A 202,558-nucleotide genomic window follows, 5' to 3' on the forward strand; every position below is an offset into this window, starting at 1 on the left:
ATAATAACTTATTACAAAGCAAAACAAGTTTAGTTAACATAAATTTCATATTGAAACGATATTTTATCCTAATCTACTGGATAGCAAGGTGAAAAATTTTAAACAAAAATTCTCAAATCAGAATTTATATAAAGCAAGATCAGCAATATGCTTATTATAGCTAGTTTTTATAGTTTACTTTCTGTATAGATAGCGCTCAAAAATTCTGCATAGGATTTTTCCAGACCGATAATATCTCCTGATTTAAGGTTTAAGCCTCCCACCCCAGAGTGATCCGGTTTCACTTTTAAAGATGAAATCTGGAAGTAAACATTGTCATCATCAGCTTTTGGCTGAATTTTTACTGTAGAACCCAATAGTTTTCTGGTTGAAATTGTATAAACTTCTCCTGGAATAACTTTTAATTTTAAAAAAGATCTTGGAGCGACAGTGTAATCTTTACGGTTAATGCTTATTTTCTGTTCTTTTTCAGAGGAGGCAAATATATACATCTCCCCATGTTTAGCATTTAACTTTTCTTTAGGTGTGTAATATAAGGCGATTTTATAATTGGCAGCATTAAATGCCTGAGGGGTTCCATCAACATTTTCAAAAGGTTTTAATTCAAATGTATTGGCACCAATCTCTTTTGCTTTTTTATATACCAGGGAAAATACGAGTGCATCATCTTTTGAAAAACCCTGTACTTCCACCTCTCCTAAATAAATAGCATCTGCAACGGCAGCTTCTTTCCTGAAGAAGAACTTATCTGAGTTGTCATTTGTTTTTTCAACTCTGGTCATATAAACATTCTGTGCACTCCACAGCTGGATACATAATACGGAAAAGAGTATTGCAATATTCTTCATATATAATAGTATTAGTGTGAAAGAATATCAACACATTCTTCAAGACTGTTTTCCCAATGTTTGGGTTCTATTTTGTAAACGTTCTCTATTTTATCCAAAGACATGGTACTTCTTACAGGTCTTTTGGCAGGAGTTGGGTACTGTTCAGTGGTTAATGGATTTAATTTTATTGGTGATTTTGAAAATTCTGCAATTTTTTTGGCAAACTCAAACCAGTTTGTCTCCGGATAGTTTGAGAAATGGAAAATGCCATACGTTTTTTGTGGTGCTTCGATAATCTTCATAATAGCTTCTGCTAAATCGTTTGCATTGGTTGGTTGTCCAAACTGGTCAGCAACGATTCCCAACTCTTCTTTCTGAGAGAAAAGATTCAACATTGTTTTCACAAAGTTCTTATTAAACTCAGAATACAGCCATGAAGTTCTCAGGATGATTGTTTTTGGATTGATTTCCAGAGCAAGCTCTTCTCCTTCTCTTTTTGATGCTCCATATACACCTATGGGATTGGTAAAATCGTCTTCAGAATAGGGAAGATTTGTGGTGCCATCAAAAACGTAATCTGTAGAAATATGGACCAGAAAAGATTTAAAATCCGCGCACGCCTGAGCGAGGTAAGCTACTCCATCTGCATTAACAGCAAAGGCTTTTTCTTTTTCCTTTTCTGCCATATCAACTGCGGTGTATGCAGAGGCATTGATGCAATAATCAGGTTTGTTATCATAAAAGAAATCATTCACCTGCTCTTGATTGGTAACATCTAAAATAGATGAATCTGTAAATAAGAATTCATATAGATGTTCAAAATCAGGGGCAATCTTTTTTATGCAGTTTCCTAATTGTCCGTTACTACCTATTACTGCTATTTTTTTCATTTGATTATTATTAATTTTTAAATTGGACTCTTCCATAAGATGGAATTAAGAGTTTTTGGCATTCTGAGATCTTAAGAACTTCACTCTTGACTGGAAGTCTTTTTGGATAAGATCCACATAAAATTTATCAAAAATTTCTTTGATATCTTCGGGATGAACTTCAGATTTTCTTGTTTTGACATTAAAATAAATAATAGTCACCCAAAGTACGGCATGAACCGTTTTCTCATCCAGACTTTTCATTAAAATTTCGACTTTTGCCGTTCTATCCTGTACATCGATAGTCTTGCTGCTGATCACTACCTGTGTATTATATCTTACTTCTTTCAAATAGGCTATTTCATTTTGAATGGCAATCCAGGTACAGCCGGTTTTCTTGGTATATTCTTCATAGGTAAACCCATAAAACGTCTCTACATGATCTTCTCTGGCATTGAACATATACTCAAGATATTTTACATTATTCAAGTGTCCGATCGGATCACAATCACTAAACCTAACTTTGACGGTAGTTGATACTTCTTTTTCCATTCCGCAAAAATAAAAAAACCACCTCTAAAAGAGGTGGTTAGTTTTATAAATCTTTGTTAATTTGCTGAAATTATTGAATTCCCAATTCTTTCTTTACAGCTGCTGTTGCGTCTGGTCCTGCTTTATAAAGGAATGCTGTTGAGTTTGCATCCATAATATAATCATATCCGCTAGCTTTAGCAACTTTTTCTACTGCCTCATTTAGCTTTTTCTCAATAGGACCGAAAGCTACATCTTGCTTAGCCTGTAGATCTTTTTGAGCTTTTTCCTGCATTTGCTGGATTTCTTCAGCTAATTTTTTCATTTCTGCTTCTCTAGCGTTGTTTTCATCAGCTGTTTTCTTAGGAGCTTCAGTTTGGTATTGCTGATATTTAGTTTGAGCTGCGTCTGCTTTCTTCTTAATCTCAGCTTGTTTAGTATCTAAGAATGTTTTAAGATCAGCATCTGCTTTCTTTTTCTCCGGCATTGCGTTAAGAACTCCCATTACATCTAAAGTAGCAATTTTTTGAGCTTTTGCCATACCTACAGATACAACCATCATTACTGCTGCAAATAATACACTTAATTTTTTCATAACTGGTAAATAAATAATTTAATTTGTTTTTAGATTTTAAAATATAGCAAAAGTTAATTCCCTTATTATTTTTTGCCTTTACTATTTGTTTTTTCCTTCTTGTCTGTTCCTTTTAATAAAATAGACAATACTTTTTCGGTGTAATCATATTTTGACTGAAGGAAAATAACACTAATGTTATTGCTTTTATCAAGAACTATGCCCAAGCCATTTTTTTCGGACATTGTTTTAATGGCACCCCAGATCTGATCCTGAAAAGGCTGAACCAGGTTTGTTCTCAGTTTTGTAATTTCACCGTTAGCTCCAAAGCGCAAACTTGTTGTTGTTTTGATATTTTTATCAAGATCGGCAACTTCTTTTTCTCTAAGCTTAAGCTGGTCGCCTATTAATAAAACTTTTTCACTTTCAAAAGCAGCCTTTTTTCTTTCATATTCAGATTGAAGGCTTTGAAGTTCAGATTCCCAGGTATCGATCTGAGAATTTAATCTTGCTTCAGCTTCTTTGTACTGAGGTAATTTATTTAAAATTTCATTAGTATCCACTACTCCGATTTTCTGGGCATTGTTCAAGCCGAAAAGTAAGAGTAATGCGAATGTGAAAATTATTTTAAAGTGCTTCATCTTTGTAATTATAATGTTTGGTTCATCAAGAAGTGGTTTCTCCATCCGGACTTATCACCTGAAATTGTCTTATCAAGACCTAGTGCAAAGTCGAATCCGATCAATCCAAATGCCCCCATATAAACTCTTACACCAATTCCGACTGATCTTTTCAACTGGAATGGGCTGTAAGAACTCCATGAATTCCATACGTTACCACCTTCAGCGAATGTCAAAGCGTAGATTTTTGCCGTCTGGCTCATTGAGATCGGGTATCTTAGTTCTAAAGTAAATCTGTTATAGATAGTACCTCCTCCTCTTTGAGTAATATCATCAGCCTGACCTCCTTCTGTACTGGCATTTTCATATCCTCTTAAAGGAATCAATTCTCTACCGTCATATCGACCTCCGAAAAGACCTGTCCCTCCCATATAGAATCTTTCAAATGGCGGAGCACCCAACTGATTGTTATATCCATCCATGAATCCCATTTCTGCAGAAGATCTCAAGACAAGTTTTCCTATGATCTCATTGTAAACATCTGCTTTGAATTTAATCTTATAGAATTCCATCCACTTATATTTGTCAATTGGTGACATTGTGGAGTAATCTTTCTTCTTAAACAATGAGTATGGAGGAGTCAGTTTTGCTGAAAGTTCAATATTGGATCCCATTGTTGGGAAAATAGGGTCAATACCTGCTGAGTTTCTGCTCAGTCCCAGGTTGATACTGAAGTTATTGGCAGTCCCATTATTTTCTGTGGTATCTCCAAACTGAAACGGATAGTTATTGAAGTCATACTTCTGGAACTGTAAACCAGTGTAAAGTGAGAAATAATCATCAGGCCAGTTTAAGAGTCTGTTTAATCCTACTGAAGCGGAGAAGATATTTAACTTCTGAGCGGCTCCGTACTGATCTGTATATCTTACTCTTGAGTTATTCAAACTTACAGAAAGGGCTGTTGGTCTTGTACCAAATAGCCAAGGTTCTGAGAATGACACTCCGTAATTCTGGAAGTATTGTCCGGCCTGTACCTGAATAGAAAACGTTTGTCCGTCTCCCTGAGGTACCGGTTTGAAATCTTTAAACTTAAGGAAATTCTTTAACGAAAAGTTATTAAATGTTAATCCTAAAGTACCGATAAAGCTGTTCCCACCGTAACCTGCCTGTAACTGAACCTGTGAAGATCCTTTTTCTACAAGCTTCCAGTTGATATCTACGGTATTATCCACCTGATTTGGCTGAATATCCTGCCCGATTTGCTGAGGGTCAAAGAATGACATCCCTGCCAAATCGAAATAGGTTCTCTTAATTTCTGTTTTCTTGAATAGCTCTCCCGGCTTTGTTCTTAGAGCTCTAAGAATCACGTGGTCATGGGTTGTCGTATTTCCCTGCCATGTTACTTTATTCCAGGTAGCCTGTTCTCCTTCATTAATTCTTATTTCAAGGTTTACGGCATCACCAGACACTGATTTTTCAACAGGTGTTACATTAGAGAAAAGATATCCATTGTTCATATAAACAGATTTGATATCTGAATCATCTTCTTTACCTCCGTCTTCACCAACTTTTTTGTTGAAACCTACAGCATCGTAAATATCACCTTTCTTATATCCTAATAATCTTTGTAAATATTCTGTAGAGTAAACTGTATTCCCCGTGAACGTAACATCCCCGATATAATATTTTTTACCTTCATTAAGTTTTACATTGATTTCGTAGTTATTTCTTTTGTTTCTCCATACAGAATCTGAAACAATTTTAGCGTCTCTGTATCCAAGGGAGTTGTAATAACTGATAAGACTCTGCTTATCTTCCTGATATTTATCTTCAATGAATTTTGAGGACTTCAATATTCCACCGATACCGAAACGTTTTTGTTTAGTTTCTTTGAAAGCTTTATTTCTAAGTTTTCTGTCGGTTACATTTTCATTCCCTTCAAATTCAATATGGTCTATTTTAATTCTTTTACCTTTATCGACATTGATGGTCCAGTCTACTAACGCAGGATCTCCTGCATTCACTTTATCCTGAATCGTGATCTTAGCATCAGCAAAACCTTTTTTGATGTAGTCTTTAGGGACATTGGTTTTAAGGCTTGAAACTAAGTTCTGAGTAATCTTAGTTCCTGGTTTAAGGTTGTTATCCTTTGCCAGTTTTTCACTTTTAGATTTACCGATTCCTTTTCCTGAAAATTTAACTTCTCCAAGTTCTTTCAGATCCTGCAGGTAAAATTTCAGAACGATCGTCTGTCCTTCAATGCTTTGAACATAAACTTCCACTTCAGAAAAAGATTGGGTATCCCAAAGTTTTTTTACAGCATTGCTGATTTTCTGTCCCGGAATGTCTACACTTTCTCCTTTTGTAAGGCCGGTAAATCTTAAGATCTGAGCTGGTGTATATTTTTTTACCCCATCTACAACAATGTCTTTAAGTGTATAAGTTCCTGCCTCATTTTCTGCGTGTACAGCATTATTTACTTTTGTGCTGTCTTGTGGAGTTACTTGTCCATAAAAATGTGCAGAAGCAGCAAACATAATGATGGGTAATAGTCTAAACTTCATTTTATCGAGTCTTTCTTTTCTTAAAATTTTATTGGCCATTTACCTGTTCACCGGTTAAACCATATCTTCTTTCCTTGTTTTGATAATCAACAATACATTGGAAAAAAATATCTTTGGTGAAATCCGGCCACAGAACATTTAAAAACTGTAATTCTGCATAAGCAATCTGCCAAAGCAGGAAGTTGCTTATCCTTATTTCGCCGCTGGTTCTGATCAGTAAATCTACAGGAGGAAAATCTTTTGTATAAAGATAGTTTTCGAATAAACTTTCGTTTATATTTTCTATCTCTACTTTTCCTTCTTTTACATCAGAACTTATATTTTTTACGGCTTCCAGTATTTCATTTTGCGAGCCATAGCTAATAGCCAATACAAGGTTTCCTTTTGTGTTTTCTTTTGTAAGCTCTACCACACGTTCCAACTGTTCTTTTACTAATACAGGCAGTTTCTCAAGATTCCCTATAACATGCATTCTCAATCCTTTGCTGAAGATTTCTTCTGCTTCCAGCAGCAAGGTCTCTACCAACAGATTCATAAGGGTATTCACTTCTTCACTTGGACGGTTCCAGTTTTCCGAAGAGAATGTATACAGTGTTAAATAGGGGATATTAATCTCATTACATGCATTAATGGCATTTCTTACTGCATTAATGGCATTTTTGTGACCGAAAGTTCTTTCTTCGCCACGAGATTTTGCCCATCTTCCATTGCCATCCATAATGATGGCTACGTGTTTTGGTAAATTCTCAGAATTTATTTTTTCTTTAATCAACGACATATTATTCACAATAACACGGAGGTCTTCCGAACGAATATGTAAGTCCTAAACTGAATGTATTTATCCAGTCGTTGGATCTTCCATCTCCAATATTTCTCTTTTTAATAAACTCTGCTTCTCTTTCTTTAGAAACCGCATAATAATTTCCTGACTGTAATAATGAACCACCTGTAGCAGGGTCCAAAATATCAGCATTGAAAGAAGTTTTTACATCTTTGGAAAGGATCTTACTATGATCCAGCTGGTCCGTTAATGTATATCTGAACGTAGCTTCTGCAAATATAGCCCAGGTATGATTGAATTTATACTTCAAACCCACCCCAAAAGGGATATGCATTGTTACTTTTTTTCCTAATGAATAATCTGTGGTGGTTGTAAAATCCAATTCATTGACCGGAGCCTGCGCCACACCGTCAGCATCCCTTCTGAAATCATTCACAAGAGTCGCTTTAGGAGCATCAAACATCAAAGCACCAATACCTCCGAAGATGTAAGGGCTCAGCATGCTGATCTGCTCGTTATTTACTGGAAAAAAGTTATATTCAAACATTAAACTCGCCTCATACACATTATTTTTTCCGTATGAGTTTCTATTTCTTCTATAATCTTCTTTTGCCGCCTTATCACTAAACTGAATCTGGTTATATCCTAAATCCAATCTAACGGTCTGATGCGGGTTAAAATTAAATCTGTATAATAAACCACCATAAAATGGGATGCCCCAATCTGACACTCTGCTTAAATCCAACGGCTTCTGTAAAATATAATTTGTCCTTCCTACATCTCCCACTAGGTTACTCATACCTAGACGAACTCCCAATTCGTTTCTTTGTGCTTTAACACTTACCACTCCAAGGAAGGCAAGGAAGCTAAACAATAATTTTTTATTCATAAAAGAATATGGATTTATGGTTATTTTAAAATTTAATTTTTGCAAATATAAAACATTTTTATATTAATGATAATCTTAATGTTTAGTTAAAAATAAACAAAAAAACATAATTTGTTATAAAGTAAACGGCAAAGTGGCAAAAATATTCTTTTTTCCATAGAATGAAAATATTTTACACATGAAAAACCCCCATTAAATGAGGGTTTAATGCTTTATTTTTTATTGAATAATACCTGTACTTTATTTCTGATCCTTATTAGTAATGGCTCTTTATAGTTTTTATCTTCATCAAAATATCCGTAACCATAACCATATCCGTAACCGTAGCCATATCCGTAGCCCTGTTTGGTATTATAATCATTATAAACAAGTCCCAGATTATTAACTTCGTCATTGTGATACTTTTCAGTAATCATTTTCAGCATATACTTTTCTGTATATTCATGCCTTACAACATAAATATTAGCATCAGAATGCTTCATGAGCTCATATGAGTCGGCCACAAGACCTACAGGTGGTGAATCTATAATAATGAAATCATATTTTTCTTTAAGCTCTTCTATAAATCTGATATTTCTCTGGCTCATTAAAAGTTCAGACGGGTTTGGCGGAATAGGACCTGAAGTAGCAACATCAAGATTAGAGATCTTAGTTTTGTTAATAATCTGGTCAATACCTACTTCTCCTGTAAGATAATTTGATATACCATATTTATTATCAATCTTAAAGTCACCAAATATTTTCGGCTTTCTAAGATCCATTCCTAATAATATTGTTTTTTTGTCACTTAATCCTATTACAGATGCCAAATTGATAGAAATATAAGTTTTTCCTTCTCCTCCAATGGAGGATGTAATCAAAATAACTTTTCCTTTCTCACTTTCATTATCCATTAAGAATCTCATATTGGCTCTTATTCCCCTGAAGGCCTCAGATACAGATGACTTTGGCTGCTCCAGAACAGTAAGCATATTTTCATTGCTGTTATTTCCTATTACTCCAAGAAGTGGAATTTTCGTAGCGCCTAACAGCTCTTTAATATTTCTGATTTTACTATCTAATACTTCACCCACAAAGATGAACAGTAAAGGAAGCAGCAGCAATCCAGAGATAATAGCCATTTTCGCTAACTTTACATTTGGTCCGATAGCACTTTGTCCCAAGTTTTTAGCAGGGTCAATGACAGTAATATCAGATTGATTGGTAGCCATTCTCATCTTTGTATCACTCTGTCTTCCCAAAAGACTATTATAAGTAGCCTCAATCATATTATATCCTCTCTCTGCATCTAAATATCTTCTTTCTTTTTCAGGGTAAGAAGCTAAATCTGAGTTGGCTCCTGAAATATCACGATCAATTTTACTGATCTCATCATAATATCTGTTATAGTATCCTCTTAAACTGTTTGATGATCCCATCCTTGCTTCATCAATAAGCCTGTTGATTTCTCTCATTGGCTCTGATGACGGCTTATAAATAGTAGCCATTTCTGCTTTTTTAGTATATAAAGCTTTCAGTTCAGAAACTGTTGCTGAGAATACTCCATCTTCAAAACCTGCAGCATTGGTTCCAATCATTTTATCAAAATTCTGAGACTGCAGGGTGTTTTTTATATTGTTAAGTGAGTTGATTTTGCTTATGATATCTGCTTTTTTAGCCTCCAGATCTTTTATTTTTTCAAGAGATTTTTCATCTCTGTCCTTAATATTATAAAGTTTTTCTGAGGTTTTTAAATAATTCAGCACATTAGCACTTGAATCGAGCTTTTTACGGATATTATCCAGATTTTCTTTTAAAAAAATGTCTGTGTTTTTATTAACTATATTTTTATCAGCCAATCTCTTTTTTTGTAGTTCTGCAACAGATTTATTAAGGAAATTAACTGTACTATTAAGATTATATCCTGTTTTGGTAATAATCATGATTGATCTTATTTCTTTATCAAAGTCTACACCTGTGGTAGAAACAATCTCATTCACACTCTCATTTATGGACTTCAGGTTTACAATGATATTATCCAGCTTGATTTTAGAAGGAACAGGATTTCTAACCAGTCTGAATCTCAGGTTAGGTGAATTGTACCATTCATTGATTTTAATGATTTTATCAGCAGGTCTGCTATATGCGCTGATACTCTGGAAACCTTCAACTTCATAATTATATAAGTTTGTAGATTCTCCTTCCTCGGGTAAAACCACCTGATATGCTCCATCTCCTTTGGGTATCAGAGTAATAGGATAATTAATCTGTTGAAGATGTTTTTTATCAATCTGAAGAAAAACGGGTGAATCATCTTTATCCAGGTAAGTAGATTTTATCAGTCCTTTGGTAGAATAATTGACATAAAGATCCAGTTCTTTTACCAAAAATTCGTTATGTGATCTGGATAAAAGCATTTTCTTCAGATAAAGCCCATCCTGATTTCCGGTATCTCCCCAAATGAAATTGATAGATTGATTAGCCTGTGTGGGTAAAAACTCAGAGCCTTTACTGGAAGTACTTAATGACAAGTCTGATGCATAAATATTTTGTGCATAGTAATGAGTGTATCCCCATGCAATCGCATAGCCGATAAAAAACATGAATACAAACCAATACCAGTTCTTAAGAACCCTTCTTAAAAAGTGCTCTAAATCAAACAATGCAAATGATCCATACTTTTCTTTCTGAGAATTATTTTTCTCTGCAGCGTTTACTCTTTCTGGAATCATGACTAAAGATTTTTAAGAAGTAAATAAATAGACAATGCTGTAGTAATTACCGAAACTCCAGTTGTTAAAGTCTGAATAGGATCTTTTCCGAATCCATTCAAGCTTTTTGCTCTTGTATTCAGATAGATTTCATCACCATTCTGAACATAATAAAAAGGAGAGTTCATAAGATCTTCCCGGGTAAGGTCTATTTTGGCAATTTTGATTCCTTCCGGAAGTTTTCTGTGGATAACGATCTCTTTCTTATCGATCGTTCTGTTCAGCCCACCATTAATAGCTAAAGCTTCAGTAATGGTAAGAGTGTTTTTATGAGCTACTTTCTCTCCTGAAAGCCCTGTAGTTTCTACATCGCCAAGAATATAATAGGTGATACCGTCTGTATTCAAACGTACTTCAGACTTACCTTCCTGGAAATTTTCATTTACTTTTTCCTGAATTTCTTTTCTAATATCTTCTAATGTTCTCCCTTCCGCTTTTACATAGCCAATTCCAAAAACATTGATATCACCATTGGAGTCTACTTTGAGTCCGTTAAAATAAAAATTCATATTTCCTCCTCTGCTTACCCCGGAATTGCCTCCAACTCCACCTCCGCCTGCTATACCTCCGCCTGATAGAGCAGAATTTGATACACTTCCGGTTCCAATTCCTCCGGAGGAATTGTAAGAAGAGTAAAACTGTGCAGCATCTCCTTTGGGCGTTGTAACAATGTTAAGATTAAGGATATCATTTTTAGTAATCCTATATACGGGAATATTGTAGGGAACAAGACCTTCCTCATTAATTACGAGACTCTCACTTGGCTGTAAATATCTTACATCCTTTGTTGTAATACATGAGGTAACTAAAAGAGGGAATATTAAAAATAAATATTTAAAGTTTTTCATCATATATAATATTGTTTACAAAAGTAATATTTAATTGTTAATTTTTGTTATTTCTTAAACGATATAGCAAATCTGGCAAATAAGCGCCAAAAAAACCTATTGAAATAATCACCAATAATAAAAGATTGACATTAATATGTCTTAAATAATAAGCTACTCCTACAATCATCAGATAGTAAAGGATAATATAGAAAGTAGATCTCCTATGGGTAAGGTTCAATTTCAGCAATTTATGATGAATATGGTTTTTATCGGCATCAAATGGAGATTTTTTATTATAAAGCCTGATCATAATTACATTTAAAGTATCTACAATCGGAAGAATCAGAATGGCTACCGCTACTACAGGAGCAGACTGAAGGTGATATCTAGGTACATCTATCAGATTTTTATCTATAAAAATATCTATAAAACAAATAGATGTAAAAGCTAATAAAAAACCAAGGAGCATAGAGCCTGTATCTCCCATAAATATTTTGCGGGTACGGTAGTTTGATAAATTATAATACAAAAATGCCAGTACAGTTCCGATAATAACAACGGATAATATCACCAGCGGATAGTTATACTCTCCCAAACGGTAATAGCTTATTCCAAACAGAGCGCTGCAGATCACAGAATAGCCGCCTGCCAGCCCATCTATCCCGTCAATCAGATTGAATGCATTAATCAGAATAATAAATGTTACGATACTGAATATCACACTTACAAAGTACTCCAGCTCGTATACTCCAAAGATTCCGAATAAGCTTCTGATTCTGATATCAGAACCAATAACAATCAGGGAAGAAACAACAATTTGTGCAACGAGTTTTTTGTAAGCCCTCATTACTACAATATCATCCATTACGCCTACATAGAGAAGGATAATTAATGAGGCAAATAAAAATTTGTAAAGATCAAATAATTCATAGGCAAAAATAGAAGCACATATTCCTATTGAATAAAAGATGGCAATTCCACCAAGATTGGGAATTTCTCTAAGGTGCGAGCTTCTTATTCCAGGCTCATCCATAAGATTCTTTCTTCGTGAAATCTTGACGATGGTAGGAATAGAGAAAAATGTAATTAAAAACGAGAACACGAAACCTAGCCCTATTTTTATATAGAAAATAGGTATTCCCGATCCGCTTAAGAACAATTCAAAATTTTTCATTCTTTTTTTATTCAGCACTTGTATCTCCTAAATAAAAAATCACAATGCAGACTTAACTTCATTATCATCTTCTATTGACCGAAACAATAGTACTTACATTTGTGTTTACTAAATCAATTTTCTTATCAACCTTTTCTGTCCTGCAAAAAACAACAGATAAAAAATCTTTTTCTTCAAAGGCAAAGATAAAAGATAATTCTTACCAAAACGACTATACTTCAATATATCTTGAATTTTTATTTGTCTTTCCTTCATAAAAAAAACCAATTGATCCGACATACTATAAAATATTTCTTCTTTTTTCACAAAGGCCAGATAGGCCAAAAATGAGTAAACCCCTTCAAAAATCTGAAAATTTTTCAACTCTTCTTTTTTATGGGAATAGGGAGATTTACTAAATATTTGTTCCACATCACACACTGCTTTTAATATATCAAGCCCTTTTTCTGTGTGGGATTTTGTAATAGAATCAGTACGTTCAAGGTACTGATAGTGGAAATTCTGAGTCTGCGCAATGGTTTCACATTCCAGCAAAAGCTGTGGAATAAGCTGAATATCTTCAAAATGAACTCCTATTTTAAATCTTTTTTGATTAAAAAGCTCTTTTTTGAACAACTTATTACATGCAAAGTAGCTGATATCAGAAAATACTGAGAAATTTTTTTCAAGGGGTATTTTCTCAGGCATATCAGGCAGCTGTGTCAGTTTTTGGATAACCTTTCCGTTCTCATCCACTTTCTGGATATTGCAGATCACCATTTTTGTCTGATGTTTTTCTGCTAAGAGAAGCATTTCCTCAAACATGGTCTCAGTAACATAGTCATCACTGTCTACAAAACCAATATAGTCACCAGTAGATTTATCAATACCAAAGTTTCGGGCATCACTCAAGCCTCCGTTTTCTTTAGTAAAAGCTCTTATTTTTTCCGGATATTTTTGTGCAAATTCTTTAATTATTTGTTTAGAGTTATCCTTGCTTCCATCGTTCACAACAACAATTTCAATATTTTGAAGGCTCTGATTCACCAGAGAGTCAAGACATTTTGTCAAATAATTTTCGACATTATAAACAGGAACAATAATAGATACTTTTGAGGGAACATGTGTCATATGTTAAATTTTCGTCAGTCTTGCATTCAGCCAGCCTTTTTTAGCTTCATCAAAATCCTTTCTGGAGCAGGGAATACAGTTTTCTATATTTTCATCATCACCAAAATACCACAAATTACTGAAAGTATCACGCCTGAATGCATATTGTCTGTCATCTATCAAAACATAAAACATCTCATAATGCCTTTCTTTAGGATGGGAATGCTGGATATTGATCCCTTCAATCAGATACCACAACATCTGGGCTAAAAGCTGATGGTTCAGCTGGTTTTCAGAATAAATATTATAATTAAAAATCCCTACAGATTTAAGGTTTTCACTTAACCCGATTTCTTTCATATAGGCGCAAATTTCTCTTCTGTTCAAACCATTTACCTGTGGATTCATGGAAAAAGGTTCGCTAAAGCTTTCAACAGCATCACAATTTACGGTCACCAGATCTGCTTTTCTGAAGAAAGGTTCTGTTTTTTCCGTAGAATTCATCATTTCAGCCAATCTGATAATATCAAACTCTACTTCTTTGATGAGTCTTACAGAATCCATCTCATTCAAATGTTTCTGATACCCCAGATGATGATAATTTTTAATGGAAAAATTCTTCGCCCCAAAAATCTTACTTAAAAAAGTATGTTCATTAATGGTTTCTCCTTGCTGAAGAGAAATAATATTACTGATCTGGGTATAATTGATGCTTTTCTTGTGAAAATTCAATGCTGAAAATAATGAGAAAGCAAAATCATTGGAACCACCAATAATTACTGGAATGGCTCTTTTATAATGACATGCCGACAGCACTTCCTGCAAAATATAATGAGTATCCTGAACGGATTTCCCAGACACCAGATCCCCCAGATCTACAACAGGAATTTCGAAGTCCATCTGCGAAAGCTTATAAAATTCTTTTCTTACTGCTGTAAAGTCCTGTACTTCAGCATCTCCGCCTACGCCTCTATAATCTGACACAAATAAAAGAACAATACTGTCTTCCCTGATATCTTTTGTAATCCGATTTCCTATCTGCCAGCTTTCTGCTTTGAAATTTCTTGGTGAAATGATAAAGTCTTCGAAATCCATATTTTATTTTAAATTGTAATAATTGATTAATTGCTTGATGTAACAAACATACAAAAAACACAGGAACTGAGTAAGACGTGTATGTTTTTGTTCACAAAAAACCATCAACAAATTGTTGATGGTTATATACTATATATTGTTTAATAAGAATTATATCTTGTATACATATAAATTCATCATTTTAAAATATGTATAAATATCACTCATTCAATAATTTTTAACAGAATTCCAATAAATACATTTAAGATTTATATCTCTTTTTCCATTTAGTTAATGTATTTTTGCTAATTCTAAAGTATTTTGAAGTAAGACTATTATTGAGTTTATTTTCTTCTTGATAATTGATTATATAAATAATTGTTTCATCATCATAAGATCTATGTCTTTGATCAAATATTATAGAATCCGAATCTTTGCTATGAAAGATTAAGTTATCTAATCGAACAATGTCCCAAGAGAAAAGATTTTCCTTTTCTAAAAAAAAATTAAATTCTGTTTCCCGCTCTGGGCATATTTTTAAAATAATATCATGATAAATCTTCTTATAATTAGGGCTGTTTCTCATCATATTTAGTTTTCCATTTATATAATGTCGTTTTAGGTATACCATAATCATTTATAATAGAATCTACACTTTTTTCTCCTGATTTAATAAGTCCTAAAATATAATCTATGAGATTTCTAGTATAGATATTTTTTCTAAATCTTGGAAGAAATGTTTCTTTTGAAGAAGAAATCTTATTTACTGGAGGAGAATACAATATTATATGTTGAGAATACAACCTGAAAAAATCATATTTCAATAGTTTACTCCATTTTAAAAGAACGTTACATTCTAGACTTTCTCTTTCATACATTTCTTTTATTTCAGTTTCTGAACAATGAAAAAAATTACAAATACGCACTATATCCATTTCCAATTCTATAACTCTCATTTTAATATACGAACCTATATGAATTTCTTTAAAGTTAGATATTATAGTCATTTTTATAAATTTATATAAAGGCAATAAATTATAAGTAAGCTATCATGGGAATGGGATAACTTACTTATAATAGGTATAATTTATGTTTTTGGATTATTCAACAACAGTTAAAGTACCCTTTGTAATGTTGTAAACAACACTTTTTCCCCGTTAAATTGCACTATTTGGTATAAAAAACGATAGAATCTGTACGTATCAGGTATTGTTGTTCCATTTCCGGTCGCAACTCTTACAGATAAAAATAATTCTGTTACCTCCGCATTAAAATTAGTTCCACTAACAGGAGCTGTTGAAGTTCCGGATGAAGGACCTGTCCAAAATACAATATCATTGGCATCTATACCTTGCTCTACGCCATTTGCAATACTTAAACCAATAAGCTGACGACCTTCATTTACTGAATGAGCAGCTGTATTAATATGAACTACAATAGTATTACCCGATATGTTTTTAAGAATAGGTTTATAGTAAGTAGATCCCACCGATATTACATCAAACTGAAGACCATCAATTATAGGCATCGTGGCTCCATATTTAACATTAGCAGAGAAATATGCTCCACTATTATTCATTGTTGTAGAATTAGCATAATAAGTATTTGCAGAAATCCCTCCAATGGTAAGAGTAGTTCCCTGGCCAACAGTAGCATTACAGGATTTACCTCCGATATTGATTGGAAAAGTAGTTGTGATAGGGCTACTAACAGTTGGTGTTCCTGAAACAGTATAATTCAAAGTACCTGCTCCGACGTTAAAACTGCCAGCAGACAATGTTGCTGTTAAACCATTCACCGGACCAATGTTTTGGGCTGGATAATTACCTCCGTTTGCCCCTGTATAAGGAATAGATAAGATTCCTGTATAAGCTGTTCCAGAAGTATATGTACTAGGTGTTAAACTAACATCAGAACAACTTATAGAGCCAAGTGTACCAATAGCTGTAGATGAGTTACTTATTTGTCTCCATTCGCTTCCATTCCAATACAAATATCCAACCGCTGTAAGTCCTCCAGCACCTGTATTATACACTATTAAGCCAACAGCAGGAGAAAGTATTGTTGTTTGATCTGTGTTTGAATTTAAAGCAACACGAGGTAACAGGGCTCCTTTATTAGAAGCACTTATATCTATTTTTGCACTGCTGTCCGGAGCAATAGTTCCTATCCCAACACTTCCTGAGGAAGTTACTACAAAATCATTAGCTTGTTGTACAGCTGATGGAACTCCAGCTGATGGATTATCTTTTGCACCATCGACATTGAAAACACCTTGTGGATTAACTGTATTAATCCCAACCTGAGCATGCGCTTTACCAAAAAGAAAGAGTAAAGTGATAGGTAATATTATTTTTTTCATAACATAATTTTCAGCAAATTTCAAAAAAACTGAAAAAATGCAGTGCAAAAAAACATACTTATTAATACTTAATTTACTACTCATATCTACTTTAAAGCTTTAATCATCAATATTGAAAGTATTTATAATAAATAAATTTGTATCTACATCAGAAGGGATATTAAGTTTCTTTCGTATTCTATATTTTTTATTCTCAACAGACCTAACCGTCGACTTTGTTACCTGGGCAATTTCTTTGGTCCTTAATCCCAGCTTTATTAAAGCACAAATTTCTAATTCGGGAGCAATAATCTGAGGGTTAATTTTTAAAATACTATTGAAGAAATTGGGAAATGAAGAGCTGAACGAACTGATAAATAATGGATTATTATTTACTGCCATATCATACAAATCCCTAGATAATATTTGCTTATTTTCTTTAAGGCGTTTATTTAGACCTTCTGTTTCTACAATATATCTTATAATGATTTTTTCTTTTCGATGTATAAAATAAACAGCAACAAGAGTACAGAAAACAACTTCCAATGTTTTATAAAACCTTATATAATGCTGTTCAGTAAATGATAAATTTTGATGCAAATTTGGAAGTAAAGAATAGTTGGTATAGTAATTTATTAAGAAAAATACTATAAAAGAAACTATTAATGTTATTATGGCAATCTTGTCTTTCCTATAATTAAAAAAAAAGCTCATGGCTGTAGTCAAAGAAATATACGACAAGTAGTTCATAGCATCTTTTCCTGCAATTATGTCACAGTAAAATGTCAATAAACCTAAAATATAAAATGTTAGGAATACTAATATTTTATTAAATCTAATACTGTTTGGCAAAAATAATGTTAGGAACATTATAAATATGAGTATTAGAAAGACTATTACATACGTGTAATCTTTAAGAAAGAAATAATTCAGAATACAATTGGAAATGAAAATTATGATAAGAACAAACGTATAGATATTAAAAAGAAAATTCTTTTCATCTTCCACTTCTTTATCCATATTAGCATATGAAAGACTACCATTAAGCATATTTAATTATAATTTAAAGTTTAATAACAATATTAATAAAAACCACCTAAATTCATCCTTTAATTATTGTAAATATAATCAAATCTCCCAAAATGTATTCTAGAAAAACACCTGTTCCGATAAGTTTATTACCTAAATTGAAAACACGTTTAATAATTAAATCAAGAAAGATTTCCGGAACAGTAATTGATATACATTGTGCTGTTACAATAAGATAACCAGCTGTTCTGTTGACAGGGCTAACATCTAACTCCACAATTGATAAACAACAATCTGCCTGACTGTCTTCGCGTGACCCTTTTGTCTCTTCTAATGTTTGTGAGATAACCTCTTCGCTAAAATTAAATTCTGACATGATTTTATAGTTTTGTTTTTCTTACTCGTGTGGTTTTTCAAAATACGCCTCCCATTTAAAGAGTTTATGAACTGTACTTTCTGTAATACCACCATCTAGAAATAAATGGTTGAGGCACTAAAAAAAAGGGTTTACAAGTATATCTTTCATTTACAGGCATATATTCGAAAATAAGTAAAAATAACTATTTATAAATAATAATTCTCTATAATAGGAATTTTCCATCTATTACCGTTATTAATTTTTATATTTTTCTGAAGTGATTCTCAATAAAAAAGTTAAGAACACATAACTTTACATAATATCTGATATTCTAAAAATAGAAAAGCACAGACAAAAATCTGTGCTTTTCTATTTTATTAGAGCTTGTTTATTTCTTCTTAGTCGCCGGTCTTTTTACAGCTGTTGTTTTCTTTGCTGTAGTGGATTTTTTAGCTACAGGTTTTTTCTTTTCTGCAAAAGCTTTAGGATCCTGATCTGTAATCCATTTTTTAACCTCATCTAAAGAAAGTTCTTTTAATTCTTCTGCATCATATTTTGTATCGTCTGCTTTCTTCGGAATTTTGAACATAGCTTTTCCGAACTTGATGAAAGGCCCCCATCTTCCGTTTTCAATGGAAATCTTTTCTTTTTCCCATTGCTGGATATATCGGTTGGCTTCTTTCTCCAATTTAGCATCAATCAGTTCATTGATATCACTTTGTGAAAGATTTTCAAAATCATATCTTTTAGGCACATTCACGAAAATATCTTTGTACTTGATAAACGGTCCGAATCTTCCAGATCCTTTTGTTACCGGTTCTCCTTTATACGTAGCAATCGGAGCATCAGCAATCTTCTTTTCATTGATGATTTCCTCGGCACGTTTCTGATCTACAGAAAGCGGATCTTCACCTTTTGGAATACTGATATATGTTTCGCCCCATTTTACATAAGGTCCAAATCTACCAACACCTACAGAAACAGGCTGTCCGTCAACTTCATTTAAATCGAAAGGCAACTTGAACAACTCCAGTGCTTCTTCAAAAGTAATCGTTGCAATATTCTGCCCTGTCATTAATGAAGCAAAGATTGGTTTTTCTTCATCATCAGTTTCCCCAATCTGGATCATTGCTCCAAATCTTCCGATTCTTGCATGAACATTTTTACCGGTCTTTGGATCTACACCTAGCAATCTGTCTCCGGTTGCACGGTCTGCATTTTCTTCAACATCTTCAATTCTTGGATGGAATTTTGAATAGAAATTGGTCATCATTTCTTTCCATTTCTGATCACCGCTTGCAATTTCGTCAAAGCTTTCTTCTACTCTTGCTGTGAAGCCGTAGTCAAGGATTTCTCTGAAATTATCTGTTAAGAAATCATTTACCACTTCACCGATGTCTGTAGGAACGAATTTATTTTTATCCCCACCGAATTTCTCTTCAAGAACTACTTTTTTGATCTTATCTTTTGCTAAAGACATTTTGATCACTTCACGGGTCTGCGGCTCGATTTCTCTTTTATCTACGTACTCTCTGTTCTGAATCGTCTGAATTGTGGGAGCGTAAGTAGAGGGTCTACCAATCCCCAATTCTTCAAGTTTTCTCACCAATCCGGCTTCAGTATATCTTGCACTTGGTCTTGTAAACTTTTCAGTAGCCGTAATGGTTTTATAGTTTAAGACTTCTCCCACACTTACTTTCGGCAACAACTTATCATTGTTTTCCTCATCCTCCTCTTCAGTCTTCACAATTCCGTAAGCTTTCAGGAAACCGTCGAATATGATCACTTCTCCCTGTGCTTCAAAGTGATGCGGCAATGATGCATTTCCTATTTCAATCACTGTCTTTTCAATTTTGGCATTAGCCATCTGAGAAGCCAGTGTTCTTCTGTAAATTAATTGATACAATCTGTTTAATTGTGCATCAGCTACGGTTTTTACTCCAAAATCTGTAGGACGGATGGCTTCGTGAGCCTCCTGTGCTGAAGCTGATTTTGTAGTATAGTTTCTTGGAGAAGAATATTCTGCTCCGTATTCTGATATGATTTGTTTTTTAGCTCCTTCAATAGCTTCCTGGGAAAGGTTTACGGAGTCTGTTCTCATATAGGTAATAAACCCTTCTTCGTACAGTCTCTGTGCCAGACGCATGGTATTGGTTACATTATATCCAAGCCTTGATGAAGCTTCCTGCTGTAATGTAGAGGTTGTAAACGGAGCCGAAGCTGAACGTGTACCTGGCTTGGTTTCCACATTCAGAACTTTAAATTCTGTAGTTTTTGCCTGCTCCAGGAATTTTTCTGCTTCTTCTTCTTTTTCGAAATCTTTTTTCAGTTTGGCAGCAATTTCCTGCTCTGTTTTATTTAAAAAGATCCCATCAAGTTTAAAGCTTGCTTTTGGCGTAAACTCACGGATTTCTTTTTCTCTTTCAACAATTAACCTAACTGCTACAGACTGAACTCTACCTGCAGACAGCCCCGGTTTTACTTTTTTCCATAAAACGGGTGACATTTCAAAACCTACGATTCTGTCCAGCACTCTTCTCGCCTGCTGTGCATTCACTAAATTCTGATCAATATCTCTTGGATTGTCGATTGCTTTTAGAATGGCGTTTTTGGTAATCTCGTGGAAAACAATTCTTTTTCTGTTTTCAGGCTTCAGTTTCAATTCATCCGCAAGATGCCATGCAATAGCTTCTCCTTCGCGGTCCTCATCGGAAGCAAGCCATACCATATCGGCTTTTTTTACGGCGGCCTTCAATTCGGTTACTAATTTCTTTTTGTCTGCTGAAACTTCGTAATCAGGACTAAATGTGGCAAGGTCTATCCCCATTCCTTTTTTAGGAAGATCACGGATGTGTCCGAAACTGGATTTCACTTCAAAATCCTTTCCTAGATATTTTTGAATAGTTTTTGCTTTTGCCGGGGACTCTACGATTACTAAATTTTTCGACATTCTAACTAAAAATTTTTGCAAAAGTAAAGCTTTTTTATTATATACTTTTTGTTAAACGGGTTTAATTTATCAATCAGGGTAGTTTATACTCTCTTTCATCGCAAGTTCTTTAAAGAAACAAATCCTTTACAGCATAGGTTTTAGACTGTTATACAATGACCAATATTGATTGGTATAGAATTTTTCATCAGACATAATAGATGTAAGAAATATCCTGCTCTATAAAAAAAGCAGAAAAAGAAACCTTATTCTGCTTTTCATACTTTATTTGTAAGATCTATTGTTTTATAATTTTCACAATTGCTTCTGAATTATTTATTCTTATTAAATAAACTCCGGCAGTTAAATAGGAAAGATCTGTCTGGTTGTTAATAAAATGTCCCGATTGTACAAATTGTCCCAAGGCATTAAAAATCTCAAAACTGTATTCTTTATCTTCCGCAGCCCTGATGTAAAGAATATTGGAAAAAGGGCTAGGATATAGAGAAATTTTGTTTTGAACTACCTTAGGTTTCTCATTTACTTTCATCAATTTAGCACTCTTAGAACTATTAGATATAACCTTAATTCCTGATGCGGGACCTTCTTCATTACCATTGGCATCATATTCTATTTTCACACATCGGCATCCCGTTCCGAAGTACGGATCATTATTATCATGAAATACTATTATCCTATTGGTTGTAGAGGCTGCATCAAACAGCACATTAATAGATCTTCCAATGTAATTTGAATTTAAAGCGGCAGTCCATACAGCCGGATACTGAAAGTTGAGCACATTAAATGTTCCCTGTGCAGTCTGATTGGCCATCACACTTCTGAATCCTCTTGATCCGGAATCCGGATAGCTTCCTATGGGATATACCGAGTTATTAAAGATATACCCTACTGTAGCATTGGCTAAATTTCTCACCCTTATTCCTGAATAATCAGTGGCAATACTGTATGATGTTGCTACATTTTTATCTTTTTTATACCATGGTGTCTGTCCGAAATCAGCTCCTGAAACCAGAGCAACACTCGTCAGATCCGGGACTCTCCATCCTTCAGGACAAGGATCAAAAGGAGATTTCTTACCTCCTCTTCCCCATCTGTCAGGAGCTAAATTAGGTTCTTGTGCCAGCCAGTCTGTACCGTTGGTGTAATTAGGTGTTGTACTGTTGTAAGGGGCAAAAGTACTTGGGATCATGTATACCAGAGGATTCTTCACAGAGTAGGACAGGATCTTGGAGATTCTTTCTGCCGGCTTATCGGTTACCTGTACATTTGATGCTGACGCATAAGTGTTATAAGGTACTATATAATTTCCTGAAAGATCATTATAGTCAGACTGATCAAGTGTACTATACGAAACAGCTCCTTTGGGAGCAGGAGTTCCAAGAAACACATTATAAAAACTTCTGTTATCCGCATACTGGAATGGAGGAATAGGGTCTTTCCTTCCCCATTGATAATGCAACCCTGTAGAGGCACGTATTTTTAACAGTTCATCAGCAGTGGGTGCCTGAGGATTAGCTACGTTTGGAAAAACATCTGTTGCCCCTAGATTACGATCCATAAAAACAGTCTGTAATGCAACATCAGCTTTGTTAACATAGTTTACATAATTTGTAACTGCCGCAGGAGTTTCTGTAGTATAAGTATAAGATTCTACCGGAGAATCCGTCACCCAGATATGCCAGCTCCAATAGACCGGTGAAGATATACTGCCATTATGCAATGTTACAACAGCATTTCCGCTTTGATCGGGAGCAATTTCTACAGATATTTTAGAATTACCAATATCCTGTAGTGATGAAGGTGAGGGATTGATCATTGAAATTCTACTGATAAGAGCGGTATTGGTAGTCCATAGCACATTGGTTTTTAAATTATTAAAATTGGAGGGATTTAATATTTCAATATTATCCAGCAACTGGCTTTGTACGGAGAACGCTTTACTGACCGGAATTTCAATAGTGGTACCTGTTTCGCTTTTAACAACCTGGTAAGTATTCGGGTTATTGAAACCTTCTTTGTATTCTGTAGCTGCAGGGAGATATTCTGTTGGAAAATCATAATCATTAATAGTGTATAGCGGATCTTTTATACATCTGCAGCCATTTGCATCTGAAGTATACATTCCGGACATAGGAAAGTAATAATAACGTCCTTTAATATCAGGATAGTTAGGATCCGGAATATCAGGCTGTCCTTTATCCGGAATCATGGAAAGTCCTCTTACGGTAACAGCAGGAGAAGCATCGAACAATCGGGCCAAAGTAGATGTCCACAATGCAATATGATGCTGATCACTATATTGTCCTAAATGAGCACCTCTGATAAGCTGTCCGTTTCCGGGAAAGACCCCCATATTATATCCACCGACCGCTGAAAGATCAAAGCCAAGATTAGGATAAATTCTAAATCCAGCCATGAAAGACGGAACTCCCGTATCAGTAGGCTTTATGATATGATATTTATTGGTTTCAAAAACATTTTTCGCCATATTGGTTTTCACTCCGAAAGGCGAAAAGTCTATTCTGATATCATCCACATAAGAGGGAGAAGCCAGATTTGCAACCAGCATAGAAGGTATACGCCATCCATTGGGACAGGGATCATAAGGGGATTTATCTCTGTAAGGCTTTGTTTTATTATCGGTATTGTAAACGGTTTCAATTTTCCCCTGTGCATTATCAGACCAAAGATTGAGCTCTGAAAGCCTGTTACTGGGTAAAGTTGTTGATTTACCAAACCAATTAACAGGAAGATTGAGGTTATTATTGTAGTAAGCCTGACCTGAGTTATCATCTTTATTAACATAAATAAGACTCAATGGATTTTTTACAGAAAGTCTTATATTATTGGTTATCTCCGCGGCGGAAAGCAGAACAAATTTCCTCAGATCATCAATACTTACAGCATTGGTCATATTTTTTGCTCCCCTATGCCTTACTCTGCCTATGGATCCTGAAGCTTCATAGAAATCATTCCCTCTTGTTACCAAGGGTGGAATGGGATCTTTTCTTCCCCACTGGTAAAGAAGTCCAATGCTCCTATTCCAGTCTGATGATGTGATAGAACTTGTGACGGCACCCAGATTTCTATCCATCCATTTCCAGTCGGAGTCCGGGATAACTTCTGTTGTGCCATCCGACTTCATTCTTTTAATATTATTGAAACTTCTATAGGTAGCTCCATTGGTAGGATCATCCGTTACCCAGATATGCCAACTCCAGTAAATCTCTCCGTTTACCTTGAGAGCTACCACCGCATTTCCTTTTTTTGCCTTATTGACAGGCACTTTTATCTTGGCATCCTGACCCGCTCCTGTTATTTCAAGAGTGTAATTTACCCCGGATTTTATAAGTCCATGAACATCTTCCCACAAAACATCTGCAGTTACCGTCCCAGCCGGAATACCGGTCCCGTTAAGATATCCGCCTCCTTCCCACATAGCATAGGCTTTTTTTACAGGAATCAATAATCCTTCATTGTTCTGACTGGGATCAAAGATATAACTGTTAGGTGCTTTTTTCCAATCCGGAAGAAATAATGGGATTAGTTCATACAGTGGCTTATTCAATGAGTCCTTATTCGCAGTAAGCCATATTGTTCTTATATGTCTTACTGAGTGAAGATCTTCTTTGATATTACCTTTGGAACTGATTCCAAATAATATCAGGCAGATGACTGCCGCTAATTTTCCAGCTAACCTTTTCATACCTTAGGGTTTTAGTGTCTTTAATGAATGCAATTTTTAAGCCTGATTCAATAAAAAGTGATTTATTATATAAATAAAAACATCATATTTAAATTATGTTATTAATAACACAAAACAAACCCAGTAAACAAAGTAAATAACAAGAAGTCTTTAAACAAAAAAAGACAGCCTTAAGCTGCCTTAATATTTTAATCTACAAAATTCTATGGAAGAATATGATTTTGATAACGGTCAATAGAAAATCGTCCGGCTGTAATATTATTAAATATAGAGAAGATAACAAAATTAAAGACAACAAGTGCAATAATAAATGCATATATCATATTTTTAATCCTTCCGGAAACAACATACATTGCATTCGGAATAATAATATACGAAAACCCAATAAATGCTCCTGCAAGTCTGGATGAGAAGATGGGGTTATTTCTGAAAATAAAATAAAGACAAATACCAACTACGGCATAGTTCCTATGGTATTCATAGTAGGGATACAGCTCTTTCATCTTGGTATCAAAAACAAAAAGGAAGAAAGTAAGGATAGCCATCATTACCTCCGGGATCCCAATTCCTCCGTTAAGTCGTTGTACCGTTTCATCCATATACCCGTTGAATCCTTCTACAAGCGTACTGTTAGAGGCCATACCATCTAATAAACCACCAAAGCTTCTGTATATTTCAAATGGAGATAAAAAGACAGAACCTACAATCATAATCAACATCACTGTTCTATTTAACGGAACGCGAGCCAGCCAGTACATCGGCAGAAATAAATAACAAACACTATGTATACCCGATCCTATAAAAATAAAAAACAGATAATGCCAGAGTTTTCGTTCTTTAATATACCGTATTGCAAAATAAACGATAAAAGTACCCAGGTTTTGTCTGATCTGCCCACTTTCCCCGATAAAGAAGTTGGGAATAAACATGAAAAGGGTAAAAGTAAAGGGATAAAAAGTATTATCTTCTGTATATTCTACTTTAAAGATCATCGCAAAAATAGCAATAACCAGTGTTAACATATAAAAAGGCGCATCAAAAAAGTTGAGAAGTACTTTATTAATCAAAGTATATAGCCATTCTACATCCAAAGTTTCCGTGCCTTCCATATGGAGCATCTTCATAAAGATACTGTAGTAGCTTTTGGTATCAGAGTAAATATAAATTCCCTTGTAACTTCCGTAATCCGGACCTACATGGTCTCTGAGACCAACAATAATAATAAAATAAACAGCAAGAAACCAAAACCACTTTTTATCAACCTTCTTCCCATACACTTCCTGAATACTGAAGAACAGCATGTAGACGATTGCAATTATATAATATGGATGTAGTAAACTCATGCTAAATCTCTGATGTTTTTTTAAACTGATGATATGCTGTAATTATCCCGGTCAGAATTAGTGGCAGGAAAAGCCTCACTTCCCAGAAAAGCCCTACTAAAGTAATCATAAGAAGATAAGGAATGGAAAAGAAAAAATACTTTCCAAAAACACTTCTGTTTTCTTCTTCAGTACAAAGACCATATATAAAATAAATCACTATTAATGCAAAGGTTAATCCTGCAAGGTTAAAAGGACTGGAAAAATTTCTGTTAATATAAAACCCTTCCACAAAAGTAGTTTCATCCTGAACAAGCAGGGCTCTCAACCCCAGATAAGGAATCAGAAAAGCAACAACCAGTGGTATAATCTTCCAGACAACCTGATAATTTCCTTTTTTCAACTCATCTATATTGAAAAAAACTGCAGCAAAAAAAGCAATATTCAGGCAGGCTGTTTCTCTTACCAAAGTAGAGATTCCGATAAGACCAATAAGAATAAAATAGAAAACTTTTTTTCTTGTGTCTACATATTTAAGAGTCAAAAACACGCCTGCCAGATAACAGAAGAGTGCAATGGTATCACAGTTTGTAGGTGCATACTGTGTTATCACAATAAAAAACACAGATAGAAGATGAATAATTCTCCTTGCATTAAGGTTCAGCAAAAGCCCTGTTGATTTCATCCGGAAGATAGCATTCAAAGTCAAAGAACACAAAATAAAGAACACACTGTTCATCAGGAAAAGCCCATGATAAAAAGGGGTTCCGTTTTTTGATAAGAAATCTTTGAAGAAAGAAAGTGGGCCGTTGATCAGATTGTACATCAAATCTGTCATCTGTACACTCAGATAATTAGGAATCACTCTGTAAGCATATACCGAGGAGAATAAAAAATCAGGGGTTGTCTCTGATGTTTTCAGTCTTGTGTAGGAAGATTCAAATCCGTAATAAGACATGGCAAACAACAGAATCGGAAGTACTATTACAAATAGAAATCCGTTTATTTTTTCATCATTTCTTTTCAACATATCTAAAACAGATTCTTATTTTTTAATAATAATGGTGGTTTAAAATACATTTTTCAAAAGGGAACTTTTGCAAAAGTAGAATATTTTTTCATTCTTCCTAGAATATTTTATTGATTTTCAGTTAAAACTTATCGCTAACTATTTTGAACTAATGCTTAAAAAATTAAATTTGCAGACTTGATTTAAATGCAATGCATCGCTTTTTTATATTTTTATATTATCTGATTTCCAAAAATAAAATTCTATCTGTACTGACAGCTCTTGGAATTGCCGTTTTATGCATTTTCTTTGCGTCAAAGATCAATTTTGAGGAAGACATCAATCAGATTATTCCTAAAAATGAAAAGTCAGATCTCACTGCAAAGGTTTTGAAACAGCTTAATTTTTCGGATAAGATTATTGTTATTATTGAAAACAAATCCAGTGAAGACAGCTTCCAGCTTTCTGAAACGGCAGATACTTTCCTGAAAAAAACAGATCCGTTACAAAAATACATCGGCTCTGTTCAGGGCAAAGTGAATGATAACGAAATCTCCGAAACCTTTGATTTTGTTAATCAAAATTTACCTTTATTCCTTAATGATAGTGATTATAATGAAATTGACAAGAAACTTCAGAAGGACAGCATTGCCAGACAGGTAGAGGATAATTATATATCATTGGTTTCTCCTACAAGTCTTGTTACCAAAGAATTTATTAAAAAAGACCCTCTGGGACTGACTTTTCTGGGAATCAAAAAATTAAATGCTCTAAACATCAGCAAAGATTTCAAACTTGAAGACAGCTATATTGTAACGAAAGATGGCAAGAACCTCCTGCTTTTCATTGATCCTAAAAACAAAAGTAATGATACGAAGGCTAATGAAGCCTTTATAGATCAGCTTAATTCCATCAAAGACGGAATCAACAAACAATTCAAAGGAAAAACAGAGATCAGCTATTTCGGTTCTCCGGTGATTGCAGTGGCCAATGCGAAGCAGATCAAAAAAGACATTCAGAACACGGTAGTCATTTCCATGACGGTTCTTTTAATCCTTCTGATCTATTATTTCAGAAATATTTTCACTCCAATCATCGTATTTCTCCCCACCGTATTTTCAGTACTGCTTGCTCTCTTAGTCCTTTATTTTATTAAAGATAAGATTTCGGCAATTTCATTAAGTGTGGGAGCCATTCTGATTGGAATTACCATTGATTATGCCCTGCATATTCTTACCCATTATAAGCACAACAATAATATTGAAGAGCTTTACAAAGAGATCACCCAGCCCATTATATTGAGTAGTGCAACTACAGCTGTTTCATTCCTATGCCTGATCTTTGTTCGCTCGGAAGCATTGAAGGACTTAGGTATGTTTGCTGCCATTACAGTGATTCTTTCTTCAATCACAGCATTAATTATCATTCCCCAGCTTTACAAGCCAAAAGAAAAAGGAGAACATCTCAATACAAACTTTATTGACAGGATCGGGTCTTATCCCTATGAGAAAAACAAGCCTCTGATTATAGGATGCTCTATTATTATTCTTGCCTGCCTTTTCGGTTTCAGGCATGTAGGTTTTAATGAAGATATTGGTGACCTGAATTATATCCCAAAAGAGTTAAAAATCAGCGAAGCAAAACTTCAGAAACTTTCTGATATTACTTCCAAATCTATTTATACTATTTCTTATGGAAACTCAGCAGAACAAGCATTAACCAGAAATTCTGAATTGAGCAGCTTCCTTGAAAAAGAGAAGAAAGAAGGTAAGATTTTAAGCTATAATTCTATCGGAAGTATAGTCCTTTCTGAAAAGGATCAGCAAAAAAAGATTGAGAAATGGAACCGTTTCTGGAATGATCAGAAGAAAAAGCAGACCATTTCCGAACTGGTGAGCAATGGAAATAAATTGGGTTTCAACAGTTCTGCTTTTGATAATTTCAATGAAACTTTGCATAAGAGCTACACCGCATTAAGTCTGAAAGATTATCAACAAGTGAAAGCGCTTCAGATCTCAGAATTCATAAGCAACGAAAATGGTTTCTATACGGTTTCCAATGTGGTAAAAGTAGACGAAAAAAAACGAGACACTTTCATTAAAGACATTGAAAAGAAGCATGATGCCATAGCCATTGACCGCCAGCAGATGAACGAAAATTTTCTTGGCCTGCTGAAAAGGGATTTCAATACCCTGATCAATTATTCTCTTCTTGCGATCATTTTAACCATCATCGTTTTCTTCAGGAATTTTGAATTAACGGTTCTTACCATGTTCCCGATTGTTCTAACAGGAGTTGTAACGGCCGGAATTCTTTATTTCTTAGGATTAGAATTAAATATTTTCAGCACCGTAGTATGTACACTGGTATTTGGAGTGGGAGACGACTTCAGTATTTTCCTTACCCAAGCTATGCAAAAAGAACATACTACAGGAAAAAATGAATTACCTACGTATAGAACTTCTATTATTCTGGCTGTTTTCACAACCATCCTTTCAATTGGTTCCCTGATTTTTGCCAAACATCCGGCACTGCATTCTTTAGCATTAGTTGCTCTCATAGGAATGTTCTCCGTTATTATCATTACTTCTACCCTATATCCTTTCTGGTTCAGATTATTCATTACCAACCGGGCCAAAAAAGGTCTTTCTCCAATTACTTTGAGATTGTTCCTAAATTCAGTCTTATCATTTTTATATTACGGACTTGGGGGAATCATATTTTCAGCATTTGGCAGCTTCTTTGTTAAGAACTCCAAAGGACCGACATTGAATATTATCAAGCTTATTTTAGCCAGATTTTTAACTTCTGTCCTTTATTCTAATCCATTTGTAAAGAAGAAGGTCATTAAAAATACAGCTGAGGATTTCAGTAGACCCGCTGTCATCATTGCCAATCATACCTCCTTTCTGGATACGTTAGCTATTGCAATGGCGACTCATAAAATCATTTACCTGGTGAATGACTGGGTGTATCAGTCTCCTGTTTTTGGGAAACTGGTAAGAGCGCTGGGCTTTTACCCTGTTTCGCAGGGAATCGAAAATGGAATGGACAAACTGAAAGAAAAAGTAGAACAGGGATATTCTCTGGTTGTTTTCCCGGAAGCAGAACGTTCCTACACCAATGATGTGAAAAGATTCCATAAGGGAGCATTTTATCTTGCCGAGCAGTTCGGGCTGGATATTCTTCCGCTCTACATCCACGGAAATTCTGAGGTGCTGCCGAAAGGAGATTTCATTATCTATGACGGAAGTATTACCGTAAAAGTAGGCAACAGAGTCAGCAAAGACGACATGAGTTTTGGACAAAATTATTCTGAGAGAACAAAGAAGATCAACGCCTATTTCAGAAAAGAATTTGCCAAACTGCGTGAAGAGATTGAGGATGAAAATTATTTTAAAAAGAAATTATTCCTGAGCTATCTGTATAAAGACAGCGAAGTGGTAAAAGAAGTAAAAGAAGACTTTAATGCCAACAAATCCGTATATTTCGAGCTGAACAAACATATTTCCAATGAAGCCAATATCCTTCATATGGCTGATGATTTTGGACAAAAAGATGCTCTGTTAACTTTATATCAGGCCAGCCGAAAAATTTTCTCTCTGATAAAAAGTGATGAAAAAAGAGCAATAGCTTCGCACAGCTATCTGGTAAAAAGAAGAAAGATACAGTATATAAAAGATGTTTCTGAGGTGACCAAAAAGATTGATGTTCTTTTGATTTCGGATAAACACTTTACCCTGAATGAAAATCAGAATCTGCCAGAGACGATCATTTTTGTAAATACAAAAAACACTTCGTCTGTAAATGATAATTATGCACTAAAATTTAGTTCTGAATCATTAAAAGTGTTTAAAACTAAATAATAAATATGAAAAACATATTTTTGTAAACGCTAAAGAAAACTAATGAAGAAAAATATACTTGTCATATATTATTCACAAACCGGGCAACTCAAAGATATCGTGAAAAATATAGCCAAACCTTTTGAAGCTAAAAAGGAGGCTTATGATATTACGTATTACAACATTCAGCTCAAGGAAGATTTTCCTTTTCCCTGGCCAGGCGATGTCTTTTTCAACACTTTTCCTGAATCTTATTTACAGATTCCAAAAGAAATCCTGCCTCCTTCGGAAAAAATTCTGAACAAAAAGTATGACCTTATACTGTTTGGTTATCAGGTATGGTATCTCACACCATCCATTCCTATTATTTCTTTCTTAAAAAGCGAATATGCAAGCCGCATTCTTAAAGGTACTCCGGTAGTCACCATCTCAGGAACCAGAAATATGTGGATGCTTTCCCAGGAAAAATTAAAGGTTTACTTAAGAGATTTACAGGCTAAGCTGGTAGGAAATATTGCTTTGGTAGACAGACACGACAATTATACCAGTGTATTAACCATTCTCCGATGGCTCACCACAGGTCAGAAAGAAAAATCAGGAATGCTTCCTGCTGCAGGAGTTTCCGATGAAGAAATCACAGGTTCTGTAAAGTATGGCGAGATTATTGAAAGACATTTTAAGAATAACGACCTTAATAATCTTCAGCCTGATCTTGTGAAAAACGGAGCCATTGAAATACGCCCTTTTTTGGTACGTGTAGAGAAGGTAGGAAACAAAATTTTTACAGTGTGGTCTAATCTCATTATCAAGAAAAAAGAGAAACGCCCATTGCTGATAAAATTCTTTAAGGTATATTTGATGGCAGCGATATGGATTATTTCACCTGTCGTTTTGGTTTTACACCTGCTTACAACCCCTATATTTTGGTTTAAAAGACAAAAACAAAAAAGATATTTACAAGGAATTAATTTAAAATAGAATGTACGACGTATTTATAACAAAAGCATCAAAATACTTACCCAATGAGCCGGTAGCGAATGATGAAATGGAGACTTATCTTGGGCTTATCAATGATGCGCCATCTAAAGCAAAATCACTTATCCTGAGAAATAATAAAATTACCACAAGATACTACGCTTTAGACAAAGAAGGAAACCCTACACACTCTAATGCGCAGCTTACTGCAAAAGCAATCGAAGGACTTTTTGATGAAAATTTCAAAAAGGAAGATATGAAATTATTATCTGTAGGAACTACTTCACCGGACCAGATCCAGCCTTCCCACGCTTCTATGGTACACGGTGAACTGAACATCGGAAAATCTATTGAAATTAATACTTCAACAGGTCTTTGCAACTCAGGGATGAATGCCCTGAACTATGGATTCCTTTCCGTAAAAGCCGGTGTACAGGAAAATGCAGTATGCGCAGGCTCAGAAAGAATGTCTGCGTGGATGACTGCTGACAAGTTCAACCATGAAGCTGAAAATTTAAAATTACTGGAGGAAAGACCTATTATTGCTTTCAAAAGAGAATTCCTGAGATGGATGCTTTCTGATGGAGCAGGAGCTTTCTTATTAGAAAATAAACCGAGAGAAAACAGCACTTCTTTAAAAGTAGAATTCATTGATTTCTATTCTTATGCACACGAAATTGAAGCATGTATGTATGCCGGATGCGACAAACTGGAAGACGGAAGCCTGAAATCATGGGCAGACTACCCTTCTGATGAATGGCTGAAGCAATCTATTTTTGCCATTAAACAGGATACCAAAATCCTTGATAAATACATTCTGGTAAAAGGAGCTGAAAGTTTAAGATCATCTTTCGATAAACATAATCTGGATCCTGAAAAAATAGACCACGTACTCGCTCATATTTCTTCCGGATACTTTAAAGACGGACTGAAAGAAGAGTTTGCGAAAAAAGGAATGGACTTCCCTGCAGAGAAATGGTTCTATAACCTTTCTGAGGTTGGAAACATCGGCGCAGGATCTATATTTATTGCCCTTGAAGAGCTGATGAATTCAGGAAAACTAAAAAAAGGAGAAAAAGTACTTCTTTGTGTTCCTGAAAGTGGAAGATTCGCTTATTCTTGTGCTTTATTAACCGTTTGCTAATGGAGAACAAACTGCCCACATCCGATAAAGATTTTGTAGAAAGCCTTATTCCTCAAAGGTTTCCTTTTGTAATGGTTCATGAATTGTCAAAATATTCTGAAAGCCACCTTTTATCCGGTTTTGAGATAAAGGAAGACAACCTTTTTATCCAGGACGGACAATTCCAGGCTTCGGGACTGATTGAGCATCAGGCGCAGAGTGTTGCCCTGCATACCGGATATAAATATTATCTGCTGGGAAAAGATGCTCCCACCGGGTATATCGGAGCCATTAAATCTTTTGAGGCTGAAATACTGCCTAAAGTAGGAGATCATCTGAAATCTGAGGTAACCATCCTTAACGAAGTAATGGGAGTAACCCTGGTAGATATCGTTACGAAACTGAACGGTGAAGTGATTGCGAAATCTCAAATGAAAACCGCTGTAAAATAAACTGAAAATGGAAATAAAGGAAGAAAATATCATCAATATACACAACTTTTTACCACATCGTGAACCGATGCTGATGGCAGATTATATCCTTGAACTGACCAAAGAAAAAGTGGTGACTTCCTTTGAAATAAAAGAAGATAATATATTTGTTCACAACAATGAGCTTGCAGAAGCCGGCTTAATCGAAAATATGGCCCAAACCTGCTCATCTATTCTTGGACAAAGCTTCTTCGAAAATCCTGAAGCCGATACAAAAGTAATCGGGTTCATTACCAATATCAAGAAGATTGAGATATTCGCCCTTCCGAAAGTAAATGATAAAATCATTTCCAAAGCATCACTTATCTCACAATTTGAGAATATCTGCCACATTTTCTGTGAAACTTTTACTCATGATGAATTATTGATCAGAGCAGAAATCAACCTGTTTATTCAGGAAGTAAAATCGTAAAGATCAATTGAACATAGATATAGAAAAGCTGTACAAAACGTACAGTTTTTTTTGTTCTAAATATTAATCTTAAATGGATTTGTGAAAATTCGTGCAACTCATTTGTCCCATTGTGTTTAAAATATATGTTTTGGCTAAAGCCAGTTGAATTTTTTCATTTTTTGCAAGTGGGCTAAAGCCCACTCCTATTGAATTGATTACAAAAGCTTTACAATAAAAATATACATTTTTTCTTCATTCCCTCTCTTATAACATTTTCGAAAGACAACTGATAACCAACAAATTACACTTACAAAACCTCATCATAAGATAAATTATTTCACGTGAAACATTGGAGAAATCCGTGAAACTCTGATGGTCAGGGAGAAACACAAAAAAATATGCTGCTTAGGATCTAAACAGCATATTTCTTAATTGAAGCTTTAGTATTTTTAGATAATAACTTCATAATCATTGCCTCCGCAAATCTGCTCAGCAGCAGTTGCGATATCGGTATTAACCCCTACATTTCGTATTTGCCCATTAGTTCCGTTAGCACACGAAATATAAGCAGTTAAACCTCCTTTTACTTTTTTTAACTGATTTTTTGTAAGCTGTCTTAAGTTTTTCATGGTTTTTGTTTTATTAGTTTTTTAATTATTGAGACAAACAAATATAAATAAAATAACCAGAAACCCAACAAAACACTATTAATCATCAGCATTTTTAACAAAATTTATAATTTAACATAATTCAATTTAATCAGGTATTGATTCAATAGACCATAACATTCAGTAATGTTATAATAGTGGATTTTTGTAATTACGATAACGATATAATGTATTTTCACTATTTTAGCCACCTGATTAAAAGAATCAAAAAACAGGTGACTATTTCCCATCTGTAATCTAAAAAAATGAACATTATTTAGATGAAAAAACAAGATCTGCCTCAAGACGAAAGTAACCTGAAATCCGCCAACATGACTGAAGTTCTGTATGTGACGGATGAGAACGACAATTACACCACAGCAAACAGTACAGGCTGGGATGCCAAAAAAGCTGCTCTGGATGAATCGATGGAACTTATTTATGAAAGAATTGAGGAAGCAAAACAAAGCGTTGCCAATAATACAGCAAGCCCCATTGTTTATTTTATGGAACTGAACAAAATGGATATTGGCGTTCTTGCTTCATATGTAGGGATGTGGCAATGGAGGGTAAAAAGACATTTTAAACCAAAAGTATTTAAAACACTAAGCGAAAATGCACTGAGAAAATATGCCGATGCTTTCGGTATTTCGGTGGATGAATTAAAGAACTTCAACGGGAAATAAAATGAGATAAGGCTCCAATAAAGCCTGTTCCATTTGGCCCATGAAAAGATACAATCAGCAAATGAAATTAAACTTTGAACACCATCAGACTGCGCATTGCGAAAACGGTGTTGCTTCTAATCTACTGCTTAATAAAGGTCTGAAACTGAGCGAACCTATGATCTTCGGGATCGGTTCAGGATTGTTTTTTGTCTATCTTCCTTTTTTAAAGGTGAATTTTGCTCCGGGCTTCAGCTATCGTCCGATGCCGGGTGCTATTTTCAGCAAAGCAGCCAAAAGATTAGGAATTAAAATCAAAAGAGAAAAATTCTCAAATCCTAAAGATGCCCAAAAAGCTCTTGAAAGAAATCTGGAACAAAACATTCCTACAGGACTTCAGGTGGGCGTTTTCAACCTTACTTATTTTCCTGAAGAATATAAATTCCACTTCAATGCCCACAACCTTGTGGTGTACGGAAAAGAAGACGGAAAATTTCTGATCAGTGATCCCGTGATGGATTATACAACATCCCTTTCCGAAGCCGAACTGGAAAAAGTAAGATATGCAAAAGGAGCACTTCCTCCGAAAGGGCATATGTACTACCCTGTTTATGTGCCGGAAAATGTAAATCTTGAAGAAGCCATCAAAAAAGGAATTAAAGATACCTGTAAAAATATGCTCGCACCCGTACCGCTTATTGGGGTAAAAGCCATGAGATGGGTAGCGAAAAGCATCCCCAAATGGGCTGAGAAGAAAGGAACAAAAGTGACCAATCATTATTTGGGACAGTTGATCAGAATGCAGGAGGAAATCGGAACCGGAGGCGGAGGATTCAGGTTTATTTACGGAGCGTTTCTTCAGGAAGCGGCGGTCATTCTTAAAAATGAAGAGCTTAAGGAATTATCAAAAGAAATAACTTCTATTGGTGATCTTTGGAGAGATTTTGCTGTGGATATTGCCCGGGTGTATAAAAACAGAAACTCTAAAAGCAATATCTACAACGAACTTTCAAAAACGATGCTGCACATTGCTGATCTGGAAGAAGCTTTTTATAAAAAACTGAGAAAAGCAATCTGATATGGCGGAAAATATGATTGAGATTAAAAACCTGTACAAAAAATACAAAAATTCTGATGAGTTTTCTGTAAATGATATCTCTTTGAACATCAGCAAAAACGAAATCTACGGAATTCTCGGACCCAACGGAGCCGGAAAAACAACATTGATTTCGATGCTTTCAGGATTGATAAAACCTACTTCAGGACAGTTTACCATTAATGGCTTATCTCCTCAGAAGGATGGTTTCAAAATAAGACAGATTATCGGTATCGTTCCACAGGAATACGCTTTATATCCAACGCTTACCGCCAAAGAAAATCTGATGTTTTTTGGAAGTTTGTATGGCTTAAAGCATAACCCGCTTAAAAAAGCCATTGATGAATCACTGGAAATCATGGGACTTTCAAAATTTGCCAACAAACAGGTGGGACAATTCTCAGGAGGAATGAAACGCCGCTGCAACCTCATCGCAGGAACACTTCATAACCCTAAAGTTCTCTTTCTGGACGAGCCAACCGTTGGTGTGGATGTTCAGTCTAAAAAAGCAATTATCGACTATCTTCTGGATTTAAACAAACAGGGAACCTGTATCATTTATACTTCCCATCACCTTTCAGAAGCAGAAGAGTTTTGTACTAAAATTGCCATCATCGATCATGGAAAGATTCATGCTGTAGGAACTCCTGAAGAACTGGTGAACAGAGTAGCAAGTGCTGAAAACCTTGAGGATGTTTTCATTTCATTAACCGGAAAAGAATTAAGAGATGTTGTTGTATAAACTGTGGAGAAGTTTTATTAAGGAAATCCTTCTGCTGAAAAGAGATATCGGAGGAATTGTCATCATCTTTGTGATGCCGCTGCTTTTGATTGTCACCATTACCCTTATTCAGGATTCTACCTTTAAAAACCTTGAAGGATCAAAGATTCCTATTATTTTTATTGATCAGGACAAATCTGAAGTTTCAAAAAACATAAAAGCAGAACTGGAAAACAGCAAAACATTCCAGCTGCTAACCAATTTCAATGAAAAATCAGCTCAGGATGCTGTCTTTTCCGGAGATTATCAGATGGCGATTGTCATTCCTGAAAATTTAACGAAAGATTTAAATTCCAATATTGATTCTAAAGTTCAGACCATTGTAAGTTCATTCGGACTGGAAGGAGATTCTGCAAAGGTAAAAACTGCTGCACCTAAGGCGAAAGAAATTCATTTGTACTTTGATCCTGCAACTAATGTGGGCTTCAAAAATTCAGTGATGAATTCTGTCAACAAAATGGTTTTTGAGATTGAAAATAAAAAGATTTACAAAGCATTCCAGGATCAGCTGGGAACAACGGAAAATCTTGACGAAAATAAAAACCTGATCAGCTTTAAAGAAATCACGCCCAGGAAAGGAGAAATGGATGTAATGCCGAATTCTGTTCAGCACAACGTTCCTGCATGGACTCTTTTTGCCATATTCTTTATTGTAGTCCCTTTATCCATCAATCTGGTAAAAGAAAAAAGCCAGGGGACAAGTGTAAGAGCAAGAATAAGCCCTACCCCTTATTTTGTACATATTTTAGGAAAAACATTTACCTATCTTATCATCTGCCTTATTCAGTTTTTACTGATGGTTGCGGTAGGTATTTATCTTTTCCCTTATATGGATCTTCCGGCTTTTGATGTATCCGGAAAAATGTTTCAGCTTGTGACAGTAACACTTTTTGCAGGGCTGGCAGCAATTGGATTTGGTGTTTTATTAGGAACGATTGCCGATACCCAGGAACAGTCTGCTCCATTTGGCGCCACTTCCGTAGTGGTTCTGGCAGCCATTGGCGGAATCTGGGTTCCTGTATTTTTAATGCCGGAATTCATGCAGACCATTGCAAAATTCTCTCCTATGAACTGGGGACTGAATGCCTATTATGATATTATTTTAAGAAACAGCGGAATTGGTGGAATTGCTAAAGAACTGATTTTTCTTTTCCTGTTCTATATCGCCACCGTTGCTATTTCCCTTTTTTACGAAAAAAAACAAAATGCAGTCTAAAGAAAATATATTAACCTGTACTGAAGAAGTCAGAGTAAGATTCAATGAGACAGATCCGCTGGGAATTGTCTGGCATGGGCATTATATCGTGTATTTTGAAGACGGAAGAGAAGCTTTCGGACGTCTGCACGGTCTTACCTATCTTGACATTCAGGATGCAGGATTTGTAACGCCTATCGTAAAAAGTACCTGTGAACATTTTCTTCCGTTAAAATATGGAGAAACATTCAGAATTGTAACTACGTTTATCAATTCCGCTTCTGCCAAGCTTATTTACAGATATGAGCTTTTCAATCAGGAAGACCAATTGGTTTGCAGTGGTGAAACCATTCAGGTGTTTCTTGATAGCAACGGAAGCTTATGCCTGTACAATCCGGAGTTTTTTCAAAACTGGAAAGATAAAATGGGATTATCATGAGAAAAGAAATTTATATCACAGACTACAATTGTGTAACTCCTTTGGGCTTCAATGTTGATTCCAACTGGAAGGCACTTTCAGCAGGACAATCAGGGGTTGCTTTACATAAAATTATAGACAATCAGGATGCTTTTTATGCTTCTATGATTGACTCTGAAAAACTGAATGAAGAATTTAGCAGATTCTTCGACTACGCTCAGAATGACATTCCCAACTTCACAAGGCTGGAGAAAATGCTTCTTGTAAGCTTACAGCCTCTTGTTGAAAAAAATATCCTATCAGATGAAACCGCTTTCATCCTTTCCACCACGAAAGGAAATATCAGCCTGTTAAAAAATCAGTCTGAGCTGCCAGAATGCGTTTATTTATCAAAATTAGCACAGAGAATAGCAGATTTTTTTGGATTCAAAACAAAACCTATTGTTATTTCCAATGCCTGTGTTTCAGGAGTAATGGCTATTGCTGTTGCTAAGAATATGATTCAGGCAGGAAGATATAAAGATGCCTTTGTAGTGGCAGGTGATGAACTTTCTGAATTTGTTATTTCAGGATTCAATTCATTTCAGGCGATTGGCTCCGGACCTTGCCAACCTTATGATAAAAACAGGGACGGAATCAACATCGGGGAAGCAGCTGCTGCAGCTTATGTAACTGGTTGTCATTCTGACGAAGGAAGAATCCAAAAAAACGAAAAATTTAGTTTTAAAGTTTTGGGAGACTCTGCCGTTAATGATGCCAATCATATTTCCGGACCTTCCAGAACGGGAGACGGTTTATATGCCAGTATTAAAAATGCAATGGATGAAGCGAATGTTTCTCCGGAACAGATCGATTTTATTTCTGCCCATGGAACGGCTACTCTATATAACGACGAAATGGAAGCCATTGCCTTCAACAGAATGAATCTCCAGAATATTCCGCTCAACAGTATGAAAGGCTATTACGGACACTGCCTGGGTGCTTCCGGACTTCTGGAAAGTATTATTTCTATGGAAAGTGCTCTTCACAACACGCTGCTTCCTTCAAAGAATTTTGAAGAAACGGGAGTAACCCAGCCTTTGAATATCATCAGAGAAAGCCAGACTGCAGAGATTAAATATATTCTAAAGACCGCTTCCGGTTTTGGCGGTTGCAACGCGGCTGTTGTACTGGAAAAATGTTAAAATGAACGTAATGAAGAAACTCAACAGCTGTACCCTAGAACATTCAAAAATAACCGTTGACGGAAATCTTGTTTTTGAAAGCCAGAGCGAAACCTTTCAGGAATTTGCCAAAGAAGCGTATAAAAGCTTAGATCTAAGCTATCCTAAATTTCATAAAATGGATAATCTGAGCAAGCTGGCCTTTCTTTCCGCTGAAACTATTTTGAAAGATGAGGATCACAGCAGAACGGCCATCGTTTTTGCCAACAGGTCATCCAGTCTGGATACGGATTTCAAATATCAGGAAAGTATCAACGATCAGGATAACTTCTACCCGAGTCCTGCAGTTTTTGTCTACACTTTGCCCAATATCTGTGTAGGCGAAATCAGCATTAAGCACAAAATGCAGACTGAAAATGCTTTTTTCGTTTTGGACGAATTGGATGAAAATTTTTTAAACGACTATTCTGAACAGATTCTGCACTCCGGAAAAGCTGACAAAGTATTGTGCGGCTGGGTGGAATTGTATCAGGAAAATTATAAAGCTTTTGTATATTTGCTCACATTATAATTTAACAATGTACCAATGCTAAAGGCAATAAAAACCATTGGTAAACTGGTACATTGATATATTGTTACATTAAAATACTATTTATGGAAAACTTAAAAACAGAATTGAAGCACAAAATTATTGAAGTTCTTAACCTTGAAGATGTATCTGTGGAAGAAATCAAAGATACTGATCCGTTATTTGGAGGAGGTTTAGGATTAGATTCTATTGATGCTTTGGAATTGATCGTTCTTCTTGATAAAGACTACGGAATAAAATTAGCCGATCCTAAAAAAGGAAAAGAGATTTTCCAGTCTATCGATACGATGGCAAAATTCATCGAGGATAACAGAACGAAATAAATTACTATAACAATCTAACAGTATATCAATGCAGAAATTATTGGTCAATTGTTAGATTGCTGAATTGTTACATTATTTAATGTCATGAGTCAAAAAATTGCCATAACAGGAATGGGCATCATTTCCTCCATCGGAAACAATGTGGAGGAAAATTTTATTTCATTACAATCCGGAAAACACGGGATTTCAGATATTGAAATGTTTGAGACCCGCCACGCCGGAAGCATTAAAACGGGTGAAATAAAATTATCCAATGAAGACCTTGTACAGCAGCTTCAGCTTGATGAAGACAACAATATAACAAGAACGTCTTTATTAGGAATGGTTGCTGCAAAAGAAGCTGTAGAAAGTGCCGGAATATCAGATATTAACAGTTGCAGAACAGGGCTGATCTCCTCTACCAGTGTAGCGGGGATGGATATCACCGAAAAATATTTCTACTCTTACGAAGACTTTCCCGAAAAGCAAAAATATATTGACGCACACGATGCCGGAAATTCTTCATTGGCGATTGCCGGTTACCTGGGATTAAAAGGAATGGTTTCTACCATCAGTACAGCCTGTTCATCAGCTGCTAATGCCATTATGATGGGCGCTAAACTGATTAAAAACGGAGTTTTGGACCGCGTTATTGTGGGGGGAACAGATTCTCTTTCAAAATTTACTTTGAACGGATTCAATACCCTGATGATCCTTACCGATTCTTACAACACTCCTTTTGACAACAACAGAAAAGGACTGAATCTTGGGGAAGCTGCGGCTTTCTTAGTGCTTGAGTCTGAAGAAATAGTCAAAAAAGAAAATAAAAAAGTTCTGGCCTATCTTTCCGGCTATGGAAATGCCAATGATGCCCATCATCAGACAGCCTCTTCAGAAAACGGACAGGGTGCATTTTTAGCCATGCAGCAAGCCCTTAAAATCTCAGGATTGGAAAAAGAAAATATAGATTATATCAACGTTCACGGAACGGCAACTCCCAACAACGATTTATCGGAAGGAATTGCCATGATCAGAATCTTCGGGGAAAACCAGATTCCTGAATTTAGTTCTACAAAAGCATTTACAGGCCATACACTGGCCGCTGCGGCAGGAATTGAAGCCGTATTTTCAATTTTAGCCATGCAAAACAGCGTGATCTTCCCGAATCTGAATTTCAAAACAAAAATGGAAGAGTTTGACCTTACTCCTGTTACCGAACTGAAAGAAAAAAACATTCATCATGTTCTTTCCAATTCATTTGGATTCGGAGGAAACTGTTCTACCTTAATTTTCTCAAAATCATGAGTGCAGTATACATCAACAGTGCGTCCTGTATCTCGGTTCAGGACACTTTAAATGAAAATATTCTTCAGAACCTTCATCCTGAAAATTCTTCAAACATCCTTAAGGCCATAGAACCTATTTACAAAGAGTTCATTCCGCCTGCGATGATCAGGAGAATGTCTAAAACGGTAAAAATGAGTTCTGTAGCATCGCATTACGCTCTGAAGGAAGCTGGAATTGAACAGCCGGATGCCATTATCGTAGGAACCGGAATGGGCTGCTCGCAGGATTCTGAAAAATTCCTGAAAAACGTAATTGATAACCATGAAGAGTTCCTTACGCCTACCTTTTTTATCCAGTCTACCCATAACACGGTAGCTGGACAGATTGCTCTGGGATTACAGTGTCATGCGTATAACTTCACGTATGTAAATACATCTTCTTCCCTTGAGTTTTCATTACTGGACGCTCAGCTTCAGATCAATGACGGAGAAGCAGAAAATGTTCTGGCAGGTTCTACAGATGAACAGACGGACAGAATAATGGAGCTTTACCTTCTGAATAATACCATCAAAAAAGAAACTGATCTTCCTGCAGATTATTTAAACTCTACGACTAATGGAGTGATCTGGGGTGAAGGTGCCAGTTTTTTTGTTGTAGGAAAAGATAAGACTGAAAACTCTTACGCCAAGCTTAAGAATATCCAAATTAATAATAAGGTTGAATTGAATGAAGCACAGGATTTTATCCGGAATTTCTTAGCTCAGAATAGTCTTTCAACTGGTGATGTTGATGCTGTTATCTTAGGATTCAGTGGAGATGCAGATTCAGATATCTACTATACAAAAGCAATGGATATCTTTCCGGATTCCGCACAGCTGTATTATAAACATCTGAGTGGAGAATTCAATACGGCAAGTGGGTTTTCTACGTTTATAGCCTGTCATATACTTAAGGAACAGCATATCCCGGAAATTATGATGATCAATTCTCAGAAAAAAGACAATCTGAATAATGTTCTTCTTTATAATCATCTGGGAGGAAATGATCACAGCCTGGTTCTGCTGGAAAGGGTTTAAATCTATATTTAAAAAATTGCAGTTATTTCAACAGCCAGTTTATGAATAATTTAATATTAGCGTTAAAAGCCCATAAATCAAATGTTGATGTACACAGACATTCTGCCTATCAGATTGTATATACTTCGGACAATCCTTTTCATACCATATCTGGAGATCAATACTGTGAGAATATCTTTGGCTTTATCATAAGACCTCAGGTTTCTCATTCCTGTATTTGTACAAATAGTAATTTGATTGTAATGAATATAGAAGCATACTCCATTGCAGGAAAAAATATATCTGAAAAATTAGGAAGCAAAAACACTGAAATATTTTTCACCGGGGAAAGCTTTATGAATTTTTTCGGGATCACAGGAATCGAAATCAACATCCGGGATCTCATCAGATCAATGAATGCTGATGAAAACGTCCAGATCACAGACAATAGAGTAAACAGTGCCATTGCTATCATCAATAATGAATACCGGTCTACCAGATTAACTCTTGATCAAATATCGAAGACCGTCTCACTCTCTTCATCCCGTCTTGCTTTTTTATTTAAGCAGCAGACCGGAAGCAGTATTATGAAGTTTTTACTATGGACCAGAATCAGGAGTGCTATCTTTCTTATTCTGTCCAAAAAAGATATTTCATTAACCTCAATTGCCCACGAGTGCGGATTTTACGATTCTTCTCAAATGAATAAATACATGTATCAGATGTTTGGTATATCTCCCTTAAAACTTAGAAAGAAAAGTGATCTGATACAATTTTTAGAATAAATCTTCAATTAAATTTGCTTAAGTTTAATTATTAAATAAATTACACAATGAGCATTAATAATCAATTAATTGAAGAAAACAGAGCTTTATATGACAGTGTCGGTACTATTTACCCTCCAGAAGAAAGTATTGCCATTTCGGAAGAAATAATAAACGGAATCAAATGCTATTGGTTTCAGCCTGAAAACCCTCATCCCAATGAGCTTATCATTTATATACATGGAGGCGGCTATGCCGTAGGCTCCATCCGGTCTCATAAAGCAATGGTTTCGCATTTTGCTAAAGAATTAAACCGGTCAGTTCTTTTCATAGAGTATTCTCTGGCTCCTGAAAAACCCTTCCCGAATGGGTTAAACGATGTATTAAATATTTATGAATGGGCATTTCACCAATATCCTGATCATCATTTTTATTTATTCGGAGACAGCGCAGGAGGTGGCTTAATTATAAAATCAGTGTATGAAATCAGCCGCAGAGAAATAAAATCTCCAAAAGCAGTTGCCCTTATTTCACCATGGTATAATCTTGAAACCAATAATCCATCTTCAGAAAACCGTCAGCATTTGGATCAGATTTTAAATAAAGAGATGGTAAAAAACTTCGCCTACGCCTATGCAGGCAACGATTTGGGACCAGCGGACCCCAGTAAAGTTCACTTTGAGAGCTTTCCTCCTGTATTTATAGCGGTGGGAACTCACGAAATTTTGTTTGATGACTCCATTCAATTTTTTGAAATGGTATATAAGATCCAGCCAAAATCCCAGCTTAAAATTTATGGAGCAGAAGGACATGTCCTAACGCAGATGAATATTTTCAGCCACTCATCTCAGGATCTGATGATGAATATTAATAACTTTTTTAATAGCACAGAAAATGAATAACATATTGGTTTTAATTACCCTCTCTGATGAGGGAATTCAACAGATAAAAGCAAACTCTGAGCTTCCGAAAAAAGAAATGGAATTTATCCACACCTGGAAGAAAGAAGGAGTTCTGGAAAATTTCTTTATCTCCGTTTCAAAAAAAGATGCAGTTCTTATTTTCAGAAATATTGATGAGCTGGACGCAAAAGAACGTATAGCAATATTGCCTTACTATCCTTTCATGCAAAAAACAGAGTATCACATTCTGGATAAGCAATTTTAAAGATTTGATCATTTAGGATTTTATTGAACTTTTAGTTACATTTGAACCCTCATATTCAAAGAAAATAAGGTGAAGCATTATCCGTTTATTCTGTTTTATATTTTCTGTAACGCTTTTATTTATGCGTTCCACGGAAGTTTCTGGGTATATCTGTTTTGTTTTTTTGCTTTTTCTGCCGTAGTAGTATGGGGTTCATTTGATATTGAACTGGGATATTTCGTCAACAGCATCACTCATAGGCGAACCAAAATTAAAGAAGCAGCGCTTACTTTTGATGACGGCCCTACTGAATTTACTCCAAAGTTTTTAGATCTGCTTAAAGAACATCAGATAAAAGCCACTTTTTTCTGTATCGGAAAACAGATTGAAAAATATCCTGAAACTTTTCAGAGGATGATTGCAGAAGGTCATACGATTGGTAACCATACGTTATCGCATTCCAGTTCCACAGGTTTCTTATCAACCTCAAAAATGATTGAGGAGATTGAAAGATGTGATGAAATCATGAAGAATGTGGGGAATATCAAGACCAGTCTTTACAGGCCGCCTTTCGGCGTGACGAATCCTAATATTGCAAAGGCAATCAAAAAAACAAATAAAATAAGTATCGGATGGAATGTCCGCTCTCTGGATACCATTACTGATAATGAAAAGAAAATATACAGCAGAGTGACCAAAGGCCTGAAAAAAGGAAGTATTATCCTCCTTCACGACACTTCGGAAAAGACTTATCGTGTGCTGACCAATTTATTAGTATTTTTGAAGGATAAAAAATATTCAACCTTTACTGTGGATACAGTGATAAATTCAAATAGAAATGATTAAAAATATTGCTTTCGGAGCATTCTTACTGGTTTCCGGTTTCTTTTTTGCCCAAAACACGGCCATGTCAGGAGCTGAAGCTAAAGCATTCATATCGAAGGTATCTTCTGAGACGAAAGAGATTAAAACTTTGCAGAGTGATTTTACCCAGACCAAAAAAATGGATTTTCTGGATAAAAGTATTGTTACTTATGGGAAAATGTCTTTGCAGACCCCCAATATGCTGAGTTGGAAATATACTAAGCCTTATCAGTACAGCATTGTTTTTAAAAGCAATAAAATCTTCATCAATGATCAGGGGAAAAAATCGTCTGTGGATGCGAAGAGCAAAACATTTGAAAAAATCAATAAACTGATTGTAGGAAGCTCAAACGGAACAATGTTCAATGATTCGGAGTTCACTGTAACGTATTTTAAGAACGGGAATTACAATATAGCGAAGTTTATTCCTAAAACATCCCAGCTGTTGAAATATATCAAACAGATTGAGCTGTATTTCCCAAAGAACCAGTCGGCCGTTTCACAGGTGAATATGACTGAGGCTTCCGGAGACACTACCAATATTGTTTTCAAAAATACCAAGATCAATGCTTCCATTTCTGCGTCAGAGTTTTCTTTATAGCCTGATTCTGATCCTGGCTCTTTCCTGTAAAACTTATAAGCTTACTGATGTAAAGCCTGCCTCAACCTCTGAAAAAACGGTTGAAAATTTATACTTTTCTTCCGGTGAAGATTATGTCTACAAATGCCAGATGGATATCTATAAAAACCATGTGAGCGGAATTCTGATCATCAAAAAACTGAATGAAACAACGCACCGTGTTGCGTTAACTTCAGATTTTGGGAACAAACTGATTGATTTTGAAGTTTCTGAGAACGATTTCAAACTGAATTATGTACTTCCTGATCTGGATAAAAAAATAGTCATCAATTTCCTGAAAAACGATTTCCGTCAGCTTCTGAAAAGAAGATATCCGGTCAATGAAAGTTTTGAAAATGAAAACGCTAAAATCTACCTTTCAAAAATGGGCAATAAGAGCTATTATCTTTTCTTCAGCAAAGAAAATGGCTTACTGAAAGAGATTGTTTACACGAAAAACAACAAGGAGAAAATCGATTTTACTTTTGATTCAAAAAAACCTATCTTCGCAGACAGCTTGAACCTGCAGCATAAGGATTTTAAGATCAACATAAAACTATTTCAAATAACCGAAACGGAATAATTTCTGCTCTCAAATCTATGGATATACCTGTTTTTTTGAAAAGAAATTGATTATACTTTAATCTTAAAAAAATAAGATCATGCAAACCATTCTTACAGACTTTTATACTTTAACATCATACGATAAGGCAGAAGACGGAAAATTTACTGCTCATATTCATCTTAATAAAGACCACGATATTTTCAAAGGACATTTCCCTGGAAATCCCGTAACTCCCGGTGTTTGTATGATGCAGATCATTAAAGAACTCACTGAAGAATTTACAGGTTCGAAATTATTCCTGAAAACAGCTTCCAATGTAAAATTCATGGCGATTATCAATCCTTTTGAAACCCCTGATCTGGTTCTTCAGCTTGATATTACTGAAAATGAAGAAGATGTCAAAGTAAAAAACACAACTTCTTTTGGCGAGACTATTGCATTGAAAATGTCTGTAAGCTATAAAAAATAAGCATCATGAAACTAATCTTATCATTCATCGCAGCATTTGTTTTTTTCTTTCAATCTGATCTTGAAACGCTGAGAAACAGCTATGCAAAAGCGAACGAATCCAATACCAATACCGCCAGCTTTATTGAAACTGCGGAAAAACAATCCGGTTCTGACGCTGTAACGGTTGGGTATAAAGCAGCGGCGAAGATTATGGAAGCCAAAATTGCCAAAAGCAACAGAAAATCTCTGGTAAAAACGGGAGCTACAAGCCTTGAAAGCGTTATCAAAAGTAATCCTAATAATGCAGAACTTCGTCTGATCAGAATGAGCGTTCAGGAAAATATTCCAAAGATTGTAGGATACCGCGGAAGCCTGAAAGATGATAAAGCTTTCCTGTTGAACAATTACAGCAAACAGAATACAGCATTAAAAGGCTATATCAAAAGGTTTGCAATGCAATCTAAAACCATGACAGAGACGGAAAGAGCCACTTTAAAATAAAAAAATGTTCCTTGCTGAAGTACAGAATGCTATTTCTGAAAAGAAGATATGCGTTTTAATACCTACCTACAATAATGAAAAAACTCTGAAAAGGGTGATTGACGGTGTTCTCGAGTACACCGAAAGTATTATTGTGGTTAATGATGGTTCTACAGATTCCACCCCTCAGATTCTTGCTCAATATCCTCAGATTACTGTCATTTCCCTGCCTGAGAACAAAGGGAAAGGAAATGGCCTTAAAACAGGTTTCAGGGCAGCAAAGAATTCAGGATATGACTACGCTATCACGATTGATTCGGATGGACAGCATTATCCGGATGATATTCCGGTATTTGTAGAGGCTCTTCTTCAGGAAAAAGAAGACGTTCTTCTGATTGGAAACAGAAATATGTCTCAGGATGGTATTCCTAAGAAAAGCAGTTTCGGAAACCGTTTTTCCAATTTCTGGTTCTGGTTTGAAACCGGCATCAGACTGGAAGATACCCAATCGGGCTACAGGCTTTATCCTTTGCATAAAATTCCCAAGAAATATTTCACGCCTAAGTTTGAATTTGAAATTGAAATCATTGTAAGAACTGCGTGGAAGCATGTTCCGGTAAAAAATGTTCCGATCAAAGTGTTGTATGATCCGGCTGAACGCGTTTCACATTTCAGACCTTTTAAAGATTTTACAAGAATCAGTATTCTGAATACAATTCTGGTAACGATTACTTTATTTTACATTATTCCGAGAAATTTTCTGAATAATTTCAAAAAAAAAAGTTTTAAGAAATTCATCAAAGAAGATGTCTTAGAAAGTGACGGTAGTAACCGTACAAAAGCATTTTCCATAGCTTTGGGAGTATTTATAGGGTTATCTCCTTTCTGGGGATTTCAGACCCTTCTGGTTATCAGTTTGTCTGTACTTTTCAAACTTAATAAAGTACTTGCCTTTGTAGCATCCAATGTAAGTCTTCCGCCTTTTATTCCCTTTATCATTGCTGCTTCTCTTTTTCTGGGAGCACCGTTTGTAAGTGGTGACAGTGATATTTTAAGTCAGGATTTGAATTTTGAACTGATTAAGAACAATCTTCTGCAATATATTATCGGGAGTTTTATCTTAAGCACTACACTTTCTGCGCTTACAGGGATAGCCTCTTTTCTGTTTTTGAATAAAGTAAGTCCGGAAAACAATTAAAAAAGCCCGGGACAATGTTCCAGGCTTATGAGAGCAATAATCTCATTGCAATTATTTCAGAATAAAATCTGCAAGGTCTTTTAAAAAGTGTTCATCCACCTTCCCTTTTGTTTCATAATCTTTTGGAGATGGTTTTCCGCTTCCGGCAATAAACAAGTGGCTTAATGCAGGATAAAACTTAAACACCGCTGTTTTATCATTTTTCAATGTTTCTTTCCAAAGATTAAAGTCTTTCCCTGTCACCTGATAATCTCTTCCCCCTTGTGCAAAAAACATGGGAGCTTTTACTTTTTTAACCTCATTAAGCTGATTGTAATCTTTTATATATTTCCAATAAGCAGCAGATTGTCCCAAAGGAAGTTCTGATGATGGTGAACTTATATTAAATTGAGATGAATTTAGAAAGGCTACCTTAGTTTTTACTTCCTGCACCGCCTCAGCAGGTACTTTAGTTGGATCTATAGCATGAAGATACTTATACTGTTCTACTAATAAATCCTGTAATGGTCTCGCATTCCCAGCCATAAAAACATATTTTGAAACCTGCGATTTTTCTGCAATTTTTGGCATCATATAAGCTCCCTGGCTATGTCCCAGAATAATAATCTGGTAGTCTTTGTAATCAGCATTCTTTTTAAAATAAAGAGCAGTATTTACCGCATCATTGATGGTTTCCTCTTCCACAGTAGATTTTTCATTAAATGTCTCAGGATAGGAATAGGTTCTTTTATCATATCGGTAGGAAGCAATTCCGTTGGCTAAAAGATATTCTGCAATGTCTTTAAACGGTTTGTTTTCTCCAATGGTTTCGTCTCTGTCATGCGCTCCGGAACCGTGAACGAAAATAACCAGTTTATTTTTATTGTTGGAGGGAGGAATCAACAGAGTTCCGTTCAGTTCAATGCCAACACTTTTAATTTTTAGTGTGGTTTTCTCATCAGGCTTTTCAAATGATTTATGAGGAACCAGGAAGAAGCCCAGTAGTTTATTATTTTCTCCAAAAGTAAGCTGAACATCCAGTTTTGTTTTTTCAAATTCGGAATAGTAATAATAGGTGTTTCCTTCATTATTTACTTCAAGGATATTTTTCAAACCTCCAATCTGTCCCTGTAGCTGTTCCGTAACAGCTTTAAGCTGATCTACCGGAATTTGTCCTGCTACGGAAGGATCGAAATAAGAATGTGCTTTTTCTATATTCTTATCCACTAATAAAGCTTTGATGAAAGTATTTCCTATCTCTTTTCTGTCCTGAGAAAATGATAACAGAGCATATGCTGTAAAGAATAAGGTTAAGAGTTTTTTCATAATCTATTATTTATAAACCACATCGTAAAATGATAGCGGTGTCATCATGATGGTAACAAATATCGCAATAATTACCAGAGCTAACTGGGTGATACGGTAGGTTTTTTCTTTTTCGTCCTCGTTGATTTCAAAAGTAAACTTTATTTTATCCGGTCTTCTGATGATCAGCCAGATAAAAAGAAGAACAGCCAGATTCATCAGTACAGGAAACACCACAAATATTTTGCTTCCATCATTGTCTTTCATATTTCCGTACCCGTGAATCGGGATAATGTCAGGTATAGAGCTGTAAACCGTACACAGGTATACTGAATGGCAGATGATAATGAGGAAAGGAATGCAGAAAAGCAGTTTTATATATTTGGGGATCATTTCAGTTTCTTTAAAGTTTTCTGCAGGGATTTTTCAACATTTTTTCTGTCGGAAATCGTTGTAATTTCTTTCGTCAGAGCTTTCTCAAACTCCATTTTTGCGTTTGAATATTCTTTTTTTCTAAAATAATACTTTCCTGACTGATAATAGACCAGCCAAAAATCTGGGTTCATAGATTCATAATAAGGTATGAAATCATCTGTCAACAATATATCTTTATTTTCCGCTGCCTTATTGATTTCTTTACCCAATATTTTAGACAGTTCATAATTTTGAAATTCTTCAGAATCGGCAAATGGATCTCTTGCGATATTCAAATCTGTTTTCGCCAGCAGACTTTGTGATAGTGGCTTACCGGAAAAAACCTCGTTCAGGTCATAACAAACAAATTCTCCCAGCTGATAAGGATTGGAAGAAACCCAAACCAGTTTTTTCTGAGGGGAAAATATAACAGCATGGTGAGCGAGCAGCTGATTAAGCGCTTTTTCATTTCCATACCCGATACTTTCATCTTTTAAGCCGGATTTATTTCTTAAAATAGAAGCCATCTTTTCGGGAGTGATCTTTTTTTCTTCCTGCAAAAGCTCCTGAAGTTTTTCATATCGGTATTCTGAGTGGCTTTCTTCAATCTGTTTCTGATTTCTTTTGTCGTCCTTGTAAGTTTCAGACTGGAAATGATTGGTGCAAAGAATCTGGCTGGTATTCTGTACTTTATATACTCCGAGATTTTTAGGTGAAACTTCAATAATGACTGCATTTTTATCTGCTGCACTGCCAACAAGAATAGATTCTGAAACGAAAACTTTTCTTTTTTTAGCAATAGCAATGGCTTCATCTATATTTTTAGCATACTGCAAAATTTCTCTTGTAACAAGGGAGATAGGCGTTTTTGCAGTCAGAGGGATTTTTGATTTTCCGGCGTTAATGGTCACCGTAATTCCTTCTTTATTCATTCCGGACACTACACCAATCATTCCCGGCCAGCTTACTGACATGTAGGGAATTCCTTCTTCCGGCTGAACAAATTCCACTAATTTATTTTTAGCAAAATCGTCTCCCACATAAAAGTCGAAATTTCTTCCAATCAACAAGTCTCCGTCTTCAGTATTTTCATTCCATACAGCAAGAGATGTACAGCCTACCATAGCAAGATCCTGCATAGCATGTCCGATATCATGAGCTCCATGCAGGTAAAGGTTTCTTAAATATTTAGGAGCAATAAAGTCATACTGATCAGATGAATATTGTGACAAGCCATATAATTCTGCCTGATAGTCTTCTCTTACATTGAGATACATTTTTCTGTTGTACCATTTCAAAAAACCTTTTAACAGCCGCTGCTTGAATTTTGAAGGAACAAAACTTTCCACTTTTGAAAAGAAAATGCTTTCCTGTTTCTGCATCAGGCTTTGTGTCAGTGCTCCGTTATTATATCCTAATTGTAAAGGATTTCCCTGAATGTAAAGTTCCCAGAGCTGCTGTTTATTTTTGGTAAGGTAATTCTGATTATGGCTGAAAGTACTGTCGTTGATTCTGGTAATTTTTGGAACCTCCAGAATATATTGTTTTACCTCAGGAATATGCCGGACAGATTTTGATATTCCACAGGATGCGAGGAAAAAACAGAGCGTGAGATAAAGAAAAGTTCTTTGAAAGGCTGTATAAATGATTTTAGTTTTTTTCACTTTATTTTTTATTAATCATTTGGGTCAGCCGCATATCTATGGTTTCTTTTCCAATCATTTCAGCACAGGTATTAAAGGCTCCGATCGTAACCCCTAAGATCCCATGCATATTCACAGATTGTCCCGTCAGAAAAAGATTGTCAATTTTGGTACGGGGAGAAACCATTGTTTTAAGAGGATTCTCCGAGCTTTTCATGTATCCGTACATATTTCCTTCAAAATTCCCGATATAGTCTCTGTATGATAAGGGAGAAGAAGTATATATTGTTTTGATGGCATGTCTTATGTTAGGGATTTTATGTTCCAGGGCATCAAGCATTTTTTCTGTTTTTTCAAGTTTAAATCTTTCATAGGCTGTTCCTCTCTCATGTTCATCGGCAACAGTATTGAACGTATTCTCCCATTCTTTTACCTCATCAAAATCCATATAAGAAATCGCGGTAAGGCTTTCTGCAAATTCAGGATGATGCTTAGAAGGAGTAGACGAAAGCATGTAAGTCTCCGGCCACACTTCTTTTCGGTACCGGAAGGCATTCCATACCAGGTCTTCTGATGAATAGTGGTATCTGTTATAATTAAAATTCGGAAGGTAATGAGGTTTTAAAACAATATAAATACTAAAGCATGATGAAACCGGCTTCCAGCTTAACACCCTGTTCAGAAAAGATTTTTTAAGTCTTTCTTCACCAATAAGTTTAATAGTGGAACGAATCTCAATATTTGAAATGAACTGTTTTGCGGCGTATTCTTTTCCTGTCTTCGTTTTTACAGAAATTAGTGTATTATTTTCATTAAAAATGAATTCTGAAACTTCTGAATGCTTGTGTACTTCAGCTCCATATTCCCGAAGTTTTCTGATTAAAAGTTTAGAGATCTGGCTTCCTCCTCTCACGCATTTGTGAGCACTTTGGATATAAGAATTTACCGTCAAAGCATGCACATAAAAGGGAACATTCTCCGAGTCTCCGGCATATAAAAAATTCGAACCCAGTAAAACAGCCTGAAGCTTTTTGTTCTGGGTAACGGATTCGATAAATCTTTTGGTATTGAGGTGCAGTATTTCCTCGTTGTAACTGTCTTTTCCCACCACATGATACCTTGGAAACTGGCTGCATACGTATTGAATTTCTTCACAGTAGTTTTCAAGGTTTTCTTTTTCTTCGGGAAAATATTTGGATAACTGCTCAACAAAATTCTGATAGCCCTGAGCGTGAGGATATTCTATTTCATCATCCCCAAAACTGATTTTGTCATAGCCGTCTTTATCCATCAGCTGAAGTTCAAGATCATTCATGATTTCCAGATAGGAAAAGAACTGATTTAAATTCTGCCCTTTGGATAAACCTCCCAGATAATGAACTCCTGTATCGAAGATAAGTTTATCTCTTGAAAAGGTCTGCAGATTTCCTCCATATTGGTTATTCTTCTCCAGAACGCATACTTTAAGACCTTCTTTCGCCAAAATAAGAGCTGAAACAAGACCTCCCAATCCACTGCCGATTACAAGTATGTCGTATGCTTTCTTCAAAAGAGAATGTGTTTTAAATAATTAAGAAACAGGGAATTTAAGATATTTAAAGCTTATTTGAGTAAAGTAAGCATAGAAATTTCATGGGTTCTCTTAAATCTCGGTATATCTTAATGGTTTTTAGTTTTTATTCGTTTTTTATGGGATAAAAATAGAAAAATTAATCAACATCGTCCCAAAAATCAAAATAATTAAACCATTGGAGCGGGTATTTTTTAACCATGGTTTCAAGATTCCGGACGTAAGATTGTAAAAGCCCTTGTGAATCACGGTTTTTGATATTCTGTGCCACTCTTGCATACAGATGGTAATGAAGATTATCCTCTTTCATTACATAAACATATACTACCGGAACACCTAATCTTGAGGCAATCAAAAACGGACCAGCCGGAAATTTTGCACTTTTTCCAAGCAGTTCTGCCTCCAGATATTTGGATCCTTCGAAATAACGGTCTCCGGTAAAGCAGATAAGCTCATTATTGGATAAAGCCTGATTGATGTCAAAGATATGAGACATATCTTCTTTTACATAGATGAACTTGATGTTACTCTTTTTTACGGCAACTCTTTCCAGATATTCCTTAATGACGGTAACTTCCTGATCTGTAGTGACCAGATTGATCTGACAGTCAAAATCAATATCAGCAAAAAAATGCTCTGCAATTTCAAAATTCCCGATATGGGCACTGATCAGCACTCCTCCTTTTTTAGCAGCTAAAAGATTTCTGAGGTTTTCAATACCATCAAATTCATAGGTATATTTTTCTCTGAGTCCGGCAGAAATAGCCGTTTTATCAATCAGAACTTTTCCGAAAGTAAAATAGCTTTTAAAGATGGAAGCTTTGGATTTCCAGTATCCGTAATTCAGTCTTTTCTGAAAATAATAAAGAATGTATTGGTTACTTTTCTTCTGAAACAGCGAATAATAGGCGGCCACAAAATACAGCACCCCATATGAACTTCTGATCCCGATATTTCTAATACACCAGACGAATATTCTGTATCCGAGTACTGTTCCTTTAGATTTACCTTTCCACTTGTTCATAGATAGAATTTAATATAAGAGAGAACCAATGTAACAATACCTTTAAAGTGTCTGCAGGCAGATCACGGTGATATTATTACATTGGCCCATTGTATAGAATAAAGATTTACTCAATAACTAAGCGTTTTTTTCAGCAATCTTATGTTCAATCGTTGTATAGAAATCATCAAATGTTACCATTTTTTTGAAATCTGCTTCTCCTAATTTCACCCCGAAATTGGATTCGATCACGACTACCATGTCGATATAATCCAGGCTGTCTAAGCCCAGTGTATTTTTAAGGTTGGCATCGTTACTGATTTCGTCTCCGTCTACCTCGAATTCGTTGACAAGAAAATCATTAACAATAGCAACAATTTTTTCCCTTTCCATGTTTTTAATCAAATTTTTTAACTATTAGTGCAGAATTGGTTCCCCCAAACCCAAAAGAATTCGACAAAAATACATCAATTTTTTGATTTATTGTTTTTGCGACTAAATTTATCTTTTTTGCTTCATTATCAGGGTTTTCCAGATTGATATTGGGAGCAACAAAATCGTTCTGCATCATCAGAATGGAGTAGATAACTTCACTTGCACCTGCCATCCAGCATTCGTGTCCGGTCATAGATTTGGTAGAACTTACCGGAACTTCACTCCCGAAGATCTCATAAATGGCTTTTGCTTCGTTGGCATCACCAATCGGAGTAGAAGTTGCGTGAGCATTGATATAATCGATGTCCGAAGCTTTTAATCCTGATTGTTTTAAGGCTCTGTCCATTGCCAGAGCAGGCCCGTCCACATTGGGTGTTGAAATATGTCCTCCGTTTGAAGAGAAACCATACCCAATAATTTCGGCAATAATCGGAGCGCCTCTTCTTTGGGCAGATTCTAAGCTTTCAACAATCAGAGTGGCTGCACCTCCACTCGGAATCAATCCGTCTCTTTCTACATCGAAAGGTCTGGATGCTTTTGCAGGCTCATCTTCTCTGGCTGAGAATACACCCAATCCGTCAAAGCTCGCCATGGAATATTTGTTGGTTTCCTGAGCTCCGCCGCAGATAACCATGTCCTGGAAACCATTTTTGATCATCATATAAGCCAGCCCCAATGAGTGTGAACCGCTTGCGCATGCTGCACTGATGGTAAGATTGATTCCTTTCAGTTTAAAAATCGTAGAAAGGTTCATCGTTACCGTTGAGTTCATTGATTTGAAGATCGCTCCCGATCCCATCAATGTTGTATCTTTCTTTTCCCTTGCAATATCTATAGATTCGACAACTGCCTGGGAAACACTGTCATTTCCGTATAAGATTCCCACTTCATGGGTATCCAGGAATTCTTCGTCCAGATTCGCCTGTTTCAATGCATCAAGGGTAGCCAGATAAGCGTACTCACTTTCCTCTCCCATGCTGACACGCTGGCGTCTGTTTAAAAGATTTTTCAGATCGGGCTTCGGAACAACTCCTGTAAGACCGGACCTGAAACCAAACTCTTTTCTGTCCTGATCTAAAACAATACCGGATTTTCCTTGATATAGGGATTCCCTGACCTCTTCTAAAGACGTCCCGATGCAGGAATAAATTCCCATTCCGGTAATTACAACCCTATTTTCCATGTTATGAATAAATTCCTCCGTTAATATTAATCACTTCTCCTGTTATGTATGAAGATTTTTTAGATGCTAAAAATGCGACAAGATCTGCTACTTCTTCTGCTTCTCCGAATCTGTTGGCCGGAATCATTGCTTTCAGTTCTTCTTCATTGAACTCCTGAGTCATATCTGTTTTGATGAAACCAGGCGCTACAGCATTTACGGTAACATTTCTCTTGGCAACTTCCTGAGCAAGAGCCTTTGTAGCTCCCACCAAAGCACCTTTTGCCGCAGAATAATTCGTCTGTCCGGCTGTTCCTTTTACTCCCGATACGGAAACCATATTGATGATTCTTCCGTATTTGTTACGAAGCAGCTTTTGAATAAAGAAATTGGTTACGTTAAAAAATCCGTCCAGACTTGTATTGATCACACTGTTCCAGTCTTCTTTCTGCATCCACATAAAAAGACCATCTCTTGTGATTCCGGCATTATTGACGATCACTTCTACCACCGCATCTGGATTTTTCTCCTGCCATTCCGTTAAAACAGATTGTGTTTCTTCGGTGTTTCCTACATCAAATTTAAGAATTTCTCCCGTTGCTCCAAGTTCTTCCACTTTAGCCAATGTTTCGTTGGCTGCGATTTCGTTTGAAGCGTAGTTGATAAGGATGTGATAGTTTTTCTCTTCAGCCAGTTTTATACAGATTGCTCTCCCGATCCCTCTGGAGCCACCTGTTACAATTGCACATTTCATGCGTTAGTGTTTATATCGTTTTAGTTTTTTAATTTTATGCTATCCCTTTCTTAGAAGACAATCCATAGCAGGCAATAGTTACATTCCTTTCAGGTATTTCTTTACTTCCTCCAGATACGGATACATGACCATATCGTCTGAGAATGCAGGAATAATTTTTCTGATTTCATCATACAGTTCTTTCGTAGATGATGAAACCTTATCCTGAAATCCAAGATATTCAACAGCCTGGATGATCGTAATAGCTTCAATGGACAATACCTCAAAGGCATTTTCAATTACTTTTCTGCAGATCACCGCAGCGTTTGTTCCCATACTAACGATATCCTGGTTATCGTTATTGTTTGGAATACTGTGAACATACATAGGGTTTGACAACATCTGGCTTTCCGCAGTGGTAGAAGTTGCTGTAAACTGTACACCCTGCATCCCGAAATTGAAACCTAATTTACCTAAATTCACAAAAGGAGGCAAAATTTCATTGATTTTCGAATTCAAAAGATAATTAAGCTGTCTTTCTGCAAGCATGGTCAGTTTGGTTACTACAATCTTAAGCTTGTCCATTTCCAGAGAGATATAATCGCCATGAAAGTTTCCTCCGTGATAAACATGTTGGTCTTCAACATTGATAATCGGGTTATCATTCGCTGAATTGATCTCATTTTCAAGAACTTTCTCTGTATATTCCAATGTATCCAATACCGGACCTAAAATCTGAGGTACACATCTTAAAGAATAATATTCCTGAACTTTTTCCTTGAATACTTTTTCCTGTTCTTCGAAGTGGGTATAAAGGTGGTCTTCTCTTTTTCTGATCAGTTTACTGTCTGCCAGATGAGCACGCATTCTTTCTGCCACTTTCTGCTGACCGTAATGTTTTTTCGTTCCGTTCAGTGCTTCTGACAAGTGATCATCATAAGCCTGTACAATTTCATTGATGGCACAAGAAAGTCTTAGGGAAATATCTGTAAGCTGATTCGCTTTATAAGCATTCACAATACCGATTCCTGACATCACGGAAGTTCCGTTCATCAAAGCAAGCCCTTCACGGATCTCTACTTTTATCGGCTCTAATCCTTCTGTTTCAAAAACGTCTTTGGTAGATTTTCTTTCTCCTTTATAAAATACTTCTCCTTCTCCAATCAATACCAAAGCAAGATGAGCCAGCTGAACAAGGTCACCGCTTGCTCCTACTCCCCCATGCTCAAAGATCAACGGAGTAATATTTCTGTTGATCAGTTCCTGAAGCAGATAAATAACAGATTGATGCACTCCCGAATTCCCTAGTGACAAGGTATTCAGTCTTGCCAGCATACATGCTTTTACTTCTTCTGCAGGTAAAGGGTTTCCGATTCCTGAAGAATGGCTTCTGATAAGGTTGTACTGAAGCTGGTGTGTATCTTCATCACTGATTTTAAACTGAGCCATTGGCCCAAAACCGGTATTCACACCATATATTACTTTATTTTTTGAAAACTCTTTTAAAAACTGAAAACTTTTATCCACTCTTGACAAAAGTGATTCATCCAGTTCTATTTTTTCATTCTCAATGATAATTTTTTGAAAGTCTTTCAGTTCTAAAAAGTTATTTATTTTCATCAATTAAAAGTAATAGTTGATAATTTTGTAAAATATAATTATTTGTCACTAATTTTGCGGCAAAGATAAAAGTTATTATTAAAATAAAAAATCAAAGATGAGCAAAGAATTTGTTGACGTTCTTGTAATCGGAGCCGGACCTTCCGGATGCGTGTCTTCTTCGTACCTGAAGAACAATAACGTCAGCGTAAAAGTAGTCGAAAAGACACAATTCCCAAGACTGGTAGTTGGAGAAAGCTTAATTCCCAGAGTAATGGACCACTTTGATGAGGCAGGACTTTTCCCTGCATTAGACAAAATGGGCTTTGAAAAAAAGCTGGGAGCACGTTTCCTTCGCGGCGATGAAGTCTGCATTTTTGATTTCAGCAACAAATTCGGAGAGGGCTGGGACTGGACCTGGCAGGTTCCGAGAGCTGATTTTGATAATACTCTTGCTCAGGAGGTCATTAATAAAGGGATTGATCTTGAATTTGAAACCGAAGTTATTGACATTCAATTTGACGGAACAAATTCTGTGACTACGGTAAGAAATAAAGATGGGAAAACGAAAGAGATCCATGCTAAGTTTGTGATTGATTCCAGCGGCTACGGAAGAGTATTACCTCGTCTGCTTGATTTGGAAAAACCTTCAAAACTTTCCCCTCACTCTGCGATTTTCTCTCATGTAAACGATATCAACAGAGCACCGGGAGAAGAAGGGACTTTAATTTCTTTTGACATCATTGAAACAGAAGTATGGCTTTGGGTAATTCCTTTTTCCAATGGAAATACCAGTGTAGGAATTGTAGGTCCTACTGAATATATCGACAGATTATCTGAAAACGGAGATCCCGCTGAAGCTTTGAAAAAGGCGATTTCTCTTTCTGATTATTATGTAAAACGTTTTGGGGATGTAGAATTTATTTTTGAACCTAAACACCTGAAAGATTATTCATGTTCGGTGAAAAGTTTATTCGGGGACGGATTTGCTTTAACAGGGAATGCTTCAGAATTCCTTGATCCGGTTTTCTCTTCGGGAATGGCTTTTGCCACAGAATCCGGAATGCTGGCCGCAAAATTGGCGTTAAGACAACTAAACGGAGAAAAAATTGACTGGCAGAAGGAATACTCAGATTATATCTTATATGGTGTGGACGTTTTCACCACCTATGTAAAAGAATGGTACACCGGAAATCTTCAGGAGTTATTTTTCCATCAGCCGGAAAATCCCGATGTAAAGAAAAAGATCTGTGCAGTCTTAGCCGGATATGTCTGGAATAAAGACAATCCTTTTGTTAAAAAGCATGATACAGTGATTAAAAATCTTGCGAACCTGATCAAGCTAGAAAAACAGGAACAGCAAAATCAAGCATAAAAAAACGGTCTGAACTTTCAGACCGTTTTTGCTATTTCATAGATTTTTTAATTTCTCTTCCCAGATATCTTCCCGCTGATTCATATACTGTGGCGATTCTTCCATATTCCATAACTTCTTCCTTGCTTTGAATAAATTTATCAAATTTATTCAGCTGTACTTCAGCCAAAACCACCGAAGGATTACTGGCTTCCACCAGTTTTATATTTCCACTTAATTGTGCTTCCATCACGATCATTCCGCCATGCCATCCCGGGAAAAGCCATTTTGTATCTACAATTAAGGTATATTGAGCAGAACCATCCTTTTTGAATATAACGTCTTTATAGTATTTGCCTAAACCTTTTGCAAAATAGTTGATATACTCTTCTTTTTTATATCGTTCCCATTCTCCGATCCATTGTTTCCATCCTTCTTTTCCTCTTTTCGGATTAGCTAGAACATCTTCTTTTCTGTTTTCGAGATATTGAGCTTCTGTAAAGTTTTCTTTCATAAACAATACATTATCAAATCTAAACTCAATATTCACTTCTTTCTGATCTTTTAAAGCCTGGAAATCTCCTGAAACAAGCTCCATTTTCCCCTGTCCGAAAGCCATTGTCATCATGATCAGAAATGTCAGTAATAATATTTTTTTCATAGATATTAGCTTTGCTATTTAAGTACTTAAAGATATTTACTTTTATTAATAATTGACTATAAAAAACGGTCTAAAAAAATCAAAATTTCCCTGTTCAAAGTTAATCTGATTTTGAGCAAAAGTTGCAATTGCCATTGCTACAAAGAATAGCAACAATAGTTTTTTCATAAGATATTAGTTTTTTTATTAAGTCTTTAAAGGTATTATAAAAAGCGAATTTTTACTCTCATTTACATTTAACTTTATCTTAAATCAATAAAAGTTATTGGCTTTCTGCTGTTGGGATTAAAAACCGTTTTAGACAAAATATCAAAATCTACGATTTCAATTTTCGGGCTTACTCTTAATTTTGCACGAAAATGATCTCTTACTTCATTCACAAAGCTATCGTGCTCTTCTTCTGTACTCAGTTTAATGATAATTTCGTCAAGCCCGATTTCGTTAGCCTGGATAATGATCTGATAACATAAGATTTTGTTGAAATCATTCAGAATATCGTTCATTGCAGGTGGATACAGCGTTGTTCCTTTGTATTTGATCATCTGTTGTTTTCTTCCTACTACAGGTCCTAACCTCATCGTATTTCTTCCACACTGGCACGGCTCATAGTGAGCTTTTACAAGATCTCCGGTTTTAAATCTCAACAAAGGAATGGCTTCTACTCCCAATGTTGTAATCGTCAGTTCACCACTTTCTCCTTCTTTTACCGGATTTTCTTCATCATCAAGAATTTCTGTAATGATGAGTTCCGGATGGTGATGTCCTCCGATTTGAAATTCACACTCTGTAAAAGCGGTACTCATTTCGGTAGACGCATAGGTAGAAAAGAGTTGGATATCCCACTTCTCCTTGATCTTCTGGGAAAGAATATTATCTGTAAAATCCTGATTTTTGATACTTTCTCCGATACACACAGCCCCGTAAACGCTGGAGTTTTTATAATCCAATCCCTGTTTTTCGGCAAAATCAATCATTTTCAGCAGAAAAGAAGGTACGGTAATCAGATATTTTGGTTTGTATCTGAAAATAGAATCCCACTGCAGTTCAGGAATTCCCGGTCCCATTCTCACCACGCTTGCCCCCATTTTTCTTAAACCAAGAAAATAAGCAAGCCCAGCCATAAACCTTTTATCTATGGTGGTAATCATCTGCACAACATCACCTTTCTGAATTCCTGCACAGGCAAAAGAGATTGCTTCATTGTACGCCAGTCTTTCAAGATCACTGTCAGACAATCCAAAAGTAACCGGATCTCCCAATGTTCCGGAGGTGGTACTGTAATCCACAATTTTATCCGGTGTTATGCAGAAAAAATCATGGTTATACTGCTGAAGATCATTCTTTGTGGTGGTAGGAATCTTCTGAAGATCTTCCAGTGTACGAATATCCTCAATTGTAATACTATTTTCTTTAAACAGCTTCTGATAAAACGGTGAATGGGCTTTAAGGTAGGTCAATAGTTCATGAAGTTTTTCTTCCTGAAACAATTTGATTTCCTGAGCCCCTGCTTTCTCGATTGACGGATGAAATTCCAATGATTTTAATTTTTAAAAGGCAAATTTATCTAATTAAAATTAAAAGATTAAAAAGATTGAGACATTAAAGATTATTTATCTCTGAAATGTAAAGGTTTGCGTGTTGGTATTCCCTGCTGTATTGACTGTGGTTACTTTTAAAGTATGAGAACCGCTTCCTTTAGGACATTTTTCATCAAAAATGTAGACAAAATTATCTTTTACACGGGCAAAGCGCAGCCATTTCCCATCCAGTTCGGCACGGAATGAAATAATGTCTCCTGCTTTCGTTGTTCCTTTTAAAAGCAATGAACTGCTATTAACCAATGCTCCTTCTTTCCAAGCTGATGAAACAGATGGCAGGTTATTGTCTATTAAGAGTTTTGCGCTACCCAATCTGTTGAATTTCCCTTCTGCCCAATCACCATTCCATTTCACCTTGACTACATTCTTATCACTGCCATAGTCAAGAAGAATAACGGCTTTATCTTTTTCCGTGCTCGTTAATTTTCTATTTGACTTTATTTTCAAAGTATATTCATCCTGAACAGGAATGTATGGACTATGCAAAACAATTGTATTTGAAACCGCATTCGGATCTATATCAGGTCTTTCATAGGCATTAAAATTTATGGCATCATACACTGCATTTTTGCTGAAATTAATCTCTGTATTTTCTGTGGTAATGGTTTTGGCTTCGCTAGCCATTATTGTTTTTGGCGTAGAAGATATTTTGTCTGAGGTCTTGCTTAACTGAAGTTTTGTTGTTAACCGGCTTGTGTTTCCTTTGACATCTTTCAGGACAATTTCAATGGTATGCACATTTTCATCCTGAAGATGGATAATTCCTGTTAAATCAGGAAGGCTGTAATTCCTGAGTTTCATTCCCGGTAAAGCTGAAAGATGCTGAATTGCTGTTTTATCCCTGATGAATTTAGTATAGTCTATACAGCCGTTGATGTAACGGGTATCATCATAATGTACTTTATCAATTTTAAAACTGTAAATCAACTTTCCATCCATTAATAACTCTGCATTATAAATCCCCAGATTAAACCCTTGATTGGCCTTATCTACAGCTTTAATGCCCAAACTTATTTCCGGAGAATTGACCTGAACGAGGTTAGAAGTATAAACATTCCCTACTTTTTTGACTGCTATTCCATTCGCTCCTGGTTCATAAGTACTGAAACGTCGGTCATACCAATACAGTCCGCTGATGATGGGCGCTATATTATCGGGAATAACAAAGCCAAAAAGTAAAGGATTAAGGCATTCCTCTGTTTTGGTATCTCTTATTTCGAAATGCAGATGCGGCCCAGCAGATCCTCCGGTATTTCCACTCAACGCAATTTGCTGTCCTTTTTCTACCGGAAACTGCCCAGGTTGAAAAGTAATGTCCTGTTCCCATTTTTCATCTTTATACTGTCTTTCCTTTACATATTCATCGAGTTTACTGAAATATTTGTTCAGGTGAGCATATACCGTAGTATAGCCGTTAGGGTGAGTGATGTACACTGCATTTCCAAACCCATACCGCTCTACTTTTATTCTGCTCACATAGCCTTCTGCTGCTGCAAGAACGGGCAGATTTTCCCGGCTATTGGTTCTTAAATCCAGCCCCATATGAAAATGATTGGTACGGACAGCTCCAAAGTTGGCTGCCAGCTGCATGGGAATATTGAGAGGATTCCTGAAATAATTCTGGGGATAATTATTTTGAGCTTCTACAATGCCTGTATTGATAAAACAAACAAAAAGCATCAGGTAATAAAAGATTTTCATGCAGCATTGGGGTTTATAGGTTTACTTAAATGTACAAAATTCCGGCCAATGAGCGGCTGTTGATAGAATCCAGTTTTAAAATCACTTTTATTTTTATACGTCAAGTTTTGTCGTTTCCAGCATTGATATTTGCCCTATAAAGGTTCAGATGAAAGAATTATTTCTATTAGCCTGAATCTACATACCAACCACCAGAACATGAAAATAGTATTAATGAAAAAACTTAAAAATGAATTTTAAAAATCCTTTAAAAGGAATGGACGATTTTGATAAGATAAGCCGGGAAATATGGGCAGATATGAGAGGAGAAAAGGTAGCAACCAATTCTATAGAACCTTTTTTCACCAACCTTTGGGTGGATGAAGGAAAACTCTTCAGAGTATTGGCTTCTTCCACAGATTTCAACACCTATCTTTTCGATGCCAGAAAAAACTTTATCAACTATTCGCAGGAAGTAGAAAAAATAAAACTGAATGAAATACCTCCTGCGAAAATTGATAACGTAAGAGTAAAGGCCAAGATGATTGAAAAATTGGTCATACAGGAGCCTAAGATAGATCCGAAACAATTTGAAAACTCTTTTTTAGAACGTATTGACAAAAAGGTTTGGGTCAACGTGAGCCCCGGTTATATTGATCCTAAAAACTATACCCATCACACGGAAATAGGAATCAGGGAAAGAAAAATTGACTGTACCATCAATATTCCTTATCGTGAATATAACAGACAAGCTACACAAACTTCTATCAACGAAGTAGAAACTACGATAAGTTATTCTTCAAAATCTCCTGATGCTATAAAAATCAACCTCAGCGATGTGGAAGATTATATGGATGTTATTACTTATCTTTTTCCTTATCACCGGGAAATGGCTCAGGTGGGTATCATTGCTCATTTTGAAGAGGCAGGAAGCAGTCTTACTACAATTGATGATCTGATGTTTTTCTATAATCAGCTTCCTAATTTCGCTCTGACAGGGGTAGATTACAAAGGAAAAGCAAAAAAGCTTTCAGATGAAATGCTATGGAATCATTTTTTACAGTTTTTAAATTTTGATTCCCAACTGATACGTGATGTAGATTCAGTAGGAAAAGCGGCTGCTTTGGCAGTAGAGCCTTTCAGAGATAAAAGTAGGTATGCTATCCGTATTCTTACAGCAATTTCCGGAGAATTCGTTTACAAAAAAATTAAAAACGACCCCAAACTCATTCTTCATATTTACCATTCTTTAGATGGAGAAAGTGTGTATATGGGAAAAGGTATTATTTCCGATACCAATCAGGTTGCCCATGGGCAGATGTTTGAAAACAAAGAGCTTTTTGTTATTTATGTTACAGCTTTCATGCAGGCTCAGCACGCAATGGATGATGCTCATCAGCCTCTGCAAAGAGGTTCTCTTTTCGCATTTGGAGTGAGTAGAGATTCTAATACGATAGAAAGGCATTGTGAACTTAACGGATACTTCATGGAAGGAGATTCGAACAATATTGTCACATTAATCAATACCGTAAAAGTCTTTAATCTAAAAACTCAAGAAATTGAAGTTGAAAATGAGATTGAAAACGGAGAATTCAGGCCACTGGATATGCTGCATCTTAAGGTTTATGAAAAGGCAAAACTTCCTTCCGGCAAAATTCAAACCATTGAAACGGATACTGAAGTTCCTGCATTATTTCTTTATCATATCGCTCAAAAGAAGGCAGTGGAAGACGCATTACGATGTTTGCGTGTTGCTGCAGATCTTATGGTGATATCTGCCAGTCTTGCAACCATAGAATCCGGAGTATCGGGATTGCCTTTATATGTAGCGTATGCCGATATCGGGGTTGCTCTTTCAGATTTTTATATAGAGACTCAGCTTAGAGATGAACTGAAAATGACCACGAAAGGGAAAAAGCTTTTAGAATTATGGGATGATATTTACATCGCTCAGGGCACCACAAGTGCAATGGTAAGTATGCTCCCAAAAGCCGAAAAAGCACTGGATGCCACTGTAGAAGTATTATATACTTCCAGGTATCCGCGTCAACAGGAAAGCGTACAAAAGTTAATCAAAAATACATTATATTCGTTTCCTTTAAGGAATTATTCTAAAAATGGATTAAATGTTCTTTTAAAGTCCAGTGTTGAAAATATCACCAAGCATTCTTCTGATTTTGAGAAGCTGAGAGTGCTTTTTGTGGAGAATGCAGCGAAAGAAGTAGCTGTACTTTATAAAGGAAAAAAATTCTTTCAGGCAGATTCTTTAGGAAGAACAGGAAAATTCCTAGATTATCTCCACATAAAAGCAGGAGGGAACATAACTAGACTGGATGAAGAAATGAGCCGTCTTGTTGGGATGGCAGAGAATATCGATACAGGTATTCAAATGACTGTAAAAGAGTTTGAGGATGGGCTAGAAGCTCTTATTAAAGCTGAGATTACTCCTGAAACAGCAATAGACTATCTTAATGATGCATTAATTTATTTTAATCATCACGTAGTAGATAAAAAAGTTGTACAAATTTCTAACAGAAATTGTATAAATGTGGTACAAGCTATAGAAGATTTCTTAAGAACAGGAAAAATTAATGTTGCTTCTACTTCTGAAGCACAAAAACTTAAGGTTTTAACAGATAAATACGGTGGATATTTTCTTACTTTGAAAATAGAAACATTGCAAAATAAAGATTATTTTAAAGTGGGAGAAAGAGGTATTTTATATTGTGATAGAGGACCAAATGATTATGACCATGTATTAAGTGTTTTTATGGAAGAAGACGGACTAGTTCTCAAAGATGCACAATCAGAATCACAAGAATTTGTCACAATAAAATATCTTAAGAACACATATTTACCAGACTTTAAATTACTCAAAACAAAAAAAATATTACCAAAAAAATAGATATTATGTTATCAGAAAATGAAATAATAGAAGTTGCTAATACTTATTTAACAGCCCTAGAACCAAAAATTGGGGAACCTCTTATTCTTCCACAGGAATTAATGATTAAAAAAGATTATGGAATATACTTTATATATCATTCAAAAAAATATTGGGAAACTAAAAATTGGGAGGAAAAACTTTTAGGGAATGCCCCTTTTTTAGTAGAAAAGAGCACCGGAAAAATAATAGAATTTGGAACAAATAGAAGTATGGAGGAATATATTAAAGAATATGAAGCAGGAAAATATTCTTAATTTTTTTAAATTAAACTTTTTCCATTTGAATTAATATGCTAACAGACAACAAAATGCTAGGAATAGCAAAAAAATACATAAAATTAAACGAAGAAGAAATAAATATAGAATTGATTATTGTTGAACAACTTACAATAAATAAGCCTTATGGAAACATCTATTCTTATGGACCAAAAGACTCTAAATATCGCTTAGCAGGCAATGGCCCATTTCTCGTGAAAAATGACACTGGTATAGTCATTCAGTTTGGAACATCTGACGATGTAGAATATTATATAAAGGGTTATGAAGCTGGAACATGGAAACCTGCTTATGTTGGAGTTTGGGATCCTAATCAGAATTAATATCAGGTTCACTTTCGTATTAAAATGAAAATCTATATGTTAACAGAACAAGAAGTTATAGAAATCGCAAAAAATTACGTAAAAGAAAGAAAAGAGAAAAGTGGATTAGACCTTGTCATTTTAGATAACGAAGCAATAAAAAAGCCTTATGGTATTATATTTTTCTACAATACAAAAAAATATAATGACACTAGAAATGATGATGATAATACTTTACTTGGGAATGCTCCTTTCTTGGTAGAAAACAAAACAGGAAACATTGTAGTATTTGGAACCAGTAAATCTGAAGAATATTATATTCAAGAATACGAAGCAGGAAGGTTTACTAACATTTTAGGGTTTAATAGTAGCCTAGAATAATTACAGCCACCTTCGGGTGGCTTTTTATAGATAATATGGCTTCAATTTCATGCTCAAAACAGTCAGAAAAGTTCACGTATTGACCATTCATCATTCACTTTTTCTCACCTCTTCCATTTATATTTCTGAAATTGAACTTTTTAATAGAAATTACCTACATAAAACATATATTATAAACCGACAAATTTTAGTAAATTTGCAGACTTAATTAATCAACGATATTGAGATATTTACAATGAGCCAATTTAAAGAATACAAAAACCTCAACCTTATTGACGTAGCAGAGAATGTAGCGGAATTTTGGAAACAAAATAAAACCTTCAATAAGAGTGTTGAGATTCGTCAGGGAAATCCTGAGTTTGTTTTTTATGAAGGTCCACCTTCAGCAAACGGTATGCCCGGAATTCACCACGTAATGGCAAGAGCATTGAAAGATATTTTCTGCCGTTACCAGACGCAAAACGGAAAGCAGGTTTTCCGTAAAGCAGGCTGGGATACGCATGGTCTTCCTGTGGAACTGGGTGTAGAAAAAGAGTTAGGAATCACGAAAGAAGATATTGGCAAAAAAATCTCTATTGAAGACTATAACAAAGCTTGCCGTGAAGCGGTAATGCGTTATACCGATGTATGGAATAACCTTACGGAGAAAATCGGATATTGGGTAGATCTTGATGATCCGTACATCACGTACAAGTCAAAATATATGGAAACCGTTTGGTGGTTATTGAAGCAGCTGTACAGCAAAGACCTGTTGTACAAAGGGTATACGATCCAGCCTTACTCACCAAAAGCAGGAACAGGACTTTCTTCTCACGAGCTGAATCAGCCCGGCACTTATCGTGATGTTTCGGACACAACGGTTGTAGCTCAGTTTAAAGTAAAGAAACACTCTTCAGCATTGTTCAATGATGTTGATGGGGATGTTCATATCCTTGCATGGACGACAACTCCATGGACGCTTCCATCCAATACGGCTCTTACCGTAGGCAGAGATATTGAATATGTTGTAGTGAAAACCTTCAATCAATATACATTTGAACCTGTAACAGTAGTTTTATCAAGCGTTCTTTTACCTAAGGTTTTCGGTAAAAAATATGCAGAAGGTACAGATGAAGATTTTGCCAACTATACTCCGGAAACAAAAGTAATTCCTTTCAGAATACTAAAAGAATTCACAGGAGAAAAGCTTGTTGATACAAGATATGAGCAATTAGTTCCATGGTTTACGCCAAATGATAATCCCGAGAATGCATTCAGAGTAATCTTAGGGGATTTCGTAACCACTGAGGATGGTACAGGGATCGTTCACACGGCTCCTACTTTTGGTGCTGATGATGCAAGAGTAGCTAAAATGGCTCAGCCTGAGATCCCGCCAATGTTGGTAAAAGATGAAAATGATAATCTTGTACCATTGGTAGATTTACAGGGTAAATTCATCAAAGGAGAAAATGTTCCTGCCGTATTTTCCGGAACTTATATCAAAAATGAATACTACGATGAAGGAACTGCTCCTGAGAAATCATGGGATGTAGAACTTGCCATCTTATTGAAAACGGAGAACAAGGCTTTCAAAGTAGAAAAATATGTCCACTCTTATCCACACTGCTGGAGAACAGATAAGCCGGTATTGTACTATCCGCTTGATTCATGGTTTGTGAAAATGACCGCTGTAAAAGACAGACTGGTTAATTTAAACAAAGAAGTCAACTGGAAGCCAAAAGCTACCGGAGAAGGACGTTTTGCCAACTGGCTGGAAAATGTGAACGACTGGAACCTTTCCCGTTCAAGATATTGGGGTATTCCGTTGCCAATCTGGAGAACAGAGGATCTGAAAGAAGAAAAGATCATCGGTTCTGTAGAAGAATTATACAACGAAATCGAAAAATCAATTGCTGCTGGATTGATGACTGAAAACCCGTTCAAAGGTTTCATCATCGGGAATATGGCTGAGTCTAACTACGAACTTGTGGATCTTCACAAAAATGTAGTAGACAAAGTGGTATTGGTTTCTGATTCAGGAAAAGCAATGAAGCGTGAAAGCGACCTGATCGACGTTTGGTTCGATTCAGGTTCTATGCCTTATGCCCAGTTGCATTATCCTTTCGAAAACAAAGAATTAATCGACAATAATAAAGCATTCCCTGCTGATTTCATCGCAGAGGGTGTAGACCAGACGCGTGGATGGTTCTATACGCTTCACGCTATCGGAACGGCTGTGTTTGATTCTGTTGCTTATAAAAATGTAATGAGTAACGGTCTTGTTCTGGATAAGAACGGACAGAAGATGTCAAAACGTTTAGGAAATGCTGTCGATCCGTTCGAAACCCTTTCTGTATACGGACCGGATGCAACGCGTTGGTATATGATATCAAACGCAAATCCATGGGAAAACCTGAAGTTTGACATTGAAGGAATTGACGAGGTAAGAAGAAAGTTCTTCGGAACACTTTACAATACCTATTCATTCTTTGCTCTATATGCGAATGTGGATGGCTTCAAATATTCAGAAAAAGAAGTGGAGAACCGTCCTGAAATCGACAGATGGATCCTTTCTGAACTTAATCTTCTGATCAAGGAAGTAAAAGCTTTCTATGAGGATTACGAGCCAACAAGAGTAGCAAGGGCAATCAGCACATTTGTAAACGACAACCTGAGTAACTGGTATGTAAGACTATGCAGAAGACGTTTCTGGAAAGGAGATTATTCTGATGACAAGATCTCTGCTTACCAGACGTTATACACTTGTCTTGAAGTAGTAGCCAAATTATCTGCGCCTATTGCTCCGTTCTTTATGGATCAGCTGTATCAGGATTTGAACAGAGTAACAGGAAAAGAAAACTGTGAATCTGTACACCTTACAGACTTCCCGGTAGCAGATGAAAGCTTAATTGATCAGGATCTGGTGGAAAAAACGCATTTGGCACAGAACATTACAAGTATGGTTTTCTCGTTGAGAAAGAAAGAAAATGTAAAAGTTCGCCAGCCGTTACAAAAAGTATTGATTCCTGTATTGGATGCTAAAGCAGAAGAACAGATTCTTGCTGTAGCAGACTTAATCAAGCAGGAAGTCAACGTGAAAGAATTACAGTTAATTAATGCGGAAGAAGCATCTCACTTAATTGTAAAACAGATAAAACCTAACTTCAAAGCTCTTGGTCCTAAATTAGGAAAAGACATGAAAGTGGTAGGTGCCGAGATTGCAAATCTTACTGCAGAACAGATTTCCGCTCTTGAAAAAGAAGGAAAACTGGACGTTCAGGGATATGAAATGACCCTTAATGATGTGGAAATTTCTACAAAAGATATCCCGGGATGGACCGTTACTTCCGATGGAAAAACAACTGTGGCATTAGATTTGACGTTAACCGATGAATTAAAATCTGAAGGTATCGCAAGAGAATTCATCAACAGGATTCAAAACCTGCGAAAAGATAAAGACTTTGAACTGACAGACAGAATTTCAATCACATTGGAAGAAAGTTCTCCTTTCCTGAATGAGATTAAGAAAAATGAGGAATATATTTCTTCCGAAGTCTTGTCAAATAAAATAGAAATTGTATCTTCACTTTCAAATTTTAACGAAATCGAAATAGATGAGGTTAATTTTAAGGTAAATGTTGAAAAAAATTAATCTATAGTTATTATATTTCAAATTCCATTTCATAATTTTATTAAAAAAGAGAAAGAATATGTCAGACGAAAGAGTAAGATACAGCGATGCTGATTTACAGGAATTTAAAGCGATCATTAAAGAAAAAATAGAAAAAGCAGAAAAAGATCTTCAGCTTATCAGAGAAAGTTTTATCAACGACCAGAATAACGGAACAGATGATACTTCTCCTACTTTCAAAGCTTTTGAGGAAGGAGCTGAAACGCTGAGTAAAGAGCAGAACTCTATTTTGGCAGGAAGACAGGAAAAATTCGTGCGTGATCTTAAAAATGCTTTGATCAGAATTGAAAATAAAACGTATGGTGTTTGCAGAGTAACAGGAAAACTGATTCCTAAGGAAAGACTTTTGGCCGTTCCTCACGCTACACTGAGCATCGAAGCGAAAAACATGCAAAAATAACCGTAAGGTTTGTAAAATAACATTGGGTTTATATCGTATTTACGGATACTTTATAAACCTAATTTTTAATGTATACCCATGAGCGAATTATTAATTTTGGGCCTCATCATCACCGCAGTTGTATTATTTTTCAACAAAGAATGGATCAAAAACAGATTCTTCCCTGATCAGAAAAAGAATTACACTATTGATGACCGATTCAATTCTGATAAACGGGAACGGGAGAAAGAAATCGACAGACTTTTGAGTAAGATGGGCAAAAACGGAGTGAATGATTTGTCTGAAAAAGACAGGAAAAGACTTGATGAACTGTCCAAAATGTAAAAAAATAAATATAAGAAATGGAATCTATCATAGTACATCCTAAAAATTCTATGGAGCTGAGTGCACTGAAAACTGTTCTGAAGGAAATGGGTATTAAATTTGAAAAAGCTCATGTTAAAAGCTCATTCAATGGACAGAAAGTGGTTAAGAAAGCAAGCGATAACAACAATATAAAGCCGGCATCAAAGCCCTCAAAACCTAAAGGACAGTAATGAAAAAGATCTTAGCAATAACATTTTTAGTGTTGTTCATTGACCAGGCTTCAAAAATTTATATCAAAACTCATTTTGAACTGAATGAGAGTATTCCTGTCATCAACGGTTTCTTTAACAAAACTTTTGTTGAAAACCCGGGAATGGCCTATGGATTTCACTTTGGAGGAATTATCGGAAAATATTTTCTGGTAATCCTGAGACTTTTCCTGATCGGAGGGATGATCTATATGTTCAAAAAATGGCTGAAAGAAGGAGCTTCTAATTATCTTTTAGTTCCAATGGCTGTCATTTTTGCCGGAGCTATCGGAAATCTTATTGACGGCATGTTCTATGGAATGATCTTCGACAGCGGAACTGTTTACGACGCCAACACTGACCGATGGATTGGCTACGGCGGAATTTCCAAGCTTGTTCCTTTTGGACACGGATATTCCACCTTTATGAAAGGATGTGTAGTAGATATGCTTCATTTCCCTGTGGTAGACTGGTACGTTCCTGAAAGCTGGCCTTTGATAGGAGGAAAACATATTGAGTTCTTCAAATATATTTTCAATGTTGCCGATTCCGCCATCACGGTAGGTGCGGCATTCTTATTAATATTCAGAAAAAAAGCATTCCCGAACGGACTGGAGTTTTAAATATATATTTTTCGGATGAAAAAAATAATCAAAAATATTTTTAAATTTTTCCTGCTTCTTCTGGTTGCAGGAATTATTTTTATTGCCTGGGCAAATTACAGCATCAAAAAAGACAGCGCACCATTTGTTTCCTACACTATTGCTGATGTACCGGAATCAAAGACTGCATTATTACTGGGAACAGGGAAACTTCTGAGCAATGGAACTCCGAATGCTTATTTCTACAACAGAATTAAGGCTGCAAGTGATTTATACAAAAGCGGGAAAATACAATACATCATCGTTAGTGGTGATAACAGTACCAAAGATTATAATGAACCTGAAGATATGCAGCTGGCATTGATGCAGGAGGGAATTCCACAGGATAGAATTATTTTAGACCATGCCGGATTCAGAACGCTGGATTCTGTGGTGAGGGCAAAAGATATTTTCAGCCAGACAAAGCTGATTATTATCTCTCAGAAGTTCCACAATGAAAGGGCTGTTTTCCTGGCCAGAAAAAATGGTATGGAAGCCTTTGGATATAATGCTGCAGACGTGAATAAGTATGCAGGCTTAAAGACGAATTTGAGAGAGTACCTTGCAAAAGCTAAAGCCTACTGGGATCTTCTTTTTGGTGTGGAACCGAAATTTGGAGGAGAGAAGATTGCAATTCCTTAGTTTTTTAATCACGGATTGCACAGATTTTCACAGATGATTGAGAAAAAACAGATTGATTATTTTGGATTGATAGGTTTTGGCTGAAGCCAATGAATGGATGTTGAATTTTAAGCTGGCCGGGTTTTCTTCGGCTCCGCTCAGAATTATAGCCCACCCCTATTGAATTTTAATAATAACCTTTTTACTTTTTACTTTTTACTTTTTTTATCCATTATTCCCGCCAAACCTCGTAAATTTGCTATTCATTAATTTTTAAATATAAATTTTAAACCAATGTCAAGAATTCTTACCGGCATTCAAGCCACCGGAACACCCCATCTTGGAAACTTATTGGGAGCTATTATTCCTGCTATTGAACTATCCAAGCAGGAAGGAAACGAATCATTTTTATTTATTGCGAATCTTCATTCACTTACCCAGATTAAAGACGCGCAGACTTTAAGACAAAATACCTACGAAATAGCTGCGGCTTGGCTTGCTTGTGGATTAGATACCGAAAAAACATATTTCTACAGACAAAGTGATATCGCTGAAACCTGTGAACTTTCTTGGCATTTATCATGTTTTTTTCCTTATCAAAGATTAACCTTGGCTCATTCATTTAAAGATAAGGCAGACAGACTTCAGGATGTGAATGCAGGTTTGTTTACTTACCCTATTCTGATGGCTGCAGATATTTTACTGTATGATGCAGAGATTGTACCTGTAGGAAAGGATCAGCTTCAGCATCTGGAAATTGCAAGAGATGTAGCTTCCAGGTTTAACAACCAAATGGGAGAAGTTCTTGTATTACCACAAGCGGAACTTCAGCAGGATACGAAATATGTTCCCGGAACAGATGGGCAGAAAATGTCTAAATCAAGAGGAAATATCATCAATATTTTCTTACCTGAAAAGGAACTGAAAAAACAGGTAATGAGTATTGAGTCTGATTCGAAATCCCTGGAGGAACCCAAGGATCCTGAAACGGATAAAACGTTCCAGATTTATCAGCTTATTGCTACCCCTGAACAGACTGAAGAATTAAGAGCAAAATATCTTGCCGGAAACTTCGGATACGGGCATGCTAAGAAAGAACTTTTAGATCTTATCCTAGTACGTTTTGAGAAAGAAAGAGAAATGTTTGCTTATTATATGAACAATCTTGATGAACTTGAGACAAAACTTCAGCAAGGAGCTGAAAAAACAAGAACTATCGCGCTGGAAACGCTGAAAAGAGTAAGAACAAGCTTAGGATTTTAATTCTGAGTTTTAAACATAAGAAGAGGCTGTGTCAAAAGTCAAACAATCTGGCTTTTGTCATTCTGACGAAGGAAGAATCTCATTGATAACCAAACATATGAGATTCTTCACCACATTTCATTTCGTTCAGAATGACACTTTTGAGACAGCCTCTTTTCTATTGATGTAAATAGTTACTTTTAATGGGTATTATTCTTTGTCAGGATAAAGTAATGCATCTGATCTCCATATTCATAACTAACATCCCAGCCAGGATATTGTTTGATAATGGTCTTAATGATAGACAATCCCAATCCGGTAGAGTTATTATCTGATCCTTGTTTATAAAAACGGTTAAAGATTCTTGACTGATCTAAAGACACAGGATTTCCGCTGTTTTGAAATGCGATTCTGTTATTTTCAATGATAATGTTCAGAGTTCCTTCTTCGTTGTTGTATTTTACGGCATTTTTAAGAAGATTAGACAACAAAATATCGGCAAGATCCTGATTGAAATCCGCGACAAATTTTCCTTTCTCAACAATATTGACCTCTACTTTTTTAAAGGCAATAAAATCTTCATAATTCTGAACCAATTGAGCGACCATCCCGTTAAAATCAACATCTGAGGTTTTATTAAACTGGCTGTTTTCAATTTTGGAAAGCATTAATAAAGATTTGTTTAAGCCCACCATTCTTCTCAGATCATTCTTCACTTCAGTAAGGAAGATAAGATTATTTTTATCAAGATCGTGATTCTGGATCATCAGATCAATTTTATTAATCACGATAGCCAAAGGAGTCTGAAGCTCATGAGAAGCGTTTTCAATAAACTGTTTTTGCTGATAGAAAACCAATTCATTACGTTCAATCATTTCATTGATTTCCACATTTAATTCTTCAAATTCGGTGATCTTATAATTCTGCTTTTCCTGAGAAAAAGGAATTCCAAACTGATATTTCTTAAGCTTATCCAAAATCAGATAGAATGGTCTCATAGCATTATTAAGCAGATATCCGTTAACAGCTACGATACTTATCACCAAAAGGATATAAAGAACAATCAGGGCTGTTGTGAGATCGTAAATCAATTCATCCTCTTCTACCGTTGATGTTCTGATAACAAGCCGCTGATGACCTTTGAACTGATCAATAAAGTCGGCCTCAAGAACCCGGTAAGGCTGATCTTTGTCATCATACTCCATATAGTACATCTTATTGTAGAGCCTGCTTTTGTTTTGATAATCTGCAGCTTTGATAGGATTGATTTTAAATTCATTGAATCCAAACTCATTATTCTTCAACAGCTGGGGATTAAGATAAACCGCTTTAATAATCTGAATTTTTCTATCTCTTAAACCGTCATCCACATTATCATGCACTTCATCCAGGATATAGGCATAAAAAAGGCCTGCCCACACTGCTATAATAAACAGCAGGATCATGATCAGATATTTTATCGTGTAATATTTTAATGAGGTTTTCATCAGATGAATTTATATCCTATTCCGTATACGGCCTGAAAATCTGCTTCTGCATTGAGGGTTTTCAGTTTTTTACGAAGATTTTTGATCTGGGAATAAATAAAATCCAGACTGTCTGCCTGATCGATATAATCTCCCCAGATTGCTTCTGCCAAAGTTGTTTTCTGTAAGGTTTTCTCCGGATGAATGACAAAATAATACAGAAGGTCATATTCTTTTCGGTTAAGAACAAGCTCATCATTCCCCACTTTCACTGTTCTGTTTTCCGGATCAATGCTGATATTTTTGTAACGGATGATGTTTTCGCCATCCTGATTTTTTCTTCTGATCACAGATTTGATTCTTGCCATCAGTTCTGCAAGATGGAAAGGTTTTGCAAGATAATCATCTGCTCCTATTTCCAGTCCGGCCACCTTATCGTCCACAGAGTCTTTGGCTGAAAGAATGATTACAGGGTCTTTCTTATGCATTTTTTTGATCTCTCTCAGAAGATCTATTCCGTTTCCGTCAGGCAGCATAATATCCAGCAAAATGCAATCGTATTCATAGGAAATAATTTTGTCCAGCCCTCCACAGTAATTCTCCGCATATTCTACAATGAAATGTTCTGCTTCCAGGAACTTCTGTACGGTATCTTTCAGTTCGGGTTCATCTTCTACTATTAAAATCTTCATATTCTGGATCTGTATATTTTGCTACTTCATTAATGTATATCAAATATATGAAATTAAAAGCTGGAAGAATTGAAGAGGGAAGCTGGAAATTCTTCACACTACATCAATCTATGCAGTTTCATTCACTTCCTTCTTCCAGCCTCCGGCTTCCTTACTTAACAAAACGCCCATCCGCATCAAAAACAAGGCATAAGCCATTCATCAGATTGATTTTATAGGCATTATATTTTTTCTCAATAGAATCAATTACGCTACCAGGGCGATACTTTGTCATAAATGACACCATATTTTTTCAAATCTTATCAGAAGAAATCTTTCTTCCGTTACTGTTTATCAAATTCCTGTTGACGATATTATTAATATTTAGTGTTTGTATTCGGTTACGTGTTAATCATCGATTCTTTTAAAGTTCCCATTTCTGTCGAATTCAAGCTCCAATCCATTGGAAAGTTCCGCTTTATAAGACCATCTTTTCTTTTCGATCTTGATGATATAAGTATTAGGAAAATTCTTTGTGCTGTAATTTCTTATGGATGCAGGAATGAAGCCGTAAGGAATTTTCTGATGTTTTCCATCTACTTCTTTCCAGTTTCCGTTGCTGTCGAACTCTATTTTCATTCCATTAGTAAGGTATGCTTTGTACTCATCTACTCCATAGATTTCCCTGTCTTCGATGGCTGAGTTTACAGGGATACCTTTAAAATGAACTGCAAGAAAGTTTTTAGCTGTTTTGGGTAACTGATTAGCATGGATTGCTCTGTCCTGTGCAGAAATTAAGCCCCCAATTAATAAAAAAACAATGATTAATACTCCTGTGATTTTCTTTACATTTTTCATACTATTACATTTTTCTGTTATTATTATGGAGCAAAGTTCATGATCAATTTGGGAAAGAATTGGGAAAAATGATTTTGGTGGAAAATATTTAATTTAACCACAGATTGACACAGATGATCGCAGATGCTTGTATTGATTTCTGCAGTGCATTGAAAACAGAAAAGCCACTAAGGTGGTCTTAGTGGCTTTTTATCAGGTTTTATAATCTAATATTTTATAAATATTCCTTAATCTGCTGAAGATGGGTAATGGCTTTTAAACCTTCTTTCTGCTTATCTTCTTTATATACATCAAAGAAAATTGCATCCATTCCGAAATCCGTAGCTCCCATGGCGTCTGCAATCCAGTCGTCACCAATCAGGATACTTTCTTCCTTTTTTGCATCGGAAAGGCTTAGTGAGTATTCAAAGATTCTTGGATTAGGTTTTCTTACTCCTACAGCATCTGCACTGGTAATGGTTTTAAAATAAGGGGCAATTCCGGAAAGTGAACATTTTCTTTCTGTCACTTCCTGAAATCCGTTGGAAATAATATGTAATGTATAATTCTTAGCTTTCAGATATTCCAAAACATCTTCAGCTCCTTCCACCAATTCGTTATAACTCACAATATTATCAAGGAAATTTTCTTCAAAATAAATGGCAAGCTCTTTATCATCTACTCCAAAATGTTTAAATGAATCATAAAAACGGTGTTCTCTCAGGTACTCTTTGCCGATAATACCGTCTCTGATCTTTTCCCACAACTCTTCGTTGATATCGTGATATACAGAGTGAAACTCTTCAAAATCTATATGATACTTTGAAGTAATTTCCTGTTTTTCAAAAAGATCTTTGATGGTAAGATAGGCATTTCTGCGGTGATCCCAGAGTGTATTATCCAGGTCAAAAAAAACGTGCTGCATTTTCATACAGCACAAAGTTAATAATTTTAATTTTTTGTAATAGGATAATTTTTGCTCTTGCTTTTCACAACCTCAAGGCTTTTAGAAAAATTAAGCAAAAAATCAATGGTTTGTTTCTTAGGTTTCAAAGTTTTCACTTTTAAGGAGTCATTTTTTTTCATAAGCGAAGTATGTTTTCCTTAAAACGTGAAATTTCAGTAAATATTATCTATCTGGTTAATATTATGTTGTTGTCATCCATGATTTTTCTCAGGTTTATGAGTGCATATCTTACTCTGCCCAAAGTTGTATTAATGCTCATCTCTGTATGATCTGCGATTTCTTTGAAACTCAGACCATCAAAAAATCTCAGTTTAATTACCTCCTGCTGGTTTTGTGGTAAAAACTGTAACATCCTCAGCAAATCTTCCTGGATCTGATTGGTTACCAGCTGATCTTCAATATTTTCTGAAGGCTCTCTGATCAAATCAAAAATAGAATACTCATCTGTTTCAAAAGTAGTTTCTGAAACTTTGATATTCTTTGCTTTTGATCTGAAATGATCAATGATTAAATTATGAGAAATTCTTTTTGCCCAAAGAATAAATTTACCTTCTTCGTTATAGCGCCCTTCTTTTAGCATTACAATAATCTTCATGAATGTATCCTGAAAGATATCATTAGCCAAATCTTCATCATTAATTTTGTAAAAAATGAATGTAAACAGTTCTCTCTGATGTCGATGAATAAGGGTTGACAACGCACCCTCGTCTCCTTTTTGGTAAAGGGAAATTAGTAAACTATCCGATTTTGATTTCATAACTCTTCTCAATATAAATATTTGCAGACAGACATTCTACCAGATATTTCTTCTGGCCTTTGCTGTATAAACAAAACAGTTCTAGAGTAGAGTCTCTTCTATAGGCGTTAGTACAATTATTATGATGTAAATATAATAATTTTTTAATAACTGTTAACCTATTATTAAATTTTATAGAGAAAAATCTAAAAAAAATCACTTAAACATATCATGAATGAAGACTGTAGGAATATTTAATGTAAAATTAACATTAAGCCCTTTCATTTCTTTTCCGTTCAGCCGGGTGTTTCCTATAGGAAAAGCATATCCACCTGTAAGATCCAGCATTCCGAACAAAGTAACTCCTATCTTAGGGGCAACATATTTATTGGTTCCTTCCACTCCGGCTAAAAAGTAATATGAGTGATAGAAATCCACGTTCTTTTCAAAATTAAGAAGTACATCTGCCTGCAGTTTAGGCATAATAGCAAATTTAGAATCTACAGAACCCATCATTGCAGAACCTCCCAATCTGTAAATTACGTCATCATTTTTAAGAAAAAGCAATTTACCTCCTACTTCTCCGAAACTCTGGTTCTGGTAAGTATATCCCACACTAATCATTTTATGCATGGTATATTGAGCTTTTGCTACTGTACTTAGTACAAACAGTGACAGGGCGGCAGCTACAGTCCGAAAATTCATCATCTTTCTATATTATTAAAGTGTAAAATTAAAAAAAACTGCCTTATCCAGAGATAAAGCAGTTCATTTATTATGGTTTAAAGAGAAATTAAATTCCAAAAGCGGTTTTAATCTCCTCTACTTTGTCAAGTTTTTCCCAGGTAAAAAATTCAAGACCTTTCAATGTAAGTTCGTTTTTATGTCCTTTATTGAAAGTTTTATCAGCTATATAATGCTCTTTACCCATGTGTCCGTAAGAAGCCGTTTCCTGATAAATAGGGTTTCTTAATTTTAAGTTCTGTTCGATAGCATAAGGTCTTAAATCAAAAATAGCAGAAACTTTTTTCGCAATATCCCCATCATGAAGATCCACTTTTGCCGTTCCGTAAGTATTGATATATAAACCACAAGGTTCAGCTACCCCAATGGCGTAAGAAACCTGCACTAAAACTTCATCCGCTACTCCCGCAGCTACTAAATTTTTAGCAATATGTCTTGTTGCATATGCAGCACTTCTGTCAACTTTAGAAGGATCTTTTCCAGAGAAAGCACCACCACCGTGAGCACCTTTACCTCCGTATGTATCAACGATGATTTTTCTACCCGTAAGACCTGTATCTCCGTGAGGTCCTCCGATTACAAATTTCCCGGTAGGATTGATGTGATATTTGATCTGATCGTTAAATAAGGCTTTGATTTCTTCAGTTTGCTGTGCAACCACTCTTGGAACCAGAATATTTTTGATATCCTCACGGATTTTATTCAGCATTTCTTCTTCGCTTCCAAAGTCGTCATGTTGAGTAGAAACTACAATAGAATCAATTCTGATAGGCTTGTGATCATCAGAATACTCAATGGTTACCTGGCTTTTTGCATCCGGACGAAGATAAGTAATCTCCTTATTTTCTCTTCTGATAGCAGAAAGTTCTTTCAGAATCGTGTGGGCAAGATCCAATGCAAGAGGCATATAGTTAGCCGTCTCATTGGTAGCATACCCGAACATCATTCCCTGGTCTCCAGCTCCCTGTGCATTTGCTTTAGCTTCGAAAGACTCGTCATTTACCGCTCTGTCAACTCCCTGGTTGATATCAGGCGACTGTTCATGGATCGCAGAAATAACTCCGCAAGAATCTCCATTGAACATATACTCTCCTTTCGTGTACCCGATTCCGTTGATTACTTCTCTGGCAATAGTCTGTACATCAAGGTAAGCATCTGATTTTACTTCTCCTGCCAATACCACCTGTCCGGTCGTTACAAGAGTTTCACATGCTACTTTTGAATCTTTATCATATGCTAAGAAATGGTCGATTAAAGCATCGGAAATTTGATCGGCAATTTTATCCGGATGTCCTTCTGAAACTGATTCAGATGTAAATAAATAAGACATATAATTCTTTTGTTTTTAAAGATTTAAATAGTGTTTGCGAAAAATATGAATGAAATTGCCCAGAAAAAAGAATACTGTTTTAGCATTTTTTTATAGAGGTTGCAATCAGGTCAAATTTTTCCTCGTAATAAACGTCAGCAAATTTAAGTACTATTTTCCTAATACTCAAAAATTTTGTTTATTAATTATACTTTTATTTAAATTGATGATTTCTATCACTTTAAAGCATTTCCATTACTGAGGCTTAATGCTTACAAATTCTTTCGGACTTTCGTGATAATTCAGCTTAAGTTCTAAAGAAGTTTTGATAGAGTGTGATAATTCATCAATAATTTTTTGTTTAAAAGTGGGTTTATAATAAATAATACTGATTTCTCTATAAGGGAAAGGCTTTTTGAATCTGAAAACATTTTTCTTCTGCTCTTCAGAAAGCTGGCTCAGCGCCAATTCCGGCAGAATACTGATTCCTCCTACTTTATCTACCATGTGTACCAACGTCTGGATATTGGAAGCTAAGAAATCCAGATTTTTAGGCTTCAGGGTATTTTCTTTCAGGTGGCAGATATTTTCAAACTGATTTCTCAGACAGTTTCCTTCTTCAAGCAGCCATACTTTCTCTACATTCAGATCTTCCGGAATGATGTAGGAATTCTTTTTATTAGCTTCAGTATTGGAGCTGTAAATCATCAGCTCTTCATTGAAAAGGAAATCCTGATAGAACTCATCAGCAGTATCGTAAGGAGTGGAAATAATTCCCGCATCCAACTCTCCTGCTTTTAAAGCTTTAATAATATTATCAGTTGTCATTTCTTTTACATTCATCTGAATCTTCGGATTATCCTCCAGAAATTTGAAAATCTCCGTTGGCAGAATGAAAGAAGAAACGGTAGGAATGATTCCCAGATTGATGGTGCCTCCTAAAATATTATTCAAAAGGTTCGCTTTGTTCTTCAGCTCATTGACAGATTCGATAATTACCTTTGCCTGATCAATAATCTGAAGCCCTACATCCGTGGTACGAATCGGGTGAGTAGTTCTGTCGAAAACCTTTACATCCAGTTCATCTTCAAATTTCTGTATCATGGCACTTAACGTAGGTTGGGTAATAAAACACGCCTGAGCGGCCTTACCAAAATGTTTATACTTATCAACAGCGATAAGATACTCCAGTTGCTGAATGTTCATTTGATTAATATTATCTATTACAAAGATATAACGTTTTTGCTATTAGCAATTAAAAATTCAAGTAAATTTGATATTCACTACCTTTACATTTGGATTTAGAAAAAAGAAAAACATTTACAAATCATTAATAGATATGGATTCTAAAAAATTAACGTTAAGTAACGGATCACCTTATTATGAACATCAGGATTCACAGACGGTAGGACCAAGAGGACCGGTATTGCTGCAGGACTTTATTCTTCAGGAAAATCTTGCGCATTTCGTTAGGGAAAGAATTCCTGAAAGGATTGTGCATGCCAAAGGAAGCGGAGCGTACGGAACCTTCACCGTAACACATGACATCAGCCAGTACACGAAAGCAAAACTGTTTTCAAAAGTAGGGAACTCATGCAGAATGTTTGCAAGATTTTCTACAGTGGGAGGTGAAAAAGGAAGTGCAGATACTGCGAGAGACCCAAGAGGATTTGCCTTAAAATTTTACACTGAAGACGGGAACTGGGATCTTGTAGGAAACAATACTCCTGTATTCTTTATTAAGGATGCAAAAAAATTTCCGGATTTTATTCATACTCAGAAAAGAGTTCCGAAAACCAATTTAAAAAGCGCCACAATGATGTGGGATTTCTGGAGCTTAAACCCTGAATCACTTCATCAGGTTCTTATATTAATGTCAGACAGAGGAACTCCGTATGGCTACAGACATATGAATGGTTTCGGATCTCACACTTTCTCTATGATCAATGATAAAGATGAAAGAGTATGGGTGAAATTCCATTTTAAAACCAAGCAGGGAGTAAAAAACTTTACAGATGAAGAAGCGGTAAAAATGGCAGGAGAAAACCCGGACTTTGCACAGGAAGATCTTTGCAATGCTATTGAAAGCGGTAACTTCCCGAAATGGACATTATATATACAGGTAATGACGGAGGAACAGGCAAAAGACTTCAGATGGAATCCGTTTGATGTAACCAAAGTATGGTTTCATGATGACTTCCCTCTGATTGAGGTAGGAGAAATGGAACTGAATGAAATACCCATAAATTATTTTGCCCACGTGGAACAGTCTACTTTTTCACCAAGTAACTTAATTAACGGAATCAGTTTCTCACCGGACAAAATGCTTCAGGGAAGATTATTCTCATATCCTGACGCTCACCGTTACAGAGTAGGTGTCAATGCTCATCAGCTGGAAGTAAACAGATGTCCTTTTGCGGTGAACAATTACCAAAGAGATGGTTTTATGGCAGACTCAAGCCACTATCAGGATAAACCGAATTACCACCCGAACAGTTTTGATGACATCAAGCCGGATTCATCTTATAAAAACTACGAATATGAGCTAGACAGTGCTCATGTTGCCAGTTACAACAGAAATGACAACGACAGTGATCACTATACTCAACCGGGACTTTTATATTCAAAAGCAATGAATGCAGAGGAAAGAGATCATTTGATCAAAAATATTGTAGGCAGCATGAATGGTATAACCGGGCCGAAAAAAGACGAGATTATCAACCGGCAGCTATGTCACTTTTTCCGTGCTAACATTGAACTTGGCATGAAAGTGGCTTCTCAACTAAACGTCAATATTGATGCAAATATGATGAATCATTCCAAATAATCATTTTGAATGATAAATTAAAAAAAAGGAAAAAAAAATAATATTTTTTCCTTTTTTTTGTAAAAAATTCATAATTTGCAAAGGATGATATTTTAAAGTGGAAAAATGAGTTACGAGAACATATTATTAAAAAAAGAAGATAAATTATCTATTATTACCATAAATAGACCTGAGAGTTTAAATGCTTTGAATGCAAAAACAATTCAGGAAATCAGTACCGCGCTTGATGAGCTTAACGCTGACACTTCATGCAGAGTAATTATTCTTACCGGAAGTGGCGAAAAATCTTTTGTCGCGGGAGCTGATATCAAGGAATTCAGTGACTTCGGACAGGAAAAAGCTGAAGAACTTGCAAGAAACGGACAAAATACATTGTTCAACAAAATTGAAAACATGTCTAAACCTGTCATAGCAGCCGTAAATGGTTTTGCATTAGGAGGAGGTTTAGAGCTTGCCATGGCATGCCACATCAGATATGCATCAGAGAATGCCAAATTAGGACTTCCTGAAGTAACTCTTGGATTAATTCCGGGATATGGAGGAACCCAGAGGCTTCCAAAGCTTGTAGGAAAAGGTATTGCCAATGAAATGATCTTCTCTGCCAAAATGATCCCTGCTCAAAAAGCAAAAGAGATCGGACTGGTAAATGAAGTATACCCTATAGAAGAATTATTAACCAAAACAAAAGAATTAGCAAATACGATTGCCAACAACTCACCGATGGCAATATCCAAGGCTATCAACGCCGTGAATTTATCTGACACGGAGAAAGGTTTTGAAACTGAAATCAAATATTTCGGAGAACTTTTTGAAATGGAAGATAAGAAAGAAGGAGTTACCGCGTTTCTAGAGAAGAGAAAGCCTAACTTCTAAATCTTTCTAAAAGATTTTAATCCAAATTATTTCGAAAAAAAACAATGCTGCGGTATGAATAAGTTTGATAAAGCTTATCTAAAAATGGCTCAGGAATGGGCAAAACTCTCCTACTGTAAGAGAAAACAGGTGGGGGCTCTTATCGTAAAAGATAGGATGATTATTTCAGATGGTTACAACGGAACTCCTTCGGGATTCGAAAACTGCTGTGAAGATGAAGAAGGAAAAACACACTGGTACGTATTGCATGCGGAGGCCAACGCTATATTAAAGCTGGCTGGCTCTACCCAATCTGCAAAAGGAGCAACGTTATATTTAACGCTCTCTCCCTGTAAAGAATGCAGCAAACTGATTCTGCAGGCAGGGATTACGAGACTGGTGTATATTAATGAGTATTCGGATGACGATGGAATATCGTTTCTGAGAAACCATAACATTGAAATAGAACAAATATCGGACTGTGAACTAAAAAAATAAGCACAAATGACTTGGGATGAAAAGATCAAAGATTTTGAAATATTTCTTCGTTTCGAAAGAAATTTTTCAGAAAACACACTCGACGCCTACGTTCGGGACATTAAGAAACTAAAAGATTACGCAGAAGAGGATCTGGAAAACGTCGGTCCAGACTCCATCGGTTACGAAAACCTGCAGGAATACATTTTCAATCTTTCCAAACAGAAATTCAGTGAGAGATCACAGGCAAGGTGGATATCTTCCATTAAAGCTTTCTTTAAATTTCTGCTTGAAGATGAATATCGTGAAGACAATCCTGCGGCGTTACTTGAAGGCCCTAAACTGGGATTATATTTACCTGATACATTAAGCCTCACTGATATTAACAAAATTATTGCGGCTATTGAGGTGAATACAGATATCGGGAAAAGAAACCACTCCATTATAGAGGTACTATATGGGTGCGGACTTCGGGTTTCCGAACTTATAGATCTTAAGATCTCCAATATCAACTTTAAAGAGCAATACATCAAGGTACACGGAAAAGGAAACAAAACCCGTTTTGTCCCTTTAGCTGATTATACCGCAGATTTGCTTGAAAGTTATATCAAAGAGGTACGTTCTAAAGGCAAAATCAATAAAAAATATGAAGATACTCTGTTTTTGAACAGCCGTGGGACATCTATGTCCAGAGTAATCGTATTTCTTATTATTAAAGAACTTACAGATAAAGCAGGGGTTAATAAAAAAATATCACCACACACCTTCAGACATTCATTTGCGACCCATTTATTACAGAATGGAGCAGATTTACGTTATATTCAGGAGATGCTGGGGCATTCCAGTATTACAACAACGGAGATCTACACACACCTGAAAACAGAAGAATTAAGGGATGTTATTTTGAGTTATCACCCGAGAAATATTAATATTACTCAATGAAACTATTGAAATATTGCCCAAGCTGTGGCAAAGAGTCCTTACACTGGGATGGTGAAAAGAAATGGAGCTGTCCGGAATGCGGGTTTACTCTGTACAATAATGTGGCAGGTGCTGTAGCGGTTGTCATCAGATGTGGAGACGAAATTTATCTTACCAGAAGAAACAGAGATCCTAAAAAAGGGAAACTGGATCTTGCGGGAGGATTTGTCGACCCTAAAGAAAGTGCGGAAGAAACCTGTAAAAGAGAACTTTTTGAAGAACTTCAGCTTGATATCGATATTTCTAATCTGAAATACCTTACGAGCCTTCCCAACATCTATCAATTCAAAGAAATTGATTACAATACAATTGATCTCTTTTATGAATACAATGTTTCGGAAAAGTTTGAGGTAAGTCTTGAAATCTCCGAGATCTCGGAAGCGGTCTGGATTCCTTTATGGGATCTGGATCTCGAAGATATCGCTTTCGATTCTCAGAAGAGATTTTTCGAGAGCTATGTAAAGAAATAATTTTTGTAAAATATTCTCCCGTAGATTTTGCATGTTAAGCAGATTGTATAACACAATTATCTGCCTGATTTCCAAAATCTGCGGGAGTTTTTTTATGATAGAAACTAATACGTTTTAGTCTTCAGCATTTCTTCAAAATACTGAATCAGCAATGCTCTTTCTGCTTCTGAAAGATGAGCTTCCTTATGATAAACAATATAACCGGGCATCGGCATTGTTTTGGTCTGAATGGTCTGAATGGATTTAGTCAGCATATTCTCCTTCAAATCCTTATTATAATTTCCCCAGGTAGAAAAATTAAGATGTTCTCTGCCTTCATTCACATGGCTTTTTACGGACCATGAAATTGGTGCTATAAATGCATATTTCGGATAAACCGTTTCATTGGAGTGACAGTCATAACAGGCGTTTTTAAGCAGTGTTCTGATCTTTTCCGGTGATTTCCTTGTATCCACAAAGTTCACCTTCGTATCCACAGGCTGATTGGTTCTATCGATAGGAAAGAACTGAATCAGGGCAAATGCCACCAATGTCCAGAATACTATTTTCTTGGCGATCTTCATCAACTTACTTTACGGGCGTTAAAACAGCATTTTGAGATTTTAATTCTTTTTTAGCTTCTTGTTTCACTTCAGTCGGAGCTGGTGGTGTTTCCACTACAGGAGTTGCTACAGCGGGCGTAGTTCCTTTAGGATTATCAAGAGTTCTGGTATCCTTCAGATCCCAATCCTCCCTTGTTTCCCATAAACCTCTGACAATAACTTTCTTATAGAAAATATAGGCATCTTCAGCAAAAATATCATTGGCAAAATCGGCTTCATCCCAGTATTTATTCCCGTTATTATCCACCAGAATTCTCACGATATATTCTCCCGGTTTAAGGATATCAAATTTCACTTTATCTCCTTTTATGTACCTCTGATATGCAACCTTATCTGAAGAATCCAGCAGCTGAATCCAATAATTTGCCTCTGGTGCATTTGAAATGGAGAACTCAACACTTCCAAACTGGTCTATTTTGGCAACATTAAAATCGAAACGCTTAGATTGTGCATTTTTTGCATAGAAAGAAGATATCGTCTCTTTAGGTACAGTAAGCTCGTAACTTTTACCCATCTCAAAATCTGACTGAACCTGAATCTGGTATGGATTTGTTTCTGAAATTTTAGCAGTAAATGGTAAAGTTGTTAAACTATCTCCTTTAATCTTCAGTGTCCATTTTGAAGGATCTATTTTATCAACAATATAGTTGGAAGATATTTTAAAATCTGACTTCGGAGCTAGTGATTCACCCCCATTATCACTGTTGATATCCATTGCATTCTTTTTATTGTATCTGTAAAATAAAGATACACTGTAAGCACTGTCTTTTTTCGGACCTTTATTATGTGTGAAAATGAGTTTTTCATTGGCTTCCTGCCCTACATTATCTTTTACGGCATCAAACCAGATTCTCACAGAGTCTGATTTCGGATTATGGGTTATTTTTACATCCTTCAGTTTTTCATTCAAAGACTGAACTTTTACATCATCAGGATTTCCTTCGAATGTCATCAAAACTCCTCCTGCAATTTCTTTCATTTCCTGATATTTCACAGGTTTTTTGGAAGGATACACCTTTAAATTCAGTCCTGAAATAGATTTCTCAAAATTGATCGGATCTTTCTGGAATCCAACTTTCTCTTTTCCCGGATCATACATAGAGTTTCCATTCTCGTCTTCAAAAGCAATAATTTTATATTTTCCAGGGGTCAGATAGTTTAATTCGTAATATCCATCTTCATCTACCTTGGTGATGTAGTAAGGCTTTTTCTTGTAATCCATTGTATCTTTTACCTGATACAATCCTACCACAAGTTTATTTTCAGTTGATGTATTTCCTGTTTTCTTTTTAGTATCCAGTGCATCCCTTATTTCACCGCTGATATAAAGGTCATCCAGTTTATCTCCTGTAGAAAAAGCAAAATTGAAATACCTTAATATATTGGATTCATTATTATCAACAATTGAGTTTCCAAAATTGAAGTTATAGGTTGTATTAGCCTGAAGGGTATCTGACCATTGAATGAGAACAAATTTATTAGCAATATTGGAAGGAAGAATCCTAGTTATCCCTTTGATAGGAGGTGAAATAATCAGGTTCTTATTGATATCCTTCAATGTCACATATTCATCAAAATCCAGACGGAGTTCACGAATATCTCTTTTGACATTAATTCTTGTTGTATCAATGTTTGAGCTTAAAAACTTCGGTGCCAGGGTATCTTTAGGCCCACCAACAGGCGATCCTACTCTTGCACACGAATGTACAAGAAAACAGATAACGAATAATAAAAGAAACCTTTTCATGAAAATGTTTAGGCAAAAGTAAACATTATTCTCCAAAAACTTCCTGTCCGGAATTCAAAGTATCTTTATTGTCATGCATAACGGTGTGAAGCTTCTCCTTCTGCAAAGGGAAATCCTCAAATAATCCGGATAATGCAAGCGCTGTATATACTTTGTTTGAGTATTTATTTCCAATAGCTACAATGGTAACCTTAGATTTTAAAAGATGGGCAAATACAGAGTTGGTACCATGCCACCATCCGTTGTGATAAGTAAGCTTTTCACCGTTATCGAATATTTTCATTCTGAATCCCAATCCGTAATTATTCATTCCGGCTTTTTCATTACTATAAGGAGTGAATACCATCTGCATGAGTTCCGGCTTCAGGAAATTTTTAGAAAACATTGCTTTTGAGAAGTTGTACAGATCTCTCGGCGTGGTGTACACATTTTTATCTCCATAAATCAGATCAAGTCTGTCTAAAGGATACAGCTTGTTTCCTCCGTAATAAAAAGACTGTGATGCTGTAGGAATATCTTTTTCCTGGAAGATGTAAGTATTATTCATTTTCAACGGTGTGAAAACCATTTCTTTCATCGCCTGAGGAAAAGGAGTTTTGGTCACTTTCTCAATTAATAAGGCCAATAAAGCAAAGTTCGTATTGCAATACATAAATCCAGTATCCGTATCTCTTGCCAGATCTGGTTTATACTTGATGATCATATTCAATACATCCTCATTCGTAATAAATGGCTTGGAAAGTTCTGCCGGAGCAGGTTGTATCCTGGTAATAAAATATTCATATTTTGGAAGACCGCTTCTTTGATCCAATAAAGTCTGAACGGTAACATTCGGATAGGGAAACCCAGGAAAAAACTGAGTAAGGTGATCAGTCAGTTTTATTTTCCCGGCTTCTATCAGCTTCATCATGGCCATTGCCGTTAAGGTCTTCGAAACTGAAGCAACATGTAAAGGTGTATTTTTATCGATAGGCATCTGGTTTCCTTCTCTTCCGAAACCTCTGTAATTTTCATACAGGATTTCATCACCCTTCGCAACAAGAATTCCACCGCTAAGATCTCCTGCTTCCCATATTTTTTTGTAATACTGATCTATATAGCTAACGGTAGTTTGTCTGTTCAGGAGCTGCCCATCTCCTTTTGTGAAAATATCACCCAGATCTACATTTCCATAGTTGGGCAGGTTGGTTGTATTTTCTGTTGAAACTTCTTTAGCTTCAGCCTTTTTTTTACATGAAAATATCGATAAAAGAACAGTTAAGATAAGTACAAAATTACGCGTCGTCATGAGATTCAAAAATGAGCGGCAATTTAATAAAACTCAAAATAAATAATAAATATGAGGTGGATATTATGAATAATTTAACATAAATGAGTGGAAAGAACAAAAATATGAAAAGCAAATTCACACTTGTATAATTCTTCTTTTCACTCTTTCATAACTTCTTAATCCAGTCTTAGCAATAAGATGCTACAATTTTATCTACAATAAACTGAGCCAATTTTTCTTTACTCTGATGCGTCCAACCAGCAATATGGGGCGTGACAATCGCTTTTTCTGATTCCAGAAGATATTTTAAATCTTCATTTTCTGATTCAATGTTCTCGAAAGAAGACTTTTCATATTCCAAAACATCCAGACAAGCGCCTTTCACCTTTCCTGATTTCAATCCCTCTACTAAACTTTTAGTTTCAACATTCTTACCTCTCGCTGTATTCACAAAATAGAAATCATTTTTCATTTCCGCAATGAATGTTTCATCAATAAGATAATGGGTTTCTGAAGTTAAAGGAATATGCAGGCTTAGAACCTCAGCAGATTGTTTTAATTCCTGCAATGAAACCTGTGTTGCATATTCATCTGAAAGACCAGGAAGTATATCATGGAAAATCACGTTACATCCGAATCCTGAAAGTCTTTTCGCGGTAGCTTTTCCCATATTTCCATATCCGATAAGCCCTACTGTTTTTCCCAACAATTCATCTCCTCTGTTTTCTTCACGCTTCCAGATCCCGTTTTTCACTTCCTGAGAAGCAATAAAAAGTCTGTTCATGATCACCAGCAGCATTCCCACAACGTGTTCTGCCACAGAATCTCTGTTTCCCTCCGGGGAATTGATCAGCTGAATTCCCAGTTTTTCGGCAACAGGAATGTCAATATTTTCCATTCCGGCACCTACTCTTGCGATGAACTTCAGGTTTTTACCTTTTTCGAGAAAATTCTGGTCTAATGGAATACGGCTTCTGATGATAATTCCATCATAATTTTCAATTTTCTCACAAACCTCATCATAAGCTGACGTGAAATCCTCTTCCAATATAAAGTTCTTAGCAAGCAGCTGATCAGTGATAAGAGGATGATTTTTATCTAAAAGAAGTATTTTCATTTTTTAATGTAGTGATTTTAGAGATAGGAAACGATTCCTAAATGATTACTATTTTTTTACCGCAAAGTTCGCAAATTTTAAAAAAAACAAATGCTTTTAAGCTCGCAAAGTCGTTAGCACTCAGCAAAGTTTAAAAGCATTTTATTGATAAAGTATATAAGTCTACTTTTTATCTTTCTTAGACTCCTGTGGCTCCTGGAATAGTTTTTTAAGCTCTACAGATTCCAATGGTTTCATTCTTCCGGAAAGGATTAATGAAAGTTCTTTTCTACGGAATGCTGCTGCAAATCTTTCTTTTTCTTCCTCTGTTTCAGGAATCATTTCCGGAATAGGAATCGGACGGTTGAATTCATCCACCGCAACGAAAGTATAAATCCCAGCATTCGTATGAATCTTCTTCTGATTAATCGGGTCATCCAACCATACATCTACGTACACTTCCATGGAAGTAGAGAATGCTCTGGAAACTTTGGATTCCAATACCACGACTCCTCCTTCCGGAATCGGATGGTTGAAAGATACATGGTTTACAGAAGCTGTTACTACTCTTCTCTCACAGTGTCTTGCTGCAGAAATAGACGCACAACGGTCCATTTTTGCCAGAAGTTCACCACCGAAAAGGTTTCTTAAAGAGTTGGTTTCGTTCGGAAGAACGATATTGGTCATAATAGTCAGAGATTCTGACGCTTTTTTTATTTTTGCCATCTAGTCTTAGTGTTGTTTGGAACGGCCGGAGCAGGTTTCATTTCTTTTCCGACAGGTTTTACTAATGAATCTTTTTTCAAGGAATCTGAAACGGAGGTTTCCGGGGTATGTACCATCACTTTCACAGTATCTTTTACAATTCTGTGGGTAGAAGTCTGTACAGAAACATTATTGAAAGATTTTTTACCAAAGAGAAGTTCCTGCTGGGTAAACGCCAGGTATACAATTCCAAGAACAGGAATAATCAGAAGGAAAATCCAAAGAATTGTTTTTTTGAATTTAAAATCTTTTTCACGATTCACCGGGGTCTTCACTTTTTCTCCGTTATTGATATCTGAAAATCTGATTTCTTCCAATCCATAAAAGTCCGGACGTCCGGATTCTATTCTTTTTCCCTTGAAATGAGTGTGTCCTTCTTCAATAAAGACGGTTCCAAGGTTTTGAATTTCAAGAACCTGTTCGGCCTGAAGTCTTTTCTTCCAAAAATCAGTCTGAATTTTAAGATCGCTTCTTGAAGCTTCCAGAGACATCTGTTTTTGTTCTGCTATAAAAGCAGTAAGGTCTTCAGTCCTTACTTCATAATCTATTGCAAATTCAATCTGACTGGCCGGAGGTAAGATACTTCCGTTTTCAGAATTGATAATTGCCTTAGAATTTTTCAGTGAAAACACCCCAAAGCCTGGAACTGTGGCAGTTCCAAATTGTTTTAAGTATTCTAAAATATATGCTGAAATATTCATTTGGCAGCAAATTTATAACTTTTTCGGGACTTTTTGTAATATTTAACGGATATAAAAAAGACTGCCGGAGCAGTCTTTTAATTATTCTGTATTAAAACAGATATACCGTTGTTCAAACTGCTTTTTTTAAGCTTAAAAAGATCAAATCTGCTAAAAAGCAAAAAAGATATATTGGTCAATTATTGAATTTTCCAGCTCACACCAAACATAAAATTGGTTCCTGCCTGCGAAAAATAGTAAGGCTGTCCTTCATAAACAGAACCATTGTTGACGTATTTTTTGTTGAACAGGTTATTCACCAGTAGCTTTAATGCAATTTCGTTGTTAGCAATTTTAAATTGGTACTGCGCATTGAAATCTGTCAGGAAATAATCTTTAAGCTGCAGATTGGCATCCTCTGTGTTATCCAGATATTGTTTTCCAACATACTGATTCATTAAAGCAAACTGGAAATTTTTGGCAGGATTGAATCTCAGGCTTAGATTGGCAATTACATTCGGAGAAAATGAAATCTGGGTATTTCCAAGACTTTTAGGCACATCACCATTCTGAATATTAAAATCCTGATTTCTGTTCTGGCTTAATGTCACATTACCGGAAACTTCCCATTGTTTGGATAGTTTTGCCAAAGCCCCTATCTCAATCCCTCTTCTGTAGCTCTTCCCTGAGTTGGTTCTGATAAATGCTCCTACGTTATTCAATTCTCCATTCAAAACCAATTGATTCACATAATACATATAATAAACATTCGCTGTCAACGAAACAATTCCGAACTGTTTTTCAAAACCGGCTTCAATGTCATGAAGTTTTTCAGCTTTCACATCATTATTGGCCATCAGATCATCTCTGTTAGGTTCACGGTGAGCATGAGCGTATGAAAGAAATATTTTACCACCGTCAATTCTGTAATTCATACCGGCTTTTGGATTAAAGAACAGCCAGTTTTTACTTAAATCTGCTCCTTCATCATCACCAGCCATCAGAATTTTTGTATTGTAGTTTATTTTTCTAAGCTGCAAATCACCAAAGAATTCAAAATTATCCACTCTTAATAAAGCTTTTGCAAAACCCGACACTTCATTCTTTATTGAACGGTTTCTGTAATATTCGCTTTCGGCAATCTGTGGAAAAAACACACCGGTAACATTTCCATAGTGTCTTCCGTAATATTGATTCACAACAGCACCAAAGTTCAGATCCAGATTTTCAAATTTTCCGTACAATGTAGAAACCATTCCGTAGAAATCGTTATTCAGCCATTTTTTTCTGATAAAATCGGAATATTTTATGGTTTGTCCCCCTTCTGTTATATTGGGAAGGTTATATCTTGAAAAAGGATCTCCCTGCTTGTAGTTTTCATAATATCCTTTTCCTTTTGTATAGTGGAACGTGGTTTCCAGATTCCAGCGGTCACTGAATTTCTGTTCCCAAAGCAACTGATAATGATTCTGTCTGTAGTTATCCGTTTCATTATCATAGAAACTTACAATATTCTCCCAATTGGCATCATAGATCGCTCCGGAAATATTGAATTTCGGATCGGTTTCCCAGGTTTTACGGTCAATACCGTTCCATGCCTGATAGGTTTTCTCTTTTCCGCCAAAAGCCATTAAACGCAGCTTCGTATTTCCTTCTTCAAATAAAGCAGTGAAATTATAAGAATGTAAATTGGATGAAGCTCTGTCTATATAACCATCAGAGTGAATATGGGTATATCTTCCCATTACGGAAAGACGGTTTTTCCAGAACTTCCCCGAGCCTATTTCAGCTGAATATTTATAGGTATTAAATGATCCGTAGCTGTCGTCTGTTTTAAAATAAAACTTCTCTTCCGGATCTTTAGAAAGTACATTAATACTGGCTCCGAAGGCAGAAACCCCGTTATTGGAAGTTCCTACTCCTCTTTGGATAACAATCTGTGATGCAGAGCTTGTTAAATCCGGAACGTTGACAAAAAAGGTTCCCTGGCTTTCAGAATCGTTGTATGGAACACCATTCATCATAACATTGATGGCACTTCCCGAAACACCACGGATTCTGAAACCGGTATATCCTACTCCATTTCCGGCATCAGAAGTAGAAATAATGGAGGTTTGGTTTTTCAAAAGAATAGGAAGATCCTGTCCCAGATTTTTACTGTCCAGATCTTTCTGTACATTAATAATCTCCTTTGCAACCGGCAGTCTTTTAGTAAAGCTGACGGCTTCAATTTCCCTGACCTTTAATGAATCTTTATTCTGAGCCTGTATAAAAGCTGCAGCTCCTACCGTAAGCCCTAAAAAAAATAATCCTTTCATTCTATAAATCTTTAACATTTAATGAATAAAAGGGGTGATTATGAGATAATTGATAAATAGCAAATGATAATGAATGTTTATCGATCATTTATCGCTAATCATCTATCAATTATTTAAATGGTTCCCTAAACAGCATTACCTGTTCCAGGTTCATTGGGTATAATCTCAGCTTGTTAAAGCACCCCTTTATTTCAGCCGCAAAATTACAAAAAATATATGAATTGGAATTCGGGTTTCGAGGTACAGGATATTGGGTTACGAGATGCAAGATTCGGGGTGTTAGGTTACGAAGGGCATGGATGGTTACAGGAGGAAAGACACTATGGAAAATAGGAGTTATCAAATGAATCATTCATCATTCATCATTCATCATTCATCATTCATCATTCATCATTCATCATTAATAATTATTTAGTAAGTTTTATTGTTAGCGTCGATATAGTAGTAATTCGAGCCGTCTTTTGTCACTTCAAACATCTTCCCGAGTTTCCAGCTGAAATTTCGTTTAATATTGGAATATTCAAACGGAATGATAATCCTGTTATTAACATCAATGATTCCGAATTTATCATTATTGGAAGCTACAATCATTGGATTAGCGACATCATCACCTTCAAGAATGAACAGATACTGATATTGAGGATAGATCTGAAATTGTCTGTAATCTGCTGCATTTACAAATTTTGATTTTTCAATGATTCCGTAAAAACCATTGAGGATGTAAGCCTGAAATAGCTGTTGTTTATATTCTTCGAATTTACATTTTCCAAAATCGGTTTCTTTGAACTGATATACTCTCTTCCCAGACTGATCTATACGGTAAGAAATCATATTTTTCTCTACCGTGGCATAGTCTTTTGTTCCAAATTTTCTCACTTTTTCATTAGGTGAATTCAGAAGATTGCAGTCTTCATAAAAAAATACGGCAATATGATATTCCGGCTGAATAATAAATTTCCCGTTCTGATTGACATACCCGAACTGATCTCCTTTCTTCTTGGGAATCAAAACAGGAAGTTCTTTATTAATCACTACAAGATCAGCATTAGGTTTGCTGGCTGAAAGTGTTTTTTTAATGGTAGTTTTCGTTCCTTTTTTCGCGGGATCTTTCTTCACAGATTGGGTCTGTGAGAAAACGAAAATCGAAATGAAAACACATAAAACATTCAGGATATTTTTCATATTCTCCATTTGGGTACAAAAATACGACCAAAAATAGATATTATAAAAATCATATTTATAAACAATCTAAATAATTTAATTCTTATAAAATTGTAAAATTTCGTAATTTTGGAAACATTTTGAATTGTTTGATAATTTTAAAAAACTTTTGAAAAAGTGTAGATTATGCTGACTTTATTCGGTTAATGTTGCATCAAAATGCGAGAACTCAAAATGTCATTAATTGTATTTATACACACCGGTAAAGAAAAAGCATGCCTGCCTTTAATTTTGAAAGACCTTCTATTATGAGTATTTATAAGGATTACATCAAAGAGATTGAAGAAAGAAAAACCCAGGGGCTTCATCCAAAGCCAATTGATAGTGCTGAATTACTAAGCGAAATCATTACGCAAATTAAAGATTCAGGTAATGCTGACCGGACAGATTCTCTTCAATTTTTCATTTATAACACGCTACCCGGAACAACAAGTGCAGCGGGAGTAAAAGCCAAATTTTTAAAAGAAATTATTCTGGGTGAATCCGTAGTAGAAGAAATTCCCCCGGCTTTCGCCTTTGAACTATTGTCTCATATGAAAGGCGGACCTTCTATTGAGGTGCTGCTGGACCTTGCTTTAGGTAGTGATGCAGCTATTGCTCAAGAAGCTGCCAATGTTCTTAAAACTCAGGTTTTCCTTTATGAAGCAGATACTAACCGTCTGAAAGAAGCATTCAACAGCGGTAACGAAATTGCAAAAGAAATCATTGAAAGCTACGCTAAAGCTGAATTCTTCACTAAACTTCCTGAAGTGGCTGAAGAAATCAAAGTAGTTACCTATATCGCTGGTGAAGGAGACATCTCTACAGATTTACTTTCTCCGGGTAACCAGGCTCACTCAAGATCAGACCGCGAACTTCACGGTAAATGTATGATCACTCCTGAGGCTCAGGAAGAGATCAAAGCTTTACAGGCAAAACATCCTGATGCAAGCGTTATGCTTATCGCAGAAAAAGGAACAATGGGAGTAGGCTCATCAAGAATGTCCGGAGTAAACAACGTTGCACTTTGGACAGGAAAGCAGGCTAGTCCATATGTGCCATTCGTAAACATTGCTCCCATTGTAGGAGGAACAAACGGTATTTCTCCAATCTTCCTTACTACAGTAGACGTTACCGGAGGTATTGGTATCGACCTTAAAAACTGGGTAAAGAAAGTTGACGAAAACGGAAATCCAATTCGTAATGAAAATGGTGATATCGTTCTTGAAGAAGCATATTCAGTAGCAACAGGAACTGTTTTAACGATTAATACAAAAGAAAAGAAATTATATAACGGCGATCAAGAATTGATCGACCTTAGCAAATCTTTCACTCCGCAAAAGATGGAATTCATCAAAGCGGGAGGATCTTACGCGATTGTATTTGGTAAGAAACTGCAGACATTTGCCGCTCAGCTTTTAGGAATTGAGACGCCAGCAGTTTTTGCTCCTTCAAAAGAAATTTCTCATGAAGGACAGGGGCTTACCGCTGTAGAAAAGATTTTCAACAGAAATGCTGTAGGAACTACACCAGGAAAAGTTCTGCACGCCGGATCAGACGTTCGTGTAAAAGTTAATATCGTAGGTTCACAGGATACCACAGGTCTTATGACTGCCCAGGAGCTTGAATCTATGGCTGCAACTGTAATCTCCCCTACTGTAGACGGAGCTTACCAGTCAGGATGTCACACGGCTTCAGTTTGGGATAAAAAAGCTCAGGCTAACATTCCTAAGCTAATGAAGTTCATGAACGAGTTCGGTCTGATTACAGCCCGTGACCCGAAAGGTGAATACCACGCCATGACTGACGTTATCCACAAAGTTCTTAATGACATCACTGTAGACGAGTGGGCCATCATCATTGGTGGTGACTCTCACACAAGAATGTCCAAAGGAGTAGCTTTCGGAGCTGACTCAGGAACTGTGGCTCTTGCTTTGGCTACAGGCGAAGCATCAATGCCAATTCCGGAATCTGTAAAAGTAACCTTCAAAGGAAACATGAAAGAACACATGGATTTCCGTGATGTGGTTCATGCAACACAGGCTCAGATGTTGAAGCAGTTTGGAGGAGAAAACGTATTCCAGGGTAGAATCATTGAGGTTCACATCGGAACACTTCCTGCTGACCAGGCATTTACCTTTACAGACTGGACTGCCGAAATGAAAGCAAAAGCTTCTATCAACATTTCTGAAGATAATACACTGATCGAATCACTGGAAATTGCAAAAGGCAGAATTCAGATCATGATCGATAAGGGTATGGATAACCACAATAAAGTTCTTCAGGGATTAATTGACAAAGCAAATAAGAGAATTGAAGAGATAAGATCAGGGGAAAAACCTGCTTTAACTCCGGATTCAAACGCTAAATATTACGCTGAAGTAGTTGTAGATCTCGATGTAATTGTAGAACCTATGATTGCTGACCCGGATGTAAACAACGACGACGTGTCTAAGAGATATACTCACGATACCATCAGAGATCTTTCTTACTATGGTGGTGAGAAAAAAGTAGACCTTGGTTTCGTAGGATCCTGTATGGTCCACAAAGGAGACCTTAAGATTGTTTCTCAGATGCTTAGAAACATTGAAAAGCAACAAGGCAAGGTAGAATTCAGCGCTCCTCTTGTAGTAGCAGCCCCTACTTACAACATCATTGATGAGTTAAAGGCAGAAGGAGACTGGGAATTATTAGAAAAATATTCAGCTTTTGAATTTGATGATAACGCTCCAAAAGGAGAAGCTCGTGTTGAATACAAAAACGTAATGTACCTTGAGCGTCCCGGATGTAACCTTTGTATGGGTAACCAGGAAAAAGCAGCTAAAGGAGATACTGTTTTAGCAACATCTACCCGTCTTTTCCAGGGAAGAGTAGTGGAAGATTCTGAACGTAAAAAAGGAGAATCTCTGCTTGCTTCAACTCCGGTTGTTGTTCTTTCTGCGATTATCGGAAGAATTCCTAGCATTGATGAGTACAAAGCTGCAGTAGAAGGAATCGACCTTACTACTTTTGTTCCTTCTATTAAAGAATTGACAAGTACAAGTGCTCACTAAAAGATATTGATAAATACGTCGCAAGACTATTAAAAACTATACAACTGGAAGATTTTGGTCCTTAAGGATTTAAAATCTTCCAGTTTTTTGTTTAGAACGTTTCTATTTTAAGATAGTTACGTTTTTTTTTCGATAAAATCCGGAAAATAAATTCAATTTTTTCTTAAATTGAAAGTTATAAAATCTATTGATTTTGAAGCCTGAAAAACTCCTTTTTATAGATTATAGGAACGTTTTTTGATGCATGGATAAATGATTTTTCTTTTTCAACACAGGGAAAGAAGCATTAACAGAACAAGAACAAAACTAAAATACGATATGACTTTTGATATTGATATGATCAAAAAGGTGTATGAACGTTACCCTGAAAGAATTGCAGCAGCAAGACAAATCGTGGGCAAACCTCTTACCCTTTCAGAAAAAATTCTTTACACCCACCTTTGGGAAGGAAATGCCACACAGGCATATGAAAGAGGAAACTCTTATGTAGACTTTGCACCAGACAGGGTTGCTATGCAGGATGCCACTGCACAGATGGCTCTGTTACAGTTCATGCAGGCAGGAAAAGCTAAAGTAGCGGTTCCATCAACAGCACACGCGGATCACCTGATCCAGGCGAAAGTAGGTGCTGACAAAGATTTACAGGAAGGAATCAACAAAAACTCCGAAGTATTCAACTTCTTAAGTTCTGTATGTGATAAATACGGAATCGGATTCTGGAAACCAGGTGCAGGTATCATTCACCAGGTTGTACTGGAAAATTATGCCTTCCCTGGAGGAATGATGATTGGTACGGACTCTCACACGGTAAACGCAGGAGGACTAGGAATGGTAGCTATTGGCGTAGGAGGAGCTGATGCCGTAGACGTAATGGCAGGAATGGCCTGGGAGCTTAAAATGCCAAAACTTATCGGTGTAAAATTAACCGGTAAAATGAACGGATGGACTTCTGCAAAAGATGTTATCTTAAAAGTAGCAGGGATCCTTACGGTAAAAGGAGGTACAGGATGCATCGTAGAATATTTCGGTGAAGGAGCAGAGTCTCTTTCTGCAACCGGTAAAGGAACTATCTGTAACATGGGTGCTGAAATCGGAGCTACAACGTCTACTTTCGGATATGATGATTCTATGAGAAGATATCTTTCCGCAACAGGAAGACAGGACGTAGTAGATGCCGCTGATAAAATTGCTGAACATTTAACAGGTGATGCTGAAGTATATGCCAATCCTGAACAATATTTCGATCAATTAATAGAAATCAACCTTTCTGAACTGACTCCTCACCTGAACGGACCTTTTACTCCGGACTTAGCAACTCCGGTTGCTGAATTCAGAGCTAAAGCTGAAGCAAACGGATGGCCGTTAGAAGTGGAATGGGCGCTTATAGGCTCTTGTACCAACTCTTCTTATGAAGATTTATCAAGAGCGGCTTCTATTGTGGAAGATGCAGTTTCAAAAGGAGTAAAACCTAAGGCCATTTTAGGTATCAACCCTGGTTCTGAACAGGTAAAATTCACAGCAGAAAGAGACGGATTCCTGGATTCTTTCAGAAAATTTGAAAACGCAAGAATCTTTACCAATGCTTGTGGACCATGTATCGGGCAATGGGACAGAGAAGGTGCGGAAAAAGGAGAGAAAAACTCTATTATCCATTCTTTCAACAGAAACTTTGCAAAAAGAGCTGACGGTAACCCGAATACTCATGCATTCGTAGCTTCTCCGGAAATGGTAGCTGCTGTAGCAATTTCAGGCAGACTGGACTTTAACCCGATTACGGATACTTTAACTAACGAAGCAGGTGAACAGGTAAAACTTAACGAGCCTAGAGGTTTCGAACTTCCTTCAAAAGGATTTGCGGTAGATGACAACGGATATCAGGCACCATCAGAAGATGGCTCAAGCGTTGTTGTTAACGTAAGCCCTACTTCAGACAGACTTCAGCTATTGGAAGAATTCCCGGCTTGGGACGGTAAAAACATTGAAGGCGCTAAAGTATTGATCAAAGCTTTCGGAAAATGTACTACAGACCACATTTCTATGGCAGGACCATGGTTGAAATACAGAGGACACCTGGATAATATTTCAAACAACATGTTGATCGGAGCGGTGAATGCTTACAACATGGAAACCAATAAAGTTAAAAACGAATTAACCGGTGAATACGGTGAAGTTCCGGCTGTACAAAGAGCTTACAAAGCAGCAGGCATTCCAACAATTGTTGTAGGAGACCAGAACTATGGCGAAGGTTCTTCAAGAGAACACGCTGCCATGGAACCAAGACATCTTGGTGTGAAAGCTGTATTGGTAAAATCATTCGCGAGAATCCATGAAACCAACCTTAAGAAACAAGGAATGCTTGGGATCACTTTCGCTAATGAGGCTGACTATGACAAAATCCAGGAAGATGACACTGTTAACTTCTTAGATCTTGATCAGTTTGCGCCAGGAAAACAACTAACATTAGAGTTCGTTCATGCAGACGGAACAAAAGATATCATCATGGCCAACCACACTTACAACGATCAGCAGATTGACTGGTTTAAGGCTGGTTCTGCTCTGAACCTTATCAAACAACAGGAAAATTAAGATTAATTGTTAGATTAATTAATATAAAGGCGGCTTCAATAGAAGTCGTCTTTTTTATTACCCCTATTGAAATATTCTTTGGTAAACTTTGGTAAACATTCCAAACCTTACAGGTTTTAGAAACCTGTAAGGTTTAGCTCTCAAATGAATATCATGATATTCCATCACTTCAATCTATCCAGAAGACCTGCTCTATAGCTTTCTCCAATGGGAATTTCATACTCGGGAAAGTTCACTTTTTTAGCACCAATGCTTTTTATTTTATCCAAATTGATGATGAAAGATTTATGAACACGTACAAACCTCTCAGAGAGCTGAATTTCCATTGATTTAAGCGTATCCAGCACAATAAATTCCTCATTTTCCGTCCGGATATTGACATAGTCTTTGATACTTTCCACGTACAAAATCTCATGAAAACCAATACGATGTCTTTGTCCTGAGGATTTCACAAAGAAATATGAATTTTCCTCCTGAGGAAAAGAAAACCGTTCCTGCACCTTTAATGCACTCTTTTGAAATCTTTCAAATGAAATAGGTTTCAGCAGGTAATCCACAACATTATGTTCATATCCTTCCAAGGCATATTCTGAATAAGCCGTTGTTAAAATATATTTTTGATCAGGTCCTACAATCTTCATAAAATTGATTCCCGTAAACTCCGGCATCTGAATATCTAAAAAGATAAGATCTGAATCGTTTTTCTGAAGATATTCCAAAGCCAAAATCGGGTTCTCTGTAGAAAATACCAGCTCAAGAAAAGGGAGTTTTTCTACATAATGCTCAAGAAGAGAGATTGCCAGTGGCTCGTCATCAACAATAATGCATTTTATCTTATTCATAGCGTAAATCAATTTTTAAGTCTACAATAAACTCTGTTTCCGAATCTCTGATCTCCAGCTGATGTTTAGGATACAATATTTCCAGTCTTTTTTTCACATTCTGAATTCCTATTCCGGAGACGGTATCTTTCATTCTCTGTGTTTTAAAATTGAAAAGATAAAAATGCAGCACTTTATCATGATCTGAGATTTTCATTTCAAAACCTTTATCACGAAAATCTCCATGTTTAAAGGCATTTTCAACAAAAGGAACCAACAGCATTGGCGAGATCTTAAGGCGAGGATACTGAATATTTTTTTCTATGAGCAACAGCTCAGGTTTTCTGATTCTAAGTTTCTCCAAGGCAATCAGGCTATCAATATATCCAATTTCCTTGTACAAAGGAATTGAATCTTTTTCAAGATCCTTTGTGCTGTATCTTAACAATTGTACCAGTTCTTCAATTGCTGGCAAGGCTTTGTCTGATTTCTGATAGACAAGAGAGTAGATATTATTTAATGAATTAAAAATAAAATGAGGATTGATCTGGGTTTTTAATGCCTGAAGCTCTGCCTGTTTCTTTTCAATCAGCAGCTGCTTTTTATCATTTTCGGCAACACCATATTTCTCTACGATCCACAGGATTCCTGCAATGAAAACAGTCAATGATGCATTGTAGATATTATCTGTCAAATAATATAAAAGTCCGGTATTTTTATTATAATTTCTGAATCCAAGGGTAATAGGAAGCAGCACTTCTTCTATTCCATACCGAATTACACCAAAGCTTAAAATAGAAATAAAGAAAACTAAAACAGCAGAATAAAGTTTCTCAAGATTTAATACTTTCGGAATAATAACCAGATACAAAAGATAAAAAGTAGAGATTTCTGTAATAAAATAAGTAAAGTTCAGCACATACGATTCAAACCCTCTTCGCTCAGGAAAAAAGAAATAAGGCGTAATGTTGTTTCCTATAAAATTGAAACTCCAATAAAAAATCTGAAGCCAGATAATTTGCTTTTTATTCATATTCAAATATAAATCTATACACCCACAATTCATCAACCCTTTTCGATAAAAACCTGTTTTTCTCCGACGAAGCTATTTTAATATGTATAATCTCAGGTTTCATCTAAACGCTATTTCCAATCGAAGCCTCTTCCTATACTTTTGTCAGAGAAATTCAACATAAAGCTCATTTAATCTGTCATTGATAACCTATGAAAAAGCATCTTTTATTTATAACCGCCCTTGTTTGCTCTTTTACAGCAGCACAAACAAAAGACACTGCGAACGTCAACAAAATTGAGGCAGTAACAATGAATGGCAAAAAAATTCTGGTACAGCGTAAAGTGGACCGCCTGGTTTATAATGTTCAGAATTCTATGCTTTCACAGGGAAGTTCGGGAACCGAGGTATTGGCTGGCACTCCTTTATTACAGGTGGATGAAAATAAAGGTCTTCTTTCTATTGCCGGAAAAAATGGAGTTTCTGTAATGGTGAATGATCGGATGCTGAATATTTCCGGAGCCGAACTGATCAATTATCTGAGAAACCTTCGTTCTGAAAACATATTGAAAATAGAAGTAATCACCACTCCACCTGCCAAATATGAAGCACAGGGAAACAGCGGAATCATTAATATTATCCTTAAAAAGAATCAGAATCTTGGATGGAACGGTTATCTGACGACCAGTTATACTCAAAAAACATATGCCGGTTTCAGCAGTGTGGCAGGAGTGAATTATCAGAATGAAAAAATAAAAGCCTCCGTAAAAGTAATGGGCTATGACGGAGATAAAAGATCAGTAGAAAAATATAATATTATTGGCCAAAATTCTTCGGTCAGCAAAGATGACAGAAGGGATATGAATGACGGGCTCGGTCTGAATGCCAATTTTGATTATTCACTTTCTAAAAACTCCAATATCGGATTGGTATACGATATTACAAAGGGGCATACCAATATGGATATCAATTCAACACAAAGTTACTTTACAGATGGTACGCCTACATTACAAACAGAGACGGATTCAAAGCATCGTTCTCCATATACAACCCAAATGCTTAATCTGTATTTTGACCAGAAATTTGGAGAACATAAGCTAAGTTTTGGTGCCAATTATTATGGAAACCTTCCTGATACGGAGGTCAATTTTACCACAAGAAATGTTGCAGATAATTCAATGCAGACGGTAAGAAATCTTTCTGGTGTAGACTATAAAATCTATTCAGGGCAGGCTGATCTGATTTTAAATTTTAAAAAAATTCAGTTGGAAACCGGCGCTAAATACAGTCATTTTTCTAATAATTCTGACATCGGATATTTCAATTTCACCCATGGAAATTATATCATAGACCCAGCAAAGAGCAATCTTTTTGATTATAATGAAAAAAATTATGCCGCTTATGTCAGTGCCAGTAAAGATCTTGGTGAAAAATGGTCGGTGAAAGCAGGATTACGTTATGAATATTCACAAACCAATGGATTCTCTCCTACTACCCAGTCTAAATCCGAGAATAATTACGGAAAATTTTTCCCTACAGCCTATGTTTCCTATAAAGCCAGTCAGGATAACCAATTCAGTATTAACTATTCCAGAAGAATCAACCGTCCTTATTTCCGGGCTTTAGATCCGTTCCGATGGTATTCTAATCCTAATACGTATTATGCCGGAAACCCAAGTCTGCAACCTTCTTTTAATCATAATATTGAATTCAATTATATTTTTAAAAATAAATTCTCAGCCACTCTTTATTATCAGAGAACAAAGAATAATTTTGACCAGATTTCCTTCCTGAACGGCATTGATCTTATCAGTACCTATGAAAACTATTACAACCAGAATATTTACGGGACCAATTTCAATTATACAGATACTTTTTTCAAAATCTGGGAAAGTAATATTTCAACCTCGTTCAGTTATAATGAAACACAGATTACAAGATTTAATCTGGTTCCTAAAAACGGTCAGTCATTTTATTATTCTCTCAACAATACATTCCAGCTGAACAAGGCTAAGACCTTCATGCTATTTGTCAATTACTGGCATAATCTTCCCTCGAGAGACGGCTCCGCTTCCATCAAAGGCAGAGCAAGTTTTGATGCGGGACTAAAAATGAGCTTTGTGGAAAAAGCCCTGCAGGTCAATCTTTCAATGAGTGATATTTTTAAACAATCCGGCTTTAAAGCAGATATGTATTTTACAGATAATACACAATCATTCAATAACTATTGGGATGCACGAAGAATGACACTCAGTATCACCTACAATTTTGGGAATCAAAAAGTGAAATCGAACAAAAGAGCGATCAATTTTGAAGAAAAAGATCGAGCACAATAATAACTTATAGCAAGAATTCCTGTTATTACAGGGAATGGCCATTCGGCAGTATTAAAAAGGCTTTTTACTTCTTCTGCAGAATATGATTTTATTGAATTTTCTTCATGGAAATAAAAAAATTACTGTGCTGATTGTAACAAAATTTGTTTTTCATCGTCTAACCGAATAGTAGTAAAAACATTATGAAAAAAACTATATTCACTTTATCTCTGGTAAGTTCTACGCTGGTTTTCTCTCAGGAAAAGAGCAATACAACTTCTAAAGAGAAACAAATTGAAGGTATTGTCATCACCAAAACTAAAAAAGCAGTTGAACAAAAGGCAGACCGTACTATTTTTGACTTTTCCGAGCAACCTCAGCTGAATAACGGAAACGTTCTGGAAGGAATTAAAAAACTTCCCGGGCTTGTATCTACGGACATCGCAGGAATGATGTATCAGGGTAAAATGCTGGAAGTGTATCTGAACGGAAGACCTTTGAACATCACATCCAATGAATTAAACTCCTTTCTGGAAGGAATGCCTGCCAATTCTGTAGAAAGAATTGAAGTAATCACCCAGCCCGGTGCTGAGTTTCCGGCAACTTCCGGAGGTGCAATCATGAATATCATCACGAACAAAAACGCTAATAAATATTTAACTGCTACTTATTCTGGAAATTATTCTTTCACGAATTATGATAAATACAGAAGCAGAACCACAAACTCTGTTAACTTAAACGCCAGAAATAAATATTTCGGATGGCAGCTGAATGTGGGACAAAATTACCGTGAAAGTATGCTTAACGGCCAGCAGGATGAGCTTTTGAACAGCCATACCGACAGATACGGCCGTGGATATTTTGCAAAATCCGGATTGACTTTTGATCTTGGCCAGGACAGATTATTATTAAACTACGATATTTATCATAACAATAACGACAACTATACTTTAAGTAATGGCCATGGAGATTTGCCTTTCAAGAGAAACCCGGAGGATTTAAAAGAAGCTTTTTATACTTCTTCCGATGTTGCGCATACCAATAATTTGAGACAGGAAGCCGTTGTAACGTATCAGAAGCGTTTTGCTGACAAATCTCAAAAACTGGACTTTCAGTTTGGCTATACAAGATCAGACAGCAAGTTTTCTCAGGATAATTATTTTCAAGATGGAACATTTGTAGCTTATCCCAATGAACCTCTCGATAGCCCTACCAATGGATTAAAAGATATTCTTAACAATAAATCTGTAATGAATATTGCGAATCTTAAAGTAGATTATGCCCAGCCTATCAAACTTCTTGACGGTGGAAAGGTAAGCTTTGGGGGATTGTATGAAAGACAGGACTATGACACGGAAAGCTTTGGACTAACTAATCTTGAATACCAGAGACAGACTGCTTCAACCTACTTGGAGTTTCAGGCTAAACTGAAAAAGTTTGATTTCACTTTGGGCACCCGTGCTGAAAACTATGATATTTCCGGCGTAACAAGATATATTAAAGATAAAAAGGTGGTTGAAGCTGATTTAATTCCATTCAATAAGTTTAAATTTTTCCCGAATGCAAGTGTACAATATAACATGATGAATCAGGTTTATATTGCTGCGAATTACAACAGGAAAATCAGCCTGCCAAGTATTTCTGCTCTGAACCCAAACAATGTAACATTCTCCGGACCAAGTACGGAAGTAAACGGTAACCCGAATCTACAGCCTACTATTTTTGATAATTATGAGCTGAAAATTTCAGCTTTTGACTATGCATTCATCGGATATAGCGTAAGCTCAGCAAGCAATCAGGTGGCACAGATCATCCGAAAAGACGGAAGAAAACTATTCAACGAGCAAGTGAATATTTCGAATATGAAAATTCACAATTTCAACGTGGGATTACCTGTTCCTTTTATGATTTTCAGCAAACCGTTTAGTGAAATCATGAAATTTAATTTCAATCCTGATAAAATTAATTTCATGTACCTGTATGCTGGTTATCAGAAACATGAAATCGACAATCTGAATAATAAAGGATTCTGGATCTTCAATATCATGACCCAGATTATTTTACCTAAGGACATCAAACTGACAGCCAACTACAGCTATCTGACTCCAAAGGCCGGATATTTCTACTTTACGGCAGAAAAACCGTTTAACAACTCTCTTGATATTACGCTGACAAAGAAGTTTATGAATAACCGCCTGACACTTTCTGTTTTTGCGAATGATATTTTCAACGGGCAGATGATGCAGGTACGCTCTAATCCGCCGTCAGGAAACCCGGTGATGATCTACAGTAAATATGACACCCGAAATTTCGGGCTTTCCATCAACTATAAAATTCCGACAAGAAATAAACTGGCAAAAGAGGATCCAAATATCTTGAACCAGACTAAAAAAGAAGATACCGGAGGGGTAATGCAGCAGGCACAATAATCCTTTCCAATATCAATAGAAAGAGGCAGTAAAAATGATTACTGCCTCTTTCTATTGATATTAAAATGGTGTTATTGGTGAAAATATTAGTGATATTAGTGTTTATATTTACATCAAAAATCAATCGTCTGAAACCTCCAGTTCAAAGTATCCACCAAAGTCAGCTGATTGACATTTACTGGAAGATCTGTGATAATTTTTAACGTCTGCAGCGCCATCATACTGCCTATCATTCCGGGAAGAGCTCCCAGTACGCCAAGACTGTCACAATCCGGTATATCCTCATCGAAAGGCGGTTCAGGGAAAATATCCCGTAAGTTTTTACTTCCGTTATGATTAAAAACAGCCGCTTGCCCTGAAAATCCTAAAATACTTCCGTAAACCAGAGTTTTTTTTAATTCTACACAGGTATCATTCACCAGATATCTTGTAGTGAAGTTATCTGAGCCATCAACAATAATATCATACTGAGAAATGATTTCTCCGGCATTATCTTCATTGAGTTTTTCCTCAATTCCTATCAGTTTAACCTGATGATTGATTTCTTTTACAAATGTTTCTGCGCTTTTCACTTTGGATAATCCTACTCTATTTTCGGTATGAATGATCTGGCGGTTCAGGTTATGAAGTTCTACATGGTCAAAATCGATAACACCTAAAGTTCCTACTCCTGCAGCCGCCAGATATTGAATAACAGGACTTCCCAAGCCTCCTGCTCCTATAACAAGGACTTTAGAAGACATGACTTTCTTTTGTCCTTCCAATCCGATTTCTTCGATAAATATCTGCCGGCTGTATCGTGCAAACTGGTCTTGTTTCATAATTATCATTGAACCATTAAGGTTTTTAAAGTTCTTAATGGTTTAAAATTTTAAAATCCACTGTATACGGAATCCCAATCTTTCATCACAGGATCATAACCTGCTTTTTTAATCATCATTTTAATCTCCTCCATACTTCGTTCATCACTGGTTTCAAACTGTTCCAGAGATTCTTTATCCACAGCATAGCCTCCGGGATTGGTTTTTGAACCTGCACTCATCGCTGTAGCCCCCAGAGATACAATATTATTTCTAAAGGTTTCATTTTCCCTGGTAGAAATGGAGATTTCAAGGTCTTCATTCCAGATTCTGTAGGCACAAATGAGCTGAAGAAGGTCTTTATCTTCCATAATGAAATTCGGTTCAATAATCCCTTCAGCGGGTCTGAGCCTGGGAAATGAAACAGAAAACTTGCTTTTCCAGTACTGTTTCTGGAGATAATCGATGTGTAAGGCATTAAAAAAACTGTCTACTCTCCAATCTTCAAGCCCTAGAAGAACTCCCAGCCCTATTTTATGAATGCCTGCCCTTCCTATTCTATCCGGAGTCTCCAGACGGAAATGAAAGTTTGATTTCTTACCTTTTGGATGATATTCCCTGTAGACATCCTGATGATAGGTTTCCTGATATACTAAAACGGAATGCACTCCTTCTTCATGAAGCAGTTTGTATTCTTCTTCCAGTAATGGCTGAACTTCAATGGATATATTGGAAAAATGGGGCTTTAGCTTACGGACTGCATTCTGAAAATAAGGTACTCCTACAATTTTATTGGCTTCCCCGCTTACCAGTAACACATGATTCACTCCCATAGATTTCAGTACTGATGCTTCAATCATCAGCTCCATATCGGAAAGTGTTTTCCTTTTCAGGTGATTGTCCAGACTGAATCCGCAATAGGTACAGATATTCTGACATTCATTACTAAGATACAGCGGAGCATAGAGCTGAATGATTTTTCCAAATCTTTTTTGGGTAAGTGCCTTCGTCATTCTCGCCATCAGCTCAAGTTCCTGAGAAGCCGCTGGTGAGAGAAGATTAAGGAAATCATCCAGGGTTTTATTCTTTTTCTGAAGACTGTACCTTACATCAGCCAGGCTTACTTTTTCAAGCTTATTCTTTACCTCATCCCACTGATAGTTTTCAAAAACATCTTTAAAGCTTTTCATAAGTCTGATTTATTCAAATAAAAATGAAGTCAGCGGACTTGAAGCTTCAGCATGGTTAGTAATGGCACCCAATCCTGATTCAAAGGCTCTTCTTCCGGCAATCACCCCTTCTTTAAAAGCTAAAGCCATATTCAGCGGGTTTCCGGCAACGGCAATGGCAGTATTCACCAAAACGGCGTCTGCTCCCATTTCCATTGCTTTTGCAGCATCTGATGGCGCACCGATACCTGCATCTACTACGACAGGAACATTACTCTGACTGATGATGATTTCCAGAAAGTCTTGTGTTCTTAATCCTTTATTCGTCCCGATGGGTGCTCCCAAAGGCATTACCACTGATGTTCCGGCATCTTCCAGACGTTTGCACAAAACAGGATCGGCATGAATGTAAGGCATTACAACAAATCCTAATTTCGCCAGTTCTTCCGTGGCATATAATGTTTCAATAGGGTCCGGCAGTAAATATTTCGGATCCGGATGAATTTCCAGTTTTACCCAGTTCGTTTCCAGTGCTTCTCTGGCTAATTGTGCAGCCAATACAGCTTCTTTGGCAGTTCTCGCTCCGGAAGTATTCGGCAGAAGATGAACGTTGGTTTCTTTTAATGAATCAAGCAGACTGTCTTCACTGGATTTCGCATCAATTCTTTTTAGCGCCATTGTTACCATATTGGTTTCGGATGCGATAACAGATTGTACCATATCTCCCATACTTCCGAATTTTCCTGTTCCTAAAAACAGTCTTGATTCAAAAATTCTTCCTGCTATTTCTAATTTCTGATGGCTCATATCATTACTTTTTTTAGTTCATTAATAATTGATGGCTGTTTTGTGATCAGCCCGGAAACTGCAATGCCGTAAATTCCAATTTCCTGCAAGGGTAAAATATCTTCAAGGGTAACGCCTCCGATGGCAAATATCTTAGGGACATCTATTGATTTTTCCCTTAATCCATCAATGATATGCTGATATCCTTCAAACCCAAGAACAGGGCTTAGTTTTTCTTTGGTTGTGGTAAACCTCAATGGTCCTAAACCGATATAATCACAGGATTCTTTGATTCTCTGAATGACATCTGAAAGGGTATTAGCCGTTCCGCCAATCATTTTATTTTCGCCCAAGATCAACCTTGCGTCTTTAACGGCACTGTCGTTTAATCCTAAATGAACACCGTCAGCATCTATTTCCCTGGCTATTTGTACATGATCATTGATGATACAGACCGACTGATATTCTGAACAAAGCTGTTTTGAAATTTCACAGAGTTTGATTAATTCGTTTTCAGGAGCATTTTTCCAGCGAACCTGTACCCATTTAACCCCGTTATCCAGAGCTTTACGGACACAAAGTTCCTGTTCCCGGAAAGTATTTCCTTGTGATATGTATTGTAATTTTTCCATGTTTCTATGAATGCGTTCCCAATAAAGAGGGATTGCTTTTTAAAAATTTTTCGATATATAGTTTTCCGGTGCGGCATGCCTTTTCCATATTTTCGCCTTTCGCCAGTTCTGCAGTAATTGCTGAAGATAAAACACAGCCGGAACCATGCTTAGGGAAATAAATCGTATTACTTTCGGCCGGAACTAAAAGGGTTTCTTTTCCATTTTCAACTAAAGTATCTGTTCCTAAACGATCTTCACTATGCCCTCCTTTGATTAATAATGAACATTCATACGTATCCGGTAAAAGATGATACTGCTTTAAAACGTTGTATTCATTATAATTGGGAGTTATTAAACTCAACTTATTAATCGTATTTTTCAATTGAGGAAGTGTTTCAGGATCAAAAAATGTAAATTCGGAAGTACTTTTCAGAACTGGGTCCCAAACGATTTTTACTTCAGAATCGCTTTCTTTAACCGTTTCTACAATCTTACTTAGAAATTCTGCATCTTTCACAATTCCGATTTTTACTGCTGAAATGGTATAGTTTTTTATCAACAGCTGAATTGCTTTGGTTACTTCATCTATAGGCCGCCATTCTAAGTTCAAGCATTTGGAAGCGGTTTGCAACGTCAATGCTGTACATACTCCCAGTCCCATTACCTTTGATTGCTCGAAGGTTTTACTGTCTGATAACAAGCCTGCTCCTCCACTTGGGTCGAAGCCTGCGATACTTATGACATAAGGACGTTCCTGCATTTTTTGAATACTTTTAAGGGTTCTTCACTTTCCCAGACAGCACCTAATAAGGCCACTCCATCTGCTCCTGCTTCGAAAACTTCATGGATATTATCCTGATTAATTCCTCCAAGAGCAATCAATTTTGCGTCCTGATTGTTCCGATGTTTTATCTCTTCTTTAATGGTTGAGTTCAATCCATACCCTTTTTTGGATATACTTGGAAAGAACGGACTTATGAAAGCATATTCCCATTCTTTTTCCAAAGTATTGTACGTTGCGATATCGTGTACCGAAGTTGAAATCATATTTTCTTCCGCAAAAGTTTTATATGTTCCTTCCTTTCGATCAATCTCTCTGAAATGAAACCTTGAAATAGTAAATTCCTTTCCAAGATCGTAATGCGTATGCAGTACCAGCTGTGAATAAAAGGTTTTATCAATCTGAGTGATGAATTCAATCATTTCATTTCGGCTGAGCCATGGTTTACGAATATGAAGCAGATCAAGACCTTCCTGAAACATCTGATTAATAAGATTTGTTTCGTTCTGGACAATCAATTCAGGAGTGATAACGAGGATCATATATAAATTTCTTTCCCTTTTTCGATGAATTCCTGTGATTTATCCAGCATCCCTTGTTCTGCAGATTCACGAATTTCCTGTGTAATTTTCATAGAACAGAATTTCGGACCGCACATGGAACAGAAATGGGCAATTTTTGCTCCTTCTGCCGGAAGCGTTTCATCATGATAAGCTCTTGCTGTTTCTGGATCTAACGAAAGATTGAACTGATCTTCCCATCTGAATTCAAACCTGGCTTTACTTAATGCGTTGTCTCTGTACTGTGCGCCCGGATGACCTTTTGCTAAATCCGCTGCGTGGGCAGCCAGTTTATAAGTGATTACCCCAACTTTTACATCATCTTTATTCGGAAGACCTAAATGTTCTTTCGGTGTTACATAGCAAAGCATGGCACAACCAAACCAACCAATCATCGCTGCCCCGATTCCTGAAGTAATATGATCATAACCTGGAGCAATATCCGTTGTTAACGGCCCTAAAGTATAGAAAGGAGCTTCATGGCATTCTTCCAATTGCTTTTCCATATTTTCTTTGATCATGTGCATCGGAACATGGCCTGGTCCTTCAATCATTACCTGTACATTGTGCTTCCATGCAATTTTGGTGAGTTCACCTAAAGTTTCCAGTTCTGCAAACTGAGCGGCATCATTAGCATCTGCAATAGATCCGGGGCGAAGACCATCTCCTAAAGAGAAAGCTACGTCATACTTTTTCATGATCTCACAAATCTCCTCAAAATGAGTATATAAGAAACTTTCTTTATGATGGAATAAACACCATTTTGCCATAATAGATCCTCCTCTGGAAACAATTCCGGTCACTCTTTTTGCTGTTAAATGGATATATCTCAACAGAACTCCGGCATGGATCGTGAAATAGGAAACTCCCTGCTCTGCCTGTTCAATAAGGGTATCTCTGAAGATTTCCCACGTCAGGTCTTCGGGAACACCTTTCACTTTTTCCAGGGCCTGATAAATAGGAACCGTACCAATAGGAACCGGACTGTTTCTGATGATCCATTCTCTTGTTTCGTGAATATTTTTCCCTGTTGAAAGATCCATAATGGTATCTGCACCCCATCGGCAGGCCCATACCGCTTTTTCCACTTCTTCTTCAATACTGGATGAAACAGCACTGTTTCCGATATTGGCATTGATCTTCACCAGGAAATTTCTTCCGATGATCATTGGTTCACTTTCCGGGTGGTTGATATTATTGGGAATAATGGCTCTTCCGGCAGCAATTTCGTCCCTTACAAATTCCGGAGTGATCTTGCTTTTAGGAGTATTGGCACCAAAACTGTGTCCCGGATGCTGAAAAGCCATTTCTTTAGATACAGAATCAAGCTGTTCTATTCTTTGATTTTCCCTGATCGCCACATATTCCATTTCCGGAGTAATGATTCCCTGTTTTGCATAATAAAGCTGTGTAACTTCTTTTCCTTGCTGAGCAACTTTAGGTTTATGATCATAAGAGAACCTCAATTCGTCTAGACGAGGATCTGCTAAACGTGCCTTTCCATATTCAGACGTAATTCCATCAAGGATATCTACATCATTTCTGTCCAGAATCCATTGTTCTCTGATTCTCGGAAGTCCTTTCTGAATATCAATGGTTGCATTTTCATCGGTATAAGGTCCTGAAGTGTCGTAAATCGTCACCGGAGCATTATATTCAAAGCCGCCATTGGTCAATTTGGTCGGACTAAGCTGTATTTCACGCATGGCTACATTGATAGGATGTAATGTTCCTTCAACATAGATTTTCTTTGAGTTCGGAAATGGCGAACATGTAATGGAGTGAGCCATAAGTTTTGGGTATTAAATATGAGAATTAACCGCCCTGAGTGGCAGTAATGATTAAAATTGAATCGTTGTTATTGAGGATGGTTTCCGCCCAGACTGAGAGGGGAATAATGCGATTGTTGAGAGCTACAGCAATACCTTTCTTATTTCCGGGTAACTCAATAGCCAATAATGCTTCCAGGTTTTCGGGAAGTACATCAAATGTTTTTCGGGTGTGGTTGATTATAAGTTCCATTCCTAATATTTTACATATACTTTAGGAATGGCCATTATTGTACAATAGAATGTACAGCAAAAGTCATCTACTTTTCCCTACGCTGGTATGATCCAGATCAGGTTCAAAGGGTAAAGTCTCAGTCTGTTGGTAACAGACACCCCTAAAGTTGGCAACGAAGTTAGACATTATTTTGTAATAAGCAAAATTTTTTGAAACTACCTTCGAAATCTGGTATTGTAAAAAGTCTGCCTCAAATTGAGACAGACTTTTTTTTATATTGATCGTTTTAAGATTTTTATTATTTATTCTTCACAAGCTCTCCAGATCGCATCATTCTGCGGAACAGGAGCTATGATTTCAATATTTTCTTTGGTTACAGGATGAATAAATTCCAGTTTTCTTGCATGAAGATTGATTCCTCCGTCAGGGTTGGAACGTGGTGCTCCATATTTCAGATCTCCTTTGATCGGAATTCCTGTTTTGGATAATTGCGCTCTTATCTGATGATGTCTTCCGGTTTCAAGATCAATTTCAAGAAGTAGGTAATTATCAAGAGTCTTAATCACATTATAAGTTAAGATCGCTTCTTTTGCTCCTTCGGTAACTTTAGAAAAAACAATGGCTTTATTATTCTTTTCGTTTTTCTTTAAATAATGAACCAGTCTCTGGCTTTGAGGAATCATTTCTTTTCCTACAACTGCCCAGTATGTCTTTTTCACTTCACGATTTTTCACCATCTGTGTCAAACGGGAAAGCGCTTTGGAAGTTTTTGCATAGATTACCAGCCCGGAGGTTGGGCGGTCTATACGATGAACCAAGCCGAGAAAAACATTTCCCGGCTTAGCATCTCTTATTTTTATAAAATTCTTGATGGATTCTAATAGTGATTCATCGCCGGTCTTATCGCCCTGTACAAGCTGACCCACCTTTTTATTAATCACCAGAAGATGGTTGTCTTCATATATAATCTGCTCCTTCATGCTTCTTCTGTCTATCTTCTTCTGTTGGATAATGACAGGATAATTCCCGCCAAAAGCCCCACGGTTTTTACAGCCGAAAGTTTTGAGCCTTCCGGAATAAATGCTCCGAATACACAGATAGCTGCTGCAGCATACATAGCATAAACAAAATTCTTATTCGTAAGCAGCGGAGCCTGAATAAAGAAGCTTGCTCCTATCAGCACATAAAATACTTTTCTTGAAAGCAAATGATTGATTTCCGGAGAGAATAAATTAAACCACCCTACAGCAAGACAAATCAGTGCTGCAATAGATAATATTCCTTGAATAGATTGTTGATTCTGCATAGATTAATAGCTTTCGTTTTCGTTGGGAAACTCTACACTTTTCACATCTTTCACATATTGAGAAACTGCTCCTGTAATTTCTGTATAAAGGTCAAGATATCTTCTTAAGAATTTCGGGCTGAAGCCTTTGTTCATTCCTACCATATCATGATACACCAAAACCTGCCCGTCACAATCTGCTCCGGCACCGATTCCGATAGTAGGAATAGAAATACTTTCAGTTACTTTTTTCGCCAATTCCGCAGGTATTTTTTCCAGTACTACAGAAAAACAGCCTAATTCTTCCAAAAGCTGAGCATCAGCAATCAGTTTTTCAGCTTCTGCCTCTTCCTTTGCTCTTACTTTATACGTTCCGAATTTATAGATAGACTGTGGGGTTAATCCCAAATGTCCCATTACCGGAATTCCAGCATTGATGATCTTTTTGATAGACTTGGAGATTTCTTTTCCACCTTCAATTTTCACCGCATGCGCTCCACCTTCCTTCATCATTCTTACCGCAGATTCCAATGCTTTTTCAGGATTACTCTGATAAGTTCCGAAAGGTAAATCTGCTACCACCAAAGCTCTGTCGGTTCCTCTTACCACACTTTGAGCATGATAGATCATTTGATCCAGCGTAATAGGCAATGTAGTTTCAAAACCAGCCATGACATTCGCTGCAGAGTCTCCAATCAAAATAGCATCTACTCCACCTGCATCTACCATCTTTGCAGTGGTAAAATCATAGGCGGTAAGCATTGTTATTTTTTCCTTGTCGAATTTCATTTTACGCAAGGTTTCAGTCGTAACTTTTTTAATTTCAGAGTGAACAGACATAATTTATCTATTTTTAAAAGTTAAAAAGTCGGCCTTGAGCCGACTTAAGTTTTTTGTATGATTTATAAAACTACGTGACCGAGTTTCATGAGTTTGTCGTGATTTAAAATCTTGATATTTCTTCCGTCAACTTCAATCAGACTGTCCTGTTTGAATTCGGAGATCAGACGGATGGCACTTTCTGTAGCAGTACCGATAATATTGGCAATTTCTTCTCTCGTTAATGAGATCTTAATAAAGCCTTCAGGATCTACACCCAGTTTCTGTTCCAGCAGCAAAAGAATTTCTGCCAGTCTTTCTCTTACCGTTTTCTGAGCAAGGAAAGTAATGGTATTGGAAGATTCTCCTAATTCGTAGGAGATTTTCTGAAGCATTACGAAAGACAGCTGTGGATCTACTTCAAGCAGATACATAAAGATATCCGCAGGTAAGAATACACATTCAATATCTGTCATGGCTTCTGCTTTGGCCTGGAAGTTTTCCCCGCAAAGCAAAGAACGATAGCCGATGATATCTCCTTCTTTGATAAATCTTAAAATCTGATCCTTACCGAACGCACCTGATTTCGAAAGTTTGGCAGCACCTTTCTCCAGAACAAACACTCCTTTCGGAGTTTCGCCATCCTCGAAAATGGTATCATGTTTCTGAAAACTCAGTTTCTTTTTGCCATTAATATATTTTTCAAAATCTGCGCTAGAAAGTCTTTCTTTAAATGATTTATCATTAAAAACTCTGGCGAACCTCTCTTCAATTGCTATCTGTTGTTCCTGCGGCATTTTATATGATATTTATCACAAAAATAGAACTTTTTAACGCGATAAACAAAAAAATTTGTTATAATTTTGTAGTTCAATATTTTATGGGGTGAGCGAGAACTGTTTTCATTGTGGTCAAGGGATAGAAAAAGAGAGAATTTTATTTGATGAAAAGACTTTCTGCTGTAACGGATGTAAGTCTGTTTACGAGATTCTAAATTTAAATCATTTAGGCAACTTCTATGAGCTTAATAAAGGAGCGGGAATTCGTCCGAATGATGAAAATTCTTCTCAATTTGATTACCTGGACACACCGGAAATCTTTGAAAAAGTGACTGATTTTTCTGAAGGAAACACCAGTCTTGTCACCTTCAAAATCCCTGTCATTCACTGTTCTTCGTGTATCTGGCTATTGGAAAGCCTTCATACGTTAAATAAGCATATTAAATATTCGCAGGTTAATTTCACAAGAAAGACCTTACAGATTTCATTCAATCATAACGACATGAAATTAAGCGAACTAGCTAAATTTTTAACGAATCTAGGATATAAGCCCGTTATCAGCCTTGAAACTGCCGATAAAAATGAAGATCATCTCGACAAATCTTTATTGGTAAAGTTTGCCATCGCTGCTTTTGCTTTTGGTAACGGAATGTTCCTTGCCTTTCCTGAGTACATAGGTGGAGAAGATTATTGGATGGACCATTATAAAGGTTTATTCAGAACCTTGATATTCCTTTTGGCAACACCTGTTGTATTTTACTCAGCATCAGATTATTATAAATCCGCATGGTACGGTTTAAAAAATAAGATCGTCAACATTGATGTTCCGATTGTCTTGGGAATTTTTGTTCTCTACGGAAGAAGTATCTACGAAGTGGTAACAGATTATGGCCCAGGATATTTTGATACTCTTTGCGGGTTATTGTTCTTCATGCTTCTTGGGAAAATTTTCCAAAAAAGAACGTACAGCGCCCTATCCTATGACCGGGATTATAAATCTTTCTACCCGATTGCAGTAACGAAAGTTGATTTCGAAGGAAAACAGGACAATATTCTATTGTCTGAAATAAAAGTGGGTGATAGAATCCTGGTAAGAAATCAGGAAATTATCCCCGTAGATGCGATCCTGATCAACGGAGAAGGAAACATCGACAACAGTTTCATCACCGGAGAAAGTGAAAGCATCAGCAAACAGCCTGGTGATAAGATTTTTGCCGGAGGAAAGCAGATAGGATCATCTCTGGAACTGGAAGTTATCAAAGATGTAGACCAGAGTTACCTTACTCAGCTTTGGAATAAAGAAGCATTCAAAAAACATGAAACCGGGCTTGACACGTTAACAAACAACATCAGTAAATATTTCACATTCATCATTTTAGGCATTGCTCTTGTTGCAGGAATTTATTGGGCATTTATTGATTTAGAGAAGATGTTCCAGGTTATTTCTGCCATTCTGATCATTGCATGTCCCTGTGCACTTGCCCTGTCTGCTCCGTTCACTTTTGGACACATTATGAGGATTTTAGGCCGAAATAAGTTTTATGTAAAAGATACTTTAACGATTGAAAAAATCGCGAGACTTGATACAATTGTTTTCGATAAAACAGGAACGATCACTCACAGGAAAAAATCCAATATCAAGTACGAAGGATCTGAGATCAACGAATTTGATACTCTGAACATTAAGACGTTATTGAAGAACTCCAACCACCCGCTTTCAAAATCATTGTACGAATTCATTGAAGTGAAAGATGAGTATTTCCCTGTAGAGAAATTTGTTGAAATTTCAGGGAAAGGATATGAAGCCAGCATAAGAGGAAATCTCTATAAAATCGGATCTGCCCGCTACAACAACCAGGAGCCTAAAAATCTCGAAACAGCAGTTTACATCAGCAAAAATGGAGAATACTTAGGTAAATTTATCTTTAAGAATGAGTATCGTCCGAAACTGAGAGAGCTTTTCACAAAGCTTACCCACTACAAAATATTTATCCTGAGCGGAGACAATTCCTCAGAAGAAAACCAGCTTAAAGAGCTTATTCCAAACTACAAAGGAATGGCCTTTAATCAAAGCCCGGAAGATAAGCTAAACTATATCAAATCTCTTCAGGATCAGCAATTAAAAGTAGCAATGCTTGGAGACGGACTTAATGATGCAGGAGCATTAAAACAAAGTAATGTAGGAATTGCTATTGCTGATGATACAAACAGCTTTACCCCATCTTCTGATGTCATTATGAACGGAGATAAAGTAGTTACTCTTGACAATTATCTGAACGTTTGCAAAGGTTCCATCACGATTGTGAAAATGACATTTATAATCAGTTTTTTATACAATATTGTCGGTTTAAGTTACGCTGTTACAGGACATATGCATCCGCTCTTTGCTGCAATCATTATGCCAATCAGTTCGATCACGGTGGTTACCTTTACCACAGTTTCTACCTGGATTTTAGGTCGTAAATATTTCAAAAAACAGGCGTAAAAGCCCTTATTTAGACTGATTTTAAATTAGCTGAAATCGGCATTTCGTGATGAATGTCATTATTTTTCACTAAATTTGAAACCCGAAAATAGGTTAATTTTGTTGTCCAATGGATATTCTATATTTAATGATCCTCTGCAGTGTTTCTTTGGCTGCGATTTTCTTGGTCGTATTTATAGTGTATGCCCGAAAAGGACAGTTTGAAGATGATGAATCTCCTGCTGTCAGAATCCTTTTTGATGACGAAAAAGTCAAAGAAAAAGATGCAACCGGCGACAAAAATAAAGACGAGAAAGAAATAGGAGAAAATAATAAAAATTGAGAAAAATAGTGAATAGTTGATATGGAAACACAGAAGTTTAGTTATGACAATAGTATTGTCCGTGCGTTCCTTTATGCGACCTTAGTTTTCGGTCTCATTGGATTTACGTTCGGGCTTACGGCGGCATTAATGCTTTTCTACCCGGAATTACCTGAATTCTTTTTCGGGACGGATGACACAACCATTAAAAGTTTGGCATCGGGTAACATTGAAGGGTTAATAAACACTCATGGTGCGTTTGGTTTTGGTAGAATCAGAATGCTGCACACCAACACCGTAATCTTTGCATTCGTTTGTAACATCGTTTACACGGGTATTTATTACTCATTACAGAGATTATTAAAAACAAGAATGTACAGTGACACCCTGTCTTGGTTACATTTCTGGACCTGGCAGTTTATGATCGTTGCTACGTTCGTTACGTTCTTTATGGGAATCAATACCTCTAAGGAATATGCTGAACATGAGTGGCCGATCGACATATTGATCGCATTCTCATGGATCATTTTTGGTATCAATATGTTCCTGACTATTTCTAAGAGAAGAGTGAGACACCTTTACGTAGCCATCTGGTTCTACATTGGTACATGGATTGCAGTAGCAATGCTTCACATCTTCAACAACCTTGAAGTACCTCTATCTTTCACAGGCTGGAAATCTTATTCAGCATACGCAGGGGTAAAAGATGCTATTGTACAGTGGTGGTATGGACACAATGCGGTTGCATTCGTATTGACAACTCCGGTTCTGGGTTTAATGTATTACTTCCTTCCGAAGGCTGCAGACAGACCGGTATTCTCGTATAAATTGTCTATTATTCACTTCTGGTCATTAATTTTCGTATATATCTGGGCTGGTCCTCACCACCTTCAGTATACAGCTCTTCCAGCTTGGGCTCAGGCAGTAGGAACAGGTTTCTCTATCATGCTTATTGCACCATCTTGGGGAGGTATGTTAAATGGTCTTCTTACACTAAGAGGAGCTTGGGATAAAGTAAGAGAAAACCCTATCCTTAAGTTCTTCGTAGTAGCTGTTACCTGTTATGGTATGGCAACGTTTGAAGGACCGCTTTTGGCAACTAAAAACATCAACAAAATTGGTCACTTTACAGACTGGGTTATCGGTCACGTACACTTAGGAGCTCTTGGATGGAATGGTTTCATGGCATTCGGGGTTATCTATTATTTGGTACCAATCATGTGGAGAACAAAACTTTGGTCTGTAAAATTAGCTAACTGGCATTTCTGGTTAGGTACTTTAGGAATTATTTTCTATGCAGTTCCAATGTATATTTCAGGATTTACACAAGGATTAATGTGGAAGCAGTTCAACCCGGACGGAACCTTATTATGGAAAAACTGGCTGGATACAGTAACGGCAATTATTCCTTACTTCAAAATGAGATTCGTAGGAGGTTTATTCTATATCTCAGGATCTATCCTAATGATTGTAAACGTAATCGCTACAGTAAGAAAAGGATCATTCCAGAAAGAAGTTCCTGCTGAAGCTCCAGCGTTGGCAAACATCAGCAAAAACAGAAAAGAAGGAGAAGGTACTCACCTTTGGCTGGAAAGAACTCCGGTATTATTAGGTATCCTGTCTTTCATCACGATATCAATCGGTAGTTCAATTGAAATTATTCCAACACTATCTCTTAAGAAAAGTGTACCTACGATTTCTGCGGTAAAACCTTATTCACCGCTGGAACTTGAAGGTAGAGATATTTATATCCGTGAAGGATGTAACGCTTGTCACTCTCAGATGATCAGACCGTTCAGAGATGAGATTACAAGATTCAACGGTAAAAACGGACAGTACTCCAAAGCTGGAGAATTCGTATACGACAGACCATTCCTATGGGGTTCTAAGAGAACAGGACCGGATTTACATAGAGAAGGTGGTAAAAACCCAAGTTCTTGGCACTACAAGCACATGTATAACCCAAGATCTACTTCTGCTGGTTCTATCATGCCTCGTTACCCTTGGTTAATTGCTACTGACTTAGACAGAACTAAGATGGTAGACAAGATGAAGCTGATGAAGAATGTATTCGATGTACCTTATACTAAGGCTGAAATCGATTCTGCAGACAAGTGGGCTAATAACCAATCGGCAAAAATTGTGAAAGATATCTTCTCCGAAGCTAATGACCTTAAGCAGGCTTATGCTAAGAGACCTCAGGGAGAACTAGAGAAAAAAGAAATTGTAGCTCTTATTTCTTATCTTCAGAGATTAGGTACAGATATCAAAACAACTGAAATCAAAACAGCAAGTAATAACTAAAAAACATTAAAAAGTTCATACTATGATTCCTCAGAACTTTAAAGATATATTATCCAATACTGAAAATGCTGGCTTCTACCAGACACTGGCTCTGATTTTCTTTATGCTGTTCTTCGTCGCATTAGTAATCTATGTTTTTAGCAGGCCTAAAAAATATTACAAAGAAGAAGAAGAGGCACCGCTTGGGGATGATGAAGATGACGATTTTAATTTAAAAAATTAAACTATTTTTTATGAAACAAAGAACACCTGTTGTTATAAACATCTTAATAATAATCGGACTTTTAATAGTTTTTTATTATTTATTTGTACAGAGCTACGCGTTCCTTTCTTCACCTTACTTCTGGGGAACTGTTGTAATCGCTGGGATCCTTGCTTATATTCATGCAGCTATCGGAGACCTTATTGAGAACAACAAATTCAAGAAATTATCTCCTGAAGAAAAGGCAGCTTATTTAGCTGAAAAGAAAGTTCCTTATTTTAAAAGATTGTACCAAAGTGCATTCAAAAAGCAATCTGCTTCTGAAGAAAAAGATATCCTTATCGACCATGGTTTTGACGGGATCATGGAGTTGGATAACCAGTTACCGAAATGGTGGGTAGGCTTATTCTATTTTGGGACCGCTTTTTGTATTGTATATATTGCAGCATACTCTTTCACAGACTTCGCTCACCCGTTAAGCGAATATGAAAAAGAATATAAAGAGCAGCTAGCTAGTATTGAAGAATACCAGAAATCTCAGCCTCCTGTAACAATTGAAACAGCAAAATATTCAGCTGATAACATTGCAGAAGGTAAAGAATTATTCAAAACAAACTGTGCATCTTGTCACAAAGAAGACGGTAGTGGAGGTATCGGACCCAACCTTACTGATAACTACTGGATCAACCAGCCTGAGAAAACGTTATTCAAAAACGTATTCCATATGGACTGGAACGGTTCTCCTACCAACCCTTCGATGAGAGCATTCGGTAAAAACGGAGAAGTTTCAGGTGCAGAGATTGAGAAGATTGCAGCGTATGTATATCACATCAACCAGGAACAACCACCAGTGACTCCGGCTCAGGGAGGAGCAGCTCCTCAGGGAACTGAAGCACATTGGGAAAAAGAATAATTTAAAAAATTAGAAAATATATGAAAAAAACATAATTTGTTATTAGATTAAAATAGTAACGAATTATGTTTTTTCTTTTTTAAAACCTATTACATATGTCAGACATAGAAGAAATAGAAGTACGCGGCGGACAGGGACAGGTTCTGGACCCTGAGACTTACAGAGATTCTATAGGGACAATGGAGCAATCCGGAAAAAGAAGATGGGTCTTTCCAAGAAAACCTAAAGGAAAGTACACCAACTATAGAAACATTGTAAGCTATTTACTATTAATTGTTTATTTTACATTACCATTCATCAAAATCAATGGTAACCCATTATTGATGTTTAATGTTATAGACAGGGAGTTTTTCATCTTTGGACAGCCTTTCTATCCACAGGACTTTTTTATCCTCACTTTAGGTGCTATTGCCTCTTTAATCTTTATTATTGTTTTTACGATTGCGTTCGGAAGAATTTTCTGCGGGTGGATTTGCCCTCAGACAATTTTTATGGAATCTATCTTCCGTAAAATCGAATACCTGATTGAAGGTGACAGAAATAAGCAAATGAAGCTGGACAGACAGGAGTGGAACAGTGAGAAAATATGGAAAAGAAGCTTAAAATGGTCTGTTTACATTATCATTTCATTAATCATCACTCACTTCATGTTCATGTATATCGTAGGATATGAAGAAGTATTTAAAATTGTTGGTGAAGGGCCATTTGCACACCCTACCAATTTTATTGTAATGATTCTTCTTACCGCAGCATTTTACTTTGTATTTGCATGGTTCAGAGAACAGGTTTGTACATTGGTTTGTCCTTACGGAAGACTTCAGGGTGTATTGATTGATAAAGATACCATCAATGTTTTCTACGATTTCAAAAGAGGAGAAAACAGATCAAAATGGAGAAAAGGAGAAGACAGAAAAGCGGCAGGTAAAGGAGACTGTATAGACTGTCATCAATGCGTCGTAGTTTGCCCTACAGGAATTGATATCAGAGACGGACAGCAGCTGGAATGTATTAACTGTACGGCGTGTATTGATGCTTGTGATGAAGTCATGGAAAAAGTAGGCCTTCCAAAAGGACTGATCCGATATGCTTCTGAAAATGAAATTGAAAAAGAAACTCAGTTCAAGTTTACAGGAAGAATGAAAGGTTTTTCAATATTCCTGTTGCTTCTTGTAGGATTCTTAGGATATCTTCTCTATAGCCGCGGTGAAATGGAGGCCAAGTTCATTAAACCGGCAGGTAGCACTTTTTTTGTAAGAGACGGTAAAATTACCAATACTTATAATTATACTTTCCTTAATAAAACGAACGATAAAAAAATCGTTACAATTAAAGTAATTGATCCGGCACATGGGGAAATTACCTATAGTGCATCCAGTAAGATTCAGGTAGACAGAGATAAAATTTCAAAAGGAACAATCAATATCAGTTTCCCTGAAGGTGATATGAAACTCTCTAAGCAGAATATCACCATTGGTGTTTACGATATGAAAGGTAAACTGATTGATTCATACCAGACTTATTTTGAAGGACCTTTCAAACTGCAATTTTAATTAGAAAAAAATGAAGAACTTTAGTTGGGGACATGGTGTTGTCATTGCATTATTAGCATTTATTATCTTTATATTATCCATGATGTTTCTTTTCCCGAACGGGCAAAAAAACTCTGAAATGGTAACAGATAACTATTACGAAGAAGAGCTGAAATATCAGGATGTAATTGATGCGAAGAAAAAAGCAGATGATCTGCAGGAAAAACCTGTATACAGCCAGGATACCAAGGGAATTAAAATTACTTTTCCAAAAGAATATAACAACTCCAATACTACGGTAAAATTTGTTTTAAACAGAACCGACGACCAGAATTTAGACATTAAAAAATCTGTACAGCTTGATGCCGGCCAGTCTTTTACAATCCCTGCACAGGTATTGAAAATGGGTAATTATACGTTAAGACTAAGTTGGACAAAAGATAAAACAGACTACCGAATGGATTATGATGTGATATGGAAATAGGACTTATTGTATCGGCTATTGCGTTAGGCTTTGCTTCCGGTTTTCATTGTATCGGAATGTGCGGACCTATTGCTTTATCGATGGGATTAACCAAAAAACAGGCTGCCAACTTCTATCTTCAGAACCTTACTTATCAATTCGGAAGAATTTTTACCTATTCCTTATTAGGTGCGCTTCTGGGAATTATCGGGCAGGGATTTGAAATGGCAGGATTTCAGAAATATCTTACCGTTACTGCCGGAGTTCTTCTGATCATTATGGCTGTATTTTCTTTTGGTGGAAAAGATTTTGCTTCAAAAATTCCTTTTCTATCCAGGTTTTTGTACAGTGTAAAAATGAACTTGGGAAAATTACTTCAGAAAGCAGATTACCGTTCAAGATTTACCACTGGGCTTCTTAATGGATTTTTACCTTGCGGAATGGTGTATATGGCACTTACAGCAAGCCTTGCAGGCGGAGGAATATGGCAGGGAGCTTTATATATGGCGTTATTTGGTCTTGGGACCCTTCCGTTCATGTTCGCCATAGTTTTAGCCGGGAATCTCATGAATCAGGCTTTCAGAGTAAAAGTCTTAAAAGCAGTTCCGGTAATCATGATTATTTTGGGAGGATTATTTATTCTAAGAGGTCTTGAACTCGGAATTCCATATGTTTCTCCCAAAGCAGAAGCTATGAAGATTATTAAAGATCCAAACGGAGCTGTAAACTGTCATTAAATTAGTATTTTAAATAAACCATGAAGAAAACCATCATCTTATTTCTGATAAGCCTTTTCACATTGCAGTCGTGCAGTGTCAATTCTGAAATTGTCTATCATAAAGATGCAGCCTCCTCTTCTATCACCGATATCGATACAAGAGAGTTTATGTCTGAAATGATGGCTATGACACCGGACTCATTAAAGCAGAAGGAATTCAGCGAAATGGATAAGCTTCCGACTGCGTGGACAAGTATGTATGATCTTGCCAAACAGGAAGGAAAATTGAAAACCGAAAATCCGGATTCCATTAGAATCATGAAAAAGGTTTTCATGAAATCAATGAAGGAAGAGCAAAAGCTGGCTGGATTTTCATTCAAAATGGATCATTTTACCGCAGAGGACTATCAGGTTCTGAAAAATTTCACAAAAACTGAAAAGATTCCTCTGGATCAGAATATTTACAACCATTGGGATGGAAAGACCTTAACAATCAATACGGATAATTTTAATCTTAAAAGTATTGAAGAGGCTATCAAAACCAAAAGTTCAAAGGAAGAAAGTGAAAAAATTGCCGGCATGATGGTCATGTTTTTCAAAAAAATAGGAACTACAATAAAATTTGAAAGCCCAATAAAGTCAATTTCCGGGAAACACGACTGGGTAAAACAGATTGATGACCATTCTATAAGGATAGATTATGATCTGAAAGCTATTTATGATCAAGACACGAAACTCAAAAACGCTGATAAGAAGATCATCATCGTTACTGAGTAAAGCAAGCAAAAAGCCACCGGAATCCGGTGGCTTTTTTATGGTAACCAAAGTCGTTTAGTTGATCATTTCAAATCTTGCATATTCTGCGATCTTCTTAGGAAGTTTGATTCCTTCCGGTGTCTGGTTATTCTCCAGCAAAGCAGCCATAATTCTTGGTAATGCCATTGCTGAACCATTTAAGGTATGAACCAACTGAGATTTACCGTCTCCTTTATAACGGCATTTCAATCTGTTGGCCTGGAATGTCTCAAAGTTAGACACTGAGCTTACTTCCAGCCACATCTCCTGAGCCGCACTCCAGACTTCGAAGTCATATGTCATTGCAGAGGCAAAGCCAGTATCACCACCACAAAGTCTTAATACTCTGAACGGAAGTTCAAGATCTGTAAGAATTTCTTTGATATGCTCTACCATTTCCTCCAAAACTGCGTAAGAGTTTTCAGGTTTTTCAATTCTTACGATTTCAACCTTTTCAAACTGGTGAAGACGGTTCAATCCTCTTACATGGGCACCATAGCTTCCCGCTTCTCTTCTGTAGCACTGAGAGAATGCCGTATTTTTGATAGGAAGATCCTTTTCCTCAAGCAAAACGTCACGGTAAAGGTTAGTCACAGGAACTTCTGCCGTAGGAATCAAATATAATTTATCTTCATTGATATAATACATCTGTCCTTCTTTATCCGGCAGCTGTCCGGTTCCAAAACCAGATGCTTCATTCACAACGTGAGGAGGATTTACTTCTGTATATCCTTTTTCTACGTTTTTGTCTAAGAAATACTGAACCAAAGCTCTCTGCAATCTTGCTCCTTTCCCTAAATAAACAGGGAAGCCGGCTCCGGCAATTTTAACTCCCAATTCAAAATCGATGAGATTGTATTTTTTTGCCAGTTCCCAGTGAGGAATAGCCCCGTCACCCAGACCTTCTACCGGATGAGACTGGAAAATAATTTCGTTATCATCCGCAGAAGCACCACTTTTTACCAATTCATTTGGAATGTTGGGAAGCTGGTACAGAATATTCAGCAAGTCGTTTTCTTTAACTTCTAACTGGGATTTCAATTCTGAGCTCGACTCTTTGTATTGTGCTGTTTTAGATTTTGCAGATTCCGCTTCTTCTTTTTTCCCTTCTTTCATCAAAAGACCAATTTCTTTCGAAATTTTGTTGATTTCGGAAAGCTGGGAATCTAGTTCAAACTGGATTCTTTTTCTTTCGTCGTCGGCAGCGATAGCCTCGTCTACCAACTCAAGATTTTTGAATTGTCTTTTTTGAAGACCTTCTAAAACGCGTTCCTTATTGTCGCGCAAAAAATTGACTTGTAACATTTTATTTAGATGTTAAATATTAGATATTTAGCTTAAAATCAGCTAACAATTGTACAAATTTAAAAATTATTTTGTGATCGTAACGGTATTTATCGAAGTTGGTGCATCAGCATTTTTTGAAAACACTTCATTTCCGTCATACAATACCTTTGAAACCTGAAATACAGTAGGAGTATTGCGATATTGAATTTCCAAAATCCCTGTTACATTATCATTTACGTTGGTGCTTTTTGTAAAAGTAATCAACATTTTGGAATGATAGGAAGTTCCTGTCCCCGGATTTTCCGGGCTTATCGAATCCAGCTTTCTTCTTTTAGCTCCTGCCAGATAATCCATATAAAACAATGAATCGGTTGTCATCCTTAATGATATATTTACCGGAGAATTATCTTTATTTCCAAAAATATCATTCACCGAATATCCTGTAAAAGATCCGGTTTTTTTACTGTTCAGAAGATCCTGACCCGCACTGTTTTTCATATAGATATTAAGTGCCTGATCTATTCTCTGCAAAGAATCATCATCATTTTTACAACTGATGAGTGCAAAAAACGCTACAAAAATGCCGCAAAAATATTTCATCATAAATACAAAGGTAAAATATTAATCTATAGACTCCTGCTTTATTTTTCAAAATATTTCTGATACCATAACTCAAATGTAACCAGCTGCCATATTTTTACCCAGTCATACTCATGTTCCTGATGATTCCACCACTGGTCAATTACTTCAGCATTGAAGAAGTTTCTTTTTTTTAAACATTCAAGATTTTCCGTGATAAAGTCTCTTACTCTTTTTTCGTTTTTAATGAAATAATTGACAGGAAATGAGAATCCTTTTTTAGGCATATTCAACACTTCATGAGGGAGATATTTTTCAGCTGTTTTACGCAATAAAGGTTTATTCTGAGTTCCATTAAATCTGATGTTCTGAGGCAGTGATGAAACATAGTCTATTAAACTGTTACTTAAATAGGGATAACGAAATTCAACACTGTATTTCATGGCACTCAGATCATCCCGGAAAACATGATGGGATGAAAGAGAATATTTCATATCATATTCAAAGTATCCGGAATAGTTTTTTGTTTCTGAAAGATGATATTTTGAAAGATTTGAATCAATTTTACTATAAATATCCGGTTTTATAAGACTTTTAGCTTCGAAAGGCATCATACTGATCTGGCTCTGCCGGAAGAAATCAAACATATTATCCTGAGAGAAATAATTTTTAACCCGTTGTGAAAACTTATCTTTTGTAAAGATAAAAGGGCTCATAAAATTAAAATTCCTCATCAGAAGCCATCTGTTCAGCTTCAGCGTATGGGAATAGCCAGCAAAAAGTTCATCGGCACCATTTCCGCTTAATACGACTTTAAAATTCTGATCATGTGCATATTTTGCGGCATTAATCAAGACTTCAAAGCTGCTGTAAGGTTCTTCAAAATGCTGAATATTTTCTTTAAGATCTTTCAGCGCTTCATCATCATTTACTTTTTTTATCTTATGCAGAACTCCAAAATGTCTGGCGGCCAGAGATGCATTATTTACTTCTTCTTCCGAAAACGGATAACTTACTGTATATGTATTAACATGACCGCTGAAAGACTTTGATTTTGAAGCAATTAACGTTGAATCAATTCCACCACTCATCATTACTGCTACGGGAACATCTGCATACAATTGTTCTGAAATACTTTCGGAAAGCAGCTGATCTATTGTTCTCACAGCCTCTTCTTCAGAAATATTTTTTTCAGACGGCGAAGGCATCTCCCAGAATTTATCTTTGATGATTTTATGATTGTTTAAATCAACAGTCATAAAAGAAGCAGATTCCAGAGAGAAAATATGCTGAAAACAGGTTTGCGGAGCCAACGTTGTCTGAAAAAGAAAATTGGTATAGACTCCATTCCAGTTGATTTCAGGCTTTACCAGTTCATTCTTCAGCAATGCTTTTATTTCTGATGCCCAAACCAGACCGTTCTTGCTGTAATGGTAAAAAAGAGGCTTCATTCCTACCCTGTCTCTTGCCAGTACAAGTCTTTGCGAGAAAAGATCTACAATACAAACGGCAAACATCCCATCTAATTTTGCAAAGGCAGAATTTCCCCATTCCTGATAAGCTTTGAGAATAACTTCAGTATCAGAATTGCTGCGGAAGAAATGTCCTAAAGATTCAAGTTCAGTTCTTAACTTTTTAAAATTATAAATCTCTCCGTTAAAGGTAATAATGATCTGTTCATCTTCCGAGAGCATAGGCTGATGCCCTTTTTCAGAAAGATCAATAATAGATAATCTTCGGAAACCTAAAGCAATAGCAGAATTCTCATCTTTTAAAACCGGAAACTGTTCTTTGATCTTTTGCGTGGAATCATTTCCTGAAAAAGAAACTCTCTCTCCGTTACTATATATCCAGAATCCTTCATCATCCGGCCCACGGTGTCTGATTGCCTTATTCATTTCCAGAATATTTTTTGAGGAAATACTTTTATGAAATGAATAGTAACCGCTGATTCCGCACATAGTGATGAGTTAATATATCTGTAAAAATAGGAAAATGACTTTATTTTATAGTGGTGCCGGAAGTAATTATTTCTTCCAAAATTTCTGTTTTAAGAGCTGTATCTCTTCTTTTGTAACCGTATAGTCTTTCAAATTAAAGGGAGTGGAATTATAAAATTTTCTGAATAACAGAAACGCAGAAACAAAATAGGAAGATGTAGTTGCAATACATGCTCCCAAAATTCCCCATCTGGGTATTGCAATGAAGGAAAAAACAACGGTAACCAAAAGACCCGCAATTGATTTGATATTCAATATTTTAAGTTCCCGTATTCCTGAAAAATAATGTCCCGCCATATCACTTACCGCAATGGCAAAAATTCCCGGGGATAAAAGCAGCATTATTTCTTTGGTCTCTCTGAATTCTTTTCCGAAAATCAACTCGTAAACCTGAGACGGTATGATAATGATCCCCAATACAAAACCTATCATCAGAAAAAAAGTCAGTTTCAAAGATTCTTTGGTTTTCCCTATAGATTCTTCCCTGCTTTTACTATTGACAACATCTGAGTATAAAATGACAGCAATACTGCGGGTAATGGTCCATATCGCTTCCGAGAAAGTAACTCCGACGGAGAATATTCCAACACTGGCTATGCCTTCAAAATATTCTAAGAAATAAAACGAAAGCCTGTAATTCAAAAACTGAACAAAAGCACTTAATTGGGTTTTCCAGCCATATTCAAACATATTTCTACCCACCTCTTTACAGAATGATATTTCAGAAATATTGCATTTTTTGATAATCTGAAAAAAACTAGTGAGGAAAAGAAGCGCCAGGCAGCCAATCTGTGCAAGAAAATACACAGTAACATCTTTCTTTCCAAACCCATATACCAATATTCCTATAAAGATAATATGGACCAACTGTTGTAAAACAGTATACACATTAAACTTTCTAATATTTTGTGTTCCAATAAACAAGCTGATATTGGTAGATAAGAGTGAAGAAAAAACAGATATTCCGATCAGATACAATAGATATTCACCCTGAATAGAAGCTATACTGAATAAAAAAGGAATTAAAAGACCAGTCAGAAGAGACCACAGATAGGCATACAATAAAACCTTTTCTATTTTAAACCTTGATGCGAAATATGAAGCACTGCTTCCGGAAAAGATACTGCTGAAAAAACTTACTGCTGCTGCATTGGCCACCACAATAGAAATGGTTCCCTTACCTTCACTTCCCCACATATTCGTAGAATAGATCACCAGTCCGAAACTCAGGATCAGAATAAGAAAACGGGAGACAAAGGTTTTAAGGATAGTAAGCTGCATAGTGATTATTGATCAATAGACTCTTTTACAAAATCAACGAAGGAATCTTTTATAAGTTCCCAATTATATTTTTCTTTAAATTCTTTTCGTGCATTGACGGCATAGGAATGATAGAATTCCGGATCCCTGATATAATGGATGATAATATCCGAAATTGCTTCAGCATCATGAGGGTTAACCAGGCTTCCAAAAGAAAGCTCTCCCATATGCTTCCTGATCCCATTCAAATCTGAATAAATCACAGGTTTTCCTGCTCCCATAAAATAAAACAGTTTTATTGGCAGCGAATGATTGTTTTCAAAATTGATTTCTCTAAGATCAAAACAAAGATCTGCCTCTGCAAATGCTTCTGTAAATGTTTCAAAACTTGTTGGCTTTCTGATCTCAATATCATCAAAAGTATATTTCTGCAGTAATGATGAAAAGTAGAACTCATCGCTTTCCTGTATAGTTGAGCCAATAATCAGAATCCTGATTTGTAGTGCTGGCAGTTTCTGACGAAGCCTATCTATTGCATTGAAAAAATTATCAATTCCTTTATCCTTAGAAATCTGACCGGTATAACATAACTTGATGACGTTTGGATCGAGTTGCTTTACGCTTTCTTTAATGTAAAGATAATCAGGGTAATAAGGAAGCATGATCTGCTTTCTAAATCCAAAGAAATAGGCTAAAGGGAACTTCTTGGTTCTTTCACCAAAAATAAAATGAGTACTTAAAAATCCGGCATACAACTGTATAAGAGAAAACTTTAAAGCATGAAAAATTTTAGCCGGAAACCTGTACTTCTGAAGCATTGACATAGAAGGATACCATTCTGTAACATCATAGATGCAGCTTATCTTGTGCTCTTTTACAAATTTCTTTACTGCTACTATGGCCAGAGGTTCAGAGCCAATGATGCAATCCGGATGAAAAGCAAGGCAGACTTTTCTGAAAGTTTCCATTTTTGTTCCTATACTTTCTTCAAGAACGGCGAAAGATTCTATTTCAATCCCATCCATAACACCCTTATAATCTGTGCATAAACTGCATATTTTTACTTCATACCCGTTATCTCTAAGAGCTTTTGCCTGATGATAAAAAATGCGGTCATCATTATAGCTGTGGGAGGTCGTTAAAAAAAGTACTTTAGGCATTAGTATCTGCTCGAATCTGTACAAATATACATTAAAACAAAAAAGTGGAAATATATTTTCCACTTTATGATTATTTCTTTTGTATCAGCTCTACAGCGATTATTTTATAGAAGCTGCCCAACTCTTTTCCAAAGGAAGGAGAAAGTGGCTTAAAAAGTCAAGGTAAGTATTTTTGGAGAAGTCAAAAACCTGGATATTGTCTGATAACTCTCCATTTCTAAGTTTTGTTTTAAAATCAATTAATTTTAAAGTCTTTACTTCACCATTCTCTACAAAGCTTGCTTTCATTCTGTCAAAAAGACCCAATTGATATTCTTCATCAATTTCTCTCATCACCTTTCCTAAAGCATCAATGCTGCATCCTGAAGCCATTTCTTTTTCTTCGTCCACGCATACGATGATAAACTGGTTCTTTTCAATTTTAAAAGAAGAAGAAAGCGGTTTTCCATGAGCTGCCCATGTTGCAAGGAAATCAAATAGTTTTTCGGTAATGGCTTTTGCTTCTTTGGTTTCGAAAGGTCTTGAAGCCGGATATATAATGACTCTGTAGTCGTTGGTTTCTACAATATTAGATTCTTCGATTTTCATAATGTAAGTATTTATTTTTCAACACATTGAACAATCAACATTTATTCTAGTTACTATTGAATGTCCGTATCATTGTAAAGACAAAATTACGCAATTTTCCCGAGTTTAAGATCATTGTATTTTTTACTCAGTACGTAAAGCATCATAATAAAAACCGGAAAGATAAAAGGGAAGAAGAACCTTAAAGCTGCAGACTGTGGAAAGAAAAAGAATTTGATATAGACATTCACCACAAAAAGAACTGAAATCATCCTCACCCACACGTCTTTGGAACGCCAGAAGATCACTCCGATCATAATGGCTAACGATAAAGTTACTTTTTTAAAATAAATGATTTTGATATAAATAATGCTTAGATAGTCTTTTAAAGTAACATCGATGGGATGTGTTGAAATAATAGGTCTTCGGTCAATAAAAGTATCATAAAACAGATCTTTCCATCCAGGATAATGATAAAACTTAATGATTGCGAGATACATTGCCAGAAGCACTGTTCCCTGAACAATAAAAGAAACATCAATTTTCTTTTCCTGAAAATAATGGAAAAAGAAAACAGCGATAATATAAGTCAGCGTGAATGTAATATAATCCGGCCGAATAAAAGTAATACCGAATAAAAGTACAAACATTCCCCATTTGTTCCATTTTTTAATTAAACCGATAATAAAGATCAGCATAAACTGAAAAATAAACATATCCGGCGTAGAAACCCTCGACATATAAGTCATTGGAGGTAAAAGCATTGCGGCAACCGTTACAATCATCGCAAGCCCATATTTCTTTGGGAACAGCAGTTTCAGGATATAAAAAAGTAATACTCCTGAAAAAAAGTAAGAAATAAGGCTGGTAAACAGAACTGCCATTGGCGCTGTGAAGCCAAGCTTATAAAAAAGAGTTATTACAAGAATATACCCTACTTTGATTTGAAAATAGGGTAATTGTTCTGTAAAAGATTGTGTATTTTTTACGAAATACTGCCTTGGAATGTCCCATTGCTTTATTCCGATGATGTCTGTATAGTGTTCTGCTGGAGCTTCTTTTTTTATGTCTTCGTACGTAATGATCCGGACTTTATCCGGAGAATCCGGGAACTCGGAAGTATACATACATCCCATATAGCCGGGCATATCCCAATCATATACTCTGTTCTTATAATTCCAGAATGTAAGAAGAGCAAGTATAGAAATGATAAACAAAAAGGAGAGCCTCCATTTCAGCTTCATAAACCTGTATAAGATTACAATTATAAGTCTTCTGCTTCAGCAAGAAGTTCTACGATATCTTTTACGGCTACCTCAGTATTTTTATTAAAATGTTTTACTCCATCCGTCATCATGGTATTACAGAAAGGACATCCAGTTGCAATTACCTTAGGTTCAAAAGATAACGCTTCTTCTGTTCTTTCAATGTTGATGTCTTTATTTCCTTTTTCAGGTTCTTTAAACATCTGTGCACCTCCTGCTCCACAGCAAAGCCCGTTGGTTTTGCAGCGTTTCATTTCTACAAGCTCTGCATCCAGTTTTTCAAGAAGCATCCTTGGAGCTTCATATTCATCATTGGCACGTCCCAGATAACATGGATCGTGGAAAGTAATTTTTTTCCCTCTGAATGCTCCACCTTCAATTTTCAGTCTTCCTTCTTCCATTAAGGTTTTAAGGAACTGAGTATGGTGTACTACTTCAAAGTGTCCGCCAAGGCTTGGATATTCATTTTTAAGGGTATTGAAACAGTGTGGGCAAGCCGTTACGATTTTCTTTACTTCGTAAGCATTTAACACTTCGATATTGGTAAGAGCCATCATCTGGAATACGAATTCGTTTCCGGCTCTTTTTGCAGGATCTCCGGTACAGCTTTCTTCCTGACCCAGAACGGCAAATTCTACCCCTATTTTATTTAATATCTTGCAGAATGCTTTTGTAATTTTTTTGGCACGGTCATCAAAACTTCCCGCACATCCCACCCAGAATAAAACTTCTGGTGCTTTTCCTTCGGCAGCATACTCTGCCATTGTTTTTATAGTGAAATCCATTTCTTTTTCAATTTGAAAATGTGAGAATTTGGAAATTTGAAAGTGATATAGACAATAATCAATTTCAAATTTTCAAATTGATTAATTATCTAGTTTTCCGATGCCCAGTTCAGACGGTCAGCCTGATTATACTGCCAAGGAGCTGCGTTGTTTTCCACATTGGTCATCATCAGGTTCAGTTCCTGTGGAGCAGCAGACTGTTCCATCACCAGGAATCTTCTCATTTCAAAAATAATGGAAAGCGGGTCAAGCAATACCGGACAGGCATCTGTACATGCATTACATGTGGTACAAGCCCAAAGTTCTTCTTTGGTAATATAATCGTTCAACAGTTTTTTACCGTCATCAACGAATTTTCCGTTTTGATCGATATTTCTTCCTACTTCTTCCAGTCTGTCTCTGGTTTTCATCAGGATCAGTCTCGGAGAAAGCTTTTTCCCGGTAATATTTGCCGGACAAACAGAAGTACAGCGTCCGCATTCTGTACATGAATATGCATTAAGCAATTGCACCTGGTTCAGATCGAAGATATCCTCAGCCCCAAATTTAGAAGGCACGTCCGCTTCTGCTCCTTCAGCTGGTGCAGCGTAAGGATCTGCATTGGGATCCATCATCAATTTGATCTCTTTTGTTACAGATTCAAGGTTGTTGAATTTTCCTTTTTTATCAAGATTTGCATACCATGTACTTGGAAACGCAAGGATAATATGTAAATGTTTTGAGTAATAGAGATAATTCATAAAGAAAAGAATCCCCACGAAGTGGAACCACCATGCAGCTTTCTCTGTGAATATCAAAAACCCGTTATCAAAATTGAAGATTTCTAAGAACGGAACAAAAGTCATCTCACTGATCGGGAAGCTTCCATGTTCCGGGAAAATACCTCTGGACTGTAAAATAAAATCTGAAGCATTCATTTTAAAGAAAGCCATCATTAAGGCGAATTCAATAATCAAAATCCAGTTTGCATCATTTTTTGGCCATCCGAAAAGTTCTTTCATCGTCAATCTCTTCACTCCGTAAAAATTTCTACGGATAAAGAAAATGACAACTCCAATCACTACTAAAAGTGCCAGAACTTCTAATGTTGCCGTAAAGAAGTTATAAAATGTGTGACCGAAAATACTTGATAAAAAACGGTGAGTACCAAATATTCCATCAACAACAATTTCTATTAATTCAATATTAATAATCACAAAACCTACATATACAAAAAGGTGTAAAACTCCTGCAACAGGACGTGCTGTCATTTTACTCTGTCCCATGGCTACACGGGCCATCGTTTCCCAACGTTCTCCTTTTCTGTCGTTTCTATTGATTTTGCGACCTAACCTGATATTTCTATAAATTTTCTGCAGGCTTTTGGCAAACAGCCCAAATCCCGCCACTAATAAAATCAGGAAAATAATGTTATCGATGTACTGCATAAGGCGTATTAGTCTTTGTTATTTTTTCCGAAAACCGAGAAGTTGATATATCTCTTCGGATTCGCTTTCATATCTTCAATTAATGAATTCAAATTGGAAGATGCTGAATTCAGGTTGTTGTAAAGCTGTTCATCTTTCATCAGTTTACCTAAACTTCCTTCTCCTTTATCTATCCCCCCAATAACCTGATTTAACTTCCCTACTGTAGCATCCAGATTGGCAATAGTAGCATTTAACTGTTTAGTATCTATGCTCTGCGCCAGATTTCCATATTTATCCAGGGTAACTTTTCCGCTCTGCATGGTAAGGCTTGCATCATCCAGCACCTTTTGCAGTTTTGGATCATTATGTCCTACAAGCGTATTTACACTTCCTGCTGTAGCCTGTAATGCTCCTACTGTTTTATTAAGGTTGGCCAATAAAGCTTTTATTTCAGCTCTGTTCTGAGCATCAAAAACCTGATTGGCATTTGCCATTAAAGAATCGACTCTGTGCAGAACCACCTGTAGCTGATCTTTTACCGGACCCACCTGAGAAGAAAGACTTCCCAGCGTTCCCAGTTTGAAAGCTCCTTTTAAAGTGTCACCGTCTTTTGCAGTAGGCCCTCCATACATAAGGTTCACTCTCATTTCTTTACCAGACATTAATCCGGGTTCAAAGATCTCCAATGATGAGTTTTTTGAAAATTCGAATTTGTTGTCTACTGTAATTTTTACGACAAAATTAATTTTTCCATCTTTTGCGGTAATAGGAATAATCTTGTCTACCTGTCCTACTTTCAAACCATTAATAGAAACTGCAGAAGATTGCGCCAGGCCTTCTACATTGTCATATTTTGCGTAAAATATATTATCGGTAGTAAAAAGGCTTTTCCCTTTCATAAACTGAAACAATACCACAAAGCCTACGATAGCTAGAAGTGCAATCACACCAGCTTTTAATTCTTTACTGAACTTCACTTGCTAATTTTTTTCTAATAAGCAAATATAATACATTTTAAATAAATCTTTTCCTTTATTGTTCTGCGTTAAATACAAAAAAAAGCGACAAAAAAATTTGTCGCTTTTTATATCATTGAAATGATTTTCTTATTGTTGCTGATTTCCCAGCTTGTTCCAGATTTCGATTCTATAATCTTCGATATCTGCGTTATCCTGAAGGCTCTTCATCCAGGCCTGTCCGAACATTCCGGCACTTCTTTGGGTAAGAGATTCTGTAAACTGTTTAAGATCTCCAGGTTGCTTGTTTACAGTTTCTGATTTTTTGATCAAAACATAAACTCCTGTTCCTCCTTCAACAGGGTTAGAAAGTTTACCTTTTGCAACACCGAATGCTGCACCGGCAACTTTAGGTTCCATAGCACCTGCCACTGAAGGATTCAATAAGTTCACCTGAGCAGATTGTTTTGAAGTGGCAAACAATTTAGCAATCTGATCTAAGCTGGAAGCTTTTGCTGCTGTAATCTTATCAGAAATTTGTTTTGCTGCCAATTTATTTTTAACAATAACTTCGATCTGATCTCTCACAGATTCCGGATCAGCAAGACCTGCTTCCTGTTTTCCGTTCAGATACACTACAATTTTATCTCCTGTTCCTTCTACTGTAAATAATTCAGTATCTCCTTTTTCTCTTTTCTTATCAAAAGCCCAGGTAAGGATATCAGCATCTTTTTCAGTTCCTAAGCCCTGAAGCTGACCTTCAAATCTTTTCGCTGCTTTTGGATTAGAGAACTGATAGTTTCCTTTCTTAGCAATATTCACGAAATCGTTGAAAGATTTCCCCTGAACCTGCTGAATGAATTTTCTTGAGTTTTTGTCTGTTTCAGCCTCAGTAGCATCTGAAGGTTTGATTGCTTTCACAAGGTTCGCAACTTTATACCCCATTGATCCTGATTTTTTATCTTCAATATTGATGATATGGTAACCGAACTGTGTTTCTACCACCCCTGTAGCTCCTTTAGGATTACTTGCAAGGTAAGCAAGGAATTCCGGAACGAAAGGCGTCTCTGGTGTTGTCCATCCAAGGCTTCCACCCTGAGCGGCAGAATTAGGATCGCTTGAAAGCTTAAGGAATTCTGTGAATTTTGCAGGAGCAGCTTTTACAATAGCACCAATTGAGTCTGCCAGTTTCTTAGCCTGCTCTTTAGTTCTTGTTACCCCTTCACCTGCAGGGCTTCCTTTGAATGCAATAAGGATATGTCTTGATAAGGTAGAATCTGAAGGTCTTTTACCAACCAATTTAGAGACTACATATACATCTTGCTCTTTATAAGGACCAAAAGTCTGACCTACTGCTGCTGTAGTGATCTGATTTTTGATGGTTGGAGGCAATTGAGCAGGATTCAAATACTGAGGATTGAACGGTGCATCAGAATTTGCTGCTACAAACATAGAATCGTTTTTAGTATTCTGGAAGTTTTCAGTTCCTCCACTCGCATCTGTACCTCCTGAATATAATTTTGTAATTTCTTTCAGGGCTGCCGCATCATCTGCTGCACTAGGTTTAGATGGGAAAAATACAATACCAATATTTCTGCTTGGCTCAGCTTTGAACATTACAGGGTGCTTCTTGATGTAATCAGCAAGATCCTGTGTGGTAACATTGATCTTTGTTTTTTGAAGATAAGCTGCATAATCTACTTTTACAAAGTCGATATCTGCAAGCTGATCTCTCTGCTTCATCAATTCTTCAGCTTCTTTCTTACCTGTAGTAATACCTGCTGAAAGATTGGTAAACACCTGTCTTGCCATTAGTCTGTACTCAATTGTCTTTCTTGTTTTCAACCATTGAGTATATCCCTGGGGATTGGTGTTTTGTAATGTTTCAATTTCTTTTTTAAGCTCTTGAGTTTTAAAATTACCTTTCTCATCAAAGAACTGTTGATTCTGAGCAAACATCTGATCATACTGGATTTGATTCCAGAAATAATCATCAGTCATTTCAAAGCCCAATTTCTCAAACTGTTGTTTGATAAGTTTAGATTGTACAAGTAACTGCCATGCCTGCTCTTCAAGACCGTTTTTCGGACGACCCTGCTGTTCAGCCTGCTGCTGCAACACGAAAAGCTGATCATTGAACTCTTCGCGGGTGATTTTCTCACCGTTTACTTTTCCTAAAACGTCAGGATTCTTACCAAAAACCTTGTCGATACTCTCGGGGTTTACCAGGAACGCCAAAAGCGCTAAGGCTATTACTCCCATTAAAAGCCAAGGCTTACTCCTAATCTGTCCTAAAATTGCCATTTTATAAATTATAGTTTTTTATCAGTTTGCGAAAATACACATTTTTAAGAAATTACAGAAACAGAACTGCTTTATTTTGATTTTTGATGCAAAAATTAACTAAAAAAGGAAATTTTGACCGTATTTTTAAGTAAAAAACAAATGGCATAAGTATTGTGCATTTTTAAAACATTATAATATGCCACACGTTTTCAGAGTATATTATAAAAATTTCCTTTAATGATAAAAAACGAAAATGACAATTTGTCATTCGATTGACTATGACAGAATTTGAAGATATTAGTTTAGAAGAAATGATCAGTGACGGATTTGATATCGTAACTGAAGAAATCAATCTTTCCGACTTCGCAGAGACTGATAAAAATTCCGAACAGAAAATATTCCCTATACTTCCAGTAAGAAATATGGTTATGTTCCCTAATGTTGTAATTCCTATTACTGCAGGAAGAAAAACCTCCATACAGCTTCTTGAAGAGGCACAGAAGAACGGAGATTTTATTGGAATTGTAAGCCAGAAAAACTCGGATATGGAACAACCTTCCGAAAAAGATATATATACCACCGGTACACTGGCAAAGATCATTAAGATCATTAAGCTTCCGGAAGGCAATATTACAGCTATTACCAAAGGATTCCACAGGTTTAAGATTAAAAAAATCATTGATAACCAACCCTATTTTAAAGCGGAAATATCTAAATTAAAAGATAACCGACCTAAAGATCAGGAAGAGTATGAAGCATTATTGGAGAACATCAAGGATCTTGCTTTAAAGATTATTGAGCTTGATCCCAATATCCCAAATGCGGCAAACTTCGCAATCAAAAACATTAACAATAATGATGATCTTCTGAATTTCATCTGCACGAATGCTAATTTCTCTTCAATAGCAAAACAAAAACTGCTTGAAGAAAAAAGTCTGATGACAAGAGCCAACCAGTGCTATGAAATGATGCATGAAGATTTCAGAAAACTGGAACTGAGAAATCAGATTCATCAGAAAACATCGAAGGATCTTGATAAACAGCAGAGAGAATATTTTCTTAATCAACAGATCAGAACGATCCAGGAAGAGCTGGGTGGCGGACCTGAAAGTGATGTGGAAGACCTTATTGCTAAGGCTAAAACAAAAAAATGGAACCAGGAGGTAGAAGACCATTTCCAGAAGGAAATCGGCAGGCTTCAACGTCAAAACCCTAATTCCCCGGACTATAATGTACAGAGAAATTATCTTGATTTCTTTACAGATCTACCTTGGGAAACCTATACGAAAGATATTTTCGATATTGCTAAAGCTGAAAAAGTACTTGACAAAGCACACTTCGGATTGGAAGATATCAAGAAAAGAATTCTGGAGCACATGGCTGTTTTAAAGCTAAAAAACAATATGAAGTCTCCCATCCTATTATTGGTAGGACCTCCGGGTGTTGGTAAAACATCTTTAGGAAAGTCTATCGCTGATGCATTGGGAAGAAAATATGTAAGATTATCATTAGGTGGTCTTCATGACGAGAGTGAGATCCGCGGGCATAGAAAAACGTATATTGGTGCTATGGCAGGAAGAATTTTACAGTCTATCAAAAAATCAGGTACTTCTAACCCGGTAATTGTTCTTGATGAGATTGATAAAATCGGACAGGGTCTTCATGGGGACCCAAGCTCAGCACTCTTGGAAGTTCTTGATCCAGAGCAGAATAAGTCTTTCTATGATAATTTCCTGGAGATGGGCTATGACCTTTCAAAGGTGATGTTTATTGCTACTGCCAACTCACTTTCAACAATACAGACTCCTCTTTTGGACAGAACGGAGATCATTCAGATTGCCGGTTATACATTGGAAGAAAAGATTGAGATAGCCAAAAGACATTTAATCAAGAAACAGCAGGAAGAAAATGGTCTGGATGCAAAATCATTCAAACTCGGAAATGCAGAACTTAAGCATATTATAGAAGCTCATACTTCAGAAAGTGGAGTAAGAACTTTGGAGAAAAGAATTGCAGCCATTGGGAGATGGGTAGCTCTTCAGACTGCTTTGGTAAAGGAGTATGACCCCAAAATTTCATTGGAAAAAGTGGATGAAATTCTTGGCGTTCCAAGACCGAAGAGTTTATCTGAGATTACGGGAGTTCCTGGTGTGGTAACAGGTCTTGCCTGGACAAGCGTAGGAGGAGATATTCTTTATATTGAAAGTATTTTGAGCAACGGAAAAGGAACTTTAACAATGACCGGAAATCTTGGAACGGTGATGAAAGAGTCTGCAACTATTGCTTTGGAATACATTAAGGCTAAGCATGATGAACTGGGAATTTCCCAGGAAGATATTGAAAAGAAAAACATCCACGTACACGTTCCTGAAGGAGCAACCCCTAAAGATGGACCGTCTGCAGGTATTGCCATGCTGACTTCAATGGTTTCTTCGTTTAAAAACAAGAAGGTAAAACCTCACCTTGCGATGACGGGAGAGATTACTTTAAGAGGAAAAGTGCTTCCGGTGGGAGGAATCAAAGAAAAACTTCTTGCAGCAACAAGAGCAGGAATCAAAGACGTAATCCTTTGCGAAGCTAACAGAAAAGACGTGGAGGAGATCAAAAAAGATTATCTGAAAAATCTGAGAGTACATTATGTCAACAGAATGGAAGAAGTCATTGACATTGCCATTGAAGAATAAAAACAATTTATAACATATTAACTTCTCAATAATGAAACACGTTCTGATATTCAGTGCGTGTTTTTCTTTTTACAAAAAAGCAGGTTGTTCTGCCAGGTGGAATAAAATTTGCTGAACACTAGATAATTCCGAACGATTGAATAATTTTTTTTTTAATTCAGACGGGTTTTCTTATTTTTATTCCACACCGCATATTTATAGATTATGAATTTTCTTAGACTTCCTTTCCTTGTCAAGCTTACCCTCGTGGTGATTTCCATCATTGGACTTGGCTATCTTCTGGCATTAGGACAGAGTATTTTAGCTCCGTTTTTCCTGGCATTCCTGATGGCTATGCTTTTTTTGCCTGCGGCAACTTTTATGGAAAGAAAGCTGAGATTTCCAAGATCAATGTCCACAATGACCTCAGTCTTCATTATGCTGATGATTTTAGGCGGAATTATTTACTTCTTTACCAATCAGCTCTCTGACTTTAGCAAAGATCTTCCACATCTCAAAGAACAGTTCACCACTGTTTTCAATGGTCTTCAGCATTGGGTTTCCAAAACATTCAATGTGAAAGTAGATGAACAGGTAGATTATATCAATCAGGGATTGAATAAGCTTCTGTCTTCATCAGGGGTGATTTTAGGGTTTACATTTGGGATATTCTCAACAGGATTTGGATTTATTATATTTTTCACTCTGTTTTTTATCTTTATTCTAAATTACAGAAGACTATTAAACAATTTTATCGTTACAGTTTTCAACGAAAGACATAAAGCCAGTGTACAGGAAGCTGTAAGTGAAATCAGGGTTATGACCAAGAAATATATTTTTGGTCTTTTCCTTCAGGTGATTATTGTATCTGTTCTTACTTCAATCCTTCTTACTATTCTGGGAGTGAAATATGCTATTCTTCTGGGAGTTCTCACGGGATTATTAAACGTCATTCCTTATCTGGGAATTTTTATTTCTCTTCTGATTTCCTGTTTTATAGCGTTTGCCACTTCTACGCCTTCAACATGTATTTATGTTGCTTTGGGGTATATTGCTATTCATGCTGTAGATGGCAATATTGTTCTTCCATTTGTAGTGGGTTCTAAAGTAAAGATCAATGCTTTATTTTCTTTTATTGGAATCCTTTTAGGAGAACACCTTTGGGGAATTGCGGGCATGTTCCTGTGTATCCCAGCAATTGCTATTATAAAAATTATCTGTGAAAGAGTAGACGATCTCAAACCTTGGGGAAGATTACTCGGCGAAGAGCCAAAACCTCATAAGAAGAAAAAAAGCTATAAGATTTCCAAGAATATTACGTTGAAGGAAATGGATTAGGCAATTAATGATAAGTGATAGAAATCTAACTTTGAATATTATAAACTTGAAACATAGCATAAAAAGCAGCAAGATATAAATTATAAAAAAAATATTAATTAACACACATTAACACTAATTTTACATTTTATATCAAATTAAATACAGAATATACCATTTTTATTTTACATTTGATATAAAATAACCAATCATGAAATTAATAAAACTCATCTTATGTCTGCTTTTCGGGCTTATGTTTATTAATGCCGGATTAAACAAGTTTTTTAATTATATGCCTATGGAAAAACCTACTCCTGAGCAGATGAAACTTTTCGCTGCTTTTGGAGAAATCAGCTGGTTGATGCCTTTAGTAGGTATTGCAGAAATCATTGGCGGATTATTATTTATTTTCCCAAAAACAAGAGCGTTGGGAGCTATTGTTATTTTACCTGTCATGGTAGGAATTGTTACCCATGTATTCACAATGGATAAATCTCCTATGGGAATGGGTATTGCAGGGGTAATGTTTCTGATCAACCTTTGGATGATTATTGACAATAAGGAAAAATATAAGCATTTAGTTTCATAAGACTGCAGATAATAGGCTGCAGGTTGCAGTTTTTATAGCGTTCAATTAAAATTTACTGTTGTGAATCACATTGGCACAGCCCATAAACTATAACCTATCATCTGCTACCTGTATCATACAAAAGCACTGAAACCTGTAATTGATCGTCCTACGATGAGCGAATTAATTTCTTTTGTTCCTTCGTAAGAATATATAGCTTCCGCATCGGCAACAAATCTGGCCACATCATATTCCAGCAGAATTCCGTTTCCTCCCATTACTTCTCTTGCTCGGGAAACAATATCCCTTGTTCTGAGGGTACAGAAAACTTTAGCTAAAGAAGCGTGTTCATCTTTTAAAATGCCTTCATCCTGCATTTCAGACAGTCTGAAAACCATTGTCTGCATGGCAGTAAGATTAGATAGCATTTCTACCAGATGTCCCTGAATCATTTGGAATGAAGCAATAGGTCTTCCAAACTGCTCTCTTTTCCGGGTATAATCCAATGCGCTTTCATAAGCTCCGCGGGCACAGCCTGTAGCCATCCATGCTACTCCTGCTCTGGTCATTCTCAGTACTTTCCCGGTATCTTTAAAGGAATTGGCATTCTGCAGACGGTTTTGTTCGGTTACAAGACAGTCTTTTAAGGTAATCAATCCGTTCTGGACAATCCTTAAAGCCATTTTTCCTTTAATTTTCTCTACGGAATATCCCGGATTATCTTTTTCAACAATAAATCCTTTCACCTCTCCGCTGTCCAGATCTCTTGCCCAGATAATAACCAGATCAGCAAAAGTAGCATTCCCAATCCATTTTTTCTGACCATTAAGAATCCAGCCTTCCGGTGTTTTTTTACAGGTTACTGTAAGTCCGCCCGCAGCTCCTGATCCAACTTCCGGCTCTGTAAGCCCAAAAGCTCCTATTTTTTCAAATTTCTGCATCTGCGGAAGCCACTTTTGTTTCTGTTCTTCAGATCCGCAGATATAAATAGAACCCATTGCCAGCCCGGATTGTACTCCGAAAAATGTGGCAATAGAAGCATCTACTCTTGCCATTTCCATCGCAATAACACCTTCCATCAGGAAAGGCATTCCCGGGCAGCCATATCCTTCATAAGTAACGCCGCAGATATCCAGTTTCTGGAATTTTGGAATCAGTTCAAAAGGAAATTCATCTCTGAGCCAATAGTGATTAACCAGAGGCTTGACTTCTTTTTCCATGAACGCTCTTACTTTAAGCTGAATTTCACGCTGTTCTGGAGTAAGGGTATGGTATATATCATAAAAGTCGCCATCAATAGGTGGTAATTCTTTCTTTTTCTTTTCCGGATCAAGCATTTTCATAAGTCCGGAAAGCTGTTTATCATCCAGTTTTGAGAAATTTTGCATCAGTTTTGGCAGATCTACCTTTTGAGAAATGGTACTCAACTGATCGAAATCTATGGATCTAAATAATTCTATTGCGTTTCTGATTTTGGAAAAAGTATTTGACATAGTGATAGATTGTAGTTTTGGTTTGTAAATGATAAGCAAAAACTGCTCCGAAAGCAATCACTAAAGCCCAAGCATATTTTACAAAACACTACATTTCAACCCATTACAACTGAAATTTTATTTACAAGATTTTTACTTTTGATTTTCAAGCATTACAAAAGATCCTGACTGAACTTTGACTCAAGCAAAACAACAAAAATCAACGCTATGAAAACCACTTACATTACATTATCTCTGTCAGCCGTTCTTTTATTAGGAATTTATTCATGTAAAAAAGGAGAAGTAGCTTCCACAGACCTTGAAGCATACGCTACAACAGACTCTGCCTCTGCTATTGCTTCCGACAGTATTTCATCTGTTGCAGAAATGAAAGTAAAAGACAAGCAGTTTATCAAGACTGCGGATGTGAATATGGAAGTAAAAGATGTATATAATGCAACGATTGCTATTGAAAAATCTGTGCAGGAACTCGGAGGTTTTGTTACCAATAGTAATCTGCAAAGCAATGTAGTTTCCGAAAACACCTACAATACTTCTGACGAAGAGGCTATGCTGATTAAGAAATACCAGACAGAGAACAGAATGCAGGTGCGTATTCCGACGGAAAAACTTGGGGAACTTTTAACAGCAATCAATACAAACAAGTTATTTCTTAATTCAAGATCCATTAATGCGGAAGATGTAACAGCCAACATCAAATATTCTGAACTGGAAGGAAAAAGGAATCAAAAGACTTCTGAGAACATCAGCAAGCTGAAAACAAATAAAGATAAGGTAACACTGGATGATGAAAATATGTCTGAAGGAAATCTTCAAAAACTCTCCAGCATGAACATGACAGATGATTTGAAATACAGTACGATTGACATTTACATCAAAGAACCTCAATTACGCATTGCTGAAATTGCTGTTACCAATACAACAAGCATTGACAATAAATATAAATACAATTTTATTTATGATGCTAAAGATGGATTTGTGTACGGCTTTTATCTGATTCAGAGAATTATAGTGGCTCTTATCAACGTGTGGCCTCTGGTATTGATTGCTGCTGCAATCCTCTATTTTTTAAGAAAAAGAAAAATTTCAAAACCTGAACATTCAAAAATCCAGGAATAAAAAAGCTATCCTAACCAATTGGTTATCATCATAATTTTAGATTTTACAACCTCCTGTTTACGGGAGGTTTTTATTTTTTTGAAAAAAAACTGTAACGATTAAAACAACTGTCTTACCTACTGTTTAAAAGAACAGAAAATCAAAAAATTAATACAATGAAAAATTTAATACAACTTGGATTCGCGGCATTATTGTCATTGAATTCTATAACAGCAAATGCTCAAAGCAAAAACATAAGCAAAGACAACAGCCTGCTTTGGGAAGTATCCGGGAACGGTCTTTCTAAGCCTTCTTATATTACCGGGACTTTTCATATCTTATGCAGTAAAGATTTTGAGATTAAACCTAAGGTACTGAAAGCTCTTGAGAAATCTGAAAACTTTGTCATGGAAATCAACTATACAGATCCTGCTGAAATGATGTCACTTCAAAAAATGTTTAAAGCAGATAAAAAAATATCGGATCAGCTTTCACCTGAAGAAGCCAGGGAACTCAATACAGTTCTTGCCAATTACGGAACTGATTTGAAAAGTATAGATTCTTCAAGCCCTCAGACATTGTATGCTCTTCTTTCTACAAAAGCAATCCCCTGCGCTCAGAACGAAGTTAAACTTTACGAAATGGAACTTCTTCAGAAAGCAATGAAAGATAAAAAAAGCATCAAAGGACTTGAAAAAGTAGAAGATCAGATGAAATCGATCAATGAAGCTTATGATCTGAAGAGCATCATTACTCAATTGAAAATGGATAAAGAATACCAAATATTGTTCACACAGATGATTGAAGCTTTTAAAAATGAAAATGTACAATCCCTTTACAGTCTTTTTAAGGATGAAAGATTCATGAATGATCACCAGGAAAAGGCTATGCTTACCAATAGAAATCAAAACTGGGTAAAAATAATGCCGGATATGATGAAAAAAGAAAGCTCTTTATTTGCTGTCGGAGGGTCTCATCTTATGGGTGAAAACGGAATTATCCCTCTCCTTCAGGCAAAGGGGTTTACCGTAAAACCTGTATCAGGCTTGTAACCATAACCAAACCATGAAACAATTGTGAGCAGTTTAAACGAAACCACTTTTTTAAAGCTCGTCAATCAGCACAAGGGCATTCTATACAAAGCCTCACGGATTTATGCAGATTCCGTAGAGGACAGGGAAGACCTTCAGCAGGAAATTCTTATCCAGCTTTGGAAATCTTATCAGAATTTTAAAGGAAACAGTGAATTCTCTACCTGGATGTATCGGGTTGCAATTAATACCGCCATTACCTTTTTAAAAAAGGAAAAACAGAGATCCAATAACCATACGGATGCTCCTTCTCATTTTGAAGCACAGCAGGAGGATTACAACCCTGCAAAGGACAGGCAGCTGGAAATTTTCTACAGTGCCGTTCAGGAGCTGAACTCTCTGGAAAAAGCCGTTATATTTTATTTCATGGAAGGAATGTCACACAAAGAAATAGGAAATAACTTGGGACTCAGTGAAGGTAATGCCCGCGTAAAGCTTAACAGAACAAAAGATAAAATACAGCAAATCATAAAAAAATCAGGTTATGAATTTTGATCAATTAAAAGAACAGTGGAATAAAGAAGACAGTGACGTCCATATTCCTGACACCATAAAGCAATTAAAGGAAAGCAAACACCCTATAGAAAAGATTCAGAAAAATATGAAAAGAGAATTTCCCATGCAGATTCTTGCTATTATTCTTATCGCTTTTTTTCCTCTCCAGTTTCAGTTTCCATCTTCACAGTATATTATTTATTATGTTTCCTATACCATGATGGTCGTTATCTCATCATACTATCTGCTAGGGTTTTATAAATTTTATAAACAGACGGAACTTTACACAGGAAACACCAAAAATAGTCTTTGGAAAATATATCATGAGCTTCGTCTGAATATGGAACGATATCAGTCTTTCGGATTTTTATTACTTCCCCATTTCCTGATAACAGTAGGATTGGTTATTTATAACACGATGGAAAAACAGGGAAAATCTCTTACAGAACTTACCACTTCTCACCAACAGGGATTAATTATCACAGTACTCATCGGAACTTTAGCAATCATAACGAGTATCGTTTTATGGACAAAGTATATCTACGGAAAGAGTGCCAAAGAACTTGAAAACATTCTTAAAGAAATGGATGAATAACATTGAAAACTCATGTCACAAAACACATTTTATCAAACCTCAGATCTGTTCTGAGGTTTTGTTTTTTTTAAAAAATCGTTATTTATTATCTTCAAATTTATCTGAGGTTTTATTTTTCCGTAAATTTGCAAATCAGAAATAAATCATTATGGATTATGGGCTATTCTCATCCAATATATGATCTTCTGAGCGATAAAAATTCTGTAATATGCTATCAAAAATAAATCCAACACAAACTAGCAGCTGGAAAGCACTTGATGAACACTTCGGTGGAAATGACTTTGATCTTAGAACTCTTTTCCAGTATAATCCGAACCGTTTTAATGAATTTTCTCTACACAAGGACAACTATCTTTTTGATTATTCTAAAAACCTGATCGACTCCAGAACAAAAGATCTTTTATTGCAGTTGGCCGAGGAAAGCCAGTTAAAAGATGCTATTTCCAAAATGTTCTCTGGTGACAAAATCAATGAAACAGAAGGAAGAGCAGTTCTTCATACGGCATTAAGAGATTTCTCCGGCCGTGAAGTTATCGTAGATGGAGAAAACATCAAACCACAGATCAAGAGAGTTCTTGAGCATATGAAGTATTTTTCTGAGAAGATTATTTCAGGAGAACATAAAGGTTTCAGCGGAAAAGAAATTACAGATGTAGTCAACATCGGGATCGGAGGATCAGATTTGGGTCCTGTAATGGTTTGTTCGGCTTTAAAGCATTTTAAAACAAGATTAAACGTTCACTTTGTTTCCAACGTGGACGGAAATCATATCGCAGAAGTGGTGAAAGATTTAAATCCTGAAACCACTTTATTTATCATTGCTTCCAAAACTTTCACGACTCAGGAAACAATGACGAATGCCAATTCAGCTAAAGACTGGTTCCTGAAAGCAGGAAAACAGGAAGATGTAGCGAAACACTTCGTTGCTTTATCTACTAATATTGAAGAAGTTAAGAAGTTCGGAATTGCAGAAGAAAATATTTTTGAGTTTTGGGACTGGGTAGGCGGAAGATATTCCCTTTGGAGCGCCATCGGATTAAGTATTGTGCTTTCCGTAGGGTATGAAAATTTCGAACAGCTTCTAAAAGGGGCTTATGATACGGATCAGCACTTCCAGACGGCAGAATTCTCTGAAAATGTTCCTGTTTTAATGGGACTTTTGGGAATCTGGTACCGTAATTTCTATGCTGCTACAACGTATGCAATCCTGCCTTATTCTCAATATCTGGACAGATTCGCTGCCTATCTTCAACAGGGAGATATGGAAAGTAACGGAAAATGTGTAGACAGAAGCGGTGAATTCGTAGAATATGAAACCGGACCAATCATCTGGGGAGAACCAGGTACAAACGGCCAGCATGCGTTTTATCAATTAATCCACCAGGGAACAGAATTGATTCCTGCAGATTTTATTGCCTATGCAAAAAGCCCTAACCATGTTTCTGATCACCAGGATAAATTATTAGCCAACTTTTTCGCTCAGACTGAAGCACTTGCCTTTGGAAAACTGGAAGAAAAAGTGGAAGAAGAATTGAGAAATTCCGGAAAATCTGACGAAGAAATAGACCGACTGATCAATTTCAAAGTCTTCCACGGAAACACCCCTACTAACTCCATATTATTCAAGGAATTAACTCCTTTTTCACTAGGACAGCTGATTGCTCTGTATGAACATAAAATTTTTGTTCAGGGTGTCATCTGGAATATTTTCAGCTTTGACCAGTTTGGAGTGGAATTAGGAAAAGTATTAGCCAATAAAATCCTTCCTGAGCTTGAAAATAATGAAGCTATAAGCTCTCATGACAGCTCTACCAATGGATTGATCAATTACTATAAAGAAAATAAATAGTAAGTAAAAAGAAAGTAAAAGTAAATCTATAAAGTAAAAAAGTAAAAATGGCAGAAATTCTTGACGGACTTAAAGTATCCAAGGAAATAAAAGCAGAGATCAAGGTTGAAGTAGAAAAGATTCTCGCAAGCAAAAGAAGAGCTCCACACTTGGTGGCTATTCTTGTAGGAAATAATGGAGCAAGCAAGGCCTATGTAAACTCTAAAGTGAAAGACTGTGAGGAAGTAGGATTTCAATCCAGCTTAATCAAGTTTCCAAGCACTGTTTCTGAATCTGAACTGTTGGAAAAAATTGATGAGCTTAATAAATCTAAAGCAGTAGACGGATTTATCGTTCAGCTGCCTTTACCTGATCAGATTGATCAGGAGAAGATCATCAACGCTATTGACCCTAGAAAAGATGTAGATGGTTTCCACCCTGAAAACTTCGGAAAAATGGCTCTTGAAATGGATACTTTCTTACCGGCAACTCCTTTCGGGATTTTAACATTATTGGAAAGATACAATATTGAAACAAAAGGAAAAGACTGTGTAATTATCGGAAGAAGTAAAATTGTAGGAAGACCGATGAGTATCCTTATGGGGAGAAAAGATTTCCCTGGAAATTCTACCGTTACCCTTACGCACTCATACACAAAAGACATTGAAGAATATACAAGAAAAGCAGACATCGTCATTACCGCTTTGGGAGATCCTCACTTCTTAAAAGGAGATATGATCAAAGAAGGAGCAGTAATCGTGGACGTGGGTATTACAAGAGTAGATAATGACTCTCCGAAAGGATATTACCTTGCAGGTGATGTAGATTTTGACAGCTGTGCTGCAAAAGCAAGCTGGATCACTCCGGTACCTGGAGGTGTAGGCCCAATGACAAGAGCAATGTTGATGAAAAACACCATCATTGCTTATAAAACTTCGGTCTATAACGACTAATTTTAAAATGAATAAAGAAGAAGATATTTTATTAAAAGAAGGTAAAATGCTCCCTGTGATGGAGCATTTTTATACTTTACAGGGAGAAGGAGCACACACCGGAAAAGCAGCATACTTTATCAGGCTGGGAGGTTGTGATGTAGGATGTCACTGGTGTGATGTAAAAGAAAGCTGGGATCCGGAACTTCATCCCCTGATGAATGCTGAGGAAATTGCAGAAACTGCGGCTAGACACTGTAAAACAATAGTGTTGACTGGCGGTGAACCTTTAATGTGGAATTTAGATATCCTGACCTCCAGACTGAAAGAATTGGGCTGTACAGTACATATCGAAACTTCAGGAGCTTATCCTATGAGCGGACAGCTTGACTGGATTACTCTTTCACCAAAGAAAACCGGGCTTCCTAAAGAAGAAATTTATCAAAAGGCTAATGAGCTTAAAGTAATCATTTTCAATCAGCATGACTTTACTTTTGCTCAGGAACAGGCTGCAAAAGTTTCTGAAAACTGTAAGCTTTATCTTCAGAGTGAATGGAGCAAAAGAAATGATATGTATCCTAAGATTACAGATTTCATCCTGGAAAACCCTGAATGGCAGGCTTCTGTTCAGACTCACAAATATCTGAATATACCGTAAAAAAATGTAAATTAGCCGGGCTTATCCGCTATAATACCGATAGATGCAGAGAATTCGATACTCCAGATACCTGAAATCAATCATTATGTTGCTTGACCTCATGGTTATTGCATCTATCTTCATATTCTTTTTTATAAGCAGAAACGAAAGTTTAAAATATAATGAAGAAACCTGGTATCAGAATAGTTTCTCTCTCATGCTGTTGTTTTTGTTCTGGGTGCTGCTGAGCGGTAGAACAAAAATATATAATATTCCGAGGAATCTTACTTATACCCTGTTTCTTGAACGCCTCTTAATCCATTTCCTTTTTTTTATACTGGGTGTGCTGCTTATAGGAAAGGTAAGTAATAATGTATTTTTCAATTCGGATATTTACTGGCTTTCTCTTTACCTTTTTATTTCCATCTTCCTTGTGAAATCATTAGTGTATTTCGCAATCAAGTATTTACGATCCCTTGGAGCGAATTACAGGAATGTCATGTTTTTGGGAGACAGCCACTCCACAGAAATTCTTAAAAATATCTTTACAGAACGTAAAGACTATGGATACAGAATATTCGAATACGAATATTCAGGCGTCAGGATCAATGAACTGGTTTCTTTCTGGAAAAAAAACGGAATTCATACCTTATTTTTATCTATGGAAAACTCCTATGATGAAACTCTAGAAAATGAAATTTTCAGACTGGCTGAGGATAATAAGATTCATATTTCATTAATCCCAAGCATTACACAAAGCGATTTTTTCCTTTATGACCTTGGATATATACAAACCCAGCCAGTACTTAATCAGGCCAGATATCCATTAGATTATTATTCTAATTTCCTGATGAAAAGAACATTTGATATTTTCTTTTCTATTATTATATTGGTTTTAATCTGCTCATGGGTATTTCCAATCATTGCGATTTTGATCAAAACAACTTCCAAAGGCCCTGTTTTTTTCCTTCAGAAAAGATATGGTTTTCATGAAGAGGTTTTTAATTGTATTAAATTCAGAACAATGGTTGTCAATGATGAATCTACCACCAAAACCACATCCGTAAATGACTCCAGAATTACCAAAGTGGGTAAGTTTTTAAGAAAAACCAGTCTTGATGAACTTCCTCAATTTATTAATGTTTTGAAAGGTGAGATGTCTGTAGTAGGGCCACGCCCCCATATGCTGGCGGTTGACAATTATTACAAACCCAAAATCGGAAGATACAGCTTAAGAAGCAGGGTTAATCCGGGTATTACAGGATTAGCACAGGCCAATGGACTGCGTGGTGACTTCGGAGATGTAGAAGTAGAAATGAAAAAAAGAGTTCTGGCTGATGCTTTCTATGTAAGGAACTGGAGTTTCGTGCTCGATCTGGTCATTATTTTAAAAACCGTTTTATTAGTCATTGGAGGAGATAAAAATGCGAAATAAAAAGCGGGACAGTATAAACATCGAAATAATTTTAACACAAAACTAAGCTTTGGTCTTATTCTTGACTCTAGCCCAATTAAATAAAAAAGTCTAATTTAGCAGTATGTTAAAAAAGTTTTTCACAGCGATAGGGGAATACATTATCCTCTTGGGAAAATCCCTGCAGAAACCTCAGAAAATGAGGGTTTTCTGGAAGCTGTTTATGAGAGAAATTAATGATTTGGGAGTAAATTCTTTCGGGCTCGTAGTCTTCACTTCAATTTTCGTGGGGGCTGTAGTTGCTATTCAGATGTTCAACAACTTTGATGCTTCTTCATTCCCTATTCCGCCGTCATTTGTAGGATATGCTACAAAAGCGGTATTGGTATTGGAATTTGCGCCTACCATTATCAGCCTTATTCTGGCCGGTAAAGTAGGATCCTATATTGCTTCCAGTATCGGAACGATGAGAGTTTCAGAACAAATTGACGCACTGGATATTATGGGAGTAAACTCACCCAACTTCCTGATCTTTCCGAAAATCATCGCCTGTATGCTTTTTAATCCTCTCCTTATTGCCATCAGTATTGTATTTGGTATTCTTGGAGGGTATATTGCCGGAATTTTAACAGGAAACTGGACGGAGAACGACTATATTACGGGTATTCAAATGTATATGCCTAATTTGTTTATTTACTATGCATTTACCAAAACAACAGTCTTCGCCTTTATTATTGCAACAGTACCTTCTTATTTCGGATATTTTGTGAAAGGAGGATCTTTGGAAGTAGGTAGAGCCAGTACGCAGGCAGTGGTGTGGACAATGGTATTCATTATCATTTCTGAATTAATTTTAACCCAATTAATATTAAGCTGATGATTGAGGTAAAAGATCTTAAGAAAAGTTTTGATGAAGTTGAAGTACTTAAGGGAATTTCAACCTCATTTGATAAAGGAAAGGTAAACTTAATCATTGGGCAGAGTGGTTCCGGGAAAACTGTTTTTTTAAAAAGTTTGTTGAATGTTTACATGCCGTCTTCCGGAGAAATCCTGTTTGATGGTAAGGATATCAATACCATGACCAGAGATGAAAAACAGCATCTACGTTCAGAAATCGGGACCGTATTCCAGGGAAGTGCTTTATTTGACTCCTTAACTGTGGAAGAAAATATCATGTTTCCTCTTGACATGTTTACCAATCTTACCTACAGAGAAAAAAAGAAAAGGGTTTTTGAGGTAATAGGAAGAGTACATCTTGATAAAGCCGACAAAAAATACCCTTCTGAAATTTCGGGAGGAATGCAGAAAAGGGTCGCTATTGCGAGAGCTATTGTGAACAATCCCAAATATCTGTTTTGTGATGAGCCCAATTCCGGACTTGATCCCTATACTTCAAAAGTAATCGATGATCTTCTTTACGAAATCACAAAAGAATACAACACCACCACCATCATCAATACCCACGATATGAACTCTGTAATGACGATTGGTGAGAAAATTGTATACCTAAGGCTGGGAATTAAAGAATGGGAAGGAAACAAAGACATTCTTATTACTGCAGGCAATAAAAATCTGATTGACTTCGTTTATTCTTCAGAACTTTTTAAAGAGCTGAGAGAATATTTACTTGAGAATAATAAAACGATTGAAACGACAAATACAAAAATAGACGATAATGAAAAAGGTACTTAGTATAGCGTTATTAGGGTTTTCAATGTGGGCTTCTGCACAGATTTCACTGGCAGGTAAAGCCAACTTAATTTTTCCGACAGGCTCACCTTCCTGGTCCAATATTAAAGGAACAGTGAATGATGCGATTGCCGGAACAGGTAAAAATAATGTAGGTTTCAACGTTGGGCTTTCATTAAAAGTAGGTCTTCCTACTTCATTGTTTGTGATGCCGGAGATCTATTATACTCACTTTAAAAATGAGTTTACTACGGAAAACACTACATTTGATGTAAAAAGCAACCGTATTGATGTTCCTGTTCTTTTAGGATATAACCTTCTGGGGAATATGCTTGGGGTTTTTGTAGGACCTGTAGGAAGTTTTAACTTAAACAAAGACAATACTTACAACGATTTCAAAGAAAATGCTAAAAATGATTTTACCGTAGGCTATCAGTTTGGAGCACAGCTTGAAATTAAAAAGCTTATTGTAAATGCAAGATATGAAGGCGCTTTCAGTAAAGACGAAAGAAACTTCATCAACAAAGTTTCCGGTTCGGAAATCAGATATGACAACAGACCTAACCTTTTTATGGTAGGTTTAGGATATAAATTCTAATAAATTATCGAAAATAACAACTGTAAACCCTCAAATTTAAATTTGAGGGTTTCTATTTTGCTCTTCAAGCTCAGCCTGGCGTTTTGCAATTTCTGCAGCCTGTTTTTCAAGCTCTTCTTTGTCTTTCTGCAACTGTTTGAATTCTTTTTTCTTCTGTTCCGCTTTCATAGCACTTCCTTTGCTTAGATACCCTACCATTCCTCCAATGATAAGACCTATTCCAACTCCTGCCATTATTCCCATAATGTGGGAAATTTTTATTTGTTCTACGGCAAAATCAGTTGTAAGATAAAAAAGCAATGCAGAAACTGCTAAAAGTATAAGTCCGGTAATTGATAAACTCTTCATAATATTGTGTTTAGGTGATTTATAAAAAAAGCCTTACCAAATTTACTAAAAATTTAATAAGGCCTTACTCAAGATTAAAATTCTAATTATATTTTACCTCCCGCAGCCTTATAATATTGCAATGCTTTCGGAAGATCCTTATTGATATCTGAAATTCTTGTTTCCGGATTCGGGTGGGTAGATAAGAACTCAGGCTGCCTTGCTCCTGTAGATGCTGCTTCCATTCTGTTCCAGAAAGGAATGGCCGCTCTCGGATCATATCCTGCCATAGACATCAGGTAAAGACCCATTTCATCGGCTTCAGATTCCTGACCTCTTCCATATTTCAATAAAGCAACCTGTGAACCGATAGGATACACCTTCTGGAAAACACTTGCCCATTGTGAATTTGATATTGTTCCTCCCAGGATTGCACCTCCATACTGAGCTACCATTGCCTGAGAGATTCTCTCGTTTCCGTGGCCTGCCAGTGCATGAGAAACCTCATGTCCCATTACTACTGCAAGTCCGTTATCGTCTTTTGTTACCGGTAATATTCCGGTATAGACTGCTACTTTTCCACCAGGCATACACCAGGCGTTCAGCTCATTGCTTTGCAAAAGATTGAATTCCCAGCTGTAACTTGCAAGATCTGCTGATCTTCCAATACTCTGATAATATCTTTCTGCTGCATTTTTAATTCTGTTTCCTACATTTACCACTCTCTTTGCATCTGCCGTACCGGTAATTACTTTACCTTTAGACAATGTCGTTCTGTATTCCTGTGAAGACATTGTTAAAATTTCCGAATTGTTGGCCAGCTGTAAAGAAGACCTGCCCGTAATAGGGTTTGTAGTACAGGCAACAGCCGACAGAGCAATAGCTCCCATTCCTAATAGATGTGTAACTTTCATATTTTGAGTGTTAATAATTCAACCTTAACAATTTTTATTCCAAAATATTTCAGAAAGAATATATTTGCATACATTTTGCTGTTTAAATTTAATAATTATATCATTATGAAAAAGTATATTTCTTTACTGATGATTTTTGGATTCCTGTTCTTATTTCAGAGCTGTGCTTCACAAGGTTCATTAGATCCGAAAACAGTAGACACTTTGGTGAATTCCCAGGAGTTTACCTTCTATGCACAAAGAGCCAATCCTACGAATTATGATGTTATTAATGTCATGAACTCAATGCCTAATTCTACTGCAACAAGAATGCTGAATCTAAATGGAGACTATACCATTGATGTAAGTAAAAATACACTGGATGTGGTATTACCCTATTTTGGAAGACTTTTCAATCCAACTTACGGAAACACAAGTGATAACAGCTACCGATTTACTTCAAAAGATTTTACCGTAACTAAATCTCAGAATAAAAAGGGAACCTGGACTTTAAAATTCAAGCCTAAAGATGCAAGAAATGTAGATGAAGTAAATATAGAAATTTTTAAAAACGGTAAGGCTTTCGTTTCTATGAGAAGTAACGACAGACAACCAATTACTTATGACGGATATGTTTCAAAAACGGAGATAAAGCAGGAAAAAGAGAAACCTTAATCCCTGTTTTCGTTAGATAAGAACTTCTCAACAAATAATTTTGCTTCAGTACTTGGATTGGAAATCATAGCTGAAGCATTTTTTTTATGCATGTGATAAGCTTCTTCTAATGCATCACTCTTTTTCATCAGGGATAAAATATATTCCTGAACCCAATATTCAAATCGTTTTTCAGCCTGCTGAACGCGGATTTCTTCAAAACGGCCGCTTTTCTTTTTGAGGTCAATAAATTCGAATATTGTATCATAGACTTCCTGTAATCCTTCGTTATGAAGAGCAGATCCTAATAGCACAGGGATCTTCCAGCCTTTTTCTTTAGGGGGAATGAAATCTAAAGCTCTTTTCAGTTCAAGTCTTGTATTTTTCGCTTTCTGAAGGTTATCCTGATCCACTTTATTGATAAAAATAAGGTCAACCATTTCCATAATTCCTCGTTTAATACCCTGAAGTTCGTCTCCTCCCCCAATGATTTTAAGGAATAAAAAAACATCAGTAATATCAGCTACCAGTACTTCAGACTGCCCTACTCCTACGGTTTCTATTAAAATATAATCGTATCCTGCAGCCTCGCAGATCATCATGGTTTCAAAAGTAGTATTGGCTACTCCTCCAAGAAATCCTGAGCTGGGAGAAGGACGGATGAATGCGTTTTCTTCTTTGGCAAGCTCCTCCATTCTGGTTTTATCTCCCAAAATACTTCCTTTGTTGATGGCCGAACTAGGATCAATAGCGAGAACAGCCACTTTCTTGCCTTGTGCAATTACGAGGCGTCCGAAGTTTTCTATAAAAGTGGATTTTCCTGCTCCGGGAACTCCCGTTACTCCTACTCTCACAGAGTTTCCGGTAAGAGGCATAATTTTCTTCAAAAGTTCTTCCGCCTGTACTCTGTGTTCTGCTTTTTTACTTTCAACCAATGTAATAGCTTTTGCAATCAGGCGTTTGTTTCCTGACTGTATTCCCTCTATTAACTCTTCTGTAGAAAATTTCATTGATTCAAAATTAACAATTAAAATGCGAATGGTCAATACCCGGCTTATATTGATCGGCTAAAAGACTAAAATTGTTTGATTTAATATTGCAATTTTTCATTGATTTAATTTTTATTTCTTCTAAATTAAAACTAGAACAGCTTGTATTAAAGGCTGAAGGAATTTATTACATTTGTTATATATCAAAAAAGAAACATGAAAAAACTCATCGCTGCGGCATCGTTTACTGCAATTTTGCTGGTTTCCTGTACGCCGAAAGCTGCTACATCCAGTGCTGCTCCAGGTACTTCAACATCTACTGCGGAACAGATTGCACAGGGGAAAACAATCTTTGAAAACTCTTGTGGAAGATGTCATAAATTACCTGATCCTGCTTCACACAATCCTGTACAGTGGGTAGGAATCATGAATTCTATGGCTCCAAAAGCAAAATTAACGGATGAACAGCATCAATGGGTTTATGATTATATTGTTTCTGTGAAGAAATAATCATCAAATAAAATCAAAGGATATGAAAAAATTCATTTTAACAGGTATTGCAGCATCCGCATTGCTGGTATCGTGCGGACCAAAAAGTGTGGCTGTTACAGGGCCCAAATATACCTCATCTGAGCAGCTGGCACAAGGGAAAACCATTTTTGAAAATTCCTGTGCAAAATGCCATAAACTGCCAGAACCTACCAAGCATGACAACCAGGGATGGATCAATACATTAAGCAGAATGGCTCCAAAGGCTAAACTTACTGACGACCAGCATCAAATGGTGTATGATTATCTGATCTCTGTTAATAAGAAATAAGACTGCCTCAAAATTGTCATTCTGAATGAAATAAAATGGAGTAAAGAATCTCATGTTTATTGTTATCAATGGGATTCTTTCTTCGTCAGAATGACAAAAATCAAATGATTTAGCTTTTGAGGCAGTCACACTATTTCTATTATAAGTCAAAAGCCAGATTATTCTGCCTTTTTTACGGTTCGCGTTCTGGTAACCTTTCCTTTGACTAATTTTTCTCTGTCTTCAATCACTTCAAGTGCAGCGCGGGTGTAAGCAAATTTTTTGGCTTCTTTAAGAGTTCCTAAAGCCTGCTTGTATTCAAAGTTTCTTTCATGAAGAAGAGATAGACAGTTCAGAATTTCTGATTTGTCAATTCCTTTTAGTTTTAAGGCAAATGCTATCAATTTTTCTGCTTCTTTATAATCTTCATTATTCAAAAGACATTCAATATAATATTTGGGAATATTGATATTTGAAATGTTACTCTGCATGGCTTCATCAAAGTATTTCTTTGCTGTTTCATAATCCTTCAGTTCTTCGGAATATATTCTTCCCATCAGACACAGGCTGTCTGCATCTTCAGGCTCATAAGACAGTGCGTAGTTCAGCGCATCCAGGCATTCAGAAAGATTGAATGGAAAATAGTCTAATGCTTCAAAATAATATTTGCTTTTAGTTAAGGTCATTTTTGTAGTTTTTAAGGTCATTTTTCAAGGCATTTCTTTGTTTTTTGAATGTCTTGTCTTCATAATTCTTTTTAAAATCTGTTCCTGAAAATGTACGAACCGGATTTCCGCGTTCTACCTGCATATGAAGTGCCCAGGTTTCTTTCAGCTTTCTTTCCAGCTGTTGGATATAAACTGCCGTTACCTTTTCTTTTAATCTGCTAATGGATAGTTTTTTATTCTCAAGCTGTGAACGGGAATCCTGTACAAAAACAGTTTCTTTAGTGGGAATATGAGTGGCACGCACTGCTGTATTCACTTTGTTTACGTTTTGTCCTCCGCTTCCCTGGCTTCTCGCTGTTTGAAACCGGATATCTTTTTCATTGAAATCAATCATTTTCACATTTTCCAGTTCAAAAATTCCGATGAACCAGTTGCTTCTTTTATGCTGCTTCCTGAAGGTACTTTTTCCAATCCAGCAGACGCTTCCCAGCCAGTTTTTTAAGAATGGGGTTAGGTCTTTTCCTGTTAAAAGCACAGTCACTGATTTCAAAGTGAGATTTTCATCACCGTTTTCACGATGAATGATTTCGTATTCTATTGTATTTTGTTTTGCCTCTTCAAGAAAGGTCTTCAGAACCCTGGCTACTACCCACTGGCATTCTAAAGGACCTCTTCCTGAAGTGATCTGTATTAATTTTTCCATTTTTTATGTTGGCATTTTGCTTAATAAAGGGTTTCCTACCGGATTTATTCCCTTTTGTAATAGTTCTTTTGCGGCCATCACTGCCCAGCATTTGTCACTGGAGTGAATATTTCTGTAAAAAGAAAGTAAAATATCAGGCCTCACAACGGTAAAACCATTGGTTTCTAATGTCTCTAGATCATCTCTTTCAAAGAAATCTATGGTAATTCTGTAAATTTTTTCATTTTCCAGCTCAACCGTTTTTTCATACCTGCGAAAGTTTTCTTCACTTGGCAGATGGTCATATCGGGTCCAGACTTTCTGGAATCCTTTCTGCTGAAGAATGATAACTACTTCTGCTACATTTTCTTTTTTTACAAAAACATCAATATCCTTGTGGTCATGGGCATGTTTGTATTCCGTATGTCCTTTTTCCGACATAAAATGCCACGCCCAGCCCCCTGATATAATGACTTTATCTTTTAATTGATTTAAAATTTCGAGTCCGAACCGAATTCTGAATTCCGGCCAGACTTCATCGTATCTTTTTATGTTATGTGGTGCTCCCATTTTTTTTGTTTTTAAATGTTTCCTGATTAAACCTTACAGGTTTTTGAAACCTATAAGGTTGTAAGGTATCAGGCTAATTATTTGTCCATTCTCACAATTCTCGGCTGGAATGTTCCCAGAATATCTACCAGCTCACTTTGTGCATTCATCACTTCATTAATATCTTTGTAAGCCATAGGAGCTTCTTCAGCATTTCCGCCCATCAGTGTGACATTCTTAAGCTTCAATTCTTTTTTGATATCATGCTGAGTGAAAAGGCTTCTGCATTCTCCTCTGGAATGTGCTCTTCCTGCACCATGAGATGCGGAGTTTAGAGATCCCGGATTTCCTTTTCCGCGAACAATGAATCCTTTTGCTGTCATTGATCCAGGAATCATTCCTAATTCATTTTCATTAGCAGGCGTAGCACCCTTTCGGTGAACAATCACTTCTTTACCGTTATGGATTTCTTTCCAGGCAAAGTTGTGATGGTTCTCAATTCTGGCTTTTACTCTTCCACCAACGGCTTTTACCAGCCTTCTGTGAATATCATCATGACAGGCTGAAGCATAATCTCCGGCCAGATTCATTGCTGTCCAGTATTCCAATCCAAGATGGGTACTCAAATCCAGCCATGCGAAGTTTTGGGCTTCTTTTGGTAACGGACACTGCTCTGTTGCCATTCTTGAATAATACTGTGCTATTTCCGCCCCCAGACCTCTTGAGCCGCTGTGAGAAAGTATTCCCAGATATTTTCCTTTAGGCAGGCCAATCTGTTCGTCTTCTTCAGTGATTTCCACTTTCCCGAATTCTACAAAATGATTTCCTCCGCCTGAGGATCCCATCTGTTTGATGGCTTTTCCCTTTAATCTCCTTAAGATCGGGATCATATCGAATGTATCTCTTTCAAATATCTCATGGTCTATGTGAGATTTATGAGTCTCATACATTCCGAATTTTGTGTGTTCGGCAAGCGCTTTTTCATATTTATCTCTTGCTCCTTCAAGATATGAAACGGGTGTATCCAAAATACTGAGGCTCATTCTGCAGCCTATATCCATTCCTACTCCGTAAGGGATTACTGCATTTTCCACCGCCAAGACACCTCCGATGGGAAGTCCATAGCCGCTGTGGGCATCGGGCATTAATGCTCCCTGAGTAGAAATTGGCAGTTTCAAAGCAGTGTATAACTGATTTTTTGCCTCTTCTGAAATGTTGGTACCAAAAATCTGAAAGGAAGCACGCTGTGAATTCAGCATTCTTTTTTCTGTTTTTTTGGATGAAAGCAAGGTTTCTGCAATTTGTCCGAAGGTGAGATCTTTTTCAAATTCTTCCGGATTCAGCAGGATTTCCTTTAAAAGAGATTTTACGTGGTGAATATTCTTCGTTGCAAAATTTCTTTTCATAACTTCCAGGGCTACGTTTACGCTTTGGTTATTTGGATAGCCCAGTTTTAATATATCTTTTCCTTTTAGTTTTAAATTTCCCATTGTTTTTGTTTTAAATAACAGTTGGACTTATAAGTCCTCTAAGCTTTCTGCAATCTCTGTTGCAGACATTGTGCAGGTAACATATTTCCTGCTTTTGATAAGTTTTCTTTGATACGTTTCTTTCCATGGATTCGACTTACATAAAATAGTCTTGTGAATAATCCCTATTACCTTATGCTGTCCCAAATAGGAATCCAGCGCCGCATATTCTTTTTCCAGCTCCAGATCCAAGGGTTTGTAATGGGTAATCATATTGGGTTTTACCCTCAGAGTAAATCTCCATGGTTCAGTAAATTGGTAGTAGGTTTCGAATATCTTACGGACAGGGCAATAATCTTCTTTCTTTTCAAAGTATTGTCTTTCTCTGTCGGTAAGTTCTAATTTTGGATAATTCCAGGAAAATGAAGTAATATACCTGAGCTTCTGCTCTCTTTCTACATATATTTTCCTTCCAAATTTTCTTTTCTTTTTTAGAAATTTCCGGTTATCAGAATACATATAGGTATTGATCTTCTTTAAAATTCCTTCGAAAAAATCTCTGTCTTTGGATTGTTTTACATCATTTCTTACTACAAAGAATCTTACAAATCCTTTTTGATAGGGTTTATCCAATGGCATCAACGGAAGATTTTTTCTTATTTTCCAGAGTTCTCTACTACGTTCGTATTTTGCTCTTATCTGCCTTTCTACATCTTTTCTAATTGTTCTTTTTCTGCTTCTCACGCTTCTCAGGCGGGAGAACAGAAGGTTATCATTTTCCATTGTTCACAGAAGTATGATGTGAGATCATAAATGTTTTTATTTTATCTCACACAACTTTCAATCAACTAAAACACTAGTTGAATGGATTAATAATAGACAATAATAGTTCTGAGTGATATACTTCATCCTATTTCGTCTTTAATGACACTTAAAAAATTTCGGGTAAACCTGGGAGTTTGAAATATTGCGCAATAAAAAACCCGAAATCTCTACGACTTCGGGTTTTGATATTTCATTGTACTGTTATTCTAAGAATGTACCAAACCGCGAAGCCTTACCACCATAAGTGGCAATCCAACTGTAGAATTCTGATTAGTTCTGAACATTGCTTCGTTGTTTTTAATTGGTTAAACTTGATTTTCAGGTGCAAATATATACATTTTTCTGAAAATCAAAATATTTTTTTTCACTTAAGGTGAATAATGCTGAGAAAAATGGCATCAACAACCTTTGTCATTCTCTTTGTATCGAGGGTTTCCAGAGTGTCTGTGGGTTCATGATAATTTTTATTTCTGAAAAAGGATGAATCAGTGATCATGAGTGCGGGGAAATCAAAACTCCAATAGTTAAGATGATCGGAAAAGTCTATTCCTGCAACAAATTTGGGGGCTGAAAATGTTTCGGTTTTAATCTGCCCTGAACCTTTAAAATTGTTGATAAAGTTTTTTACAAATGGGCCTGCCCCACTGAACTTTTTAACCAGAGTAATAAAATCTCCTTTATCTCCATAAAACCACGAAAGGATTCCTAAAGGAAAGCTCTGCGATCCTTTCTCATCTCTGAAATAGCCGATCATTTCCACGCTGGCCATTCCATACACATCGATATTGTTGTCTTTTAAGTATTTTGCATGGACATAACTTCCCATGTTTTCGGTCCTGAAATAAGGAGGTTCTTCCAATGTGTAGGCTACAAGATCTACTCTGTACTTCAATTTTTGCTCTTTCAACATTCTTGCCAGCTCCAAAAGCGCTGTAACTCCGGTGGCGTTATCATCTGCACCCTGCTGATCTCCACAGACATCGTAATGAGCCCCTATGATAATTCTTTTTTTATTTTCTGTTCCAAAGGAAGTGATTACGTTTTTATATATTTTTCCATCTACTTTATATTCCTGGTAAGCGGTGCTGTCACCATACGTATTAAAAGTCTGATGGATATAGTCTGCAACCGCATTTAGCTGGTCTATATTTTTATAGTTTCTAAATTGCGGTGTTTGGGTAAGAGCTGTTAAATGTTTTCTTACCAAAGAAGTATCTGCCACAATTTTTGAGTCTTGTATGGATATACTTTCGTTTCCAGACGCTAACAGGACAACACCAGCGATAATAAATAAGCCTACAAGAAGAAACAGTTTTTTCCTTGCAGGCTTTATTATATTTTTCAGATTCATAGGTTGCATTTTAATTTCAACCTGAAATTAAAGCTTTTCTGATTATTTTTCTAAAAATCTTTCTAAAATTTCCACTGCGCATTTCGGAAGATTGGTTCCTGGTCCGAAAATAAAATCAGCACCGTTGGCATACAGGAATTCGTAATCCTGCTGTGGAATTACTCCTCCCACAACGATGGTAATGTCATCTGCTCCCAGTTTGGATAATTCTTCAACAACCTGCGGAACTAATGTTTTGTGTCCGGCGGCTAATGAAGAAACACCTAAAATGTGAATATCATTTTCTACAGCCTGTTTCGCCACTTCTTCAGGGGTCTGGAATAATGGAGCAACATCCACGTCAAATCCCATATCTGCAAATGCTGTGGCTACAACTTTAGCGCCTCTGTCGTGACCATCCTGCCCCATTTTAGCGACCATTAGTCTTGGGCGGCGTCCTTCTTCTTCTTCAAATTTCTGAGTCAGATGAAGGGCTTTTTCAAAGTATTCATTTTTACCGGCATTCATTGCGTATACACCAGAGATTGTTTTAATATTTGCTTTATATCTTCCGAATGTTTCTTCCATGGCATCGCTCATCTCACCAAGTGTAACTCTTCTTCTGGCTGCTTCGATGCATAATGCCAGCAGGTTTCCTTTTCCTGTCTTAGCGCTTTCGCGGATTTCGTTCAGTATTTGCTCTACAGCTTCAGTATTTCGTTCAGCTTTGATTGTATTCAGTCTTTCAATCTGTTTTCTGCGAACTTCGGTATTGTCAATGTCTAAGATTTCGATCTGATCCTGCTTCAGTGAGGACTTGAATGAATTGACTCCGATAATGAATTCCTCACCACTGTCGATTTTAGCCTGTTTTTTCGCGGCAGCTTCTTCAATTCTCATTTTTGGAATTCCGGCTTCGATGGCTTTGGTCATTCCTCCTTCCTGCTCTACCTCATCAATATACCTCATCGCCTCTTCAATCATTTGCTGAGTAAGGCTTTCCACGAGGTTGCTTCCACCCATCGGATCTACCACATCACATATTCCGCTTTCCTGCTGAAGAATGATCTGTGTATTTCTTGCAATTTTTGCCGAATAATCTGTAGGAAGGGCGATGGCTTCATCCAGTGCGTTGGTATGAAGAGACTGCGTTCCTCCTAATGCTGAAGATAAGGCTTCAATAGCTGTTCTTGTAATATTATTGAAAGGCTCCTGCTCTGTTAAAGACCATCCTGAAGTCTGTGAATGGGTTCTTAACGCCAGAGATTTTGGATTCTGAGGATTAAACTGTTTTAAAAGGGTTGCCCAGATATATCTTGCAGCACGCATTTTCGCAATTTCCATGAAATGATTCATCCCGATTGCCCAGAAGAAAGAGAGTCTTGGCGCGAAATCGTCTACATTCATTCCTGCTTTTATTCCCGTTCTTACATACTCAAGGCCGTCTGCCAGCGTGTATGCCATTTCAAGTACCGGTGTTGCACCTGCTTCCTGCATATGGTATCCGGAAATGGAAATAGAGTTGAATTTCGGAATGTTTTGAGAAGTATATTCAAAAATATCTGCGATGATCTTCATAGAAGGTGCCGGCGGATAGATGTAAGTATTTCTCACCATGAATTCTTTCAAAATATCATTCTGAATAGTTCCTGAAAGCAGTTCCTGTTTTACCCCCTGCTCTTCCGCCGCTACGATGTAGAAAGACAGAATAGGAAGTACAGCACCGTTCATGGTCATGGATACTGAAATCTGATCCAGTGGAATTTCATTGAAAAGGATCTTCATGTCTTCCACAGAGTCGATGGCTACTCCTGCTTTTCCTACATCTCCTACCACCCTTGAATGGTCGGAATCATATCCTCTGTGTGTTGCCAGGTCAAATGCTACTGAAAGACCTTTCTGACCTGCGGCAAGATTTCTTCTGTAGAAGGCATTGGATTCTTCGGCGGTGGAAAACCCCGCATACTGACGGATGGTCCATGGCTTCTGAACATACATGGTGGAATACGGCCCTCTCAGATAGGGAGCAATTCCTGGAGAAGTCTGCGTTAATGATTCATCTTTTACATCTTTTTTTTCATAGGATGATTTGAGTTCAAGACCATCTTTTTCAAAATTGTAAATCTCTCTTTCCTGAGATGATACACTAAAATCCGGTTTTTTCACAGAAATTGTCTTTCGCATTCCAATTATTTTTGTCCCCGTAAAGTTAATTTTTTTGAACGAAACATGAAACTTATGTTAATATTCTGTTTTACTTTAATTTAGTAAAAGAAAATGGCCGGGCAAATGCCCGGCCATTCTTATTGATATATCGTCTGCTTATTTTTTGATAAGCTTCGTATTGTAAGTATTTTTATCATCTTTGATAGTGATCACATACATCCCTTTGATTAATGAAGCAACATTAATTCTTTGTCCATCAATCTGTCCTTCCTGAGCTAATCTTCCATCAGCAGTGTAGATTTTATAATCTGCTTTTCCTTTCAGATTTTTAACTTCTACGAAAGTATCTGCAGGGTTTGGATAGATTGAAATTTCAGATGATTTTACATCTTTTGTTTCGTTTACAGCAAGGGTTTCTGCAATTTTTACAGGTAGATCCATTATACCTCCAGCACCTGAAGGAATTTCGCCGCATGCATCTACTAAATCTGAATTTCCATACTTGGCAACAATTCTCATTCTTAATGTTTTATCGCCTGCATAAGCAGTGGCTGGTACTGTAAAGTTTACAGCTGCTCCAACAGCACTATTTACAGAAACGCTGCTACTTCCTAATGCATAAATTCTTTCAGATGTTTCAAACAACCCATTTCTGTTATAGTCTATCCATGCATTAATTCTTATAGGTCTGGCTGTAAGCTGAGAATAATTACCTGAAATTACAGTTCTAAGATCTAAACTATATTGAGTTCCCTTAACTAAATTCAGTGTCTTAGCAGGATTCTCACTAAGATCTTTATATGCTCTATATGATCCGTCTGTATGAACTACGGTTCCGTTCAATGAAACTTGATATACAGTTCCGTAGTCTGTAACTCCAGTATTTAATATACAGTAATCAACACCTGTTTTTAACCCATTGGTTTTAAACGTATAGTTATTAGAGAATGTTCCAGGCACAGTATTTACAACGGTTGCCACCTGCACTTCATAATTTGTTTCATCTTCAAGGCCTGTTAATACCACTGAATTTGTTGTACTGGTTGTATTTGACCAAGTTGAAACACCCTGCTTTCTATAATTAACAGAATAAGTTGCTCCAGGTACACTATTCCAGGATACTCTGGCTGTTGTCTTAAACACCTCTGTGCTTATTGTTGTAAGCCCTGTTGGAGCAGCAGTTGTAGAAGTAGGAGCATCTGCCACTGTAACCTGAGGAGAAACGGCATAGAAAACGTTACCAATTGCTGATACTCTCAACTTAATTGGCGTCGTGATTGTATTAGGCATCTGCACTGTGAAGCTACCTGTATTAGGGGTAGAAGCTACCAAATCTGTCCACGTTGCTCCATTATCGGATGTATAATCTATTTTTACGTTCGGTGAGTTATAAGGGGCCGTATTGGTATTGGCTACTTCCCACTGAATAATGTTAGTAGCATTCTTATAAAGTACTGATGATGTAGTAAGTCCGTTAAACTTAAAAGGTCCATCATTACCAATGACTGTATTAACTTCTGAAGAAGACAGCATTGGTCTTTGTGCATTCCCGTCTCTTACACTTACTGCATAACGTACAGTTCTAGGAACATAAGATACAGTTTCCCAATTTGGATTTGGATTATTTGCAGCATCAGTTTTATTGGTAAGAATTCCGTCCATTACTAAAGGAAGGCTTGGAAAATATCTCCTTCCACTGCTTGTCCCAAAACGGGATCTTGTCAAAGCACCTTGTGTATTATAGCCCCAACCACTATCTCCGGAGATTGTAGCAAAATCATTCACACTATCATTTTGTTCCCATGTATAATTAAGTGCATCTCCTTCTGCATCAGTTGCTGATGCATCAAGATAATAGGCGGTTCCTTTAGGAACAGTATATGCCGTAAGTGCACCTATTACAGGTGGTGTATTAGTTGTAATATCTTCAGAAGTACCACAATTTGGTTTTCCCTCCAGACTTGTTAAAATCTGATCTACTGATTTATAGTGGAAATAGGCATCTGAAGACATTTGAACATTATCACTTGTAATTCCGGCATACCCCATAATGGTAGTTGCGCCTCCAGGTTCTACATTGGCTCCTGATCCTTCTGATTTATTTGAAAAAGTGTGATTACCTCCCAACTGGTGTCCCATTTCATGGGCAACATAATCTATATCGAAAGAATCTCCAACCGGGTTTGTATTCTGTGTAAACGCAGATCCTTTTGCTAATGAAGTAGCTGTAGCAGGATCAACACATGTAGATCCGATAGATCCAGCATTTCCGTTACCTCCAGCAGCATTGAATACATGTCCCATATCATAATTCGTATTCCCTACTTGAGCTGTTAAGGTTTGCTGAAGCTGTAAGTTTAAGTTTCCAGTATAAGGGTCTGTTGATGGGTCTGTATATATAATGTTGGGAAGATCCTGAATAATAAGTTTAATAGCAAAATCTTTCTGGAAAACACCATTAACACGAGTCATTGTAGCGTTCATTTGAGTAACCGTATTGGTTATCCCTCCTGCCGGGTCAAATTTCTTTGTATACTCTCCTGTAGTAGAAAGAGCTAATCTATAGGTTCTGAATTTTGTACTGGCAGGTCTGTTTGTAATCCCTACGTTAGAAAGATTTTTTTTTCCAAAGGCTTCCAATGATTTAATATCTTTGAAATTTTTCTCCTCGGTAGTACATTCAAAACCATGGTCAGCTTCTGTTCTTTTCGTTTTATAGAAAACACCATAAACCTGCTTATCTGTAGTAATAGGTTCTATAAACTGAAATTTCCCGTCTTTGATAATCATCGACTGCATTTCAGTAGGTGCAGTACTGAATCTTACATATTTACCAGGATCATCTACTCCTACACCAACGTAAGAACCCAACTGGTATCTTTCTGCCATAGATTTTTCCATAACAGGATCACTATAAACAGCAAATTTTTCAATTTTTCCCTCCGCAGTTGGTAGAGATACAATAACCGCCTGAGCTCCTTTTCCAGTTTCTACAGCGTCTTTCAGAATATTCCTAAGAGACTGCAAATCAAACCTGTAAGAATACTGAACTTCTACTTCTTTTCTGATCTCTGATGTTCTTTGCGAGGCCGGTTCCCACCTCTGCGCATTAAAGCTGGACAGCCCAGCAGCCAATGCACAAACCAGTAAAATTCTTTTTTTCATAATTACCTAATTAATTTAGAATTAATAAACTTTAAATATCCGGCATAAAAATAAGAATTATAAACAATAACTCCATAAAAAAACCGGTTAATTTTAAAAAAATTAACCGGTTTGATAAATATTATTCTTTTTTAGAATTATTTCTTTATTCCCATCTCAAACAAAGCAAATGATATAAGATCTGCATTTTCACTAATTACCTGATCTGTTGATCTTCCGGCTCCATGACCTGCATTTTTTTCAATTCTCAGTAGAATAGGATTTTTACATGCCTGTTTCTCCTGAAGTTCTGCTCCGAATTTGAACGAGTGTGCCGGAACTACTCTGTCATCATGATCACTGGTGATGATCATTGTAGATGGATAGCATGTTCCTGCTTTTACATTGTGTACAGGAGAGTAGGACTTAAGGTATTCAAACATTTCTTTGCTGTCCTCTGCAGTACCATAGTCGTAAGACCATCCTGCTCCGGCAGTAAATTTATTATACCTCAGCATATCCAAAACTCCAACTCCAGGGAAGGCAACTCTTGCCAGATCCGGTCTCATGGTCATTGTTGCTCCTACCAGTAATCCTCCGTTTGACCTTCCTGACAACGCCATGTATTCTTTTGAAGTATATCCTTTACTCTGAAGGTATTCTCCGGCAGCGATAAAGTCTTCAAAAACGTTTTTCTTCTGCTGTTTTGTTCCTGCATCGTGCCATTTCTTACCATATTCTCCTCCTCCACGGATGTTTGGAACAGCATAGATGCCACCATTTTCCATCCAGATAGCGTTTACTACAGAGAATGAAGGCTGCAGACTGATATTGAAACCTCCGTAAGAGTATAGAATAGTAGGATTTTTACCATCCAGCTTTGTTCCTTTCTTATAGTTGATCATCATAGGAACTTTTGTCCCGTCTTTTGACGTGTAAAATACCTGTTCTGAAACATAATCATCCGGATTAAACTTCACTTTAGGCTTTTGATAGACTTCAGATTTTCCTGAGTCTACATTAAATTTATAAGTAGTTCCTGGTGTAATATAATTGCTGAAGGAGAAATAAACATCTTTCTCTTTTTCTTTTCCTCCGAATCCTGAAATATTTCCTTTACCGGGAAGTGTAATTTCTCTAACCAGTTTTCCTGTTTTATCAAACTGCTTTACCTGATCGATGGCATCAATCATATAAGTTGCAAAGAAATAGCCTCCCCCGGAAGAAATTCCCAATACATTTTCTGTCTGTGGAATTACATCTTTCCATGTTGCAGGAGCTGGATTAGCGATTGTAGTTTTTACAAGACGCATATTCGGGGCATCTTTATCGGTAAAAATGAAAAGGTCATCACCTTGTGTATCTACAATGTCAGCATTGATATCAAATCCGCTTACAATTTGTACAAAGTCTCCTCCTTTTTTCAGGTCTTTGATATATAATTCATTACCATTGGTTGCATTAGCTGCAGAAATGATAAGGTATCTCTGGTCTTCAGAAACACCAGCGCTCAGGTATCTTCTTGGTGTCTTTTCACCTCCGAAAATCAGTTTATCCTCAGACTGTTTTGTTCCCAATTTGTGAAAGTATACTTTATGCTTATCCGTCATTCCGGAAAGTACAGTTCCTTCTTTCGGTTTATCATAGCTTGAATAATAGAAACCTTCGTCTCCCTGCCATGAAATTCCACTGAATTTCACATCCAGTAAAGTCTCGTCAATTTGTTTCTTGGTAACAGCATCAATGATGATGATCTTATTCCAGTCACTTCCGCCTTCAGAAATAGAATACGCCGCAAGATTTCCTTTTTTGTTGAAAGAAAGATTGGAAAGAGAAGTAGTTCCTTTTTCTGAAAATTTATTAGGATCTAAAAATACTTCTGTAGCATTGGTCTTATTGTTTGTTCTGTACAAAACAGATTGCGCCTGCAGACCGTCATTTTTATAATAATAGGTATAATCTCCTTCTTTGAAAGGTGCTGAAATCTTTTCATAGTTCCAGATTTCCTTCAACTGATTTTTAATTTTATCCCTGAACGGAATTTTAGAAAGGTAATTCTGGCTGTAAGCTACTTCTTCGTCCACCCATTTTTTGGTAGGTTCGGAATCATTTTCCAGATCTCTGAAGGGATCAGAAACGGCGGTACCAAAATAGGTGTCTGTCTGGCTTCCTTTTAATGCTTTAGGATAATTCATTTTCTGAGAATAAAAAGATGCTGAAAATAGTACTCCAGCCGTTAACAATATAGGTTTAAAATTCATACTGATCGGTTTTTCTCAAAAATACGTAAAGTATATGAAATAAAAAAAGTCCCGTTATATCGGGACTTTCTATTCTTTATGATCTTATAGAGTTATTCATTGGCTCCGAAGCTTTCAAAATAAAAATCGGTAAGGTTGGAAACAATCTCATCCGGGCTTCCGTTCCAGTAATATATTTTATCACCTTCTTTCAGTTCGTATAAGCTGAATTTCTGATCTGTCGTAACGGTTTTATCAGCCTTTTTAAAGTCCTGAACTGCCTGAATTAAATATTTTTTAAGGTCTTCCGTTTTTATTTTTTTCAGATCTCCTTTGGGCCCCGAAGTCAGTTTTGATGGCACCAGGAAGCTTACGGAATAGTTTATTTCTGCAATTTTTTGCCCTTCAACATATTCATTCGGAACTACTTTTACGTCTTTAACGGTAAGTTTTCCGGTTTTAAAGTTTCCAAACATAGCTTTGAAATAATCTTCAGCTTCTTTTTTACAATCTGCGGCCGTAGATTTAGGGAAAGCGGCGAGAAAATTATCTACACTGCCATTGATCATTTCCTGTGAAGTTTCTTTAAAATCCACCTGATAAGCAGTCTGTCCGTCTACTGTAGGTTTTAAATAATCATTAAGTTTATTCAATGCTGTGTCATCATTATTCACAAAAGTTCCAAAGAAGAGTTCAAAGGCTTCTTTAGGTTTTTTTACTTCTGTCTGAGCCATCAGCTGCTGTCCCATCACGGTAAGCAGCAGCAGGAAAATAATTTTGTAGTTTTTCATAGTTAATATTTTGTTTTGTTATTGGAAAAAACAAAGCCCCTGAAAAGTCAGAGGCTTTGTTTTTATTGATTGTAGTTTTAATAATTCTCTTCTTCCCCTTTCATCTTCTCTGCATTTTCTGCCATGATTACTGCATCAATCATTTCAGAAATATCACCATTCATATAGGCGTCAAGGTTGTACATAGACTTATTGATTCTGTGGTCTGTAACTCTACCTTGCGGGTAATTGTAGGTTTTAATTTTTGCAGAACGGTCTCCTGTAGACACCATAGACTTACGCTGTGCTGCAATATCTCCCTGTACTTTTTGCAATTCGATATCGTATAATTTTGTTCTCAGCATTTCCATTGCCAACTCACGGTTAGCGAGCTGAGAACGAGCCTGCTGGCAAACCACAACAAGTCCTGAAGGCTTGTGGGTAAGCTGAACTTTCGTTTCAACTTTGTTTACGTTCTGACCTCCGGCACCTCCTGAACGGGAAGTCTGCATTTCAATATCTGCAGGATTCAGTTCGAAATCTACTTCTTCAGCTTCAGGAAGAACAGCAACGGTAATGGCGGAAGTGTGTACTCTTCCCTGAGATTCTGTTTCAGGTACACGCTGCACACGGTGAACTCCTGATTCAAACTTCATGATTCCGTAAACACCCTCTCCTTCCACTTTCATGATCAGTTCTTTGTACCCTTTTGCAGCTTCATTAGAATCTGTCACTTCATGTCTCCATCCTTTTGTTTTGAAATACATGGTATACATTCTGTAGATATCTTCCACGAAGATAGCTGCCTCATCACCTCCTGTTCCGGCGCGTAACTCTACGATAACGTTTTTGTCATCGGCAGGATCTTTAGGGATCAGCAATACTTTCAGCTCTTCTTCCAATCCCGGAAGTTTAGCCTGAGCTTCTAACTTTTCTTCTTTAGCAAGATCTACCAAATCTCTGTCTGAACCGTCTGCAATAATCTCTTCAGATTCTGCAATACTGTCCAGTGCCCCTTTGTACTGATCGTAAACTCTTACAATTTTTCCCAAATCACTATATTCTTTGTTCAAAGAAGAATATCTTTTTTGGTCTGAAATGACATCAGGCTGTATAATAAGGTCTGCCACCTCATTATATCTTTGTTTTATAGCTTCTAATTTTGGAATTAATGATTTAGACATTGTAGAAATTTTGTGGGTGCAAAGATAAGGATTATTAATTCAAAATTAAAATTCCGAATCATCATAAATTTTTGAGCATTAGGGGTAAAAGGGCAAACAGTCAAAAAAACTTTCTGACTTATCCTTTTAATCAATACTAGAGATTAATGATTAACAAAGGTTTTCTTATTGAAAACCCTTCCAGAGGCTCAGGGTGACAAGCCGAATACCAACCCAAATTTTTGAGCATTGTCAGACTGAGCCTGTCGAAGCTATTATCAATAAAAGGGATAGGCGAAAAACTTAATTATAAAATGGTGTATGATATTGAATTCAGACTCTAAGATCTTTTGGAGAGTCTTCTGTCTATTACATATAAAATAATTCCTACTGCAATAATTCCTAATCCTATCAGGCTTTCTTTAGGATTATGAATGAATGTAAAATAAAGGATATACATACTGAATAACAGAAAAACAGCCGGAAAAATATGAAAAGCATTAGATTTAAAGATTTTCCTGTCTTTTTTCTTCAGGAAGAAAACCGTTGAGATTGCAAGACTTGCGAAAAGCTGTAAAATAAAAGCAGTATACACAAAAATTTCTTTAAAGCTTCCCGTTAAAATAATGATGGCTGCAATCACGGCATGGGTAAAAACAGCTTTTACCGGAATTCCTTTTTCGTTTCCTGCAGATAAGGGTTTCCAGATGTAGGTATGTTTTGCAAAAGCCTGCGTTAATCTTGAGCCTACCCACAAGTATCCGCTTATGGTTGCCACCAGCTGCAGGGCAATAAAAATATTGACAATCTTTCCGAAAGCCGGCCCCAGCATATTGACCGCTGCTTCTCCCATCACATCTTCTTTTCCTGCCAGCTGATTGACAGTTGCGTGTTTCAGCATAATATAATTCACCAGAATATAGCTTACCGTCACAAAAACAGTTCCTATGATGAGTGATTTGGGGAGGTTTTTCTGAACATCTTTTATTTCTCCGGCGATATAGGATGCGGAATTCCAGCCAGTGTAGGAATAGGTCACAAATACCAGGGAAGTCGCAAAGGCAGGAAGCATAATCTCATTCTGCCAGCTGTTACTGAAATTAAGGCTGTTGCCCATCTGTGGTGAATTTGAAATCCCTACTCCAAGAATAACCAGTACAATAATAAAAGCTATCTTAATGAAGGTAAAAAAGTTATGAAACCTGCTGGATGTTTTCAAGCTAAATGAAAGTGCGGCCGCAACCAGAAAGATCACAGCTATCGCAAAACCGTTTCCGAAGCTATAATCAAATACCGAAAGATATTTTGACATAGCCAAAGCTGCCAGCGCTACGGGAGAGGAAAATCCTATGATGAGTGAAATCCAGCTTATGAGATATCCGAATATGGGATGATAGGTTTCTTTGAGATAAATAAAATCGCCTCCGTTTCCTTTAAAATGGGAACCCAGTTCTGCGTAACAAAAAGCCCCGAACAAAGCGAGTACTCCTCCGATACTCCACAGCAGGAAAATGCTGTAGGTATTGCTAATATCAGAAAGCTGAAATCCCAGGGTGGTAAAAATTCCGGTTCCGATCATATTGGAAACGACAATGGCTGCAGCTGTTTTCCAGCCAATCTGATGTGAGGCAGTACTCATTTAATGATTAAAAGTTAAAATTAAGCCTTCCGAAGAAATAATTCCCCAAAGTTCCCATCTGCACCGGCGCATATTTGAATACTCCATAATATGAATTTTTATAAATCTGACGGTCCGGGAAGACATCAAATACATTGTTGGCACCTACGGTAAAATTGATATTTTTGTTGATATCATACCCAACGCTGATGTCTGTTACAACTTTTGGCGAGAACTCCTGCACGTCTCCAAAAGGATAACCATCTCTTATTACTTTACCAAAATAGGTATTTCTTACGAGAAAACTGAATTTCCCGATCCCATAATTTAATCCTAATGAAGCTTTTGTTTTTGGAGACAGAGTTTCAATGATATTGATCTGATCCGGGCCAAAAAACTGATCCTGAGGCGTTCCTAAGTTTTCAGGAAAATGAAAGTCTGTAATTTTAGTTTCCGTATAGTTTCCGGCAAGATTCATATTTAATTTTCCATTCCCGAGAATCCAGTCATAGGATAGCACTATATCTACTCCTTTCGTTTCTGTATCAATAGCATTGGCGAAGAACCTTCCGCTTTCTACCTTAAACTGATCTAATCTTGGATCTGTAATATTGCTGGTGATCACAATTCTGTCCTTTACTTTGATCCAGTATCCATCTATGGAAACAGTCAACTTATTAAATGGCTTCAGAGTAAATCCTGCACTTGCATTGACTGAGGTTTCCTGTTTGAGTTTATCAAATCCCAGAATTTTAGCGGCTTCGCTATCGTTGCTGAATATTCCTTTGGTCACAATCTTTGAACCGGAAGTAGAAATATCCGCATAGGAATTATTGAAATAATGCTGCTGAAGGGAAGGCGCTCTGAAGCCTGTTCCTACCGCTGCCCTTATTGCATAATTTTTTACAAACTCATATCGTAGCGCAAGTTTTCCATTCAAGGTATTTCCGAAATCCGAATAATTTTCAAACCTGGCAGCGGCGTCAATATTGAGTTTTTTATCTAAATCATAGGAAATATCTGCATATACTGCGGTGGAATATCTGTCTTTCTTTAGTGCATTGTTGGGAGAAAATCCGATAAAGGATTGAGATCCGCCTGCTCCCAACACTGTAGATCCTTCAGTGGCAACGTTTCCATTGACGTCATATTGAGTATAAGATGCTTCGTCACCCGCTTTGATCTGGTATTGCTCAAACCTAAATTCACCCCCGAAAGCAATATTAAAACGCTTTATATTTTTGGAAACATCAAGATTCACCGTATTCTGAAGGAAGCTGTGTGCTCCGGCATAAAAACCTGTTGGTGATTTTGCTCCCAGGGAAGCATTATTGGTATGGCTTACATTATAATTGAAGGTATTGCTCCCGAATGTATTACTTACATCGAATAGCCAGTCATTTATATTATATTTTGCTCCTACAGCATAAGAAATATCATATACCTGAGACCCAAGAATTGCCTGAAAACCATTCGGGTAAATGGATGAAACCACATTAGACTTTTCACTGGGAAGTCTTCTGAAACCAAACCCTTCTCCTTCTTTAATACTGAAACCTCCGAAAGAATAGAGTTTAAAATTATCATTAAAAGGGTATTCTGAATTGAAAAACAACTGTCCCTGTCTGATCTGGGCATCTCCGATCTGAAAATTAAAATCGTCACGCGTTAATCCTCTTTTTTCAATTTCTGCATCATCCGCAGCCCTGGCAGCTTTTACGGCTTCAGCGTCACCTGCAAATTCATAAGCGAAATTATCTCCGAAAATATCCAGATCGTGATTTTGCGTTCTTGTGGTTTTTCCTCTGTGGCTTAATTGCAGGGAAAGATTAATATAACCTTCTTTCTTTCCTAATGAGGTTCCATAGTTAACTCCTGCCTGGTAAGTATCTCCATCATTTCTTCCGGTTAATCCGTAGGTAAGAATTGCCGAAGCTCCTGCATTTTTCTTAAGAATAATATTGATGACTCCCGCAATAGCATCAGAGCCATATTGTGCGGCGGCTCCGTCTCTCAGGACTTCAATCCGGTCAATAGCAATAACCGGAATAGTGCTCAAATCTGTTCCTACAGAGCCATTTCCGACGGTATTCTGATAATTCACCAAAGAAGTAGTATGTCTTCTTTTTCCGTTAAGCAATACTAAAACCTGATCAGGACCCATCCCTCTTAACGTTACGGGATCAATATGCTCTGTTCCATCAGAAGCAGACTGTCTCACTGCATTAAATGATGGGATCACATAGTTCAGGAGATCCTGAGCGGTCATTTGCGGAGAGCTTCTCTGGATCTTATCGATATTGATAACATCCACAGGAACCGGCGTTTCCAGCTTTGTTCTTTTAACATTACGGTTTCCGACGATGATGATATCTTCGATCTGTTTTCCTTTTTCCTCATTTTCCTGAGCAGCTATCAGAATTGCCCCAAGCAATAATACAGCTGTGCTTAATTTTTTCATGTTGTTCCTGCCAATTAATAATACGGATCTGACGGATCTTTCCGCAGACACACAAGACTTCAAGAAATGGAATTCATATAGAGTATTGACTTCACTTATCTCCCCCAAAGGGTTGGAATTAGCACCTTTACACTTCTGGAACCGTGCAGGTTGCTAAGGTTTCTCCGGGCCAAATCCCTCCACCTTTCTTGATAAATCTACTGCAAAAGTAGACTATTTTTCTGAACTTACAAAAAAAGGCAAATCTGCTGATCTGCAAATTTGCCTTTATTATTCTATGTTTTAGCTTATTGAATCATCATCTTTTGAATGGCTATTCCTGTATCTGATTTCAGCTGTACAAGATACGTTCCTGCCGGATAATTAACCTTCATATTATAAGCTCCATTCTCTTTATCCAGTTTGTAAGTATCCAGTTTTTTTCCCGTCATATCAAAAATTGAAATCTCTCCGTTTTTTGCTTTACTGAAAATGAGTTTAGCGATTCCGTTCCGAACCGGATTATCTGCAATCTGAAGGGATAGCTTGTTGACTGCATTGGTATCTACAGTTGACAAAGCGCCCGCATAATTTCCAAGGATTCTGAATTCTCCAGGTTGTAAAGTGATTGGAGCTGTTGTGGAGGCTACATTTGAAATACTGTTGTCCATCAGATTCTGCCATTGACCTGTGTAAGGAAAATAAGGCACGACATTCTGTGCGGAAGTAGTATAATTAGCCAATACGACAACATTCTTTATTCCTGTTGTAATAGCTGCATCATATACATAAATTCTTGTAATGAGACCATTAGGATCATTCGTAAGGTTATTGGATTCTATACTGTAGGTTTTAGATTTAAAAACCGGATAGGTATTTCTGATATTGATGATTTTAGCCCATGTATCATAAACAGCCTTTCTGTTCGCATTGGTATCATATCCTAAAGTGAATGCCACAGGTTTTTCATCGGTTCTGCATCCGTTGTCTATGGTACCGTTTGCGCATCTGTTGATGCTGAATTCATATCCTAATTCTCCAAACTGCCAGATCATTTTCGGACCTGGAATAGTAAAGAAAGTTGCCCCGAAGGTTTTCATTCTTTCAAGAGCGGTATTCAGGTCTTTCACATTGTAACTTCCGTTTATAGCACCATAGGCAAGATTTTTAAACATCAGTCTCTCTTCATCATGGCTTTCTCCATAACCTACGGCACTCATATTGGTGAAGCCGTGAAGACTGTGATTCATACGGTCGTAGTTGCTGTTTTCCTTATATCCCATCGTATTCTGATTGTAAGGATCTGTCTGCTTATTCCAAAGCATAACGCCTTTTCCTTCTGCTATTCTGTAGTTGGCCCATTGCTGTTCTTCCGCATCTGTTCCCAAATGTTCAAAGATCATATAAGAGTTGGGATCAATAGCCCATTGCCTGTCTGCGTAATGCTTCATAATATCCACTCTGTCCTGCTGATAGGCATTGGTACAGGCTTCATCATTTTCGGAACAGCTTTGTGTAAATCCTTTTGTCAAATCCCAGCGGAATCCGTCTATGTGATATTCAGTCAGCCATTGCTCAAGACATCTCTCAACGTAATATTGCGTTGAAAGGCTTGTATGGTTAAAATCATTAAATACGTTGTATGAATGTTTCGGAACCTGATTGAAGTAAGGATTGTTGGCCGCAACATCTCCATAGCCATCGCCATCCGGATCTACATTCCAGAGTCTTACCAGAGGAGAACGTCCTGTAGCGTGATTAAATGCTACATCCAGAATGACTGCAATTCCGTTCTGATGGCATAGATCTACAAATTCTTTGAGTTTTTCGGGAGTTCCATACGCTTTGTCCAATGCATAATGGAAGGAAGTATTGTATCCCCATGAAAGATTTCCATCAAATTCCATGATGGGCATTAATTCTATGGCATTAATTTTTAAGTTTTTTAAATAAGCAATTTTATCGATCAATGACTGCCAGTTCTTTTCCTGTGTAAAGTCTCTCAATAGTAATTCATAGACTACAAGATCCTGTTTCGCAGGTCTTTGAAAATTGGTAACCTGCCAGTTATAAGCGGTCTGACCTGTTTTAAATGTTGACACTTCAAAGCCCTGTCCGGCAGGAAATGCAGGCAAGTTTGGATAGGTAGAAGCCGAAATCCATGGATCATCATAGGAAGATAAGATTTGCGGCGAATAGGGGTCTGCTACTTTTCTTAAATCATTGGTTCTGTATTGGAAAGTATTGAGCTGCTGAGGGGTAATTCCATTGAGCTCAATCCAGTACAGATCAGGATTTGTGGTATCTTTATTCATCAGATATGTATCATTCACCGTCCAGTTATTGAAACTTCCTATAACATGTACAAAACTTTTCCCCGGAGCATATAAAGCCAATCCCACCCTGGTAGGATCTGCCGGATCATAATTAATTCCCTGCCTTATCCAGTTTGGTATTGACTGGGACACTACATTTCTTGGAACCTGCACAATGAATGCCGCAGCCTTGGAATTGGTTCCCTGTGTTGCCACAAGTTCCATACTGGCATCCTGAGTGACTGTATAACTGTAAGAATAAGATTGTGAAGGAGTTGTTGTAGAATTGATAACAGTTCCGTTTGCTTTTAAATGAAATGTTGCATTGGTACTGGTTGTAGCAGTAATAGTAATGGAATTTCCTACAGGAACTGAAGTGAGGCTGTTCACTAATGGATTTGTAAGCGTTAAGCTTAAAGTACCTACGTTTATAAAAATATCAGGTAAAGTCTGGTGTGATCCCGTCTTATCTTTTAATAAAAAACCAAACCTTCCGATCCCTGTTCTTCCAAAGAAAGCTGTGGGAGTAAAAGTAAGTGAATAACTGTCTGTTACCGCATTATAATTCAGCTTATTCAGGTCATTGGAATTGTTCCAGCTTCCATTGGTAGGACAATCCTGACTATTCTGATAATTGGTATCAAACGACCATGTCCAGATGTAAATGGCATTATTGGAAACTCCCCATGCAGATTCGTCAATCTGATCTCCAGGAACCGTAAGCGTAACAGCATCAGATTCATTGAATGGATTGGGAGAAATCGTATAATTGATCTGCCCGAAAACACTCAATGTAATCAGCAGAAAAACAACAGAATAAAACTTTTTCATTTATTATTTTTTATCGAATATAGTATAAATTTTTCTTCATAACGAGTATTTTCATCGCTGTACATCAAATATTTCATTTACAGAAGAAAAAAAACTTTACGCGGCCCTTCAAAAACAAATTCGAATATCTCCGGAAAGTCTGAGAAATAATAAAAAGAAAAACCGCTTAATTGCTTAAGCGGTTTATATATGTTGTTTTGCTTTGATATTACTTTTTCAGAATTCAGGTGAAAAAGCAATGACAATCAATTAATGATGATGTCCGTGATCGTGAAGGAAAGGTCCGTTTCCTTTAGGCTCGCTATAGATAACTTCTACACCTTCCTGCTCAGAAATAAGCTTTCTTCTGATATCTTCAGGGTCGAAAGGCTTTACTTTTCCGAAATACTCTTTCAAACCTTCAGTTAGCCACATTGGGATTACTAATCCGAAGAACATGAAAATACACCAGAATCCTACTAAGAACATAGTAATGAAGAATATAGTCCAAAGGAACTGGTAGAACGGCCAAAATGCTGATAATATCGTTATCATTCTCTTAAAGATTTTAGGCAAAAATAGAACTTTTTTCCTTTTTACACAAAAGATCAGCGTTCTATTTTGTTATTTATTTTAATTTTAAACTAATTAGTGGGCAAGATCTGCGAAGAAATCGTTGCCTTTATCATCGGTAATGATGAATGCAGGGAAGTCTTTTACTTCAATTTTTCTTACGGCTTCCATTCCTAATTCAGGGAAGTCTACAACATCTACAGATACAATATTGTCTTTGGCAAGGATGGCGGCCGGCCCTCCGATAGATCCAAGATAGAAACCTCCGTATTTTCCGCAGGCATTGGTAACATCTTTACTTCTGTTTCCTTTTGCCAGCATGATCATACTTCCGCCATGGCTTTGGAATTCGTCTACGTAAACATCCATTCTTCCGGCAGTAGTAGGTCCGAAACTTCCTGAAGCCATTCCTTCCGGAGTTTTTGCAGGCCCTGCGTAATAAATTGGGTGGTTTTTGAAATATTCCGGCATTGGTTTCCCGCTGTCGATAATTTCTTTAATTTTTGCGTGAGCGATATCTCTTGCTACGATTAATGTTCCGTTCAGTTTTAATCTTGTTTTGATCGGATATTTGGAAAGTTCAGCAAGAATTTCCGGCATTGGCTTGTTAAGGTTAATTTCAACAGCTTCTTCCAGGTGTGGAGGAGTATCAGGTAAGAATCTTTTCGGATCCTGTTCCAATTGCTCAAGGAAAATCCCTTCTTTTGTGATTTTCCCTTTGATATTTCTGTCTGCAGAACAAGAAACTCCCATTCCTACAGGACAGGATGCTGCGTGTCTTGGAAGTCTGATTACTCTTACGTCATGCGTAAGATATTTTCCTCCAAACTGTGCTCCGATGGCACTTTCCTGGCAGATTTTCTGAACTTTTGCTTCCCATTCAAGGTCTCTGAAAGCCTGTCCGGCTTCATTTCCTTCTGTAGGAAGATTGTCATAATATTTTGCTGATGCTTTTTTAACAGCTGCAAGATTGGCTTCTGCTGAAGTTCCTCCGATTACCAATGCTAAGTGGTAAGGCGGGCATGCAGCCGTACCAAGGTCTGAAATCTTTTCTTTGATGAATTCTTCAAGAGATTTTTCGTTCAGTAAAGATTTTGTCTTTTGATACAAAAATGTTTTGTTGGCAGAACCTCCACCTTTTGTTAAGAATAAAAATTCGTAGTAATCTCCTTTTTTAGCATAGATATCAATCTGTGCAGGAAGGTTAGATCCTGAATTTTTCTCATCAAACATCGTCAAAGGAACCACCTGGGAATATCTTAGGTTTCTTTTCTGATAGGTATTGAAGATCCCCTTACTTAGATATTCACCATCATCTACTCCTGTATAAACATTTTCTCCTTTTTTTCCCATTACAATAGCTGTACCTGTATCCTGACATGAAGGAAGAGCTCCCTCTACAGCTACTGCAGCATTCTGCAAAAGGTTATAGGCAACAAATCTGTCATTATCGGTAGCTTCAGGATCATCAATGATTCTTCTAAGGCTTTCCAGGTGTGAAGAACGAAGCATGAAAGAAACATCTGCCATCGCTTCTTCAGCCAATAACTCCAACCCTTTCGGATCAATTGTTAAAATTTCTCTGTCACCCAGTTTATCCACCTTTACATAGTCTGATGTAAGTTTTTTGTACACCGTATCATCTTTCTGAATAGGATACGGATCCTGATATCTAAAATCCATTCAATTTTTTTGTTTGTGCAAAATTAAGAATTATACTACTAAGAATCATTTTAGATTAGAACTTCTTTATTGCTGTTTTAATATCTTTAATATAGTCAGGCTTTAAATTGTACGACATTCCAAAGATACTTTCAGAGTAGATAATTTTTCCTGTTTTTGCTTCTACTATATTTAAAAATTTCCCGTTATTCATTCTCACATAACGGAAATAATAAATATCTTCATTATTCAAAATCTTTTCACTCAATGCATTGTCATCTATGTATTCATATTTAAATTCATATTTTGAAAATAAATCTGCCTTATCCTCTTCGCTCCGCTCCTTATCCTCAAGTTTATATAGATTGGGATTAAATTTGATTCCAATATAATTGGGCACATATAAAGTTGCTGTTTGAAGTTTTTTTAATTCAGGAGTTTTAAAAACATCGTACACACTACTCGCCGCTTTATCACTGATCCCTTTTTGAACAGATTGAAAATAATTTTTCAAAAACCCTGGTTTAAAATTAAAAAATATGTCTTCAGACTGTGCCAATTTAGAGGTTTCTTTAATTGAATTAGCGTATGATGACTGTACCAATTCTCCTTTTTGAAACAAATAAAATCCCCCTACATACTGTCTATGCTTTTCAAATAAATCATAGTCCTCTTTCTTTTTGCTTTTGCTTAAAAATTTCTCAATTTCTTTCGTTTTTTCTTTCATATCGAATGTAAAAAAAGAAAAATAAGTATAGATAGATGTTGAGATATTTTTCTCCACTATCTTCCCATCCACCGTTGCAAATGAGTATTTATCACTCATGAAATCGGTAAGATCAGCGTCTCCGTAGAGAAATACTTTGTAAGGTGTGATCGTCCAGGTATCTTTTAAAATCTTTTCATAAACAGATTTATCATAAACAGGGGGGAAAACAAAAATCGTTTCAGAATTCAGGAATTGTGTAAAGTTTTTAGTTTCTACTTTACCCTTGTGATCTGTTACAGAGCTTCCTATTGCGACTTGCGCATTAAAAAAGATTGAGCAAACTAAAAATAGTAAACAAAGAAAATTTTTCATGTTATATAGTTTTTATTATGAAGTACCTCCATACTATTCCCTGCAAAAAATTTAGGATTTAAAATTTCTTACCTTTTGGGAAAATCCAAAAATACAATAAAAAACCATTATGAATACAGATATATTACCCATTTTAAGAACATGAGTAATATCAGTCTTCATTATTAATATTTATAATTGTTATAAATTGCATGATCCTGAGTTTATAAGTATCTTTATAGAAGCCAAATAAAATCAAACCGTTTTTTATTTCATTAAAGATTAATAATGTCAACAATTTTTAAGGCTTTAAAAATAAAAGATCATACAAATTTCAACCACTATGAATTACAGAATAGAAAAAGACACCATGGGAGAAGTGCAGGTACCTGCAGATAAATTTTGGGGAGCACAGACGGAACGTTCAAGAAACAATTTTAAAATAGGCCCTGAAGGTTCAATGCCGCACGAAATCATTGAAGCATTTGCTTATCTGAAGAAGGCCGCAGCTTATGCCAACACGGATCTGGGAGTGCTTTCTGTGGAAAAAAGAGATATGATCGCGAAAGTATGTGATGAAATTCTGGAAGGAAAACTTAATGACCAGTTTCCTTTGGTGATCTGGCAGACGGGCTCCGGAACACAGTCGAACATGAATGTAAATGAAGTTATTTCCAACAGAGCCCATGTCAATAATGGCGGAGCATTAGGTGAAAAATCTGAAATTCATCCGAATGATGATGTTAATAAATCCCAGTCTTCGAACGATACTTATCCTACTGCCATGCATATTGCAGCGTATACAAAAGTAGTGGAAGTAACCATTCCGGCAGTGGAAAAATTAAAAAATACTTTGGCTGAGAAGTCAAAAGCATTCAAAGATGTTGTAAAGATCGGGAGAACCCATCTGATGGATGCTACTCCGCTTACTCTTGGACAGGAATTTTCGGGTTATGCGGCTCAACTGGAATTCGGGCTAAGAGCTTTAAAAAATACATTGCCTCATCTTTCTGAACTGGCTTTAGGAGGAACTGCTGTAGGAACAGGTTTGAATACTCCTAAAGGCTATGATGTAAAAGTAGCGGAATATATCGCTCAATTTACAAAACATCCTTTCATTACCGCAGAAAATAAATTTGAAGCTCTTGCTGCACATGATGCCATTGTTGAATCTCACGGAGCGTTAAAGCAGCTGGCTGTTTCTTTATACAAAATTGCTCAGGATATAAGATTACTGGCATCAGGTCCACGTTCCGGAATCGGGGAAATTCATATCCCAGAGAATGAGCCGGGATCTTCCATTATGCCCGGAAAAGTAAATCCTACTCAGAATGAAGCAATGACGATGGTTTGTGCCCAGGTTTTAGGAAACGACACTACCATTTCATTTGCGGGGACTCAGGGGAACTATGAGCTGAATGTTTTCAAACCGGTAATGGCGTACAATTTCCTACAATCTGCCCAATTGATTGCTGATGCATGTATTTCTTTCAACGATCATTGTGCAGTAGGTATTGAACCGAATCATGAGAGAATTAAAGAACTGGTAGACAAATCTTTAATGCTTGTAACGGCTTTAAATACTCATATCGGATATGAAAATGCAGCTAAAATTGCAAAAACGGCCCATAAAAACGGGACAACATTAAAAGAAGAGGCTATTAATCTTGGTTTGTTAACTGCAGAACAGTTTGACGAATGGGTAAAACCTGAAGATATGGTAGGAAGCTTAAAATAATGAGTCTATAACTGATACAATGCAAAAACTCCGGGAGCCTTTCCCGGAGTTTTTCATTTTGCTGTAAAAATCTATTTAATCTAATCCAATAGCCAGCCCGAATATCAGCGCTTTATCATTTTTGAAATAACTGTCTTTAAAGAAGTTGCTGAAATCTTTTTTCACAAACAGACTGAAGCTGTTGTATGAAAACGTAATCTGCGCTCCATAGACAAAAGGATTTACCTGATAATTTCCGCGGTCTCTTGTTTCGCCATCATTTCCTTTTACAATATTATTGGTGGACATTTTTACACCACCGTAAACATTCGCTCCCACCTTAAATCCGGTATAATAACTGCGGTATTGGATATCCATTCCGGCATTTTTAAGTTGAGAAAAATTATACTGCACTCCAAGAGGAACCATGATATATCCTGTTCTCAGCTTGCTTTTCTCAAGGTTTCCATTGTATTGTCCCAAAGCAACGCCCTGATCTGCACTTCTTGTAAACAGCATATTATTATCTGCTCTTACCGTTCTCCATGAAAAACCTAATCCGGAAACAATGGCCCATGGGCTTGTTCTGCTGAGCTGGTAGTTCAGTTTCAGTCCAAATTCCAGATTATTGGCGTATCCTATATTTTTATCGAGTTCATTATCCGGTGAGCTGTTTGTTAAAGTCATAATTCCGTAAGAAAAATATCCTGTAAAGCTTCTGCTGGGACGGAATTTTTTAAGCAATTTTTCTTTAAGCTCTTCTTTGGAAGTCACATCAGTGTTCAGGAGAGAATATCTTACCTGCTTCTGAATAACATCATCCAGATCGAATCCCAGCTCTTCAATTCTCTTATCCATTTTTTCGGAATAACGGTCTGCGATCTTAGCTTTTTCTCTGTCAAAATCTGCTTTATCCAGGTTTTTCGCCCGTAGAACCAACAGTTCATCTTCCATCAGTTTTTTCTCTTCCTGAATAATGGTATTGATTTTTGCTGCATATTCTTCTACTTTTTCTTTTACAATGGGGCTTACCTCTGTATCTTTTTTAGAAGACAGATTAATATTGAAGGTCTTTTGTGCATAAAATGATGCTGAAAAAGAACATAGTAATCCCATTACGATTAATTTCTTGATCATAATATTAATTTTTAAATTTTTACGGATACATTATCTGGCATTCAGATCAATAGTAGTTGCCACATTACTTCCATCTTTTGTTTTTTCAATGACATCTTTATGCTCTACTGAGAAAAGAAGCGTGGATGGGTCTACATATTTTTTCTTTTTAACCGGAGTTTTTAAAGAATCGGCCTTTGCCATAAGTTTAGGATTGGAAATCTGGGTGATATCCAATTTCTTCAAAGGAAGAGTTTCTTTAGGAATAGGTTGAGTCTGACCGATTGCCACCGGAGAAATCACTTCTTGTTTATCCTGGGAAAGTGTTTGTTTTCCTTCCTTTTTATTATTCTGAACTGCCAAAGGAACAATATTCTGAGCGGGAACTTTTATTATTTCTTCTGTTGTATTTTCTCCTGTTTCTTTTACAATTACCGGGCTGGTTTCTGAAGGTTGATTAAGAAAAAAAAGAGCGCTTCCCAAACTGAATGTCAAAATCAGACAAGCCGCTATTAAAAGCCAGTTCATTTTTGATCCGGAATGTGGATTATTGTTATTCTGAAGCTCAATTTCGGACCACAGATCCCTTGATGGAGCAATTTCTCTTTCCTCAATCTGCTTTTTGATCTGAAATTCAATAGTATCTTTAGACGTTTTCATTTTTCACTTTTTTTTGTTGTTGAAAATAGATCTTTCTTAATTTTTCTTTTGCTCTGAAGAGCTGTGTCTTGCTCACTGCAATTGAAATCTGCAAAGTATCCGCAATTTCCTGATGAGAATATCCTTCCAGCACATAGAGGTTAAAAACCATTCTGTAGGCATCAGGCAGCTGATCCAAAAGATCCTGCGCATTAAAATCACAATCAATCTCTGTATCATATACGTCTTCATGAAAAGACGGGTTGATCTCGTCCAGATAGAAAACTGTTTTATGACTTTTGATAAAGTTCAGGCATTCATTCACAACAATTTTTCTTGCCCAGCTATCGAGATTCGATTCTCCTCTGAAGCTTTCTATATGTTTAAAAATTTTACAGAATGCTTTTATGAGACAATCTTCCGCCTGATACAAATCGCTCACATAGCTTTTGCTTACACTCAGAAATTTCCTGACATTCTGTTCATAGAAAATCTTCTGTGCAGCCGGATCCTGTTTCTTCAGGAGGCTCAATAAATCATTCTTTTTATTACCGAACAAAAGTTTCATGCTTATATTGTTTCTATACTAAAGACAATCAAAACAAAAAAAGGTTACAAGTTTTGAAAAAAATTTTCGTTGAAGTATTTAATTAAAGAAAAAGCTGTCTTAGAATGAGACAGCCTTACATTTTATCCTGAAAATTCATCAAGCATATTTCTGGTAGGAACAAAGAAAAGCGTTCCTGTCACTGCTGTACTGAAATCTAAAATTCTGTCATAATTTCCCGGAGGATCACCAATAAACATATGGGTCAACATTTTTTTTGTTGTTGCAAATGTACTTGAATAGGCAATAAAATAGGTCCCGAACTCATTTGTAGAAGGATTTCCGAAAGGCATGTTATCTCTCACAATTTTCAATTCTTCCCCATTTTCACCCTCGATATTCGTCAATGCAATATGCGAATTTGATGGTTTTACAGCATCAGACATTTCAATATCATTTTCCTTTGATCTTCCGATGACCTTTTCCTGATCTTCTGTGGAAAGACTTTTCCAGGCATCCATCTTGTGAAGGTATTTCTGAACGAAAAGATAACTTCCTCCTTTATACTGGGGATCTTCATCTCCTATTTTTCCAAAATAATCACGGTCGTCTCCATGCGGATTTTCCGTTCCGTCTACAAAACCAAGAATGGAACGTGCATCCCAATATTTGAATCCGTGAACCTCCAGAATACTTTCTGCCACTGAGCTTAATAATTGGGAGATCTCAACAGCCATATCAAAAATCAGGCTTCTATTATCCGCTCTCAGGTGAAAATGAAGGTCTCCGGGAGTGGAAACAGCCGTATGTTTTATCCCTTTTATTTCTTCAAAATTCACTAATTCCTTTGGTGGAGGGGTTGGAAGTTCCAGTTTTTTCCATGCTTCTGCACCAATTCCCATGACACAGCTTGCCCTGCTGTCCGGAAAACGGTTAAACACTGAATTATTAAGATTTAAAACCAAAGCGCATAGTTCCTGAAAAACGCCTTTCAGCTGCGGGCTGTCATTAAGTTTCCAGACCATGAAAATGGTATTGCTGTTAGGATAATCTGTTACATTCTGTGATTCTATCGTATTCATACCTGTTTTTTTGTGGTATTAAATATCCGAAACTGCCACCTGATCTGCAAAATACTGTTCCAGATCTTTCAATGTTTCCGGATTGGTCTGAATATCTTTTACCAGAAGCCCTTTGTTCACCACCACGATTCTGTTGCAGACTTCTGTGGTATGGGAAAGATCATGGCTGGAAATAAGAAAAGTAACACCATCCTGTTTTGATAATTCCTTGATCAGGTTTTTAAGTTTGATCTGGGTAGACGGATCGAGGTTGGCAAAGGGTTCATCAAGAATAATAATCTCAGGATTTCCAATAATAGCTCCCACAATCCCTACTTTTTTCTGATTCCCTTTTGAAAGATCGCGGACATATTTCCCGGATTTCAGGATTTCACCATTGAAAAAATCATGGAAAGGCTTCAGGAATTCATCTACAGAAGACTTGTTCTGGCCTCTTAGCTCTCCAATGAAGTAAAAATATTCTTCCGGCGTAAGGTAACCAATAAGAAAGGTGTCGTCTACAAAGGCTGAGACTTTATTTTTCCAGGCTTCGGATTCATTGACTTTAATTCCATCAATGCTTACAAATCCTGTGGTAGCCTGAATCAGATCCAGCATGAGGCTGAAAAGCGTTGTTTTTCCTGCTCCGTTATTTCCTACGAGACCAAATGTTTCCCCATTGGGAATTTCAAGGTGTTCAATATTAAGAACGGTTGCTGTTCCGTATGTTTTGGATAAATTTTGTATGTTGATCATGGCTTAACTTATATTTTTAAATGCATCCAGTGTGCTGTATTTTTCTTTTTTGTAAAGTTTTACGATAATATCGAAGATTTTCTCTCTCAGGAAAAATCCTATAATTCCGATAATGGCAATACTGATTACTCCTCCGGTAATTCCCCACATATATTTTGTTAAGGCAAACACGCCCATCGGAAGAAGCATTTTAGGAATCAGCAGAAGCATGGCGATCATATTGAAGCTTCCTTTCTGTCCCAATCTTTTTTCTTTTGTATTAAGATCAATCTGAGTTTTATTGAAGGCTCCGGACCACAAGGTAAATTGAGAATTCACCCCTATATTGTATAATCCTGCTGCAAAAAATGTAACGTAGACTTCCCACCCGAAATAGGCATAACAAACAGCTATAATCACAGAAGCTCCTGTTACAATATTCATCAGCCACCATTTTGCTTTCAGATATTCTTTGTAGGGAACATTCAGGGTCATCATCAATGGATAATAGGAACTGTCAAAAGCAGGAACTCTCTGGCCAAACAGAAACTGAAAGCCTCCTGTTACAAAAAGCCCCATAAACATCATCATTGCCGGTGTTTTGTACATTGAAGAAGTAAACATCAGCAATCCGTAGAACAGAAACATAAAGCTGCCCAGCAAAATTCCTTTGGGTACTTTATTTCGTCTCAACATTTTAATATCATTATTGATGAATGTCCCGATAACGCCGTATTTATTCAGGAAGGCAATATTTTCTGTTTTCCCGACTGTTTTCTTCGCTTCAAGCCCCTGATCCAGATAAAACTCATTACGAAGGTAACGGAAACAGATCCACCACAGTATGACGAACAAAACAACAGGGATCAGTACAAAGTATGGCTTTTCATAGAAACTAAAGAAAACCGACTCAGAATATGATAAAACCGGAACGATATTGTAATATGCCAAAGCTCCTATGCCAAGAAAACATACTCCTATCATCACTGCCAGGGTTTCTTTACCGTTGAAAATAATGTTGATAAAATTATTCAGGTATAACAATGAAATCACCCCTGTAAGCCATAATAACACTCCCAAAATACTATATCCATTGAACACAGCAATCAGTGAAAATGTAATAAAGAATAACGAACTCAGCCAGCTGAATGCGGAAAGAAAGGTCTTGGCCAGCATATAATTGACCAAGGTATTCTTCCGGATATTCATCGTTAGGAATGGTTTAATGTTCTGTGTGGGAATTTCCTGCCAGAGATATTTAAGGACAAGGTCAACAATCCAGGCGGCGATCATGAATTTTGAAACTACTTGTAAAGGATTTTGATGCATTTCCTCCTGAATGTAGAAAAAGGCAATAAACGCTCCCCCAACAAGGCATCCTATAAAGTAGAGAATTCCTATGAAACGGAGAATCTTTATGGTCAGATTGATCCCTAAAGATGTACCACGAAAAAAGCTTTTGATTTCAAGCCTAAGGAACTTTAGAAACATATGTTAGTTTTTTTACATTAGTCAATATAATGTAGAATATGTTACAGATTTAATCGGAAGTAAAATAAATTTTCATAAAAGATAAAGATATCTTATGTTTTTTGTACTATCAATATAGGAGAACAAAACTTTCACAATAGATTTTTACATTCATAAAGAGCTGTTTATTTTATAAAAATAGAAAGAGTAACCGTTATAGTTACTCTTTCTCTGAATATTTAATGGAGATTTCCTTTTGTAATTTCCATGGATATTGCGTGCCAACATATCTGAAACATTACCCTGTTTTCACAGTGGCTTATTTTATAACACGAGCGAGAACGCTAACACTAGCTTGCAGTTTGTTGCTTATGTATTTAATTATTTTTTACAAACTCGTATTTTAGCATTTCATCAGGATCACCTTCCCATATAAAAATATTCCAAGGTGGGTTATTTTCATTGATCCCTTGCCCTGAGATATAAAATAAAATTTCCCCTTTTGTTCCCTCGGGTAGATTATATTTCATAGTAATTCCATTGTCTATATTATCAATAATACCACTTTCTACATTTTCTGTAAACTGCCACGTTCCTTCAGCATTTAATTCTCTATTTTTATTTTTTGGAAAACTACTGATTTTATAATGATCAAGCCCTTTCAAAATACAAGTTCCATTTTTATTTAATTTGATATATGCATTATCAGATGACTTCCAAGTACCTATAAAATCTGATTGTTTTGGCTTAGTTTCACCACAACTATATAACACAATTGTTAATAGTGTAATTAATAAATATTTTAATTTTGTTTTCATTTTAGATATAATACTTCTGTCCAGTGAAATGATTGAGTAGTTTTAGACCCCCAACCTGTTTTAAATTTTTCATTGATAAGTTTCCCCGTTGTCTGTTGCCAAATTGGAAGATAACCAAGCACAGGAGGGCGGGACGCAGATTGCATTGTAGAAGAATTTTCAACATGAAATGAAACAACTACACTCTTATTATATGCTGCTGCCGTGTATTCTAAGTTATAAGACCCTAAATATGTTACTGCTAAATTCCCTGTTAACCCGCCTGTTAATAACGTTGAATAATCTTTAAGATAAAGCCCAACTCCTTTAATACCTCCTAGCTTATAAGAATTTGACCCCTCTAAACTACTTTGACTTAAAGCCATTTTAGATAGGATAATATCCCTAGTGGCTTGTACATGATTATGTTGTCTTAGCATTTCTGTCATTAAGTCTCCATTAGTAAAATCTCGATGTCTTGGACCTGTTCCTGAAAGCCACTCTACACCTAATTGCCAAGGAGTTATTTCTTTATTTGAAGGAATATTATCACTATAATTTCCTAATTTTATCATATGTGCAATCATTGATGTATTCCGGGCATACTTATTCATATGATCTCTAAACTGATCTGCCCAACCGGATTTATTTCCTGTAAGCACAATCGGAGGTAAGGCATATGTTCCGTCTCCCATGGTAAAACTACCTCCATAGCTTACGTTGGAGCTGTAAGCAAGGCTTCCGCCTCCGCCTTTAGGACCTCCGTCGTAGCTGGTGAACCCTGAGCCATTGTTGAACCAGTAAGAGTTGGTACCATCCGGGGTGGCATTCCACATCTCCTGCAGCCAGAGAGGAGCTTCTGAAAGCCATGCTTCATTTTTTCTCCCATCAGGATCAAACATATTAATCGGGTTGTTCAGCACATAAGCATATGGGCTTGCAGACAGATAGCTTTCTGCCAGCTGGTCTATCCCGTTCCAACGTCCAATATCCGGCATATATTCTCGCCAGCCGTAGCTGTACATCCCGGTTTCCTGAAGCTCTTTGCTGTTGTACTTATTGCTTTTATAGCTTCCCTGAGCAAAGAATGCATTCCCGGTTTTAAAATGATTCATCCCGAAAGGATAGTAATCATTGGCATCCGTAATCTCAAGAACGCCTGCGCTGTTTCTTCCGTAAGAAACCCTTACATTTCCAAGCTGGTCTTTTTACCAACACATCTGAAACACCTGATATGATCTTCAATATTTTAAATAGCCTATTTTCTCTTTTATTCTGTTCTAGCTATCCGCAATATTATTTAAATTGAGATTTTCATTCTTATTTTTAAAATTAGAGTATTGATTTTCAATACTCTAATTTATTACCAACTTGTTTGGAGCATTTACCAATTATTTTTATTTTTTATCTTCACCATATATTTTTTTAAGATTTTCTATTTGTTTAGCTTTTTGTAAAGAATCTTCTCTTCTTTCTTTGGCAACAATTTCGGGCGCATAAGGACCAACCTGATCTTTCCTTGCTTGTCTGTCTAAACAATAAAATGAAAAAATGAAATTTCCAGTAATCAGCAATACTAGCCCGAAGACAATCCAGCTTCCAAGAATATTTTTTTTCCTTGGCAATTTATCAAACTCTGAAATAATATTTTTCCATTTATTCTTATGATGAAAAATATAATAATCAGCTATTGTTATAGCTATAATTATAATAAACCATATAATAGTAGTTCCCATAATATTTGATGAGGGATCAATAAGAATTTTATAATAAATCAGAATAGATATGATTGTCCATATCTCTAATACTCCTATTGCCATACTAGCCTTACCTTCACTCCACCATTTTGAAGGAGCAGAAGCAGACATTTTATAGAACTTATAAAATAAATAATAGTATGCTTTTTTTATCAACATAATTTAAAATTTTTGTGAGCCATAAGGAGCGGTTATAAATCCTGGCATTATTGCTGCATTATCAGACTGTATACTTTGGTAGTCATTACCATAACCTTCCCACCCACCAGGATAAAAAGCATCAACACCAAAGTATAATATTCCGGCAGCTGGATTTATCCAAGTTCCATATGCTCCTATAGCCGTATTCAAACCAGCTTTTGCAGGATGTACTTTGTTAGTTGATTCTGGATTATAGTAATAATTAAAAACACCCCTTGCATCCATTGCAACACCTAACCAAAAAGAACCTTTGCCCACCATTTCACCAACCCCCTTTAATCCTATTGTTTTTGTATATGCATTTTTAATAAAAACGTTACCATTAGCATTAGGACGATACAACTTGATTGTTGATCCAACACTTGTTACTCTAGTTTCACCTGAAAGCTTTTCTACAGCTGTCCCTATAACTCCCAATCCCCAGTTTCCACGTCCTCCTGTAGAATACCATTCCGGGGTATTATCCGGTTGGTAAGGGTGAAAATTGTAATAAGACTGCCTAATTTCTGGAACATTACTGGCATACCTATCCATATGATTTTTAAATTGTGCTGCCCAGCCGGATTTATTCCCTGTAAGCACAATCGGGGGCATGGCATAGGTCCAGTCTCCCATGGTAAAAGTACCTCCATAGCTTACGGTAGAGCTGTAGGCAAGACCACTTCCTCCTGAACCACTTGAACCTCCTTGGTAGCTGGTGAACCCTGAGCCGTTGTTGAACCAATAAGAGTTGGTACCATCCGGGGTGGCATTCCACATCTCCTGCAGCCAGAGAGGAGCTTCTGAAAGCCATGCTTCATTTTTTCTCCCATCAGGATCAAACATATTAATCGGGTTGTTCAACACATACGCATATGGGCTTGCAGACAGATAGCTTTCTGCCAGCTGGCCTATCCCGTTCCAACGTCCAATATCCGGCATATATTCTCTCCAGCCGTAGCTGTACATCCCGGTTTCCTGAAGCTCCTTGCTGTTGTATTTGTAGCAGTAAAAACTTTCGGATTTGAAACCAACACATCTGAAACACCTGATATGATCTTCAATATTTTAAATAGCCTATTTTCTCTTTTATTCTGTTCTAGCTATCCGCAATATTATTTAAATTGAGATTTTCATTTATTTTTAAAATTAGAGTATTGAAAATCAATACTCTAATTTATTACCAACATGTTTGGAACATTACCGGCATTGCATATATTTTTTTATAATAAACGAGACTGTCCAACAAGTTTGTCCAGCCTTTTATTACATTTTATGATTGATAATATAGATAAAATGAAAAAGCAAAATTGATAAGTACGAGAGCTATTATTCCAAATACAATCCAACTACCACTATTATTTTCATTTTCTGTAAGTTTATCAAAATTATTAATAATATTTTTCCACTGTTTTTTACTGTGGAAAATAAAATAATCTATCATAGTTAATATGAGAATAATTATCACCCAAATACTATTTGGGAATATTCCCGAATCAGAGTGAAAAAGTATATTATAATAGTTGGCAAAAGAAAAAATTATAAATATTTCTAAAGTAATAAGTACTAAACTTGTTTTAAAATCACTCATAAATTCTCCTCCAAATTCTTTCGAAGTATATTCTATTGATTTATAAATCTTATAGAAAAGATAATAGTATGCTTTTTTTATCATAATTAAAATTTTATGCACCATTTGGAGCCATTGTTCCCCAATCCATGTGATAATTACCTTTAGTTTCAGCTGCTTCAATATCATTATGAACCCCATTCCAACCATTAGGATAGAATGCATCAATACCAAAATAAAAAATACTATAGATAGCACCTGCAAAACCACCCCATGTACCAACAGCTCCAACAACTGTATTTATTCCTGCCTTTGCTGGTTGTACAGCATTAGGTGATTTAGGATTATTTTTATATACCTGCATACCTTTAACATCCATTGCAACACCTAAACCAAAGGAAAATTTCCCTAGCATACCTCCAATTTTGCTTATTGCTGTTGTCTTCGCATATGCATTTCTAATGAAAACATTTCCATTACTGTTAGGTAAATATAATTTAATAGATGAACCTGTAGTTGTCACTCTTGCCTGCCCTGCAAAATTTTCTATACCCGCAGCAGCGGTTGTCAATCCCCAGTTTGCCCTTCCTCCAAAGCTATACCATTCCAGAGTATTATCTGGCTGATAAGGATGAAAATTATAATAAGACTGCCTAATTTCCGGAACGTTACCGGCATACTTATCCATATGATTCCTAAATTGTGCTGCCCAACCGGATTTATTACCTGTAAGAACCCCAGCTACCGCACAAATCCTTTCGTGTGGTTAAAAAACTCTTTATACCCATTCTAAAGTAATACTATCCTCTACAAAGAATAGTTTACTGAATTATTAATATAAAGCCACACGATACAATCGTGCGAGAGCGAGGGTCTTTGTACCAACACATCTGAAACACCTGATCTGATCTTCAATATTTTAGACAGCCTATTTTCTCTTTTATTCTGTTCTGGCTATCCGCAATATCATTTAAATTGAGATTTTCATTCTTATTTTTAAAATTAGAGTATTGGAAACCAATACTCTAATTTATTACCAACATGTTTGAAACATTGCTCAATTATTTACCCTGTCTAATATCTTCCATCCTTTTTTTATATCTTATATTCTCTAATGAATCTTTAATTTTCTGCTGTTGGATATATTCCTTAGAATAAGGCCCAGTTTGATTTCGTTTAGCTCTTTCATATAACAAATAGTAAGAAAATATCATATTAGCAACAATAACAATAATTACTGACCAAACTATAATGCCACCTACTTTATTTTTTTCTGTAGATAGTTGATCAAATTCCAGATTATATTTTTTCCAAGTATCATTATAATCTATAGTTATATAAGACGTGAGTAAAAAAAAGACAGCAATTCCGATATAAACTCCTTTTGTAAAATTGATACTTTTGTCAATAAAAATATTATAATAGTTTAATAGAGTAATTGTAAACCAAATACCTAAAGTACCTAAAAATATACTCCCCGTAAAATTTTCAGGGAAAATAGAGCCCTTTGAATGTTTATACAGTTTATAAAAGAAATAATAATATGCTTTTTTTATTTTTTCCATATTTTAAAATTTAATTGCTGAATTATTTAAGAATGGGTGTCCTGTCATTTGTTGTTCATTTGCTTCAGTTGCTGCTGCAGTTTCAGAGGCTCCTACCCATCCTCCCGGATAATAATTATCAACTCCAAAATATAAAATGCTAATTATAGCTCCGTAAGCTCCTCCTTTTAATCCTACATATCCCATTACTGTATTTAATCCTCCCTTGCCCGGATGCACTGCATTGGGAGAATTTGGATCTTCATAAAATGTTTTTACACCATACACGTCCATTGCAACACCTAAATAAAATGAATATTTCCCTAAAGTTTTTCCGATTTTACTTAACCCTGTAGTTTTTGTATATGCATTTTTAATAAAAACGTTACCATTAGCATTAGGGCGATACAATTTAATAGATGAACCTGTAGTTGTCACTCTTACCTGCCCTGAAAAATGCTCTAAACTTGCAGCTCCTGTTGCTATACCCCAATTTCCTCGCCCTCCAAAGCTATACCATTCCGGGGTATTATCTGGCTGATAAGGATGAAAATTATAATAAGACTGCCTAATTTCCGGAACGTTACTGGCATACTTCTCCATATGATTTCTAAATTGTGCTGCCCAGCCGGATTTATTCCCTGTAAGCACAATCGGAGGCATGGCATAGGTCCAGTCTCCCATGGTAAAAGTACCTCCATAGCTTACGGTAGAGCTGTAGGCAAGACCACTTCCTCCTGAACCACTTGAACCTCCTTGGTAGCTGGTGAACCCTGAGCCGTTGTTGAACCAATAAGAGTTGGTACCATCCGGGGTGGCATTCCACATCTCCTGCAGCCAGAGAGGAGCTTCTGAAAGCCATGCTTCATTTTTTCTCCCATCAGGATCAAACATATTAATCGGGTTGTTCAGCACATAAGCATATGGGCTTGCAGACAGATAGCTTTCTGCCAGCTGGTCTATCCCGTTCCAACGTCCAATATCCGGCATATATTCTCGCCAGCCGTAGCTGTACATCCCGGTTTCCTGAAGCTCTTTGCTGTTGTACTTATTGCTTTTATAGCTTCCCTGAGCAAAGAATGCATTCCCGGTTTTAAAATGATTCATCCCGAAAGGATAGTAATCATTGGCATCCGTAATCTCAAGAACGCCTGCGCTGTTTCTTCCGTAAGAAACCCTTACATTTCCAAGCTGGTCT

General features: G+C 36.5%; 184 protein-coding genes and 2 riboswitches. Of the genes, 73 read left to right on the forward strand and 111 right to left on the reverse strand.

Features of this window, described 5'->3' with window-relative positions; genetic code table 11:
• Positions 1–167 precede the first annotated feature (167 nt).
• From EK417_RS02555 to EK417_RS02660, 22 genes are all read right to left on the reverse strand, one after another.
• Positions 168–848: a hypothetical protein gene (locus EK417_RS02555; protein WP_076595517.1), complete on the reverse strand. Its 681-nt coding sequence runs from the start codon at positions 846–848 to the stop codon at positions 168–170.
• Between the two features lie 11 nt (positions 849–859).
• Entirely contained in the window at positions 860–1,756 is an 897-nt protein-coding gene (gene rfbD, locus EK417_RS02560) for a dTDP-4-dehydrorhamnose reductase (RefSeq protein WP_438830147.1), read from the reverse strand.
• A 9-nt stretch (positions 1,757–1,765) separates the two neighbouring features.
• Entirely contained in the window at positions 1,766–2,251 is a 486-nt protein-coding gene (locus EK417_RS02565) for an acyl-CoA thioesterase (protein ID WP_076595515.1), read from the reverse strand.
• A 70-nt stretch (positions 2,252–2,321) separates the two neighbouring features.
• A complete protein-coding gene (locus tag EK417_RS02570) occupies positions 2,322–2,825 on the reverse strand; it encodes an OmpH/Skp family outer membrane protein (protein WP_076595514.1) in 504 nt (167 codons plus the stop codon).
• Positions 2,826–2,890: 65 nt separating this feature from the next.
• Entirely contained in the window at positions 2,891–3,445 is a 555-nt protein-coding gene (locus EK417_RS02575; RefSeq protein WP_076595529.1) for an OmpH/Skp family outer membrane protein, read from the reverse strand.
• 8 nt (positions 3,446–3,453) lie between these two features.
• Complete coding sequence (gene bamA / locus EK417_RS02580; protein ID WP_076595528.1) at positions 3,454–5,988, reverse strand: outer membrane protein assembly factor BamA; 2,535 nt, start codon at positions 5,986–5,988, stop codon at positions 3,454–3,456.
• A 28-nt stretch (positions 5,989–6,016) separates the two neighbouring features.
• Positions 6,017–6,766: an undecaprenyl pyrophosphate synthase gene (gene uppS / locus EK417_RS02585; RefSeq protein WP_076595513.1), complete on the reverse strand. Its 750-nt coding sequence runs from the start codon at positions 6,764–6,766 to the stop codon at positions 6,017–6,019.
• Between the two features lies 1 nt (position 6,767).
• Positions 6,768–7,658, reverse strand: coding sequence for a DUF6089 family protein (locus EK417_RS02590; RefSeq protein ID WP_076595512.1), 891 nt, complete (start codon positions 7,656–7,658; stop codon positions 6,768–6,770).
• Between the two features lie 212 nt (positions 7,659–7,870).
• Positions 7,871–10,369 carry an exopolysaccharide transport family protein gene (locus tag EK417_RS02595; protein ID WP_136521248.1) on the reverse strand — a complete coding sequence of 833 codons (2,499 nt, stop codon included), beginning with the start codon at positions 10,367–10,369 and terminating at the stop codon, positions 7,871–7,873.
• Positions 10,370–10,371: 2 nt separating this feature from the next.
• Entirely contained in the window at positions 10,372–11,259 is an 888-nt protein-coding gene (locus tag EK417_RS02600; protein ID WP_076595510.1) for a polysaccharide biosynthesis/export family protein, read from the reverse strand.
• A gap of 34 nt (positions 11,260–11,293) precedes the next feature.
• Complete coding sequence (locus EK417_RS02605; protein ID WP_076595509.1) at positions 11,294–12,412, reverse strand: glycosyltransferase family 4 protein; 1,119 nt, start codon at positions 12,410–12,412, stop codon at positions 11,294–11,296.
• Positions 12,413–12,520: 108 nt separating this feature from the next.
• On the reverse strand, positions 12,521–13,522 hold the full coding sequence (locus tag EK417_RS02610; protein ID WP_136521249.1) for a glycosyltransferase family 2 protein: 1,002 nt from the start codon (positions 13,520–13,522) through the stop codon (positions 12,521–12,523).
• A 3-nt stretch (positions 13,523–13,525) separates the two neighbouring features.
• Positions 13,526–14,596, reverse strand: coding sequence for a formimidoylglutamase (locus EK417_RS02615; RefSeq protein WP_076595507.1), 1,071 nt, complete (start codon positions 14,594–14,596; stop codon positions 13,526–13,528).
• Between the two features lie 241 nt (positions 14,597–14,837).
• Positions 14,838–15,164, reverse strand: coding sequence for a hypothetical protein (locus EK417_RS02620; protein WP_083688800.1), 327 nt, complete (start codon positions 15,162–15,164; stop codon positions 14,838–14,840).
• On the reverse strand, positions 15,145–15,582 hold the full coding sequence (locus tag EK417_RS02625; protein ID WP_076595506.1) for a transposase: 438 nt from the start codon (positions 15,580–15,582) through the stop codon (positions 15,145–15,147). The genes EK417_RS02620 and EK417_RS02625 overlap by 20 nt, the downstream gene beginning before the upstream one ends.
• Before the next feature lie 107 nt (positions 15,583–15,689).
• The gene (locus EK417_RS02630; protein ID WP_136521250.1) at positions 15,690–17,021 is read right to left on the reverse strand and encodes a phage tail-like protein; all 1,332 of its coding nucleotides are present in this window, start codon (positions 17,019–17,021) and stop codon (positions 15,690–15,692) included.
• Between the two features lie 15 nt (positions 17,022–17,036).
• Complete coding sequence (locus tag EK417_RS02635; RefSeq protein WP_168801919.1) at positions 17,037–17,666, reverse strand: helix-turn-helix transcriptional regulator; 630 nt, start codon at positions 17,664–17,666, stop codon at positions 17,037–17,039.
• 352 nt (positions 17,667–18,018) lie between these two features.
• Complete coding sequence (locus EK417_RS02640) at positions 18,019–18,321, reverse strand: hypothetical protein (protein WP_076595503.1); 303 nt, start codon at positions 18,319–18,321, stop codon at positions 18,019–18,021.
• 370 nt (positions 18,322–18,691) lie between these two features.
• On the reverse strand, positions 18,692–21,253 hold the full coding sequence (topA, locus tag EK417_RS02645) for a type I DNA topoisomerase (RefSeq protein ID WP_136521251.1): 2,562 nt from the start codon (positions 21,251–21,253) through the stop codon (positions 18,692–18,694).
• A gap of 277 nt (positions 21,254–21,530) precedes the next feature.
• Entirely contained in the window at positions 21,531–24,959 is a 3,429-nt protein-coding gene (locus tag EK417_RS02650; protein ID WP_136521252.1) for a T9SS type A sorting domain-containing protein, read from the reverse strand.
• Positions 24,960–25,162: 203 nt separating this feature from the next.
• Positions 25,163–26,302 (reverse strand): EpsG family protein, encoded by a 1,140-nt coding sequence (locus EK417_RS02655; protein WP_228457879.1) that lies wholly within the window; start codon positions 26,300–26,302, stop codon positions 25,163–25,165.
• A gap of 1 nt (position 26,303) precedes the next feature.
• The gene (locus EK417_RS02660; RefSeq protein WP_136521253.1) at positions 26,304–27,311 is read right to left on the reverse strand and encodes a hypothetical protein; all 1,008 of its coding nucleotides are present in this window, start codon (positions 27,309–27,311) and stop codon (positions 26,304–26,306) included.
• A gap of 191 nt (positions 27,312–27,502) precedes the next feature.
• Between EK417_RS02660 and EK417_RS02665 the strand changes: the two genes are divergently transcribed.
• The 5 genes from EK417_RS02665 to EK417_RS02685 are packed head-to-tail and all read left to right on the forward strand — an operon-like array spanning position 27,503 to position 34,136.
• Positions 27,503–31,156: an MMPL family transporter gene (locus EK417_RS02665; RefSeq protein ID WP_136521254.1), complete on the forward strand. Its 3,654-nt coding sequence runs from the start codon at positions 27,503–27,505 to the stop codon at positions 31,154–31,156.
• A 42-nt stretch (positions 31,157–31,198) separates the two neighbouring features.
• Positions 31,199–32,113 carry a dialkylrecorsinol condensing enzyme DarA gene (locus EK417_RS02670; protein WP_136521255.1) on the forward strand — a complete coding sequence of 305 codons (915 nt, stop codon included), beginning with the start codon at positions 31,199–31,201 and terminating at the stop codon, positions 32,111–32,113.
• A gap of 1 nt (position 32,114) precedes the next feature.
• Positions 32,115–33,254, forward strand: a complete 1,140-nt coding sequence (gene darB, locus EK417_RS02675) for a dialkylresorcinol biosynthesis protein DarB (protein WP_089695170.1) — start codon at positions 32,115–32,117, stop codon at positions 33,252–33,254.
• Positions 33,254–33,685: a hotdog family protein gene (locus EK417_RS02680; RefSeq protein ID WP_136521256.1), complete on the forward strand. Its 432-nt coding sequence runs from the start codon at positions 33,254–33,256 to the stop codon at positions 33,683–33,685. Before darB ends, EK417_RS02680 begins: the two co-directional genes overlap by 1 nt.
• Positions 33,686–33,692: 7 nt before the next feature.
• A complete protein-coding gene (locus EK417_RS02685; protein ID WP_110367695.1) occupies positions 33,693–34,136 on the forward strand; it encodes a hotdog family protein in 444 nt (147 codons plus the stop codon).
• 431 nt (positions 34,137–34,567) lie between these two features.
• On the opposite strand, the gene EK417_RS02690 is transcribed toward EK417_RS02685, so the two are convergent.
• Positions 34,568–34,747 carry a bacteriocin-like protein gene (locus tag EK417_RS02690; RefSeq protein WP_089695162.1) on the reverse strand — a complete coding sequence of 60 codons (180 nt, stop codon included), beginning with the start codon at positions 34,745–34,747 and terminating at the stop codon, positions 34,568–34,570.
• Positions 34,748–35,046: 299 nt separating this feature from the next.
• On the opposite strand from EK417_RS02690, the gene DarG reads away from it, so the two are divergent.
• The 19 genes from DarG to EK417_RS02785 all read left to right on the forward strand — a co-directional run bounded on the left by DarG (position 35,047) and on the right by EK417_RS02785 (position 49,402).
• Positions 35,047–35,451, forward strand: coding sequence for a flexirubin biosynthesis protein DarG (DarG, locus tag EK417_RS02695; protein WP_110367694.1), 405 nt, complete (start codon positions 35,047–35,049; stop codon positions 35,449–35,451).
• Positions 35,452–35,512: 61 nt separating this feature from the next.
• On the forward strand, positions 35,513–36,508 hold the full coding sequence (gene darH, locus EK417_RS02700) for a BtrH-related acyltransferase DarH (protein ID WP_136521257.1): 996 nt from the start codon (positions 35,513–35,515) through the stop codon (positions 36,506–36,508).
• A gap of 1 nt (position 36,509) precedes the next feature.
• On the forward strand, positions 36,510–37,268 hold the full coding sequence (locus EK417_RS02705) for an ABC transporter ATP-binding protein (protein ID WP_110367693.1): 759 nt from the start codon (positions 36,510–36,512) through the stop codon (positions 37,266–37,268).
• Positions 37,255–38,523, forward strand: a complete 1,269-nt coding sequence (locus EK417_RS02710; protein WP_136521258.1) for an ABC transporter permease — start codon at positions 37,255–37,257, stop codon at positions 38,521–38,523. The genes EK417_RS02705 and EK417_RS02710 overlap by 14 nt, the downstream gene beginning before the upstream one ends.
• Positions 38,513–38,941, forward strand: a complete 429-nt coding sequence (locus EK417_RS02715) for an acyl-CoA thioesterase (protein WP_110367691.1) — start codon at positions 38,513–38,515, stop codon at positions 38,939–38,941. Before EK417_RS02710 ends, EK417_RS02715 begins: the two co-directional genes overlap by 11 nt.
• Positions 38,938–40,104 (forward strand): beta-ketoacyl synthase N-terminal-like domain-containing protein, encoded by a 1,167-nt coding sequence (locus EK417_RS02720; protein WP_136521259.1) that lies wholly within the window; start codon positions 38,938–38,940, stop codon positions 40,102–40,104. The genes EK417_RS02715 and EK417_RS02720 overlap by 4 nt, the downstream gene beginning before the upstream one ends.
• A gap of 10 nt (positions 40,105–40,114) precedes the next feature.
• Positions 40,115–40,654 (forward strand): 3-oxoacyl-ACP synthase, encoded by a 540-nt coding sequence (locus EK417_RS02725; protein WP_136521260.1) that lies wholly within the window; start codon positions 40,115–40,117, stop codon positions 40,652–40,654.
• Positions 40,655–40,737: 83 nt separating this feature from the next.
• The gene (locus EK417_RS02730) at positions 40,738–40,995 is read left to right on the forward strand and encodes a phosphopantetheine-binding protein (RefSeq protein WP_034692439.1); all 258 of its coding nucleotides are present in this window, start codon (positions 40,738–40,740) and stop codon (positions 40,993–40,995) included.
• Positions 40,996–41,079: 84 nt separating this feature from the next.
• Positions 41,080–42,279 (forward strand): beta-ketoacyl-[acyl-carrier-protein] synthase family protein, encoded by a 1,200-nt coding sequence (locus tag EK417_RS02735; protein WP_136521261.1) that lies wholly within the window; start codon positions 41,080–41,082, stop codon positions 42,277–42,279.
• Positions 42,276–43,337, forward strand: coding sequence for a beta-ketoacyl synthase N-terminal-like domain-containing protein (locus EK417_RS02740; protein ID WP_136521262.1), 1,062 nt, complete (start codon positions 42,276–42,278; stop codon positions 43,335–43,337). The genes EK417_RS02735 and EK417_RS02740 overlap by 4 nt, the downstream gene beginning before the upstream one ends.
• A gap of 41 nt (positions 43,338–43,378) precedes the next feature.
• Complete coding sequence (locus tag EK417_RS02745; protein WP_136521263.1) at positions 43,379–44,101, forward strand: helix-turn-helix domain-containing protein; 723 nt, start codon at positions 43,379–43,381, stop codon at positions 44,099–44,101.
• Positions 44,102–44,148: 47 nt separating this feature from the next.
• Entirely contained in the window at positions 44,149–44,982 is an 834-nt protein-coding gene (locus EK417_RS02750) for an alpha/beta hydrolase fold domain-containing protein (protein ID WP_076595484.1), read from the forward strand.
• On the forward strand, positions 44,975–45,247 hold the full coding sequence (locus EK417_RS02755; RefSeq protein ID WP_136521264.1) for a hypothetical protein: 273 nt from the start codon (positions 44,975–44,977) through the stop codon (positions 45,245–45,247). The genes EK417_RS02750 and EK417_RS02755 overlap by 8 nt, the downstream gene beginning before the upstream one ends.
• Before the next feature lie 69 nt (positions 45,248–45,316).
• Complete coding sequence (locus EK417_RS02760) at positions 45,317–46,072, forward strand: polysaccharide deacetylase family protein (protein WP_076595482.1); 756 nt, start codon at positions 45,317–45,319, stop codon at positions 46,070–46,072.
• Complete coding sequence (gene lolA2 / locus EK417_RS02765; protein ID WP_136521265.1) at positions 46,065–46,691, forward strand: flexirubin biosynthesis/transport protein LolA2; 627 nt, start codon at positions 46,065–46,067, stop codon at positions 46,689–46,691. Before EK417_RS02760 ends, lolA2 begins: the two co-directional genes overlap by 8 nt.
• Positions 46,657–47,292, forward strand: coding sequence for a flexirubin biosynthesis protein LolB2 (gene lolB2, locus EK417_RS02770; RefSeq protein ID WP_136521266.1), 636 nt, complete (start codon positions 46,657–46,659; stop codon positions 47,290–47,292). The genes lolA2 and lolB2 overlap by 35 nt, the downstream gene beginning before the upstream one ends.
• Positions 47,293–47,371: 79 nt before the next feature.
• Positions 47,372–47,743 (forward strand): ApeI family dehydratase, encoded by a 372-nt coding sequence (locus tag EK417_RS02775; protein WP_083688797.1) that lies wholly within the window; start codon positions 47,372–47,374, stop codon positions 47,741–47,743.
• Between the two features lie 5 nt (positions 47,744–47,748).
• The gene (locus EK417_RS02780; RefSeq protein ID WP_136521267.1) at positions 47,749–48,225 is read left to right on the forward strand and encodes a hypothetical protein; all 477 of its coding nucleotides are present in this window, start codon (positions 47,749–47,751) and stop codon (positions 48,223–48,225) included.
• Between the two features lie 4 nt (positions 48,226–48,229).
• Positions 48,230–49,402, forward strand: a complete 1,173-nt coding sequence (locus EK417_RS02785; RefSeq protein WP_136521268.1) for a DUF2062 domain-containing protein — start codon at positions 48,230–48,232, stop codon at positions 49,400–49,402.
• Positions 49,403–49,453: 51 nt separating this feature from the next.
• Here EK417_RS02785 and EK417_RS02790 read toward each other — a convergent pair whose 3' ends face one another.
• The 9 genes from EK417_RS02790 to flxA all read right to left on the reverse strand — a co-directional run bounded on the left by EK417_RS02790 (position 49,454) and on the right by flxA (position 59,266).
• Positions 49,454–50,707, reverse strand: coding sequence for an alpha/beta hydrolase (locus EK417_RS02790; protein WP_136521269.1), 1,254 nt, complete (start codon positions 50,705–50,707; stop codon positions 49,454–49,456).
• A gap of 6 nt (positions 50,708–50,713) precedes the next feature.
• Positions 50,714–51,079, reverse strand: coding sequence for a hypothetical protein (locus EK417_RS02795; RefSeq protein WP_136521270.1), 366 nt, complete (start codon positions 51,077–51,079; stop codon positions 50,714–50,716).
• Positions 51,076–52,764 carry a C45 family autoproteolytic acyltransferase/hydrolase gene (locus EK417_RS02800; RefSeq protein ID WP_136521271.1) on the reverse strand — a complete coding sequence of 563 codons (1,689 nt, stop codon included), beginning with the start codon at positions 52,762–52,764 and terminating at the stop codon, positions 51,076–51,078. The genes EK417_RS02795 and EK417_RS02800 overlap by 4 nt, the downstream gene beginning before the upstream one ends.
• 1 nt (position 52,765) lies before the next feature.
• Positions 52,766–54,292, reverse strand: a complete 1,527-nt coding sequence (locus EK417_RS02805) for a phytoene desaturase family protein (RefSeq protein ID WP_136521272.1) — start codon at positions 54,290–54,292, stop codon at positions 52,766–52,768.
• 160 nt (positions 54,293–54,452) lie between these two features.
• Complete coding sequence (locus EK417_RS02810; RefSeq protein WP_136521273.1) at positions 54,453–55,337, reverse strand: lysophospholipid acyltransferase family protein; 885 nt, start codon at positions 55,335–55,337, stop codon at positions 54,453–54,455.
• Between the two features lie 117 nt (positions 55,338–55,454).
• Positions 55,455–55,709: an acyl carrier protein gene (locus EK417_RS02815; RefSeq protein WP_034692469.1), complete on the reverse strand. Its 255-nt coding sequence runs from the start codon at positions 55,707–55,709 to the stop codon at positions 55,455–55,457.
• Between the two features lie 4 nt (positions 55,710–55,713).
• Positions 55,714–56,934, reverse strand: coding sequence for a beta-ketoacyl-[acyl-carrier-protein] synthase family protein (locus tag EK417_RS02820; RefSeq protein ID WP_136521274.1), 1,221 nt, complete (start codon positions 56,932–56,934; stop codon positions 55,714–55,716).
• Between the two features lies 1 nt (position 56,935).
• The gene (gene flxB, locus EK417_RS02825; protein WP_076595473.1) at positions 56,936–57,667 is read right to left on the reverse strand and encodes a flexirubin biosynthesis SDR family reductase FlxB; all 732 of its coding nucleotides are present in this window, start codon (positions 57,665–57,667) and stop codon (positions 56,936–56,938) included.
• Positions 57,668–57,745: 78 nt separating this feature from the next.
• The gene (flxA, locus tag EK417_RS02830) at positions 57,746–59,266 is read right to left on the reverse strand and encodes a flexirubin biosynthesis tyrosine ammonia-lyase FlxA (protein ID WP_076595472.1); all 1,521 of its coding nucleotides are present in this window, start codon (positions 59,264–59,266) and stop codon (positions 57,746–57,748) included.
• A 97-nt stretch (positions 59,267–59,363) separates the two neighbouring features.
• On the opposite strand from flxA, the gene EK417_RS02835 reads away from it, so the two are divergent.
• Positions 59,364–60,620 (forward strand): NAD(P)/FAD-dependent oxidoreductase, encoded by a 1,257-nt coding sequence (locus EK417_RS02835; protein ID WP_136521276.1) that lies wholly within the window; start codon positions 59,364–59,366, stop codon positions 60,618–60,620.
• Between the two features lie 31 nt (positions 60,621–60,651).
• On the opposite strand, the gene EK417_RS02840 is transcribed toward EK417_RS02835, so the two are convergent.
• The 3 genes from EK417_RS02840 to EK417_RS02850 form a co-directional block, all read right to left on the reverse strand.
• On the reverse strand, positions 60,652–61,260 hold the full coding sequence (locus EK417_RS02840; protein ID WP_110367678.1) for a hypothetical protein: 609 nt from the start codon (positions 61,258–61,260) through the stop codon (positions 60,652–60,654).
• Positions 61,261–61,502: 242 nt separating this feature from the next.
• Positions 61,503–62,795, reverse strand: coding sequence for a flexirubin biosynthesis putative acyl-CoA ligase FlxY (flxY, locus tag EK417_RS02845; RefSeq protein ID WP_136521277.1), 1,293 nt, complete (start codon positions 62,793–62,795; stop codon positions 61,503–61,505).
• Positions 62,796–62,870: 75 nt separating this feature from the next.
• Positions 62,871–64,559, reverse strand: a complete 1,689-nt coding sequence (locus tag EK417_RS02850; protein ID WP_136521278.1) for a M23 family metallopeptidase — start codon at positions 64,557–64,559, stop codon at positions 62,871–62,873.
• A gap of 229 nt (positions 64,560–64,788) precedes the next feature.
• Here EK417_RS02850 and EK417_RS02855 point away from each other — a divergent pair, with 229 nt between their 5' ends.
• The 11 genes from EK417_RS02855 (at position 64,789) to trpS (ending at position 75,592) form a co-directional block, all read left to right on the forward strand.
• Positions 64,789–67,443 (forward strand): hypothetical protein, encoded by a 2,655-nt coding sequence (locus tag EK417_RS02855; RefSeq protein ID WP_136521279.1) that lies wholly within the window; start codon positions 64,789–64,791, stop codon positions 67,441–67,443.
• Between the two features lie 5 nt (positions 67,444–67,448).
• Positions 67,449–67,739, forward strand: coding sequence for a YrhB domain-containing protein (locus tag EK417_RS02860; protein WP_136521280.1), 291 nt, complete (start codon positions 67,449–67,451; stop codon positions 67,737–67,739).
• Positions 67,740–67,792: 53 nt separating this feature from the next.
• Positions 67,793–68,083 (forward strand): hypothetical protein, encoded by a 291-nt coding sequence (locus EK417_RS02865; RefSeq protein ID WP_136521281.1) that lies wholly within the window; start codon positions 67,793–67,795, stop codon positions 68,081–68,083.
• A gap of 36 nt (positions 68,084–68,119) precedes the next feature.
• Positions 68,120–68,443 carry a hypothetical protein gene (locus tag EK417_RS02870; protein WP_136521282.1) on the forward strand — a complete coding sequence of 108 codons (324 nt, stop codon included), beginning with the start codon at positions 68,120–68,122 and terminating at the stop codon, positions 68,441–68,443.
• 235 nt (positions 68,444–68,678) lie between these two features.
• Positions 68,679–72,074, forward strand: a complete 3,396-nt coding sequence (gene ileS, locus EK417_RS02875) for an isoleucine--tRNA ligase (protein WP_136521283.1) — start codon at positions 68,679–68,681, stop codon at positions 72,072–72,074.
• Positions 72,075–72,132: 58 nt separating this feature from the next.
• Entirely contained in the window at positions 72,133–72,513 is a 381-nt protein-coding gene (locus EK417_RS02880; RefSeq protein ID WP_002983772.1) for a TraR/DksA family transcriptional regulator, read from the forward strand.
• 78 nt (positions 72,514–72,591) lie between these two features.
• Positions 72,592–72,837 carry a DUF6576 domain-containing protein gene (locus EK417_RS02885; protein ID WP_076595466.1) on the forward strand — a complete coding sequence of 82 codons (246 nt, stop codon included), beginning with the start codon at positions 72,592–72,594 and terminating at the stop codon, positions 72,835–72,837.
• Positions 72,838–72,854: 17 nt separating this feature from the next.
• A complete protein-coding gene (locus tag EK417_RS02890) occupies positions 72,855–73,049 on the forward strand; it encodes a DUF2683 family protein (RefSeq protein WP_076595465.1) in 195 nt (64 codons plus the stop codon).
• Positions 73,049–73,690: a lipoprotein signal peptidase gene (locus EK417_RS02895; protein WP_136521284.1), complete on the forward strand. Its 642-nt coding sequence runs from the start codon at positions 73,049–73,051 to the stop codon at positions 73,688–73,690. The genes EK417_RS02890 and EK417_RS02895 overlap by 1 nt, the downstream gene beginning before the upstream one ends.
• 15 nt (positions 73,691–73,705) lie before the next feature.
• Entirely contained in the window at positions 73,706–74,350 is a 645-nt protein-coding gene (locus tag EK417_RS02900; RefSeq protein ID WP_136521285.1) for a SanA/YdcF family protein, read from the forward strand.
• A gap of 273 nt (positions 74,351–74,623) precedes the next feature.
• Positions 74,624–75,592, forward strand: a complete 969-nt coding sequence (trpS, locus tag EK417_RS02905) for a tryptophan--tRNA ligase (protein ID WP_076595462.1) — start codon at positions 74,624–74,626, stop codon at positions 75,590–75,592.
• A 179-nt stretch (positions 75,593–75,771) separates the two neighbouring features.
• On the opposite strand, the gene EK417_RS02910 is transcribed toward trpS, so the two are convergent.
• Positions 75,772–77,058 (reverse strand): sensor histidine kinase, encoded by a 1,287-nt coding sequence (locus EK417_RS02910; protein ID WP_136521286.1) that lies wholly within the window; start codon positions 77,056–77,058, stop codon positions 75,772–75,774.
• Positions 77,058–77,729, reverse strand: a complete 672-nt coding sequence (locus EK417_RS02915) for a response regulator transcription factor (protein WP_136521287.1) — start codon at positions 77,727–77,729, stop codon at positions 77,058–77,060. The genes EK417_RS02910 and EK417_RS02915 overlap by 1 nt, the downstream gene beginning before the upstream one ends.
• A gap of 47 nt (positions 77,730–77,776) precedes the next feature.
• On the opposite strand from EK417_RS02915, the gene EK417_RS20960 reads away from it, so the two are divergent.
• Positions 77,777–77,947, forward strand: coding sequence for a hypothetical protein (locus EK417_RS20960; protein ID WP_168801920.1), 171 nt, complete (start codon positions 77,777–77,779; stop codon positions 77,945–77,947).
• A gap of 169 nt (positions 77,948–78,116) precedes the next feature.
• On the opposite strand, the gene EK417_RS02920 is transcribed toward EK417_RS20960, so the two are convergent.
• The 6 genes from EK417_RS02920 to EK417_RS02945 form a co-directional block, all read right to left on the reverse strand.
• Positions 78,117–78,566 (reverse strand): PepSY-like domain-containing protein, encoded by a 450-nt coding sequence (locus EK417_RS02920; protein ID WP_136521288.1) that lies wholly within the window; start codon positions 78,564–78,566, stop codon positions 78,117–78,119.
• 214 nt (positions 78,567–78,780) lie between these two features.
• A complete protein-coding gene (locus tag EK417_RS02925; RefSeq protein ID WP_136521289.1) occupies positions 78,781–79,476 on the reverse strand; it encodes a YjjG family noncanonical pyrimidine nucleotidase in 696 nt (231 codons plus the stop codon).
• Between the two features lie 202 nt (positions 79,477–79,678).
• Positions 79,679–80,269 (reverse strand): RNA polymerase sigma factor, encoded by a 591-nt coding sequence (locus tag EK417_RS02930; RefSeq protein WP_076595456.1) that lies wholly within the window; start codon positions 80,267–80,269, stop codon positions 79,679–79,681.
• Between the two features lie 195 nt (positions 80,270–80,464).
• The gene (locus EK417_RS02935; protein ID WP_076595455.1) at positions 80,465–80,956 is read right to left on the reverse strand and encodes a hypothetical protein; all 492 of its coding nucleotides are present in this window, start codon (positions 80,954–80,956) and stop codon (positions 80,465–80,467) included.
• Positions 80,957–81,041: 85 nt separating this feature from the next.
• Complete coding sequence (metK, locus tag EK417_RS02940) at positions 81,042–82,322, reverse strand: methionine adenosyltransferase (protein ID WP_076595454.1); 1,281 nt, start codon at positions 82,320–82,322, stop codon at positions 81,042–81,044.
• A 234-nt stretch (positions 82,323–82,556) separates the two neighbouring features.
• Positions 82,557–83,507 carry a LysR substrate-binding domain-containing protein gene (locus tag EK417_RS02945; RefSeq protein ID WP_047428937.1) on the reverse strand — a complete coding sequence of 317 codons (951 nt, stop codon included), beginning with the start codon at positions 83,505–83,507 and terminating at the stop codon, positions 82,557–82,559.
• A 133-nt stretch (positions 83,508–83,640) separates the two neighbouring features.
• Here EK417_RS02945 and EK417_RS02950 point away from each other — a divergent pair, with 133 nt between their 5' ends.
• The 5 genes from EK417_RS02950 (at position 83,641) to EK417_RS02970 (ending at position 87,908) form a co-directional block, all read left to right on the forward strand.
• Entirely contained in the window at positions 83,641–85,128 is a 1,488-nt protein-coding gene (locus EK417_RS02950) for a catalase (protein WP_136521290.1), read from the forward strand.
• A gap of 105 nt (positions 85,129–85,233) precedes the next feature.
• Positions 85,234–86,001 carry an enoyl-CoA hydratase/isomerase family protein gene (locus tag EK417_RS02955; RefSeq protein WP_076595452.1) on the forward strand — a complete coding sequence of 256 codons (768 nt, stop codon included), beginning with the start codon at positions 85,234–85,236 and terminating at the stop codon, positions 85,999–86,001.
• 54 nt (positions 86,002–86,055) lie between these two features.
• Positions 86,056–86,478, forward strand: a complete 423-nt coding sequence (locus tag EK417_RS02960) for a deoxycytidylate deaminase (RefSeq protein ID WP_076595451.1) — start codon at positions 86,056–86,058, stop codon at positions 86,476–86,478.
• 6 nt (positions 86,479–86,484) lie between these two features.
• On the forward strand, positions 86,485–87,399 hold the full coding sequence (xerD, locus tag EK417_RS02965) for a site-specific tyrosine recombinase XerD (RefSeq protein ID WP_076595450.1): 915 nt from the start codon (positions 86,485–86,487) through the stop codon (positions 87,397–87,399).
• Positions 87,396–87,908, forward strand: a complete 513-nt coding sequence (locus tag EK417_RS02970) for an NUDIX hydrolase (protein ID WP_136521291.1) — start codon at positions 87,396–87,398, stop codon at positions 87,906–87,908. The genes xerD and EK417_RS02970 overlap by 4 nt, the downstream gene beginning before the upstream one ends.
• A gap of 104 nt (positions 87,909–88,012) precedes the next feature.
• On the opposite strand, the gene EK417_RS02975 is transcribed toward EK417_RS02970, so the two are convergent.
• From EK417_RS02975 to EK417_RS03010, 8 genes are all read right to left on the reverse strand, one after another.
• On the reverse strand, positions 88,013–88,471 hold the full coding sequence (locus EK417_RS02975; protein WP_076595448.1) for a heme-binding domain-containing protein: 459 nt from the start codon (positions 88,469–88,471) through the stop codon (positions 88,013–88,015).
• Between the two features lie 4 nt (positions 88,472–88,475).
• Positions 88,476–90,257 carry an Ig-like domain-containing domain gene (locus tag EK417_RS02980; RefSeq protein ID WP_076595447.1) on the reverse strand — a complete coding sequence of 594 codons (1,782 nt, stop codon included), beginning with the start codon at positions 90,255–90,257 and terminating at the stop codon, positions 88,476–88,478.
• A 25-nt stretch (positions 90,258–90,282) separates the two neighbouring features.
• Positions 90,283–91,545 (reverse strand): serine hydrolase domain-containing protein, encoded by a 1,263-nt coding sequence (locus tag EK417_RS02985; RefSeq protein ID WP_076595446.1) that lies wholly within the window; start codon positions 91,543–91,545, stop codon positions 90,283–90,285.
• 169 nt (positions 91,546–91,714) lie between these two features.
• Positions 91,715–92,644: a 2-hydroxyacid dehydrogenase gene (locus EK417_RS02990; RefSeq protein ID WP_076595445.1), complete on the reverse strand. Its 930-nt coding sequence runs from the start codon at positions 92,642–92,644 to the stop codon at positions 91,715–91,717.
• Positions 92,645–92,806: 162 nt separating this feature from the next.
• The gene (locus tag EK417_RS02995; RefSeq protein WP_034692538.1) at positions 92,807–93,349 is read right to left on the reverse strand and encodes an acyl-CoA thioesterase; all 543 of its coding nucleotides are present in this window, start codon (positions 93,347–93,349) and stop codon (positions 92,807–92,809) included.
• Complete coding sequence (locus EK417_RS03000; protein ID WP_136521292.1) at positions 93,337–94,089, reverse strand: hypothetical protein; 753 nt, start codon at positions 94,087–94,089, stop codon at positions 93,337–93,339. Before EK417_RS03000 ends, EK417_RS02995 begins: the two co-directional genes overlap by 13 nt.
• A gap of 179 nt (positions 94,090–94,268) precedes the next feature.
• On the reverse strand, positions 94,269–96,386 hold the full coding sequence (locus EK417_RS03005; protein WP_076595443.1) for a TonB-dependent receptor: 2,118 nt from the start codon (positions 96,384–96,386) through the stop codon (positions 94,269–94,271).
• Between the two features lie 411 nt (positions 96,387–96,797).
• Positions 96,798–97,568, reverse strand: coding sequence for a WG repeat-containing protein (locus tag EK417_RS03010; RefSeq protein ID WP_228457880.1), 771 nt, complete (start codon positions 97,566–97,568; stop codon positions 96,798–96,800).
• Between the two features lie 287 nt (positions 97,569–97,855).
• Here EK417_RS03010 and EK417_RS03015 point away from each other — a divergent pair, with 287 nt between their 5' ends.
• Both EK417_RS03015 and EK417_RS03020 read left to right on the forward strand, forming a co-directional pair.
• The gene (locus tag EK417_RS03015; protein WP_110367666.1) at positions 97,856–100,639 is read left to right on the forward strand and encodes a bifunctional aconitate hydratase 2/2-methylisocitrate dehydratase; all 2,784 of its coding nucleotides are present in this window, start codon (positions 97,856–97,858) and stop codon (positions 100,637–100,639) included.
• Positions 100,640–100,957: 318 nt separating this feature from the next.
• Positions 100,958–103,225 carry an aconitate hydratase gene (locus EK417_RS03020; protein ID WP_136521294.1) on the forward strand — a complete coding sequence of 756 codons (2,268 nt, stop codon included), beginning with the start codon at positions 100,958–100,960 and terminating at the stop codon, positions 103,223–103,225.
• Positions 103,226–103,389: 164 nt separating this feature from the next.
• Here the strand turns inward: EK417_RS03020 and EK417_RS03025 are convergent, their stop codons facing one another.
• Both EK417_RS03025 and EK417_RS03030 read right to left on the reverse strand, forming a co-directional pair.
• The gene (locus EK417_RS03025) at positions 103,390–104,067 is read right to left on the reverse strand and encodes a LytR/AlgR family response regulator transcription factor (RefSeq protein WP_136521295.1); all 678 of its coding nucleotides are present in this window, start codon (positions 104,065–104,067) and stop codon (positions 103,390–103,392) included.
• Positions 104,060–105,079: a sensor histidine kinase gene (locus tag EK417_RS03030; RefSeq protein WP_136521296.1), complete on the reverse strand. Its 1,020-nt coding sequence runs from the start codon at positions 105,077–105,079 to the stop codon at positions 104,060–104,062. The genes EK417_RS03025 and EK417_RS03030 overlap by 8 nt, the downstream gene beginning before the upstream one ends.
• A gap of 191 nt (positions 105,080–105,270) precedes the next feature.
• On the opposite strand from EK417_RS03030, the gene EK417_RS03035 reads away from it, so the two are divergent.
• Together EK417_RS03035 and EK417_RS03040 are read left to right on the forward strand one after the other, a co-directional pair.
• Positions 105,271–107,394 (forward strand): outer membrane beta-barrel family protein, encoded by a 2,124-nt coding sequence (locus EK417_RS03035; protein ID WP_136521297.1) that lies wholly within the window; start codon positions 105,271–105,273, stop codon positions 107,392–107,394.
• Positions 107,395–107,576: 182 nt separating this feature from the next.
• Entirely contained in the window at positions 107,577–109,802 is a 2,226-nt protein-coding gene (locus EK417_RS03040) for an outer membrane beta-barrel protein (RefSeq protein WP_076595437.1), read from the forward strand.
• A 113-nt stretch (positions 109,803–109,915) separates the two neighbouring features.
• Here the strand turns inward: EK417_RS03040 and EK417_RS03045 are convergent, their stop codons facing one another.
• The 12 genes from EK417_RS03045 to EK417_RS03100 form a co-directional block, all read right to left on the reverse strand.
• Positions 109,916–110,623, reverse strand: a complete 708-nt coding sequence (locus EK417_RS03045) for a HesA/MoeB/ThiF family protein (protein ID WP_438830149.1) — start codon at positions 110,621–110,623, stop codon at positions 109,916–109,918.
• Positions 110,624–110,673: 50 nt separating this feature from the next.
• The gene (gene thiH / locus EK417_RS03050) at positions 110,674–111,792 is read right to left on the reverse strand and encodes a 2-iminoacetate synthase ThiH (RefSeq protein ID WP_076595435.1); all 1,119 of its coding nucleotides are present in this window, start codon (positions 111,790–111,792) and stop codon (positions 110,674–110,676) included.
• A gap of 9 nt (positions 111,793–111,801) precedes the next feature.
• On the reverse strand, positions 111,802–112,578 hold the full coding sequence (locus tag EK417_RS03055; protein WP_110367661.1) for a thiazole synthase: 777 nt from the start codon (positions 112,576–112,578) through the stop codon (positions 111,802–111,804).
• Complete coding sequence (locus EK417_RS03060; RefSeq protein ID WP_136521298.1) at positions 112,575–113,189, reverse strand: thiamine phosphate synthase; 615 nt, start codon at positions 113,187–113,189, stop codon at positions 112,575–112,577. The genes EK417_RS03055 and EK417_RS03060 overlap by 4 nt, the downstream gene beginning before the upstream one ends.
• Before the next feature lie 4 nt (positions 113,190–113,193).
• Positions 113,194–113,931 (reverse strand): hydroxymethylpyrimidine/phosphomethylpyrimidine kinase, encoded by a 738-nt coding sequence (locus EK417_RS03065; RefSeq protein WP_136521299.1) that lies wholly within the window; start codon positions 113,929–113,931, stop codon positions 113,194–113,196.
• Positions 113,907–114,494, reverse strand: a complete 588-nt coding sequence (locus EK417_RS03070) for a thiamine phosphate synthase (protein ID WP_136521300.1) — start codon at positions 114,492–114,494, stop codon at positions 113,907–113,909. The genes EK417_RS03065 and EK417_RS03070 overlap by 25 nt, the downstream gene beginning before the upstream one ends.
• Positions 114,491–116,302, reverse strand: coding sequence for a phosphomethylpyrimidine synthase ThiC (gene thiC / locus EK417_RS03075; protein ID WP_136521301.1), 1,812 nt, complete (start codon positions 116,300–116,302; stop codon positions 114,491–114,493). Before thiC ends, EK417_RS03070 begins: the two co-directional genes overlap by 4 nt.
• Positions 116,303–116,327: 25 nt before the next feature.
• On the reverse strand, positions 116,328–116,534 hold the full coding sequence (gene thiS, locus EK417_RS03080) for a sulfur carrier protein ThiS (RefSeq protein WP_076595429.1): 207 nt from the start codon (positions 116,532–116,534) through the stop codon (positions 116,328–116,330).
• Positions 116,535–116,591: 57 nt separating this feature from the next.
• A riboswitch (TPP riboswitch) is annotated at positions 116,592–116,688 on the reverse strand.
• A gap of 130 nt (positions 116,689–116,818) precedes the next feature.
• On the reverse strand, positions 116,819–117,496 hold the full coding sequence (locus EK417_RS03085) for an RluA family pseudouridine synthase (protein WP_136521302.1): 678 nt from the start codon (positions 117,494–117,496) through the stop codon (positions 116,819–116,821).
• 11 nt (positions 117,497–117,507) lie between these two features.
• Positions 117,508–117,822, reverse strand: coding sequence for a hypothetical protein (locus EK417_RS03090; protein ID WP_047377337.1), 315 nt, complete (start codon positions 117,820–117,822; stop codon positions 117,508–117,510).
• Positions 117,823–117,825: 3 nt separating this feature from the next.
• Positions 117,826–118,641, reverse strand: a complete 816-nt coding sequence (gene panB / locus EK417_RS03095; RefSeq protein ID WP_136521303.1) for a 3-methyl-2-oxobutanoate hydroxymethyltransferase — start codon at positions 118,639–118,641, stop codon at positions 117,826–117,828.
• A 62-nt stretch (positions 118,642–118,703) separates the two neighbouring features.
• Complete coding sequence (locus EK417_RS03100) at positions 118,704–119,417, reverse strand: Crp/Fnr family transcriptional regulator (RefSeq protein WP_034692595.1); 714 nt, start codon at positions 119,415–119,417, stop codon at positions 118,704–118,706.
• An 88-nt stretch (positions 119,418–119,505) separates the two neighbouring features.
• On the opposite strand from EK417_RS03100, the gene EK417_RS03105 reads away from it, so the two are divergent.
• The 9 genes from EK417_RS03105 to EK417_RS03145 all read left to right on the forward strand — a co-directional run bounded on the left by EK417_RS03105 (position 119,506) and on the right by EK417_RS03145 (position 129,091).
• Positions 119,506–121,884 (forward strand): heavy metal translocating P-type ATPase, encoded by a 2,379-nt coding sequence (locus EK417_RS03105; RefSeq protein WP_076595426.1) that lies wholly within the window; start codon positions 119,506–119,508, stop codon positions 121,882–121,884.
• 109 nt (positions 121,885–121,993) lie between these two features.
• Positions 121,994–122,206 (forward strand): cbb3-type cytochrome oxidase assembly protein CcoS, encoded by a 213-nt coding sequence (ccoS, locus tag EK417_RS03110; protein ID WP_076595425.1) that lies wholly within the window; start codon positions 121,994–121,996, stop codon positions 122,204–122,206.
• A 21-nt stretch (positions 122,207–122,227) separates the two neighbouring features.
• Positions 122,228–124,489, forward strand: coding sequence for a cytochrome-c oxidase, cbb3-type subunit I (gene ccoN, locus EK417_RS03115; RefSeq protein ID WP_076595424.1), 2,262 nt, complete (start codon positions 122,228–122,230; stop codon positions 124,487–124,489).
• 22 nt (positions 124,490–124,511) lie between these two features.
• Complete coding sequence (locus tag EK417_RS03120) at positions 124,512–124,712, forward strand: cbb3-type cytochrome oxidase subunit 3 (protein WP_076595423.1); 201 nt, start codon at positions 124,512–124,514, stop codon at positions 124,710–124,712.
• A 10-nt stretch (positions 124,713–124,722) separates the two neighbouring features.
• On the forward strand, positions 124,723–125,604 hold the full coding sequence (locus EK417_RS03125; protein ID WP_076595422.1) for a cbb3-type cytochrome c oxidase N-terminal domain-containing protein: 882 nt from the start codon (positions 124,723–124,725) through the stop codon (positions 125,602–125,604).
• Positions 125,605–125,699: 95 nt separating this feature from the next.
• Positions 125,700–127,154 (forward strand): cytochrome c oxidase accessory protein CcoG, encoded by a 1,455-nt coding sequence (gene ccoG, locus EK417_RS03130; RefSeq protein ID WP_076595421.1) that lies wholly within the window; start codon positions 125,700–125,702, stop codon positions 127,152–127,154.
• Positions 127,155–127,164: 10 nt separating this feature from the next.
• Entirely contained in the window at positions 127,165–127,617 is a 453-nt protein-coding gene (locus EK417_RS03135; protein WP_076595420.1) for a FixH family protein, read from the forward strand.
• Positions 127,608–128,333, forward strand: a complete 726-nt coding sequence (locus EK417_RS03140) for a sulfite exporter TauE/SafE family protein (protein WP_076595419.1) — start codon at positions 127,608–127,610, stop codon at positions 128,331–128,333. The genes EK417_RS03135 and EK417_RS03140 overlap by 10 nt, the downstream gene beginning before the upstream one ends.
• A 20-nt stretch (positions 128,334–128,353) precedes the next feature.
• The gene (locus EK417_RS03145; RefSeq protein ID WP_136521304.1) at positions 128,354–129,091 is read left to right on the forward strand and encodes a hypothetical protein; all 738 of its coding nucleotides are present in this window, start codon (positions 128,354–128,356) and stop codon (positions 129,089–129,091) included.
• Positions 129,092–129,145: 54 nt separating this feature from the next.
• On the opposite strand, the gene serS is transcribed toward EK417_RS03145, so the two are convergent.
• The 11 genes from serS to EK417_RS03200 form a co-directional block, all read right to left on the reverse strand.
• Positions 129,146–130,414, reverse strand: a complete 1,269-nt coding sequence (gene serS, locus EK417_RS03150) for a serine--tRNA ligase (RefSeq protein WP_136521305.1) — start codon at positions 130,412–130,414, stop codon at positions 129,146–129,148.
• Between the two features lie 66 nt (positions 130,415–130,480).
• A complete protein-coding gene (locus EK417_RS03155) occupies positions 130,481–130,999 on the reverse strand; it encodes a hypothetical protein (protein ID WP_110367652.1) in 519 nt (172 codons plus the stop codon).
• Positions 131,000–131,037: 38 nt separating this feature from the next.
• The gene (asnB, locus tag EK417_RS03160) at positions 131,038–132,936 is read right to left on the reverse strand and encodes an asparagine synthase (glutamine-hydrolyzing) (protein WP_136521306.1); all 1,899 of its coding nucleotides are present in this window, start codon (positions 132,934–132,936) and stop codon (positions 131,038–131,040) included.
• A 66-nt stretch (positions 132,937–133,002) separates the two neighbouring features.
• Positions 133,003–134,256 carry a lipopolysaccharide biosynthesis protein gene (locus tag EK417_RS03165; RefSeq protein WP_136521307.1) on the reverse strand — a complete coding sequence of 418 codons (1,254 nt, stop codon included), beginning with the start codon at positions 134,254–134,256 and terminating at the stop codon, positions 133,003–133,005.
• A gap of 5 nt (positions 134,257–134,261) precedes the next feature.
• Positions 134,262–135,395, reverse strand: coding sequence for a glycosyltransferase (locus EK417_RS03170; RefSeq protein ID WP_136521308.1), 1,134 nt, complete (start codon positions 135,393–135,395; stop codon positions 134,262–134,264).
• 99 nt (positions 135,396–135,494) lie between these two features.
• Complete coding sequence (locus EK417_RS03175) at positions 135,495–135,983, reverse strand: hypothetical protein (RefSeq protein ID WP_110367648.1); 489 nt, start codon at positions 135,981–135,983, stop codon at positions 135,495–135,497.
• A gap of 86 nt (positions 135,984–136,069) precedes the next feature.
• Positions 136,070–137,206, reverse strand: a complete 1,137-nt coding sequence (locus EK417_RS03180) for a glycosyltransferase family protein (RefSeq protein ID WP_136521309.1) — start codon at positions 137,204–137,206, stop codon at positions 136,070–136,072.
• A 20-nt stretch (positions 137,207–137,226) separates the two neighbouring features.
• Positions 137,227–138,012, reverse strand: a complete 786-nt coding sequence (locus EK417_RS03185) for a (Fe-S)-binding protein (RefSeq protein ID WP_076595410.1) — start codon at positions 138,010–138,012, stop codon at positions 137,227–137,229.
• 89 nt (positions 138,013–138,101) lie between these two features.
• Positions 138,102–139,439, reverse strand: coding sequence for a 4Fe-4S dicluster domain-containing protein (locus EK417_RS03190; RefSeq protein ID WP_136521310.1), 1,338 nt, complete (start codon positions 139,437–139,439; stop codon positions 138,102–138,104).
• 8 nt (positions 139,440–139,447) lie between these two features.
• Positions 139,448–140,398 carry an MlaD family protein gene (locus EK417_RS03195; RefSeq protein WP_136521311.1) on the reverse strand — a complete coding sequence of 317 codons (951 nt, stop codon included), beginning with the start codon at positions 140,396–140,398 and terminating at the stop codon, positions 139,448–139,450.
• 129 nt (positions 140,399–140,527) lie between these two features.
• The gene (locus tag EK417_RS03200; RefSeq protein ID WP_076595407.1) at positions 140,528–142,681 is read right to left on the reverse strand and encodes a SurA N-terminal domain-containing protein; all 2,154 of its coding nucleotides are present in this window, start codon (positions 142,679–142,681) and stop codon (positions 140,528–140,530) included.
• Between the two features lie 260 nt (positions 142,682–142,941).
• Between EK417_RS03200 and lon the strand changes: the two genes are divergently transcribed.
• The 3 genes from lon to EK417_RS03215 all read left to right on the forward strand — a co-directional run bounded on the left by lon (position 142,942) and on the right by EK417_RS03215 (position 147,232).
• Positions 142,942–145,347, forward strand: coding sequence for an endopeptidase La (gene lon / locus EK417_RS03205; protein ID WP_136521312.1), 2,406 nt, complete (start codon positions 142,942–142,944; stop codon positions 145,345–145,347).
• A 204-nt stretch (positions 145,348–145,551) separates the two neighbouring features.
• Positions 145,552–146,664: an AI-2E family transporter gene (locus EK417_RS03210; RefSeq protein WP_076595405.1), complete on the forward strand. Its 1,113-nt coding sequence runs from the start codon at positions 145,552–145,554 to the stop codon at positions 146,662–146,664.
• Between the two features lie 190 nt (positions 146,665–146,854).
• Entirely contained in the window at positions 146,855–147,232 is a 378-nt protein-coding gene (locus tag EK417_RS03215) for a DoxX family protein (RefSeq protein WP_076595403.1), read from the forward strand.
• 113 nt (positions 147,233–147,345) lie between these two features.
• Here EK417_RS03215 and EK417_RS03220 read toward each other — a convergent pair whose 3' ends face one another.
• Positions 147,346–148,704, reverse strand: coding sequence for an acyl-CoA dehydrogenase family protein (locus tag EK417_RS03220; RefSeq protein ID WP_136521313.1), 1,359 nt, complete (start codon positions 148,702–148,704; stop codon positions 147,346–147,348).
• Positions 148,705–148,911: 207 nt separating this feature from the next.
• Between EK417_RS03220 and EK417_RS03225 the strand changes: the two genes are divergently transcribed.
• The 11 genes from EK417_RS03225 to EK417_RS03275 all read left to right on the forward strand — a co-directional run bounded on the left by EK417_RS03225 (position 148,912) and on the right by EK417_RS03275 (position 159,081).
• Positions 148,912–149,823: a DUF4349 domain-containing protein gene (locus EK417_RS03225; RefSeq protein ID WP_136521314.1), complete on the forward strand. Its 912-nt coding sequence runs from the start codon at positions 148,912–148,914 to the stop codon at positions 149,821–149,823.
• A gap of 155 nt (positions 149,824–149,978) precedes the next feature.
• Positions 149,979–150,854, forward strand: a complete 876-nt coding sequence (locus EK417_RS03230; protein WP_136521315.1) for a TraB/GumN family protein — start codon at positions 149,979–149,981, stop codon at positions 150,852–150,854.
• 24 nt (positions 150,855–150,878) lie between these two features.
• Complete coding sequence (locus EK417_RS03235; protein WP_136521316.1) at positions 150,879–151,388, forward strand: RNA polymerase sigma factor; 510 nt, start codon at positions 150,879–150,881, stop codon at positions 151,386–151,388.
• On the forward strand, positions 151,378–151,983 hold the full coding sequence (locus EK417_RS03240) for a hypothetical protein (protein WP_076595398.1): 606 nt from the start codon (positions 151,378–151,380) through the stop codon (positions 151,981–151,983). The genes EK417_RS03235 and EK417_RS03240 overlap by 11 nt, the downstream gene beginning before the upstream one ends.
• A gap of 208 nt (positions 151,984–152,191) precedes the next feature.
• On the forward strand, positions 152,192–153,832 hold the full coding sequence (gene pgi, locus EK417_RS03245; protein ID WP_136521317.1) for a glucose-6-phosphate isomerase: 1,641 nt from the start codon (positions 152,192–152,194) through the stop codon (positions 153,830–153,832).
• Between the two features lie 47 nt (positions 153,833–153,879).
• The gene (locus EK417_RS03250) at positions 153,880–154,764 is read left to right on the forward strand and encodes a bifunctional 5,10-methylenetetrahydrofolate dehydrogenase/5,10-methenyltetrahydrofolate cyclohydrolase (protein ID WP_034692667.1); all 885 of its coding nucleotides are present in this window, start codon (positions 153,880–153,882) and stop codon (positions 154,762–154,764) included.
• A 7-nt stretch (positions 154,765–154,771) separates the two neighbouring features.
• Positions 154,772–155,401 (forward strand): 7-carboxy-7-deazaguanine synthase QueE, encoded by a 630-nt coding sequence (locus EK417_RS03255; protein ID WP_110367638.1) that lies wholly within the window; start codon positions 154,772–154,774, stop codon positions 155,399–155,401.
• 43 nt (positions 155,402–155,444) lie between these two features.
• Positions 155,445–156,815 (forward strand): exopolysaccharide biosynthesis polyprenyl glycosylphosphotransferase, encoded by a 1,371-nt coding sequence (locus tag EK417_RS03260; protein ID WP_076595395.1) that lies wholly within the window; start codon positions 155,445–155,447, stop codon positions 156,813–156,815.
• Positions 156,816–156,918: 103 nt separating this feature from the next.
• A complete protein-coding gene (locus EK417_RS03265) occupies positions 156,919–157,671 on the forward strand; it encodes an MlaE family ABC transporter permease (protein WP_076595394.1) in 753 nt (250 codons plus the stop codon).
• Positions 157,671–158,486 carry an ABC transporter ATP-binding protein gene (locus EK417_RS03270; RefSeq protein ID WP_076595393.1) on the forward strand — a complete coding sequence of 272 codons (816 nt, stop codon included), beginning with the start codon at positions 157,671–157,673 and terminating at the stop codon, positions 158,484–158,486. Before EK417_RS03265 ends, EK417_RS03270 begins: the two co-directional genes overlap by 1 nt.
• Positions 158,470–159,081 carry an outer membrane beta-barrel protein gene (locus tag EK417_RS03275; RefSeq protein WP_034692679.1) on the forward strand — a complete coding sequence of 204 codons (612 nt, stop codon included), beginning with the start codon at positions 158,470–158,472 and terminating at the stop codon, positions 159,079–159,081. Before EK417_RS03270 ends, EK417_RS03275 begins: the two co-directional genes overlap by 17 nt.
• Positions 159,082–159,117: 36 nt before the next feature.
• Here the strand turns inward: EK417_RS03275 and EK417_RS03280 are convergent, their stop codons facing one another.
• Together EK417_RS03280 and EK417_RS03285 are read right to left on the reverse strand one after the other, a co-directional pair.
• Complete coding sequence (locus EK417_RS03280) at positions 159,118–159,429, reverse strand: hypothetical protein (protein ID WP_076595391.1); 312 nt, start codon at positions 159,427–159,429, stop codon at positions 159,118–159,120.
• Between the two features lie 86 nt (positions 159,430–159,515).
• Positions 159,516–160,322, reverse strand: coding sequence for a M48 family metallopeptidase (locus EK417_RS03285; protein WP_076595390.1), 807 nt, complete (start codon positions 160,320–160,322; stop codon positions 159,516–159,518).
• Positions 160,323–160,427: 105 nt separating this feature from the next.
• On the opposite strand from EK417_RS03285, the gene EK417_RS03290 reads away from it, so the two are divergent.
• On the forward strand, positions 160,428–160,976 hold the full coding sequence (locus tag EK417_RS03290) for a DUF4251 domain-containing protein (RefSeq protein WP_136521318.1): 549 nt from the start codon (positions 160,428–160,430) through the stop codon (positions 160,974–160,976).
• Here the strand turns inward: EK417_RS03290 and meaB are convergent.
• Positions 160,973–161,965 (reverse strand): methylmalonyl Co-A mutase-associated GTPase MeaB, encoded by a 993-nt coding sequence (gene meaB, locus EK417_RS03295; RefSeq protein ID WP_076595388.1) that lies wholly within the window; start codon positions 161,963–161,965, stop codon positions 160,973–160,975. The two genes, EK417_RS03290 and meaB, sit on opposite strands and share 4 nt — an antisense overlap.
• Positions 161,966–162,160: 195 nt before the next feature.
• Between meaB and EK417_RS03300 the strand changes: the two genes are divergently transcribed.
• Complete coding sequence (locus EK417_RS03300; RefSeq protein ID WP_076595387.1) at positions 162,161–162,454, forward strand: c-type cytochrome; 294 nt, start codon at positions 162,161–162,163, stop codon at positions 162,452–162,454.
• A gap of 22 nt (positions 162,455–162,476) precedes the next feature.
• The gene (locus tag EK417_RS03305; RefSeq protein ID WP_136521319.1) at positions 162,477–162,764 is read left to right on the forward strand and encodes a c-type cytochrome; all 288 of its coding nucleotides are present in this window, start codon (positions 162,477–162,479) and stop codon (positions 162,762–162,764) included.
• Positions 162,765–162,922: 158 nt separating this feature from the next.
• Here the strand turns inward: EK417_RS03305 and EK417_RS03310 are convergent, their stop codons facing one another.
• The 17 genes from EK417_RS03310 to EK417_RS03390 all read right to left on the reverse strand — a co-directional run bounded on the left by EK417_RS03310 (position 162,923) and on the right by EK417_RS03390 (position 188,248).
• Positions 162,923–163,429 carry a tetratricopeptide repeat protein gene (locus EK417_RS03310; RefSeq protein ID WP_136521320.1) on the reverse strand — a complete coding sequence of 169 codons (507 nt, stop codon included), beginning with the start codon at positions 163,427–163,429 and terminating at the stop codon, positions 162,923–162,925.
• A complete protein-coding gene (gene prfH / locus EK417_RS03315; protein ID WP_136521321.1) occupies positions 163,416–164,114 on the reverse strand; it encodes a peptide chain release factor H in 699 nt (232 codons plus the stop codon). The genes EK417_RS03310 and prfH overlap by 14 nt, the downstream gene beginning before the upstream one ends.
• A gap of 3 nt (positions 164,115–164,117) precedes the next feature.
• Complete coding sequence (locus EK417_RS03320) at positions 164,118–164,663, reverse strand: hypothetical protein (RefSeq protein WP_136521322.1); 546 nt, start codon at positions 164,661–164,663, stop codon at positions 164,118–164,120.
• A gap of 77 nt (positions 164,664–164,740) precedes the next feature.
• Positions 164,741–166,132, reverse strand: a complete 1,392-nt coding sequence (locus tag EK417_RS03325) for an RtcB family protein (protein WP_136521323.1) — start codon at positions 166,130–166,132, stop codon at positions 164,741–164,743.
• A gap of 27 nt (positions 166,133–166,159) precedes the next feature.
• Positions 166,160–166,894, reverse strand: a complete 735-nt coding sequence (locus EK417_RS03330; RefSeq protein WP_136521324.1) for a hypothetical protein — start codon at positions 166,892–166,894, stop codon at positions 166,160–166,162.
• 406 nt (positions 166,895–167,300) lie between these two features.
• Complete coding sequence (locus tag EK417_RS03335; RefSeq protein WP_076595519.1) at positions 167,301–168,287, reverse strand: M28 family peptidase; 987 nt, start codon at positions 168,285–168,287, stop codon at positions 167,301–167,303.
• A 42-nt stretch (positions 168,288–168,329) separates the two neighbouring features.
• Complete coding sequence (gene scpA / locus EK417_RS03340; RefSeq protein WP_136521325.1) at positions 168,330–170,450, reverse strand: methylmalonyl-CoA mutase; 2,121 nt, start codon at positions 170,448–170,450, stop codon at positions 168,330–168,332.
• 138 nt (positions 170,451–170,588) lie between these two features.
• Positions 170,589–173,597 (reverse strand): reprolysin-like metallopeptidase, encoded by a 3,009-nt coding sequence (locus tag EK417_RS03345; protein ID WP_136521326.1) that lies wholly within the window; start codon positions 173,595–173,597, stop codon positions 170,589–170,591.
• Positions 173,598–173,734: 137 nt separating this feature from the next.
• Positions 173,735–175,837 (reverse strand): prolyl oligopeptidase family serine peptidase, encoded by a 2,103-nt coding sequence (locus tag EK417_RS03350; RefSeq protein ID WP_076595379.1) that lies wholly within the window; start codon positions 175,835–175,837, stop codon positions 173,735–173,737.
• A 92-nt stretch (positions 175,838–175,929) separates the two neighbouring features.
• Positions 175,930–176,607: a hypothetical protein gene (locus tag EK417_RS03355; RefSeq protein WP_076595378.1), complete on the reverse strand. Its 678-nt coding sequence runs from the start codon at positions 176,605–176,607 to the stop codon at positions 175,930–175,932.
• Between the two features lie 77 nt (positions 176,608–176,684).
• Entirely contained in the window at positions 176,685–177,770 is a 1,086-nt protein-coding gene (gene prfA, locus EK417_RS03360; protein ID WP_062676053.1) for a peptide chain release factor 1, read from the reverse strand.
• 319 nt (positions 177,771–178,089) lie between these two features.
• Positions 178,090–179,388, reverse strand: coding sequence for an APC family permease (locus EK417_RS03365; protein ID WP_136521327.1), 1,299 nt, complete (start codon positions 179,386–179,388; stop codon positions 178,090–178,092).
• A 7-nt stretch (positions 179,389–179,395) separates the two neighbouring features.
• Positions 179,396–181,828: a TonB-dependent receptor plug domain-containing protein gene (locus tag EK417_RS03370; RefSeq protein WP_136521328.1), complete on the reverse strand. Its 2,433-nt coding sequence runs from the start codon at positions 181,826–181,828 to the stop codon at positions 179,396–179,398.
• Positions 181,829–181,920: 92 nt separating this feature from the next.
• A riboswitch (SAM riboswitch) is annotated at positions 181,921–182,026 on the reverse strand.
• Between the two features lie 89 nt (positions 182,027–182,115).
• The gene (locus EK417_RS03375) at positions 182,116–184,953 is read right to left on the reverse strand and encodes an alpha-amylase family glycosyl hydrolase (RefSeq protein WP_136521329.1); all 2,838 of its coding nucleotides are present in this window, start codon (positions 184,951–184,953) and stop codon (positions 182,116–182,118) included.
• A 249-nt stretch (positions 184,954–185,202) separates the two neighbouring features.
• Positions 185,203–185,487, reverse strand: coding sequence for a hypothetical protein (locus tag EK417_RS03380; protein WP_170872059.1), 285 nt, complete (start codon positions 185,485–185,487; stop codon positions 185,203–185,205).
• 93 nt (positions 185,488–185,580) lie between these two features.
• Positions 185,581–187,188, reverse strand: coding sequence for a fumarate hydratase (locus tag EK417_RS03385; RefSeq protein ID WP_136521330.1), 1,608 nt, complete (start codon positions 187,186–187,188; stop codon positions 185,581–185,583).
• Positions 187,189–187,243: 55 nt separating this feature from the next.
• A complete protein-coding gene (locus EK417_RS03390) occupies positions 187,244–188,248 on the reverse strand; it encodes a hypothetical protein (protein WP_136521331.1) in 1,005 nt (334 codons plus the stop codon).
• 322 nt (positions 188,249–188,570) lie between these two features.
• Here EK417_RS03390 and fumC point away from each other — a divergent pair, with 322 nt between their 5' ends.
• Entirely contained in the window at positions 188,571–189,965 is a 1,395-nt protein-coding gene (gene fumC, locus EK417_RS03395; RefSeq protein WP_136521332.1) for a class II fumarate hydratase, read from the forward strand.
• A 75-nt stretch (positions 189,966–190,040) separates the two neighbouring features.
• Here fumC and EK417_RS03400 read toward each other — a convergent pair whose 3' ends face one another.
• The 14 genes from EK417_RS03400 to EK417_RS03465 form a co-directional block, all read right to left on the reverse strand.
• A complete protein-coding gene (locus EK417_RS03400; protein WP_076595370.1) occupies positions 190,041–191,081 on the reverse strand; it encodes a porin family protein in 1,041 nt (346 codons plus the stop codon).
• Between the two features lie 30 nt (positions 191,082–191,111).
• Positions 191,112–191,720 (reverse strand): hypothetical protein, encoded by a 609-nt coding sequence (locus EK417_RS03405; protein WP_136521333.1) that lies wholly within the window; start codon positions 191,718–191,720, stop codon positions 191,112–191,114.
• Positions 191,707–192,267, reverse strand: coding sequence for an RNA polymerase sigma factor (locus EK417_RS03410; protein WP_076595368.1), 561 nt, complete (start codon positions 192,265–192,267; stop codon positions 191,707–191,709). The genes EK417_RS03405 and EK417_RS03410 overlap by 14 nt, the downstream gene beginning before the upstream one ends.
• A gap of 122 nt (positions 192,268–192,389) precedes the next feature.
• A complete protein-coding gene (locus EK417_RS03415; RefSeq protein WP_136521334.1) occupies positions 192,390–193,328 on the reverse strand; it encodes a Dyp-type peroxidase in 939 nt (312 codons plus the stop codon).
• 18 nt (positions 193,329–193,346) lie between these two features.
• Positions 193,347–194,063: an ABC transporter ATP-binding protein gene (locus tag EK417_RS03420; RefSeq protein ID WP_110367621.1), complete on the reverse strand. Its 717-nt coding sequence runs from the start codon at positions 194,061–194,063 to the stop codon at positions 193,347–193,349.
• 3 nt (positions 194,064–194,066) lie between these two features.
• Entirely contained in the window at positions 194,067–195,533 is a 1,467-nt protein-coding gene (locus EK417_RS03425) for a DUF5687 family protein (protein WP_136521335.1), read from the reverse strand.
• Between the two features lie 356 nt (positions 195,534–195,889).
• On the reverse strand, positions 195,890–196,330 hold the full coding sequence (locus EK417_RS03430) for a hypothetical protein (RefSeq protein ID WP_136521336.1): 441 nt from the start codon (positions 196,328–196,330) through the stop codon (positions 195,890–195,892).
• Positions 196,327–197,424 (reverse strand): RHS repeat-associated core domain-containing protein, encoded by a 1,098-nt coding sequence (locus EK417_RS03435; protein WP_228457881.1) that lies wholly within the window; start codon positions 197,422–197,424, stop codon positions 196,327–196,329. The genes EK417_RS03430 and EK417_RS03435 overlap by 4 nt, the downstream gene beginning before the upstream one ends.
• Positions 197,425–197,706: 282 nt before the next feature.
• Positions 197,707–198,225 carry a hypothetical protein gene (locus EK417_RS03440; RefSeq protein WP_136521338.1) on the reverse strand — a complete coding sequence of 173 codons (519 nt, stop codon included), beginning with the start codon at positions 198,223–198,225 and terminating at the stop codon, positions 197,707–197,709.
• A gap of 3 nt (positions 198,226–198,228) precedes the next feature.
• On the reverse strand, positions 198,229–199,311 hold the full coding sequence (locus EK417_RS21630) for an RHS repeat-associated core domain-containing protein (protein WP_317129489.1): 1,083 nt from the start codon (positions 199,309–199,311) through the stop codon (positions 198,229–198,231).
• A gap of 208 nt (positions 199,312–199,519) precedes the next feature.
• On the reverse strand, positions 199,520–199,921 hold the full coding sequence (locus tag EK417_RS03450) for a hypothetical protein (RefSeq protein ID WP_136521340.1): 402 nt from the start codon (positions 199,919–199,921) through the stop codon (positions 199,520–199,522).
• 10 nt (positions 199,922–199,931) lie between these two features.
• The gene (locus tag EK417_RS03455) at positions 199,932–200,504 is read right to left on the reverse strand and encodes a hypothetical protein (protein ID WP_136521341.1); all 573 of its coding nucleotides are present in this window, start codon (positions 200,502–200,504) and stop codon (positions 199,932–199,934) included.
• A gap of 373 nt (positions 200,505–200,877) precedes the next feature.
• The gene (locus EK417_RS03460) at positions 200,878–201,381 is read right to left on the reverse strand and encodes a hypothetical protein (RefSeq protein ID WP_136521342.1); all 504 of its coding nucleotides are present in this window, start codon (positions 201,379–201,381) and stop codon (positions 200,878–200,880) included.
• Between the two features lie 3 nt (positions 201,382–201,384).
• Positions 201,385–202,558: RHS repeat protein (locus EK417_RS03465; protein WP_317129488.1), on the reverse strand; the 1,174-nt coding region annotated here is incomplete at its 5' end.

Source organism: Chryseobacterium candidae (genome assembly GCF_004916905.1).
Taxonomy (GTDB): Bacteria; Bacteroidota; Bacteroidia; order Flavobacteriales; family Weeksellaceae; genus Chryseobacterium; species Chryseobacterium candidae.

Bases quoted from the DNA above. Each gene is read 5' to 3' on its own strand.
- EK417_RS02555 (WP_076595517.1), bottom strand. From the start codon at position 848: ATGAAGAATATTGCAATACTCTTTTCCGTATTATGTATCCAGCTGTGG.
- rfbD (WP_438830147.1), bottom strand. From the start codon at position 1,756: ATGGAAGAGTCCAATTTAAAAATTAATAATAATCAAATGAAAAAAATA.
- EK417_RS02565 (WP_076595515.1), bottom strand. From the start codon at position 2,251: ATGGAAAAAGAAGTATCAACTACCGTCAAAGTTAGGTTTAGTGATTGT.
- EK417_RS02570 (WP_076595514.1), bottom strand. From the start codon at position 2,825: ATGAAAAAATTAAGTGTATTATTTGCAGCAGTAATGATGGTTGTATCT.
- EK417_RS02575 (WP_076595529.1), bottom strand. From the start codon at position 3,445: ATGAAGCACTTTAAAATAATTTTCACATTCGCATTACTCTTACTTTTC.
- bamA (WP_076595528.1), bottom strand. From the start codon at position 5,988: ATGAAGTTTAGACTATTACCCATCATTATGTTTGCTGCTTCTGCACAT.
- uppS (WP_076595513.1), bottom strand. From the start codon at position 6,766: ATGTCGTTGATTAAAGAAAAAATAAATTCTGAGAATTTACCAAAACAC.
- EK417_RS02590 (WP_076595512.1), bottom strand. From the start codon at position 7,658: ATGAATAAAAAATTATTGTTTAGCTTCCTTGCCTTCCTTGGAGTGGTA.
- EK417_RS02595 (WP_136521248.1), bottom strand. From the start codon at position 10,369: ATGATTCCAGAAAGAGTAAACGCTGCAGAGAAAAATAATTCTCAGAAA.
- EK417_RS02600 (WP_076595510.1), bottom strand. From the start codon at position 11,259: ATGATGAAAAACTTTAAATATTTATTTTTAATATTCCCTCTTTTAGTT.
- EK417_RS02605 (WP_076595509.1), bottom strand. From the start codon at position 12,412: ATGAAAAATTTTGAATTGTTCTTAAGCGGATCGGGAATACCTATTTTC.
- EK417_RS02610 (WP_136521249.1), bottom strand. From the start codon at position 13,522: ATGACACATGTTCCCTCAAAAGTATCTATTATTGTTCCTGTTTATAAT.
- EK417_RS02615 (WP_076595507.1), bottom strand. From the start codon at position 14,596: ATGGATTTCGAAGACTTTATCATTTCACCAAGAAATTTCAAAGCAGAA.
- EK417_RS02620 (WP_083688800.1), bottom strand. From the start codon at position 15,164: ATGATGAGAAACAGCCCTAATTATAAGAAGATTTATCATGATATTATT.
- EK417_RS02625 (WP_076595506.1), bottom strand. From the start codon at position 15,582: ATGACTATAATATCTAACTTTAAAGAAATTCATATAGGTTCGTATATT.
- EK417_RS02630 (WP_136521250.1), bottom strand. From the start codon at position 17,021: ATGAGTAGTAAATTAAGTATTAATAAGTATGTTTTTTTGCACTGCATT.
- EK417_RS02635 (WP_168801919.1), bottom strand. From the start codon at position 17,666: ATGAACTACTTGTCGTATATTTCTTTGACTACAGCCATGAGCTTTTTT.
- EK417_RS02640 (WP_076595503.1), bottom strand. From the start codon at position 18,321: ATGTCAGAATTTAATTTTAGCGAAGAGGTTATCTCACAAACATTAGAA.
- topA (WP_136521251.1), bottom strand. From the start codon at position 21,253: ATGTCGAAAAATTTAGTAATCGTAGAGTCCCCGGCAAAAGCAAAAACT.
- EK417_RS02650 (WP_136521252.1), bottom strand. From the start codon at position 24,959: ATGAAAAGGTTAGCTGGAAAATTAGCGGCAGTCATCTGCCTGATATTA.
- EK417_RS02655 (WP_228457879.1), bottom strand. From the start codon at position 26,302: ATGAGTTTACTACATCCATATTATATAATTGCAATCGTCTACATGCTG.
- EK417_RS02660 (WP_136521253.1), bottom strand. From the start codon at position 27,311: ATGTTGAAAAGAAATGATGAAAAAATAAACGGATTTCTATTTGTAATA.
- EK417_RS02665 (WP_136521254.1), top strand. From the start codon at position 27,503: ATGCATCGCTTTTTTATATTTTTATATTATCTGATTTCCAAAAATAAA.
- EK417_RS02670 (WP_136521255.1), top strand. From the start codon at position 31,199: ATGAAGAAAAATATACTTGTCATATATTATTCACAAACCGGGCAACTC.
- darB (WP_089695170.1), top strand. From the start codon at position 32,115: ATGTACGACGTATTTATAACAAAAGCATCAAAATACTTACCCAATGAG.
- EK417_RS02680 (WP_136521256.1), top strand. From the start codon at position 33,254: ATGGAGAACAAACTGCCCACATCCGATAAAGATTTTGTAGAAAGCCTT.
- EK417_RS02685 (WP_110367695.1), top strand. From the start codon at position 33,693: ATGGAAATAAAGGAAGAAAATATCATCAATATACACAACTTTTTACCA.
- EK417_RS02690 (WP_089695162.1), bottom strand. From the start codon at position 34,747: ATGAAAAACTTAAGACAGCTTACAAAAAATCAGTTAAAAAAAGTAAAA.
- DarG (WP_110367694.1), top strand. From the start codon at position 35,047: ATGAAAAAACAAGATCTGCCTCAAGACGAAAGTAACCTGAAATCCGCC.
- darH (WP_136521257.1), top strand. From the start codon at position 35,513: ATGAAATTAAACTTTGAACACCATCAGACTGCGCATTGCGAAAACGGT.
- EK417_RS02705 (WP_110367693.1), top strand. From the start codon at position 36,510: ATGGCGGAAAATATGATTGAGATTAAAAACCTGTACAAAAAATACAAA.
- EK417_RS02710 (WP_136521258.1), top strand. From the start codon at position 37,255: ATGTTGTTGTATAAACTGTGGAGAAGTTTTATTAAGGAAATCCTTCTG.
- EK417_RS02715 (WP_110367691.1), top strand. From the start codon at position 38,513: ATGCAGTCTAAAGAAAATATATTAACCTGTACTGAAGAAGTCAGAGTA.
- EK417_RS02720 (WP_136521259.1), top strand. From the start codon at position 38,938: ATGAGAAAAGAAATTTATATCACAGACTACAATTGTGTAACTCCTTTG.
- EK417_RS02725 (WP_136521260.1), top strand. From the start codon at position 40,115: ATGAAGAAACTCAACAGCTGTACCCTAGAACATTCAAAAATAACCGTT.
- EK417_RS02730 (WP_034692439.1), top strand. From the start codon at position 40,738: ATGGAAAACTTAAAAACAGAATTGAAGCACAAAATTATTGAAGTTCTT.
- EK417_RS02735 (WP_136521261.1), top strand. From the start codon at position 41,080: ATGAGTCAAAAAATTGCCATAACAGGAATGGGCATCATTTCCTCCATC.
- EK417_RS02740 (WP_136521262.1), top strand. From the start codon at position 42,276: ATGAGTGCAGTATACATCAACAGTGCGTCCTGTATCTCGGTTCAGGAC.
- EK417_RS02745 (WP_136521263.1), top strand. From the start codon at position 43,379: ATGAATAATTTAATATTAGCGTTAAAAGCCCATAAATCAAATGTTGAT.
- EK417_RS02750 (WP_076595484.1), top strand. From the start codon at position 44,149: ATGAGCATTAATAATCAATTAATTGAAGAAAACAGAGCTTTATATGAC.
- EK417_RS02755 (WP_136521264.1), top strand. From the start codon at position 44,975: ATGAATAACATATTGGTTTTAATTACCCTCTCTGATGAGGGAATTCAA.
- lolA2 (WP_136521265.1), top strand. From the start codon at position 46,065: ATGATTAAAAATATTGCTTTCGGAGCATTCTTACTGGTTTCCGGTTTC.
- lolB2 (WP_136521266.1), top strand. From the start codon at position 46,657: ATGCTTCCATTTCTGCGTCAGAGTTTTCTTTATAGCCTGATTCTGATC.
- EK417_RS02775 (WP_083688797.1), top strand. From the start codon at position 47,372: ATGCAAACCATTCTTACAGACTTTTATACTTTAACATCATACGATAAG.
- EK417_RS02780 (WP_136521267.1), top strand. From the start codon at position 47,749: ATGAAACTAATCTTATCATTCATCGCAGCATTTGTTTTTTTCTTTCAA.
- EK417_RS02785 (WP_136521268.1), top strand. From the start codon at position 48,230: ATGTTCCTTGCTGAAGTACAGAATGCTATTTCTGAAAAGAAGATATGC.
- EK417_RS02790 (WP_136521269.1), bottom strand. From the start codon at position 50,707: ATGAAAAAACTCTTAACCTTATTCTTTACAGCATATGCTCTGTTATCA.
- EK417_RS02795 (WP_136521270.1), bottom strand. From the start codon at position 51,079: ATGATCCCCAAATATATAAAACTGCTTTTCTGCATTCCTTTCCTCATT.
- EK417_RS02810 (WP_136521273.1), bottom strand. From the start codon at position 55,337: ATGAACAAGTGGAAAGGTAAATCTAAAGGAACAGTACTCGGATACAGA.
- EK417_RS02815 (WP_034692469.1), bottom strand. From the start codon at position 55,709: ATGGAAAGGGAAAAAATTGTTGCTATTGTTAATGATTTTCTTGTCAAC.
- EK417_RS02820 (WP_136521274.1), bottom strand. From the start codon at position 56,934: ATGGAAAATAGGGTTGTAATTACCGGAATGGGAATTTATTCCTGCATC.
- flxB (WP_076595473.1), bottom strand. From the start codon at position 57,667: ATGAAATGTGCAATTGTAACAGGTGGCTCCAGAGGGATCGGGAGAGCA.
- flxA (WP_076595472.1), bottom strand. From the start codon at position 59,266: ATGAAAATAAATAACTTTTTAGAACTGAAAGACTTTCAAAAAATTATC.
- EK417_RS02835 (WP_136521276.1), top strand. From the start codon at position 59,364: ATGAGCAAAGAATTTGTTGACGTTCTTGTAATCGGAGCCGGACCTTCC.
- EK417_RS02840 (WP_110367678.1), bottom strand. From the start codon at position 61,260: ATGAAAAAAATATTATTACTGACATTTCTGATCATGATGACAATGGCT.
- EK417_RS02850 (WP_136521278.1), bottom strand. From the start codon at position 64,559: ATGAAAATCTTTTATTACCTGATGCTTTTTGTTTGTTTTATCAATACA.
- EK417_RS02855 (WP_136521279.1), top strand. From the start codon at position 64,789: ATGAATTTTAAAAATCCTTTAAAAGGAATGGACGATTTTGATAAGATA.
- EK417_RS02860 (WP_136521280.1), top strand. From the start codon at position 67,449: ATGTTATCAGAAAATGAAATAATAGAAGTTGCTAATACTTATTTAACA.
- EK417_RS02865 (WP_136521281.1), top strand. From the start codon at position 67,793: ATGCTAGGAATAGCAAAAAAATACATAAAATTAAACGAAGAAGAAATA.
- EK417_RS02870 (WP_136521282.1), top strand. From the start codon at position 68,120: ATGTTAACAGAACAAGAAGTTATAGAAATCGCAAAAAATTACGTAAAA.
- ileS (WP_136521283.1), top strand. From the start codon at position 68,679: ATGAGCCAATTTAAAGAATACAAAAACCTCAACCTTATTGACGTAGCA.
- EK417_RS02880 (WP_002983772.1), top strand. From the start codon at position 72,133: ATGTCAGACGAAAGAGTAAGATACAGCGATGCTGATTTACAGGAATTT.
- EK417_RS02885 (WP_076595466.1), top strand. From the start codon at position 72,592: ATGAGCGAATTATTAATTTTGGGCCTCATCATCACCGCAGTTGTATTA.
- EK417_RS02890 (WP_076595465.1), top strand. From the start codon at position 72,855: ATGGAATCTATCATAGTACATCCTAAAAATTCTATGGAGCTGAGTGCA.
- EK417_RS02895 (WP_136521284.1), top strand. From the start codon at position 73,049: ATGAAAAAGATCTTAGCAATAACATTTTTAGTGTTGTTCATTGACCAG.
- EK417_RS02900 (WP_136521285.1), top strand. From the start codon at position 73,706: ATGAAAAAAATAATCAAAAATATTTTTAAATTTTTCCTGCTTCTTCTG.
- trpS (WP_076595462.1), top strand. From the start codon at position 74,624: ATGTCAAGAATTCTTACCGGCATTCAAGCCACCGGAACACCCCATCTT.
- EK417_RS02910 (WP_136521286.1), bottom strand. From the start codon at position 77,058: ATGAAAACCTCATTAAAATATTACACGATAAAATATCTGATCATGATC.
- EK417_RS02915 (WP_136521287.1), bottom strand. From the start codon at position 77,729: ATGAAGATTTTAATAGTAGAAGATGAACCCGAACTGAAAGATACCGTA.
- EK417_RS20960 (WP_168801920.1), top strand. From the start codon at position 77,777: ATGAAATTAAAAGCTGGAAGAATTGAAGAGGGAAGCTGGAAATTCTTC.
- EK417_RS02920 (WP_136521288.1), bottom strand. From the start codon at position 78,566: ATGAAAAATGTAAAGAAAATCACAGGAGTATTAATCATTGTTTTTTTA.
- EK417_RS02925 (WP_136521289.1), bottom strand. From the start codon at position 79,476: ATGAAAATGCAGCACGTTTTTTTTGACCTGGATAATACACTCTGGGAT.
- EK417_RS02930 (WP_076595456.1), bottom strand. From the start codon at position 80,269: ATGAAATCAAAATCGGATAGTTTACTAATTTCCCTTTACCAAAAAGGA.
- EK417_RS02935 (WP_076595455.1), bottom strand. From the start codon at position 80,956: ATGATGAATTTTCGGACTGTAGCTGCCGCCCTGTCACTGTTTGTACTA.
- metK (WP_076595454.1), bottom strand. From the start codon at position 82,322: ATGTCTTATTTATTTACATCTGAATCAGTTTCAGAAGGACATCCGGAT.
- EK417_RS02945 (WP_047428937.1), bottom strand. From the start codon at position 83,507: ATGAACATTCAGCAACTGGAGTATCTTATCGCTGTTGATAAGTATAAA.
- EK417_RS02950 (WP_136521290.1), top strand. From the start codon at position 83,641: ATGGATTCTAAAAAATTAACGTTAAGTAACGGATCACCTTATTATGAA.
- EK417_RS02955 (WP_076595452.1), top strand. From the start codon at position 85,234: ATGAGTTACGAGAACATATTATTAAAAAAAGAAGATAAATTATCTATT.
- EK417_RS02960 (WP_076595451.1), top strand. From the start codon at position 86,056: ATGAATAAGTTTGATAAAGCTTATCTAAAAATGGCTCAGGAATGGGCA.
- xerD (WP_076595450.1), top strand. From the start codon at position 86,485: ATGACTTGGGATGAAAAGATCAAAGATTTTGAAATATTTCTTCGTTTC.
- EK417_RS02970 (WP_136521291.1), top strand. From the start codon at position 87,396: ATGAAACTATTGAAATATTGCCCAAGCTGTGGCAAAGAGTCCTTACAC.
- EK417_RS02975 (WP_076595448.1), bottom strand. From the start codon at position 88,471: ATGAAGATCGCCAAGAAAATAGTATTCTGGACATTGGTGGCATTTGCC.
- EK417_RS02980 (WP_076595447.1), bottom strand. From the start codon at position 90,257: ATGAAAAGGTTTCTTTTATTATTCGTTATCTGTTTTCTTGTACATTCG.
- EK417_RS02985 (WP_076595446.1), bottom strand. From the start codon at position 91,545: ATGACGACGCGTAATTTTGTACTTATCTTAACTGTTCTTTTATCGATA.
- EK417_RS02990 (WP_076595445.1), bottom strand. From the start codon at position 92,644: ATGAAAATACTTCTTTTAGATAAAAATCATCCTCTTATCACTGATCAG.
- EK417_RS02995 (WP_034692538.1), bottom strand. From the start codon at position 93,349: ATGGCAAAAATAAAAAAAGCGTCAGAATCTCTGACTATTATGACCAAT.
- EK417_RS03000 (WP_136521292.1), bottom strand. From the start codon at position 94,089: ATGAATATTTCAGCATATATTTTAGAATACTTAAAACAATTTGGAACT.
- EK417_RS03005 (WP_076595443.1), bottom strand. From the start codon at position 96,386: ATGAAAGGATTATTTTTTTTAGGGCTTACGGTAGGAGCTGCAGCTTTT.
- EK417_RS03010 (WP_228457880.1), bottom strand. From the start codon at position 97,568: ATGAAAAATATCCTGAATGTTTTATGTGTTTTCATTTCGATTTTCGTT.
- EK417_RS03015 (WP_110367666.1), top strand. From the start codon at position 97,856: ATGAGTATTTATAAGGATTACATCAAAGAGATTGAAGAAAGAAAAACC.
- EK417_RS03020 (WP_136521294.1), top strand. From the start codon at position 100,958: ATGACTTTTGATATTGATATGATCAAAAAGGTGTATGAACGTTACCCT.
- EK417_RS03025 (WP_136521295.1), bottom strand. From the start codon at position 104,067: ATGAATAAGATAAAATGCATTATTGTTGATGACGAGCCACTGGCAATC.
- EK417_RS03030 (WP_136521296.1), bottom strand. From the start codon at position 105,079: ATGAATAAAAAGCAAATTATCTGGCTTCAGATTTTTTATTGGAGTTTC.
- EK417_RS03035 (WP_136521297.1), top strand. From the start codon at position 105,271: ATGAAAAAGCATCTTTTATTTATAACCGCCCTTGTTTGCTCTTTTACA.
- EK417_RS03040 (WP_076595437.1), top strand. From the start codon at position 107,577: ATGAAAAAAACTATATTCACTTTATCTCTGGTAAGTTCTACGCTGGTT.
- EK417_RS03045 (WP_438830149.1), bottom strand. From the start codon at position 110,623: ATGAAACAAGACCAGTTTGCACGATACAGCCGGCAGATATTTATCGAA.
- thiH (WP_076595435.1), bottom strand. From the start codon at position 111,792: ATGAAAAGCTTTAAAGATGTTTTTGAAAACTATCAGTGGGATGAGGTA.
- EK417_RS03055 (WP_110367661.1), bottom strand. From the start codon at position 112,578: ATGAGCCATCAGAAATTAGAAATAGCAGGAAGAATTTTTGAATCAAGA.
- EK417_RS03060 (WP_136521298.1), bottom strand. From the start codon at position 113,189: ATGGAAAAATTACAATACATATCACAAGGAAATACTTTCCGGGAACAG.
- EK417_RS03065 (WP_136521299.1), bottom strand. From the start codon at position 113,931: ATGCAGGAACGTCCTTATGTCATAAGTATCGCAGGCTTCGACCCAAGT.
- EK417_RS03070 (WP_136521300.1), bottom strand. From the start codon at position 114,494: ATGATCCTCGTTATCACTCCTGAATTGATTGTCCAGAACGAAACAAAT.
- thiC (WP_136521301.1), bottom strand. From the start codon at position 116,302: ATGGCTCACTCCATTACATGTTCGCCATTTCCGAACTCAAAGAAAATC.
- thiS (WP_076595429.1), bottom strand. From the start codon at position 116,534: ATGGAACTTATAATCAACCACACCCGAAAAACATTTGATGTACTTCCC.
- EK417_RS03085 (WP_136521302.1), bottom strand. From the start codon at position 117,496: ATGAAGGAGCAGATTATATATGAAGACAACCATCTTCTGGTGATTAAT.
- EK417_RS03090 (WP_047377337.1), bottom strand. From the start codon at position 117,822: ATGCAGAATCAACAATCTATTCAAGGAATATTATCTATTGCAGCACTG.
- panB (WP_136521303.1), bottom strand. From the start codon at position 118,641: ATGTCTGTTCACTCTGAAATTAAAAAAGTTACGACTGAAACCTTGCGT.
- EK417_RS03100 (WP_034692595.1), bottom strand. From the start codon at position 119,417: ATGCCGCAGGAACAACAGATAGCAATTGAAGAGAGGTTCGCCAGAGTT.
- ccoS (WP_076595425.1), top strand. From the start codon at position 121,994: ATGGATATTCTATATTTAATGATCCTCTGCAGTGTTTCTTTGGCTGCG.
- ccoN (WP_076595424.1), top strand. From the start codon at position 122,228: ATGGAAACACAGAAGTTTAGTTATGACAATAGTATTGTCCGTGCGTTC.
- EK417_RS03120 (WP_076595423.1), top strand. From the start codon at position 124,512: ATGATTCCTCAGAACTTTAAAGATATATTATCCAATACTGAAAATGCT.
- EK417_RS03125 (WP_076595422.1), top strand. From the start codon at position 124,723: ATGAAACAAAGAACACCTGTTGTTATAAACATCTTAATAATAATCGGA.
- ccoG (WP_076595421.1), top strand. From the start codon at position 125,700: ATGTCAGACATAGAAGAAATAGAAGTACGCGGCGGACAGGGACAGGTT.
- EK417_RS03135 (WP_076595420.1), top strand. From the start codon at position 127,165: ATGAAGAACTTTAGTTGGGGACATGGTGTTGTCATTGCATTATTAGCA.
- EK417_RS03140 (WP_076595419.1), top strand. From the start codon at position 127,608: ATGGAAATAGGACTTATTGTATCGGCTATTGCGTTAGGCTTTGCTTCC.
- EK417_RS03145 (WP_136521304.1), top strand. From the start codon at position 128,354: ATGAAGAAAACCATCATCTTATTTCTGATAAGCCTTTTCACATTGCAG.
- serS (WP_136521305.1), bottom strand. From the start codon at position 130,414: ATGTTACAAGTCAATTTTTTGCGCGACAATAAGGAACGCGTTTTAGAA.
- EK417_RS03155 (WP_110367652.1), bottom strand. From the start codon at position 130,999: ATGATGAAATATTTTTGCGGCATTTTTGTAGCGTTTTTTGCACTCATC.
- asnB (WP_136521306.1), bottom strand. From the start codon at position 132,936: ATGTGCGGAATCAGCGGTTACTATTCATTTCATAAAAGTATTTCCTCA.
- EK417_RS03165 (WP_136521307.1), bottom strand. From the start codon at position 134,256: ATGCAGCTTACTATCCTTAAAACCTTTGTCTCCCGTTTTCTTATTCTG.
- EK417_RS03170 (WP_136521308.1), bottom strand. From the start codon at position 135,395: ATGCCTAAAGTACTTTTTTTAACGACCTCCCACAGCTATAATGATGAC.
- EK417_RS03175 (WP_110367648.1), bottom strand. From the start codon at position 135,983: ATGAAAATCGAAGAATCTAATATTGTAGAAACCAACGACTACAGAGTC.
- EK417_RS03180 (WP_136521309.1), bottom strand. From the start codon at position 137,206: ATGAAGCTGAAATGGAGGCTCTCCTTTTTGTTTATCATTTCTATACTT.
- EK417_RS03185 (WP_076595410.1), bottom strand. From the start codon at position 138,012: ATGGATTTCACTATAAAAACAATGGCAGAGTATGCTGCCGAAGGAAAA.
- EK417_RS03190 (WP_136521310.1), bottom strand. From the start codon at position 139,439: ATGCAGTACATCGATAACATTATTTTCCTGATTTTATTAGTGGCGGGA.
- EK417_RS03200 (WP_076595407.1), bottom strand. From the start codon at position 142,681: ATGGCAATTTTAGGACAGATTAGGAGTAAGCCTTGGCTTTTAATGGGA.
- lon (WP_136521312.1), top strand. From the start codon at position 142,942: ATGACAGAATTTGAAGATATTAGTTTAGAAGAAATGATCAGTGACGGA.
- EK417_RS03210 (WP_076595405.1), top strand. From the start codon at position 145,552: ATGAATTTTCTTAGACTTCCTTTCCTTGTCAAGCTTACCCTCGTGGTG.
- EK417_RS03215 (WP_076595403.1), top strand. From the start codon at position 146,855: ATGAAATTAATAAAACTCATCTTATGTCTGCTTTTCGGGCTTATGTTT.
- EK417_RS03220 (WP_136521313.1), bottom strand. From the start codon at position 148,704: ATGTCAAATACTTTTTCCAAAATCAGAAACGCAATAGAATTATTTAGA.
- EK417_RS03225 (WP_136521314.1), top strand. From the start codon at position 148,912: ATGAAAACCACTTACATTACATTATCTCTGTCAGCCGTTCTTTTATTA.
- EK417_RS03230 (WP_136521315.1), top strand. From the start codon at position 149,979: ATGAAAAATTTAATACAACTTGGATTCGCGGCATTATTGTCATTGAAT.
- EK417_RS03240 (WP_076595398.1), top strand. From the start codon at position 151,378: ATGAATTTTGATCAATTAAAAGAACAGTGGAATAAAGAAGACAGTGAC.
- pgi (WP_136521317.1), top strand. From the start codon at position 152,192: ATGCTATCAAAAATAAATCCAACACAAACTAGCAGCTGGAAAGCACTT.
- EK417_RS03250 (WP_034692667.1), top strand. From the start codon at position 153,880: ATGGCAGAAATTCTTGACGGACTTAAAGTATCCAAGGAAATAAAAGCA.
- EK417_RS03255 (WP_110367638.1), top strand. From the start codon at position 154,772: ATGAATAAAGAAGAAGATATTTTATTAAAAGAAGGTAAAATGCTCCCT.
- EK417_RS03260 (WP_076595395.1), top strand. From the start codon at position 155,445: ATGCAGAGAATTCGATACTCCAGATACCTGAAATCAATCATTATGTTG.
- EK417_RS03265 (WP_076595394.1), top strand. From the start codon at position 156,919: ATGTTAAAAAAGTTTTTCACAGCGATAGGGGAATACATTATCCTCTTG.
- EK417_RS03270 (WP_076595393.1), top strand. From the start codon at position 157,671: ATGATTGAGGTAAAAGATCTTAAGAAAAGTTTTGATGAAGTTGAAGTA.
- EK417_RS03275 (WP_034692679.1), top strand. From the start codon at position 158,470: ATGAAAAAGGTACTTAGTATAGCGTTATTAGGGTTTTCAATGTGGGCT.
- EK417_RS03280 (WP_076595391.1), bottom strand. From the start codon at position 159,429: ATGAAGAGTTTATCAATTACCGGACTTATACTTTTAGCAGTTTCTGCA.
- EK417_RS03285 (WP_076595390.1), bottom strand. From the start codon at position 160,322: ATGAAAGTTACACATCTATTAGGAATGGGAGCTATTGCTCTGTCGGCT.
- EK417_RS03290 (WP_136521318.1), top strand. From the start codon at position 160,428: ATGAAAAAGTATATTTCTTTACTGATGATTTTTGGATTCCTGTTCTTA.
- meaB (WP_076595388.1), bottom strand. From the start codon at position 161,965: ATGAAATTTTCTACAGAAGAGTTAATAGAGGGAATACAGTCAGGAAAC.
- EK417_RS03300 (WP_076595387.1), top strand. From the start codon at position 162,161: ATGAAAAAACTCATCGCTGCGGCATCGTTTACTGCAATTTTGCTGGTT.
- EK417_RS03305 (WP_136521319.1), top strand. From the start codon at position 162,477: ATGAAAAAATTCATTTTAACAGGTATTGCAGCATCCGCATTGCTGGTA.
- EK417_RS03310 (WP_136521320.1), bottom strand. From the start codon at position 163,429: ATGACCTTAACTAAAAGCAAATATTATTTTGAAGCATTAGACTATTTT.
- prfH (WP_136521321.1), bottom strand. From the start codon at position 164,114: ATGGAAAAATTAATACAGATCACTTCAGGAAGAGGTCCTTTAGAATGC.
- EK417_RS03320 (WP_136521322.1), bottom strand. From the start codon at position 164,663: ATGGGAGCACCACATAACATAAAAAGATACGATGAAGTCTGGCCGGAA.
- EK417_RS03325 (WP_136521323.1), bottom strand. From the start codon at position 166,132: ATGGGAAATTTAAAACTAAAAGGAAAAGATATATTAAAACTGGGCTAT.
- EK417_RS03330 (WP_136521324.1), bottom strand. From the start codon at position 166,894: ATGGAAAATGATAACCTTCTGTTCTCCCGCCTGAGAAGCGTGAGAAGC.
- EK417_RS03335 (WP_076595519.1), bottom strand. From the start codon at position 168,287: ATGAATCTGAAAAATATAATAAAGCCTGCAAGGAAAAAACTGTTTCTT.
- scpA (WP_136521325.1), bottom strand. From the start codon at position 170,450: ATGCGAAAGACAATTTCTGTGAAAAAACCGGATTTTAGTGTATCATCT.
- EK417_RS03345 (WP_136521326.1), bottom strand. From the start codon at position 173,597: ATGAAAAAAAGAATTTTACTGGTTTGTGCATTGGCTGCTGGGCTGTCC.
- EK417_RS03350 (WP_076595379.1), bottom strand. From the start codon at position 175,837: ATGAATTTTAAACCTATATTGTTAACGGCTGGAGTACTATTTTCAGCA.
- EK417_RS03355 (WP_076595378.1), bottom strand. From the start codon at position 176,607: ATGAAAAACTACAAAATTATTTTCCTGCTGCTGCTTACCGTGATGGGA.
- prfA (WP_062676053.1), bottom strand. From the start codon at position 177,770: ATGTCTAAATCATTAATTCCAAAATTAGAAGCTATAAAACAAAGATAT.
- EK417_RS03365 (WP_136521327.1), bottom strand. From the start codon at position 179,388: ATGAGTACTGCCTCACATCAGATTGGCTGGAAAACAGCTGCAGCCATT.
- EK417_RS03370 (WP_136521328.1), bottom strand. From the start codon at position 181,828: ATGAAAAAATTAAGCACAGCTGTATTATTGCTTGGGGCAATTCTGATA.
- EK417_RS03375 (WP_136521329.1), bottom strand. From the start codon at position 184,953: ATGAAAAAGTTTTATTCTGTTGTTTTTCTGCTGATTACATTGAGTGTT.
- EK417_RS03380 (WP_170872059.1), bottom strand. From the start codon at position 185,487: ATGATAACGATATTATCAGCATTTTGGCCGTTCTACCAGTTCCTTTGG.
- EK417_RS03385 (WP_136521330.1), bottom strand. From the start codon at position 187,188: ATGGATTTTAGATATCAGGATCCGTATCCTATTCAGAAAGATGATACG.
- EK417_RS03390 (WP_136521331.1), bottom strand. From the start codon at position 188,248: ATGAAAAATTTTCTTTGTTTACTATTTTTAGTTTGCTCAATCTTTTTT.
- fumC (WP_136521332.1), top strand. From the start codon at position 188,571: ATGAATTACAGAATAGAAAAAGACACCATGGGAGAAGTGCAGGTACCT.
- EK417_RS03400 (WP_076595370.1), bottom strand. From the start codon at position 191,081: ATGATCAAGAAATTAATCGTAATGGGATTACTATGTTCTTTTTCAGCA.
- EK417_RS03405 (WP_136521333.1), bottom strand. From the start codon at position 191,720: ATGAAAACGTCTAAAGATACTATTGAATTTCAGATCAAAAAGCAGATT.
- EK417_RS03410 (WP_076595368.1), bottom strand. From the start codon at position 192,267: ATGAAACTTTTGTTCGGTAATAAAAAGAATGATTTATTGAGCCTCCTG.
- EK417_RS03415 (WP_136521334.1), bottom strand. From the start codon at position 193,328: ATGAATACGATAGAATCACAGAATGTAACAGATTATCCTAACAGCAAT.
- EK417_RS03420 (WP_110367621.1), bottom strand. From the start codon at position 194,063: ATGATCAACATACAAAATTTATCCAAAACATACGGAACAGCAACCGTT.
- EK417_RS03425 (WP_136521335.1), bottom strand. From the start codon at position 195,533: ATGTTTCTAAAGTTCCTTAGGCTTGAAATCAAAAGCTTTTTTCGTGGT.
- EK417_RS03430 (WP_136521336.1), bottom strand. From the start codon at position 196,330: ATGAAAACAAAATTAAAATATTTATTAATTACACTATTAACAATTGTG.
- EK417_RS03435 (WP_228457881.1), bottom strand. From the start codon at position 197,424: ATGAATCATTTTAAAACCGGGAATGCATTCTTTGCTCAGGGAAGCTAT.
- EK417_RS03440 (WP_136521338.1), bottom strand. From the start codon at position 198,225: ATGTTGATAAAAAAAGCATACTATTATTTATTTTATAAGTTCTATAAA.
- EK417_RS03450 (WP_136521340.1), bottom strand. From the start codon at position 199,921: ATGATAAAAAAAGCATACTATTATCTTTTCTATAAGATTTATAAATCA.
- EK417_RS03455 (WP_136521341.1), bottom strand. From the start codon at position 200,504: ATGGATAAGTATGCCGGTAACGTTCCGGAAATTAGGCAGTCTTATTAT.
- EK417_RS03460 (WP_136521342.1), bottom strand. From the start codon at position 201,381: ATGGAAAAAATAAAAAAAGCATATTATTATTTCTTTTATAAACTGTAT.